This window comes from Pseudomonas helmanticensis, from assembly GCF_900182985.1.
Lineage (GTDB): Bacteria > Pseudomonadota > Gammaproteobacteria > Pseudomonadales > Pseudomonadaceae > Aquipseudomonas > Aquipseudomonas helmanticensis.
Map to the genome: position 1 here is coordinate 4,568,222 of NZ_FXUY01000001.1, position 224,860 is coordinate 4,793,081.

211 protein-coding genes and 1 other RNA gene (2 of these 212 cut by a window edge) are annotated in these 224,860 nt (G+C 60.4%); 120 read left to right on the forward strand and 92 right to left on the reverse strand.

Features of this window, described 5'->3' with window-relative positions; translation table 11 throughout:
* On the forward strand, positions 1-76 hold the final stretch of the coding sequence (locus tag QOL84_RS20335) for an MFS transporter (protein WP_283438345.1). The gene continues 1,067 nt to the left of window position 1, outside the view; only the last 76 of its 1,143 coding nucleotides appear in the window; its start codon lies beyond the left edge, outside the window; the stop codon is at positions 74-76.
* 86 nt (positions 77-162) lie between these two features.
* Here the strand turns inward: QOL84_RS20335 and QOL84_RS20340 are convergent, their stop codons facing one another.
* Positions 163-1,731: a phospholipase D family protein gene (locus QOL84_RS20340; RefSeq protein WP_283438346.1), complete on the reverse strand. Its 1,569-nt coding sequence runs from the start codon at positions 1,729-1,731 to the stop codon at positions 163-165.
* A gap of 283 nt (positions 1,732-2,014) precedes the next feature.
* On the opposite strand from QOL84_RS20340, the gene QOL84_RS20345 reads away from it, so the two are divergent.
* The 4 genes from QOL84_RS20345 to QOL84_RS20360 all read left to right on the forward strand — a co-directional run bounded on the left by QOL84_RS20345 (position 2,015) and on the right by QOL84_RS20360 (position 6,437).
* Entirely contained in the window at positions 2,015-2,665 is a 651-nt protein-coding gene (locus tag QOL84_RS20345) for a DUF1120 domain-containing protein (RefSeq protein ID WP_283438347.1), read from the forward strand.
* 100 nt (positions 2,666-2,765) lie between these two features.
* Positions 2,766-3,476, forward strand: a complete 711-nt coding sequence (locus QOL84_RS20350; RefSeq protein WP_283438348.1) for a fimbria/pilus chaperone family protein — start codon at positions 2,766-2,768, stop codon at positions 3,474-3,476.
* The gene (locus QOL84_RS20355; RefSeq protein ID WP_283438349.1) at positions 3,473-5,902 is read left to right on the forward strand and encodes a fimbria/pilus outer membrane usher protein; all 2,430 of its coding nucleotides are present in this window, start codon (positions 3,473-3,475) and stop codon (positions 5,900-5,902) included. Before QOL84_RS20350 ends, QOL84_RS20355 begins: the two co-directional genes overlap by 4 nt.
* A gap of 13 nt (positions 5,903-5,915) precedes the next feature.
* Entirely contained in the window at positions 5,916-6,437 is a 522-nt protein-coding gene (locus tag QOL84_RS20360) for a hypothetical protein (protein ID WP_283438350.1), read from the forward strand.
* Here QOL84_RS20360 and QOL84_RS20365 read toward each other — a convergent pair.
* Positions 6,434-7,855, reverse strand: coding sequence for an aminotransferase-like domain-containing protein (locus QOL84_RS20365; RefSeq protein ID WP_283438351.1), 1,422 nt, complete (start codon positions 7,853-7,855; stop codon positions 6,434-6,436). The genes QOL84_RS20360 and QOL84_RS20365 overlap by 4 nt on opposite strands.
* A 179-nt stretch (positions 7,856-8,034) precedes the next feature.
* Between QOL84_RS20365 and QOL84_RS20370 the strand changes: the two genes are divergently transcribed.
* Positions 8,035-8,280, forward strand: a complete 246-nt coding sequence (locus QOL84_RS20370; protein ID WP_283438352.1) for a DUF1127 domain-containing protein — start codon at positions 8,035-8,037, stop codon at positions 8,278-8,280.
* 114 nt (positions 8,281-8,394) lie between these two features.
* Here QOL84_RS20370 and QOL84_RS20375 read toward each other — a convergent pair whose 3' ends face one another.
* Positions 8,395-9,705 (reverse strand): NAD(P)/FAD-dependent oxidoreductase, encoded by a 1,311-nt coding sequence (locus QOL84_RS20375; protein WP_283438353.1) that lies wholly within the window; start codon positions 9,703-9,705, stop codon positions 8,395-8,397.
* A 148-nt stretch (positions 9,706-9,853) separates the two neighbouring features.
* Here QOL84_RS20375 and QOL84_RS20380 point away from each other — a divergent pair, with 148 nt between their 5' ends.
* A complete protein-coding gene (locus tag QOL84_RS20380; protein WP_283438672.1) occupies positions 9,854-10,207 on the forward strand; it encodes a YkgJ family cysteine cluster protein in 354 nt (117 codons plus the stop codon).
* Positions 10,208-10,368: 161 nt separating this feature from the next.
* On the opposite strand, the gene QOL84_RS20385 is transcribed toward QOL84_RS20380, so the two are convergent.
* Positions 10,369-10,857: an Lrp/AsnC ligand binding domain-containing protein gene (locus QOL84_RS20385; protein ID WP_003177284.1), complete on the reverse strand. Its 489-nt coding sequence runs from the start codon at positions 10,855-10,857 to the stop codon at positions 10,369-10,371.
* Between the two features lie 156 nt (positions 10,858-11,013).
* Between QOL84_RS20385 and dadA the strand changes: the two genes are divergently transcribed.
* The 6 genes from dadA (at position 11,014) to QOL84_RS20415 (ending at position 17,345) form a co-directional block, all read left to right on the forward strand.
* Positions 11,014-12,318, forward strand: coding sequence for a D-amino acid dehydrogenase (gene dadA, locus QOL84_RS20390; RefSeq protein WP_283438354.1), 1,305 nt, complete (start codon positions 11,014-11,016; stop codon positions 12,316-12,318).
* A complete protein-coding gene (locus tag QOL84_RS20395; RefSeq protein ID WP_034152045.1) occupies positions 12,290-12,643 on the forward strand; it encodes a RidA family protein in 354 nt (117 codons plus the stop codon). Before dadA ends, QOL84_RS20395 begins: the two co-directional genes overlap by 29 nt.
* Positions 12,644-12,737: 94 nt before the next feature.
* On the forward strand, positions 12,738-13,811 hold the full coding sequence (gene alr / locus QOL84_RS20400; protein ID WP_283438355.1) for an alanine racemase: 1,074 nt from the start codon (positions 12,738-12,740) through the stop codon (positions 13,809-13,811).
* A gap of 88 nt (positions 13,812-13,899) precedes the next feature.
* Positions 13,900-14,448, forward strand: coding sequence for a cupin domain-containing protein (locus QOL84_RS20405; protein ID WP_025112726.1), 549 nt, complete (start codon positions 13,900-13,902; stop codon positions 14,446-14,448).
* Between the two features lie 182 nt (positions 14,449-14,630).
* Positions 14,631-15,047, forward strand: a complete 417-nt coding sequence (locus tag QOL84_RS20410) for a c-type cytochrome (RefSeq protein ID WP_053125000.1) — start codon at positions 14,631-14,633, stop codon at positions 15,045-15,047.
* A gap of 369 nt (positions 15,048-15,416) precedes the next feature.
* The gene (locus QOL84_RS20415) at positions 15,417-17,345 is read left to right on the forward strand and encodes an acetyl-CoA hydrolase/transferase C-terminal domain-containing protein (protein ID WP_283438356.1); all 1,929 of its coding nucleotides are present in this window, start codon (positions 15,417-15,419) and stop codon (positions 17,343-17,345) included.
* A 105-nt stretch (positions 17,346-17,450) separates the two neighbouring features.
* Here the strand turns inward: QOL84_RS20415 and QOL84_RS20420 are convergent, their stop codons facing one another.
* Both QOL84_RS20420 and rep read right to left on the reverse strand, forming a co-directional pair.
* A complete protein-coding gene (locus QOL84_RS20420; RefSeq protein WP_034152041.1) occupies positions 17,451-18,023 on the reverse strand; it encodes a xanthine phosphoribosyltransferase in 573 nt (190 codons plus the stop codon).
* A gap of 58 nt (positions 18,024-18,081) precedes the next feature.
* A complete protein-coding gene (gene rep, locus QOL84_RS20425; protein ID WP_129386480.1) occupies positions 18,082-20,091 on the reverse strand; it encodes a DNA helicase Rep in 2,010 nt (669 codons plus the stop codon).
* Positions 20,092-20,353: 262 nt separating this feature from the next.
* Between rep and QOL84_RS20430 the strand changes: the two genes are divergently transcribed.
* Positions 20,354-22,024: a putative bifunctional diguanylate cyclase/phosphodiesterase gene (locus QOL84_RS20430; RefSeq protein ID WP_283438357.1), complete on the forward strand. Its 1,671-nt coding sequence runs from the start codon at positions 20,354-20,356 to the stop codon at positions 22,022-22,024.
* 70 nt (positions 22,025-22,094) lie between these two features.
* On the opposite strand, the gene QOL84_RS20435 is transcribed toward QOL84_RS20430, so the two are convergent.
* Positions 22,095-23,489 carry a NorM family multidrug efflux MATE transporter gene (locus QOL84_RS20435; protein WP_283438673.1) on the reverse strand — a complete coding sequence of 465 codons (1,395 nt, stop codon included), beginning with the start codon at positions 23,487-23,489 and terminating at the stop codon, positions 22,095-22,097.
* Between the two features lie 158 nt (positions 23,490-23,647).
* Between QOL84_RS20435 and QOL84_RS20440 the strand changes: the two genes are divergently transcribed.
* Positions 23,648-24,568: a LysR substrate-binding domain-containing protein gene (locus QOL84_RS20440; RefSeq protein WP_283438358.1), complete on the forward strand. Its 921-nt coding sequence runs from the start codon at positions 23,648-23,650 to the stop codon at positions 24,566-24,568.
* A 185-nt stretch (positions 24,569-24,753) separates the two neighbouring features.
* Positions 24,754-26,730: a methyl-accepting chemotaxis protein gene (locus QOL84_RS20445; protein ID WP_283438359.1), complete on the forward strand. Its 1,977-nt coding sequence runs from the start codon at positions 24,754-24,756 to the stop codon at positions 26,728-26,730.
* A 128-nt stretch (positions 26,731-26,858) separates the two neighbouring features.
* On the opposite strand, the gene QOL84_RS20450 is transcribed toward QOL84_RS20445, so the two are convergent.
* From QOL84_RS20450 to QOL84_RS20500, 11 genes are read right to left on the reverse strand one after another with little or no spacing between them, the layout of a single operon-like run.
* Positions 26,859-28,262, reverse strand: coding sequence for a vWA domain-containing protein (locus QOL84_RS20450; protein ID WP_283438360.1), 1,404 nt, complete (start codon positions 28,260-28,262; stop codon positions 26,859-26,861).
* Between the two features lie 57 nt (positions 28,263-28,319).
* Complete coding sequence (locus QOL84_RS20455) at positions 28,320-28,826, reverse strand: hypothetical protein (protein WP_129396058.1); 507 nt, start codon at positions 28,824-28,826, stop codon at positions 28,320-28,322.
* A 4-nt stretch (positions 28,827-28,830) separates the two neighbouring features.
* On the reverse strand, positions 28,831-29,562 hold the full coding sequence (locus QOL84_RS20460) for a hypothetical protein (protein WP_283438361.1): 732 nt from the start codon (positions 29,560-29,562) through the stop codon (positions 28,831-28,833).
* Between the two features lie 36 nt (positions 29,563-29,598).
* Complete coding sequence (locus QOL84_RS20465) at positions 29,599-31,143, reverse strand: SUMF1/EgtB/PvdO family nonheme iron enzyme (RefSeq protein ID WP_283438362.1); 1,545 nt, start codon at positions 31,141-31,143, stop codon at positions 29,599-29,601.
* Positions 31,133-32,356 (reverse strand): ABC transporter permease, encoded by a 1,224-nt coding sequence (locus QOL84_RS20470; RefSeq protein WP_283438363.1) that lies wholly within the window; start codon positions 32,354-32,356, stop codon positions 31,133-31,135. The genes QOL84_RS20465 and QOL84_RS20470 overlap by 11 nt, the downstream gene beginning before the upstream one ends.
* A complete protein-coding gene (locus tag QOL84_RS20475) occupies positions 32,340-33,056 on the reverse strand; it encodes an ABC transporter ATP-binding protein (protein WP_283438364.1) in 717 nt (238 codons plus the stop codon). Before QOL84_RS20475 ends, QOL84_RS20470 begins: the two co-directional genes overlap by 17 nt.
* Before the next feature lie 10 nt (positions 33,057-33,066).
* Positions 33,067-35,058, reverse strand: coding sequence for a vWA domain-containing protein (locus QOL84_RS20480; RefSeq protein WP_283438365.1), 1,992 nt, complete (start codon positions 35,056-35,058; stop codon positions 33,067-33,069).
* The gene (locus QOL84_RS20485; protein ID WP_283438366.1) at positions 35,058-36,071 is read right to left on the reverse strand and encodes a hypothetical protein; all 1,014 of its coding nucleotides are present in this window, start codon (positions 36,069-36,071) and stop codon (positions 35,058-35,060) included. Before QOL84_RS20485 ends, QOL84_RS20480 begins: the two co-directional genes overlap by 1 nt.
* A gap of 3 nt (positions 36,072-36,074) precedes the next feature.
* The gene (locus tag QOL84_RS20490) at positions 36,075-38,789 is read right to left on the reverse strand and encodes a putative virulence factor (protein ID WP_283438367.1); all 2,715 of its coding nucleotides are present in this window, start codon (positions 38,787-38,789) and stop codon (positions 36,075-36,077) included.
* Positions 38,786-41,845: a virulence factor SrfB gene (locus QOL84_RS20495; RefSeq protein WP_283438368.1), complete on the reverse strand. Its 3,060-nt coding sequence runs from the start codon at positions 41,843-41,845 to the stop codon at positions 38,786-38,788. The genes QOL84_RS20490 and QOL84_RS20495 overlap by 4 nt, the downstream gene beginning before the upstream one ends.
* A gap of 17 nt (positions 41,846-41,862) precedes the next feature.
* Positions 41,863-43,230, reverse strand: coding sequence for an SrfA family protein (locus QOL84_RS20500; RefSeq protein ID WP_283438369.1), 1,368 nt, complete (start codon positions 43,228-43,230; stop codon positions 41,863-41,865).
* A gap of 267 nt (positions 43,231-43,497) precedes the next feature.
* Between QOL84_RS20500 and QOL84_RS20505 the strand changes: the two genes are divergently transcribed.
* Entirely contained in the window at positions 43,498-44,712 is a 1,215-nt protein-coding gene (locus QOL84_RS20505) for an aldose 1-epimerase family protein (protein ID WP_283438370.1), read from the forward strand.
* Here the strand turns inward: QOL84_RS20505 and QOL84_RS20510 are convergent.
* From QOL84_RS20510 to QOL84_RS20520, 3 genes are all read right to left on the reverse strand, one after another.
* Entirely contained in the window at positions 44,709-46,202 is a 1,494-nt protein-coding gene (locus QOL84_RS20510) for a YifB family Mg chelatase-like AAA ATPase (protein WP_283438371.1), read from the reverse strand. The genes QOL84_RS20505 and QOL84_RS20510 overlap by 4 nt on opposite strands.
* A 171-nt stretch (positions 46,203-46,373) precedes the next feature.
* A complete protein-coding gene (locus tag QOL84_RS20515; protein ID WP_283438372.1) occupies positions 46,374-46,544 on the reverse strand; it encodes a hypothetical protein in 171 nt (56 codons plus the stop codon).
* A gap of 34 nt (positions 46,545-46,578) precedes the next feature.
* Positions 46,579-47,115, reverse strand: a complete 537-nt coding sequence (locus QOL84_RS20520) for an N-acetyltransferase (RefSeq protein WP_283438373.1) — start codon at positions 47,113-47,115, stop codon at positions 46,579-46,581.
* An 830-nt stretch (positions 47,116-47,945) separates the two neighbouring features.
* On the opposite strand from QOL84_RS20520, the gene QOL84_RS20525 reads away from it, so the two are divergent.
* Complete coding sequence (locus QOL84_RS20525) at positions 47,946-48,215, forward strand: HigA family addiction module antitoxin (protein WP_283438374.1); 270 nt, start codon at positions 47,946-47,948, stop codon at positions 48,213-48,215.
* Here the strand turns inward: QOL84_RS20525 and QOL84_RS20530 are convergent.
* Positions 48,210-48,737, reverse strand: coding sequence for a BRO-N domain-containing protein (locus tag QOL84_RS20530; RefSeq protein ID WP_283438375.1), 528 nt, complete (start codon positions 48,735-48,737; stop codon positions 48,210-48,212). The genes QOL84_RS20525 and QOL84_RS20530 overlap by 6 nt on opposite strands.
* Before the next feature lie 359 nt (positions 48,738-49,096).
* Positions 49,097-49,357: an accessory factor UbiK family protein gene (locus tag QOL84_RS20535; RefSeq protein WP_008086041.1), complete on the reverse strand. Its 261-nt coding sequence runs from the start codon at positions 49,355-49,357 to the stop codon at positions 49,097-49,099.
* Positions 49,358-49,770: 413 nt separating this feature from the next.
* On the opposite strand from QOL84_RS20535, the gene glnK reads away from it, so the two are divergent.
* From glnK to sutA, 4 genes are all read left to right on the forward strand, one after another.
* Complete coding sequence (glnK, locus tag QOL84_RS20540; protein ID WP_002555808.1) at positions 49,771-50,109, forward strand: P-II family nitrogen regulator; 339 nt, start codon at positions 49,771-49,773, stop codon at positions 50,107-50,109.
* A 38-nt stretch (positions 50,110-50,147) separates the two neighbouring features.
* A complete protein-coding gene (locus QOL84_RS20545; RefSeq protein WP_064116402.1) occupies positions 50,148-51,485 on the forward strand; it encodes an ammonium transporter in 1,338 nt (445 codons plus the stop codon).
* Between the two features lie 215 nt (positions 51,486-51,700).
* A complete protein-coding gene (locus QOL84_RS20550; RefSeq protein WP_283438376.1) occupies positions 51,701-52,126 on the forward strand; it encodes a secondary thiamine-phosphate synthase enzyme YjbQ in 426 nt (141 codons plus the stop codon).
* 101 nt (positions 52,127-52,227) lie between these two features.
* Entirely contained in the window at positions 52,228-52,554 is a 327-nt protein-coding gene (gene sutA / locus QOL84_RS20555) for a transcriptional regulator SutA (protein WP_007920420.1), read from the forward strand.
* A gap of 190 nt (positions 52,555-52,744) precedes the next feature.
* On the opposite strand, the gene QOL84_RS20560 is transcribed toward sutA, so the two are convergent.
* From QOL84_RS20560 to lptM, 6 genes are read right to left on the reverse strand one after another with little or no spacing between them, the layout of a single operon-like run.
* Positions 52,745-53,452, reverse strand: a complete 708-nt coding sequence (locus QOL84_RS20560) for an HAD family hydrolase (RefSeq protein WP_283438377.1) — start codon at positions 53,450-53,452, stop codon at positions 52,745-52,747.
* On the reverse strand, positions 53,449-54,348 hold the full coding sequence (gene xerC, locus QOL84_RS20565; RefSeq protein ID WP_129396037.1) for a tyrosine recombinase XerC: 900 nt from the start codon (positions 54,346-54,348) through the stop codon (positions 53,449-53,451). Before xerC ends, QOL84_RS20560 begins: the two co-directional genes overlap by 4 nt.
* 2 nt (positions 54,349-54,350) lie before the next feature.
* The gene (locus QOL84_RS20570) at positions 54,351-55,076 is read right to left on the reverse strand and encodes a DUF484 family protein (RefSeq protein ID WP_283438378.1); all 726 of its coding nucleotides are present in this window, start codon (positions 55,074-55,076) and stop codon (positions 54,351-54,353) included.
* A 13-nt stretch (positions 55,077-55,089) separates the two neighbouring features.
* A complete protein-coding gene (dapF, locus tag QOL84_RS20575; protein ID WP_129396035.1) occupies positions 55,090-55,920 on the reverse strand; it encodes a diaminopimelate epimerase in 831 nt (276 codons plus the stop codon).
* Between the two features lie 3 nt (positions 55,921-55,923).
* On the reverse strand, positions 55,924-57,171 hold the full coding sequence (gene lysA, locus QOL84_RS20580) for a diaminopimelate decarboxylase (protein WP_129396034.1): 1,248 nt from the start codon (positions 57,169-57,171) through the stop codon (positions 55,924-55,926).
* Positions 57,172-57,180: 9 nt separating this feature from the next.
* Positions 57,181-57,357: an LPS translocon maturation chaperone LptM gene (gene lptM / locus QOL84_RS20585; RefSeq protein WP_129396033.1), complete on the reverse strand. Its 177-nt coding sequence runs from the start codon at positions 57,355-57,357 to the stop codon at positions 57,181-57,183.
* Between the two features lie 317 nt (positions 57,358-57,674).
* Here lptM and cyaY point away from each other — a divergent pair, with 317 nt between their 5' ends.
* The 3 genes from cyaY to rnk all read left to right on the forward strand — a co-directional run bounded on the left by cyaY (position 57,675) and on the right by rnk (position 58,910).
* On the forward strand, positions 57,675-58,007 hold the full coding sequence (gene cyaY / locus QOL84_RS20590; protein WP_007911100.1) for an iron donor protein CyaY: 333 nt from the start codon (positions 57,675-57,677) through the stop codon (positions 58,005-58,007).
* Positions 58,008-58,011: 4 nt separating this feature from the next.
* A complete protein-coding gene (locus QOL84_RS20595; protein ID WP_283438379.1) occupies positions 58,012-58,230 on the forward strand; it encodes a DUF1289 domain-containing protein in 219 nt (72 codons plus the stop codon).
* A gap of 260 nt (positions 58,231-58,490) precedes the next feature.
* On the forward strand, positions 58,491-58,910 hold the full coding sequence (rnk, locus tag QOL84_RS20600; protein WP_283438380.1) for a nucleoside diphosphate kinase regulator: 420 nt from the start codon (positions 58,491-58,493) through the stop codon (positions 58,908-58,910).
* 7 nt (positions 58,911-58,917) lie between these two features.
* Here the strand turns inward: rnk and QOL84_RS20605 are convergent, their stop codons facing one another.
* From QOL84_RS20605 to QOL84_RS20615, 3 genes are all read right to left on the reverse strand, one after another.
* Positions 58,918-61,761 (reverse strand): class I adenylate cyclase, encoded by a 2,844-nt coding sequence (locus QOL84_RS20605; protein WP_283438381.1) that lies wholly within the window; start codon positions 61,759-61,761, stop codon positions 58,918-58,920.
* Between the two features lie 195 nt (positions 61,762-61,956).
* Positions 61,957-62,202: a TIGR02647 family protein gene (locus tag QOL84_RS20610; protein ID WP_008084565.1), complete on the reverse strand. Its 246-nt coding sequence runs from the start codon at positions 62,200-62,202 to the stop codon at positions 61,957-61,959.
* A gap of 255 nt (positions 62,203-62,457) precedes the next feature.
* Positions 62,458-62,748, reverse strand: a complete 291-nt coding sequence (locus QOL84_RS20615; RefSeq protein WP_150648999.1) for a hypothetical protein — start codon at positions 62,746-62,748, stop codon at positions 62,458-62,460.
* 123 nt (positions 62,749-62,871) lie between these two features.
* Here QOL84_RS20615 and QOL84_RS20620 point away from each other — a divergent pair, with 123 nt between their 5' ends.
* Positions 62,872-63,531 (forward strand): glutathione S-transferase family protein, encoded by a 660-nt coding sequence (locus QOL84_RS20620; RefSeq protein ID WP_283438382.1) that lies wholly within the window; start codon positions 62,872-62,874, stop codon positions 63,529-63,531.
* A 109-nt stretch (positions 63,532-63,640) separates the two neighbouring features.
* Here QOL84_RS20620 and argH read toward each other — a convergent pair whose 3' ends face one another.
* Positions 63,641-65,035 carry an argininosuccinate lyase gene (gene argH, locus QOL84_RS20625; RefSeq protein ID WP_007911110.1) on the reverse strand — a complete coding sequence of 465 codons (1,395 nt, stop codon included), beginning with the start codon at positions 65,033-65,035 and terminating at the stop codon, positions 63,641-63,643.
* A gap of 472 nt (positions 65,036-65,507) precedes the next feature.
* Between argH and QOL84_RS20630 the strand changes: the two genes are divergently transcribed.
* The 7 genes from QOL84_RS20630 (at position 65,508) to QOL84_RS20660 (ending at position 71,898) form a co-directional block, all read left to right on the forward strand.
* Positions 65,508-66,254: a LytR/AlgR family response regulator transcription factor gene (locus tag QOL84_RS20630; RefSeq protein WP_007911111.1), complete on the forward strand. Its 747-nt coding sequence runs from the start codon at positions 65,508-65,510 to the stop codon at positions 66,252-66,254.
* A gap of 139 nt (positions 66,255-66,393) precedes the next feature.
* On the forward strand, positions 66,394-67,335 hold the full coding sequence (hemC, locus tag QOL84_RS20635) for a hydroxymethylbilane synthase (RefSeq protein WP_129396026.1): 942 nt from the start codon (positions 66,394-66,396) through the stop codon (positions 67,333-67,335).
* On the forward strand, positions 67,332-68,093 hold the full coding sequence (locus tag QOL84_RS20640; protein ID WP_283438383.1) for a uroporphyrinogen-III synthase: 762 nt from the start codon (positions 67,332-67,334) through the stop codon (positions 68,091-68,093). The genes hemC and QOL84_RS20640 overlap by 4 nt, the downstream gene beginning before the upstream one ends.
* A 16-nt stretch (positions 68,094-68,109) precedes the next feature.
* Positions 68,110-69,252, forward strand: coding sequence for a uroporphyrinogen-III C-methyltransferase (locus tag QOL84_RS20645; protein ID WP_283438384.1), 1,143 nt, complete (start codon positions 68,110-68,112; stop codon positions 69,250-69,252).
* Positions 69,249-70,487, forward strand: coding sequence for a heme biosynthesis protein HemY (locus QOL84_RS20650; RefSeq protein WP_283438385.1), 1,239 nt, complete (start codon positions 69,249-69,251; stop codon positions 70,485-70,487). Before QOL84_RS20645 ends, QOL84_RS20650 begins: the two co-directional genes overlap by 4 nt.
* A 216-nt stretch (positions 70,488-70,703) precedes the next feature.
* Complete coding sequence (locus QOL84_RS20655; protein WP_283438386.1) at positions 70,704-71,255, forward strand: disulfide bond formation protein B; 552 nt, start codon at positions 70,704-70,706, stop codon at positions 71,253-71,255.
* A 184-nt stretch (positions 71,256-71,439) separates the two neighbouring features.
* Positions 71,440-71,898 carry an Rsd/AlgQ family anti-sigma factor gene (locus QOL84_RS20660; RefSeq protein WP_064116385.1) on the forward strand — a complete coding sequence of 153 codons (459 nt, stop codon included), beginning with the start codon at positions 71,440-71,442 and terminating at the stop codon, positions 71,896-71,898.
* Between the two features lie 54 nt (positions 71,899-71,952).
* Here the strand turns inward: QOL84_RS20660 and QOL84_RS20665 are convergent, their stop codons facing one another.
* Positions 71,953-72,618: an FKBP-type peptidyl-prolyl cis-trans isomerase gene (locus tag QOL84_RS20665; protein WP_283438387.1), complete on the reverse strand. Its 666-nt coding sequence runs from the start codon at positions 72,616-72,618 to the stop codon at positions 71,953-71,955.
* 192 nt (positions 72,619-72,810) lie between these two features.
* On the opposite strand from QOL84_RS20665, the gene QOL84_RS20670 reads away from it, so the two are divergent.
* On the forward strand, positions 72,811-74,007 hold the full coding sequence (locus tag QOL84_RS20670) for an AlgP family protein (protein WP_283438388.1): 1,197 nt from the start codon (positions 72,811-72,813) through the stop codon (positions 74,005-74,007).
* Here QOL84_RS20670 and QOL84_RS20675 read toward each other — a convergent pair.
* Positions 74,004-74,465 carry a TIGR02444 family protein gene (locus QOL84_RS20675; protein WP_283438389.1) on the reverse strand — a complete coding sequence of 154 codons (462 nt, stop codon included), beginning with the start codon at positions 74,463-74,465 and terminating at the stop codon, positions 74,004-74,006. The genes QOL84_RS20670 and QOL84_RS20675 overlap by 4 nt on opposite strands.
* 50 nt (positions 74,466-74,515) lie before the next feature.
* On the opposite strand from QOL84_RS20675, the gene abc-f reads away from it, so the two are divergent.
* The 3 genes from abc-f to rhtB all read left to right on the forward strand — a co-directional run bounded on the left by abc-f (position 74,516) and on the right by rhtB (position 77,793).
* A complete protein-coding gene (abc-f, locus tag QOL84_RS20680) occupies positions 74,516-76,426 on the forward strand; it encodes a ribosomal protection-like ABC-F family protein (protein ID WP_129396018.1) in 1,911 nt (636 codons plus the stop codon).
* Positions 76,426-77,007, forward strand: coding sequence for a mechanosensitive ion channel family protein (locus tag QOL84_RS20685; RefSeq protein WP_283438390.1), 582 nt, complete (start codon positions 76,426-76,428; stop codon positions 77,005-77,007). The genes abc-f and QOL84_RS20685 overlap by 1 nt, the downstream gene beginning before the upstream one ends.
* A gap of 153 nt (positions 77,008-77,160) precedes the next feature.
* Complete coding sequence (gene rhtB / locus QOL84_RS20690) at positions 77,161-77,793, forward strand: homoserine/homoserine lactone efflux protein (RefSeq protein ID WP_283438391.1); 633 nt, start codon at positions 77,161-77,163, stop codon at positions 77,791-77,793.
* A gap of 60 nt (positions 77,794-77,853) precedes the next feature.
* On the opposite strand, the gene QOL84_RS20695 is transcribed toward rhtB, so the two are convergent.
* The 4 genes from QOL84_RS20695 to QOL84_RS20710 form a co-directional block, all read right to left on the reverse strand.
* Positions 77,854-78,597: a penicillin-binding protein activator LpoB gene (locus tag QOL84_RS20695; RefSeq protein WP_283438392.1), complete on the reverse strand. Its 744-nt coding sequence runs from the start codon at positions 78,595-78,597 to the stop codon at positions 77,854-77,856.
* A 3-nt stretch (positions 78,598-78,600) separates the two neighbouring features.
* Complete coding sequence (gene lpoB / locus QOL84_RS20700; RefSeq protein ID WP_129396014.1) at positions 78,601-79,188, reverse strand: penicillin-binding protein activator LpoB; 588 nt, start codon at positions 79,186-79,188, stop codon at positions 78,601-78,603.
* 35 nt (positions 79,189-79,223) lie between these two features.
* Positions 79,224-79,604, reverse strand: coding sequence for a YcfL family putative periplasmic lipoprotein (locus tag QOL84_RS20705; RefSeq protein WP_283438393.1), 381 nt, complete (start codon positions 79,602-79,604; stop codon positions 79,224-79,226).
* 104 nt (positions 79,605-79,708) lie between these two features.
* Positions 79,709-81,097, reverse strand: coding sequence for a COG3014 family protein (locus QOL84_RS20710; RefSeq protein ID WP_283438674.1), 1,389 nt, complete (start codon positions 81,095-81,097; stop codon positions 79,709-79,711).
* A gap of 172 nt (positions 81,098-81,269) precedes the next feature.
* Between QOL84_RS20710 and QOL84_RS20715 the strand changes: the two genes are divergently transcribed.
* The 3 genes from QOL84_RS20715 to QOL84_RS20725 all read left to right on the forward strand — a co-directional run bounded on the left by QOL84_RS20715 (position 81,270) and on the right by QOL84_RS20725 (position 84,708).
* Positions 81,270-82,169: a LysR family transcriptional regulator gene (locus QOL84_RS20715; protein ID WP_283438394.1), complete on the forward strand. Its 900-nt coding sequence runs from the start codon at positions 81,270-81,272 to the stop codon at positions 82,167-82,169.
* A 75-nt stretch (positions 82,170-82,244) separates the two neighbouring features.
* On the forward strand, positions 82,245-84,140 hold the full coding sequence (locus QOL84_RS20720) for an FTR1 family protein (protein WP_283438395.1): 1,896 nt from the start codon (positions 82,245-82,247) through the stop codon (positions 84,138-84,140).
* 112 nt (positions 84,141-84,252) lie between these two features.
* Positions 84,253-84,708, forward strand: coding sequence for a YaiI/YqxD family protein (locus QOL84_RS20725; RefSeq protein ID WP_127930187.1), 456 nt, complete (start codon positions 84,253-84,255; stop codon positions 84,706-84,708).
* A gap of 104 nt (positions 84,709-84,812) precedes the next feature.
* Here QOL84_RS20725 and elbB read toward each other — a convergent pair whose 3' ends face one another.
* Positions 84,813-85,481, reverse strand: coding sequence for an isoprenoid biosynthesis glyoxalase ElbB (elbB, locus tag QOL84_RS20730; protein ID WP_283438396.1), 669 nt, complete (start codon positions 85,479-85,481; stop codon positions 84,813-84,815).
* Between the two features lie 116 nt (positions 85,482-85,597).
* Here elbB and QOL84_RS20735 point away from each other — a divergent pair, with 116 nt between their 5' ends.
* Entirely contained in the window at positions 85,598-86,833 is a 1,236-nt protein-coding gene (locus QOL84_RS20735) for a sterol desaturase family protein (protein ID WP_283438397.1), read from the forward strand.
* Here the strand turns inward: QOL84_RS20735 and QOL84_RS20740 are convergent.
* Positions 86,814-87,470 carry a DedA family protein gene (locus QOL84_RS20740; protein WP_129396008.1) on the reverse strand — a complete coding sequence of 219 codons (657 nt, stop codon included), beginning with the start codon at positions 87,468-87,470 and terminating at the stop codon, positions 86,814-86,816. The genes QOL84_RS20735 and QOL84_RS20740 overlap by 20 nt on opposite strands.
* Before the next feature lie 207 nt (positions 87,471-87,677).
* Between QOL84_RS20740 and hemB the strand changes: the two genes are divergently transcribed.
* Positions 87,678-88,691 carry a porphobilinogen synthase gene (gene hemB / locus QOL84_RS20745; RefSeq protein ID WP_283438398.1) on the forward strand — a complete coding sequence of 338 codons (1,014 nt, stop codon included), beginning with the start codon at positions 87,678-87,680 and terminating at the stop codon, positions 88,689-88,691.
* Between the two features lie 18 nt (positions 88,692-88,709).
* Entirely contained in the window at positions 88,710-90,935 is a 2,226-nt protein-coding gene (gene ppk1 / locus QOL84_RS20750) for a polyphosphate kinase 1 (RefSeq protein ID WP_129396006.1), read from the forward strand.
* Positions 90,936-91,207: 272 nt separating this feature from the next.
* Here the strand turns inward: ppk1 and ppx are convergent, their stop codons facing one another.
* From ppx to QOL84_RS20775, 5 genes are all read right to left on the reverse strand, one after another.
* Positions 91,208-92,710 (reverse strand): exopolyphosphatase, encoded by a 1,503-nt coding sequence (gene ppx / locus QOL84_RS20755; protein ID WP_129396005.1) that lies wholly within the window; start codon positions 92,708-92,710, stop codon positions 91,208-91,210.
* 237 nt (positions 92,711-92,947) lie between these two features.
* A complete protein-coding gene (locus tag QOL84_RS20760) occupies positions 92,948-93,685 on the reverse strand; it encodes an amino acid ABC transporter ATP-binding protein (RefSeq protein WP_283438399.1) in 738 nt (245 codons plus the stop codon).
* Positions 93,672-94,322, reverse strand: a complete 651-nt coding sequence (locus QOL84_RS20765) for an amino acid ABC transporter permease (protein ID WP_283438400.1) — start codon at positions 94,320-94,322, stop codon at positions 93,672-93,674. The genes QOL84_RS20760 and QOL84_RS20765 overlap by 14 nt, the downstream gene beginning before the upstream one ends.
* A complete protein-coding gene (locus QOL84_RS20770) occupies positions 94,319-94,987 on the reverse strand; it encodes an amino acid ABC transporter permease (RefSeq protein WP_283438401.1) in 669 nt (222 codons plus the stop codon). The genes QOL84_RS20765 and QOL84_RS20770 overlap by 4 nt, the downstream gene beginning before the upstream one ends.
* 21 nt (positions 94,988-95,008) lie before the next feature.
* Complete coding sequence (locus QOL84_RS20775; RefSeq protein WP_129396001.1) at positions 95,009-95,794, reverse strand: transporter substrate-binding domain-containing protein; 786 nt, start codon at positions 95,792-95,794, stop codon at positions 95,009-95,011.
* 256 nt (positions 95,795-96,050) lie between these two features.
* Here QOL84_RS20775 and QOL84_RS20780 point away from each other — a divergent pair, with 256 nt between their 5' ends.
* The 7 genes from QOL84_RS20780 to QOL84_RS20810 all read left to right on the forward strand — a co-directional run bounded on the left by QOL84_RS20780 (position 96,051) and on the right by QOL84_RS20810 (position 104,292).
* Positions 96,051-96,758, forward strand: coding sequence for a FadR/GntR family transcriptional regulator (locus tag QOL84_RS20780; protein WP_283438402.1), 708 nt, complete (start codon positions 96,051-96,053; stop codon positions 96,756-96,758).
* Positions 96,759-96,878: 120 nt separating this feature from the next.
* Positions 96,879-97,208 (forward strand): thioredoxin TrxA, encoded by a 330-nt coding sequence (gene trxA, locus QOL84_RS20785; RefSeq protein ID WP_283438403.1) that lies wholly within the window; start codon positions 96,879-96,881, stop codon positions 97,206-97,208.
* Positions 97,209-97,457: 249 nt separating this feature from the next.
* Entirely contained in the window at positions 97,458-98,717 is a 1,260-nt protein-coding gene (gene rho, locus QOL84_RS20790) for a transcription termination factor Rho (RefSeq protein WP_003229334.1), read from the forward strand.
* A gap of 207 nt (positions 98,718-98,924) precedes the next feature.
* Entirely contained in the window at positions 98,925-100,922 is a 1,998-nt protein-coding gene (locus QOL84_RS20795) for an acyltransferase family protein (RefSeq protein WP_283438404.1), read from the forward strand.
* A 69-nt stretch (positions 100,923-100,991) separates the two neighbouring features.
* Positions 100,992-102,458, forward strand: a complete 1,467-nt coding sequence (gene ubiD, locus QOL84_RS20800) for a 4-hydroxy-3-polyprenylbenzoate decarboxylase (RefSeq protein WP_077574985.1) — start codon at positions 100,992-100,994, stop codon at positions 102,456-102,458.
* Positions 102,458-103,426: a CDP-6-deoxy-delta-3,4-glucoseen reductase gene (locus QOL84_RS20805; RefSeq protein ID WP_283438405.1), complete on the forward strand. Its 969-nt coding sequence runs from the start codon at positions 102,458-102,460 to the stop codon at positions 103,424-103,426. The genes ubiD and QOL84_RS20805 overlap by 1 nt, the downstream gene beginning before the upstream one ends.
* A gap of 197 nt (positions 103,427-103,623) precedes the next feature.
* On the forward strand, positions 103,624-104,292 hold the full coding sequence (locus QOL84_RS20810; RefSeq protein ID WP_129395996.1) for a gamma-glutamylcyclotransferase: 669 nt from the start codon (positions 103,624-103,626) through the stop codon (positions 104,290-104,292).
* Here the strand turns inward: QOL84_RS20810 and glpT are convergent.
* Positions 104,268-105,617 (reverse strand): glycerol-3-phosphate transporter, encoded by a 1,350-nt coding sequence (glpT, locus tag QOL84_RS20815; RefSeq protein ID WP_129395995.1) that lies wholly within the window; start codon positions 105,615-105,617, stop codon positions 104,268-104,270. The two genes, QOL84_RS20810 and glpT, sit on opposite strands and share 25 nt — an antisense overlap.
* A gap of 225 nt (positions 105,618-105,842) precedes the next feature.
* Between glpT and QOL84_RS20820 the strand changes: the two genes are divergently transcribed.
* The gene (locus QOL84_RS20820) at positions 105,843-106,544 is read left to right on the forward strand and encodes a flagellar basal body-associated protein FliL (protein WP_283438406.1); all 702 of its coding nucleotides are present in this window, start codon (positions 105,843-105,845) and stop codon (positions 106,542-106,544) included.
* On the opposite strand, the gene QOL84_RS20825 is transcribed toward QOL84_RS20820, so the two are convergent.
* Positions 106,489-107,466, reverse strand: a complete 978-nt coding sequence (locus tag QOL84_RS20825) for an NADPH:quinone oxidoreductase family protein (RefSeq protein ID WP_283438407.1) — start codon at positions 107,464-107,466, stop codon at positions 106,489-106,491. The two genes, QOL84_RS20820 and QOL84_RS20825, sit on opposite strands and share 56 nt — an antisense overlap.
* A 150-nt stretch (positions 107,467-107,616) precedes the next feature.
* Here QOL84_RS20825 and QOL84_RS20830 point away from each other — a divergent pair, with 150 nt between their 5' ends.
* Complete coding sequence (locus QOL84_RS20830) at positions 107,617-108,024, forward strand: flagellar basal body-associated protein FliL (RefSeq protein ID WP_034151993.1); 408 nt, start codon at positions 107,617-107,619, stop codon at positions 108,022-108,024.
* Between the two features lie 112 nt (positions 108,025-108,136).
* Here QOL84_RS20830 and QOL84_RS20835 read toward each other — a convergent pair whose 3' ends face one another.
* Positions 108,137-108,589, reverse strand: coding sequence for an EVE domain-containing protein (locus tag QOL84_RS20835; protein WP_127930177.1), 453 nt, complete (start codon positions 108,587-108,589; stop codon positions 108,137-108,139).
* A 197-nt stretch (positions 108,590-108,786) separates the two neighbouring features.
* Between QOL84_RS20835 and QOL84_RS20840 the strand changes: the two genes are divergently transcribed.
* Positions 108,787-108,942 carry a hypothetical protein gene (locus QOL84_RS20840; RefSeq protein WP_008081430.1) on the forward strand — a complete coding sequence of 52 codons (156 nt, stop codon included), beginning with the start codon at positions 108,787-108,789 and terminating at the stop codon, positions 108,940-108,942.
* Positions 108,943-108,978: 36 nt separating this feature from the next.
* On the opposite strand, the gene QOL84_RS20845 is transcribed toward QOL84_RS20840, so the two are convergent.
* The 4 genes from QOL84_RS20845 to QOL84_RS20860 form a co-directional block, all read right to left on the reverse strand.
* Complete coding sequence (locus QOL84_RS20845) at positions 108,979-109,584, reverse strand: 5-formyltetrahydrofolate cyclo-ligase (RefSeq protein WP_400771466.1); 606 nt, start codon at positions 109,582-109,584, stop codon at positions 108,979-108,981.
* Positions 109,585-109,663: 79 nt separating this feature from the next.
* Positions 109,664-109,842: non-coding RNA, 6S RNA (ssrS, locus tag QOL84_RS20850), on the reverse strand.
* Positions 109,843-109,872: 30 nt separating this feature from the next.
* Positions 109,873-110,190 carry a cell division protein ZapA gene (locus QOL84_RS20855; protein WP_007911195.1) on the reverse strand — a complete coding sequence of 106 codons (318 nt, stop codon included), beginning with the start codon at positions 110,188-110,190 and terminating at the stop codon, positions 109,873-109,875.
* Positions 110,187-110,396: a TIGR02449 family protein gene (locus tag QOL84_RS20860; RefSeq protein WP_007911197.1), complete on the reverse strand. Its 210-nt coding sequence runs from the start codon at positions 110,394-110,396 to the stop codon at positions 110,187-110,189. The genes QOL84_RS20855 and QOL84_RS20860 overlap by 4 nt, the downstream gene beginning before the upstream one ends.
* Positions 110,397-110,526: 130 nt before the next feature.
* Here QOL84_RS20860 and QOL84_RS20865 point away from each other — a divergent pair, with 130 nt between their 5' ends.
* The 9 genes from QOL84_RS20865 to gcvH all read left to right on the forward strand — a co-directional run bounded on the left by QOL84_RS20865 (position 110,527) and on the right by gcvH (position 120,133).
* A complete protein-coding gene (locus QOL84_RS20865) occupies positions 110,527-111,087 on the forward strand; it encodes a YecA/YgfB family protein (protein WP_283438408.1) in 561 nt (186 codons plus the stop codon).
* A gap of 27 nt (positions 111,088-111,114) precedes the next feature.
* The gene (pepP, locus tag QOL84_RS20870; protein ID WP_283438409.1) at positions 111,115-112,449 is read left to right on the forward strand and encodes a Xaa-Pro aminopeptidase; all 1,335 of its coding nucleotides are present in this window, start codon (positions 111,115-111,117) and stop codon (positions 112,447-112,449) included.
* Entirely contained in the window at positions 112,446-113,633 is a 1,188-nt protein-coding gene (ubiH, locus tag QOL84_RS20875) for a 2-octaprenyl-6-methoxyphenyl hydroxylase (RefSeq protein WP_129395989.1), read from the forward strand. The genes pepP and ubiH overlap by 4 nt, the downstream gene beginning before the upstream one ends.
* The gene (locus tag QOL84_RS20880) at positions 113,626-114,111 is read left to right on the forward strand and encodes a DUF4442 domain-containing protein (RefSeq protein WP_283438410.1); all 486 of its coding nucleotides are present in this window, start codon (positions 113,626-113,628) and stop codon (positions 114,109-114,111) included. Before ubiH ends, QOL84_RS20880 begins: the two co-directional genes overlap by 8 nt.
* Before the next feature lie 9 nt (positions 114,112-114,120).
* Positions 114,121-115,338 (forward strand): 2-octaprenyl-3-methyl-6-methoxy-1,4-benzoquinol hydroxylase, encoded by a 1,218-nt coding sequence (locus QOL84_RS20885; protein WP_283438675.1) that lies wholly within the window; start codon positions 114,121-114,123, stop codon positions 115,336-115,338.
* Positions 115,339-115,597: 259 nt separating this feature from the next.
* Positions 115,598-116,602 (forward strand): extracellular solute-binding protein, encoded by a 1,005-nt coding sequence (locus QOL84_RS20890; protein ID WP_283438411.1) that lies wholly within the window; start codon positions 115,598-115,600, stop codon positions 116,600-116,602.
* Between the two features lie 244 nt (positions 116,603-116,846).
* Positions 116,847-118,463 (forward strand): ABC transporter permease, encoded by a 1,617-nt coding sequence (locus QOL84_RS20895; protein WP_283438412.1) that lies wholly within the window; start codon positions 116,847-116,849, stop codon positions 118,461-118,463.
* A 155-nt stretch (positions 118,464-118,618) separates the two neighbouring features.
* Positions 118,619-119,701, forward strand: a complete 1,083-nt coding sequence (gene gcvT, locus QOL84_RS20900) for a glycine cleavage system aminomethyltransferase GcvT (protein WP_283438413.1) — start codon at positions 118,619-118,621, stop codon at positions 119,699-119,701.
* 48 nt (positions 119,702-119,749) lie between these two features.
* Positions 119,750-120,133: a glycine cleavage system protein GcvH gene (gene gcvH / locus QOL84_RS20905; protein WP_283438414.1), complete on the forward strand. Its 384-nt coding sequence runs from the start codon at positions 119,750-119,752 to the stop codon at positions 120,131-120,133.
* An 86-nt stretch (positions 120,134-120,219) separates the two neighbouring features.
* On the opposite strand, the gene QOL84_RS20910 is transcribed toward gcvH, so the two are convergent.
* Positions 120,220-121,365: a DegT/DnrJ/EryC1/StrS family aminotransferase gene (locus tag QOL84_RS20910; protein ID WP_283438415.1), complete on the reverse strand. Its 1,146-nt coding sequence runs from the start codon at positions 121,363-121,365 to the stop codon at positions 120,220-120,222.
* A 156-nt stretch (positions 121,366-121,521) separates the two neighbouring features.
* Here QOL84_RS20910 and gcvP point away from each other — a divergent pair, with 156 nt between their 5' ends.
* Entirely contained in the window at positions 121,522-124,395 is a 2,874-nt protein-coding gene (gcvP, locus tag QOL84_RS20915) for an aminomethyl-transferring glycine dehydrogenase (protein ID WP_283438416.1), read from the forward strand.
* 188 nt (positions 124,396-124,583) lie between these two features.
* On the opposite strand, the gene QOL84_RS20920 is transcribed toward gcvP, so the two are convergent.
* The 3 genes from QOL84_RS20920 to QOL84_RS20930 form a co-directional block, all read right to left on the reverse strand.
* On the reverse strand, positions 124,584-124,904 hold the full coding sequence (locus tag QOL84_RS20920; protein ID WP_171057234.1) for a DUF2388 domain-containing protein: 321 nt from the start codon (positions 124,902-124,904) through the stop codon (positions 124,584-124,586).
* Between the two features lie 66 nt (positions 124,905-124,970).
* Entirely contained in the window at positions 124,971-126,755 is a 1,785-nt protein-coding gene (gene tfpB, locus QOL84_RS20925; protein ID WP_129395980.1) for a type IV pilus assembly ATPase TfpB, read from the reverse strand.
* Between the two features lie 92 nt (positions 126,756-126,847).
* Positions 126,848-127,186: a hypothetical protein gene (locus QOL84_RS20930; RefSeq protein WP_283438417.1), complete on the reverse strand. Its 339-nt coding sequence runs from the start codon at positions 127,184-127,186 to the stop codon at positions 126,848-126,850.
* A 126-nt stretch (positions 127,187-127,312) separates the two neighbouring features.
* Here QOL84_RS20930 and QOL84_RS20935 point away from each other — a divergent pair, with 126 nt between their 5' ends.
* Positions 127,313-127,777: an Lrp/AsnC family transcriptional regulator gene (locus tag QOL84_RS20935; protein ID WP_016983809.1), complete on the forward strand. Its 465-nt coding sequence runs from the start codon at positions 127,313-127,315 to the stop codon at positions 127,775-127,777.
* Between the two features lie 122 nt (positions 127,778-127,899).
* On the opposite strand, the gene QOL84_RS20940 is transcribed toward QOL84_RS20935, so the two are convergent.
* Complete coding sequence (locus tag QOL84_RS20940; protein ID WP_129395978.1) at positions 127,900-129,270, reverse strand: CYTH domain-containing protein; 1,371 nt, start codon at positions 129,268-129,270, stop codon at positions 127,900-127,902.
* A 155-nt stretch (positions 129,271-129,425) separates the two neighbouring features.
* On the opposite strand from QOL84_RS20940, the gene argE reads away from it, so the two are divergent.
* Both argE and argA read left to right on the forward strand, forming a co-directional pair.
* Positions 129,426-130,571 (forward strand): acetylornithine deacetylase, encoded by a 1,146-nt coding sequence (gene argE / locus QOL84_RS20945; RefSeq protein WP_283438418.1) that lies wholly within the window; start codon positions 129,426-129,428, stop codon positions 130,569-130,571.
* Between the two features lie 245 nt (positions 130,572-130,816).
* The gene (argA, locus tag QOL84_RS20950) at positions 130,817-132,118 is read left to right on the forward strand and encodes an amino-acid N-acetyltransferase (protein ID WP_283438419.1); all 1,302 of its coding nucleotides are present in this window, start codon (positions 130,817-130,819) and stop codon (positions 132,116-132,118) included.
* Positions 132,119-132,215: 97 nt separating this feature from the next.
* Here argA and tauA read toward each other — a convergent pair whose 3' ends face one another.
* The gene (gene tauA, locus QOL84_RS20955; RefSeq protein ID WP_283438420.1) at positions 132,216-133,202 is read right to left on the reverse strand and encodes a taurine ABC transporter substrate-binding protein; all 987 of its coding nucleotides are present in this window, start codon (positions 133,200-133,202) and stop codon (positions 132,216-132,218) included.
* A gap of 367 nt (positions 133,203-133,569) precedes the next feature.
* Between tauA and QOL84_RS20960 the strand changes: the two genes are divergently transcribed.
* The 8 genes from QOL84_RS20960 to QOL84_RS20995 all read left to right on the forward strand — a co-directional run bounded on the left by QOL84_RS20960 (position 133,570) and on the right by QOL84_RS20995 (position 140,815).
* Positions 133,570-134,931: an OprD family porin gene (locus QOL84_RS20960; protein WP_129395975.1), complete on the forward strand. Its 1,362-nt coding sequence runs from the start codon at positions 133,570-133,572 to the stop codon at positions 134,929-134,931.
* 296 nt (positions 134,932-135,227) lie between these two features.
* The gene (locus tag QOL84_RS20965; protein WP_283438421.1) at positions 135,228-135,866 is read left to right on the forward strand and encodes a peroxiredoxin; all 639 of its coding nucleotides are present in this window, start codon (positions 135,228-135,230) and stop codon (positions 135,864-135,866) included.
* Between the two features lie 282 nt (positions 135,867-136,148).
* The gene (gene ssuE / locus QOL84_RS20970; RefSeq protein ID WP_007913832.1) at positions 136,149-136,742 is read left to right on the forward strand and encodes an NADPH-dependent FMN reductase; all 594 of its coding nucleotides are present in this window, start codon (positions 136,149-136,151) and stop codon (positions 136,740-136,742) included.
* A 91-nt stretch (positions 136,743-136,833) separates the two neighbouring features.
* Positions 136,834-137,799 carry a sulfonate ABC transporter substrate-binding protein gene (locus QOL84_RS20975; RefSeq protein ID WP_053124845.1) on the forward strand — a complete coding sequence of 322 codons (966 nt, stop codon included), beginning with the start codon at positions 136,834-136,836 and terminating at the stop codon, positions 137,797-137,799.
* Positions 137,800-137,824: 25 nt separating this feature from the next.
* The gene (gene ssuD, locus QOL84_RS20980; RefSeq protein ID WP_018928626.1) at positions 137,825-138,973 is read left to right on the forward strand and encodes an FMNH2-dependent alkanesulfonate monooxygenase; all 1,149 of its coding nucleotides are present in this window, start codon (positions 137,825-137,827) and stop codon (positions 138,971-138,973) included.
* A gap of 8 nt (positions 138,974-138,981) precedes the next feature.
* Complete coding sequence (gene ssuC, locus QOL84_RS20985) at positions 138,982-139,764, forward strand: aliphatic sulfonate ABC transporter permease SsuC (RefSeq protein WP_011336451.1); 783 nt, start codon at positions 138,982-138,984, stop codon at positions 139,762-139,764.
* Positions 139,761-140,567, forward strand: a complete 807-nt coding sequence (ssuB, locus tag QOL84_RS20990) for an aliphatic sulfonates ABC transporter ATP-binding protein (RefSeq protein ID WP_283438422.1) — start codon at positions 139,761-139,763, stop codon at positions 140,565-140,567. The genes ssuC and ssuB overlap by 4 nt, the downstream gene beginning before the upstream one ends.
* Positions 140,568-140,599: 32 nt before the next feature.
* The gene (locus tag QOL84_RS20995; RefSeq protein WP_003229256.1) at positions 140,600-140,815 is read left to right on the forward strand and encodes a TOBE domain-containing protein; all 216 of its coding nucleotides are present in this window, start codon (positions 140,600-140,602) and stop codon (positions 140,813-140,815) included.
* Between the two features lie 220 nt (positions 140,816-141,035).
* On the opposite strand, the gene QOL84_RS21000 is transcribed toward QOL84_RS20995, so the two are convergent.
* Together QOL84_RS21000 and QOL84_RS21005 are read right to left on the reverse strand one after the other, a co-directional pair.
* Positions 141,036-141,662 carry a TetR/AcrR family transcriptional regulator gene (locus QOL84_RS21000; RefSeq protein ID WP_283438423.1) on the reverse strand — a complete coding sequence of 209 codons (627 nt, stop codon included), beginning with the start codon at positions 141,660-141,662 and terminating at the stop codon, positions 141,036-141,038.
* A gap of 257 nt (positions 141,663-141,919) precedes the next feature.
* Complete coding sequence (locus QOL84_RS21005) at positions 141,920-143,296, reverse strand: glutamine synthetase family protein (RefSeq protein WP_028623670.1); 1,377 nt, start codon at positions 143,294-143,296, stop codon at positions 141,920-141,922.
* Positions 143,297-143,574: 278 nt separating this feature from the next.
* Here QOL84_RS21005 and QOL84_RS21010 point away from each other — a divergent pair, with 278 nt between their 5' ends.
* The 8 genes from QOL84_RS21010 to QOL84_RS21045 all read left to right on the forward strand — a co-directional run bounded on the left by QOL84_RS21010 (position 143,575) and on the right by QOL84_RS21045 (position 152,401).
* Positions 143,575-143,943, forward strand: coding sequence for a glutamine amidotransferase (locus tag QOL84_RS21010; RefSeq protein ID WP_283438424.1), 369 nt, complete (start codon positions 143,575-143,577; stop codon positions 143,941-143,943).
* Between the two features lie 95 nt (positions 143,944-144,038).
* Positions 144,039-145,397 (forward strand): glutamine synthetase family protein, encoded by a 1,359-nt coding sequence (locus QOL84_RS21015; protein ID WP_129395970.1) that lies wholly within the window; start codon positions 144,039-144,041, stop codon positions 145,395-145,397.
* A 57-nt stretch (positions 145,398-145,454) separates the two neighbouring features.
* Positions 145,455-146,819, forward strand: coding sequence for an aspartate aminotransferase family protein (locus tag QOL84_RS21020; protein ID WP_064116331.1), 1,365 nt, complete (start codon positions 145,455-145,457; stop codon positions 146,817-146,819).
* Between the two features lie 171 nt (positions 146,820-146,990).
* Positions 146,991-148,103 (forward strand): polyamine ABC transporter substrate-binding protein, encoded by a 1,113-nt coding sequence (locus tag QOL84_RS21025; RefSeq protein WP_008085325.1) that lies wholly within the window; start codon positions 146,991-146,993, stop codon positions 148,101-148,103.
* Between the two features lie 187 nt (positions 148,104-148,290).
* A complete protein-coding gene (locus QOL84_RS21030; RefSeq protein ID WP_283438425.1) occupies positions 148,291-149,388 on the forward strand; it encodes a polyamine ABC transporter substrate-binding protein in 1,098 nt (365 codons plus the stop codon).
* Positions 149,389-149,454: 66 nt separating this feature from the next.
* On the forward strand, positions 149,455-150,597 hold the full coding sequence (locus tag QOL84_RS21035; RefSeq protein ID WP_008085321.1) for an ABC transporter ATP-binding protein: 1,143 nt from the start codon (positions 149,455-149,457) through the stop codon (positions 150,595-150,597).
* 35 nt (positions 150,598-150,632) lie between these two features.
* Positions 150,633-151,514, forward strand: coding sequence for an ABC transporter permease subunit (locus QOL84_RS21040; protein ID WP_174823987.1), 882 nt, complete (start codon positions 150,633-150,635; stop codon positions 151,512-151,514).
* Entirely contained in the window at positions 151,511-152,401 is an 891-nt protein-coding gene (locus tag QOL84_RS21045) for an ABC transporter permease subunit (protein WP_283438426.1), read from the forward strand. The genes QOL84_RS21040 and QOL84_RS21045 overlap by 4 nt, the downstream gene beginning before the upstream one ends.
* 89 nt (positions 152,402-152,490) lie before the next feature.
* On the opposite strand, the gene QOL84_RS21050 is transcribed toward QOL84_RS21045, so the two are convergent.
* Positions 152,491-153,132, reverse strand: coding sequence for an HD domain-containing protein (locus QOL84_RS21050; RefSeq protein ID WP_283438427.1), 642 nt, complete (start codon positions 153,130-153,132; stop codon positions 152,491-152,493).
* Positions 153,133-153,439: 307 nt separating this feature from the next.
* Between QOL84_RS21050 and QOL84_RS21055 the strand changes: the two genes are divergently transcribed.
* Positions 153,440-154,405, forward strand: a complete 966-nt coding sequence (locus QOL84_RS21055) for a GlxA family transcriptional regulator (RefSeq protein WP_283438428.1) — start codon at positions 153,440-153,442, stop codon at positions 154,403-154,405.
* A 133-nt stretch (positions 154,406-154,538) separates the two neighbouring features.
* Here the strand turns inward: QOL84_RS21055 and QOL84_RS21060 are convergent, their stop codons facing one another.
* Both QOL84_RS21060 and QOL84_RS21065 read right to left on the reverse strand, forming a co-directional pair.
* Positions 154,539-156,950: a penicillin acylase family protein gene (locus QOL84_RS21060; protein ID WP_283438429.1), complete on the reverse strand. Its 2,412-nt coding sequence runs from the start codon at positions 156,948-156,950 to the stop codon at positions 154,539-154,541.
* Positions 156,951-157,052: 102 nt separating this feature from the next.
* Positions 157,053-157,631 carry a DUF6436 domain-containing protein gene (locus QOL84_RS21065; RefSeq protein ID WP_283438430.1) on the reverse strand — a complete coding sequence of 193 codons (579 nt, stop codon included), beginning with the start codon at positions 157,629-157,631 and terminating at the stop codon, positions 157,053-157,055.
* 99 nt (positions 157,632-157,730) lie between these two features.
* On the opposite strand from QOL84_RS21065, the gene bipL reads away from it, so the two are divergent.
* Positions 157,731-158,678 (forward strand): phospholipase BipL, encoded by a 948-nt coding sequence (bipL, locus tag QOL84_RS21070; protein ID WP_283438431.1) that lies wholly within the window; start codon positions 157,731-157,733, stop codon positions 158,676-158,678.
* A gap of 75 nt (positions 158,679-158,753) precedes the next feature.
* Here bipL and QOL84_RS21075 read toward each other — a convergent pair whose 3' ends face one another.
* A complete protein-coding gene (locus QOL84_RS21075; protein ID WP_283438432.1) occupies positions 158,754-159,488 on the reverse strand; it encodes a DUF2059 domain-containing protein in 735 nt (244 codons plus the stop codon).
* A gap of 108 nt (positions 159,489-159,596) precedes the next feature.
* Between QOL84_RS21075 and QOL84_RS21080 the strand changes: the two genes are divergently transcribed.
* Entirely contained in the window at positions 159,597-160,229 is a 633-nt protein-coding gene (locus QOL84_RS21080) for a 2OG-Fe(II) oxygenase (protein WP_283438433.1), read from the forward strand.
* Between the two features lies 1 nt (position 160,230).
* Positions 160,231-160,716, forward strand: coding sequence for a 2-thiouracil desulfurase family protein (locus tag QOL84_RS21085; protein ID WP_283438434.1), 486 nt, complete (start codon positions 160,231-160,233; stop codon positions 160,714-160,716).
* Between the two features lie 239 nt (positions 160,717-160,955).
* Here QOL84_RS21085 and QOL84_RS21090 read toward each other — a convergent pair whose 3' ends face one another.
* Complete coding sequence (locus tag QOL84_RS21090; RefSeq protein WP_283438435.1) at positions 160,956-161,522, reverse strand: transporter substrate-binding domain-containing protein; 567 nt, start codon at positions 161,520-161,522, stop codon at positions 160,956-160,958.
* Positions 161,523-161,657: 135 nt separating this feature from the next.
* Here QOL84_RS21090 and QOL84_RS21095 point away from each other — a divergent pair, with 135 nt between their 5' ends.
* Positions 161,658-162,083 (forward strand): DUF4399 domain-containing protein, encoded by a 426-nt coding sequence (locus QOL84_RS21095; protein WP_129395958.1) that lies wholly within the window; start codon positions 161,658-161,660, stop codon positions 162,081-162,083.
* Positions 162,084-162,146: 63 nt separating this feature from the next.
* Here QOL84_RS21095 and serA read toward each other — a convergent pair whose 3' ends face one another.
* Positions 162,147-163,376 carry a phosphoglycerate dehydrogenase gene (gene serA, locus QOL84_RS21100; protein WP_053124806.1) on the reverse strand — a complete coding sequence of 410 codons (1,230 nt, stop codon included), beginning with the start codon at positions 163,374-163,376 and terminating at the stop codon, positions 162,147-162,149.
* Positions 163,377-163,580: 204 nt separating this feature from the next.
* On the opposite strand from serA, the gene QOL84_RS21105 reads away from it, so the two are divergent.
* From QOL84_RS21105 to QOL84_RS21120, 4 genes are all read left to right on the forward strand, one after another.
* Positions 163,581-164,975 (forward strand): FAD-binding oxidoreductase, encoded by a 1,395-nt coding sequence (locus QOL84_RS21105; protein WP_283438436.1) that lies wholly within the window; start codon positions 163,581-163,583, stop codon positions 164,973-164,975.
* A 41-nt stretch (positions 164,976-165,016) separates the two neighbouring features.
* On the forward strand, positions 165,017-165,682 hold the full coding sequence (locus QOL84_RS21110; protein ID WP_007913879.1) for a fumarylacetoacetate hydrolase family protein: 666 nt from the start codon (positions 165,017-165,019) through the stop codon (positions 165,680-165,682).
* Positions 165,683-165,971: 289 nt separating this feature from the next.
* Positions 165,972-166,895: an SdiA-regulated domain-containing protein gene (locus tag QOL84_RS21115; RefSeq protein WP_283438437.1), complete on the forward strand. Its 924-nt coding sequence runs from the start codon at positions 165,972-165,974 to the stop codon at positions 166,893-166,895.
* Between the two features lie 210 nt (positions 166,896-167,105).
* Positions 167,106-168,023, forward strand: coding sequence for an SdiA-regulated domain-containing protein (locus QOL84_RS21120; protein ID WP_283438438.1), 918 nt, complete (start codon positions 167,106-167,108; stop codon positions 168,021-168,023).
* A 145-nt stretch (positions 168,024-168,168) separates the two neighbouring features.
* Here QOL84_RS21120 and rpiA read toward each other — a convergent pair whose 3' ends face one another.
* Positions 168,169-168,843: a ribose-5-phosphate isomerase RpiA gene (rpiA, locus tag QOL84_RS21125; RefSeq protein WP_007913886.1), complete on the reverse strand. Its 675-nt coding sequence runs from the start codon at positions 168,841-168,843 to the stop codon at positions 168,169-168,171.
* A 327-nt stretch (positions 168,844-169,170) separates the two neighbouring features.
* Here rpiA and ilvA point away from each other — a divergent pair, with 327 nt between their 5' ends.
* Both ilvA and QOL84_RS21135 read left to right on the forward strand, forming a co-directional pair.
* Entirely contained in the window at positions 169,171-170,685 is a 1,515-nt protein-coding gene (gene ilvA / locus QOL84_RS21130; RefSeq protein ID WP_129395954.1) for a threonine ammonia-lyase, biosynthetic, read from the forward strand.
* Positions 170,686-170,724: 39 nt separating this feature from the next.
* Positions 170,725-171,150: a DUF2269 domain-containing protein gene (locus QOL84_RS21135; protein ID WP_283438439.1), complete on the forward strand. Its 426-nt coding sequence runs from the start codon at positions 170,725-170,727 to the stop codon at positions 171,148-171,150.
* Positions 171,151-171,262: 112 nt separating this feature from the next.
* Here the strand turns inward: QOL84_RS21135 and QOL84_RS21140 are convergent, their stop codons facing one another.
* Positions 171,263-171,919, reverse strand: coding sequence for a histidinol-phosphatase (locus QOL84_RS21140; protein ID WP_283438440.1), 657 nt, complete (start codon positions 171,917-171,919; stop codon positions 171,263-171,265).
* A 143-nt stretch (positions 171,920-172,062) separates the two neighbouring features.
* Here QOL84_RS21140 and QOL84_RS21145 point away from each other — a divergent pair, with 143 nt between their 5' ends.
* Positions 172,063-172,542 carry an RNA pyrophosphohydrolase gene (locus QOL84_RS21145; protein WP_003229203.1) on the forward strand — a complete coding sequence of 160 codons (480 nt, stop codon included), beginning with the start codon at positions 172,063-172,065 and terminating at the stop codon, positions 172,540-172,542.
* Between the two features lie 22 nt (positions 172,543-172,564).
* Entirely contained in the window at positions 172,565-174,844 is a 2,280-nt protein-coding gene (ptsP, locus tag QOL84_RS21150; RefSeq protein ID WP_283438441.1) for a phosphoenolpyruvate--protein phosphotransferase, read from the forward strand.
* Between the two features lie 249 nt (positions 174,845-175,093).
* Here ptsP and QOL84_RS21155 read toward each other — a convergent pair whose 3' ends face one another.
* Complete coding sequence (locus QOL84_RS21155; protein ID WP_283438442.1) at positions 175,094-175,840, reverse strand: NRDE family protein; 747 nt, start codon at positions 175,838-175,840, stop codon at positions 175,094-175,096.
* Positions 175,841-175,972: 132 nt separating this feature from the next.
* On the opposite strand from QOL84_RS21155, the gene QOL84_RS21160 reads away from it, so the two are divergent.
* The 4 genes from QOL84_RS21160 (at position 175,973) to QOL84_RS21175 (ending at position 179,712) form a co-directional block, all read left to right on the forward strand.
* Positions 175,973-176,755 (forward strand): sulfite exporter TauE/SafE family protein, encoded by a 783-nt coding sequence (locus tag QOL84_RS21160; RefSeq protein WP_129395949.1) that lies wholly within the window; start codon positions 175,973-175,975, stop codon positions 176,753-176,755.
* Between the two features lie 79 nt (positions 176,756-176,834).
* Positions 176,835-177,650 carry a prolipoprotein diacylglyceryl transferase gene (gene lgt, locus QOL84_RS21165; protein ID WP_007913003.1) on the forward strand — a complete coding sequence of 272 codons (816 nt, stop codon included), beginning with the start codon at positions 176,835-176,837 and terminating at the stop codon, positions 177,648-177,650.
* A 50-nt stretch (positions 177,651-177,700) separates the two neighbouring features.
* On the forward strand, positions 177,701-178,672 hold the full coding sequence (locus QOL84_RS21170; RefSeq protein ID WP_283438443.1) for a thymidylate synthase: 972 nt from the start codon (positions 177,701-177,703) through the stop codon (positions 178,670-178,672).
* A gap of 209 nt (positions 178,673-178,881) precedes the next feature.
* A complete protein-coding gene (locus QOL84_RS21175; RefSeq protein WP_283438444.1) occupies positions 178,882-179,712 on the forward strand; it encodes a hypothetical protein in 831 nt (276 codons plus the stop codon).
* Positions 179,713-179,812: 100 nt separating this feature from the next.
* Here the strand turns inward: QOL84_RS21175 and cadR are convergent, their stop codons facing one another.
* A complete protein-coding gene (cadR, locus tag QOL84_RS21180; RefSeq protein ID WP_034153703.1) occupies positions 179,813-180,262 on the reverse strand; it encodes a Cd(II)/Pb(II)-responsive transcriptional regulator in 450 nt (149 codons plus the stop codon).
* Between the two features lie 84 nt (positions 180,263-180,346).
* On the opposite strand from cadR, the gene QOL84_RS21185 reads away from it, so the two are divergent.
* The 7 genes from QOL84_RS21185 to QOL84_RS21215 all read left to right on the forward strand — a co-directional run bounded on the left by QOL84_RS21185 (position 180,347) and on the right by QOL84_RS21215 (position 189,430).
* Positions 180,347-182,656: a heavy metal translocating P-type ATPase gene (locus QOL84_RS21185; protein ID WP_283438445.1), complete on the forward strand. Its 2,310-nt coding sequence runs from the start codon at positions 180,347-180,349 to the stop codon at positions 182,654-182,656.
* 15 nt (positions 182,657-182,671) lie between these two features.
* Complete coding sequence (locus tag QOL84_RS21190) at positions 182,672-183,535, forward strand: LysR family transcriptional regulator (protein WP_064116303.1); 864 nt, start codon at positions 182,672-182,674, stop codon at positions 183,533-183,535.
* A gap of 220 nt (positions 183,536-183,755) precedes the next feature.
* Positions 183,756-184,832 carry a putative 2-aminoethylphosphonate ABC transporter ATP-binding protein gene (locus QOL84_RS21195; RefSeq protein ID WP_283438446.1) on the forward strand — a complete coding sequence of 359 codons (1,077 nt, stop codon included), beginning with the start codon at positions 183,756-183,758 and terminating at the stop codon, positions 184,830-184,832.
* Entirely contained in the window at positions 184,832-186,556 is a 1,725-nt protein-coding gene (locus tag QOL84_RS21200; RefSeq protein ID WP_283438447.1) for a putative 2-aminoethylphosphonate ABC transporter permease subunit, read from the forward strand. Before QOL84_RS21195 ends, QOL84_RS21200 begins: the two co-directional genes overlap by 1 nt.
* Before the next feature lie 36 nt (positions 186,557-186,592).
* Positions 186,593-187,618: a putative 2-aminoethylphosphonate ABC transporter substrate-binding protein gene (locus QOL84_RS21205; protein WP_283438448.1), complete on the forward strand. Its 1,026-nt coding sequence runs from the start codon at positions 186,593-186,595 to the stop codon at positions 187,616-187,618.
* A gap of 118 nt (positions 187,619-187,736) precedes the next feature.
* Entirely contained in the window at positions 187,737-188,870 is a 1,134-nt protein-coding gene (locus tag QOL84_RS21210; RefSeq protein ID WP_283438449.1) for a TIGR03364 family FAD-dependent oxidoreductase, read from the forward strand.
* A complete protein-coding gene (locus QOL84_RS21215; RefSeq protein WP_283438450.1) occupies positions 188,870-189,430 on the forward strand; it encodes a phosphonate degradation HD-domain oxygenase in 561 nt (186 codons plus the stop codon). The genes QOL84_RS21210 and QOL84_RS21215 overlap by 1 nt, the downstream gene beginning before the upstream one ends.
* Positions 189,431-189,603: 173 nt before the next feature.
* Here the strand turns inward: QOL84_RS21215 and QOL84_RS21220 are convergent, their stop codons facing one another.
* Positions 189,604-190,989 carry a GTPase/DUF3482 domain-containing protein gene (locus QOL84_RS21220; protein WP_283438451.1) on the reverse strand — a complete coding sequence of 462 codons (1,386 nt, stop codon included), beginning with the start codon at positions 190,987-190,989 and terminating at the stop codon, positions 189,604-189,606.
* Entirely contained in the window at positions 190,982-192,355 is a 1,374-nt protein-coding gene (locus tag QOL84_RS21225; protein WP_283438452.1) for a DUF2868 domain-containing protein, read from the reverse strand. Before QOL84_RS21225 ends, QOL84_RS21220 begins: the two co-directional genes overlap by 8 nt.
* Before the next feature lie 85 nt (positions 192,356-192,440).
* Between QOL84_RS21225 and QOL84_RS21230 the strand changes: the two genes are divergently transcribed.
* The gene (locus tag QOL84_RS21230; protein ID WP_283438453.1) at positions 192,441-192,953 is read left to right on the forward strand and encodes a dihydrofolate reductase; all 513 of its coding nucleotides are present in this window, start codon (positions 192,441-192,443) and stop codon (positions 192,951-192,953) included.
* A 110-nt stretch (positions 192,954-193,063) separates the two neighbouring features.
* Here QOL84_RS21230 and QOL84_RS21235 read toward each other — a convergent pair whose 3' ends face one another.
* Positions 193,064-194,455 (reverse strand): L-cystine transporter, encoded by a 1,392-nt coding sequence (locus QOL84_RS21235; protein ID WP_122660184.1) that lies wholly within the window; start codon positions 194,453-194,455, stop codon positions 193,064-193,066.
* 242 nt (positions 194,456-194,697) lie between these two features.
* Here QOL84_RS21235 and QOL84_RS21240 point away from each other — a divergent pair, with 242 nt between their 5' ends.
* The gene (locus QOL84_RS21240) at positions 194,698-195,759 is read left to right on the forward strand and encodes an HAD family hydrolase (protein ID WP_283438454.1); all 1,062 of its coding nucleotides are present in this window, start codon (positions 194,698-194,700) and stop codon (positions 195,757-195,759) included.
* A 163-nt stretch (positions 195,760-195,922) separates the two neighbouring features.
* Here the strand turns inward: QOL84_RS21240 and ilvD are convergent, their stop codons facing one another.
* The 6 genes from ilvD to QOL84_RS21270 all read right to left on the reverse strand — a co-directional run bounded on the left by ilvD (position 195,923) and on the right by QOL84_RS21270 (position 203,649).
* The gene (gene ilvD / locus QOL84_RS21245) at positions 195,923-197,764 is read right to left on the reverse strand and encodes a dihydroxy-acid dehydratase (protein ID WP_129395930.1); all 1,842 of its coding nucleotides are present in this window, start codon (positions 197,762-197,764) and stop codon (positions 195,923-195,925) included.
* 268 nt (positions 197,765-198,032) lie between these two features.
* Complete coding sequence (locus QOL84_RS21250; protein WP_283438455.1) at positions 198,033-199,265, reverse strand: MFS transporter; 1,233 nt, start codon at positions 199,263-199,265, stop codon at positions 198,033-198,035.
* Positions 199,258-200,235 carry a diiron oxygenase gene (locus tag QOL84_RS21255; RefSeq protein ID WP_283438456.1) on the reverse strand — a complete coding sequence of 326 codons (978 nt, stop codon included), beginning with the start codon at positions 200,233-200,235 and terminating at the stop codon, positions 199,258-199,260. The genes QOL84_RS21250 and QOL84_RS21255 overlap by 8 nt, the downstream gene beginning before the upstream one ends.
* Positions 200,232-201,305, reverse strand: a complete 1,074-nt coding sequence (locus QOL84_RS21260; RefSeq protein ID WP_283438457.1) for a SagB family peptide dehydrogenase — start codon at positions 201,303-201,305, stop codon at positions 200,232-200,234. Before QOL84_RS21260 ends, QOL84_RS21255 begins: the two co-directional genes overlap by 4 nt.
* 444 nt (positions 201,306-201,749) lie before the next feature.
* The gene (locus tag QOL84_RS21265) at positions 201,750-202,946 is read right to left on the reverse strand and encodes a class I SAM-dependent rRNA methyltransferase (RefSeq protein ID WP_064116292.1); all 1,197 of its coding nucleotides are present in this window, start codon (positions 202,944-202,946) and stop codon (positions 201,750-201,752) included.
* Positions 202,947-203,109: 163 nt separating this feature from the next.
* Entirely contained in the window at positions 203,110-203,649 is a 540-nt protein-coding gene (locus tag QOL84_RS21270; RefSeq protein WP_283438458.1) for a type 1 glutamine amidotransferase domain-containing protein, read from the reverse strand.
* A 227-nt stretch (positions 203,650-203,876) separates the two neighbouring features.
* Here QOL84_RS21270 and QOL84_RS21275 point away from each other — a divergent pair, with 227 nt between their 5' ends.
* The 3 genes from QOL84_RS21275 to QOL84_RS21285 all read left to right on the forward strand — a co-directional run bounded on the left by QOL84_RS21275 (position 203,877) and on the right by QOL84_RS21285 (position 205,907).
* Positions 203,877-204,689: an HDOD domain-containing protein gene (locus QOL84_RS21275; protein WP_174823985.1), complete on the forward strand. Its 813-nt coding sequence runs from the start codon at positions 203,877-203,879 to the stop codon at positions 204,687-204,689.
* A 12-nt stretch (positions 204,690-204,701) separates the two neighbouring features.
* Entirely contained in the window at positions 204,702-205,514 is an 813-nt protein-coding gene (mutM, locus tag QOL84_RS21280) for a bifunctional DNA-formamidopyrimidine glycosylase/DNA-(apurinic or apyrimidinic site) lyase (protein ID WP_129395924.1), read from the forward strand.
* Between the two features lie 69 nt (positions 205,515-205,583).
* A complete protein-coding gene (locus tag QOL84_RS21285; RefSeq protein ID WP_283438459.1) occupies positions 205,584-205,907 on the forward strand; it encodes a multidrug transporter in 324 nt (107 codons plus the stop codon).
* An 87-nt stretch (positions 205,908-205,994) separates the two neighbouring features.
* On the opposite strand, the gene QOL84_RS21290 is transcribed toward QOL84_RS21285, so the two are convergent.
* The 5 genes from QOL84_RS21290 to QOL84_RS21310 form a co-directional block, all read right to left on the reverse strand.
* A complete protein-coding gene (locus QOL84_RS21290) occupies positions 205,995-206,246 on the reverse strand; it encodes a YfhL family 4Fe-4S dicluster ferredoxin (RefSeq protein WP_003213796.1) in 252 nt (83 codons plus the stop codon).
* Positions 206,247-206,394: 148 nt separating this feature from the next.
* Positions 206,395-206,874: a pantetheine-phosphate adenylyltransferase gene (gene coaD / locus QOL84_RS21295; RefSeq protein WP_003229157.1), complete on the reverse strand. Its 480-nt coding sequence runs from the start codon at positions 206,872-206,874 to the stop codon at positions 206,395-206,397.
* Positions 206,875-206,989: 115 nt separating this feature from the next.
* A complete protein-coding gene (locus QOL84_RS21300; protein ID WP_283438460.1) occupies positions 206,990-208,585 on the reverse strand; it encodes a GMC family oxidoreductase in 1,596 nt (531 codons plus the stop codon).
* 118 nt (positions 208,586-208,703) lie between these two features.
* Entirely contained in the window at positions 208,704-209,249 is a 546-nt protein-coding gene (locus QOL84_RS21305) for a twin-arginine translocation pathway signal protein (protein ID WP_129395921.1), read from the reverse strand.
* 29 nt (positions 209,250-209,278) lie between these two features.
* A complete protein-coding gene (locus QOL84_RS21310) occupies positions 209,279-210,709 on the reverse strand; it encodes a coniferyl aldehyde dehydrogenase (protein WP_283438461.1) in 1,431 nt (476 codons plus the stop codon).
* A 146-nt stretch (positions 210,710-210,855) separates the two neighbouring features.
* On the opposite strand from QOL84_RS21310, the gene QOL84_RS21315 reads away from it, so the two are divergent.
* Entirely contained in the window at positions 210,856-211,527 is a 672-nt protein-coding gene (locus QOL84_RS21315; RefSeq protein ID WP_129395919.1) for a TetR/AcrR family transcriptional regulator, read from the forward strand.
* Positions 211,528-211,559: 32 nt separating this feature from the next.
* Entirely contained in the window at positions 211,560-212,414 is an 855-nt protein-coding gene (locus QOL84_RS21320; protein WP_283438462.1) for a sulfurtransferase, read from the forward strand.
* 77 nt (positions 212,415-212,491) lie between these two features.
* Here the strand turns inward: QOL84_RS21320 and QOL84_RS21325 are convergent, their stop codons facing one another.
* The 6 genes from QOL84_RS21325 to QOL84_RS21350 form a co-directional block, all read right to left on the reverse strand.
* A complete protein-coding gene (locus tag QOL84_RS21325) occupies positions 212,492-213,322 on the reverse strand; it encodes an AraC family transcriptional regulator (RefSeq protein WP_129396184.1) in 831 nt (276 codons plus the stop codon).
* A complete protein-coding gene (locus QOL84_RS21330; protein ID WP_283438463.1) occupies positions 213,319-214,314 on the reverse strand; it encodes a hydrolase in 996 nt (331 codons plus the stop codon). Before QOL84_RS21330 ends, QOL84_RS21325 begins: the two co-directional genes overlap by 4 nt.
* Positions 214,315-214,495: 181 nt before the next feature.
* Entirely contained in the window at positions 214,496-215,110 is a 615-nt protein-coding gene (gene rsmD, locus QOL84_RS21335; RefSeq protein ID WP_283438464.1) for a 16S rRNA (guanine(966)-N(2))-methyltransferase RsmD, read from the reverse strand.
* Positions 215,110-216,600 carry a M16 family metallopeptidase gene (locus QOL84_RS21340; RefSeq protein WP_283438465.1) on the reverse strand — a complete coding sequence of 497 codons (1,491 nt, stop codon included), beginning with the start codon at positions 216,598-216,600 and terminating at the stop codon, positions 215,110-215,112. The genes rsmD and QOL84_RS21340 overlap by 1 nt, the downstream gene beginning before the upstream one ends.
* The gene (locus tag QOL84_RS21345) at positions 216,593-217,948 is read right to left on the reverse strand and encodes a M16 family metallopeptidase (protein WP_283438466.1); all 1,356 of its coding nucleotides are present in this window, start codon (positions 217,946-217,948) and stop codon (positions 216,593-216,595) included. The genes QOL84_RS21340 and QOL84_RS21345 overlap by 8 nt, the downstream gene beginning before the upstream one ends.
* A gap of 152 nt (positions 217,949-218,100) precedes the next feature.
* Positions 218,101-218,295, reverse strand: coding sequence for a hypothetical protein (locus QOL84_RS21350; RefSeq protein WP_025112092.1), 195 nt, complete (start codon positions 218,293-218,295; stop codon positions 218,101-218,103).
* Between QOL84_RS21350 and ftsY the strand changes: the two genes are divergently transcribed.
* The 4 genes from ftsY (at position 218,294) to rpoH (ending at position 222,523) form a co-directional block, all read left to right on the forward strand.
* Positions 218,294-219,862 (forward strand): signal recognition particle-docking protein FtsY, encoded by a 1,569-nt coding sequence (ftsY, locus tag QOL84_RS21355; RefSeq protein ID WP_283438467.1) that lies wholly within the window; start codon positions 218,294-218,296, stop codon positions 219,860-219,862. The two genes, QOL84_RS21350 and ftsY, sit on opposite strands and share 2 nt — an antisense overlap.
* A complete protein-coding gene (ftsE, locus tag QOL84_RS21360) occupies positions 219,859-220,530 on the forward strand; it encodes a cell division ATP-binding protein FtsE (protein ID WP_003229148.1) in 672 nt (223 codons plus the stop codon). The genes ftsY and ftsE overlap by 4 nt, the downstream gene beginning before the upstream one ends.
* Complete coding sequence (gene ftsX / locus QOL84_RS21365; protein ID WP_283438468.1) at positions 220,527-221,552, forward strand: permease-like cell division protein FtsX; 1,026 nt, start codon at positions 220,527-220,529, stop codon at positions 221,550-221,552. The genes ftsE and ftsX overlap by 4 nt, the downstream gene beginning before the upstream one ends.
* Positions 221,553-221,668: 116 nt before the next feature.
* Positions 221,669-222,523 (forward strand): RNA polymerase sigma factor RpoH, encoded by an 855-nt coding sequence (rpoH, locus tag QOL84_RS21370; RefSeq protein ID WP_003229146.1) that lies wholly within the window; start codon positions 221,669-221,671, stop codon positions 222,521-222,523.
* Between the two features lie 149 nt (positions 222,524-222,672).
* Here the strand turns inward: rpoH and mtgA are convergent, their stop codons facing one another.
* Positions 222,673-223,395 carry a monofunctional biosynthetic peptidoglycan transglycosylase gene (gene mtgA, locus QOL84_RS21375; RefSeq protein ID WP_283438469.1) on the reverse strand — a complete coding sequence of 241 codons (723 nt, stop codon included), beginning with the start codon at positions 223,393-223,395 and terminating at the stop codon, positions 222,673-222,675.
* A gap of 74 nt (positions 223,396-223,469) precedes the next feature.
* Between mtgA and QOL84_RS21380 the strand changes: the two genes are divergently transcribed.
* The 3 genes from QOL84_RS21380 to QOL84_RS21390 all read left to right on the forward strand — a co-directional run.
* Positions 223,470-223,841, forward strand: a complete 372-nt coding sequence (locus QOL84_RS21380) for a DUF423 domain-containing protein (protein WP_283438470.1) — start codon at positions 223,470-223,472, stop codon at positions 223,839-223,841.
* A gap of 191 nt (positions 223,842-224,032) precedes the next feature.
* Positions 224,033-224,233: a sulfur carrier protein ThiS gene (gene thiS, locus QOL84_RS21385; RefSeq protein ID WP_122604433.1), complete on the forward strand. Its 201-nt coding sequence runs from the start codon at positions 224,033-224,035 to the stop codon at positions 224,231-224,233.
* 60 nt (positions 224,234-224,293) lie between these two features.
* Positions 224,294-224,860, forward strand: the 5' portion of a protein-coding gene (locus QOL84_RS21390) for a thiazole synthase (RefSeq protein ID WP_016983239.1). The gene runs 228 nt beyond the window's last position; the window shows 567 of its 795 coding nt (coding positions 1-567); its start codon is at positions 224,294-224,296; its stop codon lies beyond the right edge, outside the window.

A 224,860-nucleotide genomic window follows, 5' to 3' on the forward strand; every position in this document is an offset into this window, starting at 1 on the left:
GATGGCGATCGGGGCGTTTGGGTTGGTGATATTGCTATTGCGCCAAGGGGCATTTGGTACAGAGCAAACGGCTTAAGGTCAAAAGATCGCAGCCTGCGGCAGCTCCTACAGTTGAAATGTATGTCCATGTAGGAGCTGCCGCAGGCTGCGATCTTTTGCTTTTCAAAGCATCCGCTCAAGCCCCACGGTGGTGCTGAACCACGCATTGAAGCGTCGCCACCAACTCCCCGGCTCTTTGCTCAGTGTGTGCATCTGGCCATTGTCTTCGGTCACCCAGACAATCTTGCCATCCTGCAATTTCGCCTCATAACTCAACGCTGGTGCCATACCCTGCAACGCGAGCTCGCGCACATGTTCGGCCAGTTCGGGGCTGTCGACCAACACGCCGACTTCGGTGTTCCACAACACCGAACGCGGGTCAAAGTTGAACGAGCCAATGAACGATTTCTGCCGATCGAAGATCATCGCCTTGCTGTGCAGGCTTGAATCCGAGCCGCGAAACGACTTGCTGTAAAACACATGCGGCCCGCTGCCGTAGTTATCCCCAGGCTGGCGTCGCAACTCATACAGCTTCACGCCATGTTCCAGCAGTGCCTTGCGATAGGGCGCATAACCGCCGTGCACTGCGGGCACATCGGTGGCCTCCAGCGAGTTGGTCAGCAGGCTCACCGCCACGCCGGCATCGGCGCGTCCGGTCAGGTACACCAACCCTGGCTGGCCCGGCACGAAGTACGCCGAGATCATGATCAGTTCTTTGCTGACACCCCTCAGCTCTGGCGCCAGTTGCGTGGTCAGCAGCAATTGCGGATCCGGCTCGTCCTTGGCCAGCACCTTGCTCGGCGCGTCCCACAGCGCCTGATTCCACGCCCAGATCAGCTCCTTGCGCCAGATGTCCATGCGCGGCTCGGTGGTGAAGGTCATCAGCTGCTGATAGAGCGCGTGATTCTGTTTGCGCGTGTCTTCCAGCGATTCTTCCAGGCGCGTGCGGGTGTTCTGCAAATCCCGGGCTGAGGGTTTGCTGGAGAGGAATTCGTCGATCGGTTTGCTCAGCGCGCTGTTCCAGTATTGGTCGAAACTGTGCCCGAGCTGCTCGGCCACCGGCCCCATGCTGAGCATGTCGATGTCAGTGAAATTCAGGTTCGGCTCGGCATCGAAATACTCATCGCCCAGATTGCGCCCGCCGACGATGGCCGCACTGTTGTCCGCCAGCCACAACTTGTTATGCATGCGCCGATGCTGCAACGACAGGTTGAACAGGCGTCCTGCTGCGCGCGTTACGCCGGTGCTGCGCCCCAGATGCAGAGGGTTGAACAGCCGGATCTGGATCTGTGGATGCGCGGCCAGGGTGGCGATGATCTGGTCGAGGCCGTCGCTGGTGGTGTCGTCGAGCAGGATGCGCACGCGCACGCCACGGTCGGCCGCCTTGAGCACCTCTTCCACCAGCATGCGCGTGCTGATGCCGTCGTGAACGATGTAGTACTGCAAATCGAGGCTGACCTGCGCATTGCGGATCAGCTCGGCGCGGGCGGTGAAAGACTCGGTGCTGTTGGACAGCAGGCGAAAGCCGGAACGGCCCTGATGGGGTGCGGCCTGGGCCTGGATTGAGCGGCCGAAGCTGGAGCTGGACGCCGGCAAGGCCTGGCTCGGTTCGCGCGGCACATCGAGCGTGGCACAGCCGTTCAAGAGCAAGGCGAGCAGCGCTGCAGCGATCAGTTTTTGTCCGGGAATCACGTGGCGGTCTCGGGTCGTGACGGAGGGCGAAGTATGGCATGGGCATCGCTGCCCTGAATTCAATCGATGGGTGCTGCAAGGCAGCAGCACGCAATGTTTTGTCATCGAGAAGTAGGAAATAGTTTCTTGGCAGCGATTGCCTATGAATCAGGTCGATTTTTCCCCATCCAGGCGATGTTTTCTCCTACAGATTTATCCTCCAAAAGCCGCAATTATCCGCCCGCTTACTTACGTGTGAAGTCAGTAGGAAGCTTTTTTGTTAATGACATGGAAGATACGGCTTATGAAAAACACCCACCGGCTCGCCGTCCTCGCTGCGGCCTTGCTACCCTCGCTGGCATTGGCGGAGAGCGTTGACCTGAGCGTCATCGGCACCATCATTCCGACCTCCTGCATCCCGGCTTTTGCCGGGGGCGGAACGGTAGACTTGCGCAAGATTTCCGCGTCCACGCTTAACGCCACCACGCAAACGTTGCTGCCGGAACGAGACATCTCGCTGCACATCAATTGCGACGCCCCGGCTCCGGTTGAAGTGTCGGTTCGCGATAACCGTGCAGCGACCAAATTGCCGGGGATCAGCGACGGCGCCGGTCAAAGTGATCCGGTGTTGTTCTTCGGTCTTGGCGCCATCGATGGCACGCGGATCGGTGGATTTGCCCTGCGCCATGGCACTCCGGAGACTGACGGAACAAGTCGCGCACTGCTGACCCGCACGCTCGCAGCGCCAGCATGGGGCGTGCCGTCCAGCTCCTTGGTGAGCAATGCCCCGGCGCTGTATTCCTGGGGTGTCAATGCCGCGACAGGGCCTGTTGCCGCTCGGCATCACGGCTTCCCGATGAGCTTGCTGCCGATCATTGGCGCGAGTAACAACTTGCCGATCGCCAACGAGATCCCGCTCGATGGCTCGGTGACCTTCGACATGTTCTACCTCTGACCGTCGAGCCCGGCGGCCACCAGGTTGCCGGGCTTTTCCTCCCGACAGGAACACGCCGGCAGCGCCGGAAACGTGGCCTGGAATTTTCCGGTATTGACCGATGCCCCTTTCATTCAATCCTGCTTTGAAGCAGGTTTCCCTGTGGCTGTTTGCCGGCCTTTCGATGTCGTTTGCGCAAGGCGCCGGCATGGTTCCGCAAACGCCGGTATTGGTCGTCGAGCAGAGCCTCGGCGAAGCCATCATGAACGTGCGCAATACCGATGCTCATCCCGCGCTCCTGTACACCACCGTCGAAAACACCGAAGCGGACGATGAGGTCCTGCTGGTTTTCACTCCCCCGGTTGCGCGTGTCGAGGCTGGCCAGATTCAGCAGGTTCGGTTCATTCTGCAGAGCGCTCAGCCCTTGCAGACCGAACGTTTGAAGCGGGTCATCTTCGAAGGGATCAATCCGGTTGCGGCCGCGGGTGGCGCGCGCGTCAGCCTCGGCGTGCGGCAGAACTTGCCGGTGATCCTGCGTCCGGCCGGATTGCCCGTCGAGCGTGAGCCGTGGAAGCGCCTCGCCTGGACCGTCACGCTGGATGGCTTGCACGTGCACAACCCCAGTCCTTACGTCGTGCGGCTCGGCAAAGCGCTTACACCGTTGCCTGGCTCACGCCCGGTCGAACTGCCGCGCACCTACATTCTGCCGGGCGAGCGACTGCAGCTTGATTTGCCTTTGAGTACGCTGGCACAGGTGTCGTCGGTGCGGATATTCCCGGCGACGACATACGGTTTTGCTGTCGACCATTACGATGCCCCGGTGACACGTTGAACTGGATCTGCATCGCCGCGTCGTTGCTGGCGCTGGGTAACTGCGGATGGCGCGTGGCGCTGGCGGCAGAGCCGCTGACGTTCGACATTCAAGTGCTCAGGGATCGCGGGATCGATCCGGCCTTGGCGGAGTATTTTCGTGATGCTCCGCGCTTCACCCAAGGCGCGCATGCCGTCGTGCTTGAAGTCAACGGACAGCCCAAGGGCCGTGTGCCGATGACATTCAACGATGTCGGCGAGTTGTGTCTGGGCACGCAATGGTTGAAGTCAGCCGGAGTTCTACTGCCCGCGTCTGTGCCGCTGCCGCCGGGGCAGTGTGTGACGGCTGCGCAGGGTTTTCCCGAGGCCATCGTGGAGTTGAACCCAGGCAGTCAGCAGGTCCGGTTGCTGGTGCCTACCGATACGCTGACTGAGCCTGCGCGGGCGCAGCGCAGCTTTGCCAATGGTGGCGTGGCCGGTGTGTTCAATTACGATCTGTTGATGGCCGGCAGCCAACTCGACGGGCAGACCAGCAGCTATCGCAGCTTCAGCTCGGAAGCCGGATTGAATGCCGGTGCCTGGGTGTTGCGCAGTCGCCAGTCTTTCACGGCATTGCCCGAAAGCTCGCGGTTCGAGCATCTCTATGCCTACGCGATGCACACGCTGGAAGATCAGGATGCGAGCGTTCAGCTCGGTCAGCTCAACCTGGCATCGTCGCTGTTTGCCGGTGAGTCGTTCACTGGCGTACAGGTTTTTCCTGAAGCGGCCTTCGCCCGACTCGATGCCGCCCGCAACGGCGCCCGTGGCCAGGTGGAGGGGGTGGCTTACTCGCCGTCGCGTATCGAAGTCCGCCAGAACGGCGTGACGATCTACACGACGATGGTGCCTGGCGGGCCTTTTACCTTGCGCGCGCTGCCGTTGCTGAGCAATCAGCTCGATCTTGAGGTCGCGGTGCATGAGCAAGATGGTCAGGAGCGACGTTTTCGGGTGCCGGCGGCGAATCTGCAAGAGGCGCAGTCTGACGCCCCCGTGGGTTTCAATCTGGCGCTGGGCCGGGTCCGTCGACTGTCTGCGGATAACCGTGAGGCTCCGACATTCGCGGCGTTCAGCCAAGACTGGGAAATGCGCCGAGGCCTGCGTGCAACCGCCGGTGCGCTCGCGGGCAGCGCGTACTTGTCGGCCGGTTGGGGGCTGCAACAACAGTGGGCGGGGCCGATTACGCTGGGGCTGCGCCAAGTGGTGTCCGAACAGCGCGCGGCAGGGCTTGCGGGCGATCAATGGCAGCTGACATTCAGTGCGCCATTGGCGGCCAATCTCTCGGCGAGCCTGGTCGCGGTGCGCCAGAGCCGGGACTTTCGCACCTTGTCCGATACCGACTGGAATCAACGCCGGCATCAGGCCGAGTCACGCAAACGCGATCACTGGGTGTTTTCGCTCAATGGCGCCACCGATGACTGGGGCGCATTTGGCGCAAGCTGGTCACGTTATTCGAGTATGGACGAAGCACCAGTGTCGCAATTGGGGTTGTCCTGGTCGCTGACATTGCCGCAGCGCGTCAGCTTGTCACTGAGCGTTGAGCGAGGCATCGGTGGTGCCGAGGAATATCGTCCGGGCCGCGCAGCTTACCTGACCGTGGGTATTCCGCTGGGCGGGCAAGGCCGGTTGCGCGGGTATGTGCGCAGTGACGAACGCTCGGGCATGCGCCAAGGGCTGGCCGTCAGCGCTGCAGTCAGCGAAACCCTGGCCTACACCGTCAATGCCGAGCACCGGGATAACACACCGGCGGCATTGGCTGCCCGAATCAATGCGTTGCCACGCTATACCAGCCTGGATGTCGGGCTCGGGCAGCGCGCGGGTGCGACGGAATATGATCTGGGCTTGCGCGGCGGCGTGTTGCTGCACCGTGATGGTGTCACGCTGTCACCCTATGCGCTGCGTGACACGCTGGGGGTGCTGAAGGCGGGTGAGCGTTCCGGGGTGCGGCTGCAAACGCCACAAGGCCCGGTCTGGACGGATGGCGCGGGGCGTGCGGTGGCGGCGAACCTGCCAGCCTATTCTCTGGCGCGGCTTGAGGTCGACCCACTGGGCCTGCCGCGTCATGTCGAAGTACTCAATGGCGTGCAGGAGGTGACGGTCGGACGGGGTTCGGTGCAGCACCTGGATTTTTCCCTGATTACCGTCCGGCGTCTGTTGCTCAAGGCTCGCTCGCAGGATCGGCAATGGTTGCCCAGAGGCTTGAGCGTGCTGGATGAACAGGGCCAGTATCTGACCTCCGTGATGGAGGCCGGGGCGATTTTCTTGCCGGACATCAAGCCTGCGCAGGTGTTGCGCGTGAGGTTGTCCGACAGCAGCCACTGCATCTTGCATTTCCCCCTGAGCGATTTTCCCGACGACGCCACGCAAATGGAAACCGTTGAGGCGATCTGCCGCCCTGCCATCCTGTCCTGATTGAGTGCCTGCCATGAAACCTTGGGTTATTGCCGTATTGCCGGCTTGTTTTGCCTGTGCCTCCGCCTGGGCGAACGCTGCATGTGAGGTGGATCTGTCGCCAGCGACCGTGGATTTCGGCGCCACCACCCGCGCCGAACTCTTGCGTTTTGCAGGTGCGCAGGGCGCAGGATTTGGCCTGCGCAATGTGCATTTGCGCATCCAGTGCCCGCAAGTTCGTCCGATCAAATGGTCCTTTGTCGCGCCGGCGGCGGGCGCTCGAGGCTATCGCTGGGAGGCTGGCACGTTGCAAGTGCGGATTGTGGCTGCACGCCTGGATGGCGTGGCGGTGCAGTGGCGGCTGGAAAGCGGTCAGCCAGTCGAGGCGAATCTGTTAGCGCCGGGAGCGCGTATCGTGCCCTGGAGCGGAGCGGCTATTGCGCAGGGACGGTATCTGCAAGTGGAGCTCGAGATCGATGCCCAAGTGGCGGACGCCTCAAGCCGGGTGGCCGACCTGAGGCGATTCGAGGGCCACGGAACGTTTCAGATCGATTAGTCGGCTGCGGCCAGCAGTTTGATCGCTGCCGCCCCCACCTTGCGTACCGCTTCTTCGATCAGCGCTGTCGGTTTGGCCGCGTAGTTCATCCGCAGGCAATTGCGGTACTTGCCCGAAGCGGAAAAGATGCTGCCGACGGCAATCTGAACGCCTTGATCGTGCAACTCACGATTCAGTTTCAAGGTGTCGAAACCTTCCGGCAATTCGACCCACAGCATAAAGCTGCCTTGTGGTCGGCTGGCGCGGGTGCCGACAGGAAAGTACCGCGTGACCCAATCGATCATCATGTCGCGATTGCGCTGGTATTGCGTACGCATCCGCCGCAAATGCGGTTCGAAATGGCCGGCCTTGAGGAACTCGGCAATAGCGATCTGCGGCTGCGGCGCGGTCGATCCGGTGCTGATGTATTTCATGTGCAGCACGCGTTCCAGATAACGACCCGGAGCAACCCAGCCGATACGCAGCCCCGGTGCCAGAGTCTTGGAAAATGAACTGCAGAGCAGCACGCGGCCGTCTTCGTCGAAGGATTTGATCGTGCGCGGACGCGGGTAGGTGTAGGCCAGTTCGCCATACACATCGTCTTCGATGATCGCCACGTCGAAACGCTGTGCGAGGTTGAGCAGGGCGCGTTTTCGCGACTCCGGCATGATGTAGCCGAGCGGGTTATTGCAGTTCGGGGTGAGTTGAATGACCTTGATCGGCCATTGCTCCAGCGCCAGTTCCAGCGCTTCGAGACTGATGCCAGTGAGCGGGTCGGTAGGAATTTCCAAGGCTTTCATGCCGAGGCCTTTCAACGTTTGCATGGCGCCGTGAAAGCTTGGCGAATCGACCGCGACAATGTCGCCCGGCTCGCAGATCGCGTGGATGCTGGTGGACAGCGCTTCGTGGCAACCGGTGGTGACCACCAGGTCGCTGGCGCTCAGCTGGCAGCCGGAATCGAGCATCAACCGGGCGATCTGCTCACGCAGTTCGAGGGTGCCGTGGATGTTGTCGTAATACAGACCAGGCATGTCCTGGCGGCGGCTGATGCGGGCCAGCCCACGCAGCAGCGGTTTCATGGTCGGCGAACTGATGTCGGGCATGCCGCGACCCAATTGCACGACGTCCTTGCGCGGCACCGCGCGAATCAATTCGAGCACCTGATCCCACTGCGAAATTTCCACTGGCCGCTGCGCCGGACGACCCACGGCAGGCAGCTCCGGCAGCTCACGGCCGACCGGCACAAAGTAGCCGGACTTGGGTTTCGGCGTGGCCAGGCCGCTGTCTTCGAGCATGCGATAAGCCTGCTGCACCGTGCTCAGGCTGACGCCATGTTCTACGCTCAAGGCGCGCACCGACGGCAACCGGTCACCTGGACGATAGAAGCCTTGTTCGATGCGCGTGCCGAGCAGTTCGGCGAGGTTCACATACAAAGTCATGGCACTGCCTCGATGCAGTTGATTCGTTAAACCAGTACAGATGCGTCAAAAATCGACAATTCAGACTCGGAAGCAGCAAATCTGTATGGAATTAATACAGATCCGTTGAATCTGTAATGCTTTTGCCGACCCGCGCATCATGGAATCTCTGGCTACCCAAGTAAACAGGAGCGACAAAAATGAACGGCTTGAGCGATGTGCGGCTGACGTTACACAGTCAGGAACTGGAGGCAGGGCAGAAGGACAATGCGTGGCATGCGGCGATGCGCAACGCGCCGTCCGGCCTGAGTCGCTGGGAACTGTTCTGGCATCGTCTGCACACACGCAAGGCGTTGCTGAGCCTCACGCCGGACCAGCTCAAGGATATCGGGCTGACGCGTGAACAGGCGCTGGAGGAGGGGTTGAAGCCGTTCTGGCGGATCTGATAACCACTGATCGTTCCCACGCTCTGCGTGGGAACGCCGCCCCGGACGCTCCGCGTCCGCTGTGACGCAGAGCGTCACTGGATGCATTCCCACGCAGAGCGTGGGAACGATCAATCAGACCAACTCTTTCATCCGATGCCACAACATCCCCAACGCCAGCAGCGGCGAACGCAGATGCTTGCCGCCCGGGAAAGTGATGTGTGGCACCTTGGCAAACAGATCAAAGCCACCGCTGTGCTGGCCGCTGATCGCCTCGGCGAGCAACTTGCCCGCCAGGTGCGTGGCATTCACCCCGTGCCCGGAGTACGCCTGGGCGTAATACACGTTCGGTTGATCGGCGAGTCGGCCAATCTGCGGCAAACGGTTGGCGCCGATGCCGATCATGCCACCCCACTGATAGTCGATTTTCACCCCAGTGAGTTGCGGGAAGACTTCGAGCATCTTCGGCTGCATGTACGCCGCGATGTCTTTCGGATCACGTCCCGAATAATGGCAAGCACCGCCAAACAGCAAGCGCCGGTCAGCCGAGAGTCGGTAGTAATCCAGCGCTACCCGCTGATCACACACCGCCATGTTCTGCGGCAGCAGGTTGTGCGCCTGTTCTTCGCTCAACGGTTCGGTGGCGATGATGTAGCTGCCGGCGGGCAGCACCTTGCCGCTGAGTTGCGGATTGAGATCATTCAGATAGGCGTTGCAGCCGAGCACCAGCGTCTTGGCGCGAACCGAACCCTGGGCCGTGTGCACTTTGACTTCGGGGCCATAGTCGATGCGGGTGACGGCAGAGTGTTCAAACAGTTTGACGCCCAGTTGCTGCGCCGCTGCCGCTTCGCCCAACGCCAGGTTGAGCGGATGCAGATGCCCGGAACCCATGTCGATCAATCCACCGATATAGCGTTTGGAACCGACTACGCTGTGCATCTCGCTGGCTTGCAGCAAACGGGTTTCGTAGCGATAACCGAGGCTGCGCAGTTCTTCGGCGTCTTCGGCAAAACCTGCAAGGTCGCTGGGCTTGTTGGCGAGATCGCAGTAGCCCCAGGTCAGGTCGCAGGCAATCTGAAAACGCTCGACGCGCTGGCGGACGATTTCCACCGCTTCCAGGCCCATCAGTTTCATCTCGCGTACGCCGTCGCTGCCGATGACATTGGCGAACTGATCGAGGCCATGGCCGACCCCGCGAATCAGCTGGCCGCCATTGCGACCGCTGGCGCCCCAGCCGATCTTGTGCGCTTCCAGCAACACCACGCTGAGGCCGCGTTCGGCCAGTTCCAGTGCCGTGTTCAACCCGGAAAAGCCGCCACCGACCACGCAGACGTCGGCCACCACGTCACCTTGCAGCAGCGGACGATCCGGTTGCGGCAAGCTGCTGGCGGCGTAGTAAGAGGCAACGTGGGGTTGGCTCGCGGGGGTGTCGGCGCGGGCGGTCATGGGCATCATCCTGAGGCTTGGGTGTCGAGAAAATTTGACGGAGCATAAGCCGCGCGCCCGAACGCGGGCAACACTGGTCGGCCCGCGGTGTCTGGATCACGGCTTTTGCGGCACAATTGCCGTCTATTTCACCTTGGTTACCGTTTCGATGAGCTGCAACAGCCAGACAGTCCGCACCTTGCGCCAGCAGATCCCCTCGTTCGAGTGCGTGCCCGGCTGCCACGATTGCTGCGGGCCGGTGACCACCTCGCCGGAAGAAATGTCGCGCCTGCCGCGCAAGACCCGCGCCGAACAGGATGCGGCGATGGATGAGCTGAACTGTGTGCACCTGGGGCCGAATGGCTGCACGGTGTATGAGGAGCGGCCGCTGATTTGCCGGTTGTTCGGCACGACCAAAACCTTGCCTTGCCCGAATGAGCGGCGGCCGGTTGAACTGATTCATCCGCGGGTCGAGAAGCAGATTTTCGAGTACATGGCGGCGAATCGGCAGGTGTTGGTTTAAAAGATCGCAGCCTTCGGCAGCTCCTACAGAGAAATGCATTCATGATCGTTCCCACGCTCTGCGTGGGAATGCAGCCCGGGACGCTCTGCGTCCCAAATGCCGAACGCGGAGCGTCCGAAGAGGCATTCCCACGCAAAGCGTGGGAACGATCGTCGCGGTGCTCAGTCCGGAATCGGCAGGCTCAAGCTCTCCTTAACCTCTTCCATGACGATATAACTCTTCGACTCCCGCACATGCGGCAGCTTCAGCAGAATGTCGCCCAGCAGCTTGCGGTACGAGGCCATCTCGGAAATCCGCGCCTTCACCAGGTAATCGAAATCCCCTGACACCAAATGACATTCCAGTACGTGCGGCAATTTCAGCACCGCGCGGCGGAACTCCTCGAAGGTGTCGCCGGATTTGTAGTCGAGGCTGATCTCGACGAACACCAGCAAGCTACCCTTCAAATGCTGCGGGTTCAGCCGGGCGTTGTAGCCCATGATGATGCCTTCGCGCTCCAGACGTCGCACTCGCTCGGTGCACGGCGTGGTGGAGAGACCGACCTTTTCCCCAAGTTCGGTAAAGGAAATCCGCCCGTCCGCCTGCAGGATCCGCAAGATGTTGCGGTCGATCTTGTCCAGCTCACGTTTGGTCTGAGTGTTGGTACGCATAGGGGATGCGCCTCCGTGAAAAGGGTTTTTGCCGAGAATTGTCGCCAAATATAGGCGCTTATATAGTGAAAAGCACTGGCATTTCTTTTTTACACTGCGCGCATCATTGCTCTAACAACAGACGTACGCGGCCCTGCCGCGATGAGGGATACAAAAATGCGCGTAATGGTCTTGGGTAGCGGCGTCATCGGTACCGCCAGTGCTTACTATCTGGCCCGTGCCGGGTTTGAAGTGGTGGTGGTCGACCGGCAGCCTGCTGCGGCCATGGAGACCAGTTTCGCCAACGCCGGCCAGGTCTCGCCGGGCTACGCCTCGCCGTGGGCCGCGCCGGGCGTGCCGCTGAAGGCGATCAAGTGGCTGCTGCAACGCCACGCCCCTCTCGCGATCAAGGCCACCGCCGACATCGACCAGTACCTGTGGATGGCGCAGATGCTGCGCAACTGCACCGCCAACCGTTACGCGGTGAACAAGGAACGCATGGTGCGCCTGTCCGAGTACAGCCGCGACTGCCTCGACGAATTGCGCGCCGAAACCGGCATCGCCTACGAAGGCCGCAGCCTCGGTACGACCCAGCTGTTCCGCACTCAGGCGCAGCTTGACGGCGCCGCCAAAGACATCGCCGTGCTGAAAGAATCCGGCGTGCCGTTTGAACTGCTCGACCGCGCCGGCATTGCCCGCGTCGAGCCGGCGCTGGCCAGCGTCACCGACATCCTCGCCGGTGCCCTGCGCCTGCCGAACGACCAGACTGGCGACTGCCAGATGTTCACCACGCGTCTCGCCGAAATGGCCGTGAAGCTCGGTGTCGAATTCCGCTTCGGCCAGGACATCCAGAAACTCGACTACGCCGGTGATCGCATCAACGGCGTGTGGATCGACGGCAAGCTGGAAACCGCTGACCGCTACGTGCTGGCCCTCGGCAGCTACTCGCCGCAAGTGCTCAAGCCGCTGGGCATCAAAGCCCCGGTGTATCCGCTCAAGGGTTACTCGCTGACCGTGCCGATCACCAATCCGGCAATGGCGCCGACCTCGACCATTCTCGACGAGACCTACAAGGTCGCGATCACCCGTTTCGACAACCGCATCCGCGTTGGCGGCATGGCCGAGATCGCCGGTTTTGACCTGTCGCTGAACCCGCGTCGACGCGAAACCCTGGAGATGATCGTCAACGACCTTTATCCTCAGGGCGGCAATCTGGCCGAGGCGAGTTTCTGGACCGGCCTGCGTCCGACCACGCCGGATGGCACGCCGATCGTTGGCGCCACGCCGTTCAAGAATCTGTTCCTCAACACCGGTCACGGCACCCTCGGTTGGACCATGGCGTGCGGTTCCGGTCGTTTGCTGGCCGACCTGATGGCGAAGAAAAAGCCGCAGATCAGCGCCGAAGGCCTCGATATTTCCCGTTACGGCAACAAAATTCAGGAGTCCGCAAAACATGTCAATCCAGCGCCAGCTCACCAATGAGCGCATGAGTCAGATCGTCAGCCACAACGGCACCGTGTATCTGGCCGGGCAGGTCGGCGACGACTTCGACGCCGGGATTGAACAGCAGACCCGCGACGTGTTGGCCAACATCGAGCGTTTGCTTGATCTGGCTGGTACCGACAAACAGCACCTGTTGTCGGCGACGATTTACCTGAACGACATCGAGGCGCACTTCGCCGGGATGAACTCGGTGTGGGATCAGTGGCTGCCGAAAGGCGCAGCCCCGGCCCGCGCCACCGTCGAAGCAAAAATGGCCAAGCCGAGCATTCTGGTAGAAATCTCTATCGTCGCCGCGCTGCCGTAACGGTTGTAAAGATCCCTCTCCCGGCGCTGTTGGCGGTTCACGTCGTCAGTCGGCGCCGGTTTTTATTCCCATGACCGCCTAGAAGTCTGCCGCCATGCGTCCTGCCCGTGCCCTGATCGACCTTCAAGCCCTGCGCCACAACTATCGAATTGCCCGCGAAGTCACCGGCGCCAAGGCGCTTGCGGTGATCAAGGCCGATGCCTACGGCCATGGCGCGGTGCGTTGCGCCCAGGCGCTGGAAGCCGAGGCCGATGGTTTTGCCGTCGCCTGCATCGAGGAAGCGCTGGAGCTGCGCGCCGCCGGCATTCGTGCGCCGGTGTTGTTGCTGGAAGGGATTTTCGAGGCCGATGAGCTGGCGCTGATCGTCGAGCATGATTTCTGGACGGTGGTGCACTCGCTCTGGCAGCTCGAAGCTATCGAGCAGGCCGCGCTGAGCAAGCCGATCACGGTGTGGCTGAAGCTTGATTCGGGCATGCACCGCGTCGGTCTGCACCCCAAGGATTACGCGGTGGCCTATCAGCGTCTGCTGGCCAGCGGCAAAGTGGCGAAAATCGTCTTGATGAGCCACTTCGCCCGCGCCGATGAACTGCACGCGCAGAGCAGCACCGAACAAGTGGCGGTGTTTGAAGCGGCGCGTCAGGGCCTGGCGGCGGAAGTCAGCCTGCGCAATTCGCCTGCCGTACTCGGCTGGCCGCAGATTCACAGCGACTGGGTGCGCCCGGGCATCATGCTTTACGGCGCGACCCCGTTCGAAGAAGCCAACGCCGTGGCCGATCGTCTGCAACCGGTGATGACTCTGGAATCGAAAGTCATCTGCGTGCGTGAACTGCCGGCCGGTGAGCCTGTCGGTTACGGCGCCAAGTTTATCACCGACAAACCGATGCGTATCGGCGTGGTCGCCATGGGTTACGCCGACGGCTACCCGCGTCAGGCGCCGACCGGTACACCGGTTTTGGTGGCTGGCAAGCGCAGTCGCATTCTCGGTCGCGTATCGATGGACATGCTGTGCATCGACCTGACTGATGTGCCGGAAGCCGACCTCGCTTCGCCTGTCGAACTGTGGGGCAAAAACATCCTCGCCAGCGAAGTGGCGCAGTGGGCCGACACTATTCCGTACCAGATTTTCTGCAACCTGCGCCGGGTGCCAAGGCTCTATTCCGAGGGTTGACGCCGCTGCGGGGGCCAAGTGTTGTAAATACTGAACGCTGTCGCCATGATAACGCTCAATATTCTTACAACATCAGGAGGCTCGCGCCTTGGACGTCGGTGAACGACTGCAATCGATCCGCAAGCTCAAAGGGCTTTCCCAGCGTGAACTCGCCAAACGCGCGGGCGTCACCAACAGCACCATTTCGATGATCGAAAAGAACAGCGTCAGCCCTTCGATCAGTTCGCTGAGGAAGGTTCTGGGCGGGATTCCCATGTCCATGGTCGAATTCTTTTCCGAAGAAATCCTGCAGGAAATTCCGACCCAGATCGTCTACAAGGCCAACGAGCTGATCGACATTTCCGACGGCGCCGTGACCATGAAACTGGTCGGCCGCGCGCACCCCAGCCGAGCCATCGCGTTTCTCAATGAAATCTACCCGCCAGGCGCCGATACCGGCGAAGAAATGCTCACCCATGAAGGCGAGGAAACCGGGATTCTGGTGGAGGGTCGCCTGGAACTGGTGGTGGGTCTGGAAACTTTTATTCTCGAAGCCGGCGACAGCTACTACTTTGAAAGTACCAAGCCGCATCGTTTCCGTAATCCGTTCGACTTGCCTGCGCGACTAATCAGCGCAGCCACGCCGGCGAATTTCTAAACCAAGAGGCGCCAGGCCATTACGGCAAAGGCACCCAAGCTGTTTTACCGATGCGCAACAAGACCCCTTTAATAATGGGGTTGTTTCAGTGTGGCGGGCTACCCGCTATACTTGCGCCCGCCTGCGAACCGTGGCCGCAGGCGTGAATAGCCACCATTGAGGGTGAACGCGTGAATCTAATTATGAAAATGCTGGCTGCACCAGCAACCGTATTGGCCCTCTGGGCTGTCAGCGCTCAAGCTGCGACGAATGACGACATTGCCAAACGCCTCGAGCCTGTCGGCCAGGTGTGTGTTCAAGGGCAGGAATGCAAGGGGATGGAAGTGGCGGCAACCGCCGGCGGCGGTGGCGGGGCCAAGACTCCGGACGAAGTGATTGCCAAACATTGCAACGCTTGCCACGGTACCGGCCTGTTGGGCGCACCGAAAATCGGTGACGCGGCAGCCTGGAAAGACCGTGCCGATCACCAGGGCGGCCTCGACGGTCTGCTGGCCAAGGCCATTACCGGCCTGAACGCGATGCCGCCGAAAGGCACCTGCGCTGACTGCTCGGATGACGAGCTCAAAGGCGCTATCCAGAAAATGTCCGGCCTGAAATAAGCCGCGCTTCTGACGAAAAAAACCGTCTCCGGACGGTTTTTTTGTGCCTGCGATTCAAGAGCCCCTCATCGGAACGCCGCCCGCCCATCCCTCTCCCGAAGGGGGGGCCGACCGAGGTGTCTGGCGTCTGACATCGACCTGACAGATTGAGTCGATTATGGATTCAGTAAGGCTATTTCAAGTCGGCGTAGCTTTCCAATATCCCCCAATCAGTCCCCTCTACCTCTGGGAGAGGGCTAGGGTGAGGGCAACAATCGAGTAGGAAAGGGATTTCACGAACAGCGCACATTCACTCTGAAGCTGTTCTTTGCAGCAAACTCAAGGCAAGCTCGGTCTACCCCTATTCACGGAACGGGCAGGAGGCTTCAGATGGTGCAGTTGTGTTCGATCGAACAGGCAGTGGACGACGTGATCGCACGGTTACCGGCGCATATCCGCATGGGCATGCCGCTGGGGCTCGGCAAACCCAATCACTTCGTCAACGCACTGTACCGGCGTATCGCCAAACTGCCGGAGCGGCAACTCACCATCTACACCGCGCTGTGCCTGGGCCGCCCGAATCTGGGCGATGGTTTGCAGAAGCGCTTTATCGAACCCTTCGTCGAGCGCGTCTTCGGTGATTACCCGGAATTCGATTTCCTCGCCGACCTGCACCACGACAGCCTGCCCGCCAATATCCGTATCGAACAGTTCTTCATGCAGCCCGGCAGCCTGCTCAACAGCGCGCCGGCCCAGCAGGATTACGTCAGCAGCAATTACAGCCACGCCGCGCGCGACATCAACGCCGCCGGGCTGAATCTGGTGGCGCAATTGCTCGCCAGCAGCAGCGAACACCCGGATCGCCTGAGCCTGAGCTGCAACCCGGACATCACCCTCGACCTGTTGCCGATGATCACCACGCGTCGCGACGCCGGGGAGACGATTCTGCTGGTCGGCCAGGTGCACACCGATCTGCCGTACATGCCTGGTGATGCCGAAGTCGATATCGACACCTTCGACCTGCTGATCGATGAGAAGGACAGCAGCACGCTGTTTTCCACGCCGAACATGCCGGTGGGGTTTCAGGATCATTTCATTGGTTTGCACGCGAGTACGCTGGTGCGTGACGGCGGCACGTTACAGATCGGCATCGGCTCGATGGGTGATGCACTGACAGCCGCGCTGCTCGCACGTCAGGCGGATAACGCCGGTTACCTGGCCTTGCTGCATGACATCAACCTGAGCCAATGGGCGCAACTGATCGAGCGCGAAGGCGGCACCGGGCCGTTTGCCAAAGGCCTCTACGGTTGCAGCGAGATGTTCGTCAACGGCCTGCTGGTATTGGCGGATGCCGGGATCATTCGGCGCAAGGTCTACCCTGATGTGCCGACGCAGGAGCAGGCCAACGCTGGCACCCTCGACGAAGCCGCGCAAACTGACGGCATCTCGGTGCACGGCGGTTTCTTCCTCGGCCCGCGCAGTTTCTACGAGCGCCTGCGCGAGTTACCACAAAGCAAGCGCCTCGAATTCAACATGACCCGCATCAGCTACATCAACGAGCTCTACGGGCAGGAAGAACTCAAGCGTTTACAGCGCCTCGACGCGCGATTCATCAACACCGTGTTCACCATGACCCTGCTTGGCGCTGGCGTGGCGGATCAACTGGAAGACGGGCGGGTGCTTAGCGGTGTTGGCGGGCAGTACAACTTTGTGGCGCAGGGGCATGCGTTGCATGATGCGCGCTCGATTCTGATCCTGCGCAGTTGGCGAGAATCGGGTGGCGATATCAGCTCGAACATTGTCTGGGAATACGGCCACTGCACGATTCCACGGCATCTGCGCGATATCGTCGTGACCGAATACGGCATCGCTGATCTGCGCGGCAAAACCGATGCCGTAGTGATCGAGTCGCTGCTGAACATCAGCGACTCACGCTTCCAGCAAGGCTTGATCGAGCAAGCGCAAAAGGTCGGCAAACTGCCAAAGGATTTCCGCCTCGATCCGCGCTTCGCCGACAACACGCCACAGCGTTTGCAAGCGATCGCCGCACGGCATCCGAACCTGTTTCCGGAGTATCCGCTGGGTTGTGATTTCACTGCGATCGAACGGGATTTGTTGCGCGCGCTGAACTGGCTGAAAAGCAAATTCAAACTCACCGAGATTCTGGAACTGGGCAAAGCCGCCCTCGATGCACCGGAGGCGTCGCTGTATCCTGAACATCTTCAACGCATGCAACTGACAAATCCGGACGGCCTGAAAGAAGACCTGTTCCAGCGCCTGCTCCTCACCGGCCTGAAAGCCACCACCCAAACCCCGTAGGAGCTGCGGCACGCTGCGATCTTTTGATCCTGATCTTTAACAGATCAAAAGATCGCAGCCTCGTTGCACTCGACAGCTCCTACACGGGAAATACGGTGTTGCGGGTTATTCGATGAAGGTGACGACGCCACCCGTCAGCGATTTCACCCGGGCCAGTGATTCGACGCGGTAGCCCTGCGAGTCCAGCTCGGCGCGGCCGCCCTGGAACGACTTCTCGATGACGATACCCAAACCGGCAACGGTGGCGCCGGCCTGTTTGATGATCGAAATCAGCGCTTGCGAGGCCTTACCGTTGGCCAGGAAGTCGTCGATGATCAGCACGCGGTCGCTGCTGGTCAGGTGGCGCGGGGAGATCGCCACGGTGCTTTCGGTCTTTTTGGTGAACGAGTAAACGGTCGCCGACAGCAGATTTTCAGTCAGGGTCAGGGACTGTTGTTTGCGGGCGAAGATCACCGGCACGCCAAGGTTCAGACCGGTCATGATCGCCGGGGCGATGCCCGAGGCTTCGATGGTGACGATCTTGGTGATGCCCGAATCCTTGAACAGCGAGGCGAATTCGTCGCCGATCAGCTTCATCAGGGCCGGGTCGATCTGGTGGTTCAGGAAGGCGTCGACCTTCAGGACCTGGTCGGAAAGCACAATGCCTTGTTCGCGGATTTTCTGCTGCAATGCTTCCATGAAGCTGTCCTCATTTGGCGCTTTGTGCGCCGAAGGTCTAGTAAAAAAGTGGTCAATTCTAGCGCTTTAACATCGCGCGTATATCAGCCAATGCGCTATTGCCGCGCACGACTTTGACTTCGGTCGGTGTGTCGTCGTTGCCTTCCCAGGCCAGATCGTCCGGCGGCAGCTCATCGAGGAAGCGGCTCGGCGCGCAGTCGATGATCTCGCCGTACTGCTTGCGCTTGGCGGCGAAGGTGAAAGCCAGGGTCTGGCGCGCGCGGGTGATGCCCACGTAGGCCAGGCGGCGTTCTTCTTCGATGGTGTCGGCTTCGATGCTGGAACGGTGCGGGAGGATTTCCTCTTCCATGCCCATGATGAACACGTAAGGGAATTCCAGACCTTTGGACGCATGCAAGGTCATCATCTGCACGCCTTCGGCACCGTCTTCCTCTTCCTGCTGACGTTCGAGCATGTCGCGCAGGACCAGTTTGCCGATGGCGTCCTCGACGGTCATTTCGCCTTCTTCGTCCTTTTCGAGGGTGTTTTTCAATGCCTCGATCAGGAACCAGACGTTGCTCATCCGGTAATCGGCAGCCTTGTCGCTGGAGCTGTTGGTGCGCAGCCAGTTCTCGTAGTCGATATCCATGACCATGCTGCGCAGGGCAGAGATCGGGTCTTCGCCGGCGCACTGCTCGCGTACTTTGTCCATGAAACGCTTGAAGCGCGACAGGCGATCGGTGAAGCGGCTGTCGAGATGTTCGCCCAGACCGATTTCGTCGGTGGCGGCGTACATCGAGATTTTGCGTTCGGTGGCGTAGTTGCCGAGTTTTTCCAGGGTGGTCGAACCGATTTCGCGGCGCGGCACGTTGATTACGCGCAGGAAGGCGTTGTCGTCATCCGGGTTGACGATCAGGCGGAAGTACGCCATCAGGTCTTTCACTTCCTGGCGGCCGAAGAAGCTGTTACCGCCGCTCAAGCGGTACGGCACCTGGTGATGCTGCAACTTCAGCTCGATCAGCTTGGCCTGATAGTTACCGCGATAGAGGATGGCAAAATCGCTGTACGGGCGGTCGGTGCGCAGGTGCAGGCTGAGGATTTCCATGGCCACGCGCTCGGCTTCGGCGTCCTCGTTGCGGCAGCGGATCACGCGGATCTCGTCACCGTGGCCCATTTCACTCCACAGCTGCTTTTCGAATTCGTGCGGGTTGTTCGAGATCAGCACGTTGGCGCAGCGCAGGATGCGACTCGTCGAGCGATAGTTCTGCTCGAGCATCACCACTTTCAGCGATGGATAGTCGTCCTTGAGCAGCATCAGGTTTTCTGGCCGCGCACCGCGCCAGGCGTAGATCGACTGGTCGTCGTCGCCGACCACGGTGAACTGGTTGCGCGTGCCGATGAGCATTTTCACCAGCAGGTATTGGCTGGCGTTGGTGTCCTGGTATTCGTCGACCAGCAGGTAACGCACCTTGTTCTGCCACTTTTCGAGAATGTCGGCGTGCTCTTCGAAGAGTTTTACCGGCAGCAGGATCAGGTCGTCGAAGTCCACCGCGTTGAACGCTTTTAGTGTGCGCTGATAGTGGGTGTAAACGATGGCGGCAGTCTGTTCCTTGGGATTACGCGCGTTCTCCAGCGCCTGAGGCGGCAGGATCAGGTCGTTTTTCCAGGCGCCGATCATGTTCTTGATCTCGTCGACGCCGTCTTCGCCCGCGTATTCCTTCTGCATGATGTCGGTCATCAGCGCTTTTACATCGGTCTCGTCAAAGATCGAGAAACCGGGTTTGTAGCCCAGTCGCGCGTGTTCCTTGCGGATGATATTCAAGCCGAGGTTGTGGAAGGTGCAGACCGTCAGGCCACGCCCTTCGCCGGCCCGCAGCAACGTGCCAACCCGCTCTTTCATCTCGCGCGCGGCCTTGTTGGTAAAGGTCATGGCGACGATGTACTGGGCGCGGATGCCGCAGTTCTGAACCAGGTGCGCGATCTTGCGGGTGATCACGCTGGTCTTGCCGGAGCCAGCACCGGCGAGCACCAATAGAGGGCCGCCGACGTAGTTCACGGCTTCTTGCTGCCGGGGATTGAGTCGGGACATACGAAAATTCGGGAGTCGTTGACGAAATGGGCCGGCATTTTAACAGGCTCAGAGATTTGTGCTGCTCTCTCCGACTTGTGACGTACTGCGCGATTCAAATTTGCCGGTTTTGTTACTTTCGCGGAGGATGCGCGGTGATTTTGCGGCTAATGTACTCATTCGTGACACAAAATAACGTTTTGATAACCGTTGTCATTTGGTCATTGAACTTCGCAACGGCATAATGCCCCGCCCACATCATTGCAGAGTCTAGGGAGCTAGCTTGTCTACGCCTGTCGAACCCTTGCGTTTGCTGCTACTGGCCGAAGAGCCAGCGTGGACAGCGTTATTGCGTGAGTGTCTGGCTCCGATGGGGAGCGCGGCGGTGCTGATCAGCGCGCCGAGCTGGGACTCGGTCAGCAGTCTGTTCGAAGACAACCGCCATGCTGTGCTGTTGACCATTGCGGCGTTACAGCCGGCGCCCGGTCGTTGCAGCCTGCCGACGGTCTTGCTGCTGGAACACGAACCGGACACCGCGCCCGTTGGTGTCAGTGACTGGCTGGTGTTCGACGCCCTCGACGCCGGCATGCTCCGCCGTTGCCTGCGCCATGTGCGCGAACGCGGCGTGCTCGAAAATACTTTGCAACGCCTGGCCGAACAGGATCCGTTGACCGGCATCGCCAACCGCCAGGGTTTCCAGACCTTGCTGACCGCGCGTCTTGCTGAAGGCGACGGTCGTGGCCTTGCCCTCGGGCACCTTGATCTCGACAACTTCCGCCACGCCAACGACGCCCTCGGCCATCAGGCCGGCGACCGTTTGATCTTGCAAGTCGTCGCACGGCTGAAAAGTCAGCTCGAAGCCGGTGATCAACTGGCGCGCCTGGGCAGCGATGAATTCGCCTTGCTGATCGACACCCGTCGCGCGCCGCAACGCGCCGAATGGATGGCCGAACGCATTACCGAGGCCCTGTCTGAACCGTATTGGGTCGATGGCGAAAGCCTGCTGATCGGCTCCAGCCTCGGCATCGCCCATGCCCGCGCGCAAGCGGGCGCCGACCCGCTGATGTGGCACGCACACATCGCCATGCAACAGGCCAAGAGCACGCAAGGCTGCACCTTTCATATCTTCAACGAACGCATCAACCGCAACGCGCGGAGCATGGCCGACCTCGAAAGCGAGCTGCGCCGGGCCTTGCGTCGCGATGAACTGGAGCTGCATTACCAGCCACGGCTGAATCTTGAGGACGGTCAGATTGTCGGCCTCGAAGCCTTGGTGCGCTGGCGACATGGCGAGCGCGGTCTGCTGCCACCCAGCGAATTTGTGCCGCTGGCCGAGCAGAGCGGCTTGATCGTGCCGCTGGGTTACTGGGTCATTTCCCGGGCGCTGCGTGACATGCAGGCGTTGCGCGAGCGTGGTCTGCCGGCGTTGCACATGGCGATCAATTTGTCATTCCGCCAGTTTCAGGACAGCCAGTTGTTGCCGACGCTTAGTCGGTTGATCACTGAGCGTGGCGTCGAGGCGCAATGGCTGGAGTTCGAACTGACCGAAACCGCCGTGATGCGCCGCAGCGATCTGGTCAAACAGACCATGGACGCCCTCGGCCGGCTCGGCGTGCGTTTCTCGCTGGATGACTTCGGCACCGGATTTTCCTCGTTCGTGCACCTCAACAGCCTGCCGATCACCTTGCTGAAGATCGACAAGAGCTTTGTCGGCGGCATGGAGCAGCGCGAAGAGAACCGCAAACTGGTGCACGCGATGATCAATCTTGCGCACAACCTGCATCTGGAAGTGGTGGCGGAAGGGGTCGAGACGCCGGAGCAACTGGAGTTGCTGCGCGGGTTTGGCTGCGATCAGGTGCAGGGCTATCTGATCAGCCGGCCGTTGCCGTTGGCGGAGTTGGTTGAATACCTGACGTTTGGCTCAAGCCAACAGGTTTCTGTGGAGGCCGTTTAAAAGATCGCAGCCTGCGGCAGCTCCTGCACCGATTCATGTAGGAGCTGCCGAAGGCTGCGATCTTTTGATCTTAATCCGCACGAACAGCCTCGAACCTCTGTGACACAGGCTCCAGCCGAATCATCCGCTTCATCTTCCATTCAAACGCCAGCGTCAGGCTCACCGCCGCACACGCCAGGCCCAGCGCCAATCCCCACCAGACGCCCGTCGGCCCCCAGTTCAAGTGGAACGCCATCCACCACGCCGCCGGTGCGCCAATCAGCCAATAGCAACCGAGCCCGACCAGAAATGTGGTTTTCGCATCCTTCAGTCCACGAATGCAGCCCATGGCAATCGTCTGTGTGCCATCGAACAACTCAAACCACGCCGCCACCGCCAGCAGGCTCACCGCCAGACGAATGACCTCGGCAAACGCCGGATTGTCATGGTCGAGAAACAACCCGACCAACTGGTTGGGCAACAACCAGAACACCATGGCAAACCCGAGCATCACCACCGCGCCAAAAACAATTCCGACGCGGCCCGACATCCGCGCATCCAGCAGTTGCCCGGCGCCGTAATGCTGGCCGATGCGCATGGTGATCGCATACGACATGCCCGCCGGCACCATGAACGCCACCGAGACAATCTGCAGGGCGATCTGGTGCGCGCCCAACTGCGTGCTGCCCATGGTGCCCATGCACAACGCCGCGAAGGCAAACAAACCGACTTCCACCGCGTAGGTGCCGCCGATTGGCAGGCCGAGACGCCACAATTCTTTGAGATATTGCCGGTTGGGCCGCGACAAGCCTGCGCGCAGCGGATAAGCGTCATAGGCCGGATGCCGACGGATATGCCAGGCCAACGCCAGCGCCATGCAGTTGGCGACAATCGCCGTGACCAGACCGATGCCCATCAGCCCCATCTTCGGCAAGCCGAACATGCCGGTGATCAACGCGTAATTGAGCAGGAAGTTGGCCACCGTGCCGGCCAGGCTGATGACCATCACCGGCGTCGCCCGGCCAATCGCACTGGTGAAGCCGCGCAGGGCCATGAAGCTCAGGTAGCCGGGCAGGGCGAAGGGCAGGGCGATCAGAAATTGCCCCGCAGCATTGACGTTGGTTTCGGTCTGGCCGAACAGCAGCAACACCGGTTTCAGGTTCCACAGCAGCAACCCGGCGCCCAACGCCATCAGCCACGCCAGCCACAAACCGGCTTGGGTCAGCCGCGCTGCACCAATAATGTCGCCGGCACCCTTGCGAATCGCCACCAGCGTGCCGACCGCCGCAATCACGCCGATGCAGAAAATCGACACGAACGAATAAGTCGCCGCACCCAGTCCGCCGCCAGCCAACGCTTCCGGACTGAGGCGCGCCATCATCAGGGTGTCAGTCAGCACCATCAGCATGTGCGCCAACTGGGAAGCAATCAACGGCCCTGCCAGCCGCAGAATGGCCCAGAGTTCGGTACGCACAGGATGCTGCATGGTCATCACCACTCGATTTCGGAGGGAACAGGAGACCGTCGATTCTCGGCGCTTGGCAGGCTTTGCACAAAGGGATAAAAAGGATGGGTGGCATGATTAAAACTCATCATGAGTAGAAACTGTCCATTTCGCTGTATCCCGCTGCAGGAGCCTTGTGCATGTCTCGTCGATTTCCTCCGTTGTATGCCCTGCGCGCATTCGAAGCCGCCGCGCGGCACAGCTCGTTCACGCGTGCGGCCGAGGAGTTGTCGATCACCCAGAGTGCGGTGAGCCGGCATATTCGTACGCTCGAAGATCACTTTGCCTGCCGGCTGTTTCATCGCAGCGGGCGCAATCTGCAATTGACTGAAGCCGCGCGGTTACTGTTGCCAGGCATCCGCGAAGGCTTCGGTGCACTGGAGCGGGCCTGCAACACCTTGCGTGCCGAAGACGACATTTTGCGCATGAAAGCCCCGTCGACCCTGACCATGCGTTGGCTGTTGGCGCGGCTGAGTCGCTTCCGTCACCTGCAACCGGGCAACGAAGTGCAACTGACCAGCGCGTGGATGGATGTGGATTCGGTGGATTTCAACGATGAGCCGTTCGATTGTGCAGTGCTGTTGAGCGACGGCCATTTCCCCCCGGACTGGGAAGCGAGTCTGTTGTTTCCGGAAGAACTGATCCCGGTCGGCGCACCGAACCTGCTGAATGATCAGCCGTGGGATTTGTCTCGACTGGCCTCCACCGAATTGCTCCATCCGACGCCGGATCGCCGCGACTGGCGCAGTTGGCTGGAGCATATGGGCTTGTCCGATCAGGTCTCGCTCAAGGGCGGGCAAGTCTTCGACACGCTGGAATTGGGCATGATCGCGGCGGCGCGCGGTTACGGTGTGTCGATGGGCGATCTGTTGATGGTTGCCGAAGATGTCGCGCAAGGACGGCTGAGCCTGCCATGGCCGACTGCGGTCGCCAGTGGATTGAATTATTACCTGGTGTGGCCGAAGACCCGTCCGGGAGGTGAACGTTTGCGCCGCCTCAGCGACTTCCTGCAGGGCGAAGTCCGCGCCATGGAGCTGCCGGACGTTGCACGCTTGAGCTGAAACGTTCGAGCCGCCACAATGGCGGCCTTGCGCCATACCCTCGCAATGCGCTCAAGTATTCGGTTTTACCGCCGACTATGAGCAAGTGGAACCGTCGTGCCGGTATCCACGATTCACCCCCAACTATTAGAAAATTATCCGAGTCGAGATCAAGGAGGATCCCGTGGCTCGGCCAGGAGCTGTGCATGTCTCAACCTCGCGCTCGGATCGCCTCGCAGCTGGGCCTCGCGCTCGCTGTGATACTGGCAATCGTCATCAGTGGCAGTACTGTGTTCGCCCTGCGTTCGCTGGATTCGGCCAACCTCGCCACCCGTGAAGAACATCTGGCCAGTGAGGCGCGGCTGCTGGCCGACCAACTGAGCACCTTTCACGGCACGCTGCGTGAAAGCACCCAGCGTCTGAGCGGGTTGTTCGAAAAGCGCTTCAGCGCCGGCCTGAGCATTCACGCCGATGAGCCGGTGACGGTCGCTGGCACGCAAACCCCGGGCCTGCATCTGGGCAGCGAAGTGCTGAACAACAACTTCAAGGAAGTCGACGAGTTCAAGCAGATGACGGCTGGCGTCGCCACGCTGTTCGTGCGCAGTGGAGAAGACTTTGTGCGGGTCAGCACCTCGCTGACCAAGCAGGATGGCACCCGCGCCATCGGCACCTTGCTTGACCATGCTCACCCGGCGTACGCGAAGTTGATGGCCGGGCAGAGCTATGTCGGCCGCGCGTTGCTCTTCGACCGTTCCTACATGACCCAATACACCCCGGTGCGCGATGGTAGCGGAAAGGTGATTGCGGTGCTGTTCGTCGGGTTCGATTACACCGATGCGCAGAACGCTCAGTTCGACAACCTCAAGCGTTTCCGTATCGGCCAGACGGGTTCGCTGGCGCTGCTCGATGAGCAAAACAAATGGCTGGTTCCGCCGGCGGGCGTGCAGGCGCTGGATCAAGCGATTCCGGTCATCAGCGGTCTGGCGAAGACACCGGGCAAAGGTCAGTTCTGGGGTGACAAGGCCGAAGATTTCTACAGCGTTGCTGTGCCGTTCGACGGTGGCCCGTGGTCGGTGGTGGCGAGCATGCCGAAAGCCGAGATCCGCGCTGTGACCTGGAGCGTCGGTACGCAACTGGCCATTGGCAGCTTGCTGGCGATGTTGCTGGCGGTCGGTTCGGTGGTCTGGCTGCTGCGTAGCAAACTGGCGCCACTGGGTGACCTGGTGCGTCAGGCCGAAGCTTTGGGCGCCGGCGATCTGAGCGTGCGCCTGAACGTGTCGAGCAACGACGAAATCGGTCAGCTGTCCCGCGCGTTCAACCAGATGAGCCAAGCGTTGTCGACTATGGTCGAGCACATCCGGCGCTCTTCGGAAGAGGTCAACAGCCGTGCGCGGGCGTTGTCCGGTTTATCCGGCGGTGCTTATGAGGGCATGGAGCAGCAGTCCGGCGAAATCACCAGCATGGCCGGTGCGGTGGAAGAGTTCAGCGCGACCTCGTTGAACATTGCCGACAACATGGGCGCGACTCAGCGTCTGGCACAGGAAAACGCCCAGCAAACGCAGATTGGTCGCAGCTCCATGGAAGAGGCTTCGTCCTCGCTGGAGCAAATCGCCGGCGCGCTGAACAGCACCGCCACAGTAATCAACACACTCGGCCAGCGCTCGCAGGAAATCGGCGGCATTGTCGGGGTGATCACCTCGATTGCCGAGCAGACCAATCTGTTGGCGCTCAACGCTGCGATTGAAGCGGCGCGTGCCGGTGAACAAGGGCGTGGCTTTGCCGTGGTGGCGGATGAAGTGCGCAGCCTGGCATCGCGTACTCGCCAGGCCACCGATGAAATTTCCAGCATGATTCACAGCATCCAGCAGGAAACCGGCAACGCGATCAGCACCATGGAGCAGGGCAATGTGCTGATGCAGGAAGGCCTGTCGCGTAACGCCAATGTCGCCTCGGCGCTGGCACGCATCGATGAGCAGAGCCGCTCGGCGGGTCAGCAATTTGCCGCGATTACTACGGCGACTCAGGAGCAGAGCAGCACCGCGACATTGCTCAGCAGCAACCTGCAGAGCATTGCGCTGGCCAACAGTGAACAGCGCGAAGTGGTGTCAAACCTCGCCGTCACCGCCAAAGAGCTGGAGAAACTCGCAGCAGACCTGCGCTCTGAGGTCGACCGCTTCCGCTGATGCCTCTTGTAGGAGCTGACGAGCGAAACGAGGCTGCGATCTTCTGATTCTGCAAAGCAAGATCAGAAGATCGCAGCGTGCCGCAGCTCCTACAGGGGGATTACGCGGTGACGAGGAGCCGGTGTGTGTCAGTTACATTTGGCGTTGCTGGAGACTTCCTTGCTCGCCAGTTTCAACTGTTTGGCCAGTTCGGCCGCGTTGGTGCTTGCGTAAACCCGGCCTCCGGTATTTTTCGCGATGCACTGTGAAGGTCCACCGGCGCCGATGCTCACCACATTGACCCGCAACCGCGGTTGCTCCTGGGCAATGCGTCGGGATACCGCGCAGACGTCCTTCTGGCAACCGTCCTCGCCGTCGATGAACATCACGATCACCGCGTCATTGTTACGCCCGTCCACGGTGCTCGCCGCTTTCGCCAGGCTATCGGCCAACGGCGTGCCATCGTTGGGTACCAGGCCACGGATCCCGTTGATCAGGCGTGAACGATCGGCAAACTTGAACACCCCTTGGTCAGGTGTGCTTTCGCAACCGGCGAAGGTGATCAGGCGCGTGTCGATCTTCGGGTCCAGCGCGTTGATCATGCCGGCCAGCGAATCCTGGGCGACGTTCATGCGGCTCGGTTTCTCGAAGATTCGCATGGCACGATTGGGGTCCATGTACTGGTTGAGACTGTTGCCAAAGAACCATTCTTCGTCGGCTTTCACCGCTTTGGTGTTGAGCTCCATCGACCCTGATGTATCGAGCACCACGACGAATTGCGGGATCACCGCATTCGGGGCTTTTTTACGGCAGGCGAAGTTGTCCAGTGTCGGTGGCGGCGGCGGGGCAACGACCACCGGTTTTGGCGGCGGGACGGGTTCCGGGGCCGGCTCGGGTTCCGGCTCTGGTTCTGGAACCGGTTGCGGTTCGACCACAGGCTCGGGCACCGGCTCGACCGGTTGTTCCACAGGCGCCACGACCGCTGCTGCGGGGGGAACTGCAACGACAACAGGTTCACGGTGCAGAAACCACCAGAGCCACAGCGCCAGCAGCAACAACAGCAGCGCCAGCAAGGCAGCGGCGATCCACCAGCCACGGCGCGAAGGCGGCACCACCGGCGCCAATGGCACTGGCGGTACGACCGGCGGCACGATCGGTCGCGGCGGTCGCTGGTTCCAGCGCACCACCAGCGGCTCACCATTGAGGCTGTAAAGCTTGTCCAGCTCAGGGCTGCCGAGCAGGTTGCGCAAGTCATCCGCTACCGTCGGCTGCCCGCGTTTTTGCAATTCATCGGCCAATTGTTCGAGGGAGGTCTGGCGCACCTCATAGGTTTGCAGCAAGCGTCGTTGCGCGTCCTCATTGAGTTCGGCATAGGGCGTGGGCTGGCCACCCAGTTCGGTCCACCATTCCAGCACATCGCCGCTGCCCATCCGGGGGATGGCGAACAGGCTCGCGCTGGTCGGCGGAAAGTGTTTTTGAATGAGGGCGACTTTGGCCTGCAGCGCACTCATCCCCTCCGGTGTGGCGTGCGCATCCCTGATGACCCGCTGCATGACGACGATTCCTGAAAAAGCTGCAGGCCTCCGACGGGAGGCCTGCGGGGTGAAAAGTTACTCTTCGTAACCGAGACTGAACTGCAGTTGATTGACCTTCTTCTGCAGCGTTTTCAGCTGTTCCTGCTTGGCCGCCAGAGTCGCCGGTGAAGCCTTGGCGGTAGGGGCTGCCTGCGACGCCTTGAGCTGCTGCTCCAGATCGGCAATCTGCTTCTGCACCGAGCCTTCATTACCGCGCCGGCCCTTGAGCGAGGTCAGCAGCTTGCCCAGCGACTGGTTCAACTCAGCTTGGGATTTCTGCTGACTGGCCAGATCGGTTCTGGTGCTCAGTTGCTGGGCCTGAATGTTCTCGTAGACCTGGCGGAACATCGCGTTTTGCAGACGCGATTCGGTCAGTGCCTGCTCCTTCTGCTTGACCTGATCGCTGTAGCCACCGGAGTAGTCACAGTTCATCTTGGTCAGCATGCTGCTGTCGCGATTGGTCGAATCGCATTCGCCAGGCTTGGTCGCGCAACCGCTCAAGGCCAGGATGGCGGTGAGGACCGCCAGCTGTTTTAGCGTCATGTGCTTAACCCAGAGTGATCGCGGAGCGCTGGCTGTAAAGACCGTCGACTTCCTTTTGCAGGGCGGCGACTTTCTCGTTCATCTTCAGAATGTTCACGTCGACCTGCTTGATCTCGGCGCTGGCGCCTTGCGCGCGTTCGGCGTCGGCCACCTTGGTGTACTCGGTGACCTTGGTGCGCATGTTGCCGAGGTCTTTACGCAGGCGGGCGATGTTCTGGTCGATTTCGGCGATTTGCGCCTGCGCCTTGGTCTTGTCGACCTTCTTGCTGGCGATGTCCTTTTTGATCTGGGCGATGCGTGCCTGATCGTCGTTGATCACTTGTTGCGCGGTCGCGGTACGGGCCACCACGTTTTGCGTGTCTTGCTCGACATCGCTGTTCATCTTCGCCAGACGGGTGGTGGTGTCGGAGTATTCGCTGCGACGCTGATCCAGATAGTAGTTGGCGCCCATGGCCACGCCACACGCGGTGATACCGGCGGCGATCGCGCAAACAGCCTTGTTGCTGCTGTTGGACAGCGCGCAACCGAGGATACCGACGCCGGCACCGACGGCGCAGGCCTGATAACCGGATTTGCTGAAGAACTGTGCGTCACTGCCCTGGGTCAGGCGTGGGTCGGTGCCATCGCTGCCGCCGAGCATCGAACTGCCGGTATTGGCGCAACCGGTCAGCAGCAGGCTGCCGGTGAGTACGAAAGCGATTTGTAGCTTGAAGCGAGTCCAGAGGCTGCGCGACATGGTGAAGCTCCTTGATGACAGTGTTGTAGTGCGTTGTTATTGGGATACGGTTTTGCAGCTGTTGAGCCAGGCGTCGGTGTCGATCTTCTGCTTTTGCAGGAAGGTCTTCTGATTCGCCCAGTGCGTGCGCAAGTACGGTTTGAGATCTTGCAGCTGTTTGTTGCGGGTGATGATTTCTTCCATCACCGGCACCTGTGCTTCAAGCAACGGCTGGCCATACAACGTCGCCGATTCCACCAGGCTGCTGGCGTAGTAACGGCTGAGTTTGTGCAGGCGATCCTTCTGCTCCTCGAGCTTGGCTTTGCGCATGTCGCAACTGGCGTCCTTGTCGGCGGACTCGCAGTTGAGCTTGTAGTTTTTCTGCAGGAAATCCACGTACTGGCCGTCGTCGAGCATCTTGGTGCAAAGGAATGCGCCGAGGTTGAGGCTGGCGCGAATCGCCTGATCGCGGGTTTCTTCCTGCTGCTGATTACTCGCGCGCAGTTGGTTTTCCAGGGCCTGGAGTTTTTCCTTGAGGGCTTTGTCTTCGACGCCCGAGGCCAGCGTATTGAGGGACTGCACCGCGCCTTTATCGGCCGATTCGGTTTCTTTGCTGCCGGTACCGAGTTTCTTCCAGCTGCTTTCGATACTGGCGACGCGCTCACGCGAGGTCAGGGTCGGAGAGACCATGACCAGGCGCAGGCCGGTGGTCTTGTTTTTCACCTGGCCGTCGGCGTTGTAATACGGCTCTTCCTTGCGCAACGCGGTGCGCAGGTCAGCCTGGGCGGTCAGGTAATTGCCGCCGCGCACGACATAACCGCCGGCCTGGCCGTGCTGACGATCGAGTTTGTTCAGGCGAAACGGCTCGAACATCATTTCGTCGACGTTGCCGAGCATGTCATGCAGGCCCAAGGGGTTGGGTTTTTGCAGACCGGTCAGTTGCAGCTTGCCGTTCGACGATTGCGCCCCGGCGAACCACTCGTAGGCGTTGATGCCATCGGGCATCGGATAGCGTGTGTCGCGAAACTCCGCCGCACCGACTTCCAGCCCGCCACGTGCGGCGAACTCCCACTCGACCTCGGTCGGCAGGCGCAGGAAACCCAGCGCGCCGTCTTCTTTCGGCAACTTGTCGGCGGCGTTCTTGCGCAGCCACAGGTTGTATTTGTCAGCGGCGTCGATGGCCTGCACCCAGCTCACGGCAACTTGCGGCAGGCGCATTTTGGTCGCGGCGGTCGGGCAGGTGTCATCGGTCAGCGCGGCGTATTGCAGCTGACTCATCTCGTACTTGGCCATCAGGTAGTAACGGGATTTGTCGCTCTTGCCGCCGGTAAAGCTGCCGGCGATGAAGGTCGGGCGAGTCTGTTCGACGTAACCGTATTCCGCGCCATCCTGGCCGATGTTGATCGGATAGTCATCCAGCGGGCCGGCGACCGGAATGAACACCTTGCGAAACACCATCGAGCCTTCGCAAGGCATCGGCAGAACCACGTCACTGGCCTCGGGCAGCGGGTTGTAATATTTCTCTTCCCAGCCCGCCGCCGAGGCGTCGAGCAGGTAGCCCAGGCTCAGGGGCAACAGCAAGCCAAAACGTTTATAGCTCACGCAGACTCTCCGCAGGTTGGATGCTGATGGCTCGCACGGCGCCGATCATGGCCACCAGTGCAGCGACCAGAAAGGTCAGGAGCAGGGCGGCAAGGCCATGCCAGAAAGTGATGTGACAAACGAACGTGCCGGTGGCCTGGCTGCTGCCGAGCAAGTAGTCGAACAAATGGCTACCGACCGCATAAAAAGCCAGCCCGCCGAGGTAACCGGCAAGGCTCAGCAGCAGCGCCTGGACAATCACGAAACCGCCGACGGCCGCGCGCTGGAAACCCAGCAGGCGCAGTACCGCGAGGCTTTTGCGCTTGCGGTCGATGTTGGCCAGAAACGCCCCGACCATCGACGCCACGCAGCCGATCAGCGCCGCCAGGGCAATCACGCCGAAGATCAACCCGAGCACATGATTGATGGCTTTGACGTTGTCGATGTCGGCCAGTCGGCTCGAGGTTTCGATGTGTTGTTCGTTGAGCCAGCGTTCCAGCGGCGCGACCTGATCGATGTCACGCGCATACACGCGGGCTCGGGCATACAGCGGTTGCAGATTGCCTTGCGGCTTGCCGGTGGCGATGCCGAACGCCGCGACCTGATAGCCGTCGCGAAAACGTTCGAGGTCCAGCAGCAGCGGCGGTGCGACAAACCCGGCGGCGCGACCGAAGCGTGCGCCGTCCAGTACAGCGATGACGCTCAAGGTGATTTCGCCGCGCTCATTGGCGCCTTCCAGTCGGCGCAGCACGCGCAGTTGCACGCGGTCGCCGGCCTTGGCCTGCAAGCGTTGCGCGGCGCGGGCGCTGAGAATCACTTGATTGCCGACCGGGTTGAGTTGCGGCAGATTCAGCTGCGGGTCGCCAAGTTCAGTGGCGATGATTTCCGCGCCTTCGACAAACTTTTGCAGGCCGACAAACAAGTCCGCCTGAGTATTCAGCGAGCGGGTCTGACCGAGGGCAAAAGCCGTTTCCGGGCGCTGGCGCAGACGCTCGATCCAGGCACTGTCGTAGTTGCCGTTGCTAAGCATCTTCACTTCAAGATTGCGTGGGTCGCGCAGCAGTTCATCCTGCAACTGGCTGACCACGCCGTGCTTGAGCCCGAACAACAACAGCAACGGCGCGATCACCGCCACCAGAGAGGCGGCAATGCACAGCGACACCTTGCGGTCGTGCCAGAGGTCTTGCACAGCCAGCGTGATCAGCAGGCGCAGGCGCTCAGTCCATCGGTTCAAACAGTGTTTCTCCCTGACGGCTGATGGCGCCGAGTCGTGGCAAGCCGAAATCCTTCAGCAAGGCCCAGTCATGCGAGACCACCAGCGCGCTCAGGCCCATGCTCGATACCAGACTCAGCAACAATTCGAACAAACGTCGCGCGCTGTGCGGGTCGAGAGCCGCAGTAGGCTCGTCGGCCAACAGCAGCAGCGGTTCATGGGCAATTGCCCGCACACAGGCGACCCGCTGACGCTCGCCGATCGACAAGGCTTGCGGCTTCTTATCCAGCAAGCCTTGCAGGCGCAGCACCTCGACCGCGTGATCGACGTGAGCGCTGTGCGCCGGCATCCCGAGCAAGCGTCGTGGCAGGCTGATGTTGTCGCGCACACTGAGAAACGGCAGCAGTCCGCCACTTTGCAAAATGAAACCCAAATCCCGCGAGCGCACCGCCGCCAGACTCGCTTGGTCATCGCTGGCCAGCAGTTGGGCAATGTCCTGCGCCGGTCGCGTTGCCGAGGCCGGCGGGCCGAGGCGAAAGCGTTCGAGCTCGACCGGCGCCAGTAACAGGCCGATGGCTTCGAGCAGCGTGCTTTTGCCGCTGCCGCTCTCGCCAGTAATAGCGAGGATTTCCCCGCCACCGACATGCAATTGCGGCAGGCGCACGTGATGCGCCAGTGCGCCCTCACCGCGGCGCACCAGCAGGTTTTTGATATCGAGCATCAGCGTCTCGTTAAGGCATCATTTCCAGAGGCACGGGGTAAACGTTGTCCCGCGCATCGCTGTCCTTGGCCAATGCCACCCAACGGTCGACGTCAGCGTTGTAGCGCTGGTAGTGGCGCAGTTTGGTGTTGAGCGTGCGGATGAATTTCTCTTGCGCCAGACCGTCCCAGCTCTTCCAGGTCTCTTCGTCGAGGTTCAACACTTCGCTCTGGTAGGGCAGGTCTTCGAGGTACTCACCGAGCACGCCCATGTCCGCCAGTTTGGCGTTACCGTTCTGCTTGAGCTGATTAGGGTCGGCGCCCATGGTCGCGGCGACCGAGCGCAGGCGCTCGAACATTTCCGTCGGCGAAATCAGGCCTTCGTTGGCCGCATCGAGTATCTGCTTCATCACATCGCTCAAGTCGCTGAGCTGGGATTTGGTCAGCAACACGCGTACGTCGGTGGTCGGGATGTTCTGTTTGATCAGGTCACGGTCGGTGATCCACGCCTTGAACACCGGCGGGGCCTTGCTGTTGGTCTTCTCGCCCAGATACGCCAGTTGCATGGCGTGGCCGATCAGCGCCGCATCGTCGAGCATCTTCTTCTCGGCGGGATCCTGTTTGGCATTCGCCGCGCTGCCGATGGCGTCTTCGCCCATGTAGGCGGCTTTCACCTGTGAGGTGATGGCCGCGGCCAGGGTGTCGACCTTGCGTCCGAACTCCTGGATGTCGCCAGCGTTGACCGGGTAGTACAGCGAAGTGTTGGTGCCCGGGTAAGTCGACAGGTTCTGGTACTGCGCCTCGGCCTTGGCGTGGTCTTTAATTCCTGCCGGCGTCTTCAGGTGCAGGGTGTAAATCGCCACGCCCGGATTGCCTGCTTCAAGACGCACCTGCGCAGCGCTCAAACCGGTTTTCGACAGTTTGTCGTCGCCTTCGATGGCGCCAGCATCGGTGATCAGCACTACGTAACGGGCGCCGAACTGGCTCCAGTCGACCTTGTCGATACTGTGCATGACGCCGGCGTAGGCATCTTCGTCGAAGCTGCTGCTGGAGACCTTGGCCTGCTTGAGGTCGGCGACTTTGGCGAGGAAGTCCGCGCTGTCTTTCACTTTGGTCGGGTCGGCGTACATCTTCGTGGTGTATTCCAGGCCCGGCACCGCGTCGGTACTGGAACGGAATGCGACCAGACCGAACTTGACCTGTTTGCCGAGGTTCTGCGATTCGATCTGCTGATAGACCTTGCGGATCGCCTCACGGGTGCGGTCGATGTACGGGTCCATCGAAATCGTCGAGTCGATGACAAACACCACCGCCGCACTGAATTCTTTCAGTTGGCTGGTGGCCTTGTCTTCGGCTTCCTTGCCGCCGGCCGTGCTGCCAGCAGCCGCACCTTTGGTGTCTTTTGCCTCGGCTTTGCTGACCGAGGCGACATTGAGCAGGCGCGTGCGGAAGCCCGCTTCGGTCATGACTTCTTCGCCGCTGAGCACGGGCAGCAGGTAGAACTGCTTTTGCAGGTCGACGAAGTATTCAGGTTCTTCGGCAAGTACGCCGGGTGCTTGCTTGCCTTTCTTCAGGGTGGCTCGCAGCGGAGCGACTTTGCTCACCGGATCCGGCGCATCGAGGATGCCTTCGACCGTGGCGCGCTCTTTGAAAAACAGCAGGCGGTCGCGGTTGGCCGGGTTGGTGAACGCCAGCGTCAGCTGCATTTTCCAGTCAGTGGTGCAACTGGCGGGCAGCCAGCCGATGGTTTTGCCGTAACTGTCGGGGCCGACTTTCAGCCACTCGGCGTTACTCGCCTGGGCGCGCTCGTAGACATAGAAACGGCTGAACACCGGTTGCTCGTCGCCGGCCGCGCCACCCGCCGTCGGGCTGATCTTGCAGCCCGGGGTGGTCAGCACGCGCTGGAACAAAGTCTTTTTGCCGGCCTGGATCAGCGGTTTTTCATCGGCCATTGCCAGCGGGCTGATGCACAGTGCGAGCAGCGCGGCACCGCTGAGCAGGAAGCGATTCATGGAGGTGCGCATCACTTCTGCAACTCCTCGAAACGCTGCTTGGCTTCGGCATTATTCGGGTCTTGCGTCAGGATCGTTTCGTACCAGTAAGCAGCGGTGGCGTTGTCCGCTGCCGGGAAGCAATCGCTGGCTTTCAGGTATTTCGGATCGTATTCATGGGCATAGGCGTTGGCGATCAGTGCATCACCGGCCTGGGCGCGGTTGGCGTACAGGCGCTGGGCGATGCCGCAATGTTTACCGGCCTTGGCCTCGTTGATGATCTCCAGCAGTTTGGCGCTGTCGGGAGCCGCCTTGATGCAGGTCTGGACGAACGTCAGCTCGGGCAGGCTGTTCATGCTTTCCAGCGTGCAAGCATCGGCACTCGCCGGCGCTGTCGCGGCGACAGCCGGAGCGGCAGGCTCCGGAGCGCGCTTCATCAGCCAGAAAACCACGGCTGCAGCGATCAGCAGCAACACCACGATGAGCAGACCGATCAGACCTTTGTTGCTCTTCTTCACCGGCGCCGGTGGCGGGGTGTAGACGGGCTCAGGGGTGATCGGCTCAGGTTCGACCGGCGCCTCGATCTCAGGCAGCACCAGCTCTGGCAACTCGGGGATTTCCGGCTCGGGCGCACTCGGCGCAGTCAGTTGTGCTGCGCCGTAAGTCGAGCGGGTCTCACCGCCGGCCGTGGACGGCAGCAAGCCGACACCCGGGCGGACTACGCCGACGTCGCTTTGCCCCGGGCCCTGCTCGCGCAATTCGATGCGAAATTGCGAACTGGCACCGCCTTCCAGCAACGGGTCGACAACTTCCGGGCCAACCTGGGCTTCCAGCGCTTCACCGCTGGCGGCAACGTCGAAACGCGACACCTGAAACCAGAACGGGTTGTTGCTCCAGACTTGTCCTTCCTGAAGATAGAAACTGTCCTGGTTACGCTGGATGGAAAATTCCAGCTGTTCCTCCGCCCCCTGCCATTTCTTGACGGTAAGGCAGGCCCGGCCAGGCACATTGGGCTCTAACGCGAGCAGGTCGACACGAATTGGCATTGCTTATCTCGCTGCGAAGGCGGTGAGCACTTGGCCCAGGCGTTCGTTCTGTTCAGGGGTGATTTCGCGACCGGCACCATGGCCGGCATTGTCCAGGGTGATGTAGGCCAGGCCCGAGAGCCAGTCGCCCAAAAACAGCTGCGCCTGGTTCGACGGTTGCGCCGGCAACACCGGAACCTGTCCCGGACCGATGTCGGCATAGAAGGAAAACAGTGGCGCCTTGGCACCGGCCCGGCTGTTCGGGCGTTCGCTCACCGGCTTCTGGATATAGCCGAACCAGGAGACGAAATCGCGCAGCACGCGTTGCACTTCCAGCACTTGGCGTTCGACCAGTTGATCGCGACGGGCGCCGCTTTGTGCACGCTTGAGTACAGCGCGGCTGAGTTGGCCGGGCAAGTCATGGCGGTAGCCGGCGGTGATCAATTCATCGACCACCGCTTCGAGCAAGGCTTTTTCCAGACCGAGCAGGTTGAGCAGGCTTTGTCGGGTGGTCAGTTCGCGCAGGTGGGCGATCCAGGCTTTGAAGGCCGCTTTGGCGAAGCGGTGTTCATTGCTTTGCAGTTCCGGCGCCGCGCCGCCGGTTTTGCTGCTGACGGGGGCGCTGTCCTGACCGAGGTCGCCACCGAAGTCGAAATCGAAACCGGCGTCGTTGCCGTACAGGCTCTGGCTTGGTGGCGTGCTGACCGGTTCATCGCTGGCGGCCGGTTCGTCATCGGTTTCGTAGACGCCGCTGAGGTACAGGTCGCGCACTTCTTCGCTGCGCATGTCGAGCTGATCGATCAACTCGCCAAGCACCGCCGGGCGTCGGCCCAGACCGGACAGAATCATCTGCGCCTGGGCTTTCTTGGCGGCGGCCGCACCGTCACCGTCGGCGTGATACCAAGTGCTGAGGCCATGGGTGGTCAGGCCGTCAAGGCATTGGTCGAGCTGCTCGCGGATGCGTTGCAGCTTGAATTCAATATTGGCCACTTTGGTGAAACTGCTGCTGAAATAACTGATACCACCGTCATCATCTTTCAGCATTTCCGTCCAGGCTTCGGCCGGATTGGCGACGTGTTTGCACACCAGCGCGTTGCTGGCGAAGCTGCTGCCCAACGCTTCGACGCGTGCCTGGTAATTGCTGTTGAGGCCGGTTTCGGCGCCACTGGCGTCCTGCATGATGAACGCCGCGTCCATCCGCGGTTTGCGCACCAGGAAGGTGTTCTGGAACGGCGTGCCAGCCCAGTCGTTCATCCAGCTGAGGCTGCCGAAACGTTCGAGCATGGTCAGCTTGACCATGCCGTTCCAGCTCTCGTCGTACTGGTCGGCGGTCAGGCTCAGCGAGTTGGTCACCCGCAGGTCGAGCATGGTCAGTGCCCAGATCAGTCCGTTCGCGCGTTTGCTGCGCTCGGCGGCATCGGCGCCTTGGGTCTTTTCGATCCAGCGCGTCAGCACCGGGCCGACGTCGTTGACGTCACTCTGTTTGGTCGAGCCGGTGCAGACCACCAGCGCGTTCATTTCCTGATTGTCGGTGTAGCGTTCGAACAGGTAAGCGACCTTGCCGCGCAGGATCAATTGCGAGACCGAGTTGTCCTTGGTTGCCGATTCCGGATCGCTGGAGTCGGCAATCTCGTGAAGCTTCTTGCGCCCGCGATAGCCGGGGAAGTCGAGCAGGTCGACCTGATTGACGATGTCGTCGGCCGGTGGCTCGATCAGGCCGAAGGTCATCTCGGCGGTCAATGCCGCCAGTTGCGCAACCGGAATGCCCTGGCTGTTTTGCAGGCGGCCGGCGACTTGCGGGCGCACGTCGACCGGCAAATCCGCCGGGCTGCCGAAACGCTCGAGAATGTCGACGTTCATGATGCTGTCGCGCTGGCTGTAGGTGTCGTTCTCGAACGTCACCAAGGCTTTCAGCGGGGCGAACACGGTCTCGGGCAGGCCGAGTTTGTGCAGCGCGCCGGCCAGCTGTTGATACACGCGGGTCAGCTCGCGTTGCTCGCCCCAGAGGATGGCGAACAGTTCGGCACGTTCCTGATAGTTCAGGCGTGGCGCCAGTTGCAGCGCTTTCGGCCAGTACAGGTGTTCGAGTTTTTTCACCGAATTGCGGAAGTTGTCGCGCAGGTAATCCCACAGCGACACCAGATCGTCGGCGTTGACACCCGGTTGCAGCGGCCCGTTCTCGCGGCCTTCAAACGGCTTAAGGACGCGCTGGATACGTTCTTCGTCGATCTCGTAGGAAATCCGCTCAAGGTCGAAGTCCTTGAACCAGGAGTTGGCGAGAATCTTCGCCAGCTCGATTTCCTTGAACAGCGTCAGCTCCACCGGGAACTGCGGGTCCTGGCTCGGCGTAGCGCGACGGCTGAAGCGCGTCACCAGGCCCGTGGCTTCCTTGCCGCCACCAACCGGGTTGATGTGCCGAATGAAGTCCAGGCGCTGGCCACCGTAATCGGTTTCCAGTTTGCCGTTCTGACCGGCCGCCAACGCCGAAATCAGGTAGGACTTGCCGGCCTGGGACAAACCGAAAAAGCCGATGGTCATCGGCGTGCAGGCCACGCGACCGAGGCTGTGAGCCAGGTTGCGGGCACGATGCAGGCGGATGTTCAGGTTGTCGGCTTCGCTGTCCAGACGCGGTGCGTTGCCGCGCGTCTGGTCAATCCAGTCCAGTGCCTGACCGGCACCTTCATAAACCGCAGCCCATTGGGCAGAGAGCTGGCGTTGCTCGGGGGTCAGGTCGTTCATTTGCGTTTCACACTTCCACTGTCGAGCCAGTACTTGGTCTCGCTCAGGCCGGCATCGAGCATGGTGTTGAGTTCCAGCTCGAGGTCGCTGCGCGGGTTGAAGCTGACGTTGTTGCTGTTGGATTCAATGGCGCGCACCGAGAGACGGTCGCTGACCAGGTCCTGTTTTTTCGTGTACTGGTCGGCGGTTTTCACCTCGAACCGCACCTTGAGCAGCGGTGCGCTACCGTTTTCACCGACTGCGCGGGAGAACTTTTCTCGCCCGCTCTTGGTGAAACGCAAGGTGTACAGCGGCGAGGCCGACCAGCGATCAGCCGCCAATTGGCGGAAGCCGAGACGCAGGTCGCCGCGCATTTCCAGCTGCGGCGTATCGGCGTCATCGCCTACGCCGATCTCCGGCAGCTTTATCTTGTAGTCTTCGGACTGGATGTCGCGGTACAGCACGTCGGCATCCTTGATCACGTTGTTCAGGTCGATCACGCCGATATGCTTGACCGTCGAATACGGTTTCAGCGCCGAAGAGCGGAAGTAGAAGTTCGGCACGCTGTGGTTGGCGCACAGCAGGCACAGCATGGCGCCGACCGAAGCGGTACTTTTCGGATCGTCGATGCGGCCGTTCTTGTGGAACGGGTACCAGCCGCCGGTGCGGTAATTCTGCAGGGCCAGAATGCGCCCCGGTGGCAGCGGCAAGACTTTGCGGATAAACGCCTGGATGCCCGGCAGGCGCGATGGCCGACCAGTCAGCAACAGCACGTCGCACGGGTACTGCGCGACCACTTCACACAGTGCACCGAGAATCTTGGTGATGTTGATCTGGTCATTGAGGAACGCGGCGTGAAGCTTTTGCAGATCGAAGCTGATCTGCGCTGCGTAGAGATCGAAATCGCTTTGCCCGCCGACGTCACGGCGCACGGCAGCGTTGACGTATTCGAGCACGGTCTGGCTGATCGCGTTGTCGCCGAGTAACTGTCGATAGCTCTGCGGCGTGACTTCCTGCGGGACTTGCGGATCGTAGGCCTCGTAGGCCTTGAGCAGCGCCAGGCCGAGGGGCGAGAACACTTGCAGGTTCAGTTGCTGGCGCAGGATCACGTCCTGCGCGCTGACCGACTCATCGCCACACAACCGCGACATCAGTGAGTCCGGCGCCTTCACACCGGCGTTCTGCAGGGCTTTTTCGAAACTCGGCAGAATGAAGTCCTGGATCACGTCGAGCAGAATATCGTCGCCGGCCACTTTGAAACCGTCGCGGAAACGCTGCTCGGGAACGATGTGCACGTTGCTGCCGCTGCCGGTATTGCCGGCGCGGTCGAGGCGGTAATCGGTGATGACCAGATCGGTGGTGCCGCCGCCAATGTCGATGGTCGCCAGCGTGATGCGTTCGCGGTCGGTCTTGTCAGGCCGGGCAATGGTGTCGAAAAACTCTTCCGGGTGACCGGCAAAGTTCTCGTTGACCTCGGTGTACAGGTAGACCAACTGGCCGCAGGAGGCTTCGTCCCATTCGACGCGGATGCTCGGGATCGGCGTGCGCGGGCTGGCGCCTTCTTTTTCGTGTGGATCCTCTTCGCCGGCGTGCCAACCGAGGCTTTTCCACACCAGGCCGATGGCTTGCAGCATGCGCTCGTTGAGAATGCTGCGCTCCGCCTGGGGCATTCCCGGCGGCACGGTCAGGGTGATGCTATTGAGCTGACGCGGTGAGCGCGTGTGGCCCTGACGCGAACGTTGCGCCGGGCTGTTGATCTGCGACAGCGCCTGCGCCAGGACTTCGGCGAGCATGAAGGTCATCAGCGAGCTGCGCGAATAGCGCGGCATGAACACCGGTAAACGATCATCTTCGTCGAGGCTGTAGAGCGCCTCGCCGGTTTCGTTGATCAGGTGCGAAAACGGTGCGGCGGTAGCGTAGGGCTCGTTGTCGGTCTTGACGTACGAGCAGTTGAAACGCCAGCCCGGCGCGTAGGCCTTCTCGTCCCACAGATAACGTTTCGGACTCGACAGCCCCGTCGAGCCTTCGGTGCCGCGACGACGGCTGGCCAGACGCCCGGCCTCGTTACCGACACGGGCGATCGTCGCCCACTGGAACGCATCGTGCCGACCACTTTTGACCGAGCAATGGTCCTTGCCGAAGTTCGCCTGAGCGAACTCGACGCGGCTTTCGAACGGCTGATTGTAGGTGTGCTCAGGGGTGATCAGATCGCGCAGTTCCAGCACGTAATTGTGCTTGAGCCCGGAGCCGGCCTGGCCGTGGTTTTCGATGAGGATGCCGCAGGTGCGCGAGTTGCCGACGTCGAGCACCAGGTCGACCAGGATCGGTTGACCGTTGCTGTCATTGGCAACGACTTTGAGTTCAGGAATGTCGACTTTCGGCCGCGCTGTCGACTGCATCGCCGTTGACGGCTTACCCAGCAGGCTCAGCACGTTGAGGTAATGCGCGAGGTGATGGCTGGCGCGAATGTCGATGTCGAGTTCTTCACGCGAACGATGGCTGTTGCCCTCGTTGAACAATTCCAGCAGCCATTCATTGACCCACGGCTGAGCGAGGAACCAGCGGGTTTCGCTGGCCTTGGTCGCCAGTTTGAAAGACACGCCGGAGCTGATGTCCTCTTCGTTTGGCGCCAGGTAAGCGGTGCCGTCACGCTTGGGCATCACGCGGCTGTCGAAGGCCATCGTCAGGCGATGCGTGTTGCCATCGATGTCGGGCGTGGCCAGTTTGACCAGGCGCATGCGCGACCAGTTGCTCGGACCTTCATCGAAGCGGTGCGGCGGCATGAAGCGGAAAAACGGGATCGGCAGCCAGACACCGTTGAGCAGGTCGAGGCTGCTTTTCATGTCGAGGCTGAACGCCGGTTTGGCCTTCTCGATCTTTTCCGGTTCGGGCTCGTAGAAGTAGAAGTCTTTCTCTTCGTTGTACATCAGCCGGCAGACCAGCCCGCTGATCATCGGAGCGAACTCGCCCGCCGGCTCCTTGCGGGGATCCAGGCGCAGGGCGAAATCCATGAACTGGATGCCGGTGTCGCTGACGAGCGTGACGGTGTCTTCGAACTGGGTGACTTCAGGCAACATTTCGGGTTATTCCGTGCTTATTCGCCCATCTGCCGCATGGACATTGGGAATTGATCTTTGCCATAACCGCCAGTGCAGTCGGCGACGGTGGTCGCTCCCTTGCGGCAGTTGACCTTGGGCATGTCGTAGGTGCTGCCATCGCCGCAAACGGCCTGGCCCTGACTGTCGATGGCGAGGCTGCCGCCCTTCATGGAGGCCGCGACCGGGCCGCTGCACTTCGAACCATCGGCCTGATGCACCGTCACTTCACCCTTGCCGTCCTTGAACTGGTATTCGAGGCGTAACGGTTTGCCGGTGCGGCGGTCTTGAATGCCGGCGCCGGCGCGGTATTGGCCATCGAGGAAATCGGCCGCGCCATCCGCCGCGTTGGGCGGAATGCTCAGGGCCGGGCCGGCCTTGGCAGCGGCAGCCTTGTCAGCCTCGGCCGCTGGCGTGGCTGGCGGTGCAGTCGGGTTTTCGGCAGCGTTGGCAGGCGTTTCGGCGGTCGGGTCCTGGGTCACGCCGGCGTTTTCGGCAGCTGCTTCGTCACCTTCGAGTGCCGGTGCTTCTGCGCCTTGTGTGCCGAGCACCGCCGCGCCGGTATCGACGTTGGCGCCGGTGCCGGTGCCGGTAACCGGGATGCCATTAAGCGTGGTCGCGGTACCGACGGGCAGCGGTTCTACCTGCCGTTCGACGGGCACCACACCTTCAGGCAGCAGGTCGACGGCCACCAGTGGAATCGGTACGCAGCCGCGCAGACCGAGCAACAGCCACAACAGCAACAACAGGAGCGGCAGCAGTAACAGCCACCACCACCAGCGTCGCCACCATGGACGCGTCACGACAGGAATCACCGGCGCGAGCGGTGCCGCGACAGGTGCTGGCGTTTCCGCAGGCAAAGTGAAAACCGGGGGAACCTGATACAGGCAGTGCAGCGGATCACGATTGCGATCCGCGCCGGCGTGCTCGAAACCCCAGAAGGTCAGCACGGGTTTGCCTTGCACCAGGTAGACGAAGTTTTCGTCGGGGAAATGGATGACGCGCTTGAGCAGCTTGCCGAACACGGCTTTGTCGCCCTGCTGCGGCTCGTCCGAGTCGGTGCCGAGGAAACGCTGGCTCAATTCTTCGAGCGCAGTTTTCAGCGCTTCAAGTTGCCGACGAGCAGGTGCGCGCTCTTCTTCGGTCGCGCTGCTCCACGGGATTACATCGCCGTCGAGGCCGCTGTACCAGTCGATCTGGTTGCCGAGTTCGTCGCTTTGAGGGATGGCCAGGTGATCGACCAGGTCGGGATTCTTGCGGCGAATCGCTTCGCGCAATTGCAGAGCCGCCCGGTAAACCGGTTGACCTGTTTCGCCCAATGCTGTGAATGACCCGCTCTTGCCGCTGCGTAATAGTGCCCCGCGCATCCATACTCCATATGTTCCGTTGCGCAATGACAGGCGCAAATGCCTGTGCCTTGCTCCTGCATTTAGCTGGCGACCTTAATGTCATTATGATGTCGCCGTCAATCAGCCGATAGGCCAAAACCGAACGAGGCTAGCTGAAGAACGCGCGCCTCGCTCGGGATTAATTCGTCACTCACCAAAGAGCCGCCTGGATCTGGTTTATTTACGCTTGCTGAAACGATTCATCAGCGCTATAAAAAACCTACAACTCCAATAAAAGGCACGCTCATGAATTCGCTCAAACTCGCTATTGCCCTCGCCACGATGGCGGCAGCTTCCCAAGCCATGGCTTGGGATTACGTCCTGCTCGACACCGACAAGCCTGCGCAAAACTGGAGCATTACCAGTGAGCAACTGGGCATCAAAACCGACAAAGCCTTCTCCGTGACCCTGCGCACCCTGCATGGCGGTCGGCAGGAAGGTGTGAGCATTGTTGATATCGATAACGGCGTGATGAAGCTCTCGGTGGTGCCGACTCGCGGCATGAATGTCTTGCAGGCAACGGTCGGCGCTGTGCGCATGGGCTGGGATTCGCCGGTCAAGGAAGTGGTCAATCCGGCCTTTATTGAACTCAATGGCCGTGGTGGTCTGGGCTGGCTGGAAGGCTTCAACGAAATGGTCACCCGCTGCGGTTACGAATGGGTTGGCCATCCGGGTATGGACAACGGTGAGCTGCTGACCCTGCACGGTCGCGCCGCGAACATTCCGGCGAGTAAAGTCAGCCTGCACATCGATGAGAAGCCGCCGTATGGCATCAGCCTGCGTGGCGAATTGAAAGAGCAGGCGTTCAAGAAGGTCGACTTCTCCGTCGCGACCGAACTGGTCACGGTGCCCGGCAGCACCGCGTTCGCGCTTAACGATACGCTGACCAACAATGGCGACTATCCGAAAGAATATCAGGCGCTGTATCACAGTAACTTCAGTACGCCGTTTCTTGAGCAAGGCGCGCGGTTTGCGGCACCGGTCAAACAGGTCTCGCCCTTTAACGACAAGGCCAAGGGCGAACTGGCCGACTGGCAGACGTATCGCGCGCCGACCAACGACTACGACGAAACGGTTTACAACGTCGTGCCCTATGCGGACGCCAAGGGACAGACCCTGACCGTGCTGCATAACAAGGCGGGTAGCCTGGGGGTTTCTGTCGGCTTCAACACTCAACAGCTGCCGGTGTTTCCCCTGTGGAAAAACACCGATACCCAGGGGCAGGGCTACGTCACGGGGCTTGAGCCGGGGACCAGTTTTTCCTACAACCGTCGCTATCAGCGGCCGTTGAACCTGGTGCCGACCATCGCGCCGAAAGCCAGCCAACAGTTCCAGATCAATTACAGCCTCCTGGCCGACAAAAATGCTGTGGATAACGCGTTGAAACGCGTCAGCGAGATTCAGGCCGGACGCGACACCGAAGTGCGGCAGACGCCGCTGGTGGATTTGACCGAGCATTAAGATGACGCCGGGCGGTATTGCAGTGCTTCGGCCAGATGCTCGCGGCTGATTGCATCGACTTGTTCCAGATCGGCCAGCGTGCGCGCGACCTTGAGCAAGCGATGCGCCGAGCGCAGCGACAAGGTCAGGCGCTCGCAGGCCGACTCCAACCAGGCTTCATCGACTGTGGATAACGTGCAGTACTGCTTCAAACCCGGCAGATCGAGAAACGCATTGGCACAGCCTTGGCGCTTTTGCTGGCGCTCCCGCGCCTCGGCCACCAATGCGGCAGCGCTGGCGCTGTCCTCGCCGGGCTTAATCGCAGGATTCAGCGCCGTGGCTTCCCGCGCCACTGTAAGGTGCAAATCGATCCGGTCCAGCAGCGGCCCCGACAGCTTGTTGCGATAGCGCTGCACCATGTCTGGTGTGCACGAGCACTTGCCGCTCGGCTCGCCCAGATATCCACAGGGGCAGGGGTTCATCGCTGCGACCAGTTGAAAGCGCGCGGGAAAACGCACGCGATCCTTGGCCCGGGCGATCACGATGAATCCCGACTCCAAAGGCTCCCGTAAAACCTCCAGAACCTTGCGATCAAACTCCGGCAACTCATCGAGAAACAGCACACCATGGTGGGCGAGGGTGATTTCGCCGGGTTGTGGTTTCGAGCTGCCACCAACGAGTGCCGGTCCGGAGGCGGAATGGTGCGGTTGACGGAAGGGACGCTGCGGCCAATGGGTCAGCGGCGCGCCACTGGCGACTGACTGAATCGCCGCCACCTCCAGTGCTTCACTTTCGGCCAGCGGCGGCAACAGCCCAGGCAGGCGACTCGCCAACAATGTCTTACCCGTCCCTGGCGGCCCGCTGAACAGCAAGTTATGGGCCCCCGCAGCAGCAATCAGTAACGCTCGTTTCGCCGCCACTTGCCCTTGCACTTCATTCAAGTCGGGATAAGGCTTGCTCGCGTGCATCAATCCATCGGATACATAGGGTTCAACCGGCGTATGCCCATTGAAATGCGCCACCGCCTCCAGCAAATGATCCACCGCAAACACCTTCAACCCCGAAGCCAAACACGCCTCCTCGGCATTCGCCCGCGGCACCACCAGCGCCCGACCCGCTTTGCGCGCCGCCAACGCTGCCGGCAATACCCCGCGCACCGCCCTTACTGCGCCGGACAATGCCAACTCTCCCAAACATTCCACATCATCCAGCGTCAGACACGGCACCTGCACACTCGCCGACAGAATCCCCAAGGCAATTGCGAGATCAAAGCGCCCGCCATCCTTGGGCAGATCCGCCGGCGCCAGATTCAAGGTGATCCGCCGCGCCGGAAACTGCAGCCCGGAATTGATGATCGCACTGCGCACCCGGTCCTTGCTCTCCTTCACCGCCGCCTCGGGCAGCCCGACCATGGTCAGCGACGGCAGACCGTTGGCCAGATGGACTTCGACGGTGACAGCGGGGGCTTCCACGCCTATCTGGGCGCGGCTGTGGACGATGGAGAGGGACATGGTCGTTCCTTGAGCTGAATCGGGGGCCGCTTCCTGCGGGTACTTGAAGGGTAGTCTGGGGAGAGGGCGTTGGTCGGACAGTTTTAAGGGCGAACCTTCACTGGATGTTGCTGAAGGCTCTAATCCTCAGGCATAAAAAAACCGCCTGACAGGCGGTCATTTTTGCGGTACTCAGGTTCCACCACCGGCGAGCCAACCATCGGGCTCCATTTCCTTGCCATAGGTCGCGGCCACTTTCAGAAAATGCCGCTGACTGGCTGATACTCTGTCCGGCAAACCGAGTGCCTCGATACCCGGTTTGGAAACCCGTGCCGGTTGGGTTTTCTGCTTCTTCTGCTTCATAAACACCTCACGTGCCGGGATGCTTGATTCGATCTTATTGGTCGTCCAATGGAAAGACAAGGCGACCGGTTGTATCAAAATAAAATCCCAGCGTTTGATAGTAAGGGATGGCGCCTGAGTCTGGCTCTTGTACTTCGATTTGCGTGCGCCCCAGCTTCCGGGCGTAGAACTCTGTTGTCAGCAATGCCATCGGAGCGATCCAGCCCCGCAAGGTATTTGTCTTGCAGGTGTGTCCCTGCAAAAGGACGATTTTCATGCAGATCGTGCTTCTTCGCGGCGTTGCGTAGCACAGTCCGCACAGTTCTTCTTCGTACCAGAACGCCAAGTCCAGCCCTTTTGCATCTTTGGTCTTCCAGTCCAAAACAGCGTCCCAGGGATACCCAACGGGGCCGGTCCACTGGTGGAACGCGTTGATTGCTACTGGAGTTATCGGATCGATCCTGAGTGATAGAGCATCAACTCCAGCTGCCAGGGCTTCTGGGTCCATGGACATTGTTTGATGTGCAAGTTTGCGCGATTCAGATTTGAGTGTCTGATTTCGAAGCTCGGTACCTTTGCCTTTTCTTCGCATCGTCTTGTTCTGTCGGGATCAATATGCAGACGATATCGAAGACATTGATGCTTACGTAATCAGACGTAGGGGACGGTCCTCGTAGGACTGGGCTTGCGTTAGTGAAGGACGTTGGAGATGGCCAGTTCAGGGTGTGAGAGGGCGGGGAGGCAATACTTTATACCGGTATGGATGAGGGTTTTGCGCTGCTCTCGATCGAAAATGAGCTTTGACTCCTGAGCGGTACTGAAGGATCCTCACGCTCGAGGACTGCAACTGCGCATTCGTCGGGACTGGGCACCAGTAAAAGCTCCCCCGCATTTTTGGCAGCAGAGAAAGCTGGTTTCTCTGAAGTAATGACGACGGGCTAGCCTGTCGGATTCTGAACCCAAGGCCGTAAAGTCGGGAGCTAAAGAATCGCTGCGACTACTCCTCCGAACAAAAAAAGGCGTCCTATGGACGCCTTTTTTATTTTTCACTCAGGACCTTCTACCGGCCAGCACGCCGCTTGGCTCAAGCGCTGGCCCACATGTAACAGCAACTTCAATAAATCGCCGTTGGTTGGCTGACATATTCCCAGTCAAACGGAGTGCTTCGAGGTGAAAATCAACAATCTGAAATAGCTTTTCCTTCCTCTTCTTATCCTTCACAGATACCTCCATCTTGATGGGCGTATTTCGTTTGCCAATGTAATGACATGCGTAAGGGCTGCGTAACTGGGCGCAGACGCTAATTTTTGTAGGGCCATGCCCTAATAGTTGTAGGACGCCGGCGAAACGGTTTTGATGGTCTTGTTTTCCTGAATCGGATGCTCCAGTTTGGCCACTCAAAACAGCCTCTGGAGGCGAAAAATGGACCGCAATGGTATGCGCCCGATTCATCCGGGCGAGGTTCTGAATAAGGAATTCATGGAGCCGTTGGGCATGACTGTCATGGATCTGGCCATGCCCACGAACTGGCCCGAAAGTAAGATCGAAAAGTTTGTGAAATGCCAGCTCGGGATCTGCGCCGATCTGGCAATCAGCCTTGCCACTCATCTCAACACTACGGCTGAGTTCTGGATGAATCTCCAAACGACTTACGATTTGCGCAGGGCCCAGCTCCGGCATGCGGGTTTATAGCGATTGCAGCATCCGTGAAGCCCTTTTCCACCATGGCCCCGTCATTGGGCGCTTGGTCTGTTCCCGTTCCACCATCATCAACGGCACATCCTGCAACCGTATCCACGGCTGATTATTCCAATGCAACAAACTCAACGTCATGTCCGGCCAACTGAGCAGGCTCAGGTGTGGACGTTCGCTTGTGGTGGGGTGTTGGGCGTCGCGCAGGGTAGGGATGACCTGGTGGGTGAGCCATTCGCGTAGCGCTCGGTATTCGGGGCAGTAGTGGTAGACGAGGAGGGCGTAGATGCCGGATTCGCTGATCAGCAGGGTGTTTTCGATCTGGTTGTGGATCAGGGTTTTACGGGTTTGGTATTGGTCGGGGTCGAGTTTTCGCAGCATGCGTTCGTTGAGGTAGATGTGCAGCAGGCGGCTCAGGTCTCGGGCGCAGAACCACGGTTGGTTCTGGATGAGGAGGGCGTGGAGGGGGAGTTTGTGGCGGGTGAAGATGTGCGGGGTCAGATAAGTCTCTTCTTGATTCATTGAGCAGTTCCTCTTGCTTAAGGGGCTGCCCTCAATCGTCGCCAAACGATTGGGTGGCAGTTGTACGCGGGTTGGCGAACCGGAGCAAAAGGAACCCGGCAGACCCGAAGGTCTCCCACGCACAACCGCCATGAAACGATGTGGCGGTAAATGTAGCCGCCATCATGGTTGTCGTGCGCCTTAAGCTGTTCAGGTCGCCAAACCCGGTGCTGAGCAATCAGCATCGGGTGAGCTTAGAAACCTGGGCTTTTCGGCGCAATCGGACGGCGGTGGTGCAGGTTGTAGGACGTTGCCTGGATGGTTGAAAGGCTGGAGATCAAAAGATCGCAGCCTTCGGCAGCTCCTACAGGGGGCGCGGATTATTCAGCGGGCGGTGTCAGCTTGGCTTCCATCTCGGCAACTTTAGCTTCAAGACTCTCAAGTCGAGCACGAGTGCGCGCCAACACAACCATCTGACTATCAAACTCTTCACGGCTGACCAGGTCGAGTTTGCTGAAGGCGCTTTGCAGCAGCATCTTGAACTGGCTTTCGATTTCGGCTTTCGGCAGCGGGGTGTCGCCGTTGAACAGGCGGGAGGCGGTGCCGCTCAGGGCGTCGAGGAAGTCTTTGGGCGCGAGCATGGTGGATGTCCTGGAAACAATGGCCGGCAGTGTATCACGCAGTGTCTATAGTCAATCTCGCGGTCAGGGATGCACGCTTTTCGCGCAGGTGGACGGACGGCGACGCACCGTTGTTGTGCGTATCCGCAGGGCCTTTTGCACGAGATGGCTTGCGGCAGCGGCCAAGGGATTGAAATCAGAGGTTTTTGGCGAGATGGCAAGCTTTCTGCTTAGTCACCTTCGACCCATGCACTGATGCAGTCGCTGTGACGAATGCAGTGCGGCAGACGAAGCGGGGAGTTTCGTCAGCAGCGGTTAGCTGGCGTCAGTCGGGCAGGTAAGGCCGACGATGCGTTACAAAGCCAGGCACTGCGCTTAGACTTGAGTCGGGTTTGTTTTCCTGGGGCAAGTCCACCAATTCGGGAGAGAGTTTCATGAAGCTAGTCACTGCCATCATCAAGCCGTTCAAGTTGGACGACGTGCGCGAGTCGCTGTCCGAAATCGGCGTGCAGGGCATTACCGTTACTGAAGTCAAAGGCTTCGGCCGGCAGAAGGGTCACACCGAGCTGTATCGCGGCGCGGAATATGTGGTCGATTTTCTGCCCAAGGTGAAAATCGACGTGGCCATCGACGACAAGGATCTGGATCGGGTTATCGAGGCGATAACCAAAGCGGCCAACACCGGCAAGATCGGTGACGGCAAGATCTTCGTGGTCAATCTGGAACAGGCGATTCGCATCCGTACCGGCGAAACCGATACCGACGCGATTTAACCGCCGCCACAAACCCCAACGCCCCAGGAGAAAACAATATGACTCTGCGTAAATTCGCAGGGCTAGGAGCCCTGTTGTCTATCGTAATGCCCGGCCTTGCTATGGCGGCAGACGAAGTGGCGGCCCCGGTCCTCAATTCCGGCGACACTGCCTGGATGCTCACCTCGACAGCCCTCGTGCTGTTCATGACCATCCCGGGCCTGGCGCTGTTCTACGGCGGCATGGTTCGCTCGAAAAACATTCTTTCCGTGATGATGCAGTGCTTCGCCATTACCGGTCTGATCAGCGTCCTGTGGGTCATTTATGGCTACAGCATCGCGTTCGACACCACCGGCATGGAGCAGGGCGTCGTCAACTTCAACTCCTTCGTCGGCGGTTTCGGCAAGGCGTTCCTCGCCGGCATCACGCCAGCCAGCCTGACCGGGCCTGCGGCGTTGTTCCCCGAGGCGGTATTCGTCACCTTCCAGATGACCTTCGCGATCATCACCCCGGCGCTGATCGTCGGTGCGTTCGCCGAGCGGATGAAGTTCTCCGCGATGCTGATCTTCATGGGCATCTGGTTCACCCTGGTTTACGCACCGATTGCCCACATGGTCTGGTCCGGTAACGGCGGCCTGCTGTGGGACTGGGGCGTGCTCGACTTCGCAGGCGGCACCGTGGTGCACATCAACGCCGGTGTGGCCGGTCTGATCTGCTGCCTGGTACTGGGCAAGCGCAAAGGCTTCCCGACCACGCCGATGGCGCCGCACAATCTTGGTTACACCTTGATGGGTGCAGCGATGCTGTGGGTCGGCTGGTTCGGCTTCAACGCCGGTTCGGCTGCGGCCGCTAACGGCACCGCCGGCATGGCGATGCTGGTTACCCAGATCGCTACCGCTGCGGCGGCACTGGGCTGGATGTTTGCCGAGTGGATCACTCACGGCAAACCTAGCGCACTGGGTATCGCTTCGGGTGTGGTTGCCGGTCTGGTAGCGATCACTCCGGCTGCCGGCACCGTGGGCCCGATGGGCGCACTGGTGATCGGTCTGGCCGCAGGTGTGGTGTGCTTCTTCTGCGCCACCACGCTGAAACGCAAACTCGGTTATGACGATTCCCTGGATGCGTTCGGCGTGCACGGTATCGGCGGTATCCTCGGCGCGATCCTTACCGGGGTCTTCGCTGCACCGTCGCTGGGGGGCTTCGGCACCGTGACCGACATTGCCGCACAAGTGTGGATTCAGTGCAAAGGCGTCGGTTTCACTGTCATCTACACGGCGATCGTTACTTTCATCATCCTCAAGGTCCTCGACGCCGTCATGGGTCTGCGTGTGACCGAGGAAGAAGAGTCGGTCGGCCTCGATCTGGCACAACACAACGAACGCGGCTACAACCTGTAAGTACGCGCAGCAAAAAAATTGCCCGGCTTGCCGGGCATTTTTTTGTCCGGGATTTGTCATTGAAGTGAAGGCTGAAAGGATTTTTCCTACGGCTTTGGTCGTGTTTACGGCGGGCGTTTTTCTGCGGCCAATGGCTTACATCATTGCAGGAATATTAGGGCCTTTGTTTTTTCCCAGAGCGCGCTAGAATGCGCCCCGAACGTGCGGAGAACTGTATGTGGCAACAGACTCTGATAACCCTGCGGGCACGGCCCCGGGGCTTTCATCTGGTAACGGACGAGTTGATCAAAGGCCTGCCTGAACTCAGGGCATGCCGGGTCGGTCTGTTGCATTTGTGGCTGCAGCACACCTCGGCGTCGTTGACCATCAACGAGAACGCCGATCCGGCGGTCCGTCGCGACTTCGAACGATTTTTCAATCGTCTGATCCCACAAGGAACAGACGGCTATGAGCATAACGACGAAGGCCTGGACGACCTCCCGGCGCACTTCAAGGCCAGCGTGCTTGGTTGCCAGATCAGTCTGCCGGTTTCGGCAGGTCGGCTGGCACTGGGGACCTGGCAAGGCGTTTATCTGGGCGAGCACCGTGATCATGGCGGTGCCCGAAAAGTCCTCGCCACCTTGCACGGTGAAGAGGCATAACCGCTGGTCAGCAGTGGTTAACGATTTTTTAACGGCGACTTTCGACAGTTGCCAAAGCTGGTCTATAACTAATCTGCTTTTCGCAAGTCATGAGGTAGAACATGAGCGACGATGATCTGGAAAACGACGACCTCGAAGTAGGCGACGAAGACGAGGCCGAGGAAGGCCTGGAAGCAGCAGCGGAAGACGTTGCTGATGACGATGGTGGCGACGATACGCCGGCTCCGGCTGCCAAAGGCAAAGCCAAGGCTGCGGTGTCGGTAGACGAGTTGCCGAGCATTGAAGCCAAGAACAAGGAACGCGACGCCCTGGCCAAGGCCATGGAAGAGTTCCTGTCGCGCGGCGGCAAGGTTCAGGAAGTGGAGGCCAATGTGGTCGCCGATCCTCCGAAGAAGCCGGACAACAAGTACGGTAGCCGCCCTATCTGAGGCGTGCCGCTTGCTTGCTGAAAAAGCCCGCCGTCGCTGCGGGCTTTTTCATGGGTGAAATAAAGCAATCGAAGTGAACGCAATTCCCCTGTGGGAGCGAGCCTGCTCGCGAAAGCGGTGGGTCAGTCAACATCAATATTGGATGACAGATCGCCTTCGCGAGCAGGCTCGCTCCCACAGGGTTTGTGGATTATTTCGAGGTGGCATTCCAGCGCGCGAGAACGGCTGGCAAATCGCTGAGGCTACGGATTTCGGCATCCGGCAGGCGATCCGCTTCCCAGACTTTGCCCGCCGGGTTGAACCATATAGCCCGCATCCCGGCCTGCTGCGCCCCGGCGATGTCATCGCCTGGATGATCACCGATGTGCACGGCGGTTTCGGCGGTGGCGCCACCGCGCTGCAACGCTTCGTGAAACAGTCGCGCATCCGGTTTGGCGATGCCGATATCTTCCGCGCACAGCGCAAATTTGAAGTAATCCGCCAGACCCAAACGGCCTACATCGGCATTGCCATTGGTGACCACGCCGAGGGCATAGTGATTGGCAAGAATCTCCAGCACCGGTTCTACTTCAGGAAACACTTCGATCTGATGTCGCGCATGCAGAAACACTTCAAAACCCTTGTCTGCCAGGTCGGTAGCTTCGCCATGGGCATATCCAGCGTCTTGCATCGCATGAAACAAAACACGTCGACGTAGCGCGCTAATCCGATGTTTCAGCCCCGGTTCGCTAGCCAATACACGCTCACGAATCGCCCACAAATGCTCCACCGGCACCGCGCCCAGATTCGGCGCGTGCTCGCTCAGCCATTCGCGCAATACCGCTTCGGCGCTGACGATCACTGGCGCGGTGTCCCAGAGGGTGTCGTCGAGATCGAAGGTGATCAACTGGATGCTCATGAATCGTCGCCTTTCATGCGTTTGGCCCGTGGGTGGGCGCTGTCGTAGACCGCCGCCAGGTGCTGGAAGTCCAGGTGGGTGTAGATCTGCGTGGTCTTGATGTCGGAGTGGCCGAGCAATTCCTGCACCGCGCGCAGATCCTGCGAGGATTCGAGCAAATGGCTGGCGAAGGAATGCCGCAGCATGTGCGGGTGCAGGTTCTGCCCCAGTTCGCGTTCGCCGGCCAGTTTGACCCGCACCTGAATCGCTCGCGGGCCGAGGCGCCGACCTTGCTGGCTGACGAACACGGCGTCATCCGCCGGATTGGCCATCGCGCGCAACGGCAACCATTGTTCGATTGCTTCGCGGGCCTTTTTGCCGACCGGCAGCAGACGGGTTTTACTGCCTTTGCCGAGCACTTGAACCATGCCATCGGCGAGGTCGAGCTGATCGAGATTGAGCCCGGTCAGTTCGGAAAGGCGCAGGCCGGAAGAATAGAAAAGCTCAAGAATCGCCTGATCGCGCCGCGCGAGAAAATCATCTTCCACCGCACCTTCGAGCAGTTGCAGTGCACGGTCAGTGTCGAGGGTTTTCGGCAGGCGACGCTCGCCTTTCGGCGGCGCCAGACCCGTGGCCGGATCATGGTCGCAAAGACCTTCGCGATTCAGATAATGATAGAGCCCGCGCACCGCCGAGAGCAGTCGGGCGAGACTGCGCGAGGATTGGCCTTGGGCATGCAGACGGGCGATCAGGCTGCGCAGACGCTGGATATCCAGCGCCGACCAACTGCCGATGTTCTGTTTGACGCACCAGCCGAGAACTTTATCGAGGTCGCGGCGGTAGGCCGACAGCGTGTGCGGCGACACCTGTCGCTCACTGCGCAGGTGTTCGCAGTAAGCGTCCAGTTGCCGTTCCATGCTCAGCGTACCGAGCGCAGGGAGCTGTTGACCCGTGGCAGCACGCGGCCCATGACTTCGGCGATGTAGCTGAGGAACAGCGTGCCCACCGAACTCTTGTAGTGCTGCGGGTCACGGCTGGCGATCGCCAGGATGCCGTGGATACCTTCATGGCTGACTGCGACGACGGCGGTTGAGCCGATCTGCTTGCGCTGTTCTTCACCGAAGAGGAAGTCCAGTTCGTGCTCACGCAGGCTGCCGCTGACGCTTTTGCCTTCGGTGAGCAGGCCGCCAATGGCGACTTGGGCATCAGCGTGAGTAACCCAGCGACCGACCGGCGCCGGGTTGTCGCCGAGCAGAATCAGGCTGACAAAAGGCACCTGAAAATCCTGACGCAAACTGTCTTCGACGCTGATCACCACGTCTTCCAGGCTGGAGGCGTCCATCAGGGAAAGAATGAGGCGGCGGGTCTTGTCGAACAGGCGATCGTTGTCGCGGGCGACATCCATCAACTGTGAGAGGCGATGACGCATCTCGATATTGCGGTCGCGCAGAATGGTCATCTGCCGCTCGACCAGCGAAACGGTGTCACCGCGTTGGTGAGGAATGCGCAGGGCGGGCAGCAGTTCTTCGTGCTCGACGAAGAAGTCCGGATGCGCCTCGAGGTATGCGGCAACCGCTGCCGCCTCGAGGCTCTCGGACGCTGATTCGTCGGACTGTCGGGCGGGTACCTGAGGCTTATCGGTCATGGCTTCTGCTCACTCAAAGACGTACTTGTCCTTCGTATACACGAACTGCCGGACCGGTCATCAGTACCGGTTGGCCAGGGCCTGCCCATTCAATGGACAGGCGCCCGCCAGGCAGGTCGATCAATAGCGGCGAATCCATCCACCCCTGGCTGATCGCGGCGACAGCCGCTGCACACGCGCCGGTGCCGCAGGCCTGGGTTTCCCCGGCGCCACGTTCCCACACGCGCAATTGCGCACGATTACGGTCGATGACCTGGAGGAAACCGACATTGACCCGCGCCGGGAAGCGCGGATGGTGTTCGATTTTAGGCCCCAGGTCATGCACCGGTGCACTGTTGATGTCCTGTACGCGCAGCACCGCATGCGGGTTGCCCATCGACACAGCGGCGAGTTCGACCGTGGTGCCGTCGACTTCCAGCTGATAGCTGATGGCCTGCGCTGGCGCCTGGAACGGAATGTCCGCCGGCACCAGACGCGGGGCGCCCATGTTCACGCCGATCTGGCCGTCGTTACGCACGTCCAGTTCGATGATGCCGCCCTTGGTCTCGACGCGGATCTGCCGTTTCGCGGTCAGACGCTTGTCGAGCACGAAGCGCGCAAAGCAGCGTGCACCGTTGCCGCACTGCTCGACTTCAGAGCCGTCGGAGTTGAAGATCCGATAGCGGAAATCTACATCCGGGTTGCTCGGCGCCTCGACGATCAGCAACTGGTCGAAACCGATGCCGGTGTGGCGGTCGCCCCATTGCTTGGCGTGCTTTGGCTGAATATGCGCGTGCTGGCTGACCAGGTCGAGAACCATGAAGTCATTGCCCAAGCCGTGCATTTTGGTAAAACGCAGCAGCATGGGTTACTCCGGCAGCAGGCTTTCGCCGGCAAACAGCTCGGCCACGGTTTCGCGGCGGCGCACTTCAAATACCTTGTCACCGTCTACCAGCACTTCGGCAGCACGGCCGCGAGTGTTGTAGTTGGAACTCATCACAAAACCGTAGGCGCCGGCCGAATGCACGGCCAGCAGATCGCCTTCGGCCAGGGCCAATTCGCGATCCTTGGCGAGGAAGTCACCGGTTTCGCAGATCGGGCCGACGATGTCGTATTTGCGCGCAGCGGTGTCACGCGGCTTGACTGCGGTGACGTCCATCCACGCCTGATACAGCGCCGGGCGGATCAGGTCGTTCATCGCCGCGTCGACGATGGCGAAATCCTTGTGTTCGGTGTGCTTGAGGTACTCGACCTGAGTCAGCAGCACGCCGGCGTTGGCAACGATGAAACGGCCTGGCTCGAACACCAGCGCCAGATCACGGCCGTTCAGACGTTCGCGCACAGCTTTGATGTAATCAGCGGCCAATGGCGGCTCTTCATCGCGATAACGCACACCCAAACCACCACCGAGATCGATGTGGCGCAGGTGAATGCCGCAATCGCCAAGACGATCAACCAGATCCAGCAGACGGTCGAGAGCATCGAGGAACGGCGGCAGCGTGGTCAGTTGCGAACCGATGTGGCAGTCGACACCGACCACTTCCAGGTTCGGCAGATGCGCGGCGCGTACGTACACGTCTTCGGCGTCGGCGATGGCGATGCCGAACTTGTTCTCTTTGAGACCGGTGGAAATGTACGGGTGGGTGCCGGCATCGACGTCCGGGTTCACGCGCAGCGATACCGGCGCGCGAACGCCCAGCTCGGCGGCGACTACTTGCAGGCGCTCGAGCTCGTCGGTGGATTCGACGTTGAAGCAGTGCACGCCGACTTCCAGCGCACGACGCATGTCGTCGCGGGTCTTGCCGACGCCGGAGAAAACGATCTTGTCAGGGCTACCGCCAGCGGCGAGTACGCGTTCCAGCTCGCCACGGGAAACGATGTCGAAACCGGCGCCGAGACGGGCCAGGACATTCAATACGCCAAGGTTGGAGTTGGCTTTGACCGCAAAGCAGACCAGGTGCGGCATGCCGGCCAGCGCATCGGCAAAGGCCAGATACTGAGCTTCGATGTGTGCGCGCGAGTAAACGTAGGTAGGCGTGCCGAAGCGGTCGGCAATGGCGCAGAGCGCCACACCTTCCGCGAACAGTTCGCCGCCACGGTAGTTAAAAGCGTCCATGGCGATCCCTTATTGGTAAACGTCGTGCTTGTGCGCCTTGGAGGCAGGTTGTTGTTGCGACGATTTGGCTTGCTCGGCCGGGTCCTGGCTGTCATCCGGCAGGTACAGCGGGCCTTTTTGACCGCAGGCCGAAACAAGGCAGGCAACCGCGACGAGCGCAGCAAGGGAAGAGATCAGGCGCTTCATGGCGAAATCCTTGAAAATGCGTTAATTGCGCCGGAGTATACCGGCCACCCGGCAGCTTGCCTATGTGATGCCCCTCCCGTCCGGCGGGGCTTGCTGCAGACGCACAAACCCCTGTGGGAGCGGGCTTGCTCGCGAAAGCGCTGGTTCAGGCGGCAAATATGTTGGATGTGCCGGCCTCTTCGCGAGCAAGCCCGCTCCCACAGGTACGGTGTCTACAGTGCCATTGAGGTGCTTGGTCGTTATTCTTTGCAATCAGTGAGGCGCGTCCGTATCTTTCGGCGCTTGAGCTTGATCAGACATTTTTTGAGGTTGCCGCAATGAGTTTGTCCGAAGCCCGTTTCCACGATCTGGTCGATGAAACCCAGGAAAAACTGGAAGACATCTTTGACGAAAGCGACCTGGATATCGACATGGAGAACTCGGCCGGTGTGCTCACCGTCAAGTTCGAAAACGGCTCGCAGCTGATCTTCAGCCGCCAGGAGCCGCTGCGTCAGCTGTGGCTGGCGGCGGTGTCCGGTGGTTTCCACTTCGACTACGATGAAGAAAGCGAGCGCTGGATGTGCGACAAGAGCGAAGAGCAATTGGGCGAAATGCTCGAGCGCATCGTCAAGCAGCAGGCCGGCGCCGAATTCGATTTCGAAGGTCTGTGATTCCGTGACTGACACCGCTCCCGTTCGTCCGCCGAAGCCGCTTTACAGCAACATCAGCCCGGCCGTGCCTTCGCCGTGCAGCGGCGTGTGCCGACTGGACGAACAAAAGGTTTGCCTGGGCTGCTTCCGGCATGTCGAGGACATCCGCGAATGGCGCTCGGCGGACGATCAGCGCCGTCGGGTGATTTGCCAGCAGGCTGCTGCCCGCCAGAATTCTGTTTGATACCCCATTGTGGCGAGGGGGTTTATCCCCGTTGGGTCGCGTAGCGGCCCCAAAATCTATACGACTGCTGCGCAGCCGAACGGGGATAAATCCGCTCGCCACAAGGGTTTCACCCAGGCAAAAAGTGGGTGGCTTGTATATTTTTTGAGCTGTGATAGTGTCCGCAGACGCCTCAAACCACCGAGGCACGGTGAAAACCCCGTCTTTTTTGGCGGGGTTTTGCTTTTTTTGTGTGCAGAAGAAAGGAGTCTGCCCGGATCATGACCGCACCTTCCATCACCCTTACCCGTCTGGACGTGCAACGTCTGGAGCGCCTGATCGACAGCCTGAACGATAAAGACCAGGCTGCGCCGGGCGTGATTGCGCTGCAAACCGAACTGGACCGCGCCGACGACGTGGTCGGCCACGATGAAGTGCCCGCCGATGTCGTGACCATGAATTCGCGCGTGCATTGCCGCGAAGAAGGCAGTGGCAAGGATTACCACCTGACGCTGGTCTATCCCAAGGATGCCAACGCCGACGAAGGCAAGATCTCCATTCTGGCTCCGGTCGGCAGCGCGCTGCTGGGCCTGAAAGTCGGTCAGCACATCGACTGGCCGGCTCCGGGCGGTAAATCGCTGAAACTGACGTTGCTGGAAGTCGAATCGCAGCCGGTCAACGGTGGCGTCTTTCCCGATTAATCCCGCCTCAGACCTGTTCGAGTGCCTCGTTCAGAGCGCGCTCCAGGTCAGCCTTGTAGCGCAGATACAGATTGCTTGAACTTTGCCCGTCACCGAGCAGGCCCGAAAGGTCGAGGTCGGTGATGTAGCAGCGATAGCGTTCGCTTTCGCGGCGCTGCTCGACGATCTCCCGGGCGACCACGCTGAACAGCTGGTCGCCATGTTCCAGCTCGCTGAATTCCCGTTGATTGCAATACAAGGTGACTTGCACTTCCCCCGGTGCGGCTTTGCCGACGATCGCCTGCACGTCATAGAACGGCTTGTTCACCGGCGTCTGCGGTGCTGGTCGCGCTTCGACCCGGCGCGCACGCCCCGGGCCGGAAGGCAATAACTGGTAATACAAAGTTTCGAGGCGACCCTCGGGGCCGGCGTCCATCGGCAGCACGGCTTCGCGGCGGAACAGGATCGATTGCAAAAAGCGCTGCAGCGGTACCAACAAACTCTGTTCATCGTGGTACGGCAATTGTTGCTGCCACAATGCGTTGAACTCATCCAGCACATACAGTTCGGCCTGCTGCTCGGTGATGCGGTAGAACACCTGAATGCATTCCGGCTGGCCCATCGGCAGGATCAACGCGAGGTCGTGTTCTTCCAGCGCCATCGGGTCCAGGTGCAGCGGGCTGTAGCGCGGCTGTTCTTCACCGAGGTAATCGAGCAGCGCCGGCAGGGTGGCGAGGGCAACGTGGTTGACTTGACCCGGCACCAACTCCAGCACGTGATAGTGCTGCTGCACCTGGATCAGGTAGCGGTGATTCAAGTCGCTGAGCAACAGGTTCTGCGCGGTATCGACGATTTCCTCGACGCGCCGGGCAATGAATTGCGCGCGGTTGTGGCAGAAGCAACGCACCTTCAGCGACGGCTGCAACGGCCCGCGTGGCAGGTTGTTGAGGTAATCGCGCAGGCAGTCGAGCAGGGCGTGCGGCCCGTCGAAGCGGTTGACCAGCACTTCATTCCAGCTGTTGAGCGTGACCTGATCCAGCGTCAGCACCAGATTTTCGCGTACACCGGCGTAGCTCAGCGAGTCCGTGCGTTCGGTGGTCATCAGGATGTTCAGGTCGCGGTGATGCTTGAGCGGGTCGACACCGACGTTGACCAGCATCAGCACTTCGCTCGGCACGGCGGCGCGCAGCAGCGGCTCTTCGGGCACGGTGGGCAAGGGCAGGGCGATGCACTGTTGCAGGCTGCCGAGCAGGTTGAACAACTCGAACTCACTCAGGTCGCTGGTGCCGGGATGCAGCGCCAGGCGGGTGCTGCTGTCGATCACGCCGTTGCGATGGCACCAGGTCAGCAGTTCGAGCAACTCGCGGCTGCGCTTGATCGGCGCGAAGTGTTCCCACTCCTGCGCGGTGAGGCTGCCGTTGTACAGGCCCCACTGGGTTTGCCCCGGTTCCTTTTTGTTGCGCGACTGCACCAGCGTCAGGGTGTCTTCGGCCAGATCCGGGGCGATGCCGGGATTGATGAACTCGATCTTGTCGGCTTTGCGTTCGAAGGCGGCGTAGAGCCGACGGCCGAGCACATTGAGGTCACGCTTGTTGATCAGGCTGACAGTCTGCTCGGTGCGGGCGAACTGGGTCAGGAAGCGATAGCTGTAGTTCAGTTCATTGACCAGCGCCCGGCGTTCGGCGCTGACCTGGCGGACTTTCCACTGGCTGCGACTGTCGAGCAGGGCCAGTTGCCGCTGATCCCAATGCCATTCGCCGGCCAGCTTTTCCAGCAGGGAGCGCTGCCAGCCCTGACTGCGGCTGGTGCCGGTCAGTTTGCGGTTGACCTTCAGATACAGGGCGCGGCGTACCAGTTCCAGCCTTTCCGGTTCATTACGCGCCGTCAGGTATTCCTCGATGCGTCGGTACACGACCATGTACGGATCCAGTTCATCCAGATCCAGCTGATTGGCGAACACGGCTTTCTTGAAGCGCAGGCTCAGGCACTGAACCTGCGGGTGCTCGCTGGCATAGACCTCGGTCAGCAACAGTTTCAGCACCGATTTGTACGGCGATTCGATGCCCTTGAACAATTGCCACAAACCGGCGCCGATGAATTCCCCCGGTGGAATTGTCGCCAGATGGCCAAGGTCGAGGGTTTCGTCGGCGCGGATAAAGCGCTTCGACAGCAGGGTGTGGGTATAGAGGTCGTAGGCGTTCTCTTCGTAGACCGGTACCAGCCACCAGATCGGCGTACGTCCGGCGAGCCAGATCGCGGTGCGATAAAACTCGTCGAGCAGCAGATAGTGCTGAGTGGTTCCGCAGTTTTCCGAACTGAGCTGGGTGTCGCGTTCGCCTTTGACGAAGCGCACCGGGTCGATCAGGAAGAAATGCGCCTCGGCACCCTGGCTCGCCGCCCAGGTTTCGAGCAACTGACATTTCTTGCTCAATTCAGCGAGTTCGCTTTCGCTCAGGTCCGGCGCGTGACAAACCCACACGTCCATGTCGCTCTGATCGGCCTGCGCCAGCGTGCCAAGGCTGCCCATCAGGAACAGGCCATGAATCGGTCGCGGCGGATTGCTGCCATGGCGCGGCTTGTAGGAAAACGAACGGGTCAGGCGCTGGGCTTCGGCAAGCGCGTTGGCATCCGGCTCATAATTGGACAGGCCGGCCGGCGCACTGCCCGAGACATACCCCGGTAACAGCGGATGATTGACGTGGAAAAACAGCGGCAGCAGCGTCAGTACGCCTTGCTGGCGCGTCGACAATCCTTCCAGAGCGCGACCGAGGCGGCCTTCATTGAGTTTGAGAAAGCGCGCGCGCAGCTGGCTGAGTACCTTGCGGTCTATTCCCTCGTCCAGGTCGGGGCGGATTTCGTGGGTGCGCGTCATGTCAGCTCAAACCGGCTCGCAGGCACGGACGTAGAGGGTCTCGGAATGTCAGGCAGTTTAGCCTTAGCGCAGCGGGACTTTTAAGCTGATTTTGTTTTTTGACGTCAGATTTTTATCGTGCAGTGGCGGTTGACGCCCGGGCAGGCCCGCGGAAATCCCGTGGCGGGAGTTCCCGTGGGCGAAGTCAGGGGAAAATCAGGCTGTTTCCTGCTCTCTGAGAATGGTCAGCACGGTTTGCACATTTTGTGCGGCGTCGCGGCCGAGGCTGGTCAGATAACCGCCGTCGGGCTGATCGGTCAGGTCTTTTTCAAAGAGACGTTTGGCGGCAGAAATATGTTTCGGGGCAGCGGTCTGATGGATTTTCAAACCTTCCTGGGAACTGTCCAGGGGAAAGAGTGCGAGGACTTCCAGTTCGGCAACCAGCTCAGGGGTAAGCGACATAAGGACTCCAGACTTTCTAGGAATTAGACGACAGCGCCCCTAAGGTGAACCCGCTTTTGCGGCATGTCCAGTGTTCAGATCAGGGATTTTGTCTTGAGGCAGATTCCAGTGTAGTCCGGGCCGGGGAGTTGGCTGGATGGATACGTTACAAACATTGTAGGAGTGAGCCTGCTCGCGATAGCGGAGTGCCTGTCAGCATATTCTTCACTGACAGAACGCTATCGCGAGCAGGCTCACTCCTACAGGATCGGGGGGTTACTGTTTTTCGGGTGGCAGCTCTGGCAATGCACGCAACGCCGCTTCGTACCATTCAGTATCAAATGCGCGATCTTCGTCGAGCATTGCGTCAATCTCGTAAGCCAGCACGTGAGCCATCAGATTGAGGATCTCTTCGCGCTCAACGCCCACCAGAGTCAACTTGTTAAACGTCGCTTTGGCTGCCGGCGGGTTGTCGCTTTCGATCTGGTTCTCGATCGCTTCGATCAACGTCGCTTCGGTGAACTCTTCTTCGTCGTTGTCATTGTCGATGTCTGTCGGCTCGCTCATGGCAGGCTCCTCAAGGAAAGGCGCCAGTTTACCCGTATTCAGCGGTGTGATGCTGCTGGCGGGATTGGCCTGAGCGATCTATAAACAGGCACTGCCCACCCCGCACGGCCTGGAGGCTATGTGATGTTCAAGCTCTACGGATTCTCAGTCAGCAACTACTACAACATGGTCAAACTGGCGCTGCTGGAAAAAGGCCTGCCGTTCGAAGAGGTCACCTTCTACCCGACGCCGACACCGGAATCTCTGGCCATCAGCCCGCGTGGCAAGGTCCCGGTGCTCGGCGTGGACGCGGGTTTCATCAACGAAACCGCGATCATCCTCGAATACCTCGAACAGACCCAGAAAGGCACGCCGCTGCTGCCGAGCGATCCGTTCGAACGTGCGCAGGTGTTGGCGATTGCCAAGGAAATCGAGCTGTACATCGAGCTGCCGGGCCGCGCTTGTTATGGCGAAGCGTTTTTCGGCATGACCTTGCCGGACGCGATCAAGGAAAAGACCAAGACTGAATTGCAGCTGGGTTTTGCGGCGCTAGGCCGGCACGGCAAATTCGCCCCGTACGTGGCGGGCGACAGTTTGAGCATTGCCGATTTGTATTTCCTTTACAGCGTGCCACTGGCCTGTGCGGTCGGGCAAAAGCTGTTCGGGATTGATTTGCTGGCGGAGATGCCGCAGGCCAAGGCGTTGTTGGAGCAGCTTGAGCAGAATCCGCATGTGCAGAAGATTGCAGCGGACAAAGAAGCAGCGATGCCGGCGTTTTTGGCGATGATCGCTGCCAAGAAGTAATAAATCTGTGTTCTTAAACGAGCAATCGCTAGCAGGGCTAGCTCCCACCTTGAACTGTATTCACAATTCCAATTGTGGGAGCTAGCCCTGCTAGCGATGCCTTTGGCTTTTAGCGGCTGGCGATCAGGGCCTGGCCGCGTACTACCGCTGCCTTGACCTGCGCCGGTGCAGTCCCGCCGATGTGGTCACGGGCATTCACCGAGCCTTCCAGGGTCAGCACGGCAAACACATCCTGCTCGATCTGATCGCTGAACTGACGCAGTTCTTCCAGGCTCATCTCGGCCAGATCCTTGCCAGTGTCGACGCCGTACTTAACGGCATGGCCAACGATTTCGTGGCAATCACGGAACGGCAAACCACGACGCACCAGATAATCCGCCAGGTCGGTCGCGGTGGAGAAACCGCGCAACGCCGCTTCACGCATGATCGCGTGCTTCGGTTTGATCGCCGGGATCATGTCGGCAAAGGCCCGCAGCGAATCGCGCAGAGTATCGGCGGCGTCGAACAGCGGCTCCTTGTCTTCCTGGTTGTCTTTGTTATAGGCCAGCGGCTGGCCTTTCATCAGGGTCAGCAGACCCATCAGTGCGCCGAACACACGCCCGGTCTTGCCACGTACCAGCTCTGGCACGTCGGGGTTTTTCTTTTGCGGCATGATCGAGCTGCCGGTGCAGAAACGATCCGGCAGATCGATGAACTGGAACTGCGCGCTGGTCCACAGCACCAGCTCTTCGGAGAAACGCGACAAGTGCATCATCGCGATGCTCGCGGCCGAGCAGAATTCGATGGCGAAGTCGCGATCGGAAACGTTGTCCAGCGAGTTGCCGCCGACCGCATCGAAACCCAGCAGTTGCGCGGTGTATTCGCGGTCGATCGGGTAGGTGGTGCCGGCCAGCGCAGCGCTGCCCAACGGCATGCGATTGGTACGCTTGCGGCAGTCGACCAGACGCTCGTAATCGCGGCTGAGCATTTCGAACCAGGCCAGCATGTGGTGACCGAAAGTCACTGGTTGCGCGGTCTGCAGGTGAGTGAAGCCCGGCATGATGCTCGCGGCTTCGCGCTCGGCTTGCTCCAGCAGGCCTTTTTGCAGGCGGGTGATTTCGGCGAGGATCAGGTCGATCTCGTCACGCAGCCACAGGCGGATGTCGGTGGCGACCTGGTCGTTACGGCTACGCCCGGTGTGCAGCTTTTTACCGGTGACGCCGATGCGATCGGTCAGGCGTGCTTCGATGTTCATGTGCACGTCTTCGAGATCGATGCGCCAGTCGAACTGGCCGGCCTCGATTTCGCCCTGAATGGTCTTCAGGCCATCGATGATGCTGTCGCGCTCGGCATCGGTCAGCACGCCGACCTTGGCCAGCATGGTGGCGTGGGCGATCGAACCCATGATGTCGTGGCGATACAGGCGCTGGTCGAAAGTGACGGAGGCGGTGAAGCGGGCGACGAAGGCGTCGACGGGTTCACTGAAGCGGCCGCCCCAGGACTGATTGGTCTTGTCAGTGCTCATGAATTCGCTCGTATCGGCTTGAAGAAAAAAGGCGTGAAACGCTGGCGCGGATAATAACAGGGTTGCCAATCCTGTCGTTGACACTGGTCGATACGTTTTTTTCTCATCTGCTCAGTCATAGTCGGCGCTGGCCCCGGGGGATTTGCGCAAGGATATTTTTCGATTGAGCAATATCGTTCCGACGAGCGTCTACAGTAGGACATAAGGGTCGGCGCGACTGCGGATCGCGCAAAGGTCTGGTCGCCGACTATAAGAAGAGGGGGTGGGTGCAATTGTCCTTCGGCATTCCCCGTGAAAAACGCAGGAAACAGCGGGCTTTGAGCGGTACGACCCGGACACTGGCAAATATTGCTGGCCGACGTACGGCACTTTTTGGCGCTCGGGCTAGTCTTAGCGTGGATCGCGGTGACGGACGTCACTTCACCTGTCTACGCTATCCTTGTGCGAGACTCACGCAGGAATCCAGCGCAATATGAATGTCCTGATCGTTGATGACGAACCACTCGCTCGCGAGCGCCTCAGCCGAATGGTGAGCGAGCTCGAGGGTTATACAGTTCTGGAGCCCAGCGCCACGAATGGCGAGGAGGCGTTGGCACTGATCGACAGCCACAAGCCGGATATCGTGCTGCTCGATATCCGCATGCCAGGCCTCGATGGCCTGCAGGTTGCTGCCCGTCTGTGCGAACGAGAAACGCCGCCCGCCGTGGTGTTTTGCACCAGCCCCGATGAATTTGCCGTGGAAGCCCTGCAGGCCAGCGCCGTGGGCTATGTGGTGAAACCCGTGCGAACCGAACATCTGCATGACGCCCTGAAACGGGCGGAACGTCCCAACCGGGCGCAACTCTCGGCCCTGACCCGTCCCGCTGCCGAAAGCGGCACCGGCCCGCGCAGCCACATCAGCGCGCGTACTCGCAAAGGCATCGAACTGATCCCGCTGGATCAGGTGGTCTATTTCATTGCCGACCACAAATACGTGACCTTGCGCCACGAGGCCGGCGAAGTGCTGCTCGACGAGCCACTCAAGGCCCTTGAAGACGAATTCGGCGAGCGTTTCGTGCGTATCCACCGCAACGCGCTGGTCGCCCGCGACCGCATCGAGCGCCTGCAACGCACGCCGCTGGGGCATTTCCAGCTGTTCCTCAAAGGTCTCAATGGTGATGCGCTGATCGTCAGCCGTCGGCATGTGGCCGGTGTGCGCAAAATGATGCAGGGCCTGTAACCCCGGTCATTCCGGGCGGCTCCAGCTCCTTTTTACCGGGCATTGCAGGCCAGGGAGGCCGCGCCGACTCTGATTCAAGTCAAAGTGGATTTGGCTGAGCTGTTATTATCCGCCGTATCTATTCAGTACGGATTGATCCATGTCCTCTCGCGAAATCCGCATCGCCACCCGTAAAAGTGCGCTGGCCCTCTGGCAGGCCGAATACGTCAAAGCCCGTCTGGAAGCGGCCCATCCGGGCTTGCTGGTGACGCTGGTGCCCATGGTCAGTCGCGGCGACAAGCTGCTCGATTCGCCGCTGTCGAAAATCGGCGGCAAGGGCCTGTTCGTCAAGGAACTGGAAACCGCGCTGCTGGAAAATCAAGCCGACATCGCCGTGCATTCGATGAAAGACGTGCCGATGGACTTCCCTGAAGGCCTCGGTCTGTTTTGCATTTGCGAACGCGAAGACCCGCGCGACGCTTTCGTTTCCAATACCTATGACAGCCTTGAAGCGTTGCCTGCCGGCAGCATCGTCGGCACCTCGAGTCTGCGTCGTCAGGCGCAACTGCTGACCCGTCGCCCGGATCTTGAGATCCGCTTCCTGCGCGGTAACGTCAATACGCGTCTGGCCAAACTTGATGCTGGCGAGTACGACGCGATCATCCTCGCGGCGGCTGGTCTGATCCGCCTCGGTTTCGAAGAGCGCATCACTTCGGCGATCAGCGTCGACGACAGTTTGCCGGCCGGTGGCCAGGGCGCAGTCGGTATTGAATGCCGCAGCGCCGACACGCAAATCCACGCCTTGCTCGCGCCGCTGCATCACGCCGATACCTCGTCGCGCGTGACCGCCGAACGTGCCCTCAACAAACATCTGAATGGCGGCTGCCAAGTGCCGATCGCCTGCTACGCCGTGCTTGAAGGCGAGCAGTTGTGGCTGCGTGGTCTGGTCGGTGAACCGAGCGGCGGCAAGCTGCTCAGTGCCGAAGCTCGTGCACCGCGCGCCGATGCCGAAGCGCTGGGCGTGAAAGTCGCTGAAGACCTGCTCAGCCAAGGTGCGGACGACATTCTCAAAGCGGTCTACGGCGAGGCAGGTCACGAGTGACCGGTTGGCGCCTGCTGCTGACGCGCTCTGCGGACGATTGTGCGGCGCTGGCCGAGACGTTGGCGGCGCAGGGCGTTTTCAGTAGTTGTCTGCCGCTTCTGGACATTGTCGCGCTGCCGGTCTCTGACAAGATTCGTCAGGCGATTGCGCAGTTGCCCAATTGCAGCGCGGTAATCGTGGTTAGCAAACCGGCGGCACGCATTGCACTGGAGTTGCTCGACGGCTCGTCTGCGCTGACGATGCCGTGGTTCAGTGTCGGTGCGGCCACCGCGCAGATTCTTCTGGATCGCGGCCTCGATGCGCACTTCCCGTCTGAGGGCGATGACAGTGAAGCGTTGCTGCAATTGCCGCGTCTGCGTGAGGCGGTCAGCCAGCCCGGTGCGCAGGTGTTGATCCTGCGCGGGGAGGGCGGGCGCGAACTGCTTGCCGAGCGCTTGCGTGAGCTAGGTGCTAGTGTCGAGTATCTGGAATTGTATCGACGTGAGCTGCCAGCCTATGCACCGCAAGCGTTACCGCAGCGGATTGCAGCGGAACGCTTGAACGGGCTGGTGGTCAGCAGTGGACAGGGTTTCGAGCACCTGCGTCAGATGGCCGGCGATGCCTGGCCGGCAATTGCGCAGTTGCCGTTGTTTGTGCCAAGCCCAAGAGTCGCCGAGCAGGCACGTGCCGCCGGGGCTCAAACAGTTGTGGATTGCCGCGGCGCGAGTGCCGCGGCTTTGCTGACGGCGTTACGGGAGCATCCCGTACCCGTTTTCTAATGCAAAGGATGGATACGTGAGCGAAACAGCCTTGCCTAAAGATGACGTCCAGCCTGTGATTGATGCCCAGGTTGAAACTCCACCGCCGGCCACAGAGCCGCGCCGAGGCAATGGACTGGCCATCGTCGCCCTGTTGCTCGGCGCTGCCGGGGTCGCCATGGGTGGCTGGGGTGTCTGGCAGGTCCGGCACCTGCAGACCAACACTCAACAGCAGTCCGGGGAAGTGCAGGCGCTGAACGATCAGGCGCAGAGTCTGAAACTCAACGAACAGCGTCTGACCGAACGCCTCGCGCAGTTGCCGAGTGCTGACGAGCTTGCCGAGCGTCAGCGTCTGGTGACCCAACTTCAGGGCGATCAACAACGCCTCAACCAGCGTCTGGAAACCGTCCTCGGTGCCAGCCGCAAGGACTGGCGTTTGGCCGAGGCCGAACATCTGCTGCGTCTGGCCAGCCTGCGCCTCTCGGCCTTGCAGGACATCAGCAGCGCGCAGGCGCTGGTGCAGGGTGCCGACGAAATCCTTCGTGAGCAAAACGATCCCGGCTCTTTCGCCGCTCGCGAGCAAGTGGCGAAAACCCTGGTCGCGTTGCGCAGCACTGCACAGCCGGATCGTACCGGTCTGTTCCTGCGCCTCGGCGCGCTGCGTGACCAGGTCATCGACCTCACCGAGCTGGCGCCGGAATACAAGGATCGCGGCGAATCGCTGCTCGGCCTGACTGCCGACGGTGACGGTGCGAGTCGTTGGGCGCAGTGGTGGGATCAGGTCTCGCGCTACATCCGCATCGATTTCAATGCTGACAAGAATGTGCGGCCACTGCTCGCCGGGCAGAGTCTGAGCCAGGTGCGCCTGGCCCTGAGCCTTTCGCTTGAGCAGGCGCAGTGGGCCGCGCTCAACGGCCAGGCAGCGGTTTACACCCAAGCGCTGGCCGAGGCGCGCGACGTGCTCAAGGGCAACTTCAATCCGGATAATCCGCAAAGCAAAGTGATGCTCGAGCAAGTCGCAGAGCTGAGCAAGGAACCGGTCACGGTCAACACACCTGACATGGCTGGCACCCTGAGTGCGGTGCAGGGCTATCTCGAGCGGCGCAACGTCAACGCCGAAGAATCGGTAAAACCCTTCGCCAAACCTGCCGCCAATGCCGCGCAGGAGGCGACGCCATGAAACGCCTGTATGTGATTGTGTTTTTGGTGATCGCGGCGACGGCGGCGCTGGGCTTTGCCGTGGCGCAACATTCCGGCTACGTGTTGATCGCCTACAAGACCTTCCGTTACGAAGCGAGCCTGTGGGCAACGCTCGCGGTGATTGCGGTGTTGTGGCTGCTGTTCTGGGGCATCAAGACGCTGGTCGAACTGGTCATGACCTCCACCGGTGTGGTCAATCCATGGTCGCGTCGCAACCGCAGTCGTCGTGTGCAAGTGGCCATCGAACACGGCCAACTCGATCTCGCCGAAGGTCGCTGGGCCAGCGCGCAACGGCATTTGTACCGTGCCGCAGAGGCCGAACGCCAACCGCTGCTGTACTACCTCGGCGCGGCACGTGCGGCCAACGAACAGGGCAATTACGAAGAGTGCGATCGCTTGCTGGAACGTGCGCTGGAACGTCAGCCGCAAGCCGAGCTGGCGATTGCCTTGAGTCATGCGCAGTTGCAAACCGACCGCGGTGATACCGACGGTGCGCTGGTGACCCTGCAAGCGATGCACGAGCGCCACCCGCGCAATGCGCAGACCTTGCGTCAGTTGCAGCGTTTGCATCAACAGCGTGGTGAATGGTCGGAGGTGATCCGTCTATTGCCGGAGCTGCGCAAGGACAAAGTCCTGCCCCCCGCAGAGCTGACTGAACTGGAACGCCGGGCCTGGGGTGCAAACCTGTCGCTGGCAGCGCATCGCGAGGAGGATGGCACGGTAGGTCTGCAGTCGCTCAAGCGCGCATGGGAACAGCTCACCTCGGCGCAGCGTCAGGAGCCGCCATTGGTCTTGGCGTATGCCGAACAGTTGCGTCAGTTGGGCGCCCAGGTCGAAGCGGAGGAAGTGCTGCGAACGGCGCTCAAGCGCAAGTACGACAGTCATCTGGCACGTCTTTATGGCCTGGTGCGCGGCAGTGATCCGGCGCGTCAGTTGCAAACGGCCGAAGGCTGGCTCAAGGAGCATCCGGCCGACCCAAGCCTGCTGCTGACCCTGGGCCGTCTGTGCCTGCAAACCAGTTTGTGGGGCAAGGCCCGCGATTATCTGGAAAGCAGCCTGCGCCAGCAGCGCAATCCGGAAGCCTGTGCAGAGCTGGCCCGCCTGCTTGCCCAGCTCGGCGATACTGAACGCAGTAATCAACTGTTTCAGGAGGGTCTTGGCCTGCTCGATGAGCGTCTGCTGGCCGCTCCCCTGCCGGTCCCGGTCCGCGCGTAAAATCACGGGGGAGCGTGCTCCCTCGTGTGCCTGATGACGGAAAAATCCTCGCCAACACGCGTCTTGGGCAACGTCCTACAACGGCCTACATCAATTCCTCTGTTGCCTGTCGGGATTTCCCTACACCTCTGGTGAAGTGTCGGCGGCTGCCTGCCTTGAAAGGCTGACGCGCTTTCCTCTACCGTAACTGCCTGTCTCTACTGTTACGGAAAAGCCATGTCGTTGGCCTGCTCACGCTCCTTGTTTTTTATGGCTTTCACTGCGGGGGCTGTTGCCCTGGGAGCTTCTTATTACCTCGAATACGCGGTTGGCCTGGCCCCATGCAGCCTGTGCCTGGTACAGCGGATGTTCATGACGCTGCTGACCTTCTGCTGTGGTCTGGCGGCGGTGCATGGTCCGCGACGTGTCGGCCTTTCGCTCTACTGGGTGGTTGCGCTTTGCGCGAGCCTCGGTGGCACGACGGCGGCCTGGCGGCAGGTGTTGATGCAAGGCGATTCAGTACTGCAACTGGTCGAATGTTCGCCTGCGCCCGAGACCTTGTTCAGCAGCATGCCCTGGTTGTGCGCGGTACTGCGCATGGTCAGCGGCAGCGCCGACTGTGTGGAAATTTCCTGGACGCTGTTCGATCTGAGCATCCCCGAGTGGAGCTTGCTGTTTTTTGTGGCGATGTCGATTCTGGCGTTTTACCAACTGATACGACTGGTCTGGAACGCTCTGCAACAACCGCTCAGCGGCGAAGCGTCGCACCGCAGGCTGATCAGGGATTAAACACTTGTATGAACTTTATCTCCTGCGTACCTTGAAGCCATAGGCGTGCGGGCATAATCTGGCCCGCACGTGTCATTGGAATTATGTTGCTCGATGACGCTCTGCCCGACCGCCCTCCCGGCTTCAAACCAGAAGAGAGGCGCGGGTGTAGAGCAGCATGACCCACAAGGGAAGAGAGATCGCCATGCTCGAAAGTTGTCAGAATGCTCAGGAACGTTGGGGTGGGGTTCATCTGCTGATCGACCGCTGGTTGCAGGAGCGTGAAGATCTGATCGGCGCCTACGACAAGCTCGGTGCTCAGCCTGAGTCGCTGTCCGAGAGCCGCAAGCCCTTGCAGGAATTCTGCGGCGTGCTGGTTGATTACGTCTCCGCCGGGCACTTCGAAATCTACGAACAGCTGACGGGCGAAGCCAAGGCGTTCAACGACAAGCGTGGCCTGGAACTCGCCGAGACGATCTATCCACGCATCGACGTCATCACCGAGAAGCTGCTCGCGTTCAACGATCTGTGCGATGAAGGCAAATGCGTTGCCGAGAAATTCAAGGAGCTCGGTGGCCTGCTGCACGAGCGTTTCGAACTCGAAGACTGCCTGATTGAAGTGCTGCATACAGCACACAAGGAAGAGGATCCGGTTCAGGCCTGATCTGCTTTTCCACTAAAAACGGTGCGCCCAGGCGCACCGTTTTTTATTGCCTGATCAACTGGTCGCGCCGCGCAATTCCACCTCGAATACCAGCGGCGTGAACGGTGCGATCAGGTCACCGGCACCGTCGGCGCCATAGGCCTGATCCGATGGAATCACCAGGCGCCATTTCGCCCCCACCGGCATGTTCTGCAATGCGGTGCGCCATCCGGCAATCACGCTGTCGAGGTTGAACCACTGCGGCTGAGTGTTTTGATCGAACACCGTGCCGTCAGGCAGACGACCGATGTACAACACCTGCACTTTTCCATCGGGACCGGCCTTGACGCCAGTGCCAGGGGTCAGTTCGGTCAGCAGGATGCCATCGGCCAATTCCTTCACGCCCGGTTTGGCTTTTTCTGCGGTGAGAAAACGCTGTTCGTTTTCCATCGCGGCGTCACTCGACGGCAGTGGTTTCTGTTCGGCATTTTGCGCTTCGTGATCGGCGAGGATCTGTTCGATGCGGGCTTCACTCAGTGCCAGTGGCTTGCCCTGATAGGCTTGCTGCAAGCCTTCGACCAGCGCCTGAATCTGCAATTGCGGGACTTCCTGACGCAGCCGTTCACCGAGGCTTGCGCCCAGACTGTAGGCCAGATCGTGAGCGTCATTCGCAGTGGTTTTTTCGTCAGCGTGGGCTGCGGAAAAAATCATGCAGAGGGATAAAAAAAGGTAGCGCGACATGGGCACTCTCCGTCCTGAGATGCGGTGGATTATGCCAGCGCAAACGTCTGCAACGGTGAACTGCTTTTGCCGTCATGCAGAACATTTTCACTTCGTTGCAACGCAACTGTTTCGATACTGTCAACATGACCTAGCGGCGGTAGCAGCAGAGGTCTAGTATGAGCCGCACTCACGTCAGCCAGGAGGTAAACCATGTCGGCCACCAAGAAGCCTGTAAACACTCCGTTGCACTTACTCCAACAACTCTCGGGCAGCCTGCTCGAGCATCTGGAAAACGCTTGCTCGCAAGCCTTGGCTGATGCTGAAAAACTGCTCGCCAAGCTGGAAAAGCAACGCGGCAAGGCGCAAGAAAAACTGCACAAATCCCGCACCAAATTGCAGGACGCAGCTGCCGCCGGTAAAGCCAAGGCACAGACCAAAGCCAAAGGCGCAGTGAAAGAACTCGAAGACCTGCTTGATGCCTTGAAGGATCGTCAGTCCGATACGCGCAGCTACATTCTGCAACTCAAGCGCGACGCTCAGGAAAGCCTGAAACTGGCCCAGGGTGTTGGCCGCGTTCAAGAAGCCGTGAGCAAGGTATTGTCGACTCGCTCGGCCAAACCAGCGGCCGCGCCGGCGAAGAAAGCCGCTGCAAAACCTGCAGCAGCCAAGGCGCCAGCGAAAACTGCAGCGGCCAAGCCAGCTGCAAAAACCGCTGCCAAGCCAGCTGCAAAAGCACCGGTGAAAGCGGCTGCCAAACCGGCTGCGAAAACCGCTGCCAAACCTGCCGCGAAAAAACCGGCTGCGGCCAGCGCGGCAAAACCAGCTGCTAAAACCACCGCTGCGAAACCTGCTCCCGCCAAGCCGGCTGCGCGTACTGCCGCTGCCAAACCGGCTGCAAAAACCACTGCTGCCAAAGCTGCTCCGGCGAAAACCGCAGCCGCCAAGCCGGCCGCTAAACCCGCTGCCAAAGTTGCGGCAAAACCAGCTGCTAAAACCACCGCTGCGAAACCAGCCGCGAAACCGGCTGTAGCCAAACCTGCTGCAAAAGCTGCGGCAAAACCGGCCGCCAAGCCTGCTGCCAAACCAGCAGTGAAAGCCGCCGCCAAACCGGCAGCCAAACCCGCCGCAAAACCGGCTGCTGCTGCAAAACCAGCAACTGCTGCCGCCAAGCCTGCTGCTGCAAAACCAGCTGCAAAACCTGCCGCCAAACCAGCCGTGAAAAAGCCAGCCGCTGCCAAACCAGCTGCCGCTAAACCGGCTACCGCGCCAGCGGCCAAGCCTGCCGCACCGGCAGCGTCGACTGCGTCAGCGGCACCTGCTGCAGCCGCCACTACCTCGACCCCTTCGGCTGCGCCATCGCCAGCCGCTGCGTCGAGCACCAGCAACAACCCGACCAGCGCTTCCTAAGTGCCGGTTGCCGCGACGCGCAGCACTTGCAGCGCGTCGCGGTTCGGGCTGGCCGCACTGCCGGCCAATCCCTCCAGCCAGGTCGTCGAGCCTGCAGCGTTTCGCGGCCACGCCTGCGCCACGCCCTCAAGCCGTGACAGCAACGCTCGCTCAGCCTCAAGCTCAAGTGATTTGATCTGCTCGCGCATGCCTTTCAGCACCGCGTCATCCAGCGCCCGCGCCTTCCACTGCATGCGCAGTGTCCGCAGCGGCTGCACCACTTCGATATCCCACGGTTCGGTCAGCGTCTGAAGCTGGCGAGCGCGTCGTTCATCGCACATCACCCCGCGTTGCTCCAGCCACAAAGCACACAACAGCAGGCACACATTCGCGCCCGCCGTTTGCAGTTGCAGGCAGGCGTCTTCCACGCCCGGGCGGGCGTAGGTGGCAAGGGAAAAGCTCCACAGGTCAGAGGACATCGTGCTACTCGCGCCAGTTGTGAGCGAAGCTGGTAGACTCCGCCGCCATTATGATCCGACTTCAGAACCTGACTTTACAGCGTGGCCCGCAACGTCTGCTAGAAGACGCCGAGCTGACCCTGCACGCCGGCCACAAAGCTGGCCTCATCGGTGCCAACGGCGCCGGCAAATCGAGCTTGTTCGCCCTGATTCGGGGTGAGCTGCATCCGGATTCGGGTGATTGCTTCCTGCCGGCCGACTGGCGCATCGCCCACATGCGCCAGGAGATCGAGACGCTCGAACGGCTTGCCGTCGACTATGTGCTCGATGGCGACCTGCGTCTACGCGAGGTGCAACGTGACCTCGCGGCCGCCGAAGCCGCGCATGACGGTGCCGCTCAGGCGCGCCTGCACGCCGAACTCGACAGCGCCGACGGTTACACCGCCGATGCGCGGGCGCGCAAGTTGCTTGCCGGTCTCGGTTTCACCAACGAGCAGATGGATCGTCAGGTCGGCGATTTCTCCGGGGGCTGGCGGATGCGCCTGAACCTGGCGCAGGCCTTGATGTGCCCGTCGGACTTGTTGCTGCTCGACGAGCCGACCAACCACTTGGATCTCGACGCCATCATCTGGCTCGAAGAGTGGCTGAAGAGCTACCCGGGCACCTTGCTGCTGATTTCCCACGACCGCGATTTCCTCGACGAAGTCGTCGATCATGTGGCGCACGTCGATCAGCGCAAAATTACCCTGTATCGCGGCGGCTACAGCGCCTTTGAACGCGCCCGTGCCGAGCGTCTGGCCCAGCAGCAACAGGCCTACGAGAAGCAGCAGGCGCAACGTGCGCACATGGAAAGCTACATCGCCCGCTTCAAGGCGCAAGCGACCAAGGCCCGTCAGGCGCAGAGCCGGATCAAGGCCCTGGAGCGCATGGAAGAGCTGTCGGCGGCCCACGTCGATTCGCCGTTCGATTTCGTTTTCCGCGAGTCGAGCAAGATCTCCAGTCCGCTGATCGATCTGTCCGATGCGAGCCTGGGTTATGGCGACAAAACCATCCTCGAGAAGGTCAAGCTGCAACTGACCCCGGGTGCGCGGATCGGCCTGCTCGGGCCGAACGGCGCCGGTAAGTCGACGCTGATCAAGAACCTCGCCGGCGAGCTGTCACCGATCGCCGGGCGCCTGACCCGTGGCGAGAACACCGTGGTCGGCTACTTCGCTCAGCACCAGCTCGACTCGCTGGACTCCAAGGCCAGCCCGTTGCTGCACATGCAGCGTCTGGCACCGACCGAACGCGAGCAGACCCTGCGCGACTTCCTCGGTGGTTTCGACTTCCGTGGTGCGCGTATCGATGAGCCGGTGCTGAATTTCTCCGGTGGCGAAAAGGCCCGTCTGGCCCTGGCGTTGATCGCCTGGGAACGGCCGAACCTGTTGCTGCTCGACGAACCGACCAACCACCTCGACCTCGAAATGCGCCTGGCGCTGACCATGGCGCTGCAGGAATTCAGTGGCGCGGTGTTGGTGGTATCTCACGATCGACACTTGCTCAAGAGCACCACCGATAACTTCTACCTGGTCGCTGACGGCAAGGTCGAAGAGTTCGATGGCGACCTCGAAGACTACGCGCGCTGGCTGGTGGAATACCGCCAGCGCAACGCGCCGGTCAGCACCACTACAGTCAACCCGGACAAGACCGACAAGAAGGCCCAGCGTCAGGCGGCGGCTGCCCTGCGTCAGCAACTTGCACCGCACAAGCGCGAAGCCGACAAGCTCGAAGCTGAACTCGGCAAGCTCCACGAGAAGCTCGCCAAGGTCGATGCCAGCCTTGGCGACAGCGACATCTACGAGCCGGCGCGCAAGAACGAGTTGCGTGACCTGCTGGCCGAACAGGCCAAGCTGAAGGTTCGCGAAGGCGAGCTGGAAGAGGCGTGGATGGAAGCCCTCGAGATATTGGAAAGCATGCAGGCGGAGCTGGAGGCGTTGTCCTGATGGACGCGTTCAAGCTGCCGCTGCCGGCGGAGTGGGTCGAGCCGATCTGGTTCACGGTGCAGATTTTGCTGATTCTGCTGGCCGGTTACCTCACTCAGCGCTTCGTCGCCAAAGGCCTGACCCGCTTGGGTGAGCGCTATCCGTTCCCGCCGCAGTTGCTGATGCCGCTGCGGGGCGTATTGCGCTGGCTGATCATGGGCAGCGCGCTGATCTTTGTCCTTGAACGCCTCGGTGTCTCGGCGACGGTGTTGTGGACGGCGCTGTCGGGCTTCGTTGCGGTGGCGGCGGTCGCGTTCTTTGCGATGTGGAGTGTGCTGTCGAACCTGCTCTGCGCAATTCTGATTTTTACCGTCGGGCCGTTTCGGCTGGGCGATATCGTTGAGCTGGTGGACACCACTGACAAGCCGGGCGTCAAAGGCCGGGTGGTGGCGATCAATCTGCTCTATACCACGTTGATCGAGGCTGAAGAGCTTGGGACTGGCAGCGCGATGGTGCAGGTGCCGAACAGCTTGTTCTTCCAGCGTTCGGTGCGGCGTTGGCGTGGGACGGATGTTTTTCCGTCGAGCGGGTTTGAGAAGTAGATTTTCAAAGCAAGATCAAAAGATCGCAGCCTTCGGCAGCTCCTACAGGGATCGCATTCCCATGTAGGAGCTGCCGAAGGCTGCGATCTTTTGCTTTTGGCCCCAAACAGCATTAGCTTTGACGACTTGTTACAGCATGAGTCGAGGTGTGCGATGGAGCTTCAAACATGGCTGGCGTTTTTCGCTGCCTGCTGGGTGATCAGTCTTTCCCCGGGTGCTGGCGCCATTGCGTCGATGTCCAGCGGTCTGCAATACGGTTTCTGGCGCGGTTACTGGAACGCCCTCGGCCTGCAGATCGGTCTGGCCGTGCAGATCGCGATTGTCGGCGCCGGCGTTGGCGCGATTCTTACGGCGTCGGCCACGGCTTTCCATGCAATCAAGTGGTTTGGTGTCGCCTACCTGATCTATCTCGCCATCAAACAATGGCGTGCGCTGCCCATGGACATGAGCGATGACGCGGCCGTACGGCCCATCGGCAAACCGCTGGCGCTGGTGTTCCGTGGCTTTCTGGTGAATATCAGCAACCCCAAGGCGCTGGTGTTCATGCTGGCGGTGCTGCCGCAGTTCATCAATCCGCACGCGCCGCTGCTGATTCAGTATGTGGTGATCGGCGTGACGATGGTCTGTGTCGATCTGATCGTCATGGCGGGCTACACCGGGCTGGCGTCGAAGGTGCTGCGTTTGCTGCGCACACCGAAGCAGCAGAAGCGCATGAACCGCACGTTTGCCGGGCTGTTCGTCGGCGCTGCGGCGTTTATGGCTACCTTGCGTAAAGCCGCCGCATAAATCGCACAGACAAAAAAAGGCGACCTACAAAGGTCGCCTTTTTTATGGCCTGCGATTTACTCAGCGCAGAATCACGGGTGGTGTATCCGCCGGCAGGTTATTGCGTTGAGCCGGCTCGCGCGATGGCTCGTAACCGCCGCTACCGAGTTGCTGGCTCAATTGCCCTGCGACATCCTCACCCAACGCCTTCGACACATCACGGACCACGCGCGGGCGGTTCAGCGATACATGGATATCCCGACCGTTCACCAGTTTGGTGTCCTGCGCTTCACCCATCGCGGTGAAGGCGGAGATGATTTCGTACGTCCTGGTGTTGATCAGGCTGAAATCGGCGACCAGGGTCAGCGCGAGCACCGCCGAATAGCTGTCGGTGTTCGCCAGCTCGTTCATGTCCTGGGTGAAGTCGATGTCGGAGACCGTGCCGAACAGCACATAGTCGGCGCCCTTGAAGCTGCCAGCCTTGATCCGCTGGATCACGTCGTAGATGTCACCCTTGGACGACGCGGTGTACGGCTTGCCCTGCACCAGCTGGAACATGCCGGTACGAAGCATTTCGCCCTTGATGTCGCCGGTGAATCGGCGCAACTCGGTCTGTTCGATGTAGCTGTTGCGCGTCTCGTATTCTTCATGGCTGGACGAACCGCTGGCGCCGTAATAGCTCTCCTGATGATCGCTCTGCGCCGAAATAGTGTGGATGTATTGCTCCACGCGCGCTTCGTACGCGAGGTCGGCGACGGCGACTTTCGGCGCCGCCTGCACGCTGAACGCGCAAGCCATAGCGATCATGCCAATCCATGTGCGCATCGATTAACGCTCCGTGGTTTTGCGGATTTCTTTTTCGTCCATCCATTCGGCCAGACCGCTCTCGACATCGATCAGTTGCAGGCTGAATTTGTAGAAGACGTCCTTGTAATCGCTGCTGCGCTTGACGATCGAGCTGATCGACCCTTCAAGACGGTATTTCGCCGCGATCATGTTGCCAGTCTTGGCCACGGTGCTCTTCTTGTACAGGCCACTCTGGTTTTGCAGCTTGAGGTGGTCAATCTGGCTCTGCATCGCCGTGTTGTCGCTGGCAAAGCGCGCGACACCGGTCTTCATCAGTTGGGTCTTGATGCTGGTGGTGATCTCGCGAGTGTCGATGTACTCGCTGGTCTTGTTCATCACGTCGTAGACCTGAACCACCGGACGCCCTTGCAGAACCCCTGACTGAGCCAGCGACCGGGTCATCGACTCGGCGATCATCTGCAGGTCGGTGGAACCGAATTCGTTGGTGACGGTTTCAACCGCTTTCGGGTCGCCGTAGCTGATGTTACCGCTGCCCAGGGTCGGCGAATTGTCGACGCATCCGGAGGCCAGCAGGGCGAAAACGGCGAGGCAGGAAACGCGTGCAAACATGGCAATGCTCTCTGGAACGGAAGGGGGTGTCGGGCTCAAGGCGTCTGCAGTTCCAGACGGAAGTCCACGGCTTTTGGCGTTGGGGCGATGCTTTGGAGGAAGCTGTTCTGCCCGCCGTAGATCAGCTGGGGTTTCCAGACTTCTTCGTCGGCAACCGGAAAGCCTTCTGCGCCGAGCCAGGCGAACCGGTAATAGAAGGTCTTGTTGCGCTTGTCGGTGTTGCACAACTGGACGCCGACGGTCATGAAACCGTTTTCGCGGGCGACGCGCATATTGCCGATCGCGATATTTTTCAGCTCACCCATGGCCACGACTTTGCTCGCGGCGCTGCCCGGTGCGGGCGGCGGCGGTGGCGGCGTTGCGCAGCCGCTGGCCAACAGGGCGAAAGCGCTAATCGCGACGAATTTGAAGCGCATGCAAAGACTCCGTTCTTCAGGTTGTCCGGGGCGGGCGACAGGGCGCGCGCCGATGCTCGGCAGATTGACGGTCTGCCTGATTTTCTTCAAGCGCCAACGCCTGTCTATTTCAAGCCCGGTGCTGGTTCCGTCGACGCTACGTAAGCCGTGCCGATGATAAATAACCGGTCGCCGAATGCCCGCAGGTTGATGACCTGGTGATCACGATCAATGCGTACGGTCAGCGTTCCGGTGGAGTTGGGTACGTTGATCGTGTGATTGCCCTTTTTCAGGCGTAGCCGCGCTACCAGGGTTTTATCGGGCAAGGTGCGCCAGGTGCGGGTGTCAGCCTCTTCGAGCGGATCTTTGCGGGTCACGACCAGTGAGGCCTTGGTGGGGTTCTGGCTGTTGTAATCGGCCTGGGCGACGGCATCCAGGTTGGCGCGGAACCTCGCCGATCCAATGATATCGGGCATATCATCACGCAAGGTGCGCGTCGCCATGTCGGTCACGCTGTTGATGAGGTTCAAGGGGCGTTTGCGCGCATCGACCTTGATCGAGTCGAAAAACGGCGTGACCGTATCCGGCACCATCACCGGGAAGGAAATCGGCGCCTCGATGACCAGGTTTTCATTGAGCTGCACCGGAATCAGCACTTTGACCGATGCGCGGGCGGGGGCCAGGCCGCTTTGCACCACGATCAACACGTCGCTTTCGTCAGCCTTTGCTGGCGGCTTGTCGAGATCGCGCAACGCTTGCTCGAGAAAAGGCACGTTGGGGCGCAGTTCGATGGCCTGCCGATAGCCCGGTGCAGCCAGATCTCGCTCGCCCAGGGCCTCATAGGTGAAACCGGCCAGATAATGGCTGAACGCACTCTGATAACCGTTCTTCAACTCGATGACCGAAGGCGCATCAAGAAGGGTCACCGGGTAGCCGCGCAGATCCTTGTATTGCACCTTGATGCCCTGAGCCTTGGCTTGTTCTTCGACCTCTTCGTACTGGCGCTCGCGCTCGCGGGCGATCAGTGCTTCGCGTTCGTGGGTTTTCTTGATATCGGTGCGGGCGCCTTCGAAGTCGTCGACGGACAATTGGTTGAGGGCCATCTGCGTGGTCAGCATGACCTTTTCGTAGTCATAACCGTTGTAGCGCTGCAGCTTGTCATTGACCAGCATGACGCCCAGCTCCCGGCCTAATTGGCCGAGGAATTTCATCGGTGCGGACGACACGGCGTCTTCGCGCTGGACGATCATCTGGTCAGCACTGCGCCAGGCCATCTGGCTCTCCGGCAGCAAGTTGCCGACGCTGAGGACTGCGCCTTTTTCGAAGTAATAGAGCAGATCCTTGGATTCCCACGGGTTGTTCCACTCGATCAGGTACAGCGCACCATCGACATTGCCCATCATCAGTTGATCGGTGGTTTGCTGCATTTCCTGGTCGTAATCGCGGAAGGCGGCGCATCCGTTGAGCTGCACAATGACACTGAGCAGCGCAGTCAGCAGTAGGCAGTGACGCATGACGGTGGCTTCTTCCTTGGGCGCAAAGGGGCTGACGTGACGCATTATATGGATCAGTGCTGGCAATGTGCTTGGCTGTTTTACACAGCGCATGCTCGGCCTGTCAGGTGCCATGCCCTCATGGTTTGCATTAGGCTTGCGGCCTCGCCGCTCAACTCAATCCGGTGCCCCGATGAATCAACTGATGGCCATGCGTGCGTTCCGTTGCATCGTCGAGTGCCGTGGATTCAGCGCCGCCGCCGAACGCCTCGACACCACGCACTCGACCATCTCCCGGCAGTTGCAGCAACTGGAAACCGCACTCGGCACACGCCTGATCAATCGCAATACCCGTCGCTTCAGCCTGACCACGGCCGGGCAGCAGTATTACCTCGCGTGCGTGGACATCATTGACCGCCTCGACCAAGCCGCCGTGGCAGTCGGGCAAACCCATGAAAGCCCCAGCGGCGTTTTGCGCATCAGCGCGCCGATGGTGATCGGTACGCTCGAGTTGGCGAACTGGTTGCCGGCGTTTCAGCAGCGCTATCCCGAGATTGAAGTTGATCTGTCCTGCGATGACCGCTTCGTCGATCTGATCGCCGAAGGCTTCGATGTAGCGCTGCGCATTTGCGGGCCACTTGAGGATTCGACCTTGGTCGCGCGCTTGCTGACGGTGTCGCCGATGTTGCTGCTGGCCTCGCCGGCTTATGTGGCCCGACATGGCTTGGTGCGCCAGGCAAGTGAATTGGCCGGGCATCAATTGCTGGCCTTCGCCGCTGCCAACGATTGGCAACTGAGCGACGCGCGCGGGGTAATAACACCAGTCAAAACCCAGGGGCGGTTCAAAACCGATTCGATCAGTTCGCTGCACGCCGCCGCGCTGGCGGGTGTCGGCATCGCGGCGTTTACCCGGGCAACGGTGCAGGACGACTTGTTGAGTGGGCGATTGGTGCAGCTCCTGCCCAACTTCACCCTCGGTCAGCGGCACTATTACGCACTGTATCCGCACGCCCGGCATGTCGCCCTGAAGGTGAAGGTTTTTGTCGAGTTCATGACCGAGCACTACCGCAACATGGCGACGCCTTTGCGCTAAATGCCGACAAAGCTTGAGGGAAATGCCTGCGAAGTGAACAATATGTAACTTCGCATTTCCTTTTGAGACCTGTTCATGACTGCCTCGTCCCGATTTCTGGCCTGGCTGGTGTTCCCGTTGTGCGCGCTGAGCAGCTTCAACCTGCTGGCCGATACCGTGGAAGGCGCCCCGCAAGCGCTGCACCTGCTCGATTACATCAGCGCGGATTATCCGCCGACGGTCGAGGCTGGAAAAGTCGTCGATGATTCCGAATACCGTGAGCAACTGGAGTTCACTCAAGCGCTGCAAGGGCTGATCGCCGCGATGCCGGCCAAGCCTGAACAGGCCGCGCTGGAGCAGGGCGTCAGAGCCTTGCGCGCGGCGATCGGGGCGAAGCAGGACGGTGCGGAAGTCGCCCGTCAGGCGCGGCAACTGGGCGCGCAACTGGCGGTGGCGTATGAAGTCAGTCAGGCGCCGATCATTACCCCGGATCCGACCCGCGGCGCACCGCTGTATGCGCAGAATTGCTCGGTGTGCCACGGTGACAGCGGTGCCGGCGACGGTCCGGCAGGTCTGGGCATGACCCCGGCACCGGCCAATCTGCGTGATGCTGCGCGGCTGGATAACCTGAGTCTTTACGCGATCTACAGCACCCTCGGCCAAGGTGTCGAAGGCACTGATATGCCGGCGTTCGCCGATCAGCTCGATGACCGCCAGCGTTGGGATCTGGCGACGTACATCGCCGGGTTCAGCGCCGATGCCACTGCCGCCAAAGCCGAGAAGACTTACAACCTCGCCGATCTGGCACGCCAGACCCCGGCTGAAGTGCTGGCTGCCGAAGGCGTGTCAGCCGCAGCGACTTTCCGCGCCCAGCGTGCGCAACCACCGCAGGTCAAGCGTGGTCCAGCGCAGTTGCTCGACTACACCGCCGCGACGCTCGACAAGAGCCTGGCCGCCTACCGCGCCGGCGAGCACGATCAGGCCTACGACCTGTCGGTAGCGGCGTATCTGGAAGGTTTCGAACTGGTCGAAAGCTCGCTGGATAACGTCGACGCCAACGTGCGCAAAGACACTGAGAAATCGCTGATGGCTTACCGTCAGTCGTTGCAGGACGGTTTGTCGGTCGAGCAGGCCGAGCAGCGTCTGGACGCGGCCAAAGCCAAGCTCAAGGAGTCAGCCGGTTTGCTCGGCAGCGATGGCCTGAGCTGGTCGCTGAGCTACATCTCCGGTCTGCTGATTCTGCTGCGCGAAGGCCTCGAAGCGATTCTGGTGTTGGCGGCAATCCTCGCGTTCCTGCGCAATACCGGCCAGCAATCGGCGGTGCGCAGCGTCAACGTCGGTTGGGGCCTGGCACTGCTGGCGGGCCTCGGCACCTGGGCGCTGGCCGCGTATGTGATCGACGTCAGCGGTTCGCAGCGTGAATTGCTTGAAGGCGCGACGGCGCTGTTTGCCAGCGTCATGGTGCTGTGGCTCGGCGTGTGGATGCATGATCGTCGTCACGCGGCGGCCTGGCAGGATTACATCAAGAGCAGCCTGGTCGGCGGTGGCGGGCGTTTCGGGTTTGCGATTCTCGCGTTCTTCTCGGTCTATCGTGAACTGTTCGAAGTGATCCTGTTTTACGAAACCCTCTGGCTGCAGGCTGGCCCGGCCGGGCATGACGCGGTGCTGGCGGGCGGGGCGACAGCGCTGGTGCTGCTTGTCGGCCTGGCCTGGGTGATTTTGCGCGGGTCGGCGAAACTGCCGCTGACGTTGTTCTTCAGCATCAACGCGGCGCTGCTCTGTGCACTGTCGGTGGTGTTTGCCGGGCATGGCGTGAAGGCGTTGCAGGAGGCGGGGATTTTCGGCACGCGGCCGGTGGCGTTCTTCGAGTTCGACTGGCTGGGGATTCATGCCGATGCGTATTCGTTGACGGCGCAGGCGGTAGCGATTGTGGCGATTGTGCTGTTGTATGGGCGTAGTTGGGTGGCTGAGAGGAGGCGGGTCGTCGCCTAAAAAGCATTCGCTGGTGCTCATAATCGCGGGCAAGCCACGCTCCCACAGGTTTAGCGTTAACCTTGTGGGAGCGTGGCTTGCCCGCGATGCTTTTTGGAATGAGGAAACGATGATGCGTGTATGGATCGATGCCGACGCCTGCCCACGGGCGGCCAAGGATCTGGTGGTGAAGTTTGCCCTCAAGCGCCAGTATGAAGTGGTGCTGGTCGCCGGGCAGCCGCAGATCAAGCCGGGGCTGGCCATCGTCAAGCTGATCGTGGTGCCGAGCGGCCCGGATGCCGCGGACGATTATCTGGTCGAACACGCGGTGCCGGGTGAACTGGTGATTTGCAGCGACATTCCGCTGGCCGACCGCCTGGTGAAGAAGGGTGTCGCGGCGCTGGATCCGCGCGGCAAGGAGTTCGATGCGCAGAACATGGGCGAACGGTTGGCGGTGCGCAACCTGTTCACCGACTTGCGTGAGCAAGGCCAGATGAGCGGCGGCCCGGCGCCGTTTGGTGATCGCGAGAAGCAGGCGTTTGCCAATGCATTGGACCGGATCCTCACGCGCCTGACCCGTAAACCCTGAAAAGATCGCAGCCTGCGGCAGCTCCTACAGGGGCAGTGCATGACGCAACATCACGGCGCGACACGAAACCTGTAGGAGCTGCCGAAGGCTGCGATCTTTTGATCTCAAACGTCGTTTTCGTGGGTCAGTTCGAGCACCCGGTCAACCAGCTTGTTGATCCCCGAAGCCGCTTCGCTGATGTTCTGCGCCAGCATATAAGCCGGGGTCGTCACCAGTTTGCGTGCCTTGTCTTCGATGATCTCGCTCACCGCGCAGTCTTCGTGGGTGGCGCCCATCTTGTTCATCGCCGTGGCGGTGTCGGCGTCGTTGCCGATGGTGCAAGTCACGCCAGGGCCGTAGATCTTCGCCGCGAGTGCCGGTGAAATGCACATCAACCCGACCGGTTTGCCGGCCTCGGCAAACGCTTCGGCCAGCGCCAGCACTTCCGGCTGCACGGTGCAGCCTGCGCCTTCGACAGCGAAGTTGGAGAGGTTTTTCGCCGCACCAAAACCGCCGGGCACGATCAGCGCATCGAAGTCGTCGACATCGGCCTCGCGGATGTCCTTGATGTTGCCACGGGCAATGCGCGCCGATTCCACCAGCACGTTGCGCGACTCGGGCATTTCTTCGCCGGTCAGGTGATTGATCACATGCAATTGCGCGATGTTCGGGGCGAAGCACTGCACCTGGGCGCCGCGTTGGTCGAGACGCAGCAGGGTGATGACGCTCTCATGGATCTCGGCGCCGTCGTACACGCCACTGCCGGACAGGATCACTGCAACTTTTTTGCTCATGGGTTTCTCTCCAGATTCATGGCGCTAAATGTCCACTAAATTGTCGCGTGTTGCCATAGGGTTAATCCGTGGCTGCGCCTAGGATCTATTGCATACGTTTGCGAGCGGGGCGCGTCATGGATTTCATTCTGTATGCGGTGCCGTTTTTCCTGGTGTTGATCGCGGTGGAGCTGCTTGCCGACCGTTGGCGCGGGGTCAGCAACTATCGCTTGGCCGATGCGGTGAACAGCATCAGCACCGGCGTGCTCTCGACCACCACCGGGCTGCTGACCAAAGGCGTCGGGCTTCTGACTTACGCATTTGCCCTCAAGCATCTGGCATTGCTCAGACTTTCGGCGGACAGCGTCTGGGTCTGGATTTTTGCCTTCGTCCTCTACGACTTCTGCTACTACTGGCTGCACCGCCTGGGCCACGAGCGCAACATCCTCTGGGCGGCGCATTCGGTGCATCACCAGAGCGAGGAGTACAACCTTTCCACCGCGCTGCGCCAGACCAGTACCGGGTTTCTGCTCGGCTGGATTTTCTACCTGCCGATGGCCGTGTTCGGTGTGCCGTTGCTGGTATTCGTCAGCGTCGCGGCGCTGAACCTGCTTTATCAATTCTGGGTGCACACCCAACACATTCCCAAGCTCGGCTGGTTCGAGTGGTGCTTCGTTACGCCGTCCAATCATCGGGCTCACCATGCACAGAACGCTCTCTACATGGATCGCAACTACGGCGGGGTGTTCATTCTTTGGGATCGGCTGTTCGGCACGTTTCAGGAAGAGGACGACAACGAGCCAGTGATTTTCGGCGTGACCACACCGCTGGCGAGCTGGAATCCGCTGTGGGCCAATCTGCAGTTTTATGCGCAATTGTGGGATGACGCGCGGCGGGCCGGGAGTCCGTGGGACAAACTGCGAATCTGGTTCATGCGCACCGGTTGGCGGCCGGCGGATGTCGCAGCGAAGTACCCGATGAACAAGCCGGATCTGGCGCTGTTCCGCAAATTCGAGGTGCCGCTTGGGCGTCGTCAGCAGGGGTATGTGGCGGTGCAGTTTTGCATCTACATTGCGCTGGGCAGTTATCTGATGAACCTCGAGCGCGGCTTGCCGAGCGCCGCGCTGTTGCTTGGCTGGGGGGCGGTGGCGTTCGGTGTGTTTGCGTTGGGCGTGGCCCTGGAGAATCGCCCGTGGGCATTGCAAGTCGAGCTGCTGCGGCTGGCGTTGAACGTGCCGCTGGTGTGGCTGGCGCCGCTGGTCGGTCTGTGGCCGGCCAGCCCGCAAATGTGGGTCGGCTTGCTCGGTTACAGTCTGATCAGCGTTATCGGGTTATACCGCTGTCGCCGGCAGGTTACTCGGTGGGTGTCTTAGGTTCAGCGGGGTTGGCCTGTTCGGCCTTCAGCTGTTCAGCCTTGGCCGCTTTGGCGATTTGTTCGTCCTGGTAAACCTGTTTGGCCAGCCGCGCATTCTTGAAGCGGCGGCGCAGCCACAGGCCAACACCTAGAATCAACAGCGCACCCAATACCCACAGCTCGTACTTCTTGATGCTGCCGAGCATGCCTTCCAGCACCGCACCGAAGTGATAGGCAGCGGCGGCGAGGGCGCTGGCCCAGATCGCCGCGCCAATGCCATTGAGCAGCAGATAACGTCCCGGCGGATAACCCGACAGGCCGATCGCCACCGGCATTACCGTGCGCAGACCGTAAACGAAGCGGAAGCTCAGGACCCAGATGTCCGGATGCTTGCGGATGTGTTCCAGCGCGCGGTCACCCATCATCTGCCAGCGCGGTTTGCGCGCCAGCAACTTGCGCCCGTGCTTGCGGCCGAGGAAGTACCACAGCTGATCGCCGGCATAGCTGCCGAAGAACGCCACGACCACCACCATGTTGATGTCCATGTATCCACGGAACGCGAGGAAGCCCGCGAGCACCAGAATGGTTTCGCCTTCGAAGAACGTGCCGAGGAACAAGGCAAAGTAGCCAAAGTCATGCAGAAATTGTTGGAGCATTGTCTGGGTGCTGGCGAAATGAACGCGCAGCCTAACCCTTCGGACACATTCATGAAAGTGTCCAAATGTGTCTCGACGTGAACAATTCCTACACTGAGAATGGAATGCGGCTACACGTCACAGGTCTCACACAACTGTCATCTGTTCGTCATAATGGCCGTCTATAACTGTCACGCTCGCCCGTTTGCGCGGGCTCAGGAGTCCGCCGTGAGCTTTACCCCAGCCAATCGTCTGTTCCCAGCCACGCGCCTGCGCCGCAATCGCCGTGATGATTTTTCGCGTCGGTTGGTGCGGGAAAATGTGCTGACGGTCGATGACTTGATCCTGCCGGTGTTCGTGCTTGACGGTGAAAACCGCCGCGAAGCCGTGGCCTCGATGCCCGGGGTAGAGCGGCTGACTATCGATTTGCTGCTCGAAGAGGCGGCGAACTGGGTCGAACTGGGTATTCCGGCGCTGGCGCTGTTCCCGGTCACCCCTCCAGAACTGAAATCCCTCGACGCCGCTGAAGCCTGGAACCCCGAAGGCATCGCCCAGCGCGCCACCCGCGCCCTGCGTGAGCGTTTCCCGGAACTCGGCGTGATCACCGACGTGGCGCTCGATCCGTTCACCACCCATGGTCAGGACGGCATTCTCGACGAAGCAGGCTACGTACAGAACGACATCACCGTCGACGCACTGGTCCGCCAGGCGTTGTCCCACGCCGAAGCCGGCGCGCAGGTTGTCGCACCGTCGGACATGATGGACGGTCGCATCCAGGCGATCCGCGAAGCGCTGGAAATCGCCGGTCACGTCAACGTGCGGATCATGGCTTACTCGGCCAAGTACGCCAGCGCCTATTACGGGCCGTTCCGCGATGCGGTGGGTTCGGCGTCGAACCTCGGCAAAGCGAACAAGGCCTCCTATCAGATGGACCCGGCCAACAGTGACGAAGCGCTGCACGAAGTCGGTGCGGACTTGTCTGAAGGCGCGGACATGGTCATGGTCAAACCGGGCATGCCCTACCTGGACATTCTTTTCCGGGTAAAAGATGCCTTCAAAGTGCCGACCTTCGTCTACCAGGTTAGCGGCGAATACGCCATGCACATGGCGGCGATCCAGAATGGCTGGTTGAGCGAGGCGGTGATTGTCGAATCACTGACCGCCTTTAAACGTGCCGGTGCTGATGGCATCCTGACTTACTTTGCTGTCCGTGCCGCTCAATTGTTACGAGAGCAGAAATAGCCCTCCCAGGAACATTCGATGAATACCGAAGGACTCACTGAAGTTGCCGTAAAAGAAGCTCAACCGGTGGTCGAGCAAATCACCGAAACCCCGCCGGAACTCGAGCCTGCGCCGCCCGCGCCGGTGGCCGAACCTGCGGCGGCGGTGCCAGCCATCGCCATTCCCGGTCTGGATGACAGCAGCCTGTACATCCACCGCGAGCTCTCGCAACTGCAATTCAATATCCGTGTGCTGGAACAGGCACTGGACGAGTCCTATCCGTTGCTGGAACGCTTGAAGTTCCTGCTGATCTTCTCGAGCAACCTCGACGAATTCTTCGAAATCCGCGTTGCCGGCCTGAAGAAGCAGATCACCTTCGCCCGTGAACAGGCCGGTGCCGACGGTCTGCAACCGCATCAGGCGCTGGCGCGGATCAGCGAGCTGGTGCACGGTCACGTTGATCGTCAGTACGCGATCCTCAATGACATCCTGCTGCCGGAGCTGGAAAAGCATCAGGTGCGTTTCATCCGTCGCCGCAACTGGACGGTCAAGCTGAAGACCTGGGTGCGTCGCTATTTCCGCGACGAGATCGCGCCGATCATCACCCCGATCGGCCTCGACCCGACGCACCCGTTCCCGTTGCTGGTGAACAAGAGCCTGAACTTCATCGTCGAGCTGGAAGGTATCGACGCCTTCGGTCGCGATTCCGGCCTGGCGATCATCCCGGCGCCGCGCTTGCTGCCGCGGATCATCAAGGTGCCGGAAGAAGTCGGCGGCGCCGGCGACAACTATGTGTTCCTCTCGTCGATGATCCACGCCCACGCCGATGACCTGTTCCAGGGCATGAAGGTCAAGGGCTGCTACCAGTTCCGCCTGACCCGAAATGCCGACCTGGCGCTCGACTCCGAAGATGTAGAAGACCTCGCCCGCGCGCTGCGTGGCGAGTTGTTCTCGCGTCGTTACGGCGATGCGGTGCGTCTGGAAGTCGCTGACACTTGCCCGAAACACCTCTCGGACTATCTGCTCAAGCAGTTCAACCTGAGCGAGAGCGAGCTGTATCAGGTCAACGGCCCGGTCAACCTGACGCGGCTGTTCAGCATCACCGGTCTGGACAGTCATCCGGAGCTGCAATACACGCCGTTCACCCCGCAGATCCCGAAACTGCTGCAGAACAGCGAAAACATTTTCAGCGTGGTCAGCAAGCAGGACATCCTCTTGCTGCACCCGTTCGAGTCGTTCACCCCGGTGGTCGACCTGCTGCGCCAAGCGGCGAAAGACCCGCACGTACTCGCTGTGCGTCAGACCCTTTACCGCTCCGGCGCCAACTCCGAGATCGTCGATGCGCTGGTCGATGCCGCGCGTAACGGCAAGGAAGTCACGGCGGTCATCGAGCTGCGTGCGCGCTTCGACGAAGAGTCCAACCTGCAACTGGCCAGCCGTCTGCAAGCGGCCGGTGCGGTGGTGATTTACGGCGTGGTGGGCTTCAAGACCCACGCCAAGATGATGCTGATCCTGCGTCGCGAAGCCGGCGAGATCGTCCGTTACGCGCACCTTGGCACCGGTAACTACCACGCCGGCAACGCCAAGCTTTACACCGACTACAGCTTGCTGACTTCCGACGACGCCTTGTGCGAAGACGTCGGCAAACTGTTCAGCCAGTTGATCGGCATGGGCAAGACCCTGCGCATGAAGAAGCTGTTGCATGCGCCGTTCACCCTGAAAAAGGGCATGCTCGACATGATCGCCCGCGAGACGCAATTTGCGCTCGACGGCAAACCGGCGCACATCATTGCCAAGTTCAACTCGCTGACCGATCCGAAGATCATCCGCGCGTTGTACAAGGCCAGCCAGTCTGGCGTACGCATCGATCTGGTGGTGCGCGGCATGTGCTGCCTGCGTCCGGGCATCGCCGGGGTTTCGCACAACATCCATGTGCGCTCGATCATCGGCCGCTTCCTCGAACACACCCGCGTGTTCTACTTCCTCAATGGCGGCGACGAGCAGATGTTCCTCTCCAGCGCCGACTGGATGGAGCGCAACCTCGACAAGCGCGTCGAGACTTGCTTCCCGGTCGAAGGCAAGAAGCTGCTGACCCGCGTGAAGAAAGAACTCGAGCTGTACCTGACCGACAACACCCACAGCTGGAGCCTGCAGTCGGATGGCCGTTACATCCGCAACACGCCGACCGGCAACCAGAACCCGCGCAGCGCGCAGGCGACATTGCTGGAACGACTGGGCAGCCCGATTTTGCCGGTGAGCAGCTAAAGCCAAGAGCAAAAGCCCCTCATCGGAACGCCGCCCGCCTAACCCTCTCCCAGAGGGAGAGGGGACTGACCGAGGTGAATGTCAGGGTTACGCCGACTTGCAATACCGAGCCGAACTCAGGATTTGAAAAGCCCACAAATCGGCTCCCTCTCCCTCGGGAGAGGGCTGGGGTGAGGGGAAGGCCCAACTCCAATTTCAAGCCGAACCCAATAAAAAAGGCGATCCCTGAGGATCGCCTTTTTTATACCTGTCATTCACAAATTTGCTGGGTATCAGTGAACCGTGAGCACAATCCCCACCCGCGTCAGCCAATCCGCCTCAAGCCCGAAATCCGCCTGGGTCAGCTGATTTTCGTCCAGCCAGTTTTCCGGGAATTGCACATCCAGGGTATTGCCCTTGGCGTGCAACACCACCTGCGGCATCGCTTGGGTGCCACGAATGTGATGGAACAGAATCGCAAAGCGCAGCAGCACGCACAGGCGAATCAGCTTGTCACCGTCGTCACCGAAATCGGCAAACTTGTCCTTGGGAATGTTGCGCCGATGACCGCGCACCAGCAGGGCGAGCATCTGCTGGTCTTCGCGGGAGAAGCCGGCGAGGTCCGAGTGCTCGATCAAATAAGCGCCGTGTTTGTGATAGTGATAATGCGCAATATCGAGGCCGACTTCGTGCACTTTAGCTGCCCAGCCAAGGAGTTCGCGCCAGATGCCGTCATCCAGCTCCCAGTCCGCCGCGACCTGATCGAACGCGTGCAAGGCTTTGCGCTCGACTCGAGCGGCCTGTTGCAGATCGACGTGATAGCGCTCCATCAACGAGGTCAGGGTGCGTTCACGCACGTCTTCGTGATGATGACGGCCAAGCAGGTCATAGAGCACGCCTTCACGCAGCGCGCCGTCGCAGTGGTCCATGCGTTGCAGTTCGAGGGCGTCGAAAATCGCTTCGAGAATCGCCAGACCCGCCGGGAAAATGGTCCGGCGATCAGGCTTGATGCCTTCGAAGTCGATCTTGTCGACATCACCCAGTTTGAACAGACGACGCTTGAGCCACGCCAGACCTTCGGCGTTGACTTCGCCAGTGCCGTGACCGCCAGCCTTCAGCGCCAGGCCGATGGCGCGGATGGTGCCCGAGGAGCCGATGGCTTCATCCCAGGTCAGGCGATGCAGGGCGTGCTCGATGCTCATGATCTCCAGCCGCGCTGCGGTGTACGCCTGGGCGTAGCGGGCCGGGGTGATCTTGCCGTCCTTGAAATAGCGCTGGGTGAAGCTGACGCAGCCCATTTGCAGGCTTTCGCGCAGCAGCGGCTCGAAACGCTGACCAATGATGAATTCGGTACTGCCGCCGCCGATGTCGGCGACCAGACGTTTGCCCGGAGTGTCGGCGAGGGTATGCGACACGCCCAGATAAATCAGGCGCGCCTCTTCACGGCCGGAGATGACTTCCACCGGATGGCCGAGGATTTCTTCGGCGCGATGGATGAATTCGAGGCGGTTGCGCGCTTCCCGCAGGGCGTTGGTGCCGACGATGCGCACGGCGCCCAGCGGCATACCGTTGATCAGTTGGGCAAAACGCTTGAGGCAATCGAGGCCGCGCTGCATCGATTCTTCGTTGAGCTTGCGCTCATCGTCGATGCCGGCAGCCAGCTGAACTTTCTCGCCGAGACGCTCGAGAATGCGGATTTCGCCGTTCTGGGCTTTCGCCACGACCATGTGAAAGCTGTTGGAGCCCAGGTCGATTGCGGCGATCAGGGACAGATTCTTGGCTTGGGATTGCGGCATGGTCAGGGGGTCTCGGTCGATAACCTCGACATCGTGCCACGATCAAACGCTGGCGCCAACGCGCACGGCGCAAACCGGATCGTTCCCACGCTCTGCGTGGGAATGCAGGCCGGGACGCTCCGCGTCCCAAAAGCGGACGCAGAGCGTCCGGTGAGGCATTCCCACGCAGAGCGTGGGAACGATCAGACAGCTTCTGTGGCGAGGGAGCAAGCTCCCTCGCCACAGAAGAGGTGCGGATCAATTGACGGCTTCTACAGTGCCAATAAAGTTCGCCAGCTCCGCCGTCTGCGGATTGGCAAACAACACCTTCGGATCCCCCACCTCATGCACCTTGCCATGGTGCATGAACACCAGTTTGTCGCCCACCTCGCGGGCGAAGCGCATTTCGTGGGTGACCATGATCAATGTCATGCCTTCCCTGGCCAATTGGCGCACCACGCTGAGCACTTCGTTGACCAGTTCCGGGTCAAGCGCCGAGGTGATCTCATCGCACAGCAACACTTTCGGCGACATCGCCAATGCCCGGGCAATCGCCACGCGTTGTTGCTGGCCGCCGGACAGGCGATCCGGAAAGGCATCGAATTTCTCTCCGAGGCCGACGCGCTCCAGCATTGCGCGCGCCAGTTCCGCTGCCTTGGCTTTTGGCACTTTCTGCACCACCTGTGGCGCGAGCATGACGTTCTCGCCGACGGTGAGGTGCGGGAACAGGTTGAACTGCTGAAAAACCATACCGACTTTCTGCCGCAAGCTGCGCAAATCAGCGCGGGCAGCGTCGAGGTATTCGCCATCGACTTCGATCACGCCGTCGTTGATCGATTCCAGGCCGTTAAGCGTGCGCAGCAGGGTGGATTTGCCCGAGCCGCTGCGGCCGATGATCGCCACCACCTGGCCTTCTTCGACGCTGAGGTCGATGCCTTTGAGTACGTGGTGATCGCCGTAGTATTTATGCAGGGCGGAAATTCTAAGCAGAGGCATGCAGTCTCCTTTCCAGGTAGCGCGCACTGAGGGACAAGGGGTAGCAGAGCAGGAAATAGCCGAGGGCGACGAGGCCGTAGACCATGAACGGTTCAAACGTGGCGTTGGCGAGCATGCCGCCGGTCTTGGTCAGCTCGGTGAAGCCGATGATTGAGGTCACGGCGGTGCCTTTGACCACTTGCACCGAAAAACCCACGGTCGGCGCCACGGCAATCCGCAGCGCTTGCGGCAGGATCACGTAGCGCAGTTGCTCCAAGGGATTGAGCGCCAGACTCGCCGAGGCTTCCCACTGGCCATTGGAGATCGACTCGACGCAACCGCGCCAGATCTCTGCCAGATAGGCGCTGGTGAACAAGGTCAGGGCAATCGCTGCGGCCATCCACGGCGAAATCTCGATTCCGGCCAGCGCCACGCCGAAGAACACCAGAAACAGTTGCATCAACAGTGGCGTGCCCTGGAACAGCTCGATCCAGGTGCGGGCGATGTTGCTCGACACAGGGTTTTTCGAAATGCGCATGATCAGGATCAGCAGCCCGACGATCCCGCCACCGATAAACGCCACCAGCGACAACGCCAGCGTCCATTGCAGGCCGACGAGCAGGTTGCGCAGGATGTCCCAGAAGGTGAAATCGCTCATGCGTGGCTCCTGCTTATGTAGCGGCGACCGATCCAGTTGAGTAACTGGCGAATCAGCAGCGCCATGCACAGGTAGATCAGCGTGGTCAGCGCGTAGGTTTCAAAAGCGCGGAAGTTGCGCGACTGAATGAAGTTGGCGGCGAAGCTCAGCTCTTCGGTGGCGATCTGCGAACACACCGCCGAACCGAGCATGACGATGATGATCTGGCTGCTCAGCGCCGGCCAGACCTTGCCCAGCGCTGGCAGCAAGACCACGTGGCGGAACGCCTCGAAGCGGGTCATCGCCAATGCTGCTGCGGCTTCCAGCTGCCCGCGCGGGATCGCCTGGATGCCGGCACGGATGATCTCGGTCGAATAGGCGCCGAGGTTGATCACCATCGCCAGCACCGCCGCCTGCCATTCGGAAATCTGCACGCCAAGCGACGGCAGGCCGAAGAAGATGAAGAACAACTGCACCAGAAACGGCGTGTTGCGGATCAACTCGACGTAAACGCCGAATAGCGTCGAGAACGGGCGAATCTCCCACGCCCGCATCAGCGCCCCGACAATCCCGAGGCCGACCCCGAGCACCGCACCGATGGCGGTCAGCTCAAGGGTGAACAGCGCCCCGCGCAGCAGCAGGTCGGTGTTTTCCACCACCGGCATGAAATCGAACTGATAAGCCATGAAGGTCTCCCGCGCAGTCGATCAGAGATCGGCCGGCAGCGGCTCTTTCAGCCAGGTCTGCGAATTCTTTTCCAGTGCGCCGTCAGCCTTGGCGGTGGTCAGGATGTCGTTGACCTTGGCCAGCAGCGCCGCTTCGTTCTTGTTCACGCCGACGTAGACCGGTGAGTCCTTGAGCTTCACTTTCAGCGCCGGCACGCGTTTCGGGTTCTTCTCGCTGATCGCGACCATCACCACGTTGCCGCTGGCGATCAGGTCGACCTGGCCTGCGAGGTAGGCGGCGATGGTCGAGTTGTTGTCTTCGAAGCGCTTGATGGTCACACCTTCGGGAGCGACCTTGGTCAGCTCGATGTCTTCGATGGCACCACGGGTGACGCTGATGGTCTTGCCCTTGAGGTCGTCGAGGCTGGTAATCGCGGCGTCGGGCGGGCCGAACACGGCGAGGTAAAACGGTGCGTAGGCATGGGAGAAGTCGATGACCTTCTCGCGTTCGGGGTTTTTGCCGAGGCTGGAAATCACCAGGTCGACTTTGCCAGTGGTGAGAAACGGGATGCGGTTGGTGCTGTTGACCGGGGTCAGTTCAAGTTTGACCTTGAGTTGCTCGGCCAGCAGTTTTGCCGTGTCGATATCGAGGCCGCGCGGTTTCATGTCCGGGCCGACCGAGCCGAACGGCGGGAAGTCCTGAGGTACAGCGACTTTCAGTGTGCCGCGTTTGACCACGTCGTCGAGACCGTCGGCATGTGCGGGCGCCTGACAGAGCAGCAGGCCGGCAAACAGGGAAGCGAGGAGGGCGCTGTAACGCTGGGTCATGGACAATCTCCGGATCGGCGGGAAGTGATTTCTGTGATCGGACAGAGCATGCGCCGTGCCAATAGGCGGCCTTGGTAGCGGCAGGCCGCGGTTTCAGCGGGTTTGTTCGGTCTTACTGGTCTGAACAGTCAGGTTGTTTTTCGCACTGCCATGGCGCATCGGCCCCAAGCGTCGAACCCCGCTGGGGCACGACTTGCCGGACTCCTCGAATAGCTTTACAACTAGCCGCACATTGGCCCGGTGCGTCTGAAAAACCATGAACTCGATTTCCCGTGCGGTACCCGAAGTGGCGCTGCAAGCGATCCGCAAACTGATCAGCGAACAGGGCTTCGGCCCCGGCGATGCCTTGCCGTCGCAACGGGATCTGGCGCTGCAACTCGGTGTCAGTCGGGCATCGTTGCGTGAAGCGTTGTCATCGCTGAGTGCGCTGGGCGTGGTCAGTATTCAGCCGGGCAAGGGCGTTTTCGTGCAGGCGCCGGTGGAGTTGTCACGCGGCGATAGCGCGCCGGGCTGGTCGTTCGCGGCGCAGGCGTCGCCATTGGATATCTTTCAGTTGCGCTATGCGCTGGAGGGTTTCGCCGCAGGGCTGGCAGCGGTGACGCTGAGCACGTTCGATCTGGACGCGCTGGAAGACAATGTTGCGGCAATGCGCGAGCAATTGAAGGCCGGCGACTTTGAAGCCGCCGCGAAACTCGACTTCGAATTCCACCGGCGCATTCTGCTGGCGAGCGGCAATCAGGCGATGCTGAGCATCCTTACCGCCAGTGCCGAGATGTTTCTCGAGAGCCAGAAACTACCGTTCATCCGTGCCGAGCGCGCCATGGAAACCTGGCAGGAACACCGAAAAATCCTTCGTGCCCTCGCTCGCCGGGCATCCGCTGCTGCGCAAAAAGCCATGCAGGAACACGTGCGCAATGCGGCCCTGCGCACCGGGATCGCCTTCATCGCCCCCGCCACGGCGTGACTTGAGCTATACCCAAACTCATGGGGCACCATAGCAAGACTCAATCATCTGCGGCTTCCTGAACACAGGAAGGGCGGCTATGATGGGCCACGTTTTTTTGCTTACAACCTGGAGAATTCCATGAGCAGCGATCTTATCAAACACGTTAGCGACGCTAGCTTCGATGCCGACGTACTCAAGGCCGAAGGCGCTGTCCTGGTCGATTACTGGGCTGAATGGTGCGGTCCTTGCAAAATGATCGCTCCGGTACTGGACGAGATTGCCGAGACTTACAAAGGCAAGCTGACCGTTGCCAAACTGAACATCGACGAAAACCAGGAAACCCCGGCCAAGCATGGCGTGCGTGGTATCCCGACCTTGATGCTGTTCAAGGACGGTGAAGTCGCTGCGACCAAAGTCGGCGCGCTGTCGAAATCGCAACTGGCAGCTTTCCTCGACGCCAACATCTAAGCGTCGCAGTAAAGTGCTTTAAAAAAAGCCCCGCAAATAGCGGGGCTTTTTGCGTATTCAGGGCTAGACGCTCCGAAACTCAGGTGGTACATTCGGCCCCGCACTGGTTTCTCCATTGCCCCCTGCTAGCCGTCGCCGACGCACTCCTTTTCGAATTAGTTCGCGATCCTGTCGCCTTCTCCGCGGCGCGGCCTCATTAAGCCAAAAGCTTAATTTCCCCCCCTCCATAAATGATTACGTCATTCCTATATGAATCTGACTGAACTCAAGCAAAAGCCGATTACCGAACTGCTCGAATTGGCCGAACAGATGGGCATAGAAAATATGGCCCGTTCGCGCAAGCAGGACGTGATTTTCTCCCTGCTGAAAAAGCACGCTAAAAGCGGCGAGGAAATCTCCGGTGATGGCGTGCTGGAGATTCTCCAGGACGGCTTCGGCTTCCTGCGCTCCGCTGACGCTTCCTACCTGGCCGGCCCGGACGATATCTACGTCTCGCCAAGCCAGATCCGCCGCTTCAACTTGCGCACCGGTGACACCATCGTTGGCAAGATCCGCCCTCCGAAGGAAGGCGAGCGGTATTTCGCTCTGCTCAAGGTCGACACGATCAACTTCGATCGTCCCGAGAACGCGAAAAACAAGATTCTCTTCGAGAACCTGACCCCGCTGTTCCCGACCGTGCGCATGAAGATGGAAGCCGGTAACGGTTCCACCGAAGACTTGACCGGTCGTGTGATCGACCTGTGCGCCCCGATCGGCAAAGGCCAGCGTGGTCTGATCGTTGCGCCGCCGAAAGCCGGTAAAACGATCATGCTGCAAAACATCGCAGCGAACATCGCCCGTAACAACCCTGAAGTTCACCTGATCGTGCTGCTGATCGACGAGCGTCCGGAAGAAGTAACCGAAATGCAGCGCACCGTGCGCGGCGAAGTGGTTGCCTCGACTTTCGACGAACCGCCGACCCGTCACGTCCAGGTTGCCGAAATGGTGATCGAGAAGGCCAAGCGCCTGGTCGAACACAAGAAAGATGTGGTGATCCTGCTCGACTCCATCACCCGTCTGGCCCGCGCCTACAACACCGTGATTCCAAGCTCCGGCAAGGTCTTGACCGGTGGTGTCGATGCTCACGCCCTCGAGAAGCCAAAGCGTTTCTTCGGTGCTGCGCGTAACATCGAAGAAGGCGGCTCGCTGACCATTATCGCCACCGCGCTGGTTGAAACCGGCTCGAAGATGGACGAAGTGATCTACGAAGAGTTCAAGGGTACCGGCAACATGGAACTGCCTCTGGATCGCAAGATCGCCGAGAAGCGCGTGTTCCCGGCGATCAACATCAACCGCTCCGGCACCCGCCGCGAAGAGTTGCTGACTGCCGACGACGAACTGCAGCGCATGTGGATTCTGCGTAAGCTGCTGCACCCGATGGACGAAGTCGCTGCCATCGAGTTCCTGGTCGACAAGCTGAAAACGACCAAGACCAACGACGAGTTCTTCCTGTCGATGAAGCGCAAGTAACATCGCCGGCTGAGCCGATAAAAATGGCGTCCCTATGGGGGCGCTATTTTTTTGCCCGGATTTTGACTGGATTTTGTCTCAGCGATGGGACGATGGCGATCTGGTAAGGTCTGTGCCTTGCAGAATGAGCAGCAACGTACGAGACCGTTTCCGGGTAAGAGATTCCGGCTGTACAAATAATAACCAACTGATTGGCATTAAAGATTTATGAGCACACTCGCTTATCGAAGGGATATCGACGGCTTGCGGGCAGTCGCGGTCATCGCCGTGGTGCTGTTCCATTTTGGCGTCCCGGGGTTTACCGGCGGTTTTGTCGGGGTTGACGTGTTTTTCGTCATTTCCGGCTACCTGATCACTTCGATTATCTGGAACCAGCGTCAGGCTGGACGGTTCAGCTTCGTCGAGTTCTGGGCACGCCGTGCGCGGCGGATTCTGCCGGCGCTGTTCGCGATGATCATTGCGGTGCTGGCGGTGGGCTGGTTCCTGCTGGCGCCCAAGGATTACGAAGAGCTGGGGCGCTCAGTGCGCTATCAGGTGCTGTTCGTCTCGAACATCCTGTTTATGCGTCAGGACGGCTATTTCGACGTCGCCTCTGACCTCAAGCCGATGTTGCACACCTGGTCGCTGGCGGTTGAAGAGCAGTTCTACATCCTCTTCCCGCTGCTGCTGGCGGTGCTGTCGAGTCGCCTCAAGCACTGGCGACTGGCGCTGTTCGCGATTCTGCTGGTGTCCTTCGGTCTGAGCGTGTGGGCGGTCAGTCACCACCCGGAAAAAGCCTTCTTCCTGCTGCCAATGCGCGCCTGGGAACTGCTCGCCGGGGCGATGCTGGCGGTCGCGCCGAAGCATGCCTGGCGCTTGAAGCCGATGGCGGCGCAACTGTTGAGCCTGCTCGGCATGGGCCTGATCCTGCTGGCGGTGTTCGGCTACAGCAAAGCCACACCATTCCCCGGTGCTGCGGCGCTGCTGCCTGTGCTCGGTGTGGTGCTGCTGATTTTCGCCAACGGTCATCGCGAGACTGTTGTTGGTCAATTGTTGAGCAGTAAGGTGATGGTCGGTTTCGGCCTGATCTCTTATTCCTGGTACCTGTGGCATTGGCCGGTGTTCGTGTTTTCCAGCTATGCCAGCGTCGAGGAAATCAGCGCGCTCGATAACGCCGGATTAATTCTGCTGACGCTGGTGCTGGGTTATCTGTCGTGGAAATTCATCGAAACGCCGTTCCGCGAGCGCCGTTTGCTCGCCGGTCGTCGGCCGATTCTGATCGCTGGCGCCCTCGGTGTGCTGGTGCTGGCGCTGGCCGGGCAAACCCTGCGCTGGACCGATGGCTTGCCGTGGCGTCTGTCCGATCAGGCGCTGCAATTTGCCCGTGGCCACGACTGGCGGCCGGAGTTGATGGCGTGCCTGGCGGACGACAAGACACCTGACGACAAACTGTTCTGTCATTACGGCGTGGCCGACGTGCCGGCGCAAGCGATGGTCTGGGGCGACAGTCATGCCACGGCGCTGATTCCGGTGTTCGATGACGGCGCGAAAGCCCATGACGTCAGCGTGATTCTGGCCAGTTCCCCTGGCTGCATTCCGGTGGAGGGTCTTGAACATGGCCCGGTATGTGCGCATTTCAACCGCCGGATCGAGCAGGCCCTGAAAGAGAAAACCGTCAGCGATGTGGTGCTGGTCGCGCGCTGGAGCCTGTATCTCTACGGCGATGCCAATGGCGACTTGGGCCACGTGCTGAGAACCCCCGACGGTCGTTACGATCGCGCCGCTGCCGAGCAACGTCTGGCCGCTGGCCTGCGCACGCGCGTTGCGCAACTGCGTGCCAGCGGCCATCGGGTCTGGCTGGTCAAGGAGGCGCCGCTGCAGGCCTTCAGCCCGCCGTACCGTCTGACGCGACTGGCGATGCTCGATCGTTCGGTCGAGGGCGTTGGTCAGCAAGTTGCCGTACATCACGAGCGTCAGGTGTTTATCAGCCAGTTGTTCGCCGAGCTGGCCAAAGACCCGGCAGTGCGTGTGGTCGATCCTGCGCCACGCCTGTGTGATGAAAAGGGACTCTGTCACGCAGAACTCGACGGCTACTCGCTGTACACCGACGATAATCACCTCTCGGAAGTCGGCGCGCGCCTGGTGGCACCGATCATGGAGCCGCTGTTCATCAGCCTGCAAGGCCGGGAAAACCTTGGCAAAGCCCGGACGAATGCAGCCAAGTAAGCAGCGACAGGCTGCCACAGGGCTGCATAGCAGGTAGGATGTACGCCTATTTTGAGGGTGCCATCGTCAATGAAATTCAAGGATCTTCGGGATTTCGTGCAGCAGCTTGAGCAGCGCGGAGAGTTGAAACGCATCCAGATTCCCGTCTCGCCGGTGCTGGAGATGACTGAGGTGTGTGACCGCACGCTACGGGCCAAAGGCCCGGCGCTGCTGTTCGAGAAGCCCACCGGCTACGACATTCCGGTGCTCGGCAACCTGTTCGGCACCCCCGAGCGGGTGGCCATGGGCATGGGCGCCGAGTCGGTCAGCGAGCTGCGCGAAATTGGCAAGCTGCTGGCGTTCCTCAAGGAGCCCGAGCCGCCGAAGGGCTTGAAAGACGCGTGGTCGAAGCTGCCGATCTTCCGCAAGATCATCTCGATGGCGCCGAAAGTCGTCAAAGACGCGGTGTGCCAGGAAGTGGTCATCGAAGGCGACGACGTCGACCTGGCGATGCTGCCGGTGCAGACCTGTTGGCCCGGCGACGTCGGCCCGCTGATCACCTGGGGCCTGACCGTCACCAAAGGCCCGAACAAGGACCGCCAGAACCTCGGCATCTACCGTCAGCAAGTGATCGGCCGCAACAAGGTGATCATGCGTTGGCTGAGCCACCGTGGCGGCGCGCTGGATTACCGCGAATGGTGCGAGAAGCATCCGGGCCAACCGTTTCCGGTGTCCGTGGCGCTGGGCGCGGATCCGGCGACCATTCTTGGCGCCGTGACGCCAGTGCCGGACAGCCTGTCCGAATACGCTTTCGCCGGTCTCTTGCGCGGTAACCGCACCGAACTGGTCAAGTGCCGTGGCAATGACCTGCAAGTGCCGGCCACCGCCGAAATCATCCTCGAAGGCGTGATCCATCCGGGCGAAATGGCCGATGAAGGCCCGTACGGCGACCACACCGGTTACTACAACGAAGTCGACAGCTTCCCGGTGTTCACCGTCGAGCGCATCACCCACCGGATCAAACCGATCTACCACAGCACTTACACCGGCCGTCCGCCGGATGAGCCGGCGATTCTCGGCGTCGCACTGAACGAAGTGTTCGTGCCGATCCTGCAAAAGCAGTTCCCGGAGATCACCGACTTCTACCTGCCGCCGGAAGGCTGTTCGTACCGCATGGCCATCGTGACCATGAAGAAGTCGTATCCGGGGCACGCCAAGCGCGTGATGCTCGGTGTCTGGTCGTTTTTACGACAGTTCATGTACACCAAGTTCGTTATCGTCACTGACGACGATATCAACGCCCGTGACTGGAACGACGTGATCTGGGCCATCACCACGCGCATGGACCCCAAGCGCGACACGGTGATGATCGATAACACGCCGATCGACTACCTCGACTTCGCCTCGCCGATCTCCGGCCTGGGTTCGAAAATGGGCCTCGATGCCACCCACAAGTGGCCGGGCGAAACCACTCGCGAGTGGGGTCGCGTGATCGTCAAGGACGACGCCGTCACCCAACGGATCGATGCCATCTGGAATCAGTTAGGAATAGATTGATGCGTGTAACCCTGCAGCCCTCCGGAGCAGTGCTTGAGATACAGCCCGGTGAGCGGATTCTCGATGGTGCGCGGCGCCTGGGCTACGAATGCCCGCAAAGCTGCCGCAACGGCAATTGTCACGTGTGTGCGGCGCTGCTGGTCGAAGGCCGCGTCGAACAGGCCGGCAAGGTGCATGACCACGGCGAGTTCTACACTTGCATAGCCGAGCCGCTGGAAGACTGCATCCTGCTGTGGGATGGCGTGCTCGCGTTGGGAGAACTGCCGGTGCGCAGCCTGTCATGTCAGGTCATCGAATGCCGCGACGTCGGTGGCGACACCTGGCGCGTGCGTCTGCGTGCGCCGGCCGGCAAGCCGCCGCGTTATCACGCCGGGCAGTACCTGATGATCGAACGTGAGAACGGCGAGAAGTCGGCGTTCTCCATGGCTTCGGCACCGCACGGCGGGCGCGATCTGGAAATCCATGTGCTGGCGCGCGAAGCCAGTGCACTGAGCCTGATCGAACAGCTGCAACGCAATGCGATGGTGCGTGTCGAGCTGCCATTCGGTGATACGCATCTGGCCGAGCTGCCCGACGGGCCGCTGGTGTTGGTTGCCGCCGGCACCGGCATGGGCCAGATTCACGCGCTGATCGAACACTGTCGCGCCAATGGCTTCAAACATCCCGTGCATCTGTACTGGGGCGTGCGTCGTCCGGAAGATTTCTATGAAATCGAACACTGGGACGAATGGCTGAAGTTACCCAACCTGTTCCTGCACAAAGTCGTCAGCGATCAATGTGGCTGGGAAGGGCGCTGCGGCATGCTGCACGAGGCGGTTTGTGAAGACTTCCCGGATCTGAAACCGCTGCACGTCTACGCGAGCGGCTCGCCGGCGATGGTCTATGGCACCCTCGACGCCTTGGTCGAAGCCGGGATGGATGCCCATCAAATGCGTGCGGATGTGTTCGCCTACGCGCCTCGTCCCTGAATCCGTTATAACTCTCTATATAGCCGATCGGTATTTATGTAATTGCATAAATACCGCTAGGTTATATATCAATCAGGCAATCAATTAAGAACTGTGCCATGGCACTCAAATTGCCTTAAAACATATGTGCCTTATTGTTACAGCGGTGCGTTCTATTAAGTAATTCTTCACCCGCGGGGAGCTGAACGCTATTCGCCATGAGCGCCATTGAAAACGCTTTTCTGAATTTGAATTACCCTCCGCGGCTCGATCTAGGGCCGCAGCTGACGCACGAACAACTTCTCGCTTCCATGCAATCGACCATGGCGCGCCACAAGGGCGGGCCGGTGTGGCTGTTCGCCTACGGTTCGCTGATCTGGCGGCCGGAATGTTCGGCGGTGGAGCGGGTGCGCGGACGTGTGCATGGCTACCATCGCGGCTTGTACCTGTGGTCGCACGAGCATCGCGGTACGCCGGAGTTGCCCGGCCTGGTGTTTGGTCTGGATCGCGGCGGTTCGTGCAGCGGCTTTGCTTATCGCTTGCCGGAAGACAATCTCGATGCGGCGCTGTACGCGCTGTGGAAACGCGAGATGCCGGTGCCGTCCTATCGGCCACACTGGCTCAACTGCCGTCTCGCCGACGGTAGCCAGGTGCAGGCCTTGGGATTTGTGTTGGAGCGGCACCTGCCCAGCTATGCTGGCAACTTGCCGGATCACGTGCTGAGCCAAGTGTTTGCAAGCGCCAGCGGGCGTTACGGCACCACTCGCGATTATGTCGAGCAGACCGCACACGCCCTGCGCAGCCACGCCATGCCAGACCGCAATCTGGAGGCGCGGCTCAAGCGCTGTAAATCACAGACCGATCAAGCGACCGCTTCACGGCTCTGACTGGCAACTTGCTTGTGCCACAGGGTCGGGGCGAGGAAGGCCATCGACAGCAGGCAAGCGCCCACCAGCAGGACAAAACCACCGTCCCAGCCGAAATGGTCAACGGTGTAGCCCATCGCTGCACTGGCCGCGACCGAACCACCGAGATAACCGAACAAGCCAGTGAAGCCCGCCGCAGTGCCGGCGGCTTTCTTCGGTGCCAGTTCCAGCGCCTGCAGGCCGATCAGCATTACCGGGCCGTAGATCAGAAAGCCGATCGAGAACAGCGCGATCATGTCGACGGTCGGGTTACCGGCTGGGTTCAGCCAGTAGACCAGGGTCGCGACAGTCACCAGCGCCATGAACACCATGCCGGTCAGGCCACGGTTGCCACGGAAGATCTTGTCCGACATCCAGCCGCACAGCAGCGTGCCAGGAATACCCGCCCACTCGTAGAAAAAGTACGCCCACGAAGTTTTATCGACGGTGAAGCCCTTGGCTTCTTTCAGATAGGTCGGTGCCCAGTCCAGCACGCCGTAGCGCAGCAGGTAGACGAAGACGTTGGCCATGGCGATGTACCAGAGCATTTTGTTGCGCAGCACGTATTTGACGAAGATCTCTTTCGCGCTGAATTCGTCTTCGTGGCTGTCGTCGTAGCCTTCCGGGTAGTCGTTCTTGTACTTCTCGATCGGCGGCAGGCCGACCGATTGCGGGGTGTCGCGCATGGTGATGAAGGCAAACACCGCGACGCCCAGCGCCACCGCTGCCGGTACGTAGAACGCCGCGTGCCAGTCGTTGAACAGGCCCATGCCGAGCAGGAACAGCGGGCCGATCAGACCGCCGCCGACGTTATGCGCCACGTTCCATACCGACACCACGCCGCCGCGTTCCTTCTGCGACCACCAGTGCACCATGGTCCGGCCACTTGGCGGCCAGCCCATGCCCTGGGCCCAGCCGTTGATGAACAGCAGGATGAACATCATGGTCACGCTGGACGTTGCCCAAGGCGCGAAACCGAACACGAACATCACCCCCGCCGAGACCAACAGGCCGAACGGCAGGAAGAAGCGCGGGTTGGAGCGGTCGGACACCAGGCCCATGAGGAATTTCGACAAGCCATAGGCGATGGCAATCGCCGACATCGCCAGACCCAGATCGCCACGGCTGTAGCCTTCGTCGATCAGGTACGGCATGGCCAGGGAGAAGTTTTTGCGCAGCAGGTAATAACCCGCGTAGCCAAAGAAAATACCGGCGAAGATCTGCCAGCGCAGGCGTCGGTAAGTGCTGTCTATTTTTTCTTCAGGCAGTGGAGCCTGATGTGCGGCAGGACGAAAGAAAGCAAACATTCAAGAGCTCCAGATTTCTTGTTTTGACTGCGGATGCGAATGTTACAGTTTCGTTACCGAAAATAGCACCGGTTCGCATCGGCAAAACAGCGGAAAATGTTGGAAGTCGCGCGTTCCATTACGAACCTGTCGCTCAGCTGTAAGAACAGGGCGTTTTTGTAGCGTCCGCAATTTTCTGTCTTAGACTCGCGATCAATAAGCCGATTGATTGCCCAGAGACGAATGATGGCCCCGAGGATTCGCAGGTTACTGCCGAGATTGCTGATGGTGATTGCCGTCACCGTTTCAGTTTTGGTGTTGAGTTTCGCCCAAGGCTCGGCGGCGCCGGGGCTGCGCAACGCCACCGTGCTGATTATTCGCCATGCTGAAAAACCGGATGTCGGGCGCGAACTCAACGCTCGCGGCGAGCAGCGCGCTGCGGCTTACGCCGACTATTTTGACCCGCTGAAGCTGAACGGTCAGACACTCATCCCGCAACGCCTGATCGCCACGGCCGACAGCGCGCAAAGCATCCGGCCTCGGCAGACGCTGATCCCGCTGTCGCAACGCCTGCAATTGCCGATCGAACAACCCTTTGCCAATAACGACGTCGACAAACTGGTCAATCAGTTGCGCGCGAGCAATCAGGCGAACACCGTGCTGATCGCCTGGCATCACGGCCACATCAATAAACTCATCGCAGCGTTCGGCGGCAATGGCCCGGCACTGATCGGCCAGCCGAAGTGGCCGGTGGATGTTTACGACTGGCTGATTGTCTTGCGCTTCGATGACAAGGGGCAGCTCATCGAATCACGCAGCGAGAAGGTTCAGGAACAACTGATGCCGGGCGACCTCGCAGCGTCGCCCGGCAGTTGCAGGGGCTGCGCCGTGCTCAGCGCACCTGCACCACCACCTTGCCCACTGCCTTGCGCTGGCCAAGGTCATTGATTGCTTGCGCCGCATTGCTCAGCGGATAGACCTGCGACACCAACGGCTTCAATTTGCCCTCGGCGAACCAGCTGAACAACTGCTGGAAGTTCGCCGCGTTGTCCTGCGGCTGGCGCTGGGCGAATGAACCCCAGAACACGCCGAGTACCGCCGCGCCCTTGAGCAATGCGAGGTTGACCGGCAGTTCCGGGATGCGTCCGCTGGCGAAGCCGACGACCAGCAGGCGACCGTTCCAGGCGATGGCGCGGATGGCCTGATCGAACAAGTCACCGCCGACCGGATCGTAAATCACATCAGCGCCCTGGCCGTCGGTAAGACGTTTGATCTCATCCTTGAGGCTGGTTTCGCTGTAGTTGATCAGCTCATCGGCGCCGGCAGCCTTGGCCACCGCCAGTTTCTCGGCGCTGCTCGCGGCGGCGATGACGCGGGCGCCCATGGCTTTGCCGATTTCCACGGCTGCCAGGCCAACACCGCCGGATGCGCCAAGCACCAACAGGGTTTCACCCGCTTGCAGGTTGGCGCGTTGCTTGAGCGCGTGCATCGAGGTGCCGTAGGTCATGCTGAAAGCGGCGGCGATGTTGAAGTCCATCGACGGCGGGATCGGCAGCACGTTGTAGCCCGGCACCGCGACCTGTTCAGCGAAACTGCCCCAGCCGGTCAGGGCCATGACCCGGTCGCCGACCTTGAGATGGCTGACCTTTTCGCCGACTTCGCGCACCACGCCAGCGGCCTCACCACCCGGCGAGAACGGGAAGGGCGGCTTGAATTGGTACTTGCCCTCGATGATCAGCGTGTCGGGAAAGTTGACCCCGGCGGCGTGCACCTCCAGCAGGATTTCGTTCTTCTTCGGGGCGGGGCTGGCGACGTCTTCCAGCACCAGCGATTCGGCAGGGCCGAAGGCTTTGCACAGCACGGCTTTCATCAGGGCTATTCCTTTGGGAGTGATGGCCGATAAGTGTAGGTGTGTCAGTCAACGGGTCAACGAGCATGCCCGACCCTGATAGTCAGCCATAAGCTTGTGCTTGCGCGCCGTGTCGTTATGCTAGGCCGCAAACCGGATAAGGAGCGAATTGTGAAAGCGTGGATCATGTTGTTGCTGGCCCTGTCTCTGCCTGTGGCAGCGCTGGCCGAAGAAGCCAAAGAAGGCGAAGCGCCGAAGGTGAGCTACATCACCCTGAGCCCGCCGTTCGTGGGTAACTATGGGCTGGATGGCACGCCGAAGCTCAAGGTCTACAAGGCCGACGTGGCACTGCGCGTGACTGGCGAGGAGTCGGCGAAACTGGTCAAGGCCAACGAACCGTTGATCCGCAATCAGCTGGTGGCGCTGTTTACTCAACAGACGACCGAGGCGATGGGCAGCATCGAAGGTAAAGAGAAGCTGCGTCAGGAAGCCTTGAAGCAGACCCAGCAAGTGATGAATGACGAGACCGGAAAACCGGTGGTTGAAGATCTGTTGTTCAACAACCTGATCATTCAATAAGTCATTTGTCCGGGCTGGCCTCATCGCGAGCAGGCTCACTCCTACAGTTGGAATGCGTTCCCCTGTAGGAGTGAGCCTGCTCGCGATGGCGATGTTTCAAGCAACATATTCCTCAGGGTTTGAGTGCAATTACCGCCGCCCACTGTTCAGGTGTGACCGGCATCACCGACAACCTCGAACCCTTCTGCACCAACGGCATCTCCGCCAACGCGGTCTGCTGCTTCAGATAGTCCAGCTTCAACACCCGCGCAAACGTCTCGACGTGTTCAACGTCAATCGCACTCCACGCATTCTTCTCTGGCGTTGCCTTCGGGTCGAAGTAATGACTTTCCGGCTCCAGTGCGGTGGGATCCGGGTACGCCGCCTCGATTATCTTGCCGATTCCGGCAATTCCCGGCTCCGGGCAGCTGGAATGGTAGAAAAAGAACTCATCACCCACCGCCATCGAGCGCAGGAAGTTACGTGCCTGATAGTTGCGAACCCCGTCCCAGCGCGCTTTGCCAAGCTTTTCCAAACCTTTGATCGAGAGTTCGTCGGGTTCGGATTTCATCAGCCAATAGGCCATGTCTTGTGCTCCTGAAACGGTCATTGGGCAGGTTGTCGGGCAATTTTATGACAAACCGACGGTCGGTTGACGTCAGCGTTTGCGCAGAGGTTCACGTTGTCGCAAAATGCCGGCCTTTAAAGCTTGACGCTGCTGCACGGCCTACGAACGGAAACCGCTGCTGTCATCGTGATGATGTGCCTTGAGGGGGGCAATCGATGAAACGCAAACCGGATTTACTATGGACTTTGGTAATTTTGTTTGGCTTGGGCGTGGTGACCACCGGTTACGCGCAAAGTCTGTGGACAACCAAGGCTGACGCGCCGATCGAAGTCGCGCAACAGGTTCAACAGTCGACAGCTTTCAAGCGCTGATACTGCCTTTTCGACGCCGCTGATCTGCGCGGCGTCCTATCCTGCGAAATACCACGCCTTGTCGCTGACCGTGCCTTGTAACGGTACATCCCAGGTTGCCTGCGCCAATCGCTCGACCTTCTGACATTCATGGGCCAGCCCCAACAGCGTCGGCTTGCGCCAGCCCTTGCGGCGGGCCAGATACGCCAGGCTGCGATCATAAAAACCGCCGCCCATGCCCAGTCGCCCGCCGACATCGTCAAATCCAACTAAAGGCAACAACACCAGATCCAGCGCCCAGACCTTGCGTTGCTGCGCCAGATTCGCCCGTGGCTCAAGAATACGGAAGCGATTGGGTTTGAGTTTCTCGCCGGGGCGAATCCGTTGGAAAACCATTTTGGTTCGCGGCCAGGCGCTGAGTACCGGCAGATAAGTCGACTTGCCCCGACGCTGCGCTTCACGCAGCAGCAGGCGCGGATCGATTTCACCGTCGGTGGGTAAATACAGAGAGATATGTTTCGCCCGGCGAAACTGCGGGTCTTGTGCCAATTGCCGGTAGAGGCCTTTGGCGGCCTCGCGTTGCTCGCTTTTGCTCAGCGAGCGACGTGCCTTGCGCAGCAGGCGGCGGAGTTGCGGGCGGGGCAGCAGCGCGGGTTCGGTCATGGTTCGGCTTCGGCAGGTTGGACGAAAACGTACGCATAAAAAATCCGATGGCGGTTTTCACCGACATCGGATTCGAATCAGGCTCCCCGGATGAACCGCTGTCAACTTAGCCCTTGAACCCGAAAGTTCAAGGTGGAAGATGCAGTAGACTTTAAGGCTTTCCGTCTAGCGGACATGCACACCAGCCCAACGTGCAACTTCCAGGGTAGTGCGAATCGGCTCAGGGACATCGTCAACTGGCAAGCACCCCAGGGAGTGCCGCGAGTATACCGCAAGCGGCCAATCGAATCAGCCCTTGGTGGTGGTCTGATCGTCGGCGAGCACCAGATCGACACGATCGAGCAAGTCGCGCACCTGTTCACGGGTCGAACCACTGGCCTGGATGTCCGGTCGCTCTTCTTTGTGCAAGAGGTCGTGAGTGATGTTCAACGCGGCCATCACAGCAATGCGATCGGCACCGATGACTTTGCCGCTGCTGCGGATCTCGCGCATCTTGCCATCGAGGTAGCGCGCGGCGCTGACCAGATTGCTGCGTTCTTCCTGCGGGCAGATGATCGAATACTCTTTGTCGAGGATCTGCACGGTGACGCTATTGCTTGAACTCATGAGTCTTGCTCCAGGGCCTTGAGGCGCGAAATCATCGATTCGACCTTACGCCGGGCGATTTCGTTTTTTTCAATGAGGTGAGCGCGTTCCTCGCGCCAGGTTTTTTCCTGAGCTAGTAAGAGTGCGTTTTGACTCTTTAGTTGCTCGACTCGGCCAATCAGCAGTTCGAGTCTGGCCATCAGCGCTTGCAGGTCGGTGTCTTCCATTGTGTCCACTGAGTTGGAGTCTGTCTGATGGGATAGCTGGCGGACAGCCTTTAATAGTCTTGGCGAGTCTGTCGATGTAGGATACAAGGCCTTCATTCTAGACATAGCGCCGTCTGGCGCCTAGCTGCCCATGACCATTGCGAATTCCCCGTACCAAGCCTTTGCCACCCTGCTGACTTCCAGCGGCCACAACGTCTCGCCTGCCGAACTGCATGGCGTGCTGCTCGGACGCAGTTGCGCCGGTGCCGGCTTCGATAACGAAGGCTGGTTGATCGACGCCGCCGAACTGCTCGAAGGCGACATCCAGGACAACGTCCGCAACGCCCTGATCGGCCTGCAGGAGATGGTCAAAGGCGAACTGACCGGTGACGACGTCACTGTCGTTCTGCTGCTGCCGATCGATGACGCGCCACTGGCCGAGCGCGCCGCTGCACTGGGCGAGTGGTGCCAGGGCTTCCTCAGCGGTTTCGGCCTGAACTGCCGCGACAGCAGCATGCTCAGCACTGAAGCGACTGAAGTGCTGCAGGATCTGGCCGCCATCTCCCAGGTGCAAGACGCCCTGGAAGAATCCGATGACGGCGAGAGCGACTACATGGAAGTCATGGAATACCTGCGCGTCGCGCCGCTGCTGCTGTTCTCGGAAACCCGGAAGGCCGACGTGCCGCCAGCCGCCAAACCGTCGCTGCATTAATCGCGTGCCAGGGAAAGCCATCTGCCCATGACCCATATCCCCAAAGCGGAGTACAGCCGTCGCCGCAAGGCCCTGATGGCGCAGATGGAACCCAACAGCATCGCGATTCTGCCCGCCGCCGCGGTGGCGATTCGCAACCGCGACGTCGAGCACGTCTACCGCCAGGACAGCGACTTCCAGTACCTCAGCGGCTTTCCCGAGCCGCAGGCTGTCATTGTCCTGATGCCCGGCCGCGAGCACGGTGAGTACGTGCTGTTCTGCCGTGAACGCAACGCCGAACGTGAATTGTGGGACGGCTTGCGCGCAGGTCAGGAAGGCGCTATCCGCGACTTCGGTGCCGACGACGCCTTCCCGATCACCGACATCGACGACATCCTCCCGGGCCTGATCGAAGGTCGCGACCGGGTGTATTCGGCGATGGGCAGCAACCCCGAATTCGACCGCCACCTGATGGACTGGATCAACGTGATCCGCTCCAAGGCGCACCTCGGCGCGCAGCCACCGAACGAATTCGTTGCCCTGGATCATCTGCTGCACGACATGCGCCTGTATAAATCGGCGGCAGAAGTGAAGGTGATGCGCGAAGCCGCGCGGATCTCGGCGCAGGCGCATATTCGCGCGATGCAGGCCAGCCGGGCCGGGCTTCACGAGTACAGCCTCGAAGCCGAACTCGATTACGAATTCCGCAAGGGCGGAGCGAAGATGCCGGCCTACGGGTCGATCGTCGCCGCCGGGCGCAACAGCTGCATCCTGCATTACCAGCAGAATGACGCGTTGCTCAAGGACGGCGATCTGGTGCTGATCGACGCCGGTTGCGAGATTGACTGCTACGCCAGCGACATCACCCGCACCTGGCCGGTCAACGGCAAGTTTTCGCCCGAACAGAAAGCGATCTACGAATTGGTACTGGCTTCACAGGAAGCCGCATTCGCCGAAATCGCCCCGAACAAGCACTGGAATCAGGCGCACGAAGCCACGGTTCGGGTGATCACCACTGGGCTGGTGAAACTCGGTTTGTTGCAGGGCGAGGTCGACGATTTGATCGCCAGCGAAGCCTACAAAGCGTTTTACATGCACCGCGCCGGCCACTGGCTGGGCATGGATGTTCACGACGTCGGCGAGTACAAGGTCGGCGGCGAATGGCGCGTGCTGGAAGTCGGCATGGCGCTGACCGTCGAGCCGGGTATCTACATCGCCCCGGACAATCAAAACGTCGCGAAGAAATGGCGCGGCATTGGCGTGCGCATCGAGGACGACGTGGTCGTGACCAAGACAGGCTGTGAAATCCTCACCACCGGCGTACCGAAAACCGTCGCTGAAATCGAAGCGCTGATGGCGCAAGCAAGGACACACGCGGCATGAGTCGAGTCAATCTGGCAATCATCGGTGGCGGTCTGGTCGGCGCCAGTCTGGCGTTGGCCTTGCAGGCCGGGGCCAAGGCGCGCGGCTGGAAGATCGTGCTGATCGAGCCGTTCGCCCCCGGCGACAGCTGGCAGCCGAGCTACGACGCGCGTTCGTCGGCGTTGTCCTTTGGCTCGCGGCAGATTTATCAACGCTTGGGCGTGTGGCAGGAAATCTCCCGCCGCGCCGAGCCGATCAAACAGATTCACGTCTCCGACCGTGGCCGTTTCTCCACCGCGCGTCTGTCGGCGATGGAAGAGGGCGTGCCGGCGCTCGGTTATGTGGTGGAAAACGCCTGGCTCGGTCAGTGCCTGTGGCAGCACGTTGATAAAGACGTGATCAGCTGGCGCTGCCCGGCGGAAGTCACGCGCATGGAACCGCTGCCCGACGGCTATCGCCTGACCCTCAACGATGAAACCACGCTGGAATGCGACCTCGCCGTACTCGCCGATGGCGGTCGTTCCGGTCTGCGCGAACAGCTGGGCATCAACGTGCGCAAGCGTCCGTACAACCAAAGCGCGCTGATCGCCAACATCACCCCGAGCGAAGCGCACAACGGCATGGCTTTCGAGCGCTTCACCGACGAAGGGCCGATGGCGCTGCTGCCGCTCCCGGACAACCGTTGCGCTCTGGTCTGGACCCGTTTGGGAATGGACGCGCAGCGTCTGGCCGATTTGAGCGAACGCGACTTCCTCAGCGAATTGCAGGGCGTGTTCGGTTACCGCCTCGGTACGCTGAAACAGGTCGGCGCGCGACATTTGTATCCGCTGACGCTGGTCGAGGCCGAAGAGCAAGTGCGCTCGCATCTGGCCGTGCTCGGTAACGCGGCGCACAGCCTGCATCCGATTGCCGGGCAGGGTTTCAACCTGTCACTGCGCGATGCCGATGCCCTGGCTGCTGCGTTGCTGTCGAGCGACAAGCCGCTGGGCGATTTCGCCACGTTGCAGGCCTATCGCGAGCGTCAGCGTCTCGATCAGGACCTCACCGTCGGTTTCTCCGATCAGGTCACGCGCCTGTTCGGCAGCACGCAACCGTTGGTCTCGCTGGGGCGCAACATCGGTTTGCTTGGTCTCGATTTGCTGCCGCCAGCTAAACGCTGGTTTGCGCGGCAGGCCATGGGGTTGGGGACGCGTCCGGATGCTTAAGTGGCTGACTACAAAATTCGGCAAGGCGCGGTTGATGCGCTGGGTGATGACGTTTTACCCGCCATACCTCGGTGCTGGCGTGCGCGTGCGGCACATCAGCGATGACTTCCGCGATGTTCAGGTGTCGATGGGTCTCGGCTGGTACAACCGCAACTATGTCGGCACCCAGTTCGGCGGCAGCCTGTATTCGATGGTCGATCCGTTCTTCATGCTGATGCTTATGGAAAACCTTGGCTCGAAATACATCGTCTGGGACAAGGCTGCCGACATCGATTTCATCGCGCCGGGCAAAGGCCCGGTGTTCGCCCGGTTCACCATCGACGAAACCTTGCTCGGCGAGATCCGCCGGCAGACCGCCAATGGCGAGAAATACCTGCCGCAGTTGCAGGTCGATATTCATGACGGCGCCGGCAATCTGGTGGCGCGGGTCGGTAAAACCCTTTACGTGCGGCTCAAGCCGCAAGCGAGACAGGCTTAAAGCATGGAAATGCGCGCAGATCTGCTGATTGTCGGAGCCGGAATGGTCGGCAGCGCCTTGGCGTTGGCGTTGCAGGACAGCGGGCTGGAAGTCCTGTTGCTCGACGGTAGCCCGCTGAGCGTCAAACCGTTCGACGCCGAAGCCGCGTTTGAACCGCGGGTGAGCGCCCTGTCAGCGGCGAGCCAGCGGATTCTCGAACGCCTCGGCGTGTGGGAGGGGATCGCCGCACGGCGCAGCAGCCCATACACCGACATGCACGTCTGGGACGGCAGCGGCACTGGGCAGATTCATTTCTCGGCGAGCAGTGTGCATGCCGAGGTGCTCGGACATATCGTCGAAAACCGCGTGGTGCAGGACGCCTTGCTCGACCGTCTGCACGATTGCGATCTGGGCATGCTGGCCAATGCGCGACTGGAACAGATGCGTCGTTCCGGTGATGACTGGCTGCTGACGTTGGCCGATGGTCGTCAGTTGCGCGCACCGTTGGTGATCGCCGCTGACGGCGCCAACTCGGCCGTGCGCCGGCTGACCGGCGTGGCGACTCGTGAATGGGATTACCTGCATCACGCCATTGTCACCAGCGTGCGCAGCAGCAAGCCGCACCAGATGACTGCATGGCAGCGCTTCACCGATCACGGGCCGCTGGCGTTTTTGCCGCTGGAGCGTGACGGGCAGCAGGATTGGTGTTCGATCGTTTGGTCGACCACACCGAGCGAAGCCGAGCGTTTGATGGCGCTGGATGAAGCGGCTTTCTGTCGAGAGCTGGAGCGCGCCTTTGAGGGGCGTCTCGGCGAAGTGATCAGTGCCGATCCGCGACTGTGCGTGCCGCTGCGTCAGCGTCATGCCAAGCGTTATGTGGCGCAAGGGCTGGCGCTGATCGGCGATGCGGCGCACACCATTCACCCGTTGGCGGGGCAGGGTGTGAACCTTGGTTTCCTTGATGCGGCGGTGCTGGCCGAAGTGTTGCTGCAAGCGGCTGAGCGCGGTGAGCGTCTGGCGGATGTGAAAGTGCTGAGCCGTTACGAGCGTCGGCGCATGCCGCATAATCTCGCGCTGATGGCGGCGATGGAAGGGTTTGAGCGGTTGTTTCAGGCTGACCCGTTGCCGGTGCGCTGGTTGCGTAATGCCGGGTTGAAGCTGGTGGAGCAGATGCCCGAGGCGAAAGCATTGTTTGTGCGCGAAGCCCTCGGGTTGACCGGTGATCTTCCGGCCCTCGCCAAACCCTGAGATTTTCGTTGTTGCTGCTGACCTCATCGCGAGCGGGCTCACTCCTGCATTTGAAATGCGTTCCCCTGTAGGAGCTGCCGAAGGCTGCGATCTTTTGATGTTGTTTTTAAGATCAAAAGATCGCAGCCTTCGGCAGCTCCTACAGGGGGTGTGGTCAACTGTGCAACATCTGGTAACTCCTTCAAAAAGAGTTCGATTGAGGTGGTAAATGTGAGTCCTTATCATTTGGCCCACATTTCCCGACCGAGAGACCACTCCCATGTTGGCACCCAAGCGTCTTCTGACCGCACTGGCCCTGACCCTGATCGGCAGTACAACGGCCCAGGCCGCTGATGAGGTGGTGGTTTACTCGTCGCGCATCGACGAACTGATCAAACCGGTCTTTGATGCCTACACCGCCAAGACCGGGGTGAAGATCAAGTTCATCACCGACAAGGAAGCGCCGCTGATGCAGCGCATCAAGGCCGAAGGTGAAAACGCCACCGCCGACCTGCTGCTCACCGTCGACGCCGGCAACCTCTGGCAAGCCGAGCAGATGGGCATCCTGCAGCCATTCACCTCGAAAACCATCGACGCCAATATTCCCCTGCAATATCGCTCGTCCACCCACGCATGGACCGGCCTGAGCCTGCGCGCGCGGACCATCGCTTACTCCACCCAACGCGTGAAGCCGGGCGAACTGACCACTTACGAAGCGCTGGCCGACAAGAACTGGGAAGGGCGCCTGTGCCTGCGCACGGCGAAGAAGGTCTACAACCAGTCGCTGACCGCGACCATGATCGAAGTTCACGGCGCGACGAAGACCGAGGAAATCCTCAAGGGCTGGGTCAACAACCTGTCGACCGACGTGTTCTCTGATGACGTCGCTGTGCTCGAAGCGATCAACGCCGGCCAGTGCGACGTTGGCATCGTCAACACTTACTACTACGGTCGCCTGCACAAGCAGAAGCCGGAGCTGCCGGTGAAATTGTTCTGGCCAAACCAGGCCGATCGCGGCGTGCATGTGAACCTGTCGGGCATCGGCCTGACCAAACATGCGCCGCACCCGGAAGCCGCCAAGGCTTTGGTTGAGTGGATGACCACGCCGGAAGCGCAGAAGATCTTTGCCGACGTGAACCAGGAGTTCCCGGCCAACCCGGCGGTGGCGCCTTCGCAGGAAGTGGCGGCGTGGGGCAAGTTCATTGCTGATACGTTGCCGGTGGAAGTGGCGGGCAAGCGTCAGGCTGAGGCGATCCGCATGATGGATCGGGCGGGTTGGAACTGAATCGTTTCGAAAGATTTGTTTGATTCAAAAACCAGCCCCTCACCCCAGCCCTCTCCCAAGGGCGAGGGAGCCGGCTTGTGTTGTTTTCGACACTTGAGTTCGGCTCGATATTTCAGGTCGGCGTAAATCGAAAGAGCACCTCGGTCAGTCCCCTCTCCCTCTGGGAGAGGGTTAGGGTGAGGGCAGCAATCTCAACCTGAAACACCTCATCCAAGAACACCCCATTCCCTCCAGAGACCCAAAAGTGGCCCACCCCGCCCAACGCCGCTGGTACCCCATCGTCTTCGCCATCGCCGCGTTGGTGCTGCTGCCCCTGAGCGTTCTGCTGCTCTCCTGGCAGACCATCGATCAACAAATCTGGTCGCACCTGTGGCAAACCCAGATGCCGCGCCTGCTCGGCAACACCCTGACGCTGGTACTCGGCGTTGGCGTTGGCGTAACCCTGCTCGGCGTCAGCCTCGCCTGGCTCACCAGCCTCTGCGAATTCCCCGGCCGGCGCTGGCTCGACTGGGCGCTGATGCTGCCGTTCGCCATCCCCGCCTACGTGCTGGCCTTCGTCTTCGTCGGCCTGCTCGATTTTGCCGGCCCGGTGCAAACCCTGCTGCGTGAATGGTTCGGCAGCGGCCTGCGTCTTCCCCGGGTACGCTCCACCGGCGGGGTGATTATCGTGTTGGTGCTGGTCTTCTATCCCTACGTCTACCTGCTGGCGCGCACCGCGTTTCTCGCCCAAGGCAAAGGCCTGATGGAAGCTGCGCGAGTGCTCGGTCAATCGCCATGGCAGGCTTTCTGGCGTGTGGCGTTGCCGATGGCGCGTCCGGCCATCGGTGCCGGTGTGGCGCTGGCGCTGATGGAAACCCTGGCGGATTTCGGCGCGGTGTCGGTGTTCAACTTCGACACCTTCACCACGGCGATCTACAAAACCTGGTACGGCTTCTTCAGCCTGTCGAGCGCGGCGCAACTGGCCAGCCTGTTGCTACTGGTGGTAATGCTGGTGCTGTACGGTGAACGCCGTGCGCGCGGCGCGAATCGGGCAAGTAACGAGCGGCCCCGGATCAAGGCGTTGTACCACCTGCGTGGATTCAAGGCGTTCGCGGCGATGAGTTGGTGCGGCCTGGTCTTCGCCTGCGCCTTCGTCATTCCGATGCTGCAACTGATCGTCTGGTTCTGGCAGCGCGGCCGTTTCGATCTCGATGAACGTTACGTCGGGCTGATCGTCCACACGCTCTACCTCGGTGGCATGGCCGCGTTGATCACCGTCAGCGTCGCGCTGCTGCTGGCGTTCGCCCTGCGACTGGCGCCGACGCCGGCGATCAACTCCGGCGTTGGCCTGGCCAACCTCGGCTACGCGCTGCCGGGCTCGGTGCTGGCGGTGTCGATCATGCTGGCGTTCAGTTATCTGGATCGCGAGCTGGTGATTCCGCTTTCGGGCTGGCTCGGTGGCGCAGGCAAACCGCTGTTGCTCGGCAGTCTGGCTGCACTGCTGATGGCTTATCTGGTGCGCTTTATCGCGGTCGCTTATGGCCCGCTGGAAAACAGTCTGGCGCGTATACGGCCATCTTTGCCCGAAGCAGCACGTAGCCTCGGAGTCAGTGGGCCACGACTGTTTTTCAAAGTGTATCTGCCGCTGTTGCTGCCCGGCACGTTGAGCGCGGCGTTGCTGGTATTCGTCGATGTGCTCAAGGAAATGCCCGCGACCCTGCTGATGCGCCCGTTTGGCTGGGACACGCTGGCGGTGCGGATCTTCGAAATGACCAGCGAAGGCGAATGGGCGCGGGCCTCGTTGCCGGCGTTGACCCTGGTTCTGGTCGGGTTGTTGCCGGTCATCGGCCTGATCCGGCGCTCGGCGCACCGAAACACTTAGTCGTCAGTCCTGAATCATGCGGCTACAATGCGCGGCATTCGGTGCGGTTCGTCTGACAGACCCGTTCGCTGAAATCGGCTGAGAGCCTTCTATTTCAAGGCTTTCACCCGTGCAGCGGCTGTCCGCACCTTCGCCACGCCCGGAAGGAGAAACCCATGGGACAGCGTACGCCTCTCTATGACCTGCATCTCGCCCTCGGCGCGAAGATGGTCGATTTTGGCGGTTGGGACATGCCACTGCATTACGGCTCGCAGGTCGAGGAGCACCACGAAGTGCGCCGCGATTGCGGGGTGTTCGATGTATCCCACATGACCGTGATCGACGTCACCGGCACCCAGGCCAAGGCCTGGCTTCAGCATTTGCTGGCCAATGATGTCGAGCGCCTGCATCGCCCCGGCCGTGCGTTGTACAGCACCATGCTCAACGAGCATGGCGGCATCGTCGATGACATGATTGTCTACCGTCTCGATGACGCTTATCGCCTGGTGTTCAACGCCTCCACCCGCGATCAGGATCTGGCGTGGATGAATGCCCAGCTCGGCGGTTACGACGTGCAACTGCACGAGCGCTCCGAGCTGGCGATGCTCGCCATTCAAGGCCCGCAGGCCCGGCAGAAAATCGCCGAACTGGTCACCCAATCGCGCGCCACGCTGATCCAGCACCTGAAACCCTTCGAAGGCTACACCGACGGTGACTGGTTCATTGCCCGCACCGGTTACACCGGTGAAGACGGTCTGGAAATCTGTCTGCCGGCCAATCAGGCGCCGGGGTTCTTCAACGATCTGGTCGGTGCCGGCATTTCCCCGATTGGCCTCGGTGCCCGCGACACTCTGCGCGTCGAAGCCGGGATGAACCTCTACGGCCAGGATATTCATCAGGACGTTTCGCCGCTGGCGTCGAACATGGCCTGGAGCATTGCCTGGGAACCGGCCACACGCCAGTTCATTGGCCGCGCCGCGCTGGAAGCGGAAAAAGCCGCCGGTGTTGCGCACAAACTGGTCGGCCTGGTGCTCGAAGAGCGCGGTGTCTTGCGTGCCCATCAGGTGGTTCGTATCGCCGATGTTGGCGAAGGGGAGATCACCAGTGGTAGTTTCTCTCCTACGCTAAGCAAATCGATTGCCCTGGCGCGTGTTCCGATGGCAACCGCCGACCGCGCCGAAGTGGAAATCCGTGGCAAATGGTACCCGGTACGGGTGGTCAAACCGACCTTCGTACGCCATGGCAAAACTTTGATCTAACCTTTTCCGGCGGGCACGACCGCTGACAATTTCTCGAGGACACCGAAGATGAGCGATATCCCTGCCGACCTGCGTTTTGCCGAAAGTCATGAATGGGCACGTCTGGAAGCCGACGGCACCGTCACCGTGGGCATCAGCGATCACGCGCAGGAAGCGCTGGGCGATGTGGTGTTCGTCGAGCTGACCGAAGTGGGCAAGGTCTTTGCCGCTGAAGATCAGGCCGGTGTCGTTGAGTCGGTGAAAGCCGCCTCCGACATCTATTCGCCGATCAGCGGTGAAGTCATCGCGATCAACGAAGAGCTGAGCGGCTCCCCGGAACTGCTGAACTCCGACCCGTACGGCGCTTGGATCTTCAAGATCAAGCCAAGCGACACGACTGAGCTGGACAAGCTGCTCGACGCTGCTGCCTACAAAGCCGCCATCGGCGAGTAATCCGCGTACGTGTAGGCGCTGCCGCAGGCTGCGATCTTTTGATTTTATAAAAGACAAGATCAAAAGATCGCAGCCTGCGGCAGCGCCTACAGGGTGCGATGCAGGACGGTTTTTACTGCGGCCACCGAGCGTTCGACGTCGTCCTTGGACATGGCGGTAAACATCGGCAGCGACACGATCAGTCGTCCGGCCCGCTCGGCCACCGGCAACATCCCTTCCTTGAAACCGCGCTCGCGGTACAGACTCAACAAATGAATCGGCGGGTAGTGATAGCCGATACCGATACCCTGCGCCTGCATCTGCTCCATGAAAATCGCCCGCGCCGGCAAGCCATCTGCACGTTCTGGCAATACCAGCTGAAACAGATGCCAGTTGCTGTGGGTGAAGTCCGCCGGCGGCAGTTGCGCGCCATAAACAGCTTCGAAGTCATCACCGAAACATTTGAAGTAGTGGCGGGCCAGTTCACGCCGATGCGCGGTCAGGCTTTCGATATGAGCGAATTGCCCGAGGCCGATGGTGGCTGCAACGTCAGTCATGTTGAACTTGCCGCCCAGCACATCGACGTCCAGGCCGTCGAAGCCGTTGCGGGTGACGCCCTGCAAGCGGTACTTCTCCGCCAGTCGCGCCTCTTCGGGGGTATTCAGCACCAGGCAACCGCCCTCGGAGCACGTGACATTCTTGTTCGCCTGAAAACTGAACGACACGAAATCGCCGGTAGCGCCAATGCGCTGGCCATTCCAGCTCGATCCCAAGGCCTGCGCGGCGTCTTCGACAATGCGCAGGTTGTGTTTGCGGGCAATCGCGTAGAGGCGATCCATGTCCACCGGTAAACCGGCCAGATACACCGGAATCAGCGCTTTGGTACGTGGCGTGATTGCCGCTTCAAGCTGATCCAGATCGATGTTGCGGGTCAGCGGATCGATGTCGGCAAATACCGGCGTGGCGCCCACCTCAAGGATCACGTTGGCGGTGGCCACCCAGGAAATCGGCGTGGTGATCACCTCGTCGCCGGGGCCGATGCCGGCAATGCGCAAGGCGATCTCCATGGTGCAGGTGCCGGAATTGAAGGTGCGCACCGGGCGGCCGCCAAAGTATTCCGACAGTTGTGCTTCAAACGCCTGCACCTTCGGCCCGCTGGTGATCCAGCCGGAGCGCAGGACGTCGCCGACGGCGGCAATTGTCGCTTCATCAATGACGGGTTTGGAGAATGGCAGGAACGGCAGTGGGCTCATGAGGCTTTGATCATCCGCGGGTTGAACGCCTGAAGCAGGCGCCACAGCATGGCCCGGAACACCCTCGGCCGCCAAGCCGTGTGCGTCGGTATCGGCTGCTATGCTGGTTTGACCGTGTTGCATTGACGCCGAGCGCCAGCCAAGAGAGAGCCCGTCATGTCCCAGTTGCCGTCCCTGAGCCAGTTACGCGACCCCGACGCTTTTCTGCGCCGTCACCTCGGCCCCGACGCCGCCGAACAGCAGGCCATGCTCGACAGCCTCGGCCTCGGCAGTCGGGTCGAACTTATCGAACAAACCGTACCGCCCGGGATCCGTTTCAACCGCGCGCTGGATCTGCCGCCGGCGCTCGACGAGCAAGCCGCGCTGGCCAGGCTGCGCGGTTACGCGGAGCAGAATCAGCTCTGGACCAGCCTGATCGGCATGGGCTACCACGGCACTCTCACGCCAACCGTAATCTTGCGCAACGTCCTCGAAAATCCTGGCTGGTACACCGCCTACACGCCGTATCAGCCGGAAATTGCCCAAGGCCGACTCGAAGCGTTGCTGAATTTTCAGCAACTGACCATTGACCTTACCGGGCTGGAACTGGCCAATGCCTCATTGCTTGATGAGGCCACCGCAGCTGCCGAAGCCATGGCACTGGCCAAACGCGTGGCGAAGTCGAAGAGCAATCTGTTTTTTGTCGATGAGAACTGCCACCCGCAGACCCTTTCCGTGGTGCGGACTCGTGCCGAAGGCTTTGGCTTCGAGCTGATCGTCGACGCTGTGGATAACTTGCAACGGCACCAGGTGTTTGGCGCGCTGCTGCAGTATCCCGACACCCACGGTGAGATCCGCGATCTGCGGCCGTTGATCGATCATCTGCACGCGCAGCAGGCGTTGGCTTGCGTTGCAACCGATCTGTTGAGCCTGTTGTTGCTGACGCCACCGGGTGAACTGGGCGCCGACGTGGTATTCGGCTCGTCGCAACGTTTTGGTGTGCCGATGGGCTACGGCGGGCCGCATGCCGCATTCTTTGCCAGCCGCGAGGAATATAAACGGGCGATTCCGGGGCGGATCATCGGTGTGTCGAAAGATGCCCGAGGCAACGTGGCGCTGCGCATGGCCCTGCAAACCCGCGAGCAACATATTCGCCGGGAGAAGGCCAACTCGAACATCTGCACGGCGCAGGTGCTGTTGGCCAATATCGCCAGTTTCTATGCGGTGTATCACGGGCCGCAAGGCTTGAAACGTATCGCCCAGCGCGTGCATCGGTTGACCTGCATCCTGGCGGCAGGGCTTGAGCGTCACGGGATCAAACGGGTCAACGAACAGTTTTTCGATACGCTGACGCTGGAAGTCGGCGGTGCGCAAACCGCGATCATCGACAGCGCCCAGGCTGCGCAGATCAACCTGAGGATTCTCGGGCGTGGTCGAGTCGGGCTGAGCCTTGATGAAACCTCTGATGAAACCACGGTCGGCAAACTGTTCGATGTCCTTCTGGGCGCTGATCATGGACTGAGCGTCGACGATCTCGACGCCGAAGTTCTGGTTTCCGGGATCCCCGACAACCTCCAGCGCAAAACCGCGTATCTGCGCCACCCGGTGTTCAACGCCCATCACAGCGAAACCGAGATGCTGCGTTACCTCAAGCAACTGGAGAACAAGGATCTGGCGCTCAACCAGTCGATGATCCCGCTGGGCTCCTGCACCATGAAACTCAACGCCACCAGCGAAATGATCCCGATTACCTGGCCGCAATTCGCCAACCTGCACCCGTTTGTGCCCCGCGAGCAAGCTGTCGGCTACACCTTGATGATCGAGGAACTGGAGCACTGGCTGTGCGCGATCACCGGCTTCGATGCGATCTGCATGCAGCCCAACTCGGGTGCGCAGGGCGAATACGCCGGGCTGCTGGCGATCCGCAAATACCACGAGAGCCGGCAGCAGGGTGGGCGCGATGTGTGTCTGATTCCCTCGTCGGCCCATGGCACCAACCCGGCCTCGGCGCAAATGGTCGGGTTGCGGGTGGTGATCGTTGAGTGCGACGAGGCTGGCAACGTTGATCTTGAAGATCTCAAGAGCAAAGCTGCCGAGGCGGGGGCTAAGTTGTCGTGCCTGATGGCGACCTATCCGTCGACCCACGGTGTGTACGAGGAGGGCATCAGCGAAATCTGCGAAGTTATCCACAAGCACGGCGGCCAGGTGTACATGGACGGCGCCAACCTCAACGCGCAAGTCGGACTGGCGCGGCCGGCGGACATCGGTGCCGATGTCTCGCACATGAATTTGCACAAGACCTTTTGCATTCCTCACGGCGGTGGCGGTCCGGGCATGGGGCCGATTGGCGTGCGCGCTCATTTGGCGCCGTTCGTCGCCAATCACCCGGTGGTGCCGATTGACGGGCCGCATCCGCAGAACACCGCGGTCAGCGCGGCGCCGTGGGGCAGTGCGAGCATTTTGCCGATCAGCTGGATGTACATCGCCATGATGGGCCCGCAATTGGCCGATGCCAGCGAGGTGGCGATCCTCGCGGCGAATTACCTGGCGCAGCATTTATCCGGCGCGTTCCCGGTGCTGTATACCGGGCGCAACGGGCGGGTCGCGCATGAATGCATTCTGGATCTACGGCCATTGAAAGCGCAGACCGGGATCAGTGAGGAGGACGTCGCCAAGCGTTTGATGGATTACGGCTTTCACGCGCCGACCATGTCCTTCCCCGTGCCGGGGACGTTGATGGTCGAACCGACCGAGAGTGAATCCAAGGCTGAGCTGGACCGGTTTATCGGTGCCATGTTGAGTATTCGTGCGGAAATCAGCGAAGTGCAAAACGGCAACTGGCCGGCGGAAGACAACCCGCTGAAACGCGCGCCGCATACCTTGGCGGATGTCACCGGGGTTTGGGAGCGGCCTTACAGCATCGAGCAGGGCATTACCCCGGATGCGCACACCAAGGCGCACAAGTATTGGCCAGCGGTGAATCGGGTCGACAATGTCTACGGCGACCGCAACCTGTTCTGTGCTTGTGTCCCGGTCGATGATTACCGCTGATTTCCCGGCAAGCACACCTTCCCCTGTGGGAGCGAGCCTGCTCGCGAAAGCGGTGATTCAGTCACCGCAAGTGTTGAGTGAAAGATTGCTTTCGCGAGCAGGCTCGCTCCCACAGGGTTATGGGGTGGGACTGAAATCCGGGCAAAAAAATGCCGCTCGATTGAGCGGCATTTTTGTTGGCGGATGGCTTACTCGGAAGCCACGGCATTCTTCGCCAGAATCGCATTCGCCAGTTCCATGTCCGTCGCCTGCAGGCCCGGATTGTCGGCGCGGACTTTCTGCATCGCCGCTTCCAGATACGGCCCGCGAATGCCGCCGTCACTGGCGACGAAGCTGCCGGCATCGTCCTGCGCGGCAATGATCAGCTTGTGATCCTTGAAGGTCAGGTAAGTGGAACCTGTGGTCGCACCGGACGAAATGACGTTACGCCAAAAGCTGTCCGCCATGGCCGAACCAACGGGAAGGGACAGCAAGGCCAGCGTGGCGACAGCAAGTTTGAGACGCATGATGAGGTGACTCCTGGGGGTTAACTACGGCGTTGGATTGCCAATCCCCCGATCCAGTTCCATGACGGGCTATTTCAGCTCACTCTGCGGCGTCACCCGCAGCACCTCTTCGATTGTGGTCAGGCCCGCCGCGACTTTCTGCGCGCCGGACAGGCGCAGGCTGCGCATGCCTTCCTTGAAGGCCTGGCGCCGTATCGCCGTGAGGTCGGTGTCCGGGGTGATCAAGGCTTTCAGGCTATCGCTCAGTTGCATGATTTCGTACACCCCGGCACGGCCGTGATAGCCGGTGTCGCGGCATTCGAGACAGCCGATGGCGCGTTGCGCATGACTCGGCAGCGGTGCCTGCCAAGGGCGGGTCAAGGTTTGCCAGTCTTCCTCTTCCAGGGTCAGCGGCGCCTTGCAGTGCGGGCACAGGGTGCGCACCAGACGCTGGGCCATGACCCCGAGCACGGTGGCTTTGATCAGGTAATGCGGCACGCCGAGTTCGAGCAGCCGACTGATCGCGCTGGGTGCGTCGTTGGTGTGCAGCGTTGAAAGCACCAAATGCCCGGTGAGCGCGGCCTGAATCGCCATTTCAGCGGTTTCGAGGTCGCGGATCTCGCCGATCATGATGATGTCCGGGTCTTGCCGCATCAGCGCACGCACGCCGGCGGCGAAGCTCAGGTCGATGTTGTGCTGCACCTGCATCTGGTTGAACGCCGGCTCGACCATCTCGATCGGGTCTTCGATGGTGCAGAGGTTGACCTCCGGCGTTGCCAGTTTTTTCAGCGTGGTGTAGAGCGTGGTGGTCTTGCCCGAACCGGTCGGCCCGGTGACCAGAATGATGCCGTTGGGCTGGCGGGTCATGTCCTGCCAGCGCCGCAGGTCGTCGGCGCTGAAGCCCAGTTGATCGAAATCCTTGAGCAGCACTTCCGGGTCGAAAATCCGCATGACCATTTTTTCGCCGAACGCGGTGGGCAGCGTTGATAACCGCAACTCCACCTCGCCGCCGTCCGGGGTCTTGGTCTTGACCCGGCCGTCCTGGGGTTTGCGCTTCTCGGCGACGTTCATCCGCCCGAGGCTTTTCAGGCGACTGACGATCGCCATGGTCACCTGCGGCGGGAATTGATAGACGTTGTGCAGCACGCCATCGATGCGAAAACGCACCGTGCCTTGCTCGCGCCGGGGCTCGATGTGGATATCGCTGGCGCGCTGCTGGAAGGCGTACTGGAACAGCCAGTCGACGATGTTGACGATGTGCGCGTCGTTGGCGTCCGGCTCCTGATCGCTGGCGCCGAGGTTGAGCAACTGCTCGAAGTTGCCGAGGTTGCCACCCTGTTGATCAGCATTGCTGGCGCCGCTGACCGATTTCGCCAGGCGAAAGAACTCGACACTGAAACGCTGGATGTCCGCCGGGTTGGCCACCACCCGTTTGATCGGCAGCTTCAGGACATGGGTCAGGTCGGCTTCCCAGGCATTGACGTAGGGCTGGGCGCTGGCCACGGTCACCGAATCGCGGTCGACCGCTACCGCAAGAATCCTGTGCCGTTGTGCAAAGGCGTAGGACATCAAGGGGGTGATCGCGGCGACGTTGATCTTCAGCGGGTCGATGCGCAAATACGGCTGGCCGGCCTGTTGCGCCAGCCATAGGGTCAGGCTTTCGAGGTCGAGGTGTTTGCCCGGACGGCTGAGGTCGTCGAGTTGCTGGCTGGCGATGAATTCCAGCGGATGCATCTGGCCATGGGCGGCGTGCCGGCGACGGGCATTCAGCGCCTGCTCCGCCGACTCCTGGCAGATAAACCCCTGGGCGACCAGTTCACGCAACACATCGTTGAGTTCGAGCCTGCGGTCCTGAGTGGCGAGTTGAACGGACATGCGGGCTTCCTTTTGAGCGACATTGCGCAAAAGGATAGTCGTGGCCGCGCAGACCGTTGGGCCACTACCCGACGAAGCCGTTGCCGGATTTGTCAGCCGGCCGCTTGTGCACGGCCATCCCAAGCGCTGTCGGCATTTTGCAGATTCACCGAGCAGACGCTGATCAGGTTACGAAGTTTTTCCGCGATCACTTGCGCGCGATGCCAGCTGAAACCGCCCATGACGATGTCGATCGACAGCAAGTCGTCCATCCGCTGCACGTTGACCTGTTCCGGCGTGAGGAACTGCAACGCGAACAGGTTGAGCACGCGCACCAGCAAGTCCGGCTCGGCTTCGGCGAGGATCTGATATTGCGCCAGGCAGTGGGCGTTGCTGACGTTCCAGACGTCGGCGCGGTGCGGGGCGCTGTTCACGGCTTCAAGATGCGGCATGGTGGGTCTCCAAAATAACTGGAGGAATTTTTACATTCAGTGGCGGGCATTTCTTGGCTATGATCGGCGTTATTGGCGATTGATCGACTAAATCAATTCGCAAGGAATTAGATTAGAGGTTTTTTTATGCACAGCGAGCTGGACAGCTACGACCGCAAGATACTCGCCCTGCTGCAAGAGGACGCTTCACTGTCCAGTGCGCAGATCGCCGAACAGGTGGGCCTGTCGCAATCGCCGTGCTGGCGGCGGATTCAGCGGATGAAGGAAGAGGGGATCATTCGTGGCCAAGTGACCTTGCTTGATCGCAAGAAGATTGGCCTGAACACGCAGATCTTCGCCGAGATCAAACTCAACGCGCACGGACGCTCGAACTTCACCGAGTTCACCGAGGCGATTCGCGGGTTTCCGGAGGTGCTGGAGTGTTACGTGCTGATGGGCGCAGTGGATTTTCTGTTGCGCATTGTCGCGGCGGACATCGAGGCGTATGAGCGGTTTTTCTTTGAAAAGCTGTCGCTGGTGCCGGGGATACAGGAAGTGAATTCGATTGTGGCGTTGTCGGAGATCAAATCCACGACCAGCCTCCCGGTTTAGTACGGCGGGCCTTTGTGGCGAGGGGATTTATCCCCGTTGGGCTGCGAAGCAGCCCCAGCTCTTCAATAAAAGCGGGGCCGCTGCGCGCGCCAACGGGGATAAATCCCCTCGCCACAGGGGTGTTACATGCGCAGGAGCATTTTCCATGCGCGATTCTGGTAAACCGCAATCGCCTGCTGCTTGCGCGCATCGAGCAGTTCGTCAGTGATCGTCGGCTCGTTGGCCAGTTGCGCCAGCTTGTTCAGCTCGCCGTACAAGCGATCCATTTCCGGGATCTCCAGCACGTTGCGCGCGTGGTGCAGCCAGACCTGAATGCGTTCGATACGCGGCAGTTGCTCAGCCAGATCTTCCGGCTGCTGCTGATAACGCTGCAATTGCAGGGCCGTCGCTTCTTCGCCCAAGGTGCGCGGCAACCAGCTGTGCAATTGCGCGCCGCCCTGACGGTTACCACGTACGTTACGGTCGGCGGTCCAGGTACGGGCCAGCAACCAGCGCGAAGTGCTCAGCGAGAACAGGCCCCAGCGCGGGTCTTCGAGTTCTTCGAGGAACTGCTCTGGCGCAGCTTTGCGCACGTCTTCGTCTTCGATACCGGCCTGCACCAGTGGGCGCCAGTCTTCCAGCAAGGCATCCAGCGCAACGCGCAGATCATGGGTGGACTGACGCGGTGCGGCCTGGCCGAGGCTGCTGAGCAGCGCGCGCATTTCGGCGAGGTTCTCGACCCAGTCGAGCAACAGGCGCCAGTGGCCATTGAAACGATATTGTTCAGCCAGACGCTGGCTGCTGCCGAGCAAGTGCCAGCTCAGCGCAGCGAAGGCGTCGTCGAGCTGGGTTTCCGCGGTCAGCTCCGGCGCCGGCAGGCTCAGCGAATAGCTGTTGGCGTCGTACAGACGATAACCGCGTTCAGCCTTGCTGATGTCGCACGGCATCAGCGCGAGGGTTTCGGCCAGTTCGGCAGCCAGTTCCAGCAGCGCGGCAGGCTCGCCTTCGCGCAGTTCCAGTTCCAGCTCGCAGATTTCTTCTTTCTGTTTGCCGACTACAACGTGACCGAGATCCAGCGCGGCTTCGATGACCACTTTGGTCTTGCCACGGCCCCATGCGATTTCGGCGCGTTCGCGGACGAAATCGGTGGTGAAGATCGGCTTGAGGGTTTTCTTGTCCAGTTCGGCCAGCGACTCGGGCCAGCATTCGCCGTCGAGTTTCTTCACGTCGAGTTTGGCTTTCGGCAACTTCCAGTCGTATTCATTACGCTCGGACAGACCGGCGACGCTCTGGCCACGGGTCTTGAGGGTCTGAATCACTTCGTCACCGTCCTTGCGCAGGCGCAGGGCGACTTTGGCCTGGGCCAGATCGCGCTCAGGGGTGTCGAAGTACTGGTTCATCAACTCACGGCGTTCCCAGCCACTTTTGTTGCGTTTTTTCAGTAGCGGGTGCTCGCGCAGGGCGGCGAGGGTTTCGCGGCTGACGCGGAGTTTGATTTCGGTTTCTTTCTGCATGGCCGGAAAATCCAGGATCGGGAGCGCAGCCGGGGAATATGTGGCTGCCAAGGCCGTGCAGTGTACAGGACTGATTCGTCCTACGCCCTGCGGCGGTTTATTCCTGACGCCGGATGGTTCTATGATGGACTTCAAATCGGGAGTTGGAGTCAGCGATGCCTTTGCCGTCCATGCAAGACCAGTTCGCTGCGCTGATCGCCGCGCCGTCGGTCAGCTGTACCCAACCGAGCCTCGATCAATCCAATCGGGCGGTGATCGATTTGCTCGCTGGCTGGCTGGGGGATCTGGGTTTCAGCTGCGATATCCAGCAGGTCAGCCCCGGCAAATTCAACCTGCTCGCCAGTTTCGGCAGCGGCCCCGGCGGGCTGGTGCTGGCCGGGCACAGCGACACGGTGCCGTACGACGATGCGTTGTGGCAGACCGATCCGCTGAAGCTCACCGAAGTCGATGGCCGCTGGGTCGGTCTGGGCAGCTGCGATATGAAAGGCTTCTTCGCGCTGATCACCGAAGCCGTGCAGCCTTTGCTCGATCAACCTTTCAAACAGCCGCTGCTGATCCTCGCCACCTGCGATGAAGAAAGCTCGATGTCCGGCGCCCGGGCGCTGGCCGAGGCGGGACGTCCGCTGGGCCGCGCGGCGGTGATCGGCGAGCCGACCGGGCTCAAGCCGATCCGCATGCACAAAGGCATCATGATGGAGCGCATCGATATCCTCGGGCAGAGCGGCCATTCGTCGGATCCGCGCCTGGGCCACAGCGCCCTTGAAGCGATGCACGATGCGATCGGCGAACTGCGCGGCCTGCGCCTGTTGTGGCAACGTGAATTCAACAACCCGCAGTTCAGCGTGCCGCAACCGACGATGAACTTCGGCTGCATTCATGGCGGCGACAACCCCAACCGTATCTGCGGCCAGTGTTCGCTGGAGTTCGACCTGCGGCCATTGCCGGGCATGGACCCGAAAGTCCTGCGCGCGGAGATTTTGCGCAAGCTCAACCCGGTGGCCGAGCGCCATCAGGTGAAGATCGATTACAAACCGCTGTTCCCGGAAGTACCGTCGTTCGAGCAGTCCGAAGACGCCGAACTGGTGCGCATCGCCGAAAAGCTCACCGGTCACAGCGCCGAAGCAGTAGCGTTCGGCACCGAAGCGCCTTATCTTCAGCGCCTCGGCTGCGAAACCATCGTCCTCGGCCCCGGCGACATTGCCTGCGCGCATCAGCCCGGCGAGTACCTTGAAATGTCACGTTTGCAGCCTACCGTGCATCTATTACGGCAACTGATTGAACATTACTGCCTGAAGCATTGAACGCCTCCCTTGTAGGAGCTGCCGCAGGCTGCGATCTTTTGATTTTGTTTTGAAGATCAAAATCAAAAGATCGCAGCCTGCGGCAGCTCCTACAGGGGGTAGTCGTTAAATTAGTGGGAATCCAACCCGTATTCATGAGGAGAGCGCGCGTGTCGCCAAGCCTGTTCCGACGATAACCATCAGCCCGCTGTGCGTTTTTCGTTTCGCCCCTTTTTCCGGCTGCTATTTATTACAGGCCCAGGTTCATGCCCGAATACGTCAATTGGCTTCGTCACGCGTCCCCCTACATCAATGCCCACCGCGACTGCACCTTCGTCGTCATGCTGCCCGGCGACGGCGTTGAGCATCCGAATTTCGGCAACATCGTCCACGACATCGTTCTGCTGCACAGCCTTGGCGTGCGTCTGGTGCTGGTGCACGGTTCGCGCCCGCAAATTGAAACCCGCCTCGCCGCCCGCGGCCTGACTCCGCATTACCACCACGGCATGCGCATCACCGATGCCGCGACCCTGGAATGTGTAATCGATGCCGTCGGCCAGTTGCGCATCGCTATCGAAGCGCGACTGTCGATGGACATGGCTTCGTCGCCGATGCAGGGCTCGCGTCTGCGCGTGGCCAGCGGCAACCTGGTGACGGCGCGGCCGATCGGGGTGCTCGAAGGTGTCGACTATCACCACACCGGCGAAGTGCGCCGGGTCGATCGCAAGGGCATCAATCGCCTGCTCGATGAGCGCTCGATCGTGCTGCTGTCGCCGCTGGGCTACTCGCCGACCGGTGAAATCTTCAACCTCGCCTGCGAAGACGTTGCCACCCGCGCTGCCATCGACCTGGGCGCCGACAAACTGCTGCTGTTCGGCGCAGACCTCGGCCTTATCGATGAAAACGGCCGGTTGGTGCGCGAACTGCGTCCACAGCAAGTGCCGGCGCATTTGCAGCGTCTGGGCAGCAGCAACTATCAGGCGGAATTACTCGATGCCGCCGCCGAAGCCTGCCGTGGCGGTGTGGCACGCAGCCATATCGTCAGTTACGCCGAAGACGGCGCGCTGCTGACCGAGCTGTTCACCCGTGACGGTGGCGGTACGCTGGTTGCGCAAGAGCAATTCGAACTGGTGCGCGAGGCGGCGATTGAAGACGTCGGCGGTTTGCTTGACTTGATCAGCCCGCTGGAAGAGCAGGGAATTCTGGTACGGCGTTCGCGCGAAGTGCTGGAGCGTGAGATCGAGCAGTTCAGCGTGGTCGAACGTGAAGGCATGATCATCGCCTGTGCGGCGCTGTATCAGATTGCCGACTCCGATGCCGGCGAGCTGGCGTGCCTGGCGGTGAATCCGGAGTATCGCCATGGCGGTCGCGGTGATGAGTTGCTGGAGCGCATCGAAACCCGTGCGCGGGCGCAGGGTTTGAAGACCTTGTTCGTTCTCACCACACGTACCGCGCACTGGTTCCGCGAGCGTGGGTTCGAGCCTAGCAGCGTTGAACGCCTGCCAGCGGCACGGGCATCGCTATACAACTTTCAGCGCAACTCGAAAATCTTCGAAAAAACCCTGTAACCGAGTTGCTCCATTCGCGAGCAGGCTCGCTCCCACATTTGGAACGCGACTTCCTGTGGGAGCGACGGTGCGACGATTCGACCTGCTCGCGAAGCTTTTATTGCGCCACGAACTTCGCGCTGACATACGGTGAATAGTCCGGCAGCACTGTTTCAACCTTGCCCTGTTCCTTCAAGAATTTCGCCGTCTCACCAATCGCCTTCGCCGTGCCGCCGTCCAGCAGCGCGGTGGTTTGCTGTGCCTTGGCATCCGGGAACGTGGAGCCTGCGAGTAATTCCGGCACGTCGGCGGCGTTGGCACCGGTCAGTTTGGCGATTTTCTGTACCGGCTCGGAGTCGGCTGTCCAGCGGTCTTTATGGCTGGCGTAATCGGCAAACGCGTCTAGAGTGACTTTGGCAAATTTGGCCACGACCTCAGGATGTTTCTCGGCAAAGTCCTTGCGCGCAACCCACACTTCGAAGGTCGGCGCGCCCCACTGACCGACCTGCGCAGCATCGGTCAGGATCTTGCCGGTCTTGCGGATTTCACCCAGCGCGGGCGACCAGACAAACGCCCCGTCAATATCGCCACGCTTCCACGCGGCGGCGATTTCTGCGGGTTGCAGGTTGACCACTTTGACTTTCGAGGTGTCCAGGCCCCAGTGCTTCAGCGCACCGAGCAGGCTGTAATGGGAGGTAGAAACGAACGGCGTGGCGATGGTCTTGCCGACCAGATCCTGCGGGGTATTGATGCCGCTGCCATTGCGCACCACCAAGGCTTCGGCCGCATTGATCTGTGCCGACACGATGAACGCGACGATCGGCAGATTACGCGATGCGGCGGCAGCCAAAGGGCTGGAGCCGAGATTGCCGATCTGTACGTCGCCGGAAGCGATGGCTGTCACAACTTCCGGGCCGCTGTTGAAGCGGCGCCAGTCGATTTTCTCGCCGATGGTTTTCTCGTAGACGCCATCAGCCTGCGGGACTTTGCTTGGGTCGATACCGGTCTGGTAGCCAACCGTGAGGTTGGCAGCCTGGGCCGAGAACGAAATTATCGCTGACACACAAACTGTAACAAATTGACTAGATAGTGCGCGTTTGGCCATGATGGCGTCGCCTTTTGGATAGGGATTGACGTGATTTGAATACGTCAACGCTAAGCGATCTAAAAAAGGGCGCACAAATACCATTTAGGAATGAGCTTAGTAGCCGATATCCTCTATCCCGGTGCGGGTAGCCATTACTAGGCCATATTCCCGAATAGTATTAAAAAGAATGAAATAATTCTTTTTGGGGTTAACAGGAAATCAGTACTGTGCAGGGACCAAATCACTGCGATTAGACCTTGGTCGTAGACATACATGGTTACGATTGACTTGTCGGTCACGGTCTGGCGCTAATCGCGCATCTTAGGATCCAGGGCAATAGACCCAGGACCAGGAACACAAAAATTAGAAACGAGAGGAGCTTTACATGAACAAGTCCACCTTGGCCCTGGCTGTGGCCGTAGGGGTTTTGGCGCAGCAGGCAGGCGCCGCCGGTTTCATCGAAGACAGCAAGGCCACCTTGGGGCTGCGTAACTTCTACATCAACACTGACAACCGCGACAGCGCTGCCAAAACCGCTTCGGGCGTGCAGAGCAAGAACGAAGAATGGGGCCAAGGCTTCGATCTGCGTTTCATCTCCGGTTACACCCAAGGCACCGTCGGCTTCGGTATCGACGCCATCGGCCTGCTGGGCGTGAAGCTGGATTCGGGCGGCGGCACCAACGGCGCCACTGCGACTTCCTACGGCGGCACCGTGTTCCCGAGCAAGTCCAACGGCGAAGCTGTTGATAACTTCTCGAGCCTGGGCCTGACTGCCAAAGCCAAGATCTCCCAGACCGAACTGAAGCTGGGTACTCTGCAGCCGAAGAACCCGGTCATCGTCACCAACGACGGTCGTCTGCTGCCACAAACCTGGCAGGGTGGCCAGATCACTTCCGGCGACATCAAGGACCTGACTCTGGTCGGTGGCCAGATCGAAGCCGTGAAAGGTCGTAACTCCAGCAACAACGAGCAACTGTCGATCGGTGGCGCCAACAGCCCAACCATCAGCGGTCGCGACAGCAACAAGTTCATCTACGCCGGTGGTGACTACAAAATCACCAAGGACCTGACTGCCCAGTACTACTACGGCAATCTGGAAGATTTCTACAAGCAACACTTCCTGGGTCTGGTGCACAACTGGGCAATCGGCCCGGGCGTGCTGAAGTCTGACCTGCGTTACTTCAACAGCTCCGACGACGGCGCCAACGGCAATACCCCTGCTTATTACAGCAGCGGTAACTACACCGGTACCGCTAGCGGTCGCGGTAAAGTCGACAACAACCTGTACAGCGGCCTGTTCCTGTACACCGTTGAAGGTCACACTTTCGGTGGCGGCTATCAGGTTTCCAACGGCAGCAGCGACTTCCCTTGGCTGAACCAGGGCGACGGTTCGTCGAACTACACCATCACCGACATGCAGATCCAGAAGTTCGGCCGTGCCGGCGAGCGCACCTGGCAAGCACGCTACTCGTATGACTTCGCTAAAGTCGGCCTGCCAGGCCTGACCGCCGGTATGGTTTACCTGCGTGGCGATAACATCGACACCGTGGGCACCAACGGTCGTGAAAACGGCAATGGCCGCTCCGAGTGGGAACGTGACTTCACCGTTGGCTACGTGATTCCAGAAGGCCCGGCGAAAAACCTCGGCTTCATGTGGAAAAACGCTACCTGGCGCAACGACATCCCAGGTCAGCGTGACCAGGATGAAAACCGCCTGATCGTCAGCTACTCGATCCCGCTGCTGTAATAGCGCGTCTCGATTCGTTGATGTAAAAAAGCCCCGTCCGGCATCGCGCCGGACGGGGCTTTTGCGTTTTCGAGTCAGGCTCACCCCCGTAAGCCTGTCCCGAAATTCCCCTCTTTACAGCAACTCAAGGCCTTCTCGAACCTTGCGGCCGATGTTCGTCGGGATGCCGCCGAGCGTCCAGTGAACAGATGTTTAATATTCTTTTAAGGTCTAGATATCTAGTTATTTATTCTTTTTCATGATGGCAAATCCCGAGCTACAGTTGAGGTCTCCAACAACTCATCAGGAGCAGCACCATGAGCCTCAGACTCGGCGACATCGCCCCCGACTTCGAACAGGATTCCAGCGCCGGCAAGATTCGTTTCCACGAGTGGCTGGGCGATAGCTGGGGCGTGCTGTTCTCCCACCCGGCGGACTTCACCCCGGTGTGCACCACCGAGTTGGGCTTCACCGCCAAACTCAAAGATGAATTCAGCAAGCGCGGCGTCAAAGCCATTGCACTGTCGGTCGACCCGGTGGATTCCCACCACAAATGGATCGAAGACATCAACGAAACCCAGAACACCATCGTCAACTTCCCGATCCTGGCGGATGCCGATCGCAAGGTTTCCGATCTGTATGACCTGATCCACCCAAACGCCAACGACACACTGACCGTGCGTTCGCTGTTCGTGATCGATCCGAACAAGAAGGTTCGCCTGACCATCACCTATCCGGCGAGCACCGGGCGCAACTTCCACGAGATTTTGCGGGTGATCGACTCGCTGCAGCTCACCGATAACTACAAGGTGGCCACGCCGGCCAACTGGCAGGACGGTGATGAGGTGGTGATCGTGCCTTCGTTGAAGGATGAGGAAGAGATCAAGCAACGCTTTCCGAAGGGCTATCGGGCTGTTAAGCCGTATCTGCGCCTGACGCCACAGCCGAATCGTTAAGATCAAAAGATCGCAGCCTGCGGCAGCTCCTACAGGAGTACGCCGCTTTCTGTAGGAGCTGCCGAAGGCTGCGATCTTTTCGAGGCATCCACATAGCAGGGGATTTCAGGCCGTTTCGACGGCCTTTTTTTCGTCCTGAACAATGTAAATCGTATATCTCCTAAACGCATAACCAAATGAATAAATATGATTTATAGATATATAAATCAACTGGTAAGGTCACTCCCATCAAAGCGAGATCGCAACCCGCGAATCGCCTGTAACGCTTAAGGAAGTGTCTGAATGCTGGTCGTCTCACTCGGTGGCAGTCCCAGCCTGCGCTCCCGTTCCGGGGTGCTGCTGGAACGCTCGCAACGCTGGTTGCAGGCTCAAGGGGTGGAAGTGGTGAGTTATCAGGTTCGGGACTTCCCGGCCGAAGACTTGCTCCACGCGCGCTTCGACAGCCCGAAGGTGCTCGACCTGCTGCAACAGATTGAAAACGCCGATGGCCTGCTGATCGCCACACCGGTTTACAAAGCGTCTTTCTCTGGCGCGTTGAAGACGCTGCTGGATTTGCTCCCGGAGCGTGCCCTGAACCACAAGATTGTTTTGCCGATGGCCACTGGCGGCAGCATCGCCCACATGTTGGTGGTCGATTACGCGCTCAAGCCTGTGCTCTCGGCGCTGAAAGCCCAGGAAATGCTCCAGGGAATTTTCGCCGAGGACAGCCAGATCGCTTACGGCGAAGGCAGTGCTGCGGCGCAACTGGCACCGGCGCTGGAGCAGCGTCTGCACGAAGCGCTGGATCAGTTTGTCGGCGCCATGGCGCGCCGGCCGAAGCCGCTGGAACCGGGCTTGTTGAACGAACGTTTGCTGAGTGCTCGCTGGAGCATTTAAGCCACACCAGAACTTGATGTAACTCACCTTACTTCGCCGCTAACGGCCAAGCAGGTGCAGCCAAAACCCAACAGCAAAAAAGGAGAGCGCTATGCGCACTGTATTTTTGCGTCGTGGTCTGGTCGCTCTGTTTGCTGCGGCTGTCACCTTCGGCGCCATCACTCAAGCTCAAGCCGAGACATTGCGGATCGGTTATCAGAAGTACGGCACGCTGGTGCTGCTCAAAGCCAAAGGGACTTTGGAAAAACGTCTGGCTGCCCAAGGCGTCGACGTGCAATGGACTGAGTTCCCCGGCGGCCCGCAGTTGCTGGAAGGCCTGAACGTCGGCTCGATCGACTTCGGCGTCACTGGCGAAACCCCACCGGTCTTCGCCCAGGCAGCCGGCGCCGATCTGCTCTATGTCGCCTACGAACCGCCGGCACCAAACAGCGAAGCGATCCTTGTGCCGAAAGACTCGCCGATCAAATCGGTGGCCGACCTCAAGGGCAAGAAAGTCGTGCTGAACAAAGGCTCCAACGTCCACTACCTGCTGGTGCGTGCGCTGGAAGACGCCGGTCTCAAGTACACCGACATTCAAACCGTATTCCTGCCGCCGGCCGATGCTCGCGCTGCGTTCGAACGTGGCAGCGTCGACGCCTGGGTCATCTGGGATCCGTACCAGGCTGCTGCCGAGAAACAACTGCAAGCGCACACCCTGCGCGATGGCAAAGGCATCGTCGACAACCACCAGTTCTATCTCGCCACCAAGCCCTACGCACAGAAAAACCCTGAGGTGATCAAAGCCCTCGTTGAGGAAGTGCGCGCCGTCGGCGAGTGGTCCAAAGCCAACCCTGAAGACGTGACCCAACAAGTCGCGCCACTGCTCGGCCTGCCGGCAGACATCACCCTGACCTCGGTGAAACGCCAGGGCTACGGCGCGCTGTTCCTGACCCCGGAAGTGGTCGCCGCGCAGCAGAAAATCGCTGACACGTTCTACCAGCTCAAGCTGATTCCCAAGCCACTGAGCATCAAGGATGTGATCTGGACACCACCGGCCGCTGTGGCCAAAGCGCTGTAATTCGAATCCCCAAGGAGACCACTCCATGAGCCTCAATATCTTCTGGTTCCTGCCTACCCACGGCGACGGCCATTACCTTGGCACCGCCGAAGGCGCTCGCGCCGTTGACCACGGTTATCTGCAACAGGTCGCGCAAGCGGCGGATCGTCTGGGTTTCGGTGGTGTGCTGATTCCCACCGGCCGCTCCTGCGAAGACTCGTGGCTGGTGGCGGCGTCGCTGATTCCGGTGACCCAGCGCCTGAAATTCCTCGTTGCCCTGCGCCCCGGGATCATTTCCCCGACGGTCGCGGCGCGGCAGGCAGCCACGCTCGATCGTTTGTCCGGCGGTCGTGCGCTGTTCAATCTGGTCACCGGTGGCGACCCCGAAGAATTGGCTGGCGACGGTCTGTTCCTCAGCCACGAAGAACGCTATCAAGCCTCGGTGGAGTTCACTCGCATCTGGCGCCGTGTGCTCGAAGGCGAAACCGTTGATTACGACGGTCAGCACATCAGCGTGAAGGGCGCGAAGTTGCTCTATCCGCCGATCCAGCAACCGCGTCCGCCGCTGTACTTCGGTGGCTCGTCGGAAGCGGCGCAAGACTTGGCCGCCGAACAAGTGGAAATGGTTCTGACCTGGGGCGAGCCGCCAGCAGCGGTGGCCGAGAAGATCGCACAAGTGCGCGCCAAAGCCGCCAAGCTTGGCCGCACCGTACGCTTCGGTATTCGTCTGCATGTGATCGTCCGCGAAACCAACGCTGAAGCCTGGCAAGCGGCGGATCGTTTGATCTCGCATCTGGACGACGACACCATTGCTCGCGCTCAAGCTTCGCTGGCACGCTTCGATTCCGTAGGCCAGCAACGCATGGCCGCGTTGCACGGTGGCAGTCGCGACAACCTCGAAGTCAGCCCGAACCTCTGGGCCGGCGTTGGCCTGGTGCGCGGCGGTGCCGGTACGGCCCTGGTTGGCGATGGCCCGACCGTGGCGGCGCGCGTGAAGGAATACGCCGATCTGGGCATCGACACCTTTATATTCTCCGGTTATCCACACCTTGAAGAGTCGTATCGCGTCGCTGAACTGCTGTTCCCGCACCTCGACATCGAGCGTCCGGAACTGCCGAAAAGCGCCGGTTATGTCAGCCCGTTCGGCGAGATGGTCGCCAACGACATTCTTCCCAAAGCCGCGTCGCAGAGCTGAGGCGCGCCATGAAGAAATTCATCCACAGCCTCGCGCCCTGGGCGTTGCCGGTGTTGTTGCTGGCGGTGTGGCAGTTGTCGGTGTCGGCCGGTTGGTTGTCGACACGGATTCTGCCGGCACCGGTGGCGGTGATCGAAGCCGGCGTGAGCCTGGTGCGCAGCGGCGAAATCTGGACGCACCTGGCGATCAGTGGCTGGCGCGCGGCGCTCGGTTTCACCATCGGCGGCAGCATCGGTCTGGTCCTGGGCTTCATCACTGGCCTGTCGAAGTGGGGCGAACGCTTGCTCGACAGCTCGGTGCAGATGATCCGCAACGTGCCGCACCTGGCGCTGATCCCGCTGGTAATCCTGTGGTTCGGCATCGACGAGTCGGCAAAGATTTTCCTGGTCGCGTTGGGCACGTTGTTCCCGATCTACCTCAACACTTATCACGGCATTCGCAACGTCGACCCGGCGTTGGTGGAGATGGCGCGCAGTTATGGCCTCTCCGGTTTCAGCCTGTTCTGGCAGGTGATTCTGCCGGGCGCGCTGCCTTCGATTCTGGTTGGTGTGCGCTTCGCCCTGGGCTTTATGTGGCTGACGCTGATCGTCGCCGAAACCATCTCGGCCAGCTCGGGCATCGGCTATCTGGCGATGAACGCCCGGGAGTTTTTGCAGACCGACGTGGTGGTGCTGGCGATCCTGCTTTACGCGGTGCTCGGCAAACTCGCCGACCTCGCCGCTCGTGGACTTGAACGTGTGTGGTTGCGCTGGCACCCGGCCTATCAGGTTGCCAAAGGAGGTGCAGCATGACTGCTCAACAACCGCCACGCCTGCTGCGCGGGATTCCGCTGGCGGTGCGCAACCTGCAGAAAACCTTTGGCGCGCGGCAGGTGCTGCGTGACATCGATCTGCATATTCCGGCGGGGCAATTCGTCGCGGTGGTCGGGCGCAGTGGCTGTGGCAAAAGTACTTTGCTGCGCTTGCTCGCGGGGCTTGATCAACCGACTGGTGGTGAACTGTTCGCCGGCTCTGCGCCACTCAGTGACGCACGGGAAGACACCCGGTTGATGTTCCAGGAAGCGCGTCTGCTGCCATGGAAAAAGATCATCGACAACGTTGGCCTTGGGCTCAAGGGCAACTGGCGTCAGCAAGCACTGGATGCGCTGGACGCGGTCGGTTTGGCGGATCGCGCCGATGAATGGCCGGCAGCCCTGTCCGGCGGGCAGAAGCAACGCGTCGCCCTGGCCCGGGCGTTGATCCATCAACCGCGCCTGCTGTTGCTCGACGAACCGCTCGGTGCACTGGACGCGCTGACCCGCATTGAAATGCAGCAACTGATCGAGCGTCTGTGGCAGCAACACGGCTTCACCGTGCTGCTGGTGACCCACGACGTCAGTGAGGCGGTGGCGATTGCCGATCGGGTGATTCTGATCGAGGACGGCGAAGTCGGCCTCGACCTGCATGTCGACCTGCCGCGCCCACGGGTACGTGGTTCGCATCGCCTCGCAGCGCTGGAAACCGAAGTGCTCAACCGAGTTTTGTCCCTGCCTGGCGAACCGCCGGAGCCGGAACCTGTTTCACCCCTGCCTACGCAATTGCGTTGGGCGCAATAACTCAAGTTTTATCAACGACAGGAATCAATGCCATGACTATTAAAGCCATCAACGTGCGCAACCAGTTCAAAGGCTCGATCAAGGAAATCGTCCTCGGCGACGTGCTGTCGGAAATCGACGTGCAGACCGCTTCGGGTATCGTCACTTCGGTGATCACCACCCGTTCGGTCAAGGAGCTGGAACTGGTGGTGGGCAGCGAAGTGATTGCCTTTGTGAAATCCACCGAGGTGTCGATCGCCAAGTTGTAAGCCGGTGAGTAAAAAACAACCCCGGAGGGCGTGAGCCCTTCGGGGTTTTTGTGTCTTGAAGAGCAAAAGATCGCAGCCTTCGGCAGCTCCTACAGGGGATTGCGTTCCAATGTGATCGTTCCCACGCTCCGCGTGGGAATGCCTCTAGGGACGCTCCGCGTCCAGTGACGCGGAGCGTCACGGGCTGCATTCCCACGCAGAGCGTGGGAACGATCATGTCTCAGCGTTTAGGCAGATACGGCGGCAGATACAGGCCGATATAGGCATCAAACACGCGCATCCCTTCCTCCGCCATGCGCGGTGTGATCTGCCCGTGCTGCTGCACCGAACGCGCGTAAACCCGGTCACCCAACTCCATTGCCAAGGCAAACACATCGACATCCTCCGGCAGCCTCGGCAACTCGAAGTGATGATCGAACAGCTTGTGCATCAGGTCACCCAGCTCAAGGTCGTGCTGGCGGTCAGCCTGCGTCACTTCGGTCAGACCATGTTGCGCGAGGATCAACTGGCGAGCAGCGGCATCTTCGCCGTAGATCTCCAGCATGCGTTGCTCGACCAGCCGCGACAGATCACGCCAGTCGCGCAAGGCATCGTGATCGATCGGCGCTTGCAGGCAGGCACGGAATGCGGCGTGCACATCCGCCGTCAGCGCTTCGAGCAACGCCGGCACACTGGCGAAGAAGTGATACACGGAGGAGGGTGGAATCTGCGCGCGCTCGGCGACGCTGTAGATCGACAGACTCGCCACGCCCTCGGCGGCCAGCAGCGTGCGTGCGGCATCGAGTATCGAATCGATCCGTGCCTGGCTGCGGGCACGGGGTTTGCGAACGGGGGCGGGTCGCGTCATGGAAGTCTCCTGCGGGGCAGCGGGCATTGTACGAGCCGGTTCCTTTGTTGTCTTGTCGGCCGCCATCGCTGGCAGGCCAGCTCCCACACAGATCTGTGTCGAACACAAAACTGAGTGCACAACAGAAACCTGTGGGAGCTGGCCTGCCGGCGATCCGCCACAGGCGGCCATTAATTACGGTCTTGGATTTGTCCAAGTCATAAAAAAACGCCGCTGGCTGCAAGAGCCGACGGCGTTCTGTTTGGCGCTACAACCGCTTACACGGTATGCAGATACCAGTTGTACTCAAGGTCGGAGATGGAGTGTTCGAACTCCTCCAGCTCGCTTTCCTTGCAGGCGACGAAGATATCGATGTACTTCGGATCGATGTACTTGGCCATCACCTCGCTGTCGTCCAGCTCGCGCAGGGCATCGCGCAAGTTGTTCGGCAGGCTTTGCTCGTTCTGCTCGTAGCTGTTGCCTTCGACAGGCGCGCCCGGCTCGATCTTGTTGGTCAGACCGTGGTGCACGCCGGCCAGTACCGAAGCCATCAGCAGGTACGGGTTGGCGTCGGCACCGGCCACACGGTGTTCGATACGTACGGCATCGGACGAGCCGGTCGGTACGCGAATCGCCACGGTGCGGTTGTCGAGGCCCCAGCACGGCGAGTTCGGCACGTAGAACTGTGCGCCGAAACGACGGTAGGAGTTGACGTTCGGGCAGAGGAAAGCCATCTGCGCGGGCAGGGTCTCGAGCACACCGCCGATCGCGTGACGCAGCGCGGCGTTCTGCTCGGGATCCTCGCTGGCAAAAATGTTTTTGCCTTCTTTATCCAGAATCGAGATGTGTACGTGCAGACCATTACCTGCCTGGCCCGGATAAGGCTTGGCCATGAAGGTGGTGTCCATTTCATGGTCGTAGGCGATGTTCTTGATCAGACGCTTGAGCAGTACTGCGTAGTCGCACGCCTTGATCGGGTCGGCGACGTGGTGCAGGTTCACTTCGAACTGCGCCGGGGCACTTTCCTTGACGATGGCGTCGGCCGGGATGCCTTGCTCTTTGGCACCTTCCAGAATGTCCTGGAGGCAGTCGACGTATTCGTCGAGGTCGTCGATCAGGTAGACCTGTGTCGAGTGCGGACGTTTGCCGGAAACCGGTGAGCGTGGCGGTTGCGGACGACCGTTCACGTTCTCCTGGTCGATCAGGTAGAACTCGAGTTCGAACGCGGCGCAAATGGTCAGGCCCATTTCATCGAACTTGCGCACCACGTTAGCCAGCACTTCTCGCGGGTCGGCAAAGAATGGCTGGCCTTCGAGTTCGTGCATGGTCATCAACAGTTGCGCGGTAGGGCGCTTCTGCCATGGCTCGTTGCACAGGGTGTCGGGGATTGGATAGCAGATACGATCGGCGTCGCCGATGTCCAGGCCCAGGCCGGTGCTTTCCACCGTCGAACCATTGATATCCAGAGCAAATAGAGAGGCCGGCAGGTTGATGCCTTTCTCGTAAACCTTGTGGAGGCTGGTGCGTTCAATGCGCTTGCCGCGCACCACACCATTCATATCCGCAATCAGAAGGTCAACGTACAGAACCTCAGGATGTTCCTTAAGGAACGCGTTCGCTTCGTTAAGCTGAACGGCACGCGGGGGTACCGACATGATGCAACACCTTTGTTGTTAAAAATATCAATCATTGATCTTTTCTGGTTTCAGTCAACCCGAACGGCATGCCGAAGTCAAGCGAGGCCTTTTTTGCCCTAAAAAAGCGCTGTGAGGGCATTTATGGGGCACTTTGAGGCGTTTTTTTGTCTCTGGGACGCTTGGCACCCGCGGGCTTGAGCAGGCCGTGTTGTATTTTTTACGGGGGTGTTGTGTAAAAAAATGAACAAGGCTAAGCTCGGATCAAACCCATAACAGCAATAATACCGGGGTGCTTCATGTCTCGCCTGCCGTTAATCGGCATCACCGACTGCTCGCAACAGTCCGGTCTGCATGCTTATCACATCAGTGGCGACAAATCCGTCCGTAACGCAGCCAGCATGGCGCGCGGTCCGTTGACGACAGTCTCGTCGGCAACAGGCAAAACGGCAGCGTCCGATATTCTGGACGTACGACAAGGCATCCCGTTTATGGCGTTCCCCTCCAATATAGATCGCTTTCACCTCCAAAGCCTGTGCCGCTTCCCAAGTGGTGCTCACGATTCTGCACGCCTTGCTGCTCGTCTTCAGTGTGCACAGGAAATGCAACGCCAGCGTAAAGGGCAGGTAAGCTCCTCTTTCATTGTCTATGCGCGGTGCCTGGCGTAAGCCCGCACTGCGCACAAGCAAGCCCCCTTTAACGCGACGCCCCGGCGTCAAACTTTGCCTGACACTACGTCAGGAGACTCAGCCCAGAGGCATCTATGAGTAACAACCTCGACCAGCTCACCGATTGGTTGAAAGACCACAAGATCACAGAAGTCGAATGCATGATCGCCGACTTGACCGGTATCACCCGTGGCAAGATTTCGCCGACCAACAAGTTCATCGCCGAAAAAGGCATGCGCCTGCCAGAAAGCGTGCTGTTGCAGACCGTGACCGGCGATTACGTCGAAGACGACATCTATTACGAACTGCTCGACCCGGCCGACATCGACATGATCTGCCGCCCCGATCAGAACGCCGTGTACCTGGTGCCGTGGGCCATCGAGCCGACCGCGCAGGTGATTCACGACACCTACGACAAGCAAGGCAATCCGATCGAGCTGTCGCCGCGCAACGTCCTCAAGAAAGTCCTCAAACTCTATGCCGACAAGGGCTGGCAGCCGATCGTGGCGCCGGAAATGGAGTTCTACCTGACCAAGCGCAGCGACGACCCTGACTATCCGTTGCAGCCGCCAATCGGTCGCTCGGGCCGTCCGGAAATCGGGCGTCAGTCGTTCTCCATTGAAGCGGCGAACGAATTCGATCCGCTGTTCGAAGACGTCTACGACTGGTGCGAACTGCAGGAGCTGGACCTCGACACGCTGATCCACGAAGACGGCACGGCGCAGATGGAAATCAACTTCCGTCACGGCGATGCACTGTCGCTGGCCGACCAGATTCTGGTGTTCAAGCGCACCATGCGTGAAGCCGCACTCAAGCACGACGTGGCCGCGACCTTTATGGCCAAGCCGATGACGGGCGAGCCGGGCAGTGCGATGCACTTGCACCAGAGCATCATCGACATCGAGACCGGCAAGAACGTTTTCTCCAATGAAGACGGCACCATGAGCCAGCTGTTCCTGCACCACATCGGTGGTTTGCAGAAACTGATTCCCGAGCTGTTGCCGCTGTTCGCACCGAACGTCAATTCGTTCCGCCGCTTCCTGCCGGACACCTCGGCACCGGTGAACGTCGAGTGGGGCGAAGAGAACCGCACCGTCGGCCTGCGCGTGCCGGATGCCGGCCCGCAGAACCGTCGCGTGGAAAACCGTCTGCCGGGCGCCGACGCCAACCCGTACCTGGCGATTGCCGCGAGCCTGCTCTGCGGCTACATCGGCATGGTCGAGGGCCTCAACCCGAGCGCACCGGTGGTCGGTCGTGGTTATGAACGCCGCAACCTGCGCCTGCCGCTGACCATCGAAGACGCGCTGGAGCGCATGGAAAACAGCTCGACCGTCGAGAAATACCTGGGCAAAACTTTCATCACTGGCTACGTCGCGGTCAAGCGGGCCGAGCATGAAAACTTCAAGCGCGTGATCAGTTCGTGGGAGCGTGAGTACCTGCTCTTCGCCGTCTGATACGCCAGGCGCGGCCCTCAAAAAGCCGCGCCTTCACCGATAACAAGGAGAATTGGCATGACCAGCAACAATCCGCAAACCCGCGAGTGGCAAGCACTCAGCAATGATCACCACCTGGCGCCGTTCAGCGACTTCAAGCAGCTGAAAGAAAAAGGCCCGCGGATCATCACCAACGCCAAGGGCGTTTACCTGTGGGACAGCGAAGGCAACAAGATCCTCGACGGCATGGCCGGTCTGTGGTGTGTCGCCATCGGTTACGGTCGCGATGAACTGGCCGATGCCGCCGCCAAACAGATGCGCGAACTGCCGTACTACAACCTGTTCTTCCAGACCGCGCACCCGCCGGCACTGGAACTGGCCAAGTCGATTGCCGACGTCGCGCCAGAAGGCATGAACCACGTGTTCTTCACCGGTTCCGGCTCCGAAGGCAACGACACCATGCTGCGTATGGTTCGTCACTATTGGGCGATCAAGGGCCAGCCGAACAAGAAAGTCATCATCAGCCGCAAGAACGGTTATCACGGTTCGACCGTGGCCGGCGCGAGCCTCGGTGGCATGACGTATATGCACGAACAAGGCGACTTGCCGATCCCGGGCATCGTCCACATCGCGCAACCGTACTGGTTCGCTGAAGGTGGCGACATGTCCCCGGAAGAGTTCGGCATCTGGGCGGCCAATCAGCTGGAAGAGAAGATTCTCGAAGTTGGCGTCGACAACGTCGGTGCCTTTATTGCCGAGCCGATCCAGGGTGCCGGTGGCGTGATCATTCCGCCCGACAGCTACTGGCCGCGCATCAAGGAAATCCTCGCCAAGTACGACATCCTCTTCGTCGCCGACGAAGTGATCTGCGGTTTCGGCCGTACCGGTGAGTGGTTCGGCAGCGATTTCTACGACCTCAAACCCGACATGATGACCATCGCCAAAGGCCTGACGTCCGGCTACATCCCGATGGGTGGCCTGATCGTTCGCGACAGCGTTGTTGCGGTGCTCAACGAAGGCGGCGATTTCAACCACGGCTTCACCTACTCCGGTCACCCGGTGGCGGCAGCGGTGGGTCTGGAAAACATCCGCATTCTGCGCGATGAAAAAATTATCGAGAATGCGCACAACGAAACGGCACCGTATTTGCAGAAACGTCTGCGGGAACTGAACGATCACCCATTGGTGGGTGAAGTTCGCGGTGTCGGTCTGTTGGGCGCGATCGAGCTGGTGCAGGACAAGGCCACTCGCAAGCGTTACGAAGGCAAGGGTGTCGGCATGATCTGCCGCCAGTTCTGCTTCGACAACGGCCTGATCATGCGCGCTGTGGGCGACACCATGATCATCGCGCCGCCGCTGGTCATCAGCAAGGCGGAGATCGATGAGCTGGTTACAAAGGCACGTAAATGCCTGGATCTGACCCTCAGTGCGTTGCAAGGCTAAGTGCTAGGCTCTGAGCGGGGGAGCCGCGGCGCTCTCGCTCAAAGCTGTCAGAAAGGCTGGTCTTTTCTTGAAAGACCGCCTCGGATCTTGCCAGACTAGCCGCGGTTCCAGTTGTCCGGGTTCGGCCGCTGAACAAAGTGGTTCAAAAAAGAAAAATTTGGAGCATTACGCATGAAGGCATTAGGCAAAAAGCTCGCTGGCAAGACTCTGCTCGCCATGTCCCTGATGGGAATCATGGCGGCTGCGGCTCAGGCGGACGACAAGGTGTTGCACGTCTACAACTGGTCCGACTACATCGCCCCGGACACCATCAAGAAGTTTGAAGACGAGTCGGGCATCAAAGTCGTCTACGACGTCTTCGACAGCAACGAAACCCTCGAAGCCAAACTGCTCGCAGGCAAGTCCGGCTACGACATCGTCGTACCGTCGAACAACTTCCTCGCCAAACAGATCAAGGCCGGTGTCTACCAGAAGCTGGACAAGTCCAAGCTGCCTAACTGGAAGAACCTCAACACTGATTTGCTCAAAGCCGTGTCGGTCAGCGACCCGGGCAACGAGCACGCTTTCCCGTACATGTGGGGCTCGATCGGCATCGGCTTCAACGCCGAGAAGGTCAAGGCTGCACTGGGCGCCGATGCACCTGTCGATTCGTGGGACCTGATCTTCAAGCCGGAAAACGCTGCCAAGCTGAAATCCTGCGGCATCAGCCTGCTCGACTCGCCAACCGAGATGATCCCGGTGGCGCTGCACTACCTGGGCCTGCCAACCGACAGCCAGAAGAAAGAAGACATCGACAAGGCTGAAGCGCTGATCATGAAGGTCCGTCCTTCGATCGCCTACTTCCACTCGTCCAAGTACATCTCTGACCTGGCCAACGGCAACATCTGTGTGGCCGTGGGTTACTCGGGTGACATCTACCAGGCCAAGTCCCGCGCGGCTGAAGCCGGTGACAAGGTGAAAGTCAGCTACAACATTCCGAAAGAAGGTGCCGGCAGCTTCTACGACATGGTCGCCATCCCTAAAGATGCCGAAAACGTCGAAGGCGCCTACAAGTTCATGACCTTCCTGCAGAAGCCGGAAATCATGGCGGAAATCACCAACGCTGTGCGCTTCCCGAACGGTAACGCCGCTGCAACCCCGCTGGTTGATAAAGACATCACCAGCGATCCGGGCGTTTACCCACCGGCTGACGTGCTGGCCAAGCTGTACGCGATTGCCGACTTGCCGGCCGCGACCCAGCGCATCCTGACCCGCAGCTGGACCAAGATCAAATCGGGCAAATAAGCCGGTTTGCAGCAACAACCGCTGGCCGTCGTCCCCCGCGAAGGCGGCCAGCGGATTAATTAAATGACAGAAAGTTTTGCTGGAACGGTTTTTGAGGGTAAGTTGCGCGCCGGTTTTGTTGCCGGGCAGCCATGGCTGTCATGCAGCGCGGGGCAACTTGGGCCCAACTAATTTAGAGGACCTCCACTTGCCTATTTTTTCTTCTTTGCGCAAAGCCCTGCTGGCCACTGCCGGCCTGACGATTGCTGTCGGAGCCCAGGCCGCCGGTACGGTGCATATTTATAACTGGTCGGACTACATCGGCGAGACCACCCTGGCGGATTTCCAGAAAGCCACCGGGATCAAGCCGGTCTACGACGTCTTCGACTCCAACGAAACCCTGGAAGGCAAACTGCTCGCCGGGCGTACCGGTTACGACGTGGTCGTGCCGTCAAACCACTTCCTCGGCAAACAGATCAAGGCGGGCGCGTTCCAGAAGCTCGACCGTGCGCAACTGCCGAACTATTCCAATCTCGACCCGGCGCTGCTCAAGCGTCTGGAACAGAACGATCCGGGTAACCTGTACGCCGTGCCGTACCTGTGGGGCACCAACGGCATCGGTTACAACGTCGATAAAGTCAAAGCCGTGCTGGGCATCGACAAGATCGATTCCTGGGGCGTGCTGTTCGAACCCGAGAACATCAAGAAGCTGCAGAGTTGCGGCGTAGCGTTCCTCGATTCGGCGGATGAAATGATGCCGACCGTGCTCAACTACATGGGCCTGAACGCCAACAGCACCAATCCCAAGGACTACGAAAAAGCCACCGCCAAGCTGCTCGCGGTGCGTCCTTACGTGACCTACTTCCATTCCTCGAAATACATCGGTGATCTGGCCAACGGCGACATCTGCGTAGCCATCGGGTTCTCCGGCGATATCTTCCAGGCCAAGCACCGCGCCGAAGAAGCCAAGAAAGGCGTGAACATCGCCTACTCGGTACCGAAAGAGGGCGGCGCGCTGTGGTTCGACATGCTGGCGATTCCGAAGGATTCGTCGAACGTGAAGGAGGCTCATGCCTTCATCAACTATCTGCTGAAACCTGAGGTGATTGCCCAGGTCAGTGATTACGTCGGATATGCCAACCCTAACCCTGGGTCGGACAAGCTGATGGAACAATCCATCCGTACCGATGAGTCGGTGTATCCACCGCAGACCGTTATCGACAAGGCCTACGTATCGACTGAGTTGCCACCGAACATTCAGCGCCTGATGACCCGCAGCTGGACCAAGGTCAAGTCGGGGATGTAAAGCACACACTATCCTGGGTTCGCCTTGCGGGGCGGACTGCATTGTTTTTTTCTGGGAGTTTCGTAAATGGCAGTTGCCTCCGGCGCCTATAAGAAAGCCCTCGAGGGCGACCAGACACCGAAACAGGTGTTGGTCAAAATCGACCGGGTCACGAAGAAGTTCGACGAGACGATTGCCGTGGACGATGTGTCCCTGGAAATCAAGAAGGGCGAGATCTTCGCCCTGCTCGGCGGTTCGGGATCGGGCAAATCCACTCTGCTGCGGATGCTGGCAGGGTTCGAACGGCCCACGGAGGGGCGCATTTTTCTCGACGGCGTCGACATCACCGACATGCCGCCGTACGAGCGACCGATCAACATGATGTTCCAGTCGTACGCCTTGTTCCCGCACATGACCGTGGCACAGAACATTGCCTTCGGCCTCAAGCAGGACAAGATTCCGGCGGCTGAAGTCGACGCCCGCGTGGCCGAGATGCTCAAGCTCGTACAGATGAGCCAGTACGCCAAGCGCAAGCCGCATCAACTGTCTGGCGGTCAGCGTCAGCGTGTGGCACTGGCGCGTTCGCTGGCCAAGCGGCCGAAGCTGTTGCTGCTCGACGAGCCGATGGGCGCACTGGATAAAAAACTGCGTTCGCAAATGCAGCTGGAGCTGGTCGAGATCATCGAGCGCGTGGGTGTGACCTGCGTGATGGTGACGCACGACCAGGAAGAGGCCATGACCATGGCCGAGCGCATCGCGATCATGCACCTGGGCTGGATCGCCCAGATCGGCAGCCCGATCGACATCTACGAAACCCCGACCAGCCGTCTGGTCTGTGAATTCATCGGCAACGTCAACATTTTCGAAGGCGAAGTGATCGACGACGCCGAAGGCCACGCGACCATCACCTGCAAGGACCTCGACCGGCAGATCTACGTCGGCCACGGCATCAGCACCTCGGTGCAGGACAAGTCGGTCACCTACGCGATCCGTCCGGAGAAACTGCTGGTCACCGCCGATCAACCGACCTGCGAGTACAACTGGTCGAGCGGCAAGGTGCATGACATCGCCTACCTAGGCGGTCACTCGGTTTTCTACGTCGAGTTGCCGAGCGGCAAGCTGGTGCAATCCTTCGTTGCCAACGCCGAACGCCGCGGCGCACGTCCAACCTGGGGCGATCAGGTTTACGTGTACTGGGAAGACGACAGCGGCGTGGTACTTCGCTCATGAACATGCGCAAATTCAAACGCCGCCTCAATCGAATAATCCCCAATGGCCGGCAGCTGGTCATCGGGGTCCCGTTCATCTGGCTGTTCCTGTTCTTCATGCTGCCGTTCTTCATCGTCCTGAAGATCAGTTTTGCCGAAGCCGACGTGGCCATCCCGCCGTACACCGAGATCTACACGTACGCCGAGCAGAAGCTGCAACTGCTGCTGAACCTGGGCAACTACTCGATGCTGGCTGGCGACGAGTTGTACATCGCTGCCTACCTCGGTTCGTTGAAGATGGCGCTGATCAGCACCATTCTCTGTCTGGTGATCGGCTACCCGATGGCCTACGCCATCGCCACCGCGCGTAAAGAGATGCAAACGGTGCTGGTGCTGCTGATCATGATGCCGACCTGGACCGCGATCCTGATCCGCGTCTACGCGTGGATGGGCATCCTCAGCAACAACGGCCTGCTCAACGGCTTCCTCATGAGCATGGGGTTTATCGACGAGCCGCTGCAGATCCTCAACACCAACCTCGCGGTGTACATCGGCGTGGTTTACTCGTACCTGCCGTTCATGATCCTGCCGCTGTACGCCAACCTGGTGAAGCACGATCAAAGCTTGCTGGAAGCAGCCTCCGATCTCGGTTCGAGCACCTTCAACAGCTTCTGGAAAATCACCATTCCGCTGTCCAAGAACGGGATTATTGCCGGCTGCATGCTGGTCTTCATTCCGGTGGTCGGCGAGTTCGTCATCCCGGAACTGCTTGGCGGTCCGGAAACCCTGATGATCGGTAAAGTGCTCTGGCAAGAGTTCTTCAACAACCGTGACTGGCCGGTAGCGTCTGCGCTGGCGGTGGTGATGCTGGCGATCCTGATTGTGCCGATCATTCTGTTCAACCGCAGTCAGGCCAAGGAAATGGAGGGTAAAGAATGAAGCGCTTCCGTTTCTCCAGCCTGATGCTGGTCCTGGGTTTGTTGTTCATCTACCTGCCGATGCTGATCCTGGTGATCTACTCGTTCAACGCCTCCAAACTGGTGACGGTGTGGGGCGGCTGGTCGATCAAGTGGTACGTCGGCCTGCTCGACAACACGCAACTGATGGGCTCGGTATTGCGCTCGCTGGAAATCGCCTGCTACACCGCGGTCGCCGCGGTGGCACTGGGCACACTGGCAGCGTTCGTGCTGACGCGCATCACCCGCTTCAAGGGCCGTACGCTGTTCGGCGGCCTGGTGACGGCGCCGCTGGTGATGCCGGAAGTGATCACCGGTCTGTCGCTGTTGCTGCTGTTCGTGGCCATGGCGCAGATGATCGGCTGGCCGCAAGAGCGCGGCATCGTCACCATCTGGATCGCTCACACCACGTTCTGTGCGGCGTATGTGGCGGTGGTGGTGTCGGCGCGTTTGCGTGAGCTCGACCTGTCGATCGAAGAAGCGGCGATGGACCTCGGTGCACGGCCGTGGAAGGTGTTCTTCCTGATCACCATCCCGATGATCGCGCCATCGCTGGCGGCGGGCGGCATGATGTCCTTCGCCCTGTCGCTGGACGACCTGGTACTGGCGAGCTTTGTCTCCGGCCCGGGTTCGACGACCCTGCCGATGGAAGTGTTCTCGGCGGTGCGTCTGGGCGTGAAGCCTGAGATCAACGCCGTGGCCAGTCTGATTCTGCTGGCGGTATCGATCGTGACTTTCATGGTCTGGTTCTTCAGCCGCCGCGCCGAAGAAGCCCGCAAGAAAGCCATCCAGCAAGCCATCGAAGAAAGCGCAGCCGATTCGTGGAAGCAACCGGACGTGCGCCGCGCGTCGGCGCCGGAGGCGGCTTAACAGCAAAAGATCGCAGCCTGCGGCAGCTCCTACAGGGAACGCATTCCAATGTAGGAGCTGCCGCAGGCTGCGATCTTTTGATTTTGCCCTCAGTTCACCCAAGGGGAATTGCGGATGACTTCGACGAAGTTCATCGGCTTGAACCCCGGCTCCTGATCCTTCAGCACATCGGTCTTCACATTGCCGAACGTGGTCTGCGGACGATGGCGCAAGCCATCGGCGAACGCGCAGATGATGCACTCCTTGAAACCTTCCCCACGCGGGTGCGCATGCACCACCGCTTCACGCTGCACGCTGCTGAACGCCGCGTAATCCATGCCCAGCACGTCCATTTCCACACCAGCCGTCACCAGCGCCACGGTTGGGCGCAGATGCTTCGGCACGCCCGGTGTGGTGTGCAGGGCAATCGACAGCCAGACTTGTTCGATGTCGTCATCGCTCAACCCGTACGGCTTGAGAAACGCCGCCGCCGCGTTGGCACCGTCGACTTCAAAACGCTCGTCATCGCTGCGATGGCCTTCGATCAGACCGAGGTCATGGAACATTGCGCCGACATACAGCAGCTCGGGGTCGTAGGCCAGTTGCTGGCGTTCGCCACTCAACGCGCCAAACAGAAATACCCGGCGCGAATGGTGATAGAGCAAGTCGGACTCGATGTCGCGGATGTAGTCGGTGGTGGCGCGGGCGAGGGCGCTGTCGGGGATTTTGATGCCGGCAATGGTCGTGCTCATGGGAGGTTTCCTCACTGAAACGCCGTCGTGGCGCTGATGGACAAAGTCTGTTCCCTGAGACGCTAAACGGACAATCAACGCATGGCTGCGATCCTTGCCAATCCACCTGCAAATCGTGCCAACTGACCTTCACAGGTTGGAATACCATCCTTTGTGGCGAGGGGATTTATCCTCGTTCGGCTGCGCAGCAGTCGTAAATCCAGCCATGAAGACTGCCTGACACAACGAGGTGTAGGGTCTTGGGGCTGCTTCGCAACCCAACGGGGATAAATCCCCTCGCCACAGGGTTACAGGGGACTTCAAAAACATGAATAAAACCATCGCCATCGTGGTGTTTTCAGGTGTGCAAGCGCTTGACGTCACCGGCCCAATGGATGTGTTCGCCGAGGCCAATCGCTTCCTCGCGCCGCAAGATCACTATCAGCTCGAAGTGATCGGCCTGGAAAAAACACCGATGGCCTGTTCCAACGGCTTGATCCTCAACGCCCATCGCCATTTCAGCGAAGCCCTCGACGCCTATGACCTGCTGTTGGTCGCCGGCGGGCCGCAGCTACCGTTCATGGATTTCGGCAGTGTGTTCGACACCTGGCTGCGCGAGGCCTGCGCACGGGCGCAGCGCTTCGGCTCGATCTGCAACGGTGCATTCATGCTGGCGCGCGCCGGCTTGCTGGAAGGGCGTACCGTCACCACACACTGGAACGATGCCGAGGCGTTGGCGCAGTTGTGTGCGTCAACGCGGGTCGAAGCGGATCGCCTCTACGTCGAGGACGGCACGCTCTATACCTCGGCCGGGGTCACGGCGGGGATTGATCTGTCGTTGTATCTGCTGGCGCGTGATCACGGCGCGGAAGTGGCCTTGAGCGTGGCCAAGCGACTGGTGGTGTTTACCCAGCGCTCTGGCGGACAGTCGCAGTTCAGTCCGTTCCTCACGCCGCACGCGGAGCCGACGTCGGCAGTGGCGATGGTGCAGCTGTACGTGCTGGCCAATCTCACTGGCGACCTGACGATTGCCGATCTGGCCAATGCGGCGAACATGAGTGCGCGCAACTTCTCCCGGGTGTTCGCCCGGGAAGCCAAGGTCACGCCGGCAGAGTTCGTTGAGCAGGCGCGGGTGGATGCGGCGCGGGTGATGCTGGAAAGCACCATGGCGCCGTTGAAGACGGTGGCGTATCAGTGCGGGTTTCGCGATGCGCAACATATGCGCAGTGTGTTCAACCGCCGATTGGGCGTGACGCCGCAGCAGTTTCGGCTGAATTTTGCGCTGCTGCTCTGAGGTTGTGTAGTGCTCTTCAGGGCCTCATCGCGAGCAGGCTCACTCCTACAGTTAACCGCGTTCCTTCAGAAGAAATGCGATCAACTGTAGGAGTGAGCCTGCTCGCGATGAGGCCAGCCCAGATAATCGAGAACTACTGCGCAGCCCGCGCCGGCAACAGTTTCAAGGTACTGCGCGTATTCGCCGTTACCTCTTCCTCGCTGAAATGCGCCTGCACATACATCCCGTCGACATACGCCTCGGCCTGATCGTCATAGTGACTGTCGAACGGCACGCCACTCTGCCCGACCGGGTTGATCGTCAGGCCATGCGCCGGATCGGCGAAGTCCACCAAGCGCCGCGTCGACGGCCCATAAGTCACCGGCCACGGTGCCGGGCCGATTTTCGCCGAGAGGTTGTTCGGCACTTCGTGACTGCCCGGCGCCGCAAACGGCCCGACATTGAAGATGCGATCCAGCGGCTTCTGCTGTCCCAGCGGATGCCCGTGAGTCAGCGTGTGCGCCGCGCCCCATTGCCATCCGGCAACATCGTCGCCGAGGGTCAGTTTCAGATGCGTCATGCTCGCTGCCCACGCCGTGCGCACGACGTCGGCGCGCGTTTCTTTGGCCGGCGTGTTGCGGTTGTCCCACCATGGTGAATCAGCGTTCGCCGCCAGACGTGGCAGCGCCGAATCGATCACTCGTGTCGACAGCAGCGTGTCGAAAAAGTCATTGCCCAACTCATCACGCATCGCCGCATCGGCGAGGTCGTAGAGGAACTGGTTGAACACCGTCGCACTGACCGAATCCAGCGGATAGTCGCCCGGCCACTGCGCCAGTTGCTCGACCAGTTTCAACTGTGCCGGATCGCTGACCACTTCGCGCAGCACCGGCAGCAATGGCGCCAACACGCGCGGGCCGTAACCGGTCGCCGTGCCGAGTTGCAGTTTCTGATTGGCCTCGTTCGTCCACTTGACGCTCTTGTCGCTGAGCTGACGGTTGAGTTGCTGACCACGGTCGGCGAGGTTGTAGTAACCGGGAATCTCCATGCCGGTCGGCGACAGCGGCTGGAAGTTTGCAGAGACGATGTAGCCGCGCGCCGGGTTCTCTTCCTGCGGGTTGGCACTGAACGGGTAGAAACCGTCCTTGTCGGCCTGATTGCTGCTGCCGTCGAGTATGAACTCCGGCCTCACCCCGGCCGGGCGCTTGGGCAGCAATGCCGAGGCCCACCAGCCGATATCGCCCTTGGCATTGGCGTAAACCAGATTCAGCCCCGGTGCCTGTACTTTCGCGGCGGCAGCGCGGGCCTTGGCCAGGGTGTCAGCGCGGTTGAGCTGATAAAAACCTTCGAGGATCGGATTCGGTGTTTCGAGGAACGCCCACCACATCGCAATCGGCGTTTTGCCGGCAGCGGTGCCCAGCGCATCGTTGACGATCGGGCCGTGGGGCGACTGGCGCAGGGTCAGGGTGACGGGCGTCTGTCCCTTCACGTTGATCTGCTGTTCGCTGACAACCATGTCGGTCCACTGCCCGCGATACCAGACCTGATTCGGGTTGTCCGGATTGACCTTCTCGGCGATCAGATCCAGATCGTCGTTCTGGAACATGGTCAGGCTCCAGCCGAAGTCGAGGTTGTGGCCGAGAAACGCGAACGGCACCAGCGCCTGATGATGGCCGTACAGCTCAAAGCCCGGCGCCGACAATTGCGCTTCGTACCACACCGATGGCACCGAGAAACGAATGTGCGGGTCGCCGGCCAGCAATGGCTTGCCGCTCTGGCTGCGGCTGCCGGCAATCACCCAGGCGTTGCTGCCTTCGAGCTGCGGCAAGCCGTTGTCGATCAGTGCCTGTTCGCTGAGGCGGGCGAGGGCGTTGAGGTCTTTCCAGTCGCCGGCGGCGAGGGCCGGTGCCGGTTTTCCGTGACCGTTGACCAGCACGCCCTTGGGCTGCCAGTCGAGGTCGAAGACATACAGGTAATCGGCGCCGAGCTGATCGCGCACGTAGGTCAGCAGCGGCTCGGTGCGAAACGCTGCGGCAAAGCTGTAAGCCATGTAGCCGGCGACGCTGATGCTGTCCTCGGCGGTAAACGGCCGTTTGGGGATGCCCAGCACGTCGAACTCGATCGGTGCGGCGTGCGTGTCCTGATACTGGTTGATGCCATCCAGATAGGCTTGCAGGCCCTTCCACGCCGGCGATTGTTTATCGAGGCTGGCGACATAACTGGCGGCTCGCTCACGGATGCGCAGGCTGCGAAACAGTTTGTCGGTGTCGAGCAGTTTTGGCCCGAGTACTTCGGCCAGTTCGCCACGGGCGAGACGACGCATGGCTTCCATCTGGAACAGTCGATCCTGGGCATGCACATAACCGAGGGCGCGGTAGAGGTCGGTTTCGTTCTCGGCACGGATGTGCGGCACGCCGCGCTCGTCGTAGCGTACGGTCACCGAACCTTGCAGGTTACGCAGTTCAACCTGACCCTGGCGCGTCGGTTGTTTGCTGTAGACATACCAGCCGACGCCGGCAAGCAGAACAACGATGAGCAAGCCAAGTACGGTGAACACGCGCTTCATGGTGACTCCTTGTGCATGCGGGATTGCCGCCCGTCGGGCTGCAAACAAGTAGCACAGACCCTCTGTGCCGTGCATCGCTGTCCGGGAAAAGTCCGGAATGCCTTACTGCGTCTCCACCGGCCACGGGCAGTAGCAGCCCACTGCCAAGGTGTGCGTGGCGTTGACCGGGCGATCTTCAGTCAGGGCGTTGAGGATCGGTTCGATGAAGCTGTTGCTGGAATTGCAGGTCAAACCTTCGCTGTACGGGCCGAAGTACGCCAGCTTGCCGCTGCGATCCCAGATCGCCACGGCCGGGCTGGCGGGGACCTGTTCGGAGCCGGGCAATACCGTGATGGTTTTCAGGTTGCTGAGCGTGGCGGGCAATTGACCGTGGCTGCCGGTTCTTTGCACGGCGAAGAACTCCACGCCTTTGCCGCTGAACTGTTCGACCATCTCGGTCAGGTGCTGTTGATTGCCGACGTTGCACGGGCACGCCGGATCCCAGAAGTGCACGAGACGAATATTGCCGGGGCCGGCGAGATCGTCGGGCAGGCGCAGCGGATCGCCGGAAAACACTGCGGTGTGCTCGCTGAACGCGCGCAGGTAACGCCCCTGAAACCAGTCATACGCGGCCCACAGCACCCCGGCGCACAAGAGCGCAAGCAGGCTGGCAAACAGTGCGGTGCGGTAGGGCGAACGCATGGTTTTCGATCCTCGAAAGGTCGGCTAGCTTGCCATGTCTGCCACTACAGATGAATATCGCAGACCGATAAAGTCTGTTTACCGTTTTGGAATTCCCGCATGCCTGCCACTTTCGACCCCGATCAAATCCGCGCCAGCCTCAAGCCCTTGGCCGAGTGGCAGCCGTTGTCGGACGAGGCCAAGGCGTACCAGCAGTTCTATAAAACCGATTTTCCCCATCGCGATGTCTGGCGTGGCATGGGTCGTTTCGACGTCGATGGCTACGAACTGGTCAGCCATTGCTGGTGGCCGGAAAAGGTCAAGGCAACGCTGTTTCTGTTGCACGGTTACTACGACCACACCGGGCTCTATCGGCATGTGATCGAGTGGGCGCTGGATCAGGACTTTGCGGTGATCGCCTGCGATTTGCCGGGCCATGGTTTGTCCAGCGGGCCACGGGCGAGCATTCGCGATTTCTCTGAATACCAGGATGTCCTGCAAGCCTTGTTCGCCGAAGCGCAGTCGATCTCGCTGCCGCAGCCGTGGCACTTGTGCGGGCAGAGCACGGGCGGGGCGATTGTGGTCGATCACGTGCTCAACCATGGCGAGGGCAGTCCGGCGCAGGGCCAGTTGATTCTGTTGGCGCCGTTGGTGCGGCCACGCGCGTGGGGCTGGTCGCAACTGAGTTATTACTTGCTCAGGCCGTTCGTCCGAGGTGTCGCGCGGCGCTTCAGCGAGAACTCGAACGATCCGGATTTCTTGCCGTTTCTGCAGGCGGATCCGTTGCAGCCGCAGCGCTTGCCGACCCAATGGGTCGGGGCGTTATCGCGCTGGATCATTCGCGTCGAACACGCGAAAAAAAGTCCGCGGCGGCCGCTGATCATTCAGGGGCAGGCGGACATGACCGTCGACTGGCAGCACAATTTGCAGGTGTTGAAATGGAAGTTCGATCGACCGCAGATTCTGCTGCTGGCCGAGGCGCGGCATCATCTGGCGAATGAGACGGAGGAGATGCGCGAGGAGTATTTCGAGTTTCTGAGCAAGCGGATCAAGGGCCGCAATCTCTAGAGCAAGATCAAAAGATCGCAGCCTTCGGCAGCTCCTACATGGATCGGTGTAGGAGCTGCCGAAGGCTGCGATCTTTTAGGGTTGCCCGACCGCAAGCCCTGCCCGAATCGCTGCCAGGGCGGCCTGGTAATAAGCCTTGCCCTCAGCCGATTCGGCAAACGTTGCAAACTCTTCCAGCTCTTCATCCGACAAATCGCGATAAACGTAGAGCAGCGTGTTGTTCATGTCCGCGCCGATCTGATCCATCAAGCGCTGACGCTGACCATTCAACATGCCCTGCGCCTGACCACCACCGAGCAGCCCCGGAATCATCGAACTCAGACTGTCCGCCGCAACGCCGGCAATCGCCAGGCTGACTTCGGCGCCAGCTTCGCGGGCCGGCAGTGCCTGGGCGAGGTGGCCGATGATCAGCAGACGGCTGTCACTGACCTGCATCTTCGGCAGGCCCTTGGCATTTTTCGCCAGTTGGTCGCGGCGGGTCGCGAGCAATTCAGCGGCGACGATTTTCTTGCCCAGTGGCGATTGAAAGAAGGTCAGCGCCGGTTTCGGATCGGCAAGCTTCTGCCGCAGTTGTGCTTCGGCGCGTTGGTCCACGGCCTGCGGAGCGAAGCGCTGGTTGCTGTTGTTGACCAGCGCCTGAAACACCGCAGGCGGCAGGCTGTTCTGATAGCGTTGCTGGGCGGCGCTCAGGGCGTCGTTGAAATGCGCACGTTGATCTGGCCAGCCGGCGACCTTGTACAACTGATCGTGGCCGTCCGCCCAAGCGGGCAAAACGCAGAACATCAACAGTGAAAAAAGCAAACGGCGCATAGGGACTCCTGTCAGCAGCGGACTATTCTCCGTGCGGTGCCGGTACTTGTCGAGAATTCGTAGCAAGCCGCCGCGTGGCTCTGTCGGATTTCTTGCCGTCGGCATACTATGCGCGCCATGCAAATATCCTCTGAACACCCGCTGCTGTTACGCATTGTCGATGACCTGGCCGAACACGGCTGGTCGCAGCAGAACATCTTCCTGCCCGCCGGTTTGACCCGCGAGCTGGCGGCCGAGTGCCGTAAACGCGAGGCCGAGGGCGAACTGGCGCCGGCAGGGGTCGGGCGCGGGCCGTTTTCAGAGGTTCGCGAGGGGATTCGCGGCGATCATATTCAGTGGATCGATCCGGGCCAGGCCGATTCCAGCGACCGTTATCTGAACCTGATGGACAGCCTGCGCGAGGCGCTCAATCGTGGTCTGTTCCTTGGCCTGGAAGACTTCGAATGTCATTTCGCGCTATATCCGCCGGGTGCGTTTTATCGCCGGCATGTCGACCGTTTTCGCGACGATGACAAGCGCATGGTGTCGGTGGTGGTCTACCTCAATGATGCCTGGCTGCCGGAGGACGGCGGTCAGTTGCGCATGTATCTTAAAGATGAGCGCGTGCATGACGTGCAGCCTGCGGGCGGTTGTCTGGTGGTGTTTCTCTCTGGCGAAGTGCCGCACGAAGTGCTGCCGGCCAATCGCGAGCGTCTGTCGCTGACGGGCTGGTTCCGTCGGCGTGGCAACGAGCCGTTCTGATATGGACAAGATTCTGGTCAGCCGCTGCCTGTTGGGTCATCGCGTGCGCTACGACGGTGGCGCGAGCGGGCCGTTTGATTTGCTCGAACAGTGGATTGCCGAAGGGCGCGTGGTGCCATTGTGTCCGGAAGTCGCAGGAGGATTGCCGACGCCACGGGCTGCGGCGGAGATTCCTGGGGGGCAGGGCGGTGAAGTGCTCGATGGAATCGCTGCGGTGATCACCACCGAGGGCGAGGATGTCAGTGCGCAGTTTCTGGTGGGTGCGCGGCAGGCGCTGGCGTTGGCGCAGAAACACGGCATCCGCGTGGCAGTCCTGAAAGCCAACAGTCCATCCTGTGGAAACCTGCTGACTTATGACGGGACGTTCAGTGGCGTGAAAGTCTCCGGTGAAGGCGTAACGGCTGCACTGCTCAAACGCCATGGCGTGCAGGTTTTTAGCGAACTTGAATTGGCTGAGGCCTCGGTGGCTTTGGCTGCTTTGGACTGATCCGAAATCGTTGCCCTCACCCCAGCCCTCTCCCGAAGGGAGAGGGGGCCGACCGAGTTGTCCGGCGTCTTACATCGACCTGAAAGACCTTATCGACTATGGATTCGACACAGCCATGACCAGTCGATTTCGGATTCGGTACATCCATTTCAGGTCGGCGTATCCCTTCAGCATCCCCCGTTCAGTCCCCTCTCCCTACGGGCGGTCCGACGTTTCGGGAGGGCTAGGGTGAGGGGCTTCTAAGGTTTCAGCCACTTCTCGGTCAGCGCCGCCAGGCGTCCGTCCGCCTTGATCCGCTGCATCGCGCTCGCAAGACTGGCCTGAAATGCCGGATTACCCTTCTGAAACGGTATCGCCAAGTCCACCGCTGCGCTCGCCTTTGGCTTGGCGTCAGTCAACGTCTGCACCAAGACCATCGGCTGCGGTTGTTCATCTTTCTTTGCCAGCAACTGTGAATCGACCTTGCCGTAAGGCTGGCTGAAGTCGAAACGATCCTTGAGTTCAGGTGTCAGTGCTATGTGATTGAGCGCGACGTCGTACTTGCCGCTTTCAACGCCCTGGAGCAAGTCGCTTTCGTCGGTGACGATGAAGTCGGCGCGCACATCCAGCTCGTTGGCCAACAGTTGTCCAAGCTCGACCTCGAACCCCGTGAGTTTGTCGCCGTCATCCTTGTAATTGAAGGGCGGTGTATTAGCCTCAAGGGCTATGCGCAGCTCGCCACGGTCGTTGACGTCATCAATCAGTTCGGCGTGAGCCAGAGGGCTCAAAAGGGGTAGCAGGCAGATCAGGCCAGGCAAAAAGCGCATGGTCACTCCTTTGAAATCATTAACGCGATGCTCTGAGTCAGGCTCGCTTTGCTATGGTTGTCGAGTGCCTTCGACAACGAATGGTCATGAAGTTGTCATGACCGTGCGGATTTTACGGAAAAACTGGAGAAGAAAATGAAAAGCTTTATGTCACGTGCAGCGTTGGCCGGTGTGCTGATGGGCGTTTCGGTGCTGGCCAGTGCCGCGACACCGGCACCCAAGGGTGCCGAAGTGTTCATCGTTTCTCCCGAGGACGGGGCGACTGTTTCGCAGACCTTCACCGTCAAGTTTGGCGTCAAGGACGTCGCACTGGCCCCGGCCGGTGACGTCACCAAGAACACCGGTCACCATCATCTGCTGATCGACGTCGACAAGCTGCCGGCCGCCGGCGCGCCGATTCCGAACGATGCCAACCACATGCACTTCGGCAAGGCGCAGACCCAGGCTGACATCAAACTGGCCCCGGGCAAGCACACCTTGCAGCTGGAGCTGGGCGACAGCGGCCACATGCCGTTCGATCCGCCGATCGTCTCGAAGAAAATCACCGTCAACGTCGAATAACCTTTTCGCCGTGCATGAAAAAGGGAGCCCGAAGGCTCCCTTTTTTTGTCGCTCAACGCTAAATCAGAACAACACGCGGCTACGGATAGTGCCGTTGATGTGCTGCAGCTTCTCTTGCGCCAGGTCCGAGTACTCGGCGTCGACGTCGATCACCACGTAGCCAACTTTCTCGTTGGTCTGCAGGAACTGACCGGAGATGTTGATGCCGTTTTCGGCGAAGACCTTGTTGATCTCGCTCATCACACCCGGGATGTTCTCGTGGATGTGCAGCAGGCGGTGCTTGCCAGGGTGAGCCGGCAGGGCCACTTCCGGGAAGTTCACCGACGAAACCGAAGTACCGTTGTCGCTGTACTTGACCAGTTTCTCTGCCACTTCCAGACCGATGTTGGCTTGCGCTTCGGCGGTCGAGCCACCGATGTGCGGGGTCAGGATCACGTTGTCGAGGCCACGCAGCGGGCTTTCGAACTCTTCGTCGTTGGAGCGTGGCTCCACTGGGAATACGTCGATGGCCGCGCCGATCAGGTGCTTGTCCTTGATCGCGTCCGCCAGGGCGTCCAGCTCGACCACGGTACCGCGCGCAGCGTTGATCAGGATGCCGCCCTTCTTGATGGCGCGGATTTCCTTCTCGCCGATCATCCACTGGGTCGCAGCGGTTTCCGGAACGTGCAGGGTGACGATGTCGGACATGCCCAGCAGCTCGGTCAGGTTACCGACCTGAGTCGCGTTGCCCAGCGGCAGCTTGGTCACGGTGTCGTAGAAGTACACCTGCATGCCCAGACCTTCAGCCAGAACCGACAGCTGCGTACCGATCGAGCCGTAGCCGACGATGCCCAGTTTCTTGCCTCGGATCTCGAAGGAGTTGGCTGCGGATTTGATCCAGCCGCCACGGTGGCAGGAAGCGTTTTTCTCCGGGATGCCGCGCAGCAGCAGGATCGCTTCGGCCAGTACCAGTTCGGCAACGGAGCGGGTGTTGGAGTACGGCGCGTTGAACACGGCAATACCGCGCTCGCGGGCAGCACTCAGGTCAACCTGGTTGGTGCCGATGCAGAAACAGCCGACCGCTACCAGCTTCTTCGCGTGATCGAAGATCTCTTCGGTCAGTTGGGTGCGCGAACGAATGCCGATGAAGTGAGCGTCAGCGATCTTTTCCTTGAGCTGGGCTTCCGGCAAGGAACCTGTCAGGTATTCGATGCTGGTGTAGCCCGCCGCCTTGAGGACGTCGACAGCCGATTGGTGGACGCCTTCGAGAAGAAGGAACTTGATCTTGCTCTTATCGAGAGAAGTCTTGCTCATCTGCGTAAACCTGTATCCCGGAGAAAAATGGCAGGAAATGGTCAACAGACGCTGACCCGGACGACAAGAAAGTCGTCTCCGCGGATCTGGCCTTGGGCACTGTCCTGCGGGGTCGATATGCTAGCATAGCCTCCCCGCTAAACACTCATTCCTGCGACGTGAAGCGTTCTCAGGATGACCATGAATTGTTCGAGAGTTCTGTCGATGACCAATCCTGCCCTGATTGATGAACTGAAGACCCTGGTCGAGCCTGGCAAGGTCCTGACCGACGCCGACTCCCTGAATGCGTACGGCAAGGATTGGACCAAGCACTTTGCCCCGGCGCCGAGCGCCATCGTGTTTCCCAAGACCATCGAGCAGGTGCAGGCCGTGGTCCGCTGGGCCAACACGCACAAGGTTGCGCTGGTGCCATCGGGCGGGCGCACCGGGCTTTCCGCCGCTGCCGTCGCCGCGAATGGCGAAGTGGTTGTCTCGTTCGACTACATGAATCAGATTCTCGATGTGAACCTCACTGACCGCACCGCCGTTTGTCAGCCGGGCGTGGTCACCGAGCATTTACAGAACGTCGCCGAAGAAAAGGGCCTGTATTACCCGGTCGACTTCGCCTCGGCAGGTTCCAGTCAGATTGGCGGCAACATTGGTACCAATGCCGGCGGGATCAAGGTGATTCGCTACGGCATGACCCGTAACTGGGTCGCCGGCATGAAAGTCGTCACCGGCAAGGGCGATGTGCTGGAACTGAACAAAGACCTGATCAAGAACGCCACCGGCTACGACTTGCGCCAGCTGTTCATCGGCGCTGAAGGCACCCTCGGTTTCGTCGTCGAAGCGACCATGCGCCTCGATCGTGCGCCGAAAAACCTTACCGCCATGGTCCTCGGCACCGCCGACTTCGACTCGATCATGCCGGTGCTGCACGCTTTCCAGGGCAAGCTCGACCTCACCGCATTCGAATTTTTCTCCGACAAAGCTCTGGCCAAAGTCATGGGCCGTGGCGACGTACCGGCGCCGTTCGAGACCGATTGCCCGTTCTACGCGTTGCTGGAATTTGAAGCGACGACTGAAGAAGTGGCCAACAGCGCGCTGGAAACCTTCGAACATTGCGTCGAGCAGGGTTGGGTACTGGACGGCGTGATGAGCCAGAGCGAAACCCAGCTGCACAATCTGTGGAAGCTGCGCGAATACATCTCCGAGACCATCTCGCACTGGACGCCGTACAAGAACGACATCTCGGTCACCGTCTCGAAAGTGCCGGCGTTCCTCAAGGAAATCGATGCGATCGTCGGCGAACACTACCCGGACTTCGAAATCGTCTGGTTCGGCCACATCGGCGACGGCAACCTGCACTTGAACATCCTCAAGCCGGATAACCTGAGCAAGGACGAGTTCTTCGCCAAGTGTGCGACCGTCAACAAGTGGGTGTTCGAAACCGTCGAGAAGTACAACGGTTCGATCTCCGCCGAGCACGGCGTGGGCATGACCAAGCGCGATTACTTGACCTACAGCCGCTCGCCGGTTGAGATCGAGTACATGAAAGCGGTGAAAGCGGTGTTCGACCCGAACGGCATCATGAACCCGGGCAAGATCTTCGCGGTTTGATCTGAAATCCTTGATGAATCAATGAAGGCAGGAGTCGGTAAATGAGCTATCAGCACCAGTACGTCGACGGCACACGCATCCATTTCCCGATCGGGAAAGTGGTGTGCATTGGCCGTAATTACGCCGAACACGCCAAGGAACTGGACAACCCGGTGCCTACCGAGCCGTTGCTGTTCATCAAGCCCGGCAGTTGCGTGGTCGAGCTGGAAGGCGGTTTTGCCATTCCGACCGAGCGCGGTTCGGTGCACTACGAAGCGGAAATCGCCGTGTTGATCGGCAAGCCATTGTCGACCAAGCCGAGCCGTGAAGAAGTGCTCGACGCGATCTCCGGCTTCGCCCCGGCACTCGACCTGACCCTGCGCGACAAGCAGGCCGAGCTGAAAGCCAAGGGCCTGCCGTGGGAAATCGCCAAGTCGTTCGACGGCGCGGCAGTGCTTGCGCCGTTCGTGGTTGGCAGCACCTTTGCGGACCTGACCGACATCGGCATTCGCCTGACCATCAACGGCGAAGTGCGCCAGGACGGCAACAGCAGCGCGATGCTCAACCCGATCGTGCCGATGATCCAGCACATGGCCGGCTGCTTCTCGCTGCAGGCCGGTGACGTGATCCTCACCGGCACGCCGGTGGGTGTCGGCCCGCTGAACGTCGGCGATGACATCGTCCTCGAACTGGTCGGCGCGAGCAGCTTCACCAGCAGCGTGCGCTGATTAAGCATTTTTTTGTTGTGATGTGATTTTGTGGCGAGGGGATTTATCCCCGTTGGACTGCGCAGCAGTCCCAAGATCTTTGGGGCTGCTGCGCGACCCAACGGGGATAAATCCCCTCGCCACAGAGGCCTGGCCGGTATTTTTGTGTCTTGGCCCGCAAACCCACAGGGCAATCCCGCCATTTGCCGTTTTTTTCACATCCTGTCTGGATAATTTCCGCAATTCTGGCGTCTGAGCCGGCCTCTTTGTGCTATTACCCATAGCCTGAATTTTCGGAACGCGTCCTTCGATGTCATCTCAAACTCAGCTCAAATCTGCTCGCCGCTCACGTTTCGCCCTGCGTTGGTACTTCTGGTTGTTGTTGGTGGTCGCTGCCGTTTATGGCCTGGCGTTCGCCATGCATTGGGATGACCGCGCGGTGCTGTGGGTGCATGAGCGCTTCGAAAGTCAGGCCGAGCAGAAGCAAAGCATCTGGCTGCCGGACTATCGCGCGGTGATCGACGCGAAGTTGTTGCCGGGCATGGAGAAGGATGAGGCCTCGGACCTTTCCTATAACCCGCAGACCAAAACCCTGTTCTCGGTGATGGGCAAAAATCCGTTCCTGGTCGAGCTGACCCTGCAGGGCGATGTGTTGCGCAAGATGCCGCTGGTGGGCTGGGTCAACCCGGAAGGTTTGACCGTGATGGAAAATGGCCTGATGGCGATCGTCGATGAGCGCGAGCACATCCTCACCATCGTCAAGGTCGACGCCAACACCCGCGAGCTGAATATCGCCGACTTCCCGAAATATGACCTCGGCCCTTCCGCCAACCAGAACAAGGCTTTCGAGGCGATTACCTGGGATCCGCGTAATCAACAATTGTTGCTGGGCGAAGAGCGACCGCCAGCGCTGTTCACCTGGAAAAGCGATGGCAGCCAGATCCTCAAGGGTGACAAGCAGAAACTGGCCAGCGACGAGCTGGATATCCGCAATCTTTCGGCACTGGCGATCGACCCGCGCACCGGCCACACCCTGGTGCTCTCGGCCGACTCGCATCTGCTGCTGGAGCTGGACGAGAAGGGCGAGCAAGTCAGCTTCATGACCTTGCTCAGTGGCTTCAATGGTTTGAAGAAAACCATTCCCCGCGCCGAAGGCGTAACCATGGACGAGGCGGGCACGCTGTACATGGTCAGCGAGCCGAACCTGTTCTATCGCTTCGAAAAACAGAGGTAGTGCCTCTGTGTAGGAGCTGCCGCAGGTTCGGGCCGCGTTCGGACGATCTTTTGACTGTCGGACGCAGAGCGTCCCCGGCTGCATTCCCACGCAGAGCGTGGGAACGATCAAATACAGGGTTGGGTTGTGGTTTGGGGCAAGTGGCCATTAAGCTTCAGTTCAGACGGGCGTGATATTTCATCCGCCTGTTCTGATTCCGAGCCCGCCCGAATGCGTCGACTTGCCCGTCCCAAACCTCTGGTCATCATCGTCTCGGTGATTGCACTGCTCGTATTGATTGCGATCGGCCAATACCTGCGCCTGTTCGAGCGTGCCTGGTTCAATCTGCACACCTTGTGGCAGCCGCAGAGCAGTGAATCGATTGCCTTGAACCAATATCGAGTCGAGATCGAGGCTAGGGTCATCGAAGGGCTGGACGACGATGTTTCCGCACTGACCTTCGATCCGGTGCGTAAAAGCCTGTTCACCGTGACCAACAAGAATGCCGAACTGGTCGAGTTGTCGCTGGAGGGCAGGATCCTGCGGCGCATCGCCCTGATCGGCTTCGGCGACCCGGAGGCCGTCGAATTCATCAGCGCCGACACCTACGTCATCACCGACGAACGCCAGCAGCGGCTGATCAAGATTCATCTGGAAAAAGACACGACCTTCCTCGATGCGGCCGACGCCGAGCAGATGACCCTCGGTGTGCACATGAGCGGCAACAAGGGGTTCGAGGGCTTGGCCTATGATTCAGTCGGCAAGCGCCTGTTCGTTGCGAAAGAGCGCGATCCGATGCTGATCTACGAAGTGCATGGCTTTCCGCACTTCAACCCGGAAAAGTCTTACGCCGTGCACGTGATCAACAACCCCAAGCGTGACGCCGGGATGTTTGTGCGCGATCTGTCGAGCCTGCAATACGATGAACGCAGCGGCCATTTGCTGGCGCTGTCGGATGAGTCGCGATTGATTCTGGAGCTGGATGTCGACGGGCGCCCGTTGAGTACCATGTCGATCAGTGGCGGCCGCCAGGGTTTGCAGAAAACCGTGCCGCAGGCCGAAGGCATTGCGATGGATGATGACGGGACGTTGTATCTGGTGAGCGAGCCTAACCTGTTTTACGTCTTCAAAAAACCGGCACAGCCTTAACCCACACCACAAATCAATGTAGGAGTGAGCCTGCTCGCGATAGCGGTATGTCAGTCGACATTAATATCAACGGACATACCGCTATCGCGAGCAGGCTCACTCCTACAGGCTTTTCGTCTGCCCACAAGTTTGTGGGTGACTGGGCTTACTCAGCCTTGAGGGTTTTCACGCCTTCGCTGGTACCCAGCAACAACAGATCCGCCGGACGCGCCGCGAACAAACCGTTGGTGACCACGCCGACGATCGCATTGATCTGCGCTTCCAGCTCCACCGGGTTGGTGATCTGCAGGTTGAACACGTCGAGGATGATGTTGCCGTTGTCGGTCAGCACGCCTTCGCGGTACACCGGGTCGCCGCCCAGTTTTACCAATTGACGGGCGACGTGGCTGCGCGCCATCGGGATCACTTCGACCGGCAGCGGGAACTCGCCCAGTACTGGCACCAGTTTGCTGGCGTCGGCGATGCAGATGAAGGTCTTGGCCACGGCCGCGACGATCTTCTCGCGGGTCAGGGCCGCGCCGCCGCCCTTGATCAGGTTCAGGTGCGCGTCGCTTTCATCGGCGCCGTCAACGTAGAACTCCAGGTCGCTGACGGTGTTCAGCTCATACACCGGAATCCCGTGGCCCTTCAGGCGCGCGGCGGTGGCTTCGGAGCTGGCGACCGCGCCATCGAACGCGCCCTTGTGCTGGGCCAGTGCATCGATGAAGCAGTTGGCGGTGGAGCCGGTGCCGACCCCGACGATGCTCTTGTCGTCGAGTTTCGGAAGGATGAAGTCGACGGCGGCCTGAGCCACTGCCTGTTTGAGTTGATCCTGGGTCATGCGGGCTCCGGAAGCGGGCAAGGTGAGAACGGAAAGGCCGGCATTATATCCCCATGCCCGGCGAAAACTCCTGTGGCGAGGGGATTTAGCGAAACGTCGCACCGCCCCGTTCGGCGGCGCAGCCGTCGTAAAACCTGAGCTCGCGGTATTTTTGAAAGAATGCCGGGGAGCGCTTCGCACTCCAACGGGGATAAATCCCCTCGCCACAATGGTGCTCACGCAAGAATGGATTTCCAGACCTTAAAACCACCTGTTTAGTGTGGTCGACCGGGCAAAAGCCGGGTTAGACTCCTTGGCCCTGCCCAACCCGCTCAGTGATGCTTTCCGATGCTCGAACAGTACGTCAAAAAGATCCTCACCTCGCGCGTTTATGACGTTGCCGTAGAAACCCCGCTGCAGAACGCTCGCCAGCTCTCCGAGCGGCTGGGCAATGACATCTGGCTCAAGCGCGAAGACTTGCAGCCGGTGTTCTCGTTCAAGATTCGCGGCGCCTACAACAAACTGACTCAGTTGACTGACGAAGAGCGCGCCCGTGGCGTGGTCACCGCGTCGGCAGGCAACCATGCGCAGGGTCTGGCCCTGGCGGCGAAAGTGCTGGGCGTCAAAGCCACCATCGTCATGCCCAAGACCACCCCCGAGATCAAGGTCGAAGGCGTGCGTTCGCGTGGCGGCAAAGTGGTGCTGCATGGCGACTCGTTCCCGGAAGCCCTGGCCTACTCGCTGAAACTGGTCGACGAAAAAGGCTACGTGTACATCCACCCGTACGACGATCCGCACACCATCGCCGGGCAGGGCACCGTGGCGATGGAAATTCTGCGCCAACACCCGCAGCCGCTGGACGCGATTTTCGTCCCGGTCGGTGGTGGCGGTTTGATCGCCGGTATCGCTGCGTACGTGAAATACCTTCGGCCGGACATCAAAGTCATCGGCGTCGAGCCAGACGATTCCAACTGCCTGCAAGCCGCGATGGCTGCCGGCGAGCGTGTGGTGCTGCCGACCGTGGGCATTTTTGCCGACGGCGTAGCGGTGGCGCAGATTGGCCAGCACACCTTCGACATCTGCAAAGATTATGTCGATGAAGTGATCACCGTCAGCACTGACGAGATCTGTGCAGCCATCAAGGATATCTATGACGATACCCGCTCGATCACCGAACCTGCCGGCGCGTTGGGCGTGGCCGGGATCAAGAAATACGTCGAACAACGCGGTGTCAGCGGCCAGACTTTCGTTGCCATCGACTCCGGTGCCAACGTCAACTTCGACCGCTTGCGCCACGTTGCCGAGCGCGCCGAACTGGGTGAGGGCCGCGAAGCGATCATCGCCGTGACCATCCCCGAGAAGGCCGGCAGCTTCAAGGCGTTCTGCGAAGCCATCGGCAAGCGCCAGATCACCGAATTCAACTACCGCTACAACACCGGCAGCGAAGCGCACATCTTCGTTGGCGTGCAGACTCACCCGGAAAACGATCCGCGCAGTGCGTTGCTGGCGAGCCTGACCGAGCAGGGCTTCCCGGTACTCGACCTGACCGACAACGAACTGGCCAAGTTGCACATCCGCCACATGGTCGGCGGCCGCGCGGCGCAGGTGGTCGATGAAGTGGTGTTCCGCTTCGAGTTCCCGGAACGTCCGGGGGCGCTGTTCAACTTCCTTAATAAGCTCGGTGGGCGCTGGAACATCTCGATGTTCCACTACCGTAACCACGGCGCCGCCGATGGCCGTGTGGTCGCCGGCCTGCAAGTGCCGCACGACGAGCGTCATCTGGTGCCGGCGGCGCTTGAGGAAATCGGTTATCCATACTGGGACGAAAGCGAGAACCCGGCCTATCAGCTGTTTCTTGGCTGAGCGGCTACGCTGATGGGCAAGCCATAAGGAATTTTGACAATGGAAACGTTAACGGCCCTGAAAATGGCGCACGTGGTCGCAACCGTGGTCTTGCTGACCAGTGCGCTGGGCCTGGGCATCTGGGTTTTTCTGGCAAAACGCAAAGGTGACGCGTCGGCGGGCAGTCGCACGTTGCAGCGGCCACGGCTGTTTGTCTGGCTGTTGATGGGCCTGGCATTGCTGAGCATGCCGTTCACCGGTTGGGCGATGGTACATCTGGTCGGTTGGCCGCTGGGGCAGACGTGGATTTTGGCGTCGAGCGTGCTCTACACCGTGGCGGCGCTGGCGTGGTTGTGGTTGCTGGTGCGTTTGAATCGGTTGCGCAAGGCGCCGGGCGGGGTGGGCAAGTTCAGCTTTGCTTTGGCGTTGTTCAGTTTTGTGTGTTTTGTGGCGATTGCCGGGTTGATGGGCGCCAAACCGGTGTGAAGCGAAAAGATCGCAGCCTGCGGCAGCTCCTACAGGGGATTTTTGTCGATCACAAAAATGTGGTCTGACACCGAACCTGTAGGAGCTGCCGAAGGCTGCGATCTTTTGATCTTCAGCCGCGCAGAGAAATCACCGGCCAGCCACGCTTCTCGGCCTCAGCCCGTAGATTCGGGTCCGGATCGACAGCGACCGGATTTGCCACCTGCTCCAGCAACGGCAAGTCATTCATCGAATCGCTATAGAAATAGCTGTCGTCCAACGAATACCCGGTCTCTTCCAGCCAACGATTCAGGCGCGTCACCTTGCCATCGCGAAAGCATGGAATATCAGTGCTGCGCCCGCTGTAGCGGCCATCGACCATTTCACACTCAGTGGCGATCAGGGTTTCAACGCCCAGTCGCACAGCAATCGGCGCGGTGACGAAGCGGTTGGTCGCGGTGATGATCACCAGTTTGTCACCGGCGTCGCGGTGCTTTTTCAGCAGCTCCAGCGCTTTGGGCAGCATGATCGGCTCGATGCAGTCGCGCATGTAATCGCTATGCCATTGATCGAGCACGGCCATTTCGGTGCGGCCGAGGATCTCCAGGCAGAAGTTCAGGTACGCGGCGTTATCCAGTTTGCCGGCCAGGTAATCCTGATAGAACTCGTCGTTGCGCGCTTTGTACGCAATCGGGTCGAGGAAGCCGCGTTCACACAGATAGTCGCCCCAGGCGTGATCGCTGTCGCCGCCCAGAAGGGTGTTGTCCAAATCGAAGAGTGCCAGGCGCATTGCAGTTACCCGCTGATAAGTCTGTAAAAAGGCGACAAGAATACGGTCTTTTCACAAGAGTGCACATAAGGTAGGAAGCTTCGTTGCCGCCTTATCAACCTTTGTGGAACAATGCGGCGACATGCGTTTGCGAGGTTGTTGCCGTGATCGACCCCGATGGTTTCCGCCCCAATGTCGGGATCATTCTGACGAATGACGCCGGCCAGGTGCTATGGGCTCGCCGTATCAATCAAGATGCCTGGCAGTTTCCGCAAGGGGGAATCAACCCTGAAGAGACGCCGGAAGACGCCTTGTACCGCGAGCTGAACGAAGAAGTTGGCCTGGAACGTGAAGATGTTGAAATACTGGCCTGTACTCGAGGCTGGTTGCGCTATCGTTTGCCGCAACGTCTGGTGCGTACGCACAGCCAACCGCTGTGCATCGGCCAGAAACAGAAATGGTTTCTCCTGCGCCTGATCTCCAACGAGCAGCGGGTGCGGATGGATTTGACCGGTAAACCGGAGTTCGATGGCTGGCGCTGGGTCAGCTATTGGTATCCGTTGGGCCAGGTGGTGACATTCAAGCGCGAGGTGTATCGCCGCGCCCTCAAAGAGCTTGCCCCGCGCCTTTTAGCGCGCGACTGACGACGGAGTTCGACCCCGAGCCATGCTCAATACGCTGCGCAAGATCGTCCAGGAAGTTAACTCCGCCAAGGATCTCAAGGCGGCGTTGGGGATTATTGTGTTACGCGTCAAAGAGGCTATGGGCAGCCAGGTCTGCTCGGTCTACCTGCTTGATCCCGAGACCAACCGCTTCGTCCTGATGGCCACCGAGGGCTTGAACAAGCGCTCGATCGGCAAGGTCAGCATGGCACCCAACGAAGGTCTGGTCGGTCTGGTCGGCACGCGTGAAGAACCCCTGAACCTCGAAAACGCTGCGGATCACCCGCGCTATCGCTACTTCGCCGAAACCGGTGAAGAGCGTTATGCCTCGTTCCTCGGTGCACCGATCATTCACCACCGCCGCGTCGTCGGCGTGTTGGTCATCCAGCAAAAAGAACGCCGCCAGTTCGACGAAGGTGAAGAAGCCTTCCTCGTGACCATGAGCGCGCAGCTCGCCGGCGTAATCGCCCACGCCGAGGCCACCGGTTCCATCCGTGGTCTGGGTCGTCAGGGCAAAGGCATTCAGGAAGCCAAGTTCGTCGGCGTACCGGGTTCGCCGGGTGCGGCGGTCGGTACGGCGGTGGTCATGCTGCCACCGGCCGATCTCGACGTGGTGCCGGACAAGAACATCACCGACATCGACGCTGAGCTGGCGCTGTTCAAGACCGCCATCGAAGGCGTGCGCGCCGATATGCGCGCGTTGTCCGCCAAACTCGCGACGCAGTTGCGCCCGGAAGAGCGCGCACTGTTCGACGTCTACCTGATGATGCTCGACGATGCCTCGCTGGGCAGCGAAATCACCACAGTGATCAAGACCGGCCAGTGGGCACAGGGCGCGCTGCGTCAGGTGGTCACCGAACACGTCAACCGTTTCGAACTGATGGACGACGCCTATCTGCGTGAGCGTGCCTCGGACGTCAAAGACCTCGGTCGCCGCCTGCTCGCTTACTTGCAGGAAGAGCGTCAGCAGAACCTGGTCTACCCGGAAAAAACCATTCTGGTCAGCGAAGAACTGACGCCGGCGATGCTCGGCGAGGTGCCGGAAGGCACGCTGGTCGGTCTGGTCTCGGTACTCGGTTCGGGTAACTCGCACGTCGCGATCCTGGCCCGGGCCATGGGCATTCCGACGGTGATGGGTCTGGTCGACCTGCCGTACGCCAAGGTCGACGGCATCGAAATGATCGTCGACGGCACACGCGGCGAGGTCTACACCAACCCGAGCGAAGTGCTGCGCAAGCAGTTCGCCGAAGTCGTCGAAGAAGAGAAACAACTGGCGCTGGGCCTCGATACCCTGCGCGATCTGCCGTGCGTGACCCTCGACGGTCACCGCATGCCGCTGTGGGTCAACACCGGTCTGCTGGCGGACGTGGCGCGGGCGCAGAAGCGTGGCGCCGAAGGTGTCGGTCTGTACCGCACCGAAGTGCCGTTCATGATCAACCAGCGCTTCCCGAGCGAGAAGGAGCAACTGGCGATCTACCGTGAGCAGCTCGCCGCGTTCCACCCGCAACCGGTGACCATGCGCAGCCTCGACATCGGCGGTGACAAGTCGCTGTCGTACTTCCCGATCAAGGAAGACAACCCGTTCCTCGGCTGGCGCGGCATTCGCGTGACCCTCGACCACCCGGAAATCTTCCTGGTGCAGACCCGCGCGATGCTCAAGGCCAGCGAAGGCCTGAACAACCTGCGGATTTTGCTGCCGATGATCTCTGGCACCCACGAACTCGAAGAAGCCCTGCACCTGATCCACCGGGCCTGGGGCGAAGTCCGCGATGAAGGCACCGACGTGCCGATGCCGCCGATCGGCGTGATGATCGAGATTCCGGCGGCGGTGTACCAGACCAAGGAACTGGCGCGGATGGTCGACTTCCTCTCCGTCGGCTCCAACGATTTGACCCAGTACTTGCTGGCGGTCGACCGCAACAACCCACGGGTGGCCGATCTTTACGACTACCTGCACCCGGCGGTGCTGCAAGCGCTGCAAACGGTAGTGCGCGATGCCCATGCAGAAGGCAAACCGGTGAGTATCTGCGGCGAGATGGCCGGTGATCCAGCGGCAGCAGTGCTGTTGATGGCGATGGGTTTCGACAGCCTGTCGATGAACGCCACCAACTTGCCGAAGGTGAAATGGATGTTGCGTCAGGTCAATCTGAGCAAGGCTCAGGAATTGCTGGCGGAGCTGATGACTATCGACAACCCGCAAGTGATCCACAGCTCGCTGCAATTGGCGTTGAAGAACCTTGGGTTGTCGAAGATGCATCCGCCGGCGGTGGTCAAGGCCCTCTGAAGATCAAAAGCCCCTCATCGGAACGCCGCCCGCCTATCCCTCTCCCGGGGGGAGAGGGGACTGATTGGGGGATGCTGCAGAACTCCGCCGACCTGAAAGTGCTGTGTTGAATCCATAATCGACTCACACGGACAAGAAGGTGCTGTGTTGAATCCATAATCAACTCGGTCTTTCAGGTCGGTGTATGGCGCAAGACACCTCGGTCGGCCCCCTCTCCCTCCGGGAGAGGGCTGGGGTGAGGGTCAGCTCTTAGACACAAACCTCAACTTCACCAAGATGCCCGCCATACGGCCCGAAACTCCGCTCGACCATCCGCCGCGATCCATCCGCCTGCACGATCAACGCCGTACTCGCCCGCGTCCCATAACTCTGGCTGGCAATAAACACACTCGATAACAAAGTCTCAGTCGCCAGGCCCACCCCGGTATTCGGCAATTCCGCTGCCGGCGCGGTCTGCGCATCGCCAAGCAAATCCAGCAAGCGCTGCGGCTGCGGATCATCCAGCACCGCGCTTAACGCTGCCTTGGCCTTGAGCAACTTCGGCCACGGCGTATCCAACCCGGCATTGGATAACCCATAAACCCCAGGCTGCAACATCACCGGCTCCGACAACCGTGCATTGAAGTGCCACAGCTCATGACTATTGCCGAGCAGCAGATTAAACCCGGCATATTCCGCCGAACGCCCGACCACATCGCTCAAATAATCATCAATCGACGCATCGCCGGTCAGAAACCGCGCCACCAATTCACCCCGCGATTTGCGTGCCGGTGGTTGGTGCGGGTCGCGAATATTGGTCAGCGCGGCAAAGCGGCCATTGGCACCGATGCCGAGCCAAGTCCCGCCAGCTTCAAGATCACGCCCGGCATGCACATGCGGCGCCTCCAGCCACTGCGCCAAGGGCAGGCTCGGCCGGGCGTAAAACTCGTCACGGTTGGCCGCGACGATCAGCGGCCGGGCATGGCCCGGGCGCCAGGCGAAAACAATCAGGCACATAAGGTGGTCCTTGTGTGTTTTTTGCTCACTCTACGCATCCAGCGTCCGTGCATCCATCGCAAGTGGAGCAGAGGGGTGTGCATCCGTTACCATGCCGCTCCGGTTTTGCGGATGCGGTCTGGGGAGACGGTCATGGAATTTCTGCTCTATCTGGCGCTGGGCGCCTGTGCGGGCGTGCTGGCCGGGCTGTTTGGCGTCGGCGGCGGGATCATCATCGTCCCGGTGCTGGTGTTCAGTTTTACCTTGCAAGGCTTTGATCAGTCGATCCTCACGCATCTGGCGGTCGGTACGTCGCTGGCGACGATCATCTTCACTTCGGTCAACGCCGTGCGTGAGCATCACCGCCGCGGTGCGGTACGCTGGCCGATCTTCATGTGGATGGCCGTCGGAATCCTGCTGGGTGCAGGTTTCGGCGCACTGACCGCCGAAGCGATTTCCGGCCCGCACCTGCAAAAGATCATCGGCGTGTTTGCCTTGATCATCTCGGTGCAACTGGCGCTGGACATCAAACCCAAGGCCAGCCGAACGGTGCCGGGTAAACTCGGTCTGACCGTGGCCGGCAGTGTGATCGGCTGGGCCTCGGCGATTTTCGGCGTCGGTGGCGGTTCGCTGACCGTGCCGTTCCTGACCTGGCGCAGCGTGCCGATGCAGCAAGCGGTGGCAACGTCATCGGCCTGCGGTCTGCCGATCGCCTTGGTCAGTGCATCAAGTTTCATGATTCTCGGCTGGCACGATCCGTTGTTGCCGGCCCATAGTCTCGGTTTTGTATATTTGCCGGCGTTGTTGGGCATCGCCCTGACCAGCATGGTCTTCGCCCGCATCGGCGCGCGATTGGCGCACAGATTGTCGCCGCGCTTGCTGAAACGGCTGTTCGCCGCTTTGCTGTTCAGCGTGGGTTTGAGCTTTCTGCTTTAACCGCGTCGCAATCCTGGCTTAATCCTGAGGTGGCAGCGTCGCCCGGGAATTTTGGTTTCAACTCTAACGAGGAGTCGCAATGCTGCCTTACCCGCAGATCGACCCGGTGGCCCTGGCCATCGGTCCGCTGAAAATCCACTGGTACGGTCTGATGTACCTGATCGGCATTGGCGGCGCGTGGCTGCTGGCGTCGCGCCGGCTCAACCGTTTCGACCCGACCTGGACCAAGGAGAAACTCTCCGACATGGTCTTCTGGATGTCGATGGGCGTGATCGTCGGCGGACGTCTCGGTTACGTGCTGTTCTACGATCTGAGCGCCTACCTGGCCAACCCGACGCTGATTTTCGAAGTGTGGAAGGGCGGCATGTCGTTCCACGGCGGTTTCATCGGCGTGATGCTCGCAGCCTTGTGGTTCGGCAAGCGCAACGGCAAGTCGTTCTTCCAGCTGATGGACTTCGTAGCGCCGATGGTACCGATCGGTCTGGGTGCCGGACGCATTGGTAACTTCATCAACGCCGAGTTGTGGGGCAAAGCCACCGACGTACCGTGGGCGATGGTCTTCCCGCCGTTCAGCGATCCGGCGCAACTGCCGCGTCACCCGTCGCAGCTGTATCAGTTCGCGCTCGAAGGCGTGGCGCTGTTCCTGATCCTGTGGATTTTCTCGCGCAAGCCGCGTCCGACCATGGCCGTATCGGGCATGTTCGCGCTGTTCTACGGCATCTTCCGTTTCATCGTCGAATTCGTTCGCGTGCCGGATGCGCAACTGGGCTACTTGGCCTGGAACTGGCTGACCATGGGCCAGGTGCTCTGCGTGCCGATGATCGTCGGCGGGCTGTTCCTGATCTGGCTGGCCTATCGTCGCGCACCGGCAGCACCGCTCGCGCCGACGGCTTAAACTACGAACCCCGGCGCGCGACGCCGGGGCTCAAAGGACACAGGTAACTCATGAAGCAATATCTCGAACTGGTCTCGCACGTCATTCAGAACGGCAGCAAACAGGCCAACCGCACCGGCATCAACACCATCAGCTTCCCGGGTGCGATGCTGCGTTTCGATCTGCAGGAAGGTTTCCCGGCGATCACCACGCGCAAAATGGCCTTCAAATCGGCCATCGGCGAGATGTGCGGTTTCCTCCGTGGCGTCAATAACGCCGCTGAATTCCGTGCGCTGGGCTGCAAGGTCTGGGACCAGAACGCCAACGAAAACGCGCAGTGGCTGGCCAACCCGTTCCGTCAGGGCGACGACGACCTCGGCGAAATCTACGGCGTGCAATGGCGCAAATGGCCGGCGTACAAGCAGATCCCGCTGAGCAACACCGCCGCCATCGAACAAACCCTGAGCAACGGCTACAAGCAGATCGCTCAGGGCGAAGAAGACGGCCAGGCCTACGTGGTGCTGTACAAAGCCATCGATCAGGTGCGCCAGTGCGTCGACACGATCATCAAGGATCCGGGCAGCCGTCGCATCCTGTTCCACGGCTGGAACGTCGCTCAGCTGGATGAAATGGCCCTGCCGCCGTGCCACCTGTTGTATCAGTTCCATCCGAACGTCGAGACCAAAGAGATTTCACTGACCCTCTACATTCGTTCGAATGATCTGGGTCTGGGCACGCCGTTCAACCTCACCGAAGGCGCCGCGCTGCTGAGCCTGATCGGTCGCCTGACCGGCTACACGCCGCGCTGGTTCACCTATTTCATCGGTGATGCGCACGTCTACGAGAACCACCTGGACATGCTCAACGAACAGCTCAAGCGCGAGCCGTTCGCCATGCCTAAGCTGAAGATCTCGGATCGTGTGCCGGAGTTTGCCAAGACTGGCGTGTACCAGCCGGAATGGCTGGAGCTGGTGGAACCGAGCGATTTCTCGCTGGAAGGCTACGAACACCACGCGCCAATGACCGCACCAATGGCGGTCTGACAAACAATACGCAACACCCTTGTGTAGGAGCTGCCGCAGGCTTCGATCTTTTGATCTTGCTGTTTATAAGATCAAAAGATCGCAGCCTGCGGCAGCTCCTACAGAGTAGGTTGGATATCTTCAGATGCATTTTCCACTGTCATTTCTGACAGTAGCCGACGTGCCGCGCCCCGTGATTAGCTGACGGCCTCCAAAGCGAGGTAATGGTCATGGCAGACGCAGGCGGTTTTTTCGATGGCGGCAATACTGACTCAGGTTTCTCGACAGAGACGGCACTGACAGCGACAGCAACGGCATTGCAGCCGCCACTGATCGCCTATTTCTATTTAAAGGAAAACCGTTATTTCGAGTTCGGTAAATCCGAGCCGGAAGGCGCTGTCATTCCCCTGGAAATCATTGGCCCGGGCTCGCCGTTTAGCAATTCGACGTATGCCATGCTGGACCCTTCCGCGCCGCAGATCAGCATTGGCGACATGCTTCGCGTGGAGTGGTTGCCAATGAACGGTTCTCCGTCGTTTCAATCGGCGGATGTTGTGGTGTACAGCAAGGACTACTGGATCCCGATTGCCATCCCGGACAGCGAGCTCAAGCGCTTGGAAGGTCTTGATGTCGAGGTGACTTTCTTTCATCTTCCGCAAGCCGGTGGTGCAAAACCTTCCCCTGCGCAGAAAGTCTTTGTCGCCCCAGAGCTGGGCCGCAAGCCCGTGCTCAAGGTGGAAGGCGTGGTCAATGAAATGCTGGAAGCTGCCGCGTTTCCTGATGGCATTACCGTAAGACTGGCGCCAATTGAGAACCTGCGCGCCTGTTACGGCATTGAAATTCTCTGGACGCAATCGCCGGATCATTGGGTCGAGCGTCAGCGTCGATTGGCGGTTAATCCAAAGCAGACGATGGCGTTTCACATCGCGCCTGAGGTTTATCAGCCGCATGTTGGCCACAGCGTCACGGTTAAATACTTCATTTATCTGGGCGCTCGCCTGAGTCCCAACTTCTTCTGGAACCCTGGCGTTATCACGGAAGTGAGTTTCAAGGTGATCTAAACCCCTGTAGGAGCTGCCGCAGGCTGCGATCTTTTGATCTTATAAACAGCAAGGTCAAAAGATCGCAGCCTGCGGCCGCTCCTACAGGAAGGGTATGTGGTTAGTGGCCGTGGCTGCGGCCTACGTGGGAGTGTTCGACTTCGGTTGCGACGACTCCGCCGCTGACTTCCAGCCGCTGCAAAATTCCGCATTGATCGGCCATCGGCCCTTCGCCACACCGTTGGCGCAGGTCGAGCAACTGCGTCTGCAGCGCCAACAACCCATCAATTCGCGCCTTCACGTGCTGGATATGCTCGTCGATCAACGCATTGACGCTTTCGCATTGATCCTGCGGGCTGTCGCGCAAAGTCAGCAAACTGCGGATTTCTTCGAGGGTCATGTCGAGGGTGCGGCAGTTGCGGATGAAGGTCAGGCGTTCGGCGTGGGCCTGGGTGTAGACGCGGTAGTTGCCGTCGCTGCGGGCCGGTTCCGGCAGGAGGTTTTCGCGCTCGTAATAGCGGATGGTTTCCACGGCGCAGTCGGTGAGTTTGGCCAGTTCTCCGATCTTCATGACGGCAATCTCCAAAAGGGTGCTTGACCCTATAGTGGCTACAGGGTCTTTACTTGGCAACAGGCACCTTCATGGACGCGACCAATGAGCGATTCTCAGCACACCCACAAGCCCGGCGACGGTCACGATCACAGTCAAAAGTTGCAGCCTGTGCATAAGCATTCACATGGCGGCGATTCCTGCTGCGGGTCGAAAGTCGCAGCGCCGGCACCGGTTCATGCGCACGAGGATTCCTGCTGCTCGTCGACAGCCGCCGCGCCTGCGTTGGTGCAACTGAGCGAAAAGACCAGCGCCGATGCGCGCCTGAGCAGTTTCCGCATCGAAGCGATGGACTGCCCGACCGAGCAGACGCTGATCCAGAACAAGCTCGGCAAACTCGCCGGCGTGCAGCAGCTGGAATTCAATCTGATCAACCGTGTGCTCGGCGTGACCCACAATCTGCCCGGCACTGAGCCCATCACCGAAGCGATCAAATCCCTCGGCATGCACGCCGAGCCGCTGGAGGCGGGCGTCGAAGCGCCGGCTCCGGCGCCAGTGAAAAAACACTGGTGGCCGTTGGCACTGTCCGGCATCGGCGCACTTGCCGCCGAAGTCATCCACTTCACCAACGCCGCACCCACCTGGGTGGTGGCGATCATCGCGCTGGTGTCGATCCTCAGCGGTGGCCTGACCACTTACAAAAAGGGCTGGATCGCCCTGAAGAACCGCAACCTCAACATCAACGCGCTGATGAGCATCGCCGTGACCGGTGCGATCCTCATCGGCCAATGGCCGGAAGCGGCGATGGTGATGTTCCTGTTCACCGTCGCCGAGCTGATCGAAGCGCGTTCGCTCGACCGTGCGCGTAATGCGATCAGCGGGCTGATGCAGATGACGCCGGAGCAAGCCACGGTGTTGCAGGCTGACGGTTCGTGGATTGAGCAAGACGTGAAAAACGTCGAACTCGCCGCCCGCGTGCGGGTGAAGCCCGGCGAGCGCATCGCACTGGATGGCGAAGTGGTTAGCGGCAGTTCGACCATCGACCAGGCGCCGATCACCGGGGAAAGCCTGCCGGTGGAAAAAACCGTCGGCGACAAAGTCTTCGCCGGCACCATCAATCAGGCCGGTTCGTTGGAGTACGCGGTTACCGCAGCGGCGAATAACTCGACCTTGGCGCGGATCATTCACGCCGTTGAACAGGCCCAAGGCGCACGCGCACCCACTCAGCGTTTCGTCGATCAGTTCTCGAAAATCTACACGCCCGTGGTGTTCGTGTTTGCCTTGGCCGTGGCGATCATTCCGCCGTTGTTCATGGGTGCCGTGTGGTTCGACTGGATCTACCGCGCGCTGGTGTTGCTGGTGGTCGCGTGCCCATGCGCACTGGTGATTTCCACCCCGGTGACCATCGTCAGCGGCCTCGCGGCAGCGGCGCGCAAAGGCATTCTGGTCAAGGGCGGCGTGTATCTGGAGGGCGGTTTCAAACTTGATTATCTGGCGCTGGATAAAACCGGCACGATCACCCACGGCAAACCGGTACAGACCGATTACCTGTCCCTCGACGCGACAGCCGATGCCACGGCGCCGGCCATCGCTGCGGCATTGGCCGGTCGCTCCGATCACCCGGTGTCGTTGGCCATCGCCAACGCCGCTGTGGATAAAAACTTCGACGCGCTGATTGTGGATAACTTCGAAGCGTTGGGCGGGCGTGGGGTCAAAGGCGAAATCAACGGTCAGACTTATCATTTGGGCAACCATCGTCTGGTCGAAGAACTCGGCCTGTGCTCGCCGGCACTGGAAGAAAAACTCTTCGCGCTGGAGAAACAGGGCAAATCCGTGGTGCTGCTGCTCGACAGTTCCGGCCCGCTGGCGCTGTTCGCAGTGGCCGATACCGTCAAGGAAACCAGCCGCGAAGCGATCCGCCAACTGCATGAACTCGGGGTGAAAACCCTGATGCTCACCGGTGATAACGTCCACACCGCTCAGGCGATTGCCGCGCAGGTCGGTATCGACGAAGCCCGAGGCGACTTGCTGCCGACCGACAAACTGCAAGCCATCGAAGACCTTTATGCACAGGGTCGGCGAGTCGGCATGGTCGGTGACGGGATCAACGATGCGCCGGCACTGGCTCGCGCCGAGATCGGTTTCGCCATGGCCGCCGCCGGCACCGACACCGCGATTGAAACCGCCGATGTCGCCCTGATGGACGACGATCTGCGCAAGATCCCCGCGTTCATCCGCCTGTCGCGCAATACTGCCAGTATCCTGAAACAGAACATCGCCTTGGCGCTGGTGATCAAGGCTATCTTTCTTGCGGTAACCTTCGCCGGACTCGCCACCATGTGGATGGCGGTGTTCGCTGACATGGGCGTGAGCCTGTTGGTGGTGTTCAACGGTTTGCGCCTGCTGCGCAAATAACGATGAGGGATGGTTGTGCTGAGTGCCGAGCTGAAAGCGTTTTACATGGTCGCCCGCCTGGGCAGCATCACGCTGGCGGCGAAAAAACTCGGCCTCAGCCAACCGACCGTGACCACGCAGATCCGTAATCTGGAAAGTCAGTATTCGGTGGAGCTGTTTTATCGCGGCGGCCGACGCTTGAGTGTCAGTGACGAGGGCGCGCGGCTGTTGCCGATGGTCAAGACGCTGTTGCAGCAGGAAGCCGACATCGAGTTTTTCCTGCGCAACAGCGGTCAGGTGCAGGGCACTTTGCGCATCGCCGCGACGGCGCCGTATTACATCCTCGATCTGGTGAAGACCTTTCGCGAGCGTCTGCCGCAGGTGGAAGTGTCGGTGGAAATCGGCAACTCGCAACAGGTGCTGGAGGCGCTGGAGGACTATCGGGTGGATATCGCCGCGTCGTCGCAATTGCTCGATGACGCGCGGTTGATTCGTCGCGTGCTGGGCACTGATCCACTGGTGCTGGCGGTGCATCGCAATCATCCGCTGGCGGCGCAGGAGCATGTCGCGTTGAGCGCTTTGGCCGGGCATACGTTGTTGATGCGTGAATCCGGTTCGACCACGCGACGATTGACTGAAGAGTTGCTGGCCAGTGCCGGGGTGAGCTTCGGACCGTTGCTGGAGATTGGCAGCCGCGAGTCGATCCGTGAGGCGGTGCTGCGCAATATCGGCATCAGCATCATTGCGCGGCAGGAAGTGCCGCATGATCCGCAGTTGCGCGTGCTGACGATCGAGAATGCGCCGCAGATTCCGGAGTATCTGTATTGCCTTAAAGAGCGCAAGGGCGCGCGGTTGCCGGCGGCGTTCCTCGGCTTGGCGCAGGAAATGTCCCCTGCGTAATGATCGTTCCCACGCTCCGCGTGGGAATGCAGCCCGGGACGCTCTGCGTCCCAAGAGCCGAACGCGGAGCGTCCGATGAGGCATTCCCACGCAGAGCGTGGGAACGATCTCTGGTAACCCAAATCCCCGAATACCACTATCAGCAGTTTTTGCCTCGTTGCCACATGACGGACGCATTACAACTCTAGGATTGGCCCCATCTGCTTGATGAGGTCTGTCCATGAATCCTGCCATCGCAACTGCCCTGACCAACCCCGGTGCGCCGATGAAAGTGCGCGGCGTGCAGAAACGCTTCGGCGCGTTCACCGCGCTGGATAATGTCTCCCTCGACGTCGCCGCCGGTGAGCTGGTGTGCCTGCTCGGCCCCTCGGGCTGCGGCAAGACCACGTTGCTGCGCTGCATCGCCGGCCTGGAAAAACAGGACAGCGGCGAGCTGTACCTCGGTGACCGCGACGTCTCGCACCTCGCCCCGCAGGCTCGCGATTACGGGATTCTGTTCCAGTCCTACGCGCTGTTCCCCAATCTGACGGTCGAGGCGAACATTGCCTACGGCCTCGCCGGCAGCGGTCGCGATGAGGTGCGCCGCCGCGTCGGGCAGATGCTGGAACTGGTCGGCCTCACCGGTAGCGAGAAAAAGTACCCCGGCCAGCTGTCCGGCGGCCAGCAGCAACGTGTGGCGCTGGCCCGCGCTTTGGCGCCGGCACCGTCGCTGCTGTTGCTCGACGAGCCGATGTCGGCCCTCGACGCCCGCGTCCGCGAGCATCTGTGCACCGAGCTGCGCCAACTGCAACGCAACCTCGGCATCACCACGCTGATGGTCACGCACAATCAGGACGAAGCCATGCTGATGGCCGACCGCATCGCCGTGATGAACAATGGCCGCGTCGAGCAGTACGCTACCCCGCAGAAAATCTACAACCGCCCGGCCACGCCGTTCGTGGCCGAGTTTGTTGGTCAGGGCAATTGGCTGCCGTTCCAGCGCAGCAGCGACAGTCACGCACAGGTTGGCGGAATGAACCTGCGCCTCAGCGACGGCAGCGTCCAGCGCGCCTCGGGTCGACTGTTCTGCCGCCCGGAAGCGATCAACGTCAATCCGCCGGTGCACGAAGAAAACCTGTTCCCGGCCAAAGTCCGCGAGATCACCTTCCTCGGCAACCGCTGCCGCATGAGCTTCGAACTCGATCAACTGCCGGGCCACGCCTTGCTCGCCGAACTCGCCCCGGAAGCCATGCCGCGCCTCGGCGCCCAGCAAATCATGGTCGCCTTGCCGCCGCGCAGCCTGCAGGTGTTTGCCTGATGAACAGCAACCTCGCGCTGCCGCTACCGCACAAGCAGGTGCGACAGTCATCGAAAGCCGAGATCGGCGACCGCATTTTTGTTGTCGGCGGCAAACTTCTCCTGTTGGTCTTTCTCGGCGTCGCGGTGTTGCTGCCGTTGCTGGCGATCTTCTGGCGTGGTTTCAGCAGCGAGGCCGGGCAGGGCGGTGGCTGGGTCGCGGCGAAGGAGTTGGTGACCAGCGAGAATTTCCACTGGCTGCTCGGCAACAGCCTGAAAGTGTCCCTCAGCGTTGCGGCCATCGTCGTACCGCTGGCTTACCTGTTTGCCTACGCGCTGCAGCGCACGCTGATTCCGGCGAAGGGCATCTGGCGCGGGATTTCGTTGTTGCCGCTGATGGCGCCGTCGATGCTGCCGGGAATTGCACTGGTCTATCTGTTCGGCAATCAGGGCATGTTGCGCGGGCTGCTCTCGGACAACATCTACGGGTTCTGGGGGATAGTGCTGGGCGAGGTGATCTACACCTTCCCGCATGCGCTGATGATTTTGCTGTCGGCGTTGTCGCTGGCCGATGCGCGATTGTTCGATGCTGCGTCGAGCATGGGCGCCAGTCCGGCCAAGGCGTTTCGCAGTATCACCTGGCCGGCAACGCGTCAGGCTGTGTTCGCCGCGTTCTGTCTGGTGTTCACCCTGACCATCACTGATTTCGGTGTGCCGGTGGTGGTCGGTGGCGACTATCAAGTGCTGGCGCTGGAAGCCTACAAAGCCGTGGTCGGCCAGCAACAATTCGGTCGCGGCGCGTTGATTGGCATGGTGCTGTTGCTGCCGGCGCTGTTCAGCTTCGGCGTCGATGCCTGGCTGCGTCGACGTCACGGCGACTCCATGAGCGGTCGGGCGCAGGTGTTCAAACCGGCGCCGTCGAAACTTCGTGATGGCTGCTATCTGGCGATTGTGTTGCTGATCAGCGCGGCGTTGATTCTGGTGTTCGGCATGGCGGTGTTTTCGTCGCTGGTGAAGTTCTGGCCGTACAACCTGTCGCTGTCACTCAACCACTACCAGTTCAACGAAACCGCCGGCGGTGGCTGGCTGGCCTACAGCAACAGTTTGAAGATGGCGCTGGGCACGGCGTTGATCGGCAGCGTGCTGATTTTCACCGGCGCTTATCTGATGGAGAAAACCCGCGATCAGCGCGGCCTCAACCTGGCGTTGCGCATGCTCAGCTTCGTGCCGATGGCGGTGCCGGGGCTGGTGCTCGGTCTGGGTTACGTTTTCTTCTTCAACCTCAGCGGCAACCCGCTGCACGTGCTGTACGGGACGATGACGCTGCTGATCGTCTGCACCATTGCGCACTATCTAACCACCGCGCAGATGACCGCGACCACTGCGCTGCGTCAGCTCGACGCCGAGTTTGAGGCCGCTGCGCTGTCGCTCAAGGCGCCGCTGTACCGCCACTACCTGCGCGTCACCGTGCCGATTTGCCTGCCGGCGCTGCTCGACATCGTGCGCTACCTGTTCGTCTCGGCGATGACCACCGTGTCGGCAGCGATCTTCCTCTACAGCCCCGACACCATCCTTGCGGCGGTCGCGGTGCTGAACATGGATGACGCCGGCAACGTCGGCGGTGCGGCGGCGATGTCGACCCTGATTCTGTTCACCTCGGCGGGCGTGTCCTTGCTGCTGGCGTGGGCTTCGCGCGGCTTGCTGCGCCGTTCTCAAGCCTGGCGGCAAACCGCGCCCGGTCACTGATTCCAACCCCGTTCAACTCATTACAGGAAAACGATCATGTTCAAGCCTATGGCCCTGGCCGCTGCTGTGCTCGCTACTTTCAGCCTGAATGCCTTTGCGGCAAAAACCGAGCTGACGGTGTACACCGCCCTCGAAGCCGAGCAACTGAAGTCCTACAAAGAAGCCTTCGAAAAGGCCAACCCGGACGTCGAGATCAAATGGGTACGTGATTCCACCGGGATCATCACCGCCAAACTGCTCGCCGAAAAGGCCCGTCCGCAGGCTGATGCGGTGTGGGGCCTGGCGGCTTCGAGCCTGGCGATCCTCGATCAGCAAGGCATGCTGCAAAGCTATGCGCCAAAGGACCTCGGCAAGATCGGCGCGAATTATCGCGACGCCGCCAACCCGCCAGCCTGGGTCGGTATGGACGTCTGGGCCGCAACGATTTGCTTCAACACCGTTGAAGCCGAGAAGCAGGGTTTGACCAAGCCAGGGAGCTGGCAGGATCTGACCAAACCTGAGTACAAAGGCAAGATCGTCATGCCGAATCCGGCGTCGTCCGGCACCGGTTTTCTCGACGTCAGCGCTTGGTTGCAAACCTTCGGCGAAAAGCAGGGCTGGGCCTACATGGACGGCTTGCACCAGAACATCGGCCAGTACGTTCACTCCGGCTCCAAGCCTTGCAAACTGGCAGCGGCGGGCGAGTTCCCGATCGGTATTTCCTTTGAATACCCGGCTGTACAGCTGAAGCGTCAGGGCGCGCCGCTGGACATCATCCTGCCGAAGGAAGGTCTGGGCTGGGAGATCGAAGCGACCGCGGTGATCAAAGGCACGCCGCATGAAGACGCGGCGAAGAAACTGGCTGACTTCTCGGCCAGCGCTGAGGCGATGGATCTGTACAAGGAGAACTTCGCGGTTCTTGCGCAGCCGGGGATTGCCAAGCCGCAGACAGAATTGCCGGCGGATTATGAGCAGCGTCTGATCAAGAACGACTTTGCCTGGGCGTCGAAGAATCGCGACGAAATCCTCACCGAATGGCGCAAACGCTATGACGGCAAATCCGAAAAAGTCGCCGCCAAGTAAATCTTCGTAGTCTGACCGGGCCTCATCGCGAGCAGGCTCACTCCTACAGGGGAACGCATTCCAACTGTAGGAGTGAGCCTGCTCGCGATTGCGGTCTTTCATTCAGGACATCATCCAGATGACACAACACAAAGACCTGCTCATCGTCGGCGCCGGCATCCTCGGCCTGTCCCACGCCTACGCCGCTGCCAAACGTGGTCTCAAAGTCGCTGTTTTCGAACGCACCGCCACGCCGCTGGGCGCCTCGGTGCGCAACTTCGGCCAGGCCCTGGTCACCGGCCAGCCACCCGGCCCGATGCTGGAGCTTGCGAAAGCCAGCCGCGAGATCTGGGGCGACTGGGCGCAACTCGCCGGCCTGCAAATCAAGCGCAACGGCTCTTATCTTTTCGCCAGAACCGAAGCCGAAGAACATCTGCTCGAAACCTTCTACGCCGGTCGTGCGGTTGAACACGGCTACAACGTCGAACTGCTGCGCGGCGCTGCATTGCGCGATCTGTATAACGGCCAGTTCAGCCACCACCGCGCTGCTCTCCATGGCCTCGACGATCAACAGCTGTACTCGCGTGAAGCGATCCCGGCGCTGATCGACTATCTGCGCCGCGACCTCGGCGTCGAGTTTCACTTCTCCACGCTGGTGCGCGACGTCGAGCCCGGTCGCTTGCACAGCACCGTAGGCAGTTTTACCGGCAAACAGATCATCGTCTGCTCCGGTCACGATTATCAGACGTTGCTGGCCGAGCCAATTGCTGCCCTCGACCCGCAAATCTGCCGCCTGCAAATGCTCCGCGGCAAACCGCAGATCGATCTCAATCTGCAACACGCCTTGCTCACCGGCCTCAGTTGCGTGCACTACGGCGCCTTCGCCGATCTGCCGGAAGCGGCGGCGGTGCAGGCGCAGATCCTCCGCGAACAACCGCACCTGCACGACAACGGCATTCACCTGCTGATCAGCCCGACGCCTTATGGCGAACTGATCATCGGCGACTCGCACCACTACGGCAGCGACCCTTCACCGTTCAACGCCGAGCAAGTGGACAACTGGATGCTCGAACTGGCCGAGCAGACCCTGGGCTGCAAGGTGCAAGTGGTCGAGCGCTGGCAGGGCGTCTATGGTTCTCGGGGGCCGGGGCCGTTTTCGTTGCTGCAACCGGTAGCGGGCCTGAGCGTGGCGCTGATGCACACCGGCGTCGGCATGAGCGTCGGCCCGGCGATGGCCGAGCGCAACATTGCGCAATTACTGGGGGAAGTTTGATGACAGGTCACGAGCAAGTGCTTGCCCGCGTGTTCGGGTTGTATGAACGCTTCGGCACCAGCGATTACATCGGCGAGCCAGTGTCGCAGATCGAGCACATGTCCCAGGCCGCCGAACTGGCGATAGCCGAAGGCTTTGATGATGAAGTGGTGTTGGCGGCGTTCTTTCATGACATCGGTCATTTGTGTGCCGAAGGCGCAGAGAACATGGGCGGTTATGGCGTGGTCAGCCATGAACGCCTCGGCGCGGATTATTTGCGTGAGGCGGGATTCAGCGAACGCATGGCGCGGCTGGTGGAATATCACGTGCAGGCCAAGCGGTATCTGACGTTGCGTGAGCCGGGTTACTACGAACGATTGAGTGAGGCGAGTCGGCGGACGCTGGCGTATCAGGGCGGGGTGATGACCGAGGCGGAGGCGGATGTGTTTGAGCGGGATCCGTTGTGTGCCGTTAGTCTGCGGATGCGCCAGTGGGATGAGTTGGCCAAGGAGATGGCGGTGCCGGTGATTGATTTGGCGGTGCTGAAGCGCAAGGCTGAGGTTTTGTTGTCGGCCAGATAATTGCAACCCTCACCCCAGCCCTCTCCCGGAGGGAGAGGGGGCCTACGGAGTTGATCTCAGGTGATACATCGACCTGAAATATCCAGTCGAACTCAGGTTTTGAAAAGCCAGAAGATCTGCTCCCTTCCCCCTCTACCCCTTGGGGGAGAGGGCTGGGGTGAGGGGGTAGCGATCTAAAGCTCAAGCACCCGAGCAACCAACACCTCAACCTGCTCCTGCCTTTCCGCCTGATTCAACTTCGCCTGCGGATTCAACGACGACCACTGCGGATGCGCCCGCGCCTTGTTCAGCGCCTCCGGCAATTTGCCCTCGCGCCAGGTCTTATCCTGCGGTGTCGCCACCTGAATGCTGTCCATCGCCGCATGCCCGCGCTGATCCAGCGCCAACACCAACTGCCGCTGGCGCAACGCCAACAGCCGCAACACCCCATCATCCACCGTCAGCTCACGCTGCCCTTTGATCTTGCCGAGCAACCGACTGCCATAACTGCGCGCCGTTTGCAGCGCGCCACCGGCAATCGCGCCGGCCAATGCCGCCGCGCCGAGGGTGATCCCGCCGACCAGCAAATCCACACCAGCCCCCGCCGCCGCACCGGCAGCAATTCCGCCGCCCACGCGTACACCGAGTTGCTTCAACGTTTCCGGGTTGAACAGGTCATCACCCCAACGCCCATCGAGCAACGGCAAATCACTCGCCGCCGCATCCTGCGGACGAAACGCATACAGCTTGAGCAGCGCCTCAACACACTTCTGCTCACGCTGACGGACAGCCTTGCGCAATTCGCTGATGGCCTGCTGTTCCTGCACAGCTTCACTGACCACACTGCGCCGACACGCCGCACAGTCGATCAATAATTCAGCAATCAACCGCGCCGCACTTTGCTGCCGCGCAAGGCGCTGAGCCTGCTGATCGGCAATCAATCGCTCCAGTTGCGGCCGGGCGTTTTCCAGCAGCAGCGCGAGACTTTCATACAGCCGTCGTTCGCCATCCTCGGGCGGCGCCACACTGTCGAAACGCACCAGCGCATGCAGCCCGAGCCGCGCCAACGCCTCACGCCAATCCGGCTCGCGATGGTTGGCACTGCTGACAAAATTCAGCACCGGCAGCAGCGGTTTGCCGCAACTGGCGAGCACTTCCAGCTCATCACGATACTTGGCCAGCACCGGTTCGCGCGCATCGATCACATACAAACCGGCGTCGGAAGCGAGCAGTTGCCGCAGCACTTTGGCTTCCTGCTCGAAACGCTGGCGCGCCTCGCTGCCGTCGAGAAATCTTGCCAGTCTGGCCGGGCCATCGAGGCGTTCGCCGGGGCGTTCCAGGCGTTCGAGAAAGTCGAGCAGCGCGATGGCGTCTTCCAATCCCGGCGTGTCATAGAGGTCGAGCAGCGGCTCGCCGTCCACTGACAACCGCGCGCCTTCGACATGCCGCGTGGTGCTCGGGCGATGGGAGACTTCGCCGAAACCGACGTCGCGGGTCAGCGTGCGCAGCAGCGAAGTCTTGCCGACGTTGGTGTGGCCGACCACCGCGAGTTTCAGCGGCGCTTTCCAGGCATCAGTCATGACCCGTCTCCAGCCAGTTCAACGGCGCGCAATCGGCAAACTTCAGATCAAGCTGTTGCAGCGCGACGTGCCAGTCGCCGAGGCGTTCGGCATCCAGTGCTTCGCCGGGCGGCGCTTGCAGCAGCCAGACGCGGGTTTCTCCCGCACTGCGCGCCAGTTCGGCGATCAAAGCGAGGCTGCCGCGATCCGGTGAACGCCGTGGATCGCAGGCAATCGCCAGACGTGCCGGCGGGAAACGGCTCAATTGTTCGAGGAGCTTGTGACGTGATTCGCGGCTGTCGAGGATACCGGCGTTGCTGACGTTCTCCGGCAACGCGGGTGGCCATGGACGCTGTTCATCGAGTTCGATGGCGACCAGTAACGCGCCTTCGCTGGCGAGTTCGCCGACGCTGCTTTCGACGCGATGCAGTTGCGCAGGCGCAGGATCGTTGACGCCGAGGCGTTCGCTGGTCGGCATCAGACGTTCGCGCAATTGCGCGTAGCCGGGTAGATTCAGGTCCAGACGCAGCGCGGTTTTACCGCTGTTCCAGCGCCAGAAACACAACAACGTCAGCAGCAAGCGCGGCAGCACGCCATACACCATCAACACGCCGACCAGCCAGGTCGCCCAGGCCTGTCGGGCGCTTTCGATGTCGAGCGCAGCGTCGCCGCTGGCGCGGATCATCTCCACCGTCGGTACGTTGAAACCGAGCAGCGACGGCAGATAGCCGAGCGCATGAGTGACGTGGATAAAGGTGTCGGCGCTGAGAATCGTGGTTTCCCAGACGAAGCCGTAGCGCCGGGTCGCCATCAGCGTCAGCAGCAGAATCAGTGCGCTGAGCATCGCCAGCAACCACAAGCCGTTGACCAGTGTGCCGAGCGCCCAGCGATTGAGTTTCTTGCGTTGCAGCATCAGCAGCAGGGCAGGTGCCAGTTGCGCGGCTTTGGCATCGCGGGCCATTTTTTCGCTGAGCCATAACCACAATCGTCCGAGTGTGGCGCCGTGTTCGCCGGCAAAGATCAATCCCAGCAACCAGCTCAACAACAGAATCAGGTTCAGCCCGAGCAGGCTGCCCAAGGCCCAGAACACATTGACTGGCGTTTGCCCGAGTGCAGCGAAGGCCAGACCGGCGCCGCTCAGCACCGCGAATATCATCAGCAGCACCAGCGCCAGTCGCGCGCCTTGCAGCCAGTGTTTCAGGGCATGGGTCAGCCCGTCACGTTCAGCCAGCCATAGTGCCCGGCGCTGAATGCGACCCGGCAGATCGCCGCCAGCCGCGCGCGCCAGTCGATTGGCTTCCAGATCATCAAGCGGGCCTGCGTGTTCTTCGCGCAGGCGCACGGTCTCGGTGAGCCAGAGGTTTTGCAGTGGAGTCAGTTCAGTCACGCGCCATTCCGTTGCTCGATTGAGCAATGAGCATAACCGCTGTGGCGCTTATCGGGGTAAGCGCGGCTCTGGTATCCTCGCCGGCATGACTAAATCACTCCCCCTCAGCCTGATCGCAGCCCTCGGTGAAAACCGCGTGATCGGCGTCGACAACAGCATGCCCTGGCACCTGCCGGGGGACTTCAAATACTTCAAGGCCACGACCTTGGGCAAGCCGATCATCATGGGTCGCAAGACCTGGGATTCGCTCGGTCGGCCATTGCCGGGGCGCTTGAACATCGTGGTCAGCCGTCAGGCCGATCTGGTGTTGGAAGGTGCGGAAGTTTATCCGTCGCTGGAAGCTGCCGTGGTTCGCGCCGAGGAATGGGCGAAGGCGCAGGGCGTCGATGAGCTGATGCTGATTGGTGGCGCGCAGTTGTATGCGCAAGGGCTGGCGCAGGCGGATCGTCTGTATCTGACCCGAGTGGCGCTGAACCCGGAAGGGGATGCGTGGTTTCCGGAGTTTGATTTGAACCAGTGGAAGCTGGTGTCGAATGTACCGAATCCAGCTGAGGGCGATAAACCCGCGTACAACTTCGAAGTCTGGGAAAAAGCCTAAATTGTGGCGAGGGGGGTTATCCCCGTTGGGTTGCGCAGCAGCCCCAAAATAATGGGGTCGCTACGCAACCCAACGGGGATAAATCCCCTCGCCACAAGTATGTGTTGCACTTAAGCCTGCGCCAACTCTGCATGCTCATCGGCATCCAGCAGTGCTTTATCGGTCTGCTGCATCACCTGACTGGTAATCGCACCAGCGGTAATCGAACCGCTCACGTTCAACGCCGTGCGACCCATATCAATCAGCGGCTCTACCGAAATCAGCAACGCCACCAGTGACACCGGCAAGCCCATCGCCGGCAGCACGATCAGCGCCGCGAACGTCGCGCCGCCACCGACACCGGCCACACCGGCCGAACTCAACGTCACAATCGCCACCAGCGTCGCGATCCACAAAGGATCCAGCGGGTTGATGCCTACGGTTGGCGCAACCATCACCGCCAACATCGCCGGGTACAGACCTGCGCAGCCGTTCTGGCCGATGGTCGCACCGAACGACGCCGCAAAACTCGCCACCGATTGCGGGATCCCCAGACGCCGGGTCTGCGCTTCAATGCTCAGCGGAATGCTCGCCGCGCTCGAACGGCTGGTGAACGCGAACGTCAGCACCGGCCAGATCTTGCGGAAGAAACGCAGCGGGTTGATCCCGGCCGCCGACACCAGCAAACCGTGCACGACGAACATCAGGCCGAGACCGAGGTACGACACCACAACGAAACTGCCGAGCTTGATGATGTCTTGCAGGTTGGAACCGGCGACCACTTTGGTCATCAGCGCCAGCACACCGTACGGGGTCAGCTTCATCACCAGACGCACCAGACGCATCACCCAGGCTTGCAGGGTGTCGATGGCGTTGATCACTTTCTGACCTTTTTCGACGTCATCCTTGAGCAGTTGCAGTGCGGCAACCCCGAGGAATGCAGCGAAGATCACCACGCTGATGATCGACGTTGGCTTGGCCCGCGCCAGATCGGCGAACGGGTTTTGCGGGATGAACGACAGCAGCAGTTGCGGCACATTCAGGTCGGCGACTTTGCCGGCGTAGTCGGTCTGAATGGTTTGCAGACGGGCCATTTCCTGGGTACCGGCGACCAGACCTTCAGCGGTGAGGCCGAACAGGTTGGTCAGGCCGATGCCGATCAGTGCCGCAATTGCGGTGGTGAACAGCAGCGTGCCGATGGTCAGGAAGCTGATCTTGCCCAGCGACGACGCGTTGTGCAGACGTGCCACGGCGCTGAGGATCGAGGCGAACACCAGCGGGATGACGATCATTTGCAGCAACTGCACGTAGCCGTTACCGACCAGATCGAACCAGCCGATCGACGCTTTCAGCACCGGGTTACCGGCACCGTAAACGGTGTGCAGGGCCACGCCGAACGCTACGCCCAGCGCGAGTGCCAGCAGGACTTTTTTCGCCAGGCTCCACGTGGTGTGGCGGGTTTGTGCCAGACCGAAGAGCAAGGCGAGGAACACCAGCAGGTTGAGAATCAACGGTAGGTTCATGAGAACTCCAGGAAAGACTGTGCCAACAGCCTTCCGGGGCTGCTGCGAACCGGCAAGCCTAACAGTTTGATTTCCAATGATTTAATACCGAAATTGCAGGTTGTCCGTCGTTTTTGGAATAAGCGCGTGTCGTTCTCGGTAATGCATCTGGCGCAAATAGCGGCATCAGCGGTCGCTGACAGACGGGGACTGTCACACACATTTGTTAGCGTCGATGCTTTTACATCAGGGAGAAAACGTCGATGAAGTTCGCACCGAAATTTCTGGCTGTCGCACTGGCTGTGGGGATGGGCCTGGCTACTCAGGCTTTCGCCACCGACCTGAAACACTGGCCGGCGGATCAGGCCAAGGCGCTGGACGCAATGATCGCGGCCAACGCCAACAAGGGTAACTACGCGGTGTTCGACATGGACAACACCAGTTACCGTTACGACCTCGAAGAGTCCTTGCTGCCGTTCATGGAAAACAAGGGCCTGATCACCCGCGACAAACTCGATCCCTCCCTGAAACTGATGCCGTTCAAGGACACTGCCGACCACAAGGAAAGCCTGTTCAGTTACTACTACCGTCTCTGCGAAGTCGACGACATGGTCTGCTACCCGTGGGTGGCGCAGGTGTTCTCGGGTTTTACCCTCAAGGAACTCAAAGGCTACGTTGATGAACTGATGGCCTCGGGCAAACCGGTGCCGGCCACATACTACGAAGGCGATGTGGTGAAAAACCTCGACGTTCAGCCACCGAAAATCTTCACCGGCCAGGTTGAGCTGTACAACAAGCTGATGGAGAACGGCATCGAGGTCTACGTGATGACCGCTGCCTCGGAAGAACTGGTGCGCATGGTCGCGGCGGATCCGAAGTATGGCTACAACGTCAAACCGCAGAACGTCATCGGCGTGACCACGCTGCTGAAAAACCGCGAGACCAACGAATTGACCACCGCGCGCAAACAGATCACGGCAGGCAAATATGACGAGAAGGCCAACCTTGGCCTGGAACTGACGCCATATCTGTGGACGCCAGCGACCTGGATGGCCGGCAAACACGCAGCGATCCTGACTTACATCGACGAATGGAAAAAACCGGTATTGGTCGGTGGCGATACTCCGACCAGCGACGGTTACATGCTGTTCCACGATGTAGACGTGGCCAAGGGCGGGATTCACTTGTGGATCAACCGCAAGGACAAGTACATGACGCAGTTGAACGGCATGATGGCCAAGCATGCGGCGGCGCAGGCAAAAGAAGGGTTACCGGTGACTGCGGACAAGAACTGGGTGATCGTCAAACCAGAAGAAATTCAGTAACCCCCGGAAGGGATCGGGTTAATCGTTCCCACGCTCTGCGTGGGAATGCAGCCCGTGACGCTCCGCGTCACTGGACGCGGAGCGTCCCTTGAGACATTCCCACGCAGAGCGTGGGAACGATCAGCCCCGCACTTGGCGGGGCATTTTTTTCGACAGCTAAGACTTACAGCCCGTCAAGCATCGCTTTGTTACGCACCGCACCTTTGTCGGCGCTGGTCGCCAGCAGGGCGTAGGCCTTGAGGGCGGTGGTCACTTTGCGTGGACGGATCTCGACCGGTTTCCAGCCTTTCTTGTCCTGCTCGGCGCGGCGTGCCGCCAGTTCTTCATCGCTGACCAACAGGTTGATCGAGCGGTTCGGAATGTCGATCAGTACTTTATCGCCATCCTGCACCAGACCGATCGCGCCACCGGCTGCTGCCTCTGGCGAAGCGTGACCGATGGACAGGCCCGACGTACCGCCGGAGAAACGCCCGTCGGTGAGCAAGGCGCAGGCTTTACCCAGACCTTTGGATTTCAGGTACGAGGTCGGGTAGAGCATTTCCTGCATGCCCGGGCCGCCTTTCGGGCCTTCGTAGCGAATGATGACGATGTCGCCAGCCTTCACTTCGTCGGCGAGGATGCCGCGTACGGCGCTGTCCTGGCTTTCGAAGATCTTCGCGTTGCCTTCGAAGACGTGGATCGACTCGTCGACGCCGGCGGTTTTCACCACACAGCCGTCGAGGGCGATGTTGCCGTACAGCACGGCCAGGCCACCTTCTTGCGAATAGGCGTGTTCAAAGCTGCGGATGCAACCGTTCTCACGGTCGTCATCGAGGGTTTCCCAACGAGTCGACTGGCTGAACGCGGTCTGCGTCGGGATACCGGCAGGACCGGCCTTGAAGAAGTGATGCACAGCTTCATCGTCGGTCTGGGTGATGTCCCATTTGGCGATGGCTTCTTCCATGCTGCGGCTGTGCACGGTCGGCAGGTCGGTGTGCAGCAGACCGCCGCGGGCCAGCGAACCGAGGATGCTGAAGATGCCGCCGGCGCGGTGCACGTCTTCCATGTGGTACTTCTGGATGTTCGGCGCGACCTTGCACAACTGTGGAACGGTGCGCGAGAGGCGGTCGATGTCGCGCAGGTCGAAATCGATTTCGGCTTCCTGGGCGGCCGCGAGCAAGTGCAGGATGGTGTTGGTCGAACCGCCCATGGCGATGTCGAGCATCATCGCGTTCTCGAACGCCTTGAAGTTGGCGATGTTGCGCGGCAATACCGACTCGTCGTTCTCGCCGTAGTAACGCTTGCACAGCTCGACGATGGTGCGGCCGGCCTGCAGGAACAATTGCTCGCGATCACTGTGGGTGGCGAGGGTCGAACCGTTGCCCGGCAATGCCAGACCCAGTGCTTCGGTCAAGCAGTTCATCGAGTTGGCGGTGAACATGCCGGAGCACGAACCACAGGTCGGGCAGGCGCTACGCTCGTACTCGGCGACTTTCTCGTCAGAAGCGCTTTCGTCGGCGGCGATCACCATGGCGTCGACGAGGTCGAGGCCGTGGGAGGCGAGTTTGGTCTTGCCGGCTTCCATCGGGCCGCCGGAAACGAAGATCACCGGAATGTTCAGGCGCAAGGCAGCCATCAACATGCCCGGGGTGATCTTGTCGCAGTTGGAGATGCAGACGATGGCGTCGGCGCAGTGGGCGTTGACCATGTACTCGACGGAGTCGGCGATGATCTCGCGGCTCGGCAGCGAATAGAGCATGCCGTCGTGACCCATGGCGATGCCGTCATCCACGGCGATGGTGTTGAATTCTTTCGCTACACCGCCGGCGCGTTCGATTTCACGGGCGACCAGTTGGCCCAGGTCTTTAAGGTGCACGTGGCCCGGTACGAACTGGGTGAACGAGTTGGCAATGGCGATGATCGGCTTTTTGAAGTCGTCATCTTTCATCCCGGTGGCGCGCCACAATGCGCGGGCGCCGGCCATGTTGCGGCCGTGGGTGGATGTTTTCGAACGATAATCTGGCATGGAGCACTCCGGGCGGCTAATCACTTACTAATCAGGTGCAAAAGGGGAGTGAGCTTCTATTGACGTCTGGAACACTCAGAAAATGACCGGGTGTCCGGAAGTTGCCGATGACGTTGCGGGATCGCCGCTGGTCTCAGCCCGAGCTCATAAACCCGCCGGGGGATGAATGGCGATGAATCAGCCGATTCTACACCGCTGGCGTCTGGAGGGAATGGCGCAAAGCGTTGTTGCAGTGCCAACGAAGCGTGCGGGATGACGACCGGCAGGTTTATTCGCTGCCGGGTTGGGTCATGGCCTCGGCGCCGGGGATCGTGGCACGCCGCCGAATCCAGCTGTTGAGTGCCAGCGCAACGCTGCTCAACAGAACAAAACTGTAACCCAGCGTCGATTGCAGGTTGGCCGGACTCAGGCTGATCAACGCGCTGATCAATCCGCCACAGATAAAGATGATCGTGCTGCCCGCCGAAGCCGAGGTGCCGGCGATTTCCGGGAACAGACGCATGGCGCCAGAAGTGGCGGCCGGGCGCGCAATGGTGGTGCCGGCGGTACAGATCAGCATCGGGATCAGTACGGTGGCAGGCGCCAGCGCAAAGTTCGACGACAGATAAAGCATCGCCAGTCCCGACAGCAGAATCAGGCTCAAACCCACAGTGATTTGCTTACCGGGCGAAATCCTGCGGGTCAGGACCGTGGCAACAATGCCGCCAACGATATAGGCGGCGCCGTAGATCAGCAGGATCAGCGAAAAGTCATAGGGCGCGAGTTGCAGGCGGTCCATGAAGATCAGCGGCGAGATCACGATGAACGAGAAATGGCAGGCGAAAGCGAACGCCGATATGAGCCAATAGCTGACGAACTCGACATCCCCCAATACCCGTCGATAGGACTGAACGAAGCCCGGGTGTGGGCCATTGTGGATCGGGCGACTGCCGTCCAGAAACAGCCAGGCCTTGATCAGCACCACGCCTGCCAGGGCGATGAACACCCAGAAGCTGCCGCGCCAGCCGAGGGTGGCTTGCAGGAAGGTGCCGGCTAAAGGTGACAGCGAAATGAAAATTCCCGTGGCGGTCACCATCAGGATACGCAGACGATCACGTTGTTCACCTTCGAACAGATCCTGGACCAGTGCCTGAGACAGTACGAAGCAGCCGCAGCCCAACGCCTGCATGACCCGGAATATCAGGAACAGCGTGTAATCAGCGGTAAGTACGCAACCGAGGGCGCCGAGCATCGAGATCATCATGCCGGCAAGCAGCAGGCCCTTACGCCCGATCACGTCCGATAACGGCCCGATCAGCAACTGCGCAAAGGCGATGCCCATGGCGAACAGACTGATCGACAGTGCGATGTCCGTTGGCGTATTGCCGAAATGTTCGGCCAGGGCTGGAAAGGAAGGCAGCAAAACATCCAGCGGAAAAACCCCCAGCAGCACCATCGCCATCAGCAGACTTACGGCAGCGCGTTGTTGGCGGACGCTTGCCGCAGATTTTCCTTCATCCATCGATCAGTCCTGCCTTGGCGAAAAGTTTCTGGTTGTCGGGAAGTGCAAAGAATCCGGCGTTTTTCAGTGCGTCGAGTGTTGCCGTCGCCCCCGTTTTGGCGCGTTGCCGGCTGGCTTGTGCATCGGCCAGACCGTCGACTATTTCCTTGATAGTGCTTTCGGCGATACCGGCGCCGCGCAGGCTTTGTTGCAACCAGCGTGGGTCGACTTCGAAGAACAGGCCGATGACCTCCAGTAGCAGCTTGGCGCTGAAGGTGCGTTGACGGCTGTTCAGCGTCAGCCACAAGTAATGGAACACTTCGGCGAAGTAGCGGCTGTGGCGCGCCTCGTCGGCGAGATGATCGCGCAACATGTCACTCACGCTGGAGACCAGGCTGTCACGACAGGCATCCAGCAGCTCCCGGGCAATGATGGTTTCCGAGACGAAGCCAAGCAGAAACCAGGCCAGCGGGCGGTTGCCTTGAGGTGTGCGGGCGATCAGGGAATTCAATCGGCTGATGCGCAGCGGCATCACCGGGCGATCAACGATGGCATACCGGCTGGCTATCTGTTCGGCGAGTCGGTTGGAGAACAGTGCGTGGTAGCCCTCATCGGTATATAGCTGCAGGGCAGCATTTTTCATCCGCGCGGGAATGTAGGCCGGCAACTCACCGTGGATGATGGTTTCGACGGCGCGGTTGACGATGCGGTGTTCGAGCAGCGTGGTGTAGTCGAGAAAGTGCACCAGATGGTTGGCTGCCAACCGGTGCCGGACAGCGGCGCCCGCAGCCTGAATGGCCGGATGCGCCAGGTATGGCAGAAATGCCGGCGGAAACCAGTGGCGGGTCTCCAGTTGTTGTTCAACGTCTTCCGGCAACAGGAAGTCGTGCTGGCTGGTGCGTACCGAGGCACGGTTGTTCCAGTCGCCAAGGGTGAAGCGTAGTGCCCAGGCAGCAGGTGCCTCCATTGGAGCGCACGGCAGCGCACTCATGTGCTGGCCTCCTGCAACAGAGCCTGAATTTCCTCACACATGGCCTGACCATCACTGGCGCCGCAGCCGACGAAGAACAGCGGTTGTTCCGCGCTGCCTGCAATCTTCAGCAGTGTCTCGACCTGCTCATCAGCAAAGGCGCCCGTCAGCCAGGTACCAAGACCCAGTGCAGTGGCAACCAATTGAAACGACTGCGAGAGGTGACCCGCTTCGACGAACGCCATGCGGTAGGCGCGCGAGTGTTCGTATTTCCACCAGAGCTTGTCGAATCGTGCGGTGATGAACAGTCCCAGCGGCAGGTTGTTGATGAAATGCTGACCGCCGAGCAGATGACCCAGCGCCGCTTCAGGCAGCGGGTTGATCAGGCTCAGGCAATGTTCAGCCGGGTGATAGGCGTAGATGCCGGGCTCAAGACCGCTGACATTCTGTGCCAGGACAAAACCCTCACAGGCATTCAGGCCTCCGCCCGAAGGACTGCTGCGACGTGCATCGAGCCCGGCGGCAATGTTGTCGTCGCGGTCATGTTCACGTTCGTGCAGAAAGCCCAGGGAAAGGTAGAGCAGGGTGGCGAGGTCATTCAGGGTGATCGCTTCACCGGTATAGGATCGGCAGGTTTTACGCTGCAACAGTACGCTGCCGAGTCGGGTATCGGTCAGCACGCCGGGAGCGGGCAACGCGATGCGTTGATCGGCGGCCAACATAGGGCGTTCATCTTCGGGGCAGGGTTTGCTCAGTACTTCGTTGCAATGGCTCAGGTATTGACTGGACCACTCCTGGATATTCTGTGGGGGGTGTTCGCAGGGGATGTTTTGCGTACCGATATGGTAAATCTTCGACAGTTCATCCCATCCCCATGTTGGGCTGTCTATTTTTGAAGTGGTCAGTATTCCTGCGTTCAGAAGTTGCGTGTCTATTATGTTGCAATTATCAAATGCGTTCGGGTTTGATATAAGTTTGGCAAGGCGAGTTGCATAACCAAGATCAAGTTCGTGTTGGACGTGGTCTTTGTAGTTCCAGACTATCAGTCCGGGTGTGCGCGGCAATATGAATAGGTACGGATTGATGTGCATGATCAACGCTTCGCTCTGGAATAATGTCGGAAGGACGCTGGGGGGCCGGCACTCCCCGGCGTCCTGACTTACTTATCGGACTTTAGGTGCAACCAGAAAAGCCAGGTTTGCGATTTTGTTGGTTTCCAGAGTAATTGCTTTCATAGTGTGAACTCCTTGTTCATCAAGATTGATGCCACCTCGTGGTGACAACTTAATCATAGTTTGTAATTGATTATTGGCAAGCGAATGTTAAGTAGGAAAAATCCAGTAATGTTGTCGGAGTCATCGCGTCAAGACGCAAACTGTGTAAGTTATATATCGCAGGATTTAAGATGCGCGGAAATTTCCTGCAAGGTCACAGGAAGTTATTTGTAGGAGTTGAAAGTCTGAAGGGTATTGTCGACGGCATTGCACCGCCTGAAAGCAAGCGCGGAGCCCGTGGGCTCCGCGCTTTCAGGCCGATCAGCTATTAGGCAGCAGACGGCAGGTGATGCTCTTGATATAGCGGGTTTCGGCGATGGCCGGGTGCACCGGGTGATCCGGGCCCTGACCGCCGCGCTCGAGCATCTGGATGTTGCGATCCAGGTGACGGGCGCTGGTCAGCAGGATGTTCTGCAGGTCATCTTCCGGCAGGTGCATCGAGCACGAAGCGCTGACCAGAATGCCGTCCTTGTTGAGCAGGCGCATGGCTTGCTCGTTCAGGCGACGGTAGGCGCCTTCGCCGTTTTTCATGTCCTTCTTGCGTTTGATGAACGCCGGAGGATCGGCAACGATCACGTCGAAGCGCTCTTCGCTGGCTTTCAGCTCTTTCAAGGCTTCGAAAACGTCACCTTCGATGCAGGTCATCTTGTCGGCGAAACCGTTCAGTGCCGCGTTACGCTCGACGCCGTCGAGGGCGAAGGCCGAAGCGTCGACGCAGAACACTTCGCTGGCGCCGAATGCCGCTGCCTGCACACCCCAGCCACCGATGTAGCTATAGAGGTCGAGGACGCGTTTGCCTTTGGCGTAAGGCGCCAGGCGTGCGCGGTTCATGCGGTGGTCGTAGAACCAGCCGGTTTTCTGGCCCTGGATGACCGGTGCTTCGAACTTCACCCCGTTCTCTTCCAGCGCAACCCACTCCGGCACCAGGCCGAACACGGTTTCGACGTAGCGGTTGAGGCCTTCGGCGTCACGCGCGGCGGAGTCGTTCTTGAACAGAATACCGCTTGGCTTGAGCACTTGGGTCAGTGCTGCGATGACGTCATCCTTGTGCGCTTCCATGGTCGCGGAAGCGATCTGCACGACGAGGATGTCACCGAAACGGTCGACAACCAGGCCTGGCAACAGGTCGGAATCACCGTAAACCAGGCGATAGAACGGCTTGTCGAACAGACGCTCGCGCAGCGACAAGGCGACGTTGAGGCGATGCACGAGCAGGGATTTGTCCAGCGGCAGTTTGATGTCGCGCGACACCAGACGGGCGCAGATCAGGTTGTTCGGGCTCATCGCCACGATGCCCAGGGTCTTGCCGCCGGCGGCTTCGAGAATCGCCTGATCGCCGGCCTTGAAGCCGTGCAACGGGGTGGCGGCTACATCGATTTCGTTGCTGTAGACCCACAAGTGGCCGTTGCGCAGGCGACGGTCGGCATTGGCTTTGAGGCGCAGGCTTGGCAGGGACATGACGTCGCTCCGGAAAAAAGAGCGGGAGTATAGCGTGTTGAGTGTGGTGTCGGGTTTGGCGTGCGATGAAACGCTGATGGCCTCTTCGCGAGCAAGCCCGCTCCCACATTTGAAATGCATTCCCATGTGGGAGCGGGCTTGCTCGCGAAGACAGCCTTGAAAGCTAGGCAGACAGTGTATCGATCAGCGCTTTGCTGAACGCCGGAATATCATCCGGCTGCCGGCTGCTGATCAGGTTGCCATCCTTGACCACTTCCTTATCCACCCAGTGCGCGCCGGCGTTCACCAGATCATCCTTGACGGTTTTATAGCTGGTCATGGTCTTGCCGTTGACCAGCCCTGACGAGATCAGCAGCCAACTGCCATGGCAGATCACTGCAATCGGCTTGCCGGCAGACGCGCCGGTCTTGACCAGATGCTGGGCATCCTGATCGATACGAATGGTATCGGAGTTCTGCACGCCGCCCGGCAGCACCACAGCGTCGTACTGTTCAATGCTGGCGGCCTGGAAAGTCTGGTCGACCTTGAAGTCGTCGGCCGGTTTGTCGTGGTTCCAGCCTTTGACCTTGCCGGCCTCGGCCGAGAGGATGTCGACCTGCGCGCCAGCCTGCTCCAGCGCCTGCTTGGGACCTGTCAATTCAACCTGTTCGAAACCATCGGTTACCAAAAAAGCGACGCGCTTGCCATTAAGTGAGGTGGCCATCGATAAGCTCCTGAGTCTGCGGGAATTTGCTGGCTCAACGGACAGAAACTGGCCATTGCGCCTTACAAAATCCGAAGCCTGAGCTTGAATGAAAGTTCCTCCGATATGCCCATCGGTGTGTCGCCCTGCAGTTTCCGGGGTTAGAATCGCCGCCTGTCCCAGAGTGTGTACTTATGTCCCAAGAGCTGACCACCGAACAGATTCAACAATCGCTGCAAGGCATCAGTGTGCCCGCGCAACCGCAGATCATGGTGGATCTGCAAATGGAGCAGTACATGCCCGACCCGGACCTGGAGGTGATCGCCAAGCTGATCGCCCAGGATCCTGGCTTGTCCGGCTCGCTGCTGAAAATCGTCAACTCGCCCTACTACGGCTTGAGCAACAAGATCACCTCGATCCAGCGTGCGGTGAACCTGTTGGGCAGCCGTTCGATCATCAACCTGATCAATGCGCAGTCGATCAAGGGCGAGATGAACGACGACACTATCGTCACCCTCAACCGGTTCTGGGACACGGCCCAGGACGTGGCGATGACTTGCCTGACCCTGGCCAAGCGCATCGGTACTCAGGCCGGTGACGAAGCTTATGCCTTGGGCCTGTTCCACGATTGCGGCGTGCCGTTGATGTTGCAGCGTTTCCCCAATTACATGTCGGTGCTGGAAAAGGCTTACGCCAATGCCAGTGCTGAATGTCGCGTGGTCGACACTGAAAACAGCGAGTTCAATACCAACCATGCGGTAGTCGGTTACTACACCGCCAAATCCTGGCGTCTGCCGGAACACGTCAGCGCCGCGATTGCCAATCACCACAATGCGTTGGCGATTTTCAGCGATGAATCATCGCGCAACAGTCAGCTGAAAAACCTGCTGGCGATCCTGAAGATGGCCGAGCACATTTGCGCGTCCTATCGAGTGCTGGGCAATCAGACCGAAGATTTCGAATGGAACGCTGTCGGGCCACTGGTACTCGATTACGTAGGGCTGTCGGATTACGACTTCGAAACCCTCAAACAAACGATCCGCGACCTCGGCGCGCATTGATTCGAGAACACCATGCCTGAATTGCCGGAAGTCGAAACCACCCGCCGCGGCATTGCCCCGCATCTGGAAGGCCAGCGGGTCAGCCGGGTGATCGTGCGTGATCGGCGCTTGCGCTGGCCGATCCCCGAAGACCTCGATGTGCGTCTGTCCGGGCAGCGCATCGTGCTGGTCGAACGACGCGCCAAGTACCTGTTGATCAATGCCGAAGTCGGCACGCTGATCAGCCATTTGGGCATGTCGGGCAATTTGCGTCTGGTCGAGGTCGGGCTGCCGGCGTTGAAGCATGAACACGTCGATATCGAACTGGAATCGGGGCTGGCGCTGCGCTACACCGACCCGCGACGTTTCGGTGCGATGTTGTGGAGTACCGATCCGCTCAATCACGAATTGCTGATTCGTCTCGGGCCGGAGCCATTGACCGATCTGTTCGATGGCGAACGTTTATTCCAGCTGTCGCGCGGGCGGTCGATGGCGGTGAAGCCGTTCATCATGGACAACGCGGTGGTAGTTGGCGTTGGCAACATCTACGCGACCGAAGCGCTGTTCGCTGCCGGGATTGATCCACGTCGCGAGGCCGGTGGCATCTCCCGTGCGCGTTATCTGAAGCTGGCCATCGAGATCAAACGCATCCTTGCCGCTGCCATTGAGCGCGGCGGTACCACGTTGCGTGATTTCATCGGTGGCGACGGGCAGCCGGGCTATTTCCAGCAAGAGCTGTTCGTCTATGGCCGTGGTGGCGAACACTGCAAGGTCTGCGGCACCGGGCTGCGCGAAGTGAAGCTGGGGCAGCGCGCCAGTGTGTTCTGCCCGCGCTGCCAGAGCTGAGGCAAAAAGCTGAAAAAGTCCTACGGTCTATAGTGAGTTGTCTCACTGTTCAGCCCGAAGGATCGTGCCATGAAATGCCTGCAAGTTCTCTTGGTGACGCTGTTGCTGTGTTCCAGTCTGGCCGTTCAGGCCACGGAAGGCGGCAGCGGCGATCCTCGTTATGCCATCCAGAATCCCCCGGCCTACGCCATGATCGGCGATTTGCTGATTGCCCGACCATTATTGGTGGTGGCAACGGTGATCGGTACGGCGGCGTTTGTCGTGTCATTGCCGTTTACCGCACTGGGTGGCGGGATTGGCGATGCGGGGCAGGCGTTGGTGGTTGATCCGGCGAAGGCGGCGTTTGTGCGGTGCCTGGGGTGTACGGGAGAGGGGTTTGAGCAGCGCGAGTGAAGGGCAAGATCAAAAGATCGCAGCCTTCGGCAGCTCCTACATGAGATCTGTGTAGGAGCTGCCGCAGGCTGCGATCTTTTTAGCGATTCAGGCCTTGCCGGTGATCAGGCGGTACTTTTCCATCAACTGCTCTTCAGTCTCCGGATGCGCCTCGTCCAGTGGAATGCAATCCACCGGGCAGACCTGCTGGCATTGTGGTTCGTCGTAGTGGCCGACGCACTGGGTGCACAGGTTCGGGTCGATCACGTAGATCTCTTCGCCCTGGGAAATGGCGGCGTTTGGGCACTCGGGTTCGCAGACGTCGCAGTTGATGCAATCGTCGGTGATGATCAGGGACATGCTAACTCCAGCCGGGGCGGCAGGCCCGGGCGCTATAAATCAATGCGCGCAATTGTGCCGCATTGGCGAGCGCAGTGCACGCGGGTGCGATCAAGGGCACTGGACTGCGATCATTTTAAGATCAAAAGATCGCAGCCTGCGGCAGCTCCTACTTTTTGAAGCGTAGGGTCAGGGCGTCGGCCACGGCGGGGTGGACGAATTTGCTGATATCGCCGCCGAGCGCGGCAATTTCCCGCACCAGCGTCGACGAAATGAACGAGTAACGTTCGGACGGTGTGAGAAACAGGCTCTCGACGTCCGGCGCCAACTGGCGGTTCATGTTGGCCAGCTGGAATTCGTATTCGAAGTCCGACACCGCGCGCAAACCGCGCAAAAACACGTTGGCATTCTGCTCTTTGGCAAAATGCGCGAGCAGCGTCGAGAAACCGACCACTTCCACGTTCGGCAGGTGTTTGGTGACCTCGCGAGCCAGTTCGACCCGTTGTTCCAGCGGGAACAGCGGGTTCTTTTTCGGGCTGGCGGCGACCGCAATGATCACGTGATCGAACAGGCGCGAGGCGCGTTCGACCAGATCGCCATGGCCCTTGGTAATAGGGTCGAAGGTACCTGGGTACAACACTCGGTTCATCGCGTCGTCCTGGCGGGAGTCCGTTGGGGAGTCGGATGGTATCGCAGCCGTCCCGGTCGGCCAAGTCGCCTTTTGCGTAAGAAAGCACTATAGACGATGAGAATATTAACGGTTTTCACGGGGTTTTCAGCCTCTCGACGAGGGCCGTCGCCAGTTGTGCGGTCAGGCCGTACACCGACAACTGCGGGTTGGCGCCGATGCTGGTGGGAAACAGCGAGCCGTCATGAATCGACAAATTACTCAGTTGATGATGACGGCCGAGGCTGTCGGTGACCGCGGTTTTCGGCTCTTCGCCCATCGCACAGCCACCCATGACGTGGGCGCTGCCGAGCCGCGTGCGGTACAACTCGAGGCTCAGACCATCGATCAGCGTGCGGGCCTCAGCCAAGGTTTTCACATAGCGGGCGTCAGCATGCATCGGCATAATCGCTTGCGCGCCGCCGGCAAACTGGATCTCGGCCATGACGTGAAAGGCCCGACGCAGACCCTCCCAGGCGTAAGACGACACTTGATAGTCGAGCACCGGCGAACCGTCGCCGCGCAACTCGACCGCGCCACCGCTGCTGTCCGGGTGGAAACCGTCGCGCAGCAACGCCAGCATCGCGTGGGTGTGCGGCAGGTCGCCCATGTGTTGCGCGCTCTCCTGGCCAAAACCGCCAAGCAAAGTCGCCGCCAGCGCAGGATGCAGCGGCGGTACTTCGAGTTTGAACGCCATTGGCCCGGTGGTGCCGTCCTTCCATTGGAAGTGGTCCGAGTAGATTGACTGCGGCGCGCCGTAAAACGGATTGACCACCTCATCAAAACGCGCGGCGGACATGTTCACCGGGTGCAGAAAGGTGCGTTTGCCAAGGTTTTTATGCGGGTCCGGTGCGTCGGAACGCAGCAGCAGTGCCGGGCTGTTGATGCCGCCGCCAGCCAGCACGTAATGCCGCGCCTTGACGGTAATGGTGCGCCCGGTAGTTTCGACGCAGCGTTCATCCATCGCCACGCAATGCAGGCCGGAAACCTTGTCGCCGCTGATCAGCAGTTTTTCCACACGTGCCAGATAAAGCAGTTCGCCGCCCTTTTCCAGGGTGGCCGGAATGGTCGTCACCATCATCGACTGCTTGGCATTGGTCGGGCAGCCCATGCCGCAATAGCCGAGGTTCCAGCAGCCGCGCACGTTGCGCGGGATCACGTGCCAGCTGTAGCCGAGTTGCTCGCAGCCCTTTCGGATCACGTCGTTGTTGGCGTTCGGCGGCACCATCCATGGGGCGACGCCGAGGCGCTGTTCCATTTTCTCGAACCATGGCGCCATCTCGGCGACGCTGTGACCTTTGACGTTGTGTTCTTTGGCCCAGTGCTCGAGCGTCGGCTCGGGCGTGCGAAAGCTCGATGTCCAGTTGATCAACGTCGTGCCGCCGACCGCGCGACCCTGCAGGATGGTGATCGCGCCGTCCTTGCTCATGCGGCCGATGCCTTCCTGATAAAGGCTGCTGTAGGCCTGGTCTTCGAGCATCTTGAAGTCGGAGCTGGTTTTCAGCGGGCCTTCTTCGATCAGCAGCACCTTGTAGCCGGCGGCACTGAGGATTTCGGCGGTGGTGCCACCGCCGGCGCCGCTGCCGATGATGGCGACATCGGCTTCAAGCGTCAGGTCGTCGGTCAGTTGCGCGCCGTTGAAGGTTTTCCAGCCTCGGGCGAGGCCTTCGCGGAAGGGGTCGGGTACGGGCATCGGTCAGGTTCTCTTGTTTTTGTTGTTTTTGCGGGCCCCTTCGCCAGGCCCGCTCCCACAGAGGAATGCGTTTCAAAATGTGGGAGCGGGCTTGCTCGCGAAAGGCGCGGCGCTGATTTCAGACGGTAGGTGGGCCCGGATAGCCGCAATGCCCCCACGATTCCGCGCGCGTGTACCAGGCCATCAGCACCATTTGCTGCAGTGAGCTGTGCCCCATTTTCAACAAACTCAATGAGCTGTTTTCCCAGCGATCGAGGAAGTTGCGCATTGCCTCGGCACTGGCGTTTTCCCAACTGCCCCAGATCCCGGTCAGCGGCCCGCGCGTCACGGCCATAGCTAGCACGTCGAACAATTGGCGGGTGAGCTTGAGCATCTCCGGCGAGAGGTGATCGAGACTGTAGTCCAGCGACTTGAGCGTGCCATCCACCGCCGCCGGCATTTTCTCGGCGGCCACGGCGCCGTCGAGCATCACCGGAATCAGTGCGCGCAGAAACAGCAGATCGCCGTCGCGCAACGAGACGAAGCCATTGGCCGCGACGCTGGATGAGCAGCCACTGAGGCTGGCGCCGAGGCCGGCGGTGGCGAGAAATGCCGTGGCGCCTAGGCTGAATTTCAGCAGGCCACGGCGCGACAGGGCAGGTGTTTCGGTCAGGCTTGGGTGCATTGTTTTTATAACCCGGCAGTGACAGATATCTAGCGAATGAACAGCTTCTGGATCAGCTTCTGAATGGATTTGCCGTAAGGCGGATAAATCAGTCTGGCTGCGTTGAAGCGTTGTTTGATCAGCACGCCTTTGGCCTTGCTGAATGTCAGGAAGCCTTCGTGCCCGTGGTAATGGCCCATGCCGGACGGGCCGATACCACCGAACGGCATGTCGTCCTGCGCCACGTGCAGCAGCGTGTCGTTCAGGCACACGCCGCCGGAGTGGGTTTCGTGCAGCACGCGGTTCTGTTCGCGTTTGTCGTAGCCGAAGTAGTAAAGAGCCAGAGGCCTTGGCCGCTGATTGATGTAGGCAAATGCCTGCTCCAGATCCTGGTACGGCACGATCGGCAGCAACGGGCCGAAGATTTCGTCCTGCATCACCGTCATCTCGTCGCTGACATTCAGCAGCACGCTGTGCGGCATGCGGCGGCCCTGACCTTGATCGAACAGCGGAATCAGCAGCGCGCCTTTGCTGGTCGCATCGCTGATGTAGCCATTGAGTCGAGCCAATTGGCGCTCGTTGATGATCGCCGTGTAGTCCGGGTTGTCGGCAAGGGTTGGATAGAAACCCTGCACGGCCTGGCGATAGGCTTCGACGAAGCCGCCGACGCGGTCTTCCGGTACCAATACGTAATCGGGGGCGACACAGGTTTGCCCGGCATTGAGGGTTTTGCCGAAGGCGATGCGCTCGGCGGCATCCTTCAGTGGCACGTCGCGGGAGACGATGGCCGGGGATTTGCCGCCCAGTTCGAGAGTCACCGGCGTGAGGTTTTCCGCTGCGGCGCGCATCACATGTTTGCCGACACTGGTGGAGCCGGTGAACAGCAAGTGATCGAACGGCAGGCGGGAAAACGCCACGCCGATGTCGGCCTCGCCGAGCACTACGCAGACCAGATCTTCGGGGAAGATTTTTGCCAGCAATTCCTTGAGCAGCAGGCCGGTGGCCGGCGTCGATTCACTGAGCTTGAGCATTACCCGGTTGCCCGCCGCCAATGCGCCGACCAGCGGCCCGACAGCCAGATACAACGGGTAATTCCACGGGACGATGACGCCGACTACGCCCAGCGGCTGATACACGACTTTCGCCGAAGCCGGCTGGAACGCGACGCCAACCTTGCGCCGCGAGGCCTTCATCCAGCCTTTGAGGTGGCGGCTGGCGTAATGAATGCCGTGCAGGCTCGGCATCAGTTCGGCGAGCAGGGTTTCGTCGGCGCTGCGATGGCTGAAATCCGCGCTGATGGCGTCGATCAGGGCCTGGCGCTCGTTGCTCAGCACATCGCGCAAAGCCTTCAGCCATTGCTGGCGCTGGGCCGCAGCAGGCATCGGGTTGACGGCGTAAGCAGCCCGTTGCGCTTTGAACTGCCGATTGAGCTCTTCCAGTGGCTGTTGCAGCGTTTGCAGGTAGGCAATATCGGCAGTCATCGTAGGCTCCGGATTTATTGTAGTGATGAACTTTTTAGAGTCTATGCTCTATAAAGTCAAATGACTTCCGTGCGCAGCTTTGTTTTATCCATTTCCGGATAGGTCGTAAGATGCCCCTCATCGCACTCTGAATTAAAGCTCAAGCCATGGCCCCACGAATAAAAACCAGCGAGCGCATCGTGCAGAACAGCCTCGAGCTGTTCAATCAACAGGGCGAGCGCAGCATCAGCACCAACCACATCGCCGCGCACATGGAGATTTCTCCGGGCAACCTGTACTACCACTTCCCCAACAAGCAGGCGATCATCGCCGTGCTGTTCAGTGAGTACGAGGCCTTGGTGGACAGCTTCCTGCGCCCGCCGCAGGGGCGTGCTGCGACGGTTGAAGACAAGCGTTTCTATCTCAAGGAACTGCTCTCGGCGATGTGGGGTTACCGCTTTCTGCACCGCGACCTTGAACATCTGCTCGACAGCGATCCGGAACTGGCCGCGCGTTATCGGCGCTTCTCGCAGCGCTGCGTGATTCAGGGCGCCGCGATCTACGAAGGCTTTGTTGCCGCCGGAATCCTCAAGATGGACCGTGTGCAGATTGAATCCCTGACGCTCAACGCCTGGATCATCCTGACCTCGTGGGTGCGTTTCCTCTGCACCACCCGTGAAAATTCCAACCACCTCAGCGAGCAAGCGGTTAAACGCGGCGTGTATCAGGTGTTGGTGCTCGAAGCCGGGTTTGTCACCGATGAGGCGCGCGACCAGGTCAACGCCCTGTTCGACGAGTTCTATGTCCCCCTGGCCCAGGCCCTCGAAGACGTGAAATAAACCGTTCTGTTGAAATCCCACAGGAGCCCGTTATGCCGATTGCGCAGTTGATCAGCCCGCAAGCACTGGATGCCCGCAAGGAACAGCCCGGGTTGCTGATTCTCGATTGTCGTTTTGCCCTCGAAGATCCGGATTACGGCCAGCGCAGCTACGCCGAAGGGCACATTGCCGGGGCGAACTTCGCCGACCTTGAGCGTGACCTCAGCGGCAACGTGGTCAAAGGCGTGACGGGTCGTCATCCGCTGCCCGAACCGGCAGCATTGATCGAGCGCCTGCAAGCCTGGGGCATCAACCACGACAGCGAAGTGGTTCTGTATGACGACGGCCCGGGCGCCTATGCGGCGCGGGCGTGGTGGTTGCTCGCCTGGCTGGGCAAGCGAGACGGAGTGTTCATCCTCGATGGCGGGCTCAAGGCCTGGCACGCGGCGGGTTTGCCGCTGAGTCTGGATGCGCCGACGGTTGTGCGTGGCAACTTCAGTGGTCAGGCGGACAAGGCTTTGCTGCTCAGCGCCGAGCAATTGCAACAGCGCCTCGGCCAGCCGACGCTGACGCTGATCGACGCCCGAGCCTTGCCGCGCTTCAAAGGGGAAGTGGAGCCGATAGACCCGGTAGCCGGGCATATACCCGGTGCGCAGTGCGCGGCATTCACCGACAACCTTGGCAGCGACGGGCGATTCCTTCCGGCCGATCAGCTGAAACAACGCTTTGCGGCGAAACTGGGTGGGCGTTCGCCGTCCGATCTGGTGGCGTATTGCGGCTCCGGGGTGACGGCGTGTCACAACCTGTTTGCGTTGTGCCTGGCGGGGTATCCGTTGGGTTCGTTGTATGCGGGGTCGTGGAGTGAGTGGATCAATGAGCCTTCGCGCGGTATTGCCACCGGCGAATAAGAGCGAAAGATCGCAGCCTTCGGCAGCTCCTACATGGAATGCATTCTCCTGTAGGAGCTGCCGCAGGCTGCGATCTTTCAGCTTTCCAGACGGGCACTGCGGTAGGCGGCGGGTCCGACGCCATAAGCCTGCTTGAACTGTCGGCTTAGATGGCTCTGATCGGCAAAACCCAATTGCGTGGCGACCTCCACCGGCAGGCAGCCGTGCTGCAACAGCGCCCGTGCCTGGGCGATGCGTTGCTGCATTAGCCAGGTGTGCGGCGGCATGCCGGTCGCGCGGCGAAACACGCGGGCGAAATGGAACGGCGACAGATTGACCGCAGCCGCCAATTCTTCCAGCGACGGCGGCGCTGCCAGGTGCGTATGTAGCAGGTCCTTGGCGATCAGCACCGCGCGGTGCTCCTTGCCGGGGTTGCCGATTTCTCGTACCGCCGCGTGACGCTGCAACAGCAACAACATCATCTCGCGCCAGACCGTTTGTTGTTGCAGCGCACTGGCCGGGCTTTCGAGCAAGCGGTGCAGTTGTGCAAAGCCGCTGACCAGATCCGGGTCGCGGTACAGCGTGGCGCCGAACGCTGGCAGATTGCTGGTGGACAGTTCCAGCTCATCCAGCAGTGAAACAATCTTGCCGGTCTCCGGATAAAACGCCCGGTACAGCCAGCCATCCTCAGTGCCTTTGTGCCCGGTGTGCAATTCGTCCGGATTGATCAGCACCAGCGTGCCGCTGCCGGCCAGATGCTCGGCGCCGCGATAACGGTAGCGCTGGGCGCCGGCCATAATCATGCCGATCACAAAACCGTCGTGCACATGCGGGGCGAAGCGATGCTCGATGTAGCGTGCCGACAACAATTCGACACCGGCCAGCGGCGCGGTTTGCCAGAATCGGATCGACTCGCCCTGATCGCTCATGCGGACACGCTGGCCAGCCATTGCGGGATACGGCGTTCGAGGTAGTAGCCGGGCTGGCGCACTGAGCCGTCGACAAATCCGACGTGGCCGCCGCGAGCCTGCAATTCAAAAGCGGTAGAAGCCGATAATTCGTTCGCTGACGGCAGGCTGTGCGGGAACACGAACGGATCGTCTGCCGCTTGAATGATCAGAGTTGGTGTGCGGATCTCGCCGAGGAAATAGCGGCTCGATGCGCGACGGTAATAATCCTCGGCATCGTTGAAACCATGCAGCGGCGCTGTCACCCGGCCATCGAAATCCCAGAACGTGCGCATGTTTTCCAGCGAGCCGAGGGCTGCCAGTGCTGCGAGCCCGTCCTCACGTCCGTCGTGCTGGAACTGCCGTTGCTTGTTCTTGATGTAGGCGACCATCTCGCGCATGAAGTGCGCCTGATAGACCTTGGAAAATCCCTGGCCGATCCGGTCGGCGCATTGATCGAGCCGAAACGGCACCGACACCGCGACTGCACCGAGCACGCCACTGGCGCTGCCGGTTTCACCCAGATGCTTGAGCAGCACATTGCCGCCGAGGGAATAACCGACGGCGTACAACGGCGCCAACGGGCGTTTCGCGCGCAGGTGCTTGATGGTTTCGGCGAGGTCTTCGCTGGCGCCGGAGTGGTAGCTGCGCGGTAACAGGTTGGGTTCGCCGGAGCAGCCGCGCCAGTTCAGCGCAACGCTGGCCCAGCCTTGGTCGGCCAAGGCTTTTTGCACGCCAGCGACGTAAGGCGAGTTGGAAGAGCCGGTCAGCCCGTGTAACACCAGCACCAACGGCGCATCGGCGGTGTGCGGGCCGTGCCAGTCGAGATCGAGGAAGTCGCCATCCTCAAGCCACAGGCGCTCGCGCTCACGCTGGATATGCACGGTTTTGCGCCACAGCGGCCCCCACAAGGTTTGCAGGTGCGGATTGCTGAGGCCGAAGGCGGGGATGAAACGTTCTGAAGAGGCGGACACGATGGTTCTCGATGCAGCGATGTGATGAGGCCCACAAAGCTGTTAGTCAATTTCCAGAGTACACAGGCTCATTGTGGCAAGGGAGCTTGCTCCCGCCGGGGCGCGGGGCGGTCCTTTGGGGGACTGCTACGCAGCCCAGCGGGAGCAAGCTCCCTCGCCACAGGTTTTTGCTTGCCTTGGGTCAGGCGGCGATTTCTGCCGTACGTTGCCACAGGGCGTAATAAACCCGCCCGGATTTCTGCTCGCGGTGCAGGCGCCAGTTGCCCGGCAGGCCCAGCGTCGACGGCGCGGTTTCGCTTTCAGTGTAGATCCACGACTCGGGCGCCAGCCATTGACGTTCTTCCAGCAGGGCGCAAACCACCGGCAGCAGGTTCTGGTTGAACGGCGGGTCGAGGAACACCAGGTCGTACGCGCTGGCGGTCTGGGTTTCCAGATAACGCAGGGCGTCAGCAGTTTGCACCTGGCCGTTGGTGCAGCGCAGCGTGCCGAGGTGTTCTTTCAGGCTGGACACCGCGATGTTGCTGGCATCCAGCGCCTGGCCCATGGCCGCGCCACGGGACAGCGCTTCGAGAAACAGCGCGCCGCTGCCGGCGAACGGATCAAGCACCTTGGCCCCTTCAACGTACGGCGCGAGCCAGTTGAACAGGGTTTCACGCACGCGATCCGGCGTCGGGCGCAGGCCCGGTGCATCGGGGAAGCTCAGCTTGCGACTGCGCCATTGGCCGCCAATGATGCGCAACTGGTTCACACCGTTGTGGACGTTATGCGCAGGCTTTTTAGGGGGACGAGTTGCCATTAATGCTCCGGAACCCCGAGCGGTTGCTCGGCAGGTTTATCAGATGGGGCCGGTAACGGCTTTTGCGGCACGGTCGGGCCAGCGGTGACGATGACCATTTTGTCCGTGCTCAGGTGTTTGTTCAGGGCGTCGCGGACTTGTTCCACGGTCAGGCTTTGCGACTGACGCATGAAGTCGTCCAGATAGCTCAGCGGCAGATTATAGAAGCCCATCGCGCCGAGTTGGCCGACGATATCGGCATTGCTCGCGGTGGACAGCGGGAAGCTGCCGGCGAGCTCGCGTTTGGCGTCGTCGAGTTCTTTCTGTGTCGGCCCGGTTTTCAGATACTCGGCGAGTACGTCCTGCACCAGTTTCAGGGTGCCTTCACTCATTTCTGCGCGGGTCTGCAGATTGATCATGAACGGGCCGCGCGCCTGCATCGGGCTGAAACCCGAATACACGCCGTAAGTCAGGCCGCGTTTCTCGCGCACTTCACTCATCAGGCGTGTGCCGAAACCGCCGCCACCGAGGATCTGGTTGCCCATCGACAGCGCGGCGTAATCCGGATCGTCACGGTCGATGCCCAGTTGCGCGAGCAGCAGGTTGGTTTGCTTCGACGGAAACTCGATGTGATTGACGCTGGCTTGCGGTTCCTGCGGTTGCGCGATCTTCGCCAGCGCCGGACCCTTCGGCAGCGCAGATGAGACCTGATTGGCAATCGCCTCGGCTTCTGCGCGAGACAGATCACCGACCAGCGCGATCACAACGTTGCCAGCGGCGTAGGCCTTGGCGTGGAACTCACGCAATTGCGCGAGGGTGATCTTCGGCACGCTTTGCGGATTGCCGTCGCTCGAATGCGCGTACGGGTGATCGCCATACAGACGCTTCATCAGCTCGAGGCTGGCGAGTTTGCCGGGGTTCTGTTTCTGGTATTCGAAACCGGCGAGCATCTGGTTCTTGATGCGCGCGAACGAGTCGGCCGGGAAGGTCGGTTTGCCGATGACTTCCGAGAACAGCTTCAGCGCCGGTTCACGTTTATCGGCAGCACTCAGGCTGCGCAGCGAAGCCAGCGCCATGTCCTTGAAAGCACCGTTGCCGAAATCCGCCCCCAGACCTTCAAAACCCTGCGCGATGGCGCCGACGTCTTTGCCGGCGACACCTTCGTTGAGCATCGCGTTGGTCAGCACTGCCAGACCCGACGCGCTGCCGTCCTGGCTGCTGCCGGCGGCGAAAATCAGGCGCATGTCGAACATCGGCAGTTCATGGGCTTCGACGAACAGCACCTTGGCGCCTTCGGCGGTGCTCCAGGTTTGCACATCAAGCTTGCGGCTGGCCGGGGCCTTGCCGTCGAGTTCGGCCAGCGATTGCAGCTTCTGCTGGGTTTTGGCGTTGTCGAGGGCTTCGCTGGCCTTGCTGTCAGCGCTTGGCGACAGATAGAGAGCGGTCGAGCCGATCACCGCAATGGCGATCAGGCCGAGCAGCATCAAACGAGGGGTTTTGCGCTCACTCATGAGTCGTCTCCAGTGGCAGGACGTGGGCGACGCTGAGACGTTCGCGGGTGAAATACAGCTTGGCGGCGTTCTGGATGTCTTGCGGAGTCACGCTTTCCAGATCGGCGAGTTCGGTGTCCATCAGCTTCCACGACAGGCCGACCGTTTCCAATTGGCCGATCGCCGTGGCCTGACTGGTGATCGAATCACGTTCGAAGACCAGACCGGCGATCACTTGCGCACGCACGCGTTCCAGTTCTTCAGCGGACGGCGCGGTGGTTTTCAGCTGTTTCAGCAGTTTCCACAAACCAGCCTCGGCTTGCGCCATGGTCTTTTTCTTCTGCGTATTGGGCGTTGCCGACAGGGTGAACAGGCTGTCGCCACGGGTGTAGGCGTCGTAGTTCGAGGAGCCGCCGGAGACCAGCTCTTCGCCGCGCTCCAGTTGTGTCGGGATGCGACCGCTGTAACCGCCGTCGAGCAGTGCCGAGATCAGGCGCAGGGCGTTGACCGAGCGCTTGTCTTCAGCGGTGGCGATGCTTGGCACGTTGAAACCGAGCATCAGGCTAGGCAGTTGCGTCTGCACGTGCAGGGTGATCTGGCGTTCGCCGGGTTCGGCCAGTTCCAGCGGTATTTTTGCGGGCGGCACATCGCGCTTGGCGATCGGGCCGAAATAGCGTTGGGCGAGGGTTTTCACTTCGTCCGGGGTGACGTCGCCCACCACCACCAGCGTGGCGTTGTTCGGCACGTACCAGGATTGGTACCAGTGGCGCAGCTCTTCGACCTTCATGCGGTCGAGGTCAGCCATCCAGCCGATGGTCGGCGTGTGGTAGCCGCTGGCCGGGTAGGCCATGGCCTTGTAGCGCTCGTAAGCCTTGGACATCGGCTTGTCATCGGTGCGCAAACGGCGCTCTTCCTTGATGACTTCGATTTCCTTGGCGAACTCGTCGGCCGGCAGGCGCAGGTTAGCCATGCGGTCGGCTTCCAGTTCAAACGCCACGCCCAGACGGTCGCGGGCCAGCACCTGGTAATAAGCGGTGAAGTCGTCGCTGGTGAAGGCGTTCTCTTCGGCGCCCAGATCGCGCAGGATCAGCGACGCTTCGCCGGGTCCGACTTTCTCGCTGCCCTTGAACATCATGTGCTCAAGCGCGTGAGACAGACCGGTCTGGCCCGGGGTTTCGTAGCTGGAACCGACCTTGTACCAGACCTGCGAGACCACCACCGGCGCGCGATGATCTTCGCGCACGACGACCTTGAGGCCGTTGTCGAGGGTGAATTCGTGAGTCGGTTGCGGGTCGGCCGCCAGGGCCGAAAGGGGCAGGCAGACTGTGCTGAGCAGCAGGCCTGCGGCGCGGCGGGCTAGAGCATTCATTCGTTTTTTAACCTGTTGGGCTGCCCGCTTGGTCTTAGCGTAGGCGGGCGAGGAGGTGCTAGGATACTGATCCGTTTTACTGGCGGCCACGCCTATCAAGCCACTGATCGGTCGATAGGTTGTATGGGTTCCCGGCAGAAGCTTTGAGTTTGTCAGCTAAACTCTGCGTTTTCGCCGACGATGCCGTTCCAGTCCTTCGTATTAATCGACCTTTGAGGTGCCTGTGGCGCCTCGACAAAATGTTGCGCGTGAACAAGCTGGATGAAACACAGTCTGTTCTGCATCGAATATTTATTTGCCGGGGCGCCCTTATGGCGCGTCGCTACCGTGAGATAGCCGTCCTCCATGTTTGGTTCCAACGACGACAAGAAGACCCCAGCTGCGGCTGGCGAGAAGAAAAGCCTGTTCGGATGGCTGCGTAAGAAACCGCAGGAACCCGTCGTCGAACAGCCGCCCGCGATTCCCGAGCCTGCGCCGGAACCTGCTCCGGTAATAGAAGAAGAGCCGGCACCGATTGTGCTGCCGCTTGCCGAGCCGGTGTTGCAACCGGTTGAGCCCGAGCCTGCGCCTGAAGCGCCTGTGGCGGCTGAATTGCCGCTGACTCCGGCGGCCGCGCCGTGGCTGACATTGCCGGTGGCCGAAGAGCCGGTGGCACTGGTTGAAGAGGCTGCGCCGCACATCACGCCAGTGATTCCTGCGCCTGCGTTCGTGGCCGAAGTCGCTCCCGCAGTTGCAGGTGTAGTTGAGCCGATTGTTGAGCCTGCGCCGGTTGCTGCAGCACCTGTTATTGCAGAACCTGTAGTCGCTGAAACTATCGTTCCCGAGCCTGTTGCTCCAGTAGTTGTCGCCCCTGTTGCCCCGGTCATTCAACAGCCCGAGCCTGCACCTGCACCTGCACCTGCACCTGTCGCCGCTACGCCAGTTGTGCCGGTCGAAGTGCTCGCTGAAGCGCCCGTCGAAGCCCCGCGCACCGAAGAATCCAAAGCCGGTTTCTTCGCCCGCCTGAAACAAGGCCTGTCGAAAACCAGCGCCAGCATCGGCGAGGGCATGGCCAGCCTGTTCCTCGGCCGCAAAACCATCGACGACGATCTGCTCGATGACCTCGAAACCCGTCTGCTCACCGCCGACGTGGGTGTCGAAGCCACCACGCAGATCATCCAGCGCCTGACCCAGAAGGTCGCCCGCAAAGAACTGGCCGACGCCGACGCCCTGTACAAATCCCTGCAAGCCGAACTGGCCGCGATGCTCAAACCGGTCGAACAACCGCTGAAAATCGTCTCGCAGAACAAGCCATTCGTGATTCTGGTGGTTGGCGTCAACGGCGCTGGCAAGACCACCACCATCGGCAAACTGGCGAAGAAGCTGCAACTGGAAGGCAAGAAAGTCATGCTCGCCGCCGGTGACACCTTCCGCGCCGCCGCCGTGGAGCAATTGCAGGTCTGGGGTGAGCGCAACAAGATCCCGGTGATTGCCCAGCACACTGGCGCCGACTCGGCTTCGGTGATCTTCGACGCCGTGCAGGCCGCCAAGGCCCGTGGCATCGACGTGTTGATCGCCGACACCGCCGGTCGTCTGCACACCAAAGACAACCTGATGGAAGAACTGAAAAAGGTTCGCCGGGTGATCGGCAAGCTCGACGCCGACGCACCGCACGAAGTGCTGTTGGTGCTCGACGCCGGTACTGGCCAGAACGCCATCAACCAGGCCAAGCAATTCAACCAGACCGTCGAACTGACCGGCCTGGCGCTGACCAAGCTCGACGGCACCGCCAAGGGCGGGGTGATTTTCGCCCTGGCCAAGCAGTTCGGCCTGCCGATCCGCTACATCGGCGTCGGTGAAGGCATCGACGACTTGCGTACCTTTGAAGCCGAACCCTTTGTCCAGGCACTGTTTGCCGAGCGGGAGCGTTCATGATTCGTTTCGAACAGGTCGGTAAGCGCTACCCGAACGGTCACGTCGGCTTGCATGAGCTGAGCTTTCGAGTCCGTCGTGGCGAGTTCTTGTTTGTCACCGGTCACTCCGGTGCCGGTAAATCCACCTTGTTGCGCCTGCTGCTGGCGATGGAGCGTCCGACCAGCGGCAAACTGCTGCTGGCCGGGCAAGACCTGAGCACCATCAGCAACGCGCAGATTCCGTTCCTGCGCCGGCAGATCGGCGTGGTGTTCCAGAACCACCAGTTGCTGTTCGATCGCACGGTGTTCAACAACGTCGCGTTGCCGCTGCAGATTCTCGGGCTGTCCAAGGCCGAAATCGCCAAGCGCGTCGATTCGGCGCTGGAGCGCGTGGCGCTGTCGGATAAAACCGATCTGTACCCGGGCGATCTGTCCACCGGTCAGCAACAGCGCGTCGGCATTGCCCGCGCCATCGTCCACCGTCCGGCCTTGCTGCTGGCGGACGAACCGACCGGTAACCTCGACCCGCGTCTGGCGGCCGAGATCATGGGCGTGTTCGAAGACATCAACCGTCTCGGCACCAGCGTGCTGATCGCCAGTCACGACCTCGCACTGATCGCGCGCATGCGCCATCGCATGCTGACCCTGCAACGTGGCCGCTTGATCGGCGACGGGGAGGCCGGCGTATGAGTGCGACACGCAGTCCAAAGGTTTCCGAGCGCGTGGCCCCGAAAGCCGCCGATCCGCAGCCACCGAAGAAGAAAAAACACGACGATGACGACGGCCCGGACTTCGCCACGCTGTTCCGTGCATGGATCGAAAGCCATCGCGCCAGCCTGCTCGACAGCCTGCGTCGTCTCGGCAAACAACCGATCGGCAGTTTCTTCACCTGCATGGTGATGGCTGTGGCGCTGAGCTTGCCGATGGGCTTGTCACTGCTGCTCAACAATGTCGAGCGCCTCGGCGGCTCCTGGCAGCGTGCGGCGCAGATTTCGCTGTATCTGCAACTCGACGCCAGCCCGCAGCAGGGTGAAGCGTTGCGCGAACAGATCAAAGGCATGCCCGGCGTAGCTGACGCTGAATATGTCGGTCGCGATCAGGCGCTGGAAGAGTTCCAGCAGCAGTCAGGCCTGGGCGAAGCCCTGCGCGAGCTGCCGGAGAACCCGTTGCCCGGCGTGGTGCTGGTCACCCCGAACGAAGTCGACAAGCCGACGCTGGAAGCATTAAGACAAAAACTTTCCGAGCTGCCGAAGGTACAACAGGCGCAACTTGATCTAGTCTGGGTCGAGCGTCTGGCCGCCATCCTCAAGCTTGGCGATCGTTTTGTCTTCGGTCTGACGGTGTTGCTGGTTTCTGCATTACTTTTGGTGATAGGCAATACCATTCGTCTTCATATTGAAAACCGCCGCACCGAGATAGAAGTGATTAAACTCGTCGGCGGCACTGACAGCTATGTGCGGCGTCCTTTCCTTTATATGGGCGCGTTGTATGGCTTCGGTGCGGGGCTACTGTCCTGGGGTCTGTTGGCATTTGGCTTGAACTGGCTGAACGATGCAGTGGTTGGGCTGGCCGGCTTGTACGGCAGTGATTTCGCTCTGGCCGGAGTGCCAGTTGCCGACGGTCTGTCACTCTTGCTTGGCGCGGTGCTGTTGGGTTATATCGGTGCATGGATTGCAGTCGCACGTCATCTCAGGGAGCTGGCGCCGAAGTAGAATCTTTTTTTGCGCGTGATTGGCCTTGCGGTTTTTTTGGGAACTTGTACTTGAATTCCCGGTCAATTTTTCGCAGTGCCGAGAGGCACGAGTATGTAAGTGGGAGGTTTTTTCGTATGACCAATTCTTTGCAGCCTGCGTATGCGTTGGTTCCGGGTGCGAACCTGGAAGCTTACGTGCACACCGTCAACAGCATTCCATTGCTGACGCCGGAGCAGGAGCGTGAACTGGCCGAGAGTCTCTACTATGAGCAGGATTTGGGGGCGGCTCGGCAGATGGTGCTCGCCCACCTGCGTTTTGTCGTACATATCGCCCGTAGCTATTCCGGCTACGGTCTGGCTCAGGCTGACCTGATCCAGGAAGGTAACGTCGGCCTGATGAAGGCCGTGAAGCGTTTCAACCCGGAAATGGGTGTGCGTCTGGTGTCGTTCGCCGTGCACTGGATCAAGGCGGAAATTCACGAGTTCATCCTGCGCAACTGGCGCATTGTGAAAGTCGCGACCACCAAGGCCCAGCGCAAGCTGTTCTTCAACCTGCGCAGCCAGAAGAAACGCCTGGCGTGGCTGAACAACGAGGAAGTCCACCGTGTGGCGGAAAGCCTCGGCGTCGAGCCGCGGGAAGTGCGCGAGATGGAAAGTCGTCTGACCGGCCATGACATGGCCTTCGACCCGGCTGCTGAAGCCGACGACGACAGCGCTTTCCAGTCGCCGGCCAACTATCTGGAAGACCACCGGTATGATCCGGCCCGTCAACTGGAAGATGCCGACTGGAGCGACAACTCCAACCACAACCTGCACGAAGCGCTGGAAGTGCTGGACGAACGTAGCCGCGACATCCTCTACCAGCGTTGGTTGGCAGAAGAAAAAGCCACGCTGCACGACCTGGCGCAGAAGTACAACGTGTCGGCCGAGCGGATCCGTCAGCTCGAGAAGAGCGCGATGAACAAGCTCAAGTTGTCGATCGCCGCATAACCGGCGAGCAGGCAATAAAAAACGCCCCGATCAGCGATGATCGGGGCGTTTTTGTTGGAAGATCAAAAGATCGCAGCCTGCGGCAACTCCTACAGGTGGCCGCATTCCCATGTAGGAGCTGCCGCAGGCTGCGATCTTTTGCTGTTAAATCACTGCGACCAAGGTGCCCGCCGCGAATCGTTGAGGCCCAGCAGATAGCTATCACCACCCAACTGACTCATCTGCTGCCGAATCCACCCGGCCCGACGCGAGACATAAGCGGTCGGATGACTGGCACTCCAGACTCGCGGGTTTGGCAAAACGGCAGCCAGATAACTCGCCTGCTGGCGTGACAACGACTTCGCGCTCACGCCAAAGTGATGGCGGGCCGCGGCTTCGGCCCCAAACACTCCGTCATCCCACTCGACGCTGTTCAGGTACACCTCAAGAATCCGCTGCTTGGGCCAGAACACCTCGATCAGCGCGGTAAACCAGGCTTCGAGGCCTTTGCGCAGATAGCTGCGACCGGCCCAGAGAAACAGGTTCTTCGACACTTGCTGGCTCAAGGTGCTGGCGCCGCGAATCGAGCCGCCCAGTTCGTTATGGGCAAGCGCTGCCTGGATCGCACTGAAGTCAAAACCCCAGTGCTCGGGAAACTTCTGATCCTCGCCAGCCATGACCGCGACCTTGAGGTCGTCGGAGATTTCGTCCCACGGCTTCCATGTGCGTTGCAGGTCAATCGGCTCGCCGTCGACCCAGGATTCGACCTTGCGTTCGACCATCAGCGCCGTGCCCGGCGGCGGCACGAAGCGAAACACCAGCACCAGCAAGACGCTGCCACCCGCGAACCAGAGCAGGGCCTTCGTGAGACGACGGAAAATAGTACGCAGCATAGAGATGGCTTGGCCGAACCCGTGGAGCGGGCCATTATACAGACCCTGCCGATCGAGACTGACTGGAGTTCCCCATGCTGCGTGGCTTTTTGATGCTGGCCGCTTTTTTCGGTTTCACCGGTGTGGCGCTGGGCGCATTTGCCGCCCACGGCCTGAAAAACCGCCTGACCCCCGAATACCTGACGATTTTCCATACCGGCGTTACCTATCAGTTGGTACACACGCTGGCGCTGTTCGGCGTCGCGCTGCTGGCCACGCACGTTCAGGGGCGACTGGTGACCTGGGCCGGCGTGTCGTTCACCGTCGGCATCCTGTTGTTCTCGGGCAGCCTGTATGTGCTGACCACCACCGGTATCAGCAAACTCGGGATCATCACTCCGTTCGGTGGCTTGGCATTCCTGATCGGCTGGCTATGCCTGGGCCTCGCCGCCTGGCGCCTGGCCTGATCTGAAACTGTTCCCGCCTGGCGCCTGATCTGATCTAACTGTTCCCGGTAGGAGCCGCCTGCGGCAGCTCCTACAGTTGGCCGCGTAGACAGGCATTTGCGCGGAGCAAGCGCTTTCAAGACGAATGGCTTGGGTCAGCCTGACTGATCGGGCTAGAATGCCAGCCCCTAAAAATGATGGCGGCATTGCGCATGCGCATTCAGTTGAACGGTGAATCCCTTGAACTGCCCGACGGCGAGACCGTTGCGGCCCTGATCACCCGTCTGGAACTGACCGGACGCCGGGTGGCAGTCGAACTCAATCTGGATATCGTCCCGCGCAGCCAGCATGCCGACACCACGCTCAACGACGGTGACAACGTCGAAGTCGTGCACGCCATCGGCGGCGGCTAGTCGGGCGGCCCGCAAGGGCACAGAATTCTGCAAGACCCTCACCCCTAAAGAGGATTCCCCATGAGCATCGTTCGTAGCGACAAGCCTTTTGTGCTGGCCGGTCGTACTTACCAGTCGCGTTTGCTGGTCGGTACCGGCAAGTACCGTGACATGGAAGAAACCCGCCAGGCCATCGAAGCCTCGGGTGCCGAGATCGTCACCTTCGCCGTGCGCCGCACCAACCTCGGTCAGATCGAAGGCGAGCCGAACCTGCTCGATGTGCTGTCGCCGCAGCGCTACACCTTCCTGCCGAACACCGCCGGTTGCTACGACGCCATCGAAGCCGTGCGCACCTGCCGCCTGGCCCGTGAGTTGCTCGATGGCCACAACCTGGTGAAGCTGGAAGTGCTGGCTGACCAGAAGACCCTGTTCCCCAATGTCATCGAAACCCTGAAAGCCGCGGAAACGCTGGTGAAGGAAGGTTTCGACGTGATGGTCTACACCAGCGATGACCCGATCATCGCCCGTCAGTTGGCGGAAATCGGCTGCATCGCGGTGATGCCGCTGGCCGGTCTGATCGGTTCCGGCCTGGGGATCTGCAATCCGTACAACCTGCAGATCATCCTCGAAGAAGCGAAAATCCCTGTG

Excerpts from the sequence above, each read along its gene's own strand:
- QOL84_RS20740 (WP_129396008.1), bottom strand. The coding sequence starts at position 87,470 with ATGCTCCAACAATTTCTGCATGACTTTGGCTACTTTGCCTTGTTCCTC.
- mtgA (WP_283438469.1), bottom strand. The coding sequence starts at position 223,395 with ATGCTGCGTACTATTTTCCGTCGTCTCACGAAGGCCCTGCTCTGGTTC.
- QOL84_RS21270 (WP_283438458.1), bottom strand. The coding sequence starts at position 203,649 with ATGGCCACCTCACTTAATGGCAAGCGCGTCGCTTTTTTGGTAACCGAT.
- QOL84_RS20375 (WP_283438353.1), bottom strand. The coding sequence starts at position 9,705 with ATGACCGCCCGCGCCGACACCCCCGCGAGCCAACCCCACGTTGCCTCT.
- QOL84_RS20630 (WP_007911111.1), top strand. The coding sequence starts at position 65,508 with ATGAATGTCCTGATCGTTGATGACGAACCACTCGCTCGCGAGCGCCTC.
- QOL84_RS21095 (WP_129395958.1), top strand. The coding sequence starts at position 161,658 with ATGAAAAGCTTTATGTCACGTGCAGCGTTGGCCGGTGTGCTGATGGGC.
- QOL84_RS20560 (WP_283438377.1), bottom strand. The coding sequence starts at position 53,452 with ATGAGCATCCAGTTGATCACCTTCGATCTCGACGACACCCTCTGGGAC.
- lgt (WP_007913003.1), top strand. The coding sequence starts at position 176,835 with ATGCTGCCTTACCCGCAGATCGACCCGGTGGCCCTGGCCATCGGTCCG.
- QOL84_RS21240 (WP_283438454.1), top strand. The coding sequence starts at position 194,698 with ATGAAGTTCGCACCGAAATTTCTGGCTGTCGCACTGGCTGTGGGGATG.
- QOL84_RS20345 (WP_283438347.1), top strand. The coding sequence starts at position 2,015 with ATGAAAAACACCCACCGGCTCGCCGTCCTCGCTGCGGCCTTGCTACCC.
- gcvT (WP_283438413.1), top strand. The coding sequence starts at position 118,619 with ATGGGACAGCGTACGCCTCTCTATGACCTGCATCTCGCCCTCGGCGCG.
- QOL84_RS20515 (WP_283438372.1), bottom strand. The coding sequence starts at position 46,544 with ATGAAGCAGAAGAAGCAGAAAACCCAACCGGCACGGGTTTCCAAACCG.
- ptsP (WP_283438441.1), top strand. The coding sequence starts at position 172,565 with ATGCTCAATACGCTGCGCAAGATCGTCCAGGAAGTTAACTCCGCCAAG.
- QOL84_RS21315 (WP_129395919.1), top strand. The coding sequence starts at position 210,856 with ATGGCCCCACGAATAAAAACCAGCGAGCGCATCGTGCAGAACAGCCTC.
- QOL84_RS20450 (WP_283438360.1), bottom strand. The coding sequence starts at position 28,262 with ATGCAGCGGGTCATCAGGGATGCGCACGCCACACCGGAGGGGATGAGT.
- QOL84_RS20520 (WP_283438373.1), bottom strand. The coding sequence starts at position 47,115 with ATGCGAAGAAAAGGCAAAGGTACCGAGCTTCGAAATCAGACACTCAAA.
- QOL84_RS20525 (WP_283438374.1), top strand. The coding sequence starts at position 47,946 with ATGGACCGCAATGGTATGCGCCCGATTCATCCGGGCGAGGTTCTGAAT.
- gcvP (WP_283438416.1), top strand. The coding sequence starts at position 121,522 with ATGTCCCAGTTGCCGTCCCTGAGCCAGTTACGCGACCCCGACGCTTTT.
- QOL84_RS21200 (WP_283438447.1), top strand. The coding sequence starts at position 184,832 with ATGAACAGCAACCTCGCGCTGCCGCTACCGCACAAGCAGGTGCGACAG.
- mutM (WP_129395924.1), top strand. The coding sequence starts at position 204,702 with ATGCCTGAATTGCCGGAAGTCGAAACCACCCGCCGCGGCATTGCCCCG.
- rhtB (WP_283438391.1), top strand. The coding sequence starts at position 77,161 with ATGGAGCTTCAAACATGGCTGGCGTTTTTCGCTGCCTGCTGGGTGATC.
- QOL84_RS21210 (WP_283438449.1), top strand. The coding sequence starts at position 187,737 with ATGACACAACACAAAGACCTGCTCATCGTCGGCGCCGGCATCCTCGGC.
- QOL84_RS20820 (WP_283438406.1), top strand. The coding sequence starts at position 105,843 with ATGGCCCCGAGGATTCGCAGGTTACTGCCGAGATTGCTGATGGTGATT.
- ssuC (WP_011336451.1), top strand. The coding sequence starts at position 138,982 with ATGAAGAAATTCATCCACAGCCTCGCGCCCTGGGCGTTGCCGGTGTTG.
- QOL84_RS20510 (WP_283438371.1), bottom strand. The coding sequence starts at position 46,202 with ATGTCCCTCTCCATCGTCCACAGCCGCGCCCAGATAGGCGTGGAAGCC.
- QOL84_RS21120 (WP_283438438.1), top strand. The coding sequence starts at position 167,106 with ATGCGTCGACTTGCCCGTCCCAAACCTCTGGTCATCATCGTCTCGGTG.
- QOL84_RS20930 (WP_283438417.1), bottom strand. The coding sequence starts at position 127,186 with ATGCCGCATCTTGAAGCCGTGAACAGCGCCCCGCACCGCGCCGACGTC.
- trxA (WP_283438403.1), top strand. The coding sequence starts at position 96,879 with ATGAGCAGCGATCTTATCAAACACGTTAGCGACGCTAGCTTCGATGCC.
- argE (WP_283438418.1), top strand. The coding sequence starts at position 129,426 with ATGCCTTTGCCGTCCATGCAAGACCAGTTCGCTGCGCTGATCGCCGCG.
- rnk (WP_283438380.1), top strand. The coding sequence starts at position 58,491 with ATGACCGCACCTTCCATCACCCTTACCCGTCTGGACGTGCAACGTCTG.
- glnK (WP_002555808.1), top strand. The coding sequence starts at position 49,771 with ATGAAGCTAGTCACTGCCATCATCAAGCCGTTCAAGTTGGACGACGTG.
- QOL84_RS20685 (WP_283438390.1), top strand. The coding sequence starts at position 76,426 with ATGGACGCGTTCAAGCTGCCGCTGCCGGCGGAGTGGGTCGAGCCGATC.
- QOL84_RS20500 (WP_283438369.1), bottom strand. The coding sequence starts at position 43,230 with ATGCGCGGGGCACTATTACGCAGCGGCAAGAGCGGGTCATTCACAGCA.
- ubiH (WP_129395989.1), top strand. The coding sequence starts at position 112,446 with ATGAGTCGAGTCAATCTGGCAATCATCGGTGGCGGTCTGGTCGGCGCC.
- tauA (WP_283438420.1), bottom strand. The coding sequence starts at position 133,202 with ATGGCCAAACGCGCACTATCTAGTCAATTTGTTACAGTTTGTGTGTCA.
- QOL84_RS20910 (WP_283438415.1), bottom strand. The coding sequence starts at position 121,365 with ATGAGCCCACTGCCGTTCCTGCCATTCTCCAAACCCGTCATTGATGAA.
- sutA (WP_007920420.1), top strand. The coding sequence starts at position 52,228 with ATGAGCGACGATGATCTGGAAAACGACGACCTCGAAGTAGGCGACGAA.
- QOL84_RS20715 (WP_283438394.1), top strand. The coding sequence starts at position 81,270 with ATGAATCAACTGATGGCCATGCGTGCGTTCCGTTGCATCGTCGAGTGC.
- alr (WP_283438355.1), top strand. The coding sequence starts at position 12,738 with ATGCGTCCTGCCCGTGCCCTGATCGACCTTCAAGCCCTGCGCCACAAC.
- QOL84_RS20365 (WP_283438351.1), bottom strand. The coding sequence starts at position 7,855 with ATGACTTTGTATGTGAACCTCGCCGAACTGCTCGGCACGCGCATCGAA.
- QOL84_RS21230 (WP_283438453.1), top strand. The coding sequence starts at position 192,441 with ATGACTAAATCACTCCCCCTCAGCCTGATCGCAGCCCTCGGTGAAAAC.
- QOL84_RS21115 (WP_283438437.1), top strand. The coding sequence starts at position 165,972 with ATGTCATCTCAAACTCAGCTCAAATCTGCTCGCCGCTCACGTTTCGCC.
- QOL84_RS20545 (WP_064116402.1), top strand. The coding sequence starts at position 50,148 with ATGACTCTGCGTAAATTCGCAGGGCTAGGAGCCCTGTTGTCTATCGTA.
- lptM (WP_129396033.1), bottom strand. The coding sequence starts at position 57,357 with ATGAAGCGCCTGATCTCTTCCCTTGCTGCGCTCGTCGCGGTTGCCTGC.
- QOL84_RS20650 (WP_283438385.1), top strand. The coding sequence starts at position 69,249 with ATGAAACGCCTGTATGTGATTGTGTTTTTGGTGATCGCGGCGACGGCG.
- QOL84_RS20420 (WP_034152041.1), bottom strand. The coding sequence starts at position 18,023 with ATGGAAGCATTGCAGCAGAAAATCCGCGAACAAGGCATTGTGCTTTCC.
- QOL84_RS20655 (WP_283438386.1), top strand. The coding sequence starts at position 70,704 with ATGTCGTTGGCCTGCTCACGCTCCTTGTTTTTTATGGCTTTCACTGCG.
- pepP (WP_283438409.1), top strand. The coding sequence starts at position 111,115 with ATGACCCATATCCCCAAAGCGGAGTACAGCCGTCGCCGCAAGGCCCTG.
- QOL84_RS20735 (WP_283438397.1), top strand. The coding sequence starts at position 85,598 with ATGGATTTCATTCTGTATGCGGTGCCGTTTTTCCTGGTGTTGATCGCG.
- rsmD (WP_283438464.1), bottom strand. The coding sequence starts at position 215,110 with ATGGCAACTCGTCCCCCTAAAAAGCCTGCGCATAACGTCCACAACGGT.
- QOL84_RS20710 (WP_283438674.1), bottom strand. The coding sequence starts at position 81,097 with ATGCGTCACTGCCTACTGCTGACTGCGCTGCTCAGTGTCATTGTGCAG.
- rep (WP_129386480.1), bottom strand. The coding sequence starts at position 20,091 with ATGTCCCGACTCAATCCCCGGCAGCAAGAAGCCGTGAACTACGTCGGC.
- QOL84_RS21345 (WP_283438466.1), bottom strand. The coding sequence starts at position 217,948 with ATGAATGCTCTAGCCCGCCGCGCCGCAGGCCTGCTGCTCAGCACAGTC.
- QOL84_RS20795 (WP_283438404.1), top strand. The coding sequence starts at position 98,925 with ATGAGCACACTCGCTTATCGAAGGGATATCGACGGCTTGCGGGCAGTC.
- QOL84_RS21250 (WP_283438455.1), bottom strand. The coding sequence starts at position 199,265 with ATGGATGAAGGAAAATCTGCGGCAAGCGTCCGCCAACAACGCGCTGCC.
- QOL84_RS20395 (WP_034152045.1), top strand. The coding sequence starts at position 12,290 with ATGTCAATCCAGCGCCAGCTCACCAATGAGCGCATGAGTCAGATCGTC.
- QOL84_RS21060 (WP_283438429.1), bottom strand. The coding sequence starts at position 156,950 with ATGAAGCGCGTGTTCACCGTACTTGGCTTGCTCATCGTTGTTCTGCTT.
- QOL84_RS20885 (WP_283438675.1), top strand. The coding sequence starts at position 114,121 with ATGCGCGCAGATCTGCTGATTGTCGGAGCCGGAATGGTCGGCAGCGCC.
- QOL84_RS21090 (WP_283438435.1), bottom strand. The coding sequence starts at position 161,522 with ATGCGCTTTTTGCCTGGCCTGATCTGCCTGCTACCCCTTTTGAGCCCT.
- QOL84_RS20720 (WP_283438395.1), top strand. The coding sequence starts at position 82,245 with ATGACTGCCTCGTCCCGATTTCTGGCCTGGCTGGTGTTCCCGTTGTGC.
- argA (WP_283438419.1), top strand. The coding sequence starts at position 130,817 with ATGCCCGAATACGTCAATTGGCTTCGTCACGCGTCCCCCTACATCAAT.
- QOL84_RS21110 (WP_007913879.1), top strand. The coding sequence starts at position 165,017 with ATGAGCTATCAGCACCAGTACGTCGACGGCACACGCATCCATTTCCCG.
- QOL84_RS20435 (WP_283438673.1), bottom strand. The coding sequence starts at position 23,489 with ATGCAGCATCCTGTGCGTACCGAACTCTGGGCCATTCTGCGGCTGGCA.
- QOL84_RS20725 (WP_127930187.1), top strand. The coding sequence starts at position 84,253 with ATGCGTGTATGGATCGATGCCGACGCCTGCCCACGGGCGGCCAAGGAT.
- QOL84_RS20445 (WP_283438359.1), top strand. The coding sequence starts at position 24,754 with ATGTCTCAACCTCGCGCTCGGATCGCCTCGCAGCTGGGCCTCGCGCTC.
- ssuD (WP_018928626.1), top strand. The coding sequence starts at position 137,825 with ATGAGCCTCAATATCTTCTGGTTCCTGCCTACCCACGGCGACGGCCAT.
- elbB (WP_283438396.1), bottom strand. The coding sequence starts at position 85,481 with ATGAGCAAAAAAGTTGCAGTGATCCTGTCCGGCAGTGGCGTGTACGAC.
- ftsX (WP_283438468.1), top strand. The coding sequence starts at position 220,527 with ATGAGTGCGACACGCAGTCCAAAGGTTTCCGAGCGCGTGGCCCCGAAA.
- QOL84_RS21140 (WP_283438440.1), bottom strand. The coding sequence starts at position 171,919 with ATGCGCCTGGCACTCTTCGATTTGGACAACACCCTTCTGGGCGGCGAC.
- QOL84_RS20505 (WP_283438370.1), top strand. The coding sequence starts at position 43,498 with ATGAATTCGCTCAAACTCGCTATTGCCCTCGCCACGATGGCGGCAGCT.
- QOL84_RS20845 (WP_400771466.1), bottom strand. The coding sequence starts at position 109,584 with ATGACCGAACCCGCGCTGCTGCCCCGCCCGCAACTCCGCCGCCTGCTG.
- QOL84_RS21305 (WP_129395921.1), bottom strand. The coding sequence starts at position 209,249 with ATGCACCCAAGCCTGACCGAAACACCTGCCCTGTCGCGCCGTGGCCTG.
- ftsY (WP_283438467.1), top strand. The coding sequence starts at position 218,294 with ATGTTTGGTTCCAACGACGACAAGAAGACCCCAGCTGCGGCTGGCGAG.
- QOL84_RS20840 (WP_008081430.1), top strand. The coding sequence starts at position 108,787 with ATGAAACGCAAACCGGATTTACTATGGACTTTGGTAATTTTGTTTGGC.
- serA (WP_053124806.1), bottom strand. The coding sequence starts at position 163,376 with ATGAGCAAGACTTCTCTCGATAAGAGCAAGATCAAGTTCCTTCTTCTC.
- QOL84_RS21205 (WP_283438448.1), top strand. The coding sequence starts at position 186,593 with ATGTTCAAGCCTATGGCCCTGGCCGCTGCTGTGCTCGCTACTTTCAGC.
- QOL84_RS20530 (WP_283438375.1), bottom strand. The coding sequence starts at position 48,737 with ATGAATCAAGAAGAGACTTATCTGACCCCGCACATCTTCACCCGCCAC.
- ppk1 (WP_129396006.1), top strand. The coding sequence starts at position 88,710 with ATGAATACCGAAGGACTCACTGAAGTTGCCGTAAAAGAAGCTCAACCG.
- thiS (WP_122604433.1), top strand. The coding sequence starts at position 224,033 with ATGCGCATTCAGTTGAACGGTGAATCCCTTGAACTGCCCGACGGCGAG.
- ssuB (WP_283438422.1), top strand. The coding sequence starts at position 139,761 with ATGACTGCTCAACAACCGCCACGCCTGCTGCGCGGGATTCCGCTGGCG.
- QOL84_RS21350 (WP_025112092.1), bottom strand. The coding sequence starts at position 218,295 with ATGGAGGACGGCTATCTCACGGTAGCGACGCGCCATAAGGGCGCCCCG.
- QOL84_RS20370 (WP_283438352.1), top strand. The coding sequence starts at position 8,035 with ATGAACGGCTTGAGCGATGTGCGGCTGACGTTACACAGTCAGGAACTG.
- QOL84_RS21235 (WP_122660184.1), bottom strand. The coding sequence starts at position 194,455 with ATGAACCTACCGTTGATTCTCAACCTGCTGGTGTTCCTCGCCTTGCTC.
- gcvH (WP_283438414.1), top strand. The coding sequence starts at position 119,750 with ATGAGCGATATCCCTGCCGACCTGCGTTTTGCCGAAAGTCATGAATGG.
- abc-f (WP_129396018.1), top strand. The coding sequence starts at position 74,516 with ATGATCCGACTTCAGAACCTGACTTTACAGCGTGGCCCGCAACGTCTG.
- QOL84_RS20380 (WP_283438672.1), top strand. The coding sequence starts at position 9,854 with ATGAGCTGCAACAGCCAGACAGTCCGCACCTTGCGCCAGCAGATCCCC.
- QOL84_RS20775 (WP_129396001.1), bottom strand. The coding sequence starts at position 95,794 with ATGACCCAGCGTTACAGCGCCCTCCTCGCTTCCCTGTTTGCCGGCCTG.
- rpiA (WP_007913886.1), bottom strand. The coding sequence starts at position 168,843 with ATGACCCAGGATCAACTCAAACAGGCAGTGGCTCAGGCCGCCGTCGAC.
- QOL84_RS20535 (WP_008086041.1), bottom strand. The coding sequence starts at position 49,357 with ATGCTCGCGCCCAAAGACTTCCTCGACGCCCTGAGCGGCACCGCCTCC.
- xerC (WP_129396037.1), bottom strand. The coding sequence starts at position 54,348 with ATGGAACGGCAACTGGACGCTTACTGCGAACACCTGCGCAGTGAGCGA.
- rpoH (WP_003229146.1), top strand. The coding sequence starts at position 221,669 with ATGACCAATTCTTTGCAGCCTGCGTATGCGTTGGTTCCGGGTGCGAAC.
- ppx (WP_129396005.1), bottom strand. The coding sequence starts at position 92,710 with ATGCCGCAATCCCAAGCCAAGAATCTGTCCCTGATCGCCGCAATCGAC.
- QOL84_RS20610 (WP_008084565.1), bottom strand. The coding sequence starts at position 62,202 with ATGTCGCTTACCCCTGAGCTGGTTGCCGAACTGGAAGTCCTCGCACTC.
- QOL84_RS20495 (WP_283438368.1), bottom strand. The coding sequence starts at position 41,845 with ATGTTGCCTGAAGTCACCCAGTTCGAAGACACCGTCACGCTCGTCAGC.
- QOL84_RS20410 (WP_053125000.1), top strand. The coding sequence starts at position 14,631 with ATGAAAATGCTGGCTGCACCAGCAACCGTATTGGCCCTCTGGGCTGTC.
- QOL84_RS21155 (WP_283438442.1), bottom strand. The coding sequence starts at position 175,840 with ATGTGCCTGATTGTTTTCGCCTGGCGCCCGGGCCATGCCCGGCCGCTG.
- QOL84_RS21340 (WP_283438465.1), bottom strand. The coding sequence starts at position 216,600 with ATGAGTGAGCGCAAAACCCCTCGTTTGATGCTGCTCGGCCTGATCGCC.
- QOL84_RS20780 (WP_283438402.1), top strand. The coding sequence starts at position 96,051 with ATGAACTCGATTTCCCGTGCGGTACCCGAAGTGGCGCTGCAAGCGATC.
- QOL84_RS21215 (WP_283438450.1), top strand. The coding sequence starts at position 188,870 with ATGACAGGTCACGAGCAAGTGCTTGCCCGCGTGTTCGGGTTGTATGAA.
- QOL84_RS20960 (WP_129395975.1), top strand. The coding sequence starts at position 133,570 with ATGAACAAGTCCACCTTGGCCCTGGCTGTGGCCGTAGGGGTTTTGGCG.
- QOL84_RS20615 (WP_150648999.1), bottom strand. The coding sequence starts at position 62,748 with ATGAGCGAGCCGACAGACATCGACAATGACAACGACGAAGAAGAGTTC.
- QOL84_RS20675 (WP_283438389.1), bottom strand. The coding sequence starts at position 74,465 with ATGTCCTCTGACCTGTGGAGCTTTTCCCTTGCCACCTACGCCCGCCCG.
- QOL84_RS20460 (WP_283438361.1), bottom strand. The coding sequence starts at position 29,562 with ATGTCGCGCAGCCTCTGGACTCGCTTCAAGCTACAAATCGCTTTCGTA.
- dapF (WP_129396035.1), bottom strand. The coding sequence starts at position 55,920 with ATGCTGCTGCGTTTTACCAAAATGCACGGCTTGGGCAATGACTTCATG.
- QOL84_RS21255 (WP_283438456.1), bottom strand. The coding sequence starts at position 200,235 with ATGAGTGCGCTGCCGTGCGCTCCAATGGAGGCACCTGCTGCCTGGGCA.
- QOL84_RS21080 (WP_283438433.1), top strand. The coding sequence starts at position 159,597 with ATGCGCGCCATGCAAATATCCTCTGAACACCCGCTGCTGTTACGCATT.
- tfpB (WP_129395980.1), bottom strand. The coding sequence starts at position 126,755 with ATGTCCGTTCAACTCGCCACTCAGGACCGCAGGCTCGAACTCAACGAT.
- QOL84_RS20550 (WP_283438376.1), top strand. The coding sequence starts at position 51,701 with ATGTGGCAACAGACTCTGATAACCCTGCGGGCACGGCCCCGGGGCTTT.
- QOL84_RS20805 (WP_283438405.1), top strand. The coding sequence starts at position 102,458 with ATGCGTGTAACCCTGCAGCCCTCCGGAGCAGTGCTTGAGATACAGCCC.
- QOL84_RS20705 (WP_283438393.1), bottom strand. The coding sequence starts at position 79,604 with ATGCGCTTCAAATTCGTCGCGATTAGCGCTTTCGCCCTGTTGGCCAGC.
- QOL84_RS20825 (WP_283438407.1), bottom strand. The coding sequence starts at position 107,466 with ATGAAAGCCGTGCTGTGCAAAGCCTTCGGCCCTGCCGAATCGCTGGTG.
- QOL84_RS20770 (WP_283438401.1), bottom strand. The coding sequence starts at position 94,987 with ATGGCTTATCAGTTCGATTTCATGCCGGTGGTGGAAAACACCGACCTG.
- QOL84_RS21010 (WP_283438424.1), top strand. The coding sequence starts at position 143,575 with ATGTCTCGCCTGCCGTTAATCGGCATCACCGACTGCTCGCAACAGTCC.
- QOL84_RS20760 (WP_283438399.1), bottom strand. The coding sequence starts at position 93,685 with ATGCCTCTGCTTAGAATTTCCGCCCTGCATAAATACTACGGCGATCAC.
- QOL84_RS20440 (WP_283438358.1), top strand. The coding sequence starts at position 23,648 with ATGTCTCGTCGATTTCCTCCGTTGTATGCCCTGCGCGCATTCGAAGCC.
- QOL84_RS20455 (WP_129396058.1), bottom strand. The coding sequence starts at position 28,826 with ATGACGCTAAAACAGCTGGCGGTCCTCACCGCCATCCTGGCCTTGAGC.
- lpoB (WP_129396014.1), bottom strand. The coding sequence starts at position 79,188 with ATGTTTGCACGCGTTTCCTGCCTCGCCGTTTTCGCCCTGCTGGCCTCC.
- QOL84_RS21300 (WP_283438460.1), bottom strand. The coding sequence starts at position 208,585 with ATGCCCGTACCCGACCCCTTCCGCGAAGGCCTCGCCCGAGGCTGGAAA.
- QOL84_RS21085 (WP_283438434.1), top strand. The coding sequence starts at position 160,231 with ATGGACAAGATTCTGGTCAGCCGCTGCCTGTTGGGTCATCGCGTGCGC.
- bipL (WP_283438431.1), top strand. The coding sequence starts at position 157,731 with ATGCCTGCCACTTTCGACCCCGATCAAATCCGCGCCAGCCTCAAGCCC.
- QOL84_RS21035 (WP_008085321.1), top strand. The coding sequence starts at position 149,455 with ATGGCAGTTGCCTCCGGCGCCTATAAGAAAGCCCTCGAGGGCGACCAG.
- QOL84_RS20695 (WP_283438392.1), bottom strand. The coding sequence starts at position 78,597 with ATGCGCACATGGATTGGCATGATCGCTATGGCTTGCGCGTTCAGCGTG.
- cadR (WP_034153703.1), bottom strand. The coding sequence starts at position 180,262 with ATGAAGATCGGAGAACTGGCCAAACTCACCGACTGCGCCGTGGAAACC.
- QOL84_RS20350 (WP_283438348.1), top strand. The coding sequence starts at position 2,766 with ATGCCCCTTTCATTCAATCCTGCTTTGAAGCAGGTTTCCCTGTGGCTG.
- QOL84_RS21170 (WP_283438443.1), top strand. The coding sequence starts at position 177,701 with ATGAAGCAATATCTCGAACTGGTCTCGCACGTCATTCAGAACGGCAGC.
- QOL84_RS20485 (WP_283438366.1), bottom strand. The coding sequence starts at position 36,071 with ATGCCAATTCGTGTCGACCTGCTCGCGTTAGAGCCCAATGTGCCTGGC.
- QOL84_RS21005 (WP_028623670.1), bottom strand. The coding sequence starts at position 143,296 with ATGTCGGTACCCCCGCGTGCCGTTCAGCTTAACGAAGCGAACGCGTTC.
- QOL84_RS20810 (WP_129395996.1), top strand. The coding sequence starts at position 103,624 with ATGAGCGCCATTGAAAACGCTTTTCTGAATTTGAATTACCCTCCGCGG.
- QOL84_RS20415 (WP_283438356.1), top strand. The coding sequence starts at position 15,417 with ATGGTGCAGTTGTGTTCGATCGAACAGGCAGTGGACGACGTGATCGCA.
- QOL84_RS21160 (WP_129395949.1), top strand. The coding sequence starts at position 175,973 with ATGGAATTTCTGCTCTATCTGGCGCTGGGCGCCTGTGCGGGCGTGCTG.
- argH (WP_007911110.1), bottom strand. The coding sequence starts at position 65,035 with ATGAGCACTGACAAGACCAATCAGTCCTGGGGCGGCCGCTTCAGTGAA.
- QOL84_RS21105 (WP_283438436.1), top strand. The coding sequence starts at position 163,581 with ATGACCAATCCTGCCCTGATTGATGAACTGAAGACCCTGGTCGAGCCT.
- QOL84_RS21220 (WP_283438451.1), bottom strand. The coding sequence starts at position 190,989 with ATGACTGATGCCTGGAAAGCGCCGCTGAAACTCGCGGTGGTCGGCCAC.
- hemC (WP_129396026.1), top strand. The coding sequence starts at position 66,394 with ATGTCCTCTCGCGAAATCCGCATCGCCACCCGTAAAAGTGCGCTGGCC.
- QOL84_RS20480 (WP_283438365.1), bottom strand. The coding sequence starts at position 35,058 with ATGCGCACCTCCATGAATCGCTTCCTGCTCAGCGGTGCCGCGCTGCTC.
- QOL84_RS20965 (WP_283438421.1), top strand. The coding sequence starts at position 135,228 with ATGAGCCTCAGACTCGGCGACATCGCCCCCGACTTCGAACAGGATTCC.
- glpT (WP_129395995.1), bottom strand. The coding sequence starts at position 105,617 with ATGTTTGCTTTCTTTCGTCCTGCCGCACATCAGGCTCCACTGCCTGAA.
- ftsE (WP_003229148.1), top strand. The coding sequence starts at position 219,859 with ATGATTCGTTTCGAACAGGTCGGTAAGCGCTACCCGAACGGTCACGTC.
- ilvD (WP_129395930.1), bottom strand. The coding sequence starts at position 197,764 with ATGCCAGATTATCGTTCGAAAACATCCACCCACGGCCGCAACATGGCC.
- QOL84_RS21285 (WP_283438459.1), top strand. The coding sequence starts at position 205,584 with ATGAAATGCCTGCAAGTTCTCTTGGTGACGCTGTTGCTGTGTTCCAGT.
- QOL84_RS21050 (WP_283438427.1), bottom strand. The coding sequence starts at position 153,132 with ATGAGCACGACCATTGCCGGCATCAAAATCCCCGACAGCGCCCTCGCC.
- QOL84_RS21310 (WP_283438461.1), bottom strand. The coding sequence starts at position 210,709 with ATGACTGCCGATATTGCCTACCTGCAAACGCTGCAACAGCCACTGGAA.
- QOL84_RS20490 (WP_283438367.1), bottom strand. The coding sequence starts at position 38,789 with ATGAACGACCTGACCCCCGAGCAACGCCAGCTCTCTGCCCAATGGGCT.
- QOL84_RS20935 (WP_016983809.1), top strand. The coding sequence starts at position 127,313 with ATGCACAGCGAGCTGGACAGCTACGACCGCAAGATACTCGCCCTGCTG.
- QOL84_RS20890 (WP_283438411.1), top strand. The coding sequence starts at position 115,598 with ATGTTGGCACCCAAGCGTCTTCTGACCGCACTGGCCCTGACCCTGATC.
- dadA (WP_283438354.1), top strand. The coding sequence starts at position 11,014 with ATGCGCGTAATGGTCTTGGGTAGCGGCGTCATCGGTACCGCCAGTGCT.
- QOL84_RS21320 (WP_283438462.1), top strand. The coding sequence starts at position 211,560 with ATGCCGATTGCGCAGTTGATCAGCCCGCAAGCACTGGATGCCCGCAAG.
- QOL84_RS21265 (WP_064116292.1), bottom strand. The coding sequence starts at position 202,946 with ATGTCCCTGCCAAGCCTGCGCCTCAAAGCCAATGCCGACCGTCGCCTG.
- ubiD (WP_077574985.1), top strand. The coding sequence starts at position 100,992 with ATGAAATTCAAGGATCTTCGGGATTTCGTGCAGCAGCTTGAGCAGCGC.
- QOL84_RS20665 (WP_283438387.1), bottom strand. The coding sequence starts at position 72,618 with ATGTCGCGCTACCTTTTTTTATCCCTCTGCATGATTTTTTCCGCAGCC.
- QOL84_RS20360 (WP_283438350.1), top strand. The coding sequence starts at position 5,916 with ATGAAACCTTGGGTTATTGCCGTATTGCCGGCTTGTTTTGCCTGTGCC.
- rho (WP_003229334.1), top strand. The coding sequence starts at position 97,458 with ATGAATCTGACTGAACTCAAGCAAAAGCCGATTACCGAACTGCTCGAA.
- ssuE (WP_007913832.1), top strand. The coding sequence starts at position 136,149 with ATGCTGGTCGTCTCACTCGGTGGCAGTCCCAGCCTGCGCTCCCGTTCC.
- QOL84_RS21045 (WP_283438426.1), top strand. The coding sequence starts at position 151,511 with ATGAAGCGCTTCCGTTTCTCCAGCCTGATGCTGGTCCTGGGTTTGTTG.
- QOL84_RS20835 (WP_127930177.1), bottom strand. The coding sequence starts at position 108,589 with ATGGCCTATTGGCTGATGAAATCCGAACCCGACGAACTCTCGATCAAA.
- QOL84_RS20670 (WP_283438388.1), top strand. The coding sequence starts at position 72,811 with ATGTCGGCCACCAAGAAGCCTGTAAACACTCCGTTGCACTTACTCCAA.
- coaD (WP_003229157.1), bottom strand. The coding sequence starts at position 206,874 with ATGAACCGAGTGTTGTACCCAGGTACCTTCGACCCTATTACCAAGGGC.
- QOL84_RS20765 (WP_283438400.1), bottom strand. The coding sequence starts at position 94,322 with ATGAGCGATTTCACCTTCTGGGACATCCTGCGCAACCTGCTCGTCGGC.
- QOL84_RS21380 (WP_283438470.1), top strand. The coding sequence starts at position 223,470 with ATGCTGCGTGGCTTTTTGATGCTGGCCGCTTTTTTCGGTTTCACCGGT.
- QOL84_RS21175 (WP_283438444.1), top strand. The coding sequence starts at position 178,882 with ATGGCAGACGCAGGCGGTTTTTTCGATGGCGGCAATACTGACTCAGGT.
- QOL84_RS21020 (WP_064116331.1), top strand. The coding sequence starts at position 145,455 with ATGACCAGCAACAATCCGCAAACCCGCGAGTGGCAAGCACTCAGCAAT.
- QOL84_RS21075 (WP_283438432.1), bottom strand. The coding sequence starts at position 159,488 with ATGCGCCGTTTGCTTTTTTCACTGTTGATGTTCTGCGTTTTGCCCGCT.
- QOL84_RS20995 (WP_003229256.1), top strand. The coding sequence starts at position 140,600 with ATGACTATTAAAGCCATCAACGTGCGCAACCAGTTCAAAGGCTCGATC.
- QOL84_RS21290 (WP_003213796.1), bottom strand. The coding sequence starts at position 206,246 with ATGTCCCTGATCATCACCGACGATTGCATCAACTGCGACGTCTGCGAA.
- QOL84_RS21185 (WP_283438445.1), top strand. The coding sequence starts at position 180,347 with ATGAGCGATTCTCAGCACACCCACAAGCCCGGCGACGGTCACGATCAC.
- QOL84_RS20620 (WP_283438382.1), top strand. The coding sequence starts at position 62,872 with ATGTTCAAGCTCTACGGATTCTCAGTCAGCAACTACTACAACATGGTC.
- QOL84_RS20605 (WP_283438381.1), bottom strand. The coding sequence starts at position 61,761 with ATGACGCGCACCCACGAAATCCGCCCCGACCTGGACGAGGGAATAGAC.
- QOL84_RS20940 (WP_129395978.1), bottom strand. The coding sequence starts at position 129,270 with ATGCAGAAAGAAACCGAAATCAAACTCCGCGTCAGCCGCGAAACCCTC.
- QOL84_RS20865 (WP_283438408.1), top strand. The coding sequence starts at position 110,527 with ATGACCATTGCGAATTCCCCGTACCAAGCCTTTGCCACCCTGCTGACT.
- QOL84_RS21195 (WP_283438446.1), top strand. The coding sequence starts at position 183,756 with ATGAATCCTGCCATCGCAACTGCCCTGACCAACCCCGGTGCGCCGATG.
- QOL84_RS20570 (WP_283438378.1), bottom strand. The coding sequence starts at position 55,076 with ATGACCGATAAGCCTCAGGTACCCGCCCGACAGTCCGACGAATCAGCG.
- QOL84_RS21065 (WP_283438430.1), bottom strand. The coding sequence starts at position 157,631 with ATGCGTTCGCCCTACCGCACCGCACTGTTTGCCAGCCTGCTTGCGCTC.
- QOL84_RS21135 (WP_283438439.1), top strand. The coding sequence starts at position 170,725 with ATGGAAACGTTAACGGCCCTGAAAATGGCGCACGTGGTCGCAACCGTG.
- QOL84_RS20975 (WP_053124845.1), top strand. The coding sequence starts at position 136,834 with ATGCGCACTGTATTTTTGCGTCGTGGTCTGGTCGCTCTGTTTGCTGCG.
- QOL84_RS20475 (WP_283438364.1), bottom strand. The coding sequence starts at position 33,056 with ATGCTCGATATCAAAAACCTGCTGGTGCGCCGCGGTGAGGGCGCACTG.
- QOL84_RS20860 (WP_007911197.1), bottom strand. The coding sequence starts at position 110,396 with ATGGAAGACACCGACCTGCAAGCGCTGATGGCCAGACTCGAACTGCTG.
- QOL84_RS20385 (WP_003177284.1), bottom strand. The coding sequence starts at position 10,857 with ATGCGTACCAACACTCAGACCAAACGTGAGCTGGACAAGATCGACCGC.
- ilvA (WP_129395954.1), top strand. The coding sequence starts at position 169,171 with ATGCTCGAACAGTACGTCAAAAAGATCCTCACCTCGCGCGTTTATGAC.
- QOL84_RS21055 (WP_283438428.1), top strand. The coding sequence starts at position 153,440 with ATGAATAAAACCATCGCCATCGTGGTGTTTTCAGGTGTGCAAGCGCTT.
- QOL84_RS20880 (WP_283438410.1), top strand. The coding sequence starts at position 113,626 with ATGCTTAAGTGGCTGACTACAAAATTCGGCAAGGCGCGGTTGATGCGC.
- QOL84_RS21000 (WP_283438423.1), bottom strand. The coding sequence starts at position 141,662 with ATGACGCGACCCGCCCCCGTTCGCAAACCCCGTGCCCGCAGCCAGGCA.
- QOL84_RS21015 (WP_129395970.1), top strand. The coding sequence starts at position 144,039 with ATGAGTAACAACCTCGACCAGCTCACCGATTGGTTGAAAGACCACAAG.
- QOL84_RS21025 (WP_008085325.1), top strand. The coding sequence starts at position 146,991 with ATGAAGGCATTAGGCAAAAAGCTCGCTGGCAAGACTCTGCTCGCCATG.
- lysA (WP_129396034.1), bottom strand. The coding sequence starts at position 57,171 with ATGGACGCTTTTAACTACCGTGGCGGCGAACTGTTCGCGGAAGGTGTG.
- QOL84_RS21260 (WP_283438457.1), bottom strand. The coding sequence starts at position 201,305 with ATGCACATCAATCCGTACCTATTCATATTGCCGCGCACACCCGGACTG.
- QOL84_RS20855 (WP_007911195.1), bottom strand. The coding sequence starts at position 110,190 with ATGAGTTCAAGCAATAGCGTCACCGTGCAGATCCTCGACAAAGAGTAT.
- QOL84_RS20660 (WP_064116385.1), top strand. The coding sequence starts at position 71,440 with ATGCTCGAAAGTTGTCAGAATGCTCAGGAACGTTGGGGTGGGGTTCAT.
- cyaY (WP_007911100.1), top strand. The coding sequence starts at position 57,675 with ATGAGTTTGTCCGAAGCCCGTTTCCACGATCTGGTCGATGAAACCCAG.
- QOL84_RS21325 (WP_129396184.1), bottom strand. The coding sequence starts at position 213,322 with ATGAGCGATCAGGGCGAGTCGATCCGATTCTGGCAAACCGCGCCGCTG.